At 60.6% G+C, this 228,049-nt stretch carries 209 protein-coding genes, 1 other RNA gene, 5 pseudogenes and 1 riboswitch (1 of these 216 cut by a window edge); of the genes and pseudogenes, 95 read left to right on the forward strand and 120 right to left on the reverse strand.

Annotated elements, in window-relative coordinates:
- Window positions 1–110, forward strand: a pseudogene (locus tag ACSBQQ_RS18340) (transketolase-like TK C-terminal-containing protein); the annotation flags it as partial.
- 50 nt (window positions 111–160) lie between these two features.
- Here the strand turns inward: ACSBQQ_RS18340 and nudK are convergent.
- Complete coding sequence (gene nudK, locus ACSBQQ_RS18345) at window positions 161–736, reverse strand: GDP-mannose pyrophosphatase NudK (RefSeq protein ID WP_033635486.1); 576 nt, start codon at window positions 734–736, stop codon at window positions 161–163.
- 234 nt (window positions 737–970) lie between these two features.
- Between nudK and ACSBQQ_RS18350 the strand changes: the two genes are divergently transcribed.
- The 3 genes from ACSBQQ_RS18350 to ACSBQQ_RS18360 all read left to right on the forward strand — a co-directional run bounded on the left by ACSBQQ_RS18350 (window position 971) and on the right by ACSBQQ_RS18360 (window position 5,348).
- The gene (locus ACSBQQ_RS18350) at window positions 971–2,617 is read left to right on the forward strand and encodes a M60 family metallopeptidase (protein WP_140367561.1); all 1,647 of its coding nucleotides are present in this window, start codon (window positions 971–973) and stop codon (window positions 2,615–2,617) included.
- A gap of 260 nt (window positions 2,618–2,877) precedes the next feature.
- A complete protein-coding gene (narQ, locus tag ACSBQQ_RS18355; protein ID WP_060428914.1) occupies window positions 2,878–4,554 on the forward strand; it encodes a nitrate/nitrite two-component system sensor histidine kinase NarQ in 1,677 nt (558 codons plus the stop codon).
- A 161-nt stretch (window positions 4,555–4,715) separates the two neighbouring features.
- Window positions 4,716–5,348 (forward strand): response regulator, encoded by a 633-nt coding sequence (locus ACSBQQ_RS18360; protein WP_033635488.1) that lies wholly within the window; start codon window positions 4,716–4,718, stop codon window positions 5,346–5,348.
- Between the two features lie 32 nt (window positions 5,349–5,380).
- Here the strand turns inward: ACSBQQ_RS18360 and ACSBQQ_RS18365 are convergent, their stop codons facing one another.
- Entirely contained in the window at window positions 5,381–5,659 is a 279-nt protein-coding gene (locus ACSBQQ_RS18365) for a winged helix-turn-helix domain-containing protein (protein ID WP_004941750.1), read from the reverse strand.
- A 293-nt stretch (window positions 5,660–5,952) separates the two neighbouring features.
- Here ACSBQQ_RS18365 and acrD point away from each other — a divergent pair, with 293 nt between their 5' ends.
- A complete protein-coding gene (gene acrD, locus ACSBQQ_RS18370; RefSeq protein WP_033635489.1) occupies window positions 5,953–9,090 on the forward strand; it encodes a multidrug efflux RND transporter permease AcrD in 3,138 nt (1,045 codons plus the stop codon).
- A gap of 126 nt (window positions 9,091–9,216) precedes the next feature.
- Here acrD and ypfM read toward each other — a convergent pair whose 3' ends face one another.
- Window positions 9,217–9,276 carry a protein YpfM gene (gene ypfM / locus ACSBQQ_RS18375; RefSeq protein ID WP_100396732.1) on the reverse strand — a complete coding sequence of 20 codons (60 nt, stop codon included), beginning with the start codon at window positions 9,274–9,276 and terminating at the stop codon, window positions 9,217–9,219.
- Window positions 9,277–9,560: 284 nt separating this feature from the next.
- Here ypfM and ACSBQQ_RS18380 point away from each other — a divergent pair, with 284 nt between their 5' ends.
- The 6 genes from ACSBQQ_RS18380 (at window position 9,561) to ACSBQQ_RS18405 (ending at window position 13,699) form a co-directional block, all read left to right on the forward strand.
- Window positions 9,561–9,992 carry a GNAT family N-acetyltransferase gene (locus ACSBQQ_RS18380; protein WP_033648804.1) on the forward strand — a complete coding sequence of 144 codons (432 nt, stop codon included), beginning with the start codon at window positions 9,561–9,563 and terminating at the stop codon, window positions 9,990–9,992.
- Window positions 9,993–10,523: 531 nt separating this feature from the next.
- Window positions 10,524–11,075, forward strand: coding sequence for a LuxR C-terminal-related transcriptional regulator (locus ACSBQQ_RS18385; protein WP_033648805.1), 552 nt, complete (start codon window positions 10,524–10,526; stop codon window positions 11,073–11,075).
- 254 nt (window positions 11,076–11,329) lie between these two features.
- Window positions 11,330–11,716: an ArsC family reductase gene (locus ACSBQQ_RS18390; protein ID WP_033648806.1), complete on the forward strand. Its 387-nt coding sequence runs from the start codon at window positions 11,330–11,332 to the stop codon at window positions 11,714–11,716.
- Window positions 11,713–12,840, forward strand: coding sequence for a succinyl-diaminopimelate desuccinylase (dapE, locus tag ACSBQQ_RS18395; RefSeq protein ID WP_033648807.1), 1,128 nt, complete (start codon window positions 11,713–11,715; stop codon window positions 12,838–12,840). Before ACSBQQ_RS18390 ends, dapE begins: the two co-directional genes overlap by 4 nt.
- Window positions 12,837–13,511 (forward strand): M15 family metallopeptidase, encoded by a 675-nt coding sequence (locus tag ACSBQQ_RS18400; protein WP_060428916.1) that lies wholly within the window; start codon window positions 12,837–12,839, stop codon window positions 13,509–13,511. The genes dapE and ACSBQQ_RS18400 overlap by 4 nt, the downstream gene beginning before the upstream one ends.
- A 2-nt stretch (window positions 13,512–13,513) precedes the next feature.
- The gene (locus tag ACSBQQ_RS18405; protein WP_004941720.1) at window positions 13,514–13,699 is read left to right on the forward strand and encodes a YpfN family protein; all 186 of its coding nucleotides are present in this window, start codon (window positions 13,514–13,516) and stop codon (window positions 13,697–13,699) included.
- A 30-nt stretch (window positions 13,700–13,729) separates the two neighbouring features.
- On the opposite strand, the gene ypfH is transcribed toward ACSBQQ_RS18405, so the two are convergent.
- From ypfH to dapA, 6 genes are all read right to left on the reverse strand, one after another.
- On the reverse strand, window positions 13,730–14,419 hold the full coding sequence (gene ypfH, locus ACSBQQ_RS18410) for an esterase (protein WP_060428918.1): 690 nt from the start codon (window positions 14,417–14,419) through the stop codon (window positions 13,730–13,732).
- Between the two features lie 120 nt (window positions 14,420–14,539).
- Entirely contained in the window at window positions 14,540–16,552 is a 2,013-nt protein-coding gene (locus ACSBQQ_RS18415) for a tRNA(Met) cytidine acetyltransferase TmcA (RefSeq protein WP_060428920.1), read from the reverse strand.
- 56 nt (window positions 16,553–16,608) lie between these two features.
- The gene (gene ypfJ, locus ACSBQQ_RS18420; protein WP_033635497.1) at window positions 16,609–17,472 is read right to left on the reverse strand and encodes a KPN_02809 family neutral zinc metallopeptidase; all 864 of its coding nucleotides are present in this window, start codon (window positions 17,470–17,472) and stop codon (window positions 16,609–16,611) included.
- 209 nt (window positions 17,473–17,681) lie between these two features.
- On the reverse strand, window positions 17,682–18,395 hold the full coding sequence (gene purC / locus ACSBQQ_RS18425; protein ID WP_033635498.1) for a phosphoribosylaminoimidazolesuccinocarboxamide synthase: 714 nt from the start codon (window positions 18,393–18,395) through the stop codon (window positions 17,682–17,684).
- A 170-nt stretch (window positions 18,396–18,565) separates the two neighbouring features.
- Window positions 18,566–19,618 (reverse strand): outer membrane protein assembly factor BamC, encoded by a 1,053-nt coding sequence (bamC, locus tag ACSBQQ_RS18430; RefSeq protein WP_033648812.1) that lies wholly within the window; start codon window positions 19,616–19,618, stop codon window positions 18,566–18,568.
- A gap of 16 nt (window positions 19,619–19,634) precedes the next feature.
- On the reverse strand, window positions 19,635–20,516 hold the full coding sequence (gene dapA / locus ACSBQQ_RS18435; RefSeq protein WP_033635499.1) for a 4-hydroxy-tetrahydrodipicolinate synthase: 882 nt from the start codon (window positions 20,514–20,516) through the stop codon (window positions 19,635–19,637).
- A gap of 110 nt (window positions 20,517–20,626) precedes the next feature.
- On the opposite strand from dapA, the gene ACSBQQ_RS18440 reads away from it, so the two are divergent.
- Window positions 20,627–21,232, forward strand: coding sequence for a glycine cleavage system transcriptional repressor (locus ACSBQQ_RS18440; RefSeq protein WP_369919484.1), 606 nt, complete (start codon window positions 20,627–20,629; stop codon window positions 21,230–21,232).
- Between the two features lie 2 nt (window positions 21,233–21,234).
- The gene (gene bcp, locus ACSBQQ_RS18445) at window positions 21,235–21,699 is read left to right on the forward strand and encodes a thioredoxin-dependent thiol peroxidase (RefSeq protein ID WP_033635500.1); all 465 of its coding nucleotides are present in this window, start codon (window positions 21,235–21,237) and stop codon (window positions 21,697–21,699) included.
- Window positions 21,700–21,742: 43 nt separating this feature from the next.
- Here the strand turns inward: bcp and ACSBQQ_RS18450 are convergent, their stop codons facing one another.
- Window positions 21,743–22,819 carry an AI-2E family transporter gene (locus ACSBQQ_RS18450; protein WP_033635501.1) on the reverse strand — a complete coding sequence of 359 codons (1,077 nt, stop codon included), beginning with the start codon at window positions 22,817–22,819 and terminating at the stop codon, window positions 21,743–21,745.
- An 854-nt stretch (window positions 22,820–23,673) separates the two neighbouring features.
- On the opposite strand from ACSBQQ_RS18450, the gene ACSBQQ_RS18455 reads away from it, so the two are divergent.
- A complete protein-coding gene (locus ACSBQQ_RS18455; RefSeq protein ID WP_033648813.1) occupies window positions 23,674–23,886 on the forward strand; it encodes a hypothetical protein in 213 nt (70 codons plus the stop codon).
- 72 nt (window positions 23,887–23,958) lie between these two features.
- On the opposite strand, the gene ACSBQQ_RS18460 is transcribed toward ACSBQQ_RS18455, so the two are convergent.
- Window positions 23,959–26,154, reverse strand: coding sequence for a TonB-dependent receptor (locus ACSBQQ_RS18460; RefSeq protein ID WP_033654586.1), 2,196 nt, complete (start codon window positions 26,152–26,154; stop codon window positions 23,959–23,961).
- Window positions 26,155–26,210: 56 nt separating this feature from the next.
- Window positions 26,211–27,287, reverse strand: coding sequence for a YncE family protein (locus ACSBQQ_RS18465; protein ID WP_060428922.1), 1,077 nt, complete (start codon window positions 27,285–27,287; stop codon window positions 26,211–26,213).
- 392 nt (window positions 27,288–27,679) lie between these two features.
- Between ACSBQQ_RS18465 and ACSBQQ_RS18470 the strand changes: the two genes are divergently transcribed.
- A complete protein-coding gene (locus tag ACSBQQ_RS18470) occupies window positions 27,680–28,132 on the forward strand; it encodes a GNAT family N-acetyltransferase (protein WP_060428924.1) in 453 nt (150 codons plus the stop codon).
- Between the two features lie 2 nt (window positions 28,133–28,134).
- Here the strand turns inward: ACSBQQ_RS18470 and ACSBQQ_RS18475 are convergent, their stop codons facing one another.
- Complete coding sequence (locus ACSBQQ_RS18475; RefSeq protein ID WP_033635505.1) at window positions 28,135–28,752, reverse strand: LysE family translocator; 618 nt, start codon at window positions 28,750–28,752, stop codon at window positions 28,135–28,137.
- Between the two features lie 194 nt (window positions 28,753–28,946).
- Between ACSBQQ_RS18475 and ACSBQQ_RS18480 the strand changes: the two genes are divergently transcribed.
- The gene (locus ACSBQQ_RS18480; protein ID WP_033635506.1) at window positions 28,947–29,408 is read left to right on the forward strand and encodes an Lrp/AsnC family transcriptional regulator; all 462 of its coding nucleotides are present in this window, start codon (window positions 28,947–28,949) and stop codon (window positions 29,406–29,408) included.
- Window positions 29,409–29,442: 34 nt separating this feature from the next.
- On the opposite strand, the gene ACSBQQ_RS18485 is transcribed toward ACSBQQ_RS18480, so the two are convergent.
- Window positions 29,443–30,651 carry an NAD(P)/FAD-dependent oxidoreductase gene (locus ACSBQQ_RS18485; protein ID WP_060428926.1) on the reverse strand — a complete coding sequence of 403 codons (1,209 nt, stop codon included), beginning with the start codon at window positions 30,649–30,651 and terminating at the stop codon, window positions 29,443–29,445.
- 159 nt (window positions 30,652–30,810) lie between these two features.
- A complete protein-coding gene (locus ACSBQQ_RS18490) occupies window positions 30,811–31,350 on the reverse strand; it encodes an RrF2 family transcriptional regulator (RefSeq protein ID WP_004941666.1) in 540 nt (179 codons plus the stop codon).
- A 339-nt stretch (window positions 31,351–31,689) separates the two neighbouring features.
- Here ACSBQQ_RS18490 and ACSBQQ_RS18495 point away from each other — a divergent pair, with 339 nt between their 5' ends.
- Complete coding sequence (locus tag ACSBQQ_RS18495) at window positions 31,690–33,159, forward strand: beta-barrel assembly-enhancing protease (protein ID WP_060428928.1); 1,470 nt, start codon at window positions 31,690–31,692, stop codon at window positions 33,157–33,159.
- A 20-nt stretch (window positions 33,160–33,179) separates the two neighbouring features.
- A complete protein-coding gene (arsC, locus tag ACSBQQ_RS18500) occupies window positions 33,180–33,533 on the forward strand; it encodes an arsenate reductase (glutaredoxin) (RefSeq protein WP_033648817.1) in 354 nt (117 codons plus the stop codon).
- Between the two features lie 51 nt (window positions 33,534–33,584).
- Here the strand turns inward: arsC and hda are convergent, their stop codons facing one another.
- Window positions 33,585–34,286, reverse strand: coding sequence for a DnaA inactivator Hda (gene hda / locus ACSBQQ_RS18505; protein WP_025159568.1), 702 nt, complete (start codon window positions 34,284–34,286; stop codon window positions 33,585–33,587).
- Between the two features lie 272 nt (window positions 34,287–34,558).
- On the opposite strand from hda, the gene ACSBQQ_RS18510 reads away from it, so the two are divergent.
- Window positions 34,559–35,074, forward strand: coding sequence for a hypothetical protein (locus ACSBQQ_RS18510; protein ID WP_033635512.1), 516 nt, complete (start codon window positions 34,559–34,561; stop codon window positions 35,072–35,074).
- Between the two features lie 31 nt (window positions 35,075–35,105).
- Complete coding sequence (locus ACSBQQ_RS18515; RefSeq protein ID WP_033635514.1) at window positions 35,106–35,354, forward strand: GlsB/YeaQ/YmgE family stress response membrane protein; 249 nt, start codon at window positions 35,106–35,108, stop codon at window positions 35,352–35,354.
- Between the two features lie 34 nt (window positions 35,355–35,388).
- Here the strand turns inward: ACSBQQ_RS18515 and ACSBQQ_RS18520 are convergent, their stop codons facing one another.
- The 3 genes from ACSBQQ_RS18520 to upp all read right to left on the reverse strand — a co-directional run bounded on the left by ACSBQQ_RS18520 (window position 35,389) and on the right by upp (window position 38,140).
- Window positions 35,389–36,039 carry a DUF421 domain-containing protein gene (locus tag ACSBQQ_RS18520; protein ID WP_060428930.1) on the reverse strand — a complete coding sequence of 217 codons (651 nt, stop codon included), beginning with the start codon at window positions 36,037–36,039 and terminating at the stop codon, window positions 35,389–35,391.
- A gap of 108 nt (window positions 36,040–36,147) precedes the next feature.
- Window positions 36,148–37,437 (reverse strand): uracil permease, encoded by a 1,290-nt coding sequence (gene uraA / locus ACSBQQ_RS18525; protein ID WP_060428936.1) that lies wholly within the window; start codon window positions 37,435–37,437, stop codon window positions 36,148–36,150.
- A 76-nt stretch (window positions 37,438–37,513) separates the two neighbouring features.
- Complete coding sequence (gene upp, locus ACSBQQ_RS18530) at window positions 37,514–38,140, reverse strand: uracil phosphoribosyltransferase (protein ID WP_004941642.1); 627 nt, start codon at window positions 38,138–38,140, stop codon at window positions 37,514–37,516.
- A 255-nt stretch (window positions 38,141–38,395) separates the two neighbouring features.
- Between upp and purM the strand changes: the two genes are divergently transcribed.
- From purM to speG, 3 genes are all read left to right on the forward strand, one after another.
- Entirely contained in the window at window positions 38,396–39,433 is a 1,038-nt protein-coding gene (gene purM, locus ACSBQQ_RS18535) for a phosphoribosylformylglycinamidine cyclo-ligase (RefSeq protein WP_025303843.1), read from the forward strand.
- Complete coding sequence (gene purN, locus ACSBQQ_RS18540) at window positions 39,433–40,071, forward strand: phosphoribosylglycinamide formyltransferase (RefSeq protein WP_049194849.1); 639 nt, start codon at window positions 39,433–39,435, stop codon at window positions 40,069–40,071. Before purM ends, purN begins: the two co-directional genes overlap by 1 nt.
- Before the next feature lie 113 nt (window positions 40,072–40,184).
- On the forward strand, window positions 40,185–40,736 hold the full coding sequence (gene speG, locus ACSBQQ_RS18545; RefSeq protein WP_004941631.1) for a spermidine N1-acetyltransferase: 552 nt from the start codon (window positions 40,185–40,187) through the stop codon (window positions 40,734–40,736).
- Window positions 40,737–40,805: 69 nt separating this feature from the next.
- Here speG and ACSBQQ_RS18550 read toward each other — a convergent pair whose 3' ends face one another.
- Window positions 40,806–42,110 carry a hypothetical protein gene (locus tag ACSBQQ_RS18550; protein ID WP_060428938.1) on the reverse strand — a complete coding sequence of 435 codons (1,305 nt, stop codon included), beginning with the start codon at window positions 42,108–42,110 and terminating at the stop codon, window positions 40,806–40,808.
- 311 nt (window positions 42,111–42,421) lie between these two features.
- Here ACSBQQ_RS18550 and ACSBQQ_RS18555 point away from each other — a divergent pair, with 311 nt between their 5' ends.
- Window positions 42,422–42,637 (forward strand): hypothetical protein, encoded by a 216-nt coding sequence (locus ACSBQQ_RS18555; RefSeq protein WP_071883832.1) that lies wholly within the window; start codon window positions 42,422–42,424, stop codon window positions 42,635–42,637.
- A gap of 208 nt (window positions 42,638–42,845) precedes the next feature.
- Here ACSBQQ_RS18555 and ACSBQQ_RS18560 read toward each other — a convergent pair whose 3' ends face one another.
- The 3 genes from ACSBQQ_RS18560 to ACSBQQ_RS18570 are packed head-to-tail and all read right to left on the reverse strand — an operon-like array spanning window position 42,846 to window position 50,921.
- Window positions 42,846–43,211: a DUF596 domain-containing protein gene (locus ACSBQQ_RS18560; RefSeq protein ID WP_033648949.1), complete on the reverse strand. Its 366-nt coding sequence runs from the start codon at window positions 43,209–43,211 to the stop codon at window positions 42,846–42,848.
- Window positions 43,212–43,220: 9 nt separating this feature from the next.
- Complete coding sequence (locus ACSBQQ_RS18565; RefSeq protein WP_060428940.1) at window positions 43,221–49,193, reverse strand: DUF637 domain-containing protein; 5,973 nt, start codon at window positions 49,191–49,193, stop codon at window positions 43,221–43,223.
- 60 nt (window positions 49,194–49,253) lie between these two features.
- Window positions 49,254–50,921 (reverse strand): ShlB/FhaC/HecB family hemolysin secretion/activation protein, encoded by a 1,668-nt coding sequence (locus ACSBQQ_RS18570; protein ID WP_033648823.1) that lies wholly within the window; start codon window positions 50,919–50,921, stop codon window positions 49,254–49,256.
- A gap of 375 nt (window positions 50,922–51,296) precedes the next feature.
- Here ACSBQQ_RS18570 and ACSBQQ_RS18575 point away from each other — a divergent pair, with 375 nt between their 5' ends.
- Together ACSBQQ_RS18575 and ACSBQQ_RS18580 are read left to right on the forward strand one after the other, a co-directional pair.
- The gene (locus tag ACSBQQ_RS18575; RefSeq protein WP_033635522.1) at window positions 51,297–52,751 is read left to right on the forward strand and encodes an SIR2 family protein; all 1,455 of its coding nucleotides are present in this window, start codon (window positions 51,297–51,299) and stop codon (window positions 52,749–52,751) included.
- Window positions 52,748–53,239 carry a TIR domain-containing protein gene (locus ACSBQQ_RS18580; RefSeq protein WP_033648824.1) on the forward strand — a complete coding sequence of 164 codons (492 nt, stop codon included), beginning with the start codon at window positions 52,748–52,750 and terminating at the stop codon, window positions 53,237–53,239. The genes ACSBQQ_RS18575 and ACSBQQ_RS18580 overlap by 4 nt, the downstream gene beginning before the upstream one ends.
- A gap of 69 nt (window positions 53,240–53,308) precedes the next feature.
- Here ACSBQQ_RS18580 and pstB read toward each other — a convergent pair whose 3' ends face one another.
- From pstB to ACSBQQ_RS18595, 3 genes are read right to left on the reverse strand one after another with little or no spacing between them, the layout of a single operon-like run.
- On the reverse strand, window positions 53,309–54,121 hold the full coding sequence (pstB, locus tag ACSBQQ_RS18585; RefSeq protein ID WP_019452422.1) for a phosphate ABC transporter ATP-binding protein PstB: 813 nt from the start codon (window positions 54,119–54,121) through the stop codon (window positions 53,309–53,311).
- A 28-nt stretch (window positions 54,122–54,149) separates the two neighbouring features.
- Window positions 54,150–55,799 carry a phosphate ABC transporter permease PstA gene (pstA, locus tag ACSBQQ_RS18590; RefSeq protein WP_033648825.1) on the reverse strand — a complete coding sequence of 550 codons (1,650 nt, stop codon included), beginning with the start codon at window positions 55,797–55,799 and terminating at the stop codon, window positions 54,150–54,152.
- Window positions 55,796–57,967: an ABC transporter permease subunit gene (locus tag ACSBQQ_RS18595; protein ID WP_033648826.1), complete on the reverse strand. Its 2,172-nt coding sequence runs from the start codon at window positions 57,965–57,967 to the stop codon at window positions 55,796–55,798. The genes pstA and ACSBQQ_RS18595 overlap by 4 nt, the downstream gene beginning before the upstream one ends.
- Window positions 57,968–58,363: 396 nt before the next feature.
- On the opposite strand from ACSBQQ_RS18595, the gene ppk1 reads away from it, so the two are divergent.
- From ppk1 to ACSBQQ_RS18625, 6 genes are all read left to right on the forward strand, one after another.
- On the forward strand, window positions 58,364–60,427 hold the full coding sequence (ppk1, locus tag ACSBQQ_RS18600; RefSeq protein ID WP_033648827.1) for a polyphosphate kinase 1: 2,064 nt from the start codon (window positions 58,364–58,366) through the stop codon (window positions 60,425–60,427).
- 10 nt (window positions 60,428–60,437) lie between these two features.
- On the forward strand, window positions 60,438–61,988 hold the full coding sequence (ppx, locus tag ACSBQQ_RS18605; protein ID WP_033635528.1) for an exopolyphosphatase: 1,551 nt from the start codon (window positions 60,438–60,440) through the stop codon (window positions 61,986–61,988).
- 181 nt (window positions 61,989–62,169) lie between these two features.
- Window positions 62,170–62,352: a YfgG family protein gene (locus ACSBQQ_RS18610; protein ID WP_004941600.1), complete on the forward strand. Its 183-nt coding sequence runs from the start codon at window positions 62,170–62,172 to the stop codon at window positions 62,350–62,352.
- Between the two features lie 103 nt (window positions 62,353–62,455).
- Entirely contained in the window at window positions 62,456–63,889 is a 1,434-nt protein-coding gene (mgtE, locus tag ACSBQQ_RS18615; protein WP_033635529.1) for a magnesium transporter, read from the forward strand.
- 185 nt (window positions 63,890–64,074) lie between these two features.
- Window positions 64,075–67,401, forward strand: a complete 3,327-nt coding sequence (locus ACSBQQ_RS18620; RefSeq protein WP_060428942.1) for a diguanylate cyclase — start codon at window positions 64,075–64,077, stop codon at window positions 67,399–67,401.
- Between the two features lie 191 nt (window positions 67,402–67,592).
- On the forward strand, window positions 67,593–67,946 hold the full coding sequence (locus ACSBQQ_RS18625; protein ID WP_049213360.1) for a DNA-binding protein: 354 nt from the start codon (window positions 67,593–67,595) through the stop codon (window positions 67,944–67,946).
- Between the two features lie 9 nt (window positions 67,947–67,955).
- Here the strand turns inward: ACSBQQ_RS18625 and alkA are convergent, their stop codons facing one another.
- Window positions 67,956–69,446: a DNA-3-methyladenine glycosylase 2 gene (gene alkA, locus ACSBQQ_RS18630; protein ID WP_049213358.1), complete on the reverse strand. Its 1,491-nt coding sequence runs from the start codon at window positions 69,444–69,446 to the stop codon at window positions 67,956–67,958.
- Window positions 69,447–69,610: 164 nt separating this feature from the next.
- Between alkA and yegD the strand changes: the two genes are divergently transcribed.
- On the forward strand, window positions 69,611–70,963 hold the full coding sequence (yegD, locus tag ACSBQQ_RS18635) for a molecular chaperone (RefSeq protein ID WP_033648831.1): 1,353 nt from the start codon (window positions 69,611–69,613) through the stop codon (window positions 70,961–70,963).
- Window positions 70,964–71,014: 51 nt separating this feature from the next.
- Window positions 71,015–71,581, forward strand: coding sequence for a GNAT family N-acetyltransferase (locus ACSBQQ_RS18640; protein ID WP_049213356.1), 567 nt, complete (start codon window positions 71,015–71,017; stop codon window positions 71,579–71,581).
- Here ACSBQQ_RS18640 and ACSBQQ_RS18645 read toward each other — a convergent pair.
- Window positions 71,578–72,195 (reverse strand): pyridoxamine 5'-phosphate oxidase family protein, encoded by a 618-nt coding sequence (locus tag ACSBQQ_RS18645; protein WP_049213355.1) that lies wholly within the window; start codon window positions 72,193–72,195, stop codon window positions 71,578–71,580. The two genes, ACSBQQ_RS18640 and ACSBQQ_RS18645, sit on opposite strands and share 4 nt — an antisense overlap.
- 61 nt (window positions 72,196–72,256) lie before the next feature.
- Window positions 72,257–73,210, reverse strand: a complete 954-nt coding sequence (locus ACSBQQ_RS18650) for an aldo/keto reductase (protein WP_033648834.1) — start codon at window positions 73,208–73,210, stop codon at window positions 72,257–72,259.
- A 272-nt stretch (window positions 73,211–73,482) separates the two neighbouring features.
- Between ACSBQQ_RS18650 and ACSBQQ_RS18655 the strand changes: the two genes are divergently transcribed.
- The 6 genes from ACSBQQ_RS18655 to baeR are packed head-to-tail and all read left to right on the forward strand — an operon-like array spanning window position 73,483 to window position 84,468.
- Window positions 73,483–74,736 carry an MdtA/MuxA family multidrug efflux RND transporter periplasmic adaptor subunit gene (locus ACSBQQ_RS18655; RefSeq protein ID WP_060428944.1) on the forward strand — a complete coding sequence of 418 codons (1,254 nt, stop codon included), beginning with the start codon at window positions 73,483–73,485 and terminating at the stop codon, window positions 74,734–74,736.
- Complete coding sequence (locus ACSBQQ_RS18660; RefSeq protein WP_033648836.1) at window positions 74,736–77,855, forward strand: MdtB/MuxB family multidrug efflux RND transporter permease subunit; 3,120 nt, start codon at window positions 74,736–74,738, stop codon at window positions 77,853–77,855. The genes ACSBQQ_RS18655 and ACSBQQ_RS18660 overlap by 1 nt, the downstream gene beginning before the upstream one ends.
- Window positions 77,852–80,932: a multidrug efflux RND transporter permease subunit MdtC gene (gene mdtC / locus ACSBQQ_RS18665; protein WP_047570975.1), complete on the forward strand. Its 3,081-nt coding sequence runs from the start codon at window positions 77,852–77,854 to the stop codon at window positions 80,930–80,932. Before ACSBQQ_RS18660 ends, mdtC begins: the two co-directional genes overlap by 4 nt.
- A 10-nt stretch (window positions 80,933–80,942) precedes the next feature.
- Window positions 80,943–82,373, forward strand: coding sequence for an MFS transporter (locus ACSBQQ_RS18670; RefSeq protein ID WP_060428946.1), 1,431 nt, complete (start codon window positions 80,943–80,945; stop codon window positions 82,371–82,373).
- Window positions 82,370–83,752 carry a two-component system sensor histidine kinase BaeS gene (baeS, locus tag ACSBQQ_RS18675; RefSeq protein ID WP_033635541.1) on the forward strand — a complete coding sequence of 461 codons (1,383 nt, stop codon included), beginning with the start codon at window positions 82,370–82,372 and terminating at the stop codon, window positions 83,750–83,752. The genes ACSBQQ_RS18670 and baeS overlap by 4 nt, the downstream gene beginning before the upstream one ends.
- A complete protein-coding gene (baeR, locus tag ACSBQQ_RS18680; protein ID WP_033635542.1) occupies window positions 83,752–84,468 on the forward strand; it encodes a two-component system response regulator BaeR in 717 nt (238 codons plus the stop codon). Before baeS ends, baeR begins: the two co-directional genes overlap by 1 nt.
- 7 nt (window positions 84,469–84,475) lie before the next feature.
- Here baeR and ACSBQQ_RS18685 read toward each other — a convergent pair whose 3' ends face one another.
- Entirely contained in the window at window positions 84,476–84,865 is a 390-nt protein-coding gene (locus ACSBQQ_RS18685) for a type II toxin-antitoxin system VapC family toxin (RefSeq protein ID WP_041036282.1), read from the reverse strand.
- Between the two features lie 3 nt (window positions 84,866–84,868).
- Window positions 84,869–85,132, reverse strand: coding sequence for an antitoxin (locus ACSBQQ_RS18690; protein ID WP_004941563.1), 264 nt, complete (start codon window positions 85,130–85,132; stop codon window positions 84,869–84,871).
- A gap of 339 nt (window positions 85,133–85,471) precedes the next feature.
- Between ACSBQQ_RS18690 and ACSBQQ_RS18695 the strand changes: the two genes are divergently transcribed.
- The 18 genes from ACSBQQ_RS18695 to gutQ all read left to right on the forward strand — a co-directional run bounded on the left by ACSBQQ_RS18695 (window position 85,472) and on the right by gutQ (window position 103,482).
- On the forward strand, window positions 85,472–85,810 hold the full coding sequence (locus ACSBQQ_RS18695; RefSeq protein WP_033635544.1) for a YegP family protein: 339 nt from the start codon (window positions 85,472–85,474) through the stop codon (window positions 85,808–85,810).
- 180 nt (window positions 85,811–85,990) lie between these two features.
- Window positions 85,991–87,343 (forward strand): tRNA 5-hydroxyuridine modification protein YegQ, encoded by a 1,353-nt coding sequence (gene yegQ / locus ACSBQQ_RS18700; RefSeq protein ID WP_033635545.1) that lies wholly within the window; start codon window positions 85,991–85,993, stop codon window positions 87,341–87,343.
- A gap of 465 nt (window positions 87,344–87,808) precedes the next feature.
- Window positions 87,809–88,714 carry a lipid kinase YegS gene (yegS, locus tag ACSBQQ_RS18705; protein WP_060428951.1) on the forward strand — a complete coding sequence of 302 codons (906 nt, stop codon included), beginning with the start codon at window positions 87,809–87,811 and terminating at the stop codon, window positions 88,712–88,714.
- A 166-nt stretch (window positions 88,715–88,880) separates the two neighbouring features.
- Window positions 88,881–90,095, forward strand: coding sequence for a D-mannonate dehydratase ManD (gene manD / locus ACSBQQ_RS18710; protein WP_047570971.1), 1,215 nt, complete (start codon window positions 88,881–88,883; stop codon window positions 90,093–90,095).
- A 5-nt stretch (window positions 90,096–90,100) separates the two neighbouring features.
- Window positions 90,101–91,117: a Zn-dependent oxidoreductase gene (locus ACSBQQ_RS18715; protein ID WP_080377050.1), complete on the forward strand. Its 1,017-nt coding sequence runs from the start codon at window positions 90,101–90,103 to the stop codon at window positions 91,115–91,117.
- A 91-nt stretch (window positions 91,118–91,208) separates the two neighbouring features.
- Complete coding sequence (locus ACSBQQ_RS18720; protein ID WP_033648844.1) at window positions 91,209–92,498, forward strand: MFS transporter; 1,290 nt, start codon at window positions 91,209–91,211, stop codon at window positions 92,496–92,498.
- A 52-nt stretch (window positions 92,499–92,550) separates the two neighbouring features.
- A complete protein-coding gene (locus ACSBQQ_RS18725) occupies window positions 92,551–94,056 on the forward strand; it encodes a mannitol dehydrogenase family protein (protein ID WP_060428955.1) in 1,506 nt (501 codons plus the stop codon).
- Window positions 94,037–95,368 (forward strand): MFS transporter, encoded by a 1,332-nt coding sequence (locus ACSBQQ_RS18730; protein WP_033654553.1) that lies wholly within the window; start codon window positions 94,037–94,039, stop codon window positions 95,366–95,368. The genes ACSBQQ_RS18725 and ACSBQQ_RS18730 overlap by 20 nt, the downstream gene beginning before the upstream one ends.
- Window positions 95,369–95,466: 98 nt before the next feature.
- The gene (locus tag ACSBQQ_RS18735; RefSeq protein WP_033635552.1) at window positions 95,467–96,153 is read left to right on the forward strand and encodes a GntR family transcriptional regulator; all 687 of its coding nucleotides are present in this window, start codon (window positions 95,467–95,469) and stop codon (window positions 96,151–96,153) included.
- Window positions 96,154–96,359: 206 nt separating this feature from the next.
- The gene (fbaB, locus tag ACSBQQ_RS18740) at window positions 96,360–97,409 is read left to right on the forward strand and encodes a class I fructose-bisphosphate aldolase (RefSeq protein ID WP_033635553.1); all 1,050 of its coding nucleotides are present in this window, start codon (window positions 96,360–96,362) and stop codon (window positions 97,407–97,409) included.
- Between the two features lie 337 nt (window positions 97,410–97,746).
- The gene (locus ACSBQQ_RS18745) at window positions 97,747–98,274 is read left to right on the forward strand and encodes a hypothetical protein (RefSeq protein WP_041036286.1); all 528 of its coding nucleotides are present in this window, start codon (window positions 97,747–97,749) and stop codon (window positions 98,272–98,274) included.
- Between the two features lie 258 nt (window positions 98,275–98,532).
- Window positions 98,533–99,081 (forward strand): PTS glucitol/sorbitol transporter subunit IIC, encoded by a 549-nt coding sequence (gene srlA / locus ACSBQQ_RS18750; protein ID WP_004941528.1) that lies wholly within the window; start codon window positions 98,533–98,535, stop codon window positions 99,079–99,081.
- 15 nt (window positions 99,082–99,096) lie between these two features.
- Window positions 99,097–100,077, forward strand: coding sequence for a PTS glucitol/sorbitol transporter subunit IIB (gene srlE / locus ACSBQQ_RS18755; RefSeq protein WP_033635556.1), 981 nt, complete (start codon window positions 99,097–99,099; stop codon window positions 100,075–100,077).
- A 22-nt stretch (window positions 100,078–100,099) separates the two neighbouring features.
- Window positions 100,100–100,462 carry a PTS glucitol/sorbitol transporter subunit IIA gene (gene srlB, locus ACSBQQ_RS18760; protein WP_021504438.1) on the forward strand — a complete coding sequence of 121 codons (363 nt, stop codon included), beginning with the start codon at window positions 100,100–100,102 and terminating at the stop codon, window positions 100,460–100,462.
- Between the two features lie 10 nt (window positions 100,463–100,472).
- Entirely contained in the window at window positions 100,473–101,252 is a 780-nt protein-coding gene (srlD, locus tag ACSBQQ_RS18765) for a sorbitol-6-phosphate dehydrogenase (RefSeq protein WP_041036296.1), read from the forward strand.
- Between the two features lie 46 nt (window positions 101,253–101,298).
- Entirely contained in the window at window positions 101,299–101,661 is a 363-nt protein-coding gene (gene gutM / locus ACSBQQ_RS18770) for a transcriptional regulator GutM (protein WP_060428956.1), read from the forward strand.
- An 83-nt stretch (window positions 101,662–101,744) separates the two neighbouring features.
- Entirely contained in the window at window positions 101,745–102,518 is a 774-nt protein-coding gene (srlR, locus tag ACSBQQ_RS18775) for a glucitol operon DNA-binding transcriptional repressor SrlR (RefSeq protein WP_033635559.1), read from the forward strand.
- Entirely contained in the window at window positions 102,511–103,482 is a 972-nt protein-coding gene (gene gutQ, locus ACSBQQ_RS18780; RefSeq protein WP_039568480.1) for an arabinose-5-phosphate isomerase GutQ, read from the forward strand. The genes srlR and gutQ overlap by 8 nt, the downstream gene beginning before the upstream one ends.
- 39 nt (window positions 103,483–103,521) lie before the next feature.
- Here the strand turns inward: gutQ and ACSBQQ_RS18785 are convergent, their stop codons facing one another.
- From ACSBQQ_RS18785 to thiM, 3 genes are all read right to left on the reverse strand, one after another.
- The gene (locus ACSBQQ_RS18785) at window positions 103,522–103,980 is read right to left on the reverse strand and encodes an inhibitor of vertebrate lysozyme family protein (protein ID WP_033648850.1); all 459 of its coding nucleotides are present in this window, start codon (window positions 103,978–103,980) and stop codon (window positions 103,522–103,524) included.
- Window positions 103,981–104,064: 84 nt separating this feature from the next.
- Window positions 104,065–104,865: a bifunctional hydroxymethylpyrimidine kinase/phosphomethylpyrimidine kinase gene (gene thiD, locus ACSBQQ_RS18790; RefSeq protein ID WP_033648851.1), complete on the reverse strand. Its 801-nt coding sequence runs from the start codon at window positions 104,863–104,865 to the stop codon at window positions 104,065–104,067.
- Window positions 104,865–105,656, reverse strand: a complete 792-nt coding sequence (gene thiM, locus ACSBQQ_RS18795; protein ID WP_033648852.1) for a hydroxyethylthiazole kinase — start codon at window positions 105,654–105,656, stop codon at window positions 104,865–104,867. The genes thiD and thiM overlap by 1 nt, the downstream gene beginning before the upstream one ends.
- A gap of 35 nt (window positions 105,657–105,691) precedes the next feature.
- Window positions 105,692–105,788: riboswitch (TPP riboswitch) on the reverse strand.
- A gap of 142 nt (window positions 105,789–105,930) precedes the next feature.
- Between thiM and ACSBQQ_RS18800 the strand changes: the two genes are divergently transcribed.
- Both ACSBQQ_RS18800 and ACSBQQ_RS18805 read left to right on the forward strand, forming a co-directional pair.
- The gene (locus ACSBQQ_RS18800) at window positions 105,931–106,356 is read left to right on the forward strand and encodes a GNAT family N-acetyltransferase (protein ID WP_033648853.1); all 426 of its coding nucleotides are present in this window, start codon (window positions 105,931–105,933) and stop codon (window positions 106,354–106,356) included.
- A gap of 101 nt (window positions 106,357–106,457) precedes the next feature.
- Window positions 106,458–107,138 carry a methyltransferase gene (locus tag ACSBQQ_RS18805; RefSeq protein WP_033648854.1) on the forward strand — a complete coding sequence of 227 codons (681 nt, stop codon included), beginning with the start codon at window positions 106,458–106,460 and terminating at the stop codon, window positions 107,136–107,138.
- Here ACSBQQ_RS18805 and ACSBQQ_RS18810 read toward each other — a convergent pair.
- On the reverse strand, window positions 107,115–108,344 hold the full coding sequence (locus tag ACSBQQ_RS18810) for an MFS transporter (protein ID WP_060428958.1): 1,230 nt from the start codon (window positions 108,342–108,344) through the stop codon (window positions 107,115–107,117). The two genes, ACSBQQ_RS18805 and ACSBQQ_RS18810, sit on opposite strands and share 24 nt — an antisense overlap.
- 95 nt (window positions 108,345–108,439) lie before the next feature.
- Here ACSBQQ_RS18810 and ACSBQQ_RS18815 point away from each other — a divergent pair, with 95 nt between their 5' ends.
- A complete protein-coding gene (locus tag ACSBQQ_RS18815) occupies window positions 108,440–108,889 on the forward strand; it encodes a winged helix-turn-helix transcriptional regulator (protein WP_041038082.1) in 450 nt (149 codons plus the stop codon).
- Window positions 108,890–108,895: 6 nt separating this feature from the next.
- On the opposite strand, the gene ACSBQQ_RS18820 is transcribed toward ACSBQQ_RS18815, so the two are convergent.
- Both ACSBQQ_RS18820 and ACSBQQ_RS18825 read right to left on the reverse strand, forming a co-directional pair.
- On the reverse strand, window positions 108,896–109,156 hold the full coding sequence (locus tag ACSBQQ_RS18820; RefSeq protein WP_033648856.1) for a DUF1158 family protein: 261 nt from the start codon (window positions 109,154–109,156) through the stop codon (window positions 108,896–108,898).
- A complete protein-coding gene (locus tag ACSBQQ_RS18825) occupies window positions 109,128–109,682 on the reverse strand; it encodes a DUF2778 domain-containing protein (RefSeq protein ID WP_223182026.1) in 555 nt (184 codons plus the stop codon). Before ACSBQQ_RS18825 ends, ACSBQQ_RS18820 begins: the two co-directional genes overlap by 29 nt.
- A 183-nt stretch (window positions 109,683–109,865) precedes the next feature.
- Between ACSBQQ_RS18825 and rluF the strand changes: the two genes are divergently transcribed.
- Window positions 109,866–110,735: a 23S rRNA pseudouridine(2604) synthase RluF gene (rluF, locus tag ACSBQQ_RS18830; protein WP_039568501.1), complete on the forward strand. Its 870-nt coding sequence runs from the start codon at window positions 109,866–109,868 to the stop codon at window positions 110,733–110,735.
- A gap of 144 nt (window positions 110,736–110,879) precedes the next feature.
- Here the strand turns inward: rluF and ACSBQQ_RS18835 are convergent, their stop codons facing one another.
- Together ACSBQQ_RS18835 and ACSBQQ_RS18840 are read right to left on the reverse strand one after the other, a co-directional pair.
- On the reverse strand, window positions 110,880–113,942 hold the full coding sequence (locus tag ACSBQQ_RS18835; RefSeq protein WP_039568505.1) for an autotransporter outer membrane beta-barrel domain-containing protein: 3,063 nt from the start codon (window positions 113,940–113,942) through the stop codon (window positions 110,880–110,882).
- Between the two features lie 195 nt (window positions 113,943–114,137).
- Complete coding sequence (locus ACSBQQ_RS18840) at window positions 114,138–114,452, reverse strand: hypothetical protein (protein ID WP_025303891.1); 315 nt, start codon at window positions 114,450–114,452, stop codon at window positions 114,138–114,140.
- Window positions 114,453–114,627: 175 nt separating this feature from the next.
- On the opposite strand from ACSBQQ_RS18840, the gene ACSBQQ_RS18845 reads away from it, so the two are divergent.
- Both ACSBQQ_RS18845 and ACSBQQ_RS18850 read left to right on the forward strand, forming a co-directional pair.
- Window positions 114,628–115,260, forward strand: a complete 633-nt coding sequence (locus ACSBQQ_RS18845) for a response regulator transcription factor (RefSeq protein ID WP_033648860.1) — start codon at window positions 114,628–114,630, stop codon at window positions 115,258–115,260.
- Window positions 115,257–117,038, forward strand: a complete 1,782-nt coding sequence (locus ACSBQQ_RS18850; RefSeq protein WP_033648861.1) for a hybrid sensor histidine kinase/response regulator — start codon at window positions 115,257–115,259, stop codon at window positions 117,036–117,038. The genes ACSBQQ_RS18845 and ACSBQQ_RS18850 overlap by 4 nt, the downstream gene beginning before the upstream one ends.
- A 14-nt stretch (window positions 117,039–117,052) precedes the next feature.
- On the opposite strand, the gene ACSBQQ_RS18855 is transcribed toward ACSBQQ_RS18850, so the two are convergent.
- A complete protein-coding gene (locus ACSBQQ_RS18855) occupies window positions 117,053–117,886 on the reverse strand; it encodes an enoyl-CoA hydratase/isomerase family protein (protein WP_033648862.1) in 834 nt (277 codons plus the stop codon).
- Between the two features lie 122 nt (window positions 117,887–118,008).
- Here ACSBQQ_RS18855 and ACSBQQ_RS18860 point away from each other — a divergent pair, with 122 nt between their 5' ends.
- Window positions 118,009–118,371 carry a winged helix-turn-helix transcriptional regulator gene (locus ACSBQQ_RS18860; protein WP_060388328.1) on the forward strand — a complete coding sequence of 121 codons (363 nt, stop codon included), beginning with the start codon at window positions 118,009–118,011 and terminating at the stop codon, window positions 118,369–118,371.
- Window positions 118,372–118,575: 204 nt separating this feature from the next.
- Here the strand turns inward: ACSBQQ_RS18860 and ACSBQQ_RS18865 are convergent.
- From ACSBQQ_RS18865 to guaB, 3 genes and pseudogenes are all read right to left on the reverse strand, one after another.
- Window positions 118,576–118,707, reverse strand: a pseudogene (locus ACSBQQ_RS18865) (type II toxin-antitoxin system Phd/YefM family antitoxin); the annotation flags it as partial.
- 225 nt (window positions 118,708–118,932) lie between these two features.
- On the reverse strand, window positions 118,933–120,510 hold the full coding sequence (guaA, locus tag ACSBQQ_RS18870) for a glutamine-hydrolyzing GMP synthase (protein WP_060428968.1): 1,578 nt from the start codon (window positions 120,508–120,510) through the stop codon (window positions 118,933–118,935).
- Between the two features lie 102 nt (window positions 120,511–120,612).
- Window positions 120,613–122,076, reverse strand: a complete 1,464-nt coding sequence (gene guaB / locus ACSBQQ_RS18875) for an IMP dehydrogenase (RefSeq protein WP_033635581.1) — start codon at window positions 122,074–122,076, stop codon at window positions 120,613–120,615.
- A 170-nt stretch (window positions 122,077–122,246) separates the two neighbouring features.
- On the opposite strand from guaB, the gene xseA reads away from it, so the two are divergent.
- Window positions 122,247–123,623, forward strand: coding sequence for an exodeoxyribonuclease VII large subunit (gene xseA / locus ACSBQQ_RS18880; protein WP_031299944.1), 1,377 nt, complete (start codon window positions 122,247–122,249; stop codon window positions 123,621–123,623).
- A gap of 3 nt (window positions 123,624–123,626) precedes the next feature.
- Here xseA and ACSBQQ_RS18885 read toward each other — a convergent pair whose 3' ends face one another.
- The gene (locus tag ACSBQQ_RS18885) at window positions 123,627–125,993 is read right to left on the reverse strand and encodes a TIM-barrel domain-containing protein (protein WP_060428970.1); all 2,367 of its coding nucleotides are present in this window, start codon (window positions 125,991–125,993) and stop codon (window positions 123,627–123,629) included.
- A gap of 11 nt (window positions 125,994–126,004) precedes the next feature.
- Complete coding sequence (locus ACSBQQ_RS18890; RefSeq protein WP_033635583.1) at window positions 126,005–127,315, reverse strand: MFS transporter; 1,311 nt, start codon at window positions 127,313–127,315, stop codon at window positions 126,005–126,007.
- A gap of 358 nt (window positions 127,316–127,673) precedes the next feature.
- Here ACSBQQ_RS18890 and ACSBQQ_RS18895 point away from each other — a divergent pair, with 358 nt between their 5' ends.
- From ACSBQQ_RS18895 to ACSBQQ_RS18905, 3 genes are all read left to right on the forward strand, one after another.
- Complete coding sequence (locus tag ACSBQQ_RS18895) at window positions 127,674–128,756, forward strand: LacI family DNA-binding transcriptional regulator (protein WP_033654276.1); 1,083 nt, start codon at window positions 127,674–127,676, stop codon at window positions 128,754–128,756.
- Between the two features lie 62 nt (window positions 128,757–128,818).
- The gene (locus ACSBQQ_RS18900; protein ID WP_060428972.1) at window positions 128,819–129,844 is read left to right on the forward strand and encodes a M4 family metallopeptidase; all 1,026 of its coding nucleotides are present in this window, start codon (window positions 128,819–128,821) and stop codon (window positions 129,842–129,844) included.
- Window positions 129,844–130,185 (forward strand): protealysin inhibitor emfourin, encoded by a 342-nt coding sequence (locus ACSBQQ_RS18905; protein WP_033635587.1) that lies wholly within the window; start codon window positions 129,844–129,846, stop codon window positions 130,183–130,185. Before ACSBQQ_RS18900 ends, ACSBQQ_RS18905 begins: the two co-directional genes overlap by 1 nt.
- 4 nt (window positions 130,186–130,189) lie before the next feature.
- Here ACSBQQ_RS18905 and ACSBQQ_RS18910 read toward each other — a convergent pair whose 3' ends face one another.
- The 22 genes from ACSBQQ_RS18910 to trmJ form a co-directional block, all read right to left on the reverse strand.
- Entirely contained in the window at window positions 130,190–130,411 is a 222-nt protein-coding gene (locus ACSBQQ_RS18910) for a zinc ribbon domain-containing protein (protein WP_033654277.1), read from the reverse strand.
- A gap of 12 nt (window positions 130,412–130,423) precedes the next feature.
- Window positions 130,424–131,380, reverse strand: coding sequence for an AEC family transporter (locus ACSBQQ_RS18915; RefSeq protein WP_033648913.1), 957 nt, complete (start codon window positions 131,378–131,380; stop codon window positions 130,424–130,426).
- A gap of 99 nt (window positions 131,381–131,479) precedes the next feature.
- Window positions 131,480–132,970 carry a ribosome biogenesis GTPase Der gene (der, locus tag ACSBQQ_RS18920; RefSeq protein WP_004941442.1) on the reverse strand — a complete coding sequence of 497 codons (1,491 nt, stop codon included), beginning with the start codon at window positions 132,968–132,970 and terminating at the stop codon, window positions 131,480–131,482.
- A 131-nt stretch (window positions 132,971–133,101) separates the two neighbouring features.
- Window positions 133,102–134,283: an outer membrane protein assembly factor BamB gene (bamB, locus tag ACSBQQ_RS18925; protein ID WP_033635590.1), complete on the reverse strand. Its 1,182-nt coding sequence runs from the start codon at window positions 134,281–134,283 to the stop codon at window positions 133,102–133,104.
- An 11-nt stretch (window positions 134,284–134,294) separates the two neighbouring features.
- Window positions 134,295–134,915, reverse strand: coding sequence for a YfgM family protein (locus tag ACSBQQ_RS18930; RefSeq protein ID WP_033635592.1), 621 nt, complete (start codon window positions 134,913–134,915; stop codon window positions 134,295–134,297).
- Between the two features lie 13 nt (window positions 134,916–134,928).
- Window positions 134,929–136,203 carry a histidine--tRNA ligase gene (hisS, locus tag ACSBQQ_RS18935; protein WP_033635593.1) on the reverse strand — a complete coding sequence of 425 codons (1,275 nt, stop codon included), beginning with the start codon at window positions 136,201–136,203 and terminating at the stop codon, window positions 134,929–134,931.
- Window positions 136,204–136,342: 139 nt separating this feature from the next.
- Window positions 136,343–137,464 (reverse strand): flavodoxin-dependent (E)-4-hydroxy-3-methylbut-2-enyl-diphosphate synthase, encoded by a 1,122-nt coding sequence (gene ispG, locus ACSBQQ_RS18940; protein ID WP_016929756.1) that lies wholly within the window; start codon window positions 137,462–137,464, stop codon window positions 136,343–136,345.
- A 47-nt stretch (window positions 137,465–137,511) separates the two neighbouring features.
- The gene (rodZ, locus tag ACSBQQ_RS18945) at window positions 137,512–138,486 is read right to left on the reverse strand and encodes a cytoskeleton protein RodZ (protein ID WP_060428974.1); all 975 of its coding nucleotides are present in this window, start codon (window positions 138,484–138,486) and stop codon (window positions 137,512–137,514) included.
- Complete coding sequence (gene pilW / locus ACSBQQ_RS18950) at window positions 138,476–139,225, reverse strand: type IV pilus biogenesis/stability protein PilW (RefSeq protein ID WP_033648962.1); 750 nt, start codon at window positions 139,223–139,225, stop codon at window positions 138,476–138,478. Before pilW ends, rodZ begins: the two co-directional genes overlap by 11 nt.
- Window positions 139,226–139,323: 98 nt before the next feature.
- Entirely contained in the window at window positions 139,324–140,520 is a 1,197-nt protein-coding gene (locus ACSBQQ_RS18955; RefSeq protein WP_004941426.1) for a bifunctional tRNA (adenosine(37)-C2)-methyltransferase TrmG/ribosomal RNA large subunit methyltransferase RlmN, read from the reverse strand.
- Window positions 140,521–140,757: 237 nt separating this feature from the next.
- Entirely contained in the window at window positions 140,758–141,183 is a 426-nt protein-coding gene (ndk, locus tag ACSBQQ_RS18960) for a nucleoside-diphosphate kinase (RefSeq protein ID WP_004941424.1), read from the reverse strand.
- A 162-nt stretch (window positions 141,184–141,345) separates the two neighbouring features.
- Window positions 141,346–142,176: an enhanced serine sensitivity protein SseB gene (gene sseB, locus ACSBQQ_RS18965; RefSeq protein WP_033648917.1), complete on the reverse strand. Its 831-nt coding sequence runs from the start codon at window positions 142,174–142,176 to the stop codon at window positions 141,346–141,348.
- 89 nt (window positions 142,177–142,265) lie between these two features.
- Complete coding sequence (gene pepB / locus ACSBQQ_RS18970) at window positions 142,266–143,561, reverse strand: aminopeptidase PepB (RefSeq protein ID WP_033635597.1); 1,296 nt, start codon at window positions 143,559–143,561, stop codon at window positions 142,266–142,268.
- 300 nt (window positions 143,562–143,861) lie between these two features.
- A complete protein-coding gene (gene iscX, locus ACSBQQ_RS18975) occupies window positions 143,862–144,062 on the reverse strand; it encodes a Fe-S cluster assembly protein IscX (RefSeq protein ID WP_435013458.1) in 201 nt (66 codons plus the stop codon).
- 32 nt (window positions 144,063–144,094) lie between these two features.
- Complete coding sequence (gene fdx / locus ACSBQQ_RS18980) at window positions 144,095–144,430, reverse strand: ISC system 2Fe-2S type ferredoxin (protein ID WP_004941417.1); 336 nt, start codon at window positions 144,428–144,430, stop codon at window positions 144,095–144,097.
- A 2-nt stretch (window positions 144,431–144,432) separates the two neighbouring features.
- A complete protein-coding gene (hscA, locus tag ACSBQQ_RS18985) occupies window positions 144,433–146,283 on the reverse strand; it encodes a Fe-S protein assembly chaperone HscA (protein ID WP_060428976.1) in 1,851 nt (616 codons plus the stop codon).
- Between the two features lie 32 nt (window positions 146,284–146,315).
- Entirely contained in the window at window positions 146,316–146,837 is a 522-nt protein-coding gene (gene hscB, locus ACSBQQ_RS18990) for a co-chaperone HscB (RefSeq protein ID WP_033648919.1), read from the reverse strand.
- A 62-nt stretch (window positions 146,838–146,899) separates the two neighbouring features.
- Complete coding sequence (iscA, locus tag ACSBQQ_RS18995; protein WP_004941410.1) at window positions 146,900–147,223, reverse strand: iron-sulfur cluster assembly protein IscA; 324 nt, start codon at window positions 147,221–147,223, stop codon at window positions 146,900–146,902.
- Between the two features lie 54 nt (window positions 147,224–147,277).
- A complete protein-coding gene (gene iscU, locus ACSBQQ_RS19000) occupies window positions 147,278–147,664 on the reverse strand; it encodes a Fe-S cluster assembly scaffold IscU (protein ID WP_033635600.1) in 387 nt (128 codons plus the stop codon).
- 24 nt (window positions 147,665–147,688) lie between these two features.
- A complete protein-coding gene (gene iscS, locus ACSBQQ_RS19005) occupies window positions 147,689–148,903 on the reverse strand; it encodes a cysteine desulfurase (RefSeq protein WP_033654284.1) in 1,215 nt (404 codons plus the stop codon).
- Window positions 148,904–148,957: 54 nt separating this feature from the next.
- A complete protein-coding gene (iscR, locus tag ACSBQQ_RS19010; protein ID WP_004941404.1) occupies window positions 148,958–149,452 on the reverse strand; it encodes a Fe-S cluster assembly transcriptional regulator IscR in 495 nt (164 codons plus the stop codon).
- Between the two features lie 193 nt (window positions 149,453–149,645).
- Complete coding sequence (gene trmJ, locus ACSBQQ_RS19015; protein ID WP_025303916.1) at window positions 149,646–150,380, reverse strand: tRNA (cytosine(32)/uridine(32)-2'-O)-methyltransferase TrmJ; 735 nt, start codon at window positions 150,378–150,380, stop codon at window positions 149,646–149,648.
- A 119-nt stretch (window positions 150,381–150,499) separates the two neighbouring features.
- Between trmJ and suhB the strand changes: the two genes are divergently transcribed.
- Complete coding sequence (suhB, locus tag ACSBQQ_RS19020; RefSeq protein WP_004941400.1) at window positions 150,500–151,303, forward strand: inositol-1-monophosphatase; 804 nt, start codon at window positions 150,500–150,502, stop codon at window positions 151,301–151,303.
- Window positions 151,304–151,358: 55 nt separating this feature from the next.
- On the opposite strand, the gene ACSBQQ_RS19025 is transcribed toward suhB, so the two are convergent.
- Together ACSBQQ_RS19025 and ACSBQQ_RS19030 are read right to left on the reverse strand one after the other, a co-directional pair.
- On the reverse strand, window positions 151,359–152,381 hold the full coding sequence (locus ACSBQQ_RS19025) for a nickel/cobalt transporter (RefSeq protein WP_060428978.1): 1,023 nt from the start codon (window positions 152,379–152,381) through the stop codon (window positions 151,359–151,361).
- Window positions 152,372–153,007, reverse strand: a complete 636-nt coding sequence (locus ACSBQQ_RS19030; protein WP_033651572.1) for a DUF1007 family protein — start codon at window positions 153,005–153,007, stop codon at window positions 152,372–152,374. The genes ACSBQQ_RS19025 and ACSBQQ_RS19030 overlap by 10 nt, the downstream gene beginning before the upstream one ends.
- Before the next feature lie 182 nt (window positions 153,008–153,189).
- Between ACSBQQ_RS19030 and csiE the strand changes: the two genes are divergently transcribed.
- Window positions 153,190–154,455, forward strand: a complete 1,266-nt coding sequence (csiE, locus tag ACSBQQ_RS19035; protein WP_033648922.1) for a stationary phase inducible protein CsiE — start codon at window positions 153,190–153,192, stop codon at window positions 154,453–154,455.
- Here the strand turns inward: csiE and ACSBQQ_RS19040 are convergent, their stop codons facing one another.
- Both ACSBQQ_RS19040 and glyA read right to left on the reverse strand, forming a co-directional pair.
- Entirely contained in the window at window positions 154,456–155,601 is a 1,146-nt protein-coding gene (locus ACSBQQ_RS19040) for a 3-phenylpropionate MFS transporter (protein WP_033648923.1), read from the reverse strand.
- Window positions 155,602–155,757: 156 nt separating this feature from the next.
- On the reverse strand, window positions 155,758–157,011 hold the full coding sequence (glyA, locus tag ACSBQQ_RS19045; RefSeq protein WP_004941389.1) for a serine hydroxymethyltransferase: 1,254 nt from the start codon (window positions 157,009–157,011) through the stop codon (window positions 155,758–155,760).
- 357 nt (window positions 157,012–157,368) lie between these two features.
- Here glyA and hmpA point away from each other — a divergent pair, with 357 nt between their 5' ends.
- Window positions 157,369–158,559, forward strand: coding sequence for an NO-inducible flavohemoprotein (gene hmpA, locus ACSBQQ_RS19050; protein ID WP_041036350.1), 1,191 nt, complete (start codon window positions 157,369–157,371; stop codon window positions 158,557–158,559).
- 37 nt (window positions 158,560–158,596) lie between these two features.
- On the opposite strand, the gene ACSBQQ_RS19055 is transcribed toward hmpA, so the two are convergent.
- The 15 genes from ACSBQQ_RS19055 to purL form a co-directional block, all read right to left on the reverse strand.
- A complete protein-coding gene (locus tag ACSBQQ_RS19055) occupies window positions 158,597–159,781 on the reverse strand; it encodes a c-type cytochrome (RefSeq protein ID WP_060428980.1) in 1,185 nt (394 codons plus the stop codon).
- Window positions 159,778–161,688, reverse strand: a complete 1,911-nt coding sequence (locus ACSBQQ_RS19060) for an NAD(P)/FAD-dependent oxidoreductase (protein WP_039568551.1) — start codon at window positions 161,686–161,688, stop codon at window positions 159,778–159,780. The genes ACSBQQ_RS19055 and ACSBQQ_RS19060 overlap by 4 nt, the downstream gene beginning before the upstream one ends.
- An 85-nt stretch (window positions 161,689–161,773) precedes the next feature.
- Entirely contained in the window at window positions 161,774–163,198 is a 1,425-nt protein-coding gene (gene patD, locus ACSBQQ_RS19065) for an aminobutyraldehyde dehydrogenase (RefSeq protein ID WP_060428982.1), read from the reverse strand.
- Between the two features lie 35 nt (window positions 163,199–163,233).
- A complete protein-coding gene (locus ACSBQQ_RS19070) occupies window positions 163,234–164,040 on the reverse strand; it encodes an ABC transporter permease (RefSeq protein ID WP_004941378.1) in 807 nt (268 codons plus the stop codon).
- Entirely contained in the window at window positions 164,030–164,974 is a 945-nt protein-coding gene (locus ACSBQQ_RS19075; protein WP_025303927.1) for an ABC transporter permease, read from the reverse strand. The genes ACSBQQ_RS19070 and ACSBQQ_RS19075 overlap by 11 nt, the downstream gene beginning before the upstream one ends.
- Window position 164,975: 1 nt before the next feature.
- On the reverse strand, window positions 164,976–166,004 hold the full coding sequence (locus ACSBQQ_RS19080) for an ABC transporter ATP-binding protein (RefSeq protein WP_041036357.1): 1,029 nt from the start codon (window positions 166,002–166,004) through the stop codon (window positions 164,976–164,978).
- 53 nt (window positions 166,005–166,057) lie between these two features.
- On the reverse strand, window positions 166,058–167,212 hold the full coding sequence (ydcS, locus tag ACSBQQ_RS19085; RefSeq protein WP_033648931.1) for a putative ABC transporter substrate-binding protein YdcS: 1,155 nt from the start codon (window positions 167,210–167,212) through the stop codon (window positions 166,058–166,060).
- A gap of 73 nt (window positions 167,213–167,285) precedes the next feature.
- Window positions 167,286–168,749, reverse strand: coding sequence for a gamma-aminobutyraldehyde dehydrogenase (locus ACSBQQ_RS19090; RefSeq protein WP_049194935.1), 1,464 nt, complete (start codon window positions 168,747–168,749; stop codon window positions 167,286–167,288).
- Window positions 168,750–168,864: 115 nt separating this feature from the next.
- Complete coding sequence (locus ACSBQQ_RS19095) at window positions 168,865–169,788, reverse strand: LysR substrate-binding domain-containing protein (RefSeq protein WP_004941365.1); 924 nt, start codon at window positions 169,786–169,788, stop codon at window positions 168,865–168,867.
- Window positions 169,789–170,073: 285 nt separating this feature from the next.
- Complete coding sequence (gene glnB, locus ACSBQQ_RS19100; protein ID WP_004847623.1) at window positions 170,074–170,412, reverse strand: nitrogen regulatory protein P-II; 339 nt, start codon at window positions 170,410–170,412, stop codon at window positions 170,074–170,076.
- Between the two features lie 11 nt (window positions 170,413–170,423).
- The gene (locus ACSBQQ_RS19105; protein ID WP_025303930.1) at window positions 170,424–172,046 is read right to left on the reverse strand and encodes an NAD+ synthase; all 1,623 of its coding nucleotides are present in this window, start codon (window positions 172,044–172,046) and stop codon (window positions 170,424–170,426) included.
- Between the two features lie 129 nt (window positions 172,047–172,175).
- Entirely contained in the window at window positions 172,176–173,516 is a 1,341-nt protein-coding gene (gene glrR / locus ACSBQQ_RS19110) for a two-component system response regulator GlrR (RefSeq protein WP_033635613.1), read from the reverse strand.
- Entirely contained in the window at window positions 173,513–174,385 is an 873-nt protein-coding gene (gene qseG / locus ACSBQQ_RS19115; protein ID WP_051917635.1) for a two-component system QseEF-associated lipoprotein QseG, read from the reverse strand. The genes glrR and qseG overlap by 4 nt, the downstream gene beginning before the upstream one ends.
- A 3-nt stretch (window positions 174,386–174,388) precedes the next feature.
- Window positions 174,389–175,825, reverse strand: a complete 1,437-nt coding sequence (locus tag ACSBQQ_RS19120) for a sensor histidine kinase (RefSeq protein WP_033635614.1) — start codon at window positions 175,823–175,825, stop codon at window positions 174,389–174,391.
- A gap of 886 nt (window positions 175,826–176,711) precedes the next feature.
- Window positions 176,712–180,605, reverse strand: a complete 3,894-nt coding sequence (purL, locus tag ACSBQQ_RS19125; protein ID WP_195903466.1) for a phosphoribosylformylglycinamidine synthase — start codon at window positions 180,603–180,605, stop codon at window positions 176,712–176,714.
- Window positions 180,606–180,879: 274 nt separating this feature from the next.
- On the opposite strand from purL, the gene mltF reads away from it, so the two are divergent.
- Window positions 180,880–182,340 (forward strand): membrane-bound lytic murein transglycosylase MltF, encoded by a 1,461-nt coding sequence (mltF, locus tag ACSBQQ_RS19130; protein WP_004941352.1) that lies wholly within the window; start codon window positions 180,880–180,882, stop codon window positions 182,338–182,340.
- On the opposite strand, the gene tadA is transcribed toward mltF, so the two are convergent.
- Entirely contained in the window at window positions 182,341–182,847 is a 507-nt protein-coding gene (tadA, locus tag ACSBQQ_RS19135; RefSeq protein WP_033648933.1) for a tRNA adenosine(34) deaminase TadA, read from the reverse strand.
- A 117-nt stretch (window positions 182,848–182,964) separates the two neighbouring features.
- Between tadA and ACSBQQ_RS19140 the strand changes: the two genes are divergently transcribed.
- Complete coding sequence (locus tag ACSBQQ_RS19140; RefSeq protein WP_060428986.1) at window positions 182,965–184,029, forward strand: DUF2157 domain-containing protein; 1,065 nt, start codon at window positions 182,965–182,967, stop codon at window positions 184,027–184,029.
- A 35-nt stretch (window positions 184,030–184,064) separates the two neighbouring features.
- Here the strand turns inward: ACSBQQ_RS19140 and yfhb are convergent, their stop codons facing one another.
- Genes yfhb through murQ form a run of 3 tightly spaced genes read right to left on the reverse strand, consistent with a single transcriptional unit; the run spans window position 184,065 to window position 187,004 of the window.
- Window positions 184,065–184,721: a phosphatidylglycerophosphatase C gene (gene yfhb / locus ACSBQQ_RS19145; protein ID WP_039568563.1), complete on the reverse strand. Its 657-nt coding sequence runs from the start codon at window positions 184,719–184,721 to the stop codon at window positions 184,065–184,067.
- A 3-nt stretch (window positions 184,722–184,724) separates the two neighbouring features.
- Window positions 184,725–186,092 carry a PTS transporter subunit EIIC gene (locus ACSBQQ_RS19150; protein ID WP_060428988.1) on the reverse strand — a complete coding sequence of 456 codons (1,368 nt, stop codon included), beginning with the start codon at window positions 186,090–186,092 and terminating at the stop codon, window positions 184,725–184,727.
- An 18-nt stretch (window positions 186,093–186,110) separates the two neighbouring features.
- Window positions 186,111–187,004, reverse strand: coding sequence for an N-acetylmuramic acid 6-phosphate etherase (murQ, locus tag ACSBQQ_RS19155; protein ID WP_060428991.1), 894 nt, complete (start codon window positions 187,002–187,004; stop codon window positions 186,111–186,113).
- 167 nt (window positions 187,005–187,171) lie between these two features.
- Here murQ and ACSBQQ_RS19160 point away from each other — a divergent pair, with 167 nt between their 5' ends.
- Entirely contained in the window at window positions 187,172–188,020 is an 849-nt protein-coding gene (locus tag ACSBQQ_RS19160; RefSeq protein WP_033648938.1) for a MurR/RpiR family transcriptional regulator, read from the forward strand.
- 51 nt (window positions 188,021–188,071) lie between these two features.
- Window positions 188,072–188,332, forward strand: a complete 261-nt coding sequence (locus ACSBQQ_RS19165) for a YfhL family 4Fe-4S dicluster ferredoxin (protein ID WP_039568565.1) — start codon at window positions 188,072–188,074, stop codon at window positions 188,330–188,332.
- 45 nt (window positions 188,333–188,377) lie between these two features.
- Here the strand turns inward: ACSBQQ_RS19165 and acpS are convergent, their stop codons facing one another.
- The 7 genes from acpS to lepA all read right to left on the reverse strand — a co-directional run bounded on the left by acpS (window position 188,378) and on the right by lepA (window position 194,930).
- On the reverse strand, window positions 188,378–188,758 hold the full coding sequence (gene acpS / locus ACSBQQ_RS19170; protein ID WP_004929169.1) for a holo-ACP synthase: 381 nt from the start codon (window positions 188,756–188,758) through the stop codon (window positions 188,378–188,380).
- The gene (gene pdxJ, locus ACSBQQ_RS19175) at window positions 188,758–189,489 is read right to left on the reverse strand and encodes a pyridoxine 5'-phosphate synthase (RefSeq protein WP_025303943.1); all 732 of its coding nucleotides are present in this window, start codon (window positions 189,487–189,489) and stop codon (window positions 188,758–188,760) included. The genes acpS and pdxJ overlap by 1 nt, the downstream gene beginning before the upstream one ends.
- 71 nt (window positions 189,490–189,560) lie before the next feature.
- Window positions 189,561–190,292 (reverse strand): DNA repair protein RecO, encoded by a 732-nt coding sequence (recO, locus tag ACSBQQ_RS19180; RefSeq protein WP_004929165.1) that lies wholly within the window; start codon window positions 190,290–190,292, stop codon window positions 189,561–189,563.
- Between the two features lie 6 nt (window positions 190,293–190,298).
- On the reverse strand, window positions 190,299–191,207 hold the full coding sequence (era, locus tag ACSBQQ_RS19185) for a GTPase Era (protein WP_004929162.1): 909 nt from the start codon (window positions 191,205–191,207) through the stop codon (window positions 190,299–190,301).
- The gene (gene rnc, locus ACSBQQ_RS19190; RefSeq protein ID WP_004929158.1) at window positions 191,204–191,884 is read right to left on the reverse strand and encodes a ribonuclease III; all 681 of its coding nucleotides are present in this window, start codon (window positions 191,882–191,884) and stop codon (window positions 191,204–191,206) included. The genes era and rnc overlap by 4 nt, the downstream gene beginning before the upstream one ends.
- Before the next feature lie 236 nt (window positions 191,885–192,120).
- On the reverse strand, window positions 192,121–193,098 hold the full coding sequence (gene lepB / locus ACSBQQ_RS19195; protein ID WP_033635624.1) for a signal peptidase I: 978 nt from the start codon (window positions 193,096–193,098) through the stop codon (window positions 192,121–192,123).
- A 32-nt stretch (window positions 193,099–193,130) separates the two neighbouring features.
- Window positions 193,131–194,930, reverse strand: a complete 1,800-nt coding sequence (gene lepA / locus ACSBQQ_RS19200) for a translation elongation factor 4 (RefSeq protein WP_060428993.1) — start codon at window positions 194,928–194,930, stop codon at window positions 193,131–193,133.
- Window positions 194,931–195,449: 519 nt separating this feature from the next.
- Between lepA and ACSBQQ_RS19205 the strand changes: the two genes are divergently transcribed.
- Window positions 195,450–196,286 (forward strand): hypothetical protein, encoded by an 837-nt coding sequence (locus ACSBQQ_RS19205; protein ID WP_033654302.1) that lies wholly within the window; start codon window positions 195,450–195,452, stop codon window positions 196,284–196,286.
- Here the strand turns inward: ACSBQQ_RS19205 and rseC are convergent.
- The 4 genes from rseC to rpoE are packed head-to-tail and all read right to left on the reverse strand — an operon-like array spanning window position 196,283 to window position 198,974.
- On the reverse strand, window positions 196,283–196,759 hold the full coding sequence (gene rseC, locus ACSBQQ_RS19210) for a SoxR-reducing system protein RseC (RefSeq protein WP_033635627.1): 477 nt from the start codon (window positions 196,757–196,759) through the stop codon (window positions 196,283–196,285). The two genes, ACSBQQ_RS19205 and rseC, sit on opposite strands and share 4 nt — an antisense overlap.
- The gene (gene rseB, locus ACSBQQ_RS19215; protein WP_033635628.1) at window positions 196,756–197,715 is read right to left on the reverse strand and encodes a sigma-E factor regulatory protein RseB; all 960 of its coding nucleotides are present in this window, start codon (window positions 197,713–197,715) and stop codon (window positions 196,756–196,758) included. The genes rseC and rseB overlap by 4 nt, the downstream gene beginning before the upstream one ends.
- Complete coding sequence (gene rseA, locus ACSBQQ_RS19220) at window positions 197,715–198,368, reverse strand: anti-sigma-E factor RseA (protein ID WP_016929795.1); 654 nt, start codon at window positions 198,366–198,368, stop codon at window positions 197,715–197,717. Before rseA ends, rseB begins: the two co-directional genes overlap by 1 nt.
- Window positions 198,369–198,398: 30 nt before the next feature.
- Window positions 198,399–198,974: an RNA polymerase sigma factor RpoE gene (rpoE, locus tag ACSBQQ_RS19225; RefSeq protein WP_004929136.1), complete on the reverse strand. Its 576-nt coding sequence runs from the start codon at window positions 198,972–198,974 to the stop codon at window positions 198,399–198,401.
- A 214-nt stretch (window positions 198,975–199,188) separates the two neighbouring features.
- Between rpoE and nadB the strand changes: the two genes are divergently transcribed.
- Window positions 199,189–200,790, forward strand: coding sequence for an L-aspartate oxidase (gene nadB, locus ACSBQQ_RS19230; protein WP_170929831.1), 1,602 nt, complete (start codon window positions 199,189–199,191; stop codon window positions 200,788–200,790).
- A gap of 38 nt (window positions 200,791–200,828) precedes the next feature.
- Here nadB and trmN read toward each other — a convergent pair whose 3' ends face one another.
- Window positions 200,829–201,608, reverse strand: coding sequence for a tRNA(1)(Val) (adenine(37)-N(6))-methyltransferase TrmN (gene trmN, locus ACSBQQ_RS19235; RefSeq protein ID WP_060428995.1), 780 nt, complete (start codon window positions 201,606–201,608; stop codon window positions 200,829–200,831).
- Between the two features lie 99 nt (window positions 201,609–201,707).
- On the opposite strand from trmN, the gene srmB reads away from it, so the two are divergent.
- Window positions 201,708–203,027, forward strand: coding sequence for an ATP-dependent RNA helicase SrmB (srmB, locus tag ACSBQQ_RS19240; protein WP_039568581.1), 1,320 nt, complete (start codon window positions 201,708–201,710; stop codon window positions 203,025–203,027).
- Window positions 203,028–203,082: 55 nt separating this feature from the next.
- Here srmB and ACSBQQ_RS19245 read toward each other — a convergent pair whose 3' ends face one another.
- From ACSBQQ_RS19245 to grcA, 3 genes are all read right to left on the reverse strand, one after another.
- Window positions 203,083–203,838 (reverse strand): ankyrin repeat domain-containing protein, encoded by a 756-nt coding sequence (locus ACSBQQ_RS19245; protein WP_060427118.1) that lies wholly within the window; start codon window positions 203,836–203,838, stop codon window positions 203,083–203,085.
- The gene (locus tag ACSBQQ_RS19250; protein ID WP_060428997.1) at window positions 203,831–204,793 is read right to left on the reverse strand and encodes a DUF2974 domain-containing protein; all 963 of its coding nucleotides are present in this window, start codon (window positions 204,791–204,793) and stop codon (window positions 203,831–203,833) included. Before ACSBQQ_RS19250 ends, ACSBQQ_RS19245 begins: the two co-directional genes overlap by 8 nt.
- Window positions 204,794–204,976: 183 nt before the next feature.
- The gene (gene grcA, locus ACSBQQ_RS19255; RefSeq protein ID WP_004929114.1) at window positions 204,977–205,360 is read right to left on the reverse strand and encodes an autonomous glycyl radical cofactor GrcA; all 384 of its coding nucleotides are present in this window, start codon (window positions 205,358–205,360) and stop codon (window positions 204,977–204,979) included.
- Window positions 205,361–205,706: 346 nt separating this feature from the next.
- Between grcA and ung the strand changes: the two genes are divergently transcribed.
- Window positions 205,707–206,390, forward strand: coding sequence for a uracil-DNA glycosylase (gene ung, locus ACSBQQ_RS19260; protein ID WP_033635636.1), 684 nt, complete (start codon window positions 205,707–205,709; stop codon window positions 206,388–206,390).
- Window positions 206,391–206,446: 56 nt separating this feature from the next.
- Here ung and grpE read toward each other — a convergent pair whose 3' ends face one another.
- Entirely contained in the window at window positions 206,447–207,031 is a 585-nt protein-coding gene (gene grpE, locus ACSBQQ_RS19265) for a nucleotide exchange factor GrpE (RefSeq protein ID WP_025159545.1), read from the reverse strand.
- 125 nt (window positions 207,032–207,156) lie between these two features.
- Between grpE and nadK the strand changes: the two genes are divergently transcribed.
- From nadK to bamE, 3 genes are all read left to right on the forward strand, one after another.
- On the forward strand, window positions 207,157–208,035 hold the full coding sequence (gene nadK / locus ACSBQQ_RS19270) for an NAD(+) kinase (protein ID WP_019452304.1): 879 nt from the start codon (window positions 207,157–207,159) through the stop codon (window positions 208,033–208,035).
- Between the two features lie 86 nt (window positions 208,036–208,121).
- Entirely contained in the window at window positions 208,122–209,783 is a 1,662-nt protein-coding gene (recN, locus tag ACSBQQ_RS19275) for a DNA repair protein RecN (protein WP_039568593.1), read from the forward strand.
- A gap of 240 nt (window positions 209,784–210,023) precedes the next feature.
- Window positions 210,024–210,362, forward strand: a complete 339-nt coding sequence (gene bamE / locus ACSBQQ_RS19280) for an outer membrane protein assembly factor BamE (RefSeq protein ID WP_004929101.1) — start codon at window positions 210,024–210,026, stop codon at window positions 210,360–210,362.
- A gap of 118 nt (window positions 210,363–210,480) precedes the next feature.
- On the opposite strand, the gene ACSBQQ_RS19285 is transcribed toward bamE, so the two are convergent.
- Window positions 210,481–210,765, reverse strand: a complete 285-nt coding sequence (locus ACSBQQ_RS19285; protein WP_039568596.1) for an RnfH family protein — start codon at window positions 210,763–210,765, stop codon at window positions 210,481–210,483.
- Complete coding sequence (locus ACSBQQ_RS19290) at window positions 210,758–211,192, reverse strand: type II toxin-antitoxin system RatA family toxin (protein WP_004929096.1); 435 nt, start codon at window positions 211,190–211,192, stop codon at window positions 210,758–210,760. Before ACSBQQ_RS19290 ends, ACSBQQ_RS19285 begins: the two co-directional genes overlap by 8 nt.
- A gap of 161 nt (window positions 211,193–211,353) precedes the next feature.
- On the opposite strand from ACSBQQ_RS19290, the gene smpB reads away from it, so the two are divergent.
- From smpB to ACSBQQ_RS19305, 3 genes are all read left to right on the forward strand, one after another.
- The gene (smpB, locus tag ACSBQQ_RS19295; protein WP_033654311.1) at window positions 211,354–211,836 is read left to right on the forward strand and encodes an SsrA-binding protein SmpB; all 483 of its coding nucleotides are present in this window, start codon (window positions 211,354–211,356) and stop codon (window positions 211,834–211,836) included.
- A gap of 49 nt (window positions 211,837–211,885) precedes the next feature.
- Window positions 211,886–212,249: a transfer-messenger RNA gene (gene ssrA / locus ACSBQQ_RS19300) on the forward strand.
- A 588-nt stretch (window positions 212,250–212,837) separates the two neighbouring features.
- Window positions 212,838–213,554 carry a colicin Z family toxin gene (locus ACSBQQ_RS19305; protein ID WP_071883843.1) on the forward strand — a complete coding sequence of 239 codons (717 nt, stop codon included), beginning with the start codon at window positions 212,838–212,840 and terminating at the stop codon, window positions 213,552–213,554.
- 55 nt (window positions 213,555–213,609) lie between these two features.
- Here the strand turns inward: ACSBQQ_RS19305 and ACSBQQ_RS19310 are convergent, their stop codons facing one another.
- Window positions 213,610–213,993: a hypothetical protein gene (locus tag ACSBQQ_RS19310; protein ID WP_126171188.1), complete on the reverse strand. Its 384-nt coding sequence runs from the start codon at window positions 213,991–213,993 to the stop codon at window positions 213,610–213,612.
- 380 nt (window positions 213,994–214,373) lie between these two features.
- Between ACSBQQ_RS19310 and ACSBQQ_RS19315 the strand changes: the two are divergent.
- Window positions 214,374–214,981, forward strand: a pseudogene (locus ACSBQQ_RS19315) (DNA primase); the annotation flags it as partial.
- Window positions 214,982–215,043: 62 nt separating this feature from the next.
- Here ACSBQQ_RS19315 and ACSBQQ_RS19320 read toward each other — a convergent pair.
- From ACSBQQ_RS19320 to ACSBQQ_RS19330, 3 genes are all read right to left on the reverse strand, one after another.
- Window positions 215,044–216,705 (reverse strand): DUF2534 family protein, encoded by a 1,662-nt coding sequence (locus ACSBQQ_RS19320; protein WP_033649795.1) that lies wholly within the window; start codon window positions 216,703–216,705, stop codon window positions 215,044–215,046.
- A gap of 71 nt (window positions 216,706–216,776) precedes the next feature.
- Window positions 216,777–217,193, reverse strand: coding sequence for a DUF2946 domain-containing protein (locus ACSBQQ_RS19325; RefSeq protein ID WP_196239252.1), 417 nt, complete (start codon window positions 217,191–217,193; stop codon window positions 216,777–216,779).
- Between the two features lie 114 nt (window positions 217,194–217,307).
- Window positions 217,308–217,760 (reverse strand): GNAT family N-acetyltransferase, encoded by a 453-nt coding sequence (locus ACSBQQ_RS19330; RefSeq protein WP_033649793.1) that lies wholly within the window; start codon window positions 217,758–217,760, stop codon window positions 217,308–217,310.
- Between the two features lie 86 nt (window positions 217,761–217,846).
- Between ACSBQQ_RS19330 and ACSBQQ_RS19335 the strand changes: the two genes are divergently transcribed.
- Window positions 217,847–218,581, forward strand: coding sequence for a class I SAM-dependent methyltransferase (locus ACSBQQ_RS19335; RefSeq protein ID WP_060428999.1), 735 nt, complete (start codon window positions 217,847–217,849; stop codon window positions 218,579–218,581).
- Between the two features lie 62 nt (window positions 218,582–218,643).
- Here the strand turns inward: ACSBQQ_RS19335 and ACSBQQ_RS19340 are convergent, their stop codons facing one another.
- Window positions 218,644–219,141 (reverse strand): GNAT family N-acetyltransferase, encoded by a 498-nt coding sequence (locus ACSBQQ_RS19340; protein WP_060429001.1) that lies wholly within the window; start codon window positions 219,139–219,141, stop codon window positions 218,644–218,646.
- 85 nt (window positions 219,142–219,226) lie between these two features.
- Between ACSBQQ_RS19340 and ACSBQQ_RS19345 the strand changes: the two genes are divergently transcribed.
- Window positions 219,227–220,153 carry a LysR substrate-binding domain-containing protein gene (locus ACSBQQ_RS19345; RefSeq protein ID WP_060429003.1) on the forward strand — a complete coding sequence of 309 codons (927 nt, stop codon included), beginning with the start codon at window positions 219,227–219,229 and terminating at the stop codon, window positions 220,151–220,153.
- On the opposite strand, the gene ACSBQQ_RS19350 is transcribed toward ACSBQQ_RS19345, so the two are convergent.
- Entirely contained in the window at window positions 220,148–220,663 is a 516-nt protein-coding gene (locus ACSBQQ_RS19350) for a DUF1543 domain-containing protein (protein WP_033649790.1), read from the reverse strand. The two genes, ACSBQQ_RS19345 and ACSBQQ_RS19350, sit on opposite strands and share 6 nt — an antisense overlap.
- 120 nt (window positions 220,664–220,783) lie before the next feature.
- On the opposite strand from ACSBQQ_RS19350, the gene ACSBQQ_RS19355 reads away from it, so the two are divergent.
- Window positions 220,784–220,966 carry a YodC family protein gene (locus tag ACSBQQ_RS19355; RefSeq protein WP_025303973.1) on the forward strand — a complete coding sequence of 61 codons (183 nt, stop codon included), beginning with the start codon at window positions 220,784–220,786 and terminating at the stop codon, window positions 220,964–220,966.
- A gap of 32 nt (window positions 220,967–220,998) precedes the next feature.
- Here the strand turns inward: ACSBQQ_RS19355 and ACSBQQ_RS19360 are convergent, their stop codons facing one another.
- Both ACSBQQ_RS19360 and ACSBQQ_RS19365 read right to left on the reverse strand, forming a co-directional pair.
- Window positions 220,999–221,277 carry a GNAT family N-acetyltransferase gene (locus ACSBQQ_RS19360; RefSeq protein WP_025303974.1) on the reverse strand — a complete coding sequence of 93 codons (279 nt, stop codon included), beginning with the start codon at window positions 221,275–221,277 and terminating at the stop codon, window positions 220,999–221,001.
- A 1-nt stretch (window position 221,278) separates the two neighbouring features.
- A pseudogene (locus ACSBQQ_RS19365) lies at window positions 221,279–221,508 on the reverse strand ((4Fe-4S)-binding protein).
- A gap of 192 nt (window positions 221,509–221,700) precedes the next feature.
- Here ACSBQQ_RS19365 and ACSBQQ_RS19370 point away from each other — a divergent pair.
- Window positions 221,701–222,114 carry a DoxX family protein gene (locus tag ACSBQQ_RS19370; RefSeq protein WP_033635670.1) on the forward strand — a complete coding sequence of 138 codons (414 nt, stop codon included), beginning with the start codon at window positions 221,701–221,703 and terminating at the stop codon, window positions 222,112–222,114.
- 50 nt (window positions 222,115–222,164) lie between these two features.
- Here ACSBQQ_RS19370 and smrA read toward each other — a convergent pair.
- Window positions 222,165–222,736: pseudogene (gene smrA / locus ACSBQQ_RS19375) on the reverse strand (DNA endonuclease SmrA).
- 184 nt (window positions 222,737–222,920) lie between these two features.
- On the opposite strand from smrA, the gene ACSBQQ_RS19380 reads away from it, so the two are divergent.
- Entirely contained in the window at window positions 222,921–223,256 is a 336-nt protein-coding gene (locus ACSBQQ_RS19380; RefSeq protein WP_033635672.1) for an MbeD/MobD family mobilization/exclusion protein, read from the forward strand.
- A 67-nt stretch (window positions 223,257–223,323) separates the two neighbouring features.
- Window positions 223,324–223,770 (forward strand): DUF1198 family protein, encoded by a 447-nt coding sequence (locus ACSBQQ_RS19385; RefSeq protein ID WP_033649788.1) that lies wholly within the window; start codon window positions 223,324–223,326, stop codon window positions 223,768–223,770.
- Window positions 223,771–223,795: 25 nt separating this feature from the next.
- On the opposite strand, the gene ACSBQQ_RS19390 is transcribed toward ACSBQQ_RS19385, so the two are convergent.
- The 3 genes from ACSBQQ_RS19390 to ACSBQQ_RS19400 all read right to left on the reverse strand — a co-directional run bounded on the left by ACSBQQ_RS19390 (window position 223,796) and on the right by ACSBQQ_RS19400 (window position 226,402).
- Complete coding sequence (locus tag ACSBQQ_RS19390) at window positions 223,796–224,134, reverse strand: DUF2002 family protein (RefSeq protein WP_016929830.1); 339 nt, start codon at window positions 224,132–224,134, stop codon at window positions 223,796–223,798.
- A gap of 91 nt (window positions 224,135–224,225) precedes the next feature.
- On the reverse strand, window positions 224,226–225,407 hold the full coding sequence (locus ACSBQQ_RS19395) for an MFS transporter (protein WP_072269939.1): 1,182 nt from the start codon (window positions 225,405–225,407) through the stop codon (window positions 224,226–224,228).
- A gap of 98 nt (window positions 225,408–225,505) precedes the next feature.
- Window positions 225,506–226,402, reverse strand: coding sequence for a LysR family transcriptional regulator (locus ACSBQQ_RS19400; RefSeq protein WP_033649787.1), 897 nt, complete (start codon window positions 226,400–226,402; stop codon window positions 225,506–225,508).
- Window positions 226,403–226,507: 105 nt separating this feature from the next.
- Here ACSBQQ_RS19400 and ACSBQQ_RS19405 point away from each other — a divergent pair, with 105 nt between their 5' ends.
- Window positions 226,508–227,890: an MFS transporter gene (locus ACSBQQ_RS19405; protein ID WP_060429007.1), complete on the forward strand. Its 1,383-nt coding sequence runs from the start codon at window positions 226,508–226,510 to the stop codon at window positions 227,888–227,890.
- On the forward strand, window positions 227,887–228,049 hold the 5' end (the start) of the coding sequence (locus tag ACSBQQ_RS19410; RefSeq protein ID WP_039568646.1) for a DUF4440 domain-containing protein. The gene runs 218 nt beyond the window's last position; the window shows 163 of its 381 coding nt (coding positions 1–163); the start codon lies at window positions 227,887–227,889; its stop codon lies beyond the right edge, outside the window. Before ACSBQQ_RS19405 ends, ACSBQQ_RS19410 begins: the two co-directional genes overlap by 4 nt.

Genomic DNA, 228,049 nt, shown 5'->3' on the forward strand with positions numbered 1-228,049 from the left:
TCGTGGGCATGACCACCTTCGGTGAGTCGGCGCCGGCGGAGCAGCTGTTCGCCGAGTTCGGCTTCACCGTGGACAACGTGGTGGCCAAGGCGCAGGCGCTGCTGAAGTAAGCGGCCTGGCGCCAGCCAATAAGAAAGCCGGTCATCGTGACCGGCTTTTTTTATGCCATCACCCGATGGATCTGCAAATACTGCAGCAGCATGATGGTCTTGCCGTCTTTAATGCGGCCGTCGGCGATCATCGCCACCGCTTCGCTGAACGGCAGTTCGATCACTTCAATATCTTCATCTTCAATGCCGCCGCCGGCCGCACGCCGCTCATCGTCATGGTATTCGGCGATAAAGAAGTGCACGATCTCGGTCACGCCGCCCGGCGACATGTAGGCTTCGAAGATTTTCTTGACCTCGCCCACCTGAAAACCGGTCTCTTCCACCGCTTCGCGGCGCGCGCACTGCTCCGGAGAATCGGCGTCCAGCAGGCCGGCGCAGGCCTCGAGCAGCATGCCGCTCTCGTTGCCGTTGACATAGGTCGGCATGCGGAACTGGTTGGTCAGCACCACCGTGCCCTTGGCGCGGTTGTACAGCAAAATGGTGGCGCCGTTGCCGCGATCGTAGACCTCGCGCATCTGTTGCACCGAACCGCCGTTTTTGCGTTTCAGATCGAACGTATACTTATGCAGCACATACCAGTTGTCCGACAGCAGCTCTTTCTTCACATTCTCAATTTTCGACGACATGACCCTTTTTCCTTGAGTTGCAACCTGAAGATCATACCGCGATTACGCCGCGCCGCGGCAGACGATTTGCAACAAAACATCATCGGCCCCGGCGGCGGCCCGACCTGAAATCATCTTAAAGTAAGCACATCTAAGTAGCGGAAACCCTGAAAAAAAACCATAAGGGATAGCGCCACATCATCCTAATAACACGCGCCTATTTTATTTTTCAACGCCTCTTTAGGGAAAACGAACGTGAAACTGACTCATCGCTGCTTGTTACCATTAAGCCTTTTATTGATGGCCAGCGCCGGCGCTCAGGCGGCGGACTGCGCCAAAGTGCCGGAATGGGCGGCTAAAACCTACGCCATCAAAGGCACCCAGGTCATAAAGGACAATACGCTGTTCGCCAATAAATGGTGGGCAGAAAAACACCATATCCCCGGCGTAGCCGGTTGGGTCGGCGAACCCTGGCAAAACCTCGGCCAGTGTGCCGCCCAGGAGACTCCCTGGTGGCAAGCCTATGCCGAGCAGGAGGGATTCAACGATGCGTTGCGTTACATCGGCACCAGCCTGGATGCGCTGAATCAGGACGCCGAACAGGCGCTGGCGGACTCGCAAGATGCCCGCACGCCGCTGTATTGGCTCAAACGCACCATGCAGATGTACCCGTCAGACACGCCAAATGTCTACCGGCTGCCGATCATTCACGCCGCCAGTTGGTACAACTCCTTGTATGGCAGCATGGCGCGCGGAATTTTCTTCTACACCCGCACGCTTGGGAATCAGGGCGACAGCGTCACGATAAAGGCCGGAACTATTCCGGCAGGCAGCTCATGTTTTGCGGCGACCAGCGCCCGTTTCGATAACGTTGACAACATCTACTCGAACAAACGAAAGCTTGATGCCAACAAGGAGACCACTTATACCTTCGCGCAAACCGGCGTACTGGCCTTAGGCTGCAGCCATCCGCAAAAACAGCAAAACGGCGAATTTATCCGGTTAGAGGTGAGCGGCGGTGGCGACAGCAACCTGCACATTCTCGGTCAGAATACGCAAGGCGACTGGGAGCAACAGAAGGCCGGCGCCGGCATCCTGGGCGGCGCCGTGTTGTATGACGGTAAATCCAATCACTTCGTACCGAAGAAAATCACCGACAAAACGCAGGAGATCATCAATAAATCGCTGGGGGAAAGCCTCAGCATCGCCGCGCTGTATGAAGCGGTGAACGGCATGGACGGCACCCACGAGATGTTCACGGCATCACAGGGTTCCCTGTTCCTCAACTACAGCAAATGCTGCAGCGCCGAATACCGCGAGGGCGCGGTCAACGTCGGTTTCTTCGCCGACAAGACCACCCGCGCCAACGCCGCCCACTGGGGACTCTGGCACGAACTGGGGCATGAGAACGAACCGCAGTGGGAATACAACGTATTCCCCGAAGTGCAGGTCAACCGTTATTCGGTACTGGCTTGCCGCCTGTTGTCGGAACGCAACGATTTCGACTATGGCCCAACCTGCAAACTGGGCGCCGACAAGGAGTGGGATCGGGATGCGGTGCGTAAGTTCCTCGCATCAGAAGTGCGCTATGACGAATTCCCGAAAAAGCAGCATGATGTCGCGCTGGGGTTTTTTACCCATCTGTTGCACGCTTATGATGAATCCTTCTTCCCGCGGATTAATCAGGAACGGCTGAAGCAGACTTTCGCGGCGCCGGGTAACACCATGCAGGATAAGTATAAATACGTTTTCGGCACGCCGCAGAAGGTCATCGACTTCAGCGTGGTCGTCTACAGCCGGGAGGCGGGGCAGGATCTGCGCGAGTACTTCACCCGCTGGGGGCTGCGCTTCAGCGACCACGCAGCGAAGCAAGTGGCCGCGATGAATCTGCCGACGCCCTGAAGCGCGGCAATAAAGCGCCCCCAGAAACAGGGGGCCTTCTGCCTGATTTCATCCGCGCTAAAGGCAAATCTTCAGAGAAAACCGGCCCGCCGCTGAACATCGGCGGGCATTTCGCTATTCATTTGATTACACAACGACAATTGTTCCCGTTTTGTTGACAACTTGATACAAATCGCGGTGCAATTTAGTTGCAAAAGTTATAGTTTTGCTTTCGAATGAAACTGGCGAAGCGCCTCACCTGAGAGAAAAGGATTCCGTGATTGCTTGTTAAACGTTCCGTGACCGGCAGCCTGGCCAGAGCGCTGTTCGGCATCGTGATACTGTCGGTGCTCGCCACCGGGTTGGCGTTGACGACCGTCGCCGGCAGCCAGAGCGATGCCGAGGCGATCAACATCGCCGGTTCGCTGCGCATGCAAAGCTACCGCTTGGCCTTCGATCTCGAGCGGCAGAGCCCGGAGTTGGAGCTGCACCTGCAGCAGTATCGGCAATCTTTGCAGGCGCCCGCGTTGCAAAAGCTGGCGCGCTTTTACGTCCCGGCCGAGGTGCGCAACCACTATCTGGCGCTGCAACGAACATGGCAAACGATGGAGCGGCAGATCCGCGACGGGCAGGCGGCCGCCTACCGGGCTGAGGTCGCCGGCTACGTCAACCGCGTCGATCATTTCGTTTCCGCTCTGCAGCGTTATTCCGAGTTGAAACTCACCCTGGTGGCCGCCGTCAGCGTACTGGGCTACGCCGCCATCATCGGTCTGGTGCTGTTCTGCATCCGCTTTATGCGCCGCCAGGTGGTCACGCCGCTGCAGCATCTGGTCGACGCCAGCCAGCGCGTGCAACAGCGCGACTTTCGCCATCCGCAGCTGGACGTGGCGCTGCCGAACGAACTCGGCGTGCTGTCGCAAACCTTCAGCGCCATGTCTGACGAGCTGGCCCGGCTCTATCAGTCGCTGGAGCTGAAAGTGCAGGAAAAGACCCGGCGCCTGCAACAGGCCAACGAAACGCTGGAGGTGCTGTATCGCTGCTCGCAGGCGCTGAGCGTGCGCCAGATCGATCAGCAGGCGTTCGAAAATGTGCTGCGCATCGTGCGCCAAAGTGAACGACTGCGCTGCATCCGGTTGAACGTGGCGGACGATCATGGCCAGTGGCAACTGAACGAAGGAGAGCCGGCGCCGGCGCAAACCTGGAGCGCGCTGCCGATCACCCAAGGCGATAAACTGCTGGGCGAGTTGCGATGGCAGCCCGAAGCGCAGCCGCCGCATCCTCATCTGATGCAGAGCCTGGCCAACATGCTGGGACGCGGCGTCTACTTCAACCGGGCGCAAAAGCAGCACCAATATCTGCTGTTGATGGAAGAGCGTGGAACCATCGCGCGCGAGCTGCACGATTCGCTGGCGCAGACGCTGTCGTTCCTGCGCATTCAGCTGACGCTGCTCCGGCGCGCCGCCGACGATCCGGCGGCGCAAACGATTATCGACGATTTCGATCGCACGCTGGCCGATGCCTATCGCCAGCTGAGAGAATTGCTGGCCACCTTCCGCCTCAACATTCAGGAGGCGGATCTGAATGCCGCGCTGGAGCAACTGTTGCAGCCATTAAAGGCGCTAACCCCCGCGCGGATTCAGTTACACTGTCGGCTGCCCTCGCAGGCGCTCAACGCCCAGCAGCAGGTGCACGCGCTGCAGATCGTGCGCGAGGCGGTGCTCAATGCCGTCAAGCACGCCGGAGGGAACGAGATCGCGGTATGTTGCGAGGTCAACGCCGCAGGCGACAACGTATTCAGCATTACCGACGACGGTTGCGGCATCGCCAGTCTGGAAGAACCGGAAGGGCACTACGGCTTGACCATCATGAGCGAACGCGCGGCGCGACTGGGAGGAACGCTGCGCATCCGGCGCAGAAGCGGCGGCGGCACGGCGGTCTGCCTGACATTCTCGCCCTGACCTTGCGGCTGTTCACTCTGCGTTACGGTTGCCGCCGGCCTGAAGGCCGCCCGGAGAGGTTTGCGGTGCAGAATGCCGCTATTTTTGAAGAGACAGTCCCACTGTGAAGCACGCCTCCGGGCGCGTTTGAGTGGCTTTACTTGCTACAGGGAGCATATTTCATGGTGATGAAGCAATACCGAGTCATGATCGTTGACGATCATCCGTTGATGCGGCGCGGCATCAAACAACTGCTGGGACTGGATGCGCGATTTGGCGTGGTGGCAGAGGCCGGCAACGGCAGCGAGGCGGTTGCACTGGCGCTGCAACACGCTCCGGACGTGATCTTGTTGGATCTGAACATGAAGGGCATGTCGGGGCTGGATACGCTGCGGGCCCTGCGCGACGAAGGCGTGGACGCGCGCATCATCGTGCTGACGGTCTCCGACGCGCGCAGCGATCTGTATGCGCTTATCGACGCCGGCGCCGACGGCTATCTGCTGAAAGACAGCGAACCCGAACAACTGCTGGAGCACATCAGCGCCGCCGCCGAGGGCCAGAACGTGATCAGCGACGCCATGGCCGACTATTTGCTGGCGCGCAGCGAGCAGCGCGACCCCTTCGCCGCCTTGACCGAACGCGAACTGGACGTCCTGCAAGAGGTGGCGCGCGGCCTGTCCAACAAGCAGGTGGCGGCGCAGTTGCATATCTCTGAAGAAACCGTGAAGGTGCACATCCGCAACATACTGCGCAAGCTGGACGTGCGTTCTCGCGTGGCGGCGACGGTGATGTACCTGGAGTACAAAAGCCACTGATCGCCCCGCCCCGGCCGATCCGCCGGGGCCGCTTACTCGATGGCGCTGAGCAGCGCCTGATGATGCTGGTGCACCCAGCTCTTGTTGAACGGCCCCCAGCTTTCCAACTGATAGAAACCGTCGTTGTTGCGCACGCCCTGCTGCACGAACTGCAGCTCGACGCCCATGCCGGGCAGCGCCTTCAGCACATCCTGCAACGTACGGCGCGGCCAGCCGGTCAGCGCCATCAACCGCGGCACATTGGGCCGCTCACTGTGGCTGATCAGCCAGCATAAATAAAGCCGACGGGCAAATACCGGGTTAATTCCCATGCCAAGCTCCTGCTGTAAGGTGAGGCCAGTTTTTACTTTTCGATTCCCTGCGGCGAAAAAATGCGCAAGGCCTTTGATAGTAATAAAAATGTCTTAATAGCGTACAATTACCGACGCCGATACGCCCGCGCCGTTTTCCGCTACCGTTATTTACACTATCTCCTTTTTTTCTCCACGCTTTCCTCGGCTATCCCGAGTAAAGTGCAATAGCGCCGGAATCCTTCCCTGCCGCTGAAATGCATATTTCCGATGCGTTTTAAAGATAGAACAAGTCATAACGAGGTTCGCGCTGCATGGCCAATTTTTTTATTGATCGCCCGATTTTCGCCTGGGTGCTGGCAATTATTCTTTGCCTGACCGGAGCGTTGGCGATTTTTTCTTTACCGGTAGAACAATACCCGAATTTGGCGCCGCCGAACGTGCGCATCAGCGCAACTTACCCAGGTGCTTCGGCGCAAACGCTGGAAAACACCGTTACCCAAATCATTGAACAGAATATGACCGGCCTCGACAACATGATGTACATGTCGTCGCAGAGCACCAATACCGGCCAGGCGACCGTGACCTTGACGTTCGAAGCCGGCACCGATCCCAACGAGGCGATGCAGCAGGTGCAAAACCAGCTGCAGGCCGCGATCAAACGCCTGCCGCAGGCGGTGCAAAATCAGGGGGTGACGGTCTCGAAATCCGGCGACACCACGCTGATGATGGTGGCGTTCGTCTCCACCGATGGCAGCATGGACAGGCAGGACATCGCCGATTACATCGTCTCCAACCTGCAGGATCCGCTCAGCCGCATCAACGGGGTCGGCAGCATGGACGTGTACGGCTCGCAATACGCCATGCGCATCTGGCTCGATCCCAACAAGCTCAACAGCTATCAGTTGACCACCCAGGATGTGGTCAGCGCCATTCAGTCGCAGAACGCCCAGGTCGCGGTCGGCCAGTTGGGCGGCACACCATCGGTCGATAAGCAGGCGCTGAACGCCACCATTAACGCCCAGTCGCAGCTTCAGACGCCGGAACAGTTCCGCCAAATCACCCTGCGGGTCAATCAGGACGGTTCGCTGGTGACGCTGGGCAACGTCGCCACCGTCGAACTGGGCGGCGAAAACTACAACTACCTCAGCCGCTACAACGGCATGCAGGCCGCGGGCATGAACATCAAGCTGGCCTCCGGCGCCAACGAACTGCAGACCGACCAACTGGTGAAGGACAAGATCGCCGAGCTGTCGCAATACTTCCCGCACGGGCTGGAGGCCAAAGTGGCCTATGAAACCACCCCCTTCGTCAAAGCCTCGATCAAGGACGTGGTGAAAACGCTGCTGGAAGCCATCCTGCTGGTGTTCCTGGTGATGTATCTGTTCCTGCAGAACTTCCGCGCCACGCTGATCCCCACCATCGCCGTGCCGGTGGTGCTGCTGGGCACCTTCGCCATCCTTTCCGCCTGCGGCTTCAGCATCAATACCCTTACCATGTTCGCCATGGTGCTGGCGATCGGCCTGCTGGTGGACGACGCCATCGTGGTAGTGGAAAACGTCGAACGCGTGATGAGCGAAGAAGGCCTGCCGCCGCGTGAAGCCACGCGCAAATCCATGGGGCAAATTCAGAGCGCGCTGGTCGGCATCGCCCTGGTGCTGTCGGCGGTGTTCGTGCCGATGGCGTTCTTCGGCGGCACCACCGGCGCCATCTATCGCCAGTTCTCCATCACCATCGTTTCCGCCATGGTGTTGTCGGTGCTGGTGGCGATGATCCTGACCCCGGCCCTGTGCGCCACGCTGCTCAAACCGATCGCCAAGGGGCACCATCACGGCAAGCGCGGCTTCTTCGGCTGGTTCAACCGCATGTTCAACCGCAACGCCGAACGCTATGAGCGCGGCGTGGGGCGCATTCTGCACGCCAGCGGCCGCTACATGGTGATTTATCTGCTGTTGCTCGGCGGCATGGCGCTGCTGTTCATCAAGCTGCCGACCTCGTTCCTGCCGCAGGAAGACCGCGGCATCTTCACCGTACAGGTACAGCTGCCGGCGGGCTCGACCCTGCAGCAAACCTCTAAAGTGGTGGAAAAGGTCGAGCAGTATTTCCTCACCGAAGAGAAACAGGACGTGTTGTCGGTGTTCGCCATCATCGGCTCCGGGCCGGGGGGCAACGGCCAAAACGTGGCGCGTCTGTTCGTTCGGCTGAAAGACTGGGATCTGCGCACCTCGGGCGCCAACAGCTCGTTCGACATCATCGATCGCGCCACGCTGGCATTCAACAAGATTAACGAAGCGCGGGTGATCGCCAGCAGCCCGCCGGCGATCACCGGCCTCGGCAACTCCTCCGGCTTCGACATGGAACTGGAAGATCACGCCGGGTTGGGGCACGCCAAACTAATGGCGGCTCGCGACCAACTGTTACAGCTGGCGGCGCAAAATCCGCTGCTGTCGCGCGTGCGCCACAACGGCCTGGACGACAGCCCGCAGCTGCAGATCGATATCGATCAGCGCAAGGCGCAGGCGCTGGGCGTATCTATCGACGACATCAACAATACCCTCTCTACCGCCTGGGGTTCGACCTACGTCAACGACTTCGTCGATCGCGGCCGGGTGAAGAGAGTTTACGTGCAGGCCGCCGCGCCGTTCCGCATGCTGCCGGAAGACATCAACAAATGGTATGTGCGCAACAGCGCGGGCGGCATGGTGCCGTTCTCGGCCTTCGCCAGTTCACACTGGGAATACGGCTCGCCGCGGCTGGAACGCTATAACGGCAACTCGGCGCTGGAAATCGTCGGCGAGGCGGCCAACGGCGTCAGCACCGGCACCGCCATGGCGGAAATGGAAAAACTGGTCAGCCAGTTACCGACCGGCTTCGGGCTGGAATGGACGGCGCTCTCCTACCAGGAACGCTTGTCCGGCTCGCAGGCGCCGGCGCTGTACGCCATCTCGCTGCTGGTGGTGTTCCTGTGCCTGGCGGCGCTGTATGAAAGCTGGTCGATACCGTTCTCGGTGATGCTGGTGGTGCCGCTGGGGGTGATCGGCGCGGTCGCCGCCACCTGGCTGCGCGGCCTGGAGAACGACGTTTATTTCCAGGTCGGCCTGTTGACCATCATTGGGCTGTCGGCGAAAAACGCCATTCTGATCGTCGAATTCGCCAACGAGCTGAACCACAAAGGGCAGGATCTGATGTCCGCGACGCTCGACGCATCACGCATGCGTCTGCGGCCGATCCTGATGACTTCGCTGGCGTTCATCTTCGGCGTGCTGCCGATGGCCACCAGCAGCGGCGCCGGTTCCGGCAGCCAGCATGCGGTCGGCACCGGGGTGATGGGCGGCATGATCTCCGCCACCCTGCTAGCGATTTTCTTCGTGCCGCTGTTCTTCGTGCTGGTGCGCCGCCGCTTCCCGGGCAAAGCGCATCCGGCAGGCAATACGACGGCCGCCGGGGAGTGATAGCCTGGGCATAAAAAAAGCAGCGTCGGGTTACCGATGCTGCTTTATTTCGAACGATAATCTCGTTCCCAAGGTGTTTCAGTGACTTTCCAATGACTCAACCTTGCCATCTGCTTCAACGCTGTGTCAGTTGCCCAACATCTCATCAATGAAGTCTTTCCAGTTTCCTAATTCACGATCAACCATAATACTTTACAACCTCAATTATTTGACGAAGCGGATTCTACGCCTGTTTTTTGACCATGTGAAGGGAAACGGGAACGATGCCGGGCCCGGAAACCGGGCTTAGCGCACATTTTCGTATTTATCTGATCAATGTTTAGTGCTGCTATTCCCTTGTGATATCAATTTCTCCGCGGTAGCGTGTAAAAGGTATAAAAATACGACAATGGAGCGCCGACATCTGCGGGTATCAGCGCGCCATTCGGCACTATGCCGCCAACCTCAGTCTTATTGGTTAGAGGAAAACGATGGAAATTATCACCGACCCGAACCGCCGCGCCATCGACTGGCAGCGGCTGTGTGAATTGCTGGAGGCCGCCGGGCTGGGCAAGCGCGATCCGCACACCCTGCAGCGCGTTTACCAACACAGTCAGTTTTGCTATTGGGGGTTTATCGGCGACGAGCTGATCGCCACCGCGCACGCCATCAGCGACCTGACCTCGGTCGCTTATCTGGCCGACGTGGCGATCGATCCGCGCTTTCAGGGGCAAGGGCTGGGGCGCCGGTTGATGGACCGGGTGATGCAAGATTTGGCGCCGCTCGGCAAGATTTTCATCTATTCCGTGCCGGAAAAACTGGCCTTCTATAAAAAGTACGGCTTTCATGATTTGACCACCGGCATGGTGTATGCGGACGGCGCCTCACTGCAACGGTTGCAAAACGGCGGTTATATCCGCTGATCATCTTGATCAAAATACTTTTCTCAGAAGAATACAGCTGACGATATGCTTGAGACAGATAAAACGCTTAGCAAAAACGCCCCAGAAAAAATACACACTCTCTTTTAACTTTTTATTTTCACTATTATTCACCTCTGCAACCATGAATGAGAAAACGTTTGAACTTCCTGTCAGAGATATTTCTTAGTCATTAGACCTCTTACAAAGATATCACGAACCAAAAGATCGGTAAAAACGATCGAATATTAATTTACGATAGGAATAATCTATGATATTTCCTTTTAATTATCCTTGATTGATAGCTGGCATCTATTTAAAAACCTCTACCCCTCTTGCGGCACTTTTTATTACTCCTATTTATCTCTTGATTATCAATCAAATAAAAAACAAACTGACTAAACCAGCGGTATAGGTAAATGTTGAGATTCATTACCGGAAATAATTCAACATTTAATTATTTCGATTATTTCTATTTTTATACTTTAAGATAATCGTCGCCACCGGGAATAAAAAATAAAGGATTATAATAATATGAAGATCGATATTTTCAGCGAATGTACCTATACCATTATCGGTATCAGACAACTGATAAATCAAACATGGTCAGAAAAAAACACGCCAGCCGACTTTAACCGCAGAAGGGTCTGCTTTATCGATGTCACCCTCGCCAATTTTGAAGCGCGTTACCGCGATGAATATGCCAACCCCAAAACCTACAAAATAGTCATTATTACCGACTGCCCGCATGAGATGGTGATTGTCGACAATAAGACCATTATATTATCAAACCTTATATCTTTAAGCCGTTTCAGCCACCTGATCGGCGATTTATATACGCGCTACAGTCACTATACCGAGCCGCCGCAGCTCTCCCGGCGCGAGTCCCTTTTCCTGTCGGAGTGGTCGACGGGAAAATCGCTGACCGATATCAGCAACGCTATGAATATAAGAAACAAAACCGCCAATCATTACAAATCGAGAATCATGAAAAAGCTTGGCGCCAGCAGAATAAAACCGCTTTTGCATATTACCCGCGTACGGTGTTTAACCGATCGTTTAAATATAAAAATTAATAAAGAATAGTTCCTCTGAGCCCAGATCCGCATTGGCGGCTGAACGCGTTCGCCGACGTCTTTTACAAGCACCGTCGGCGAAGTCTGCCGTTCAACCACATTGCCAACCTCTCTCCCTGGTGCTCAATCGCATCTCGCGCGCATCGTTGTCTGGATCTCGCCGCCGCTTTACTGGCATTATCTCTGCTATCGCCGGGCGGCGAGAAGGCCTAAGACCGCGCCCGCCGCCCAGTATCGACTCGACGAGACAGGTAGCTTTACGCCATGGCAAACAAACCGCAACAGACAACGCTGACGATGTACGGCATCAAAAACTGCGACACCATCAAGAAAGCCCGCCGCTGGCTGGAAGATCAGGGCGTGGCCTATCATTTTCACGACTACCGCGCCGACGGCCTGACCGAACAGCAGCTGCGCGGTTTCGTCGCGCAACTGGGTTGGGAGCCGCTGCTCAATACCCGCGGCACCACCTGGCGCAAGCTGGATGAAGCGCAGCGCAACGCCTGCGATAACGCCGACGCCGCCATCGCGCTGATGCTGGCGCAGCCGGCAATCATTAAACGCCCGCTGCTGGACGACGGCAACGGCCGCGCCCTGCTCGGTTTTAACGCCGACGCTTACCAGCAATTTATCGCCGAGGTCGCCGTATGACTTGCCCGGTTATCGAACTGGCCCAGCAGCTGATCAAGCGCCCTTCCCTCAGCCCGAATGACGAAGGCTGCCAGCAGCTGATGATCGATCGTCTGCAGGCAATCGGCTTCACCGTCGAAGCGATGGACTTCGAAGACACCCAGAATTTCTGGGCCTGGCGCGGCGAAGGGCAAACCCTGGCGTTTGCCGGGCACACCGACGTGGTGCCAACCGGCGATGAAAAGCGTTGGGACAACCCGCCGTTTGAACCGGCGATCCGCGACGGCATGCTGTATGGCCGCGGCGCGGCGGACATGAAAGGTTCATTGGCCGCAATGGTGGTGGCCGCCGAGCGATTTGTCGCCGCCAACCCGGATCACCGGGGCCGCCTGGCATTCCTGATCACCTCGGATGAAGAGGCCAGCGCCACCCACGGCACGGTTAAGGTGGTCGAAGCGCTGATGGCGCGCAACGAGCGGCTGGATTACTGCCTGGTCGGCGAGCCGTCCAGCACCGAGCGCGTCGGCGACGTGGTGAAAAACGGCCGACGCGGCTCCATCACCGCCAACCTGCATATCCACGGCGTACAGGGGCACGTCGCCTATCCGCACCTGGCGGACAACCCGGTGCACCGCGCCATGCCGGCGCTGAATGAACTGGTGGCGATCGAATGGGATCGCGGCAACGAGTTCTTCCCGCCGACCAGCATGCAGATCGCCAACGTGCAGGCCGGCACCGGCAGCAACAACGTGATCCCGGGCGATCTTTATGTGCAGTTCAACTTCCGTTTCAGCACCGAGCTGACCGATGCGATGATCAAGCAGCGCGTGGAAGAGCTGCTTGAACGCCACCAGCTGAACTACAGCATCGAGTGGCGGCTGTCCGGCCAACCGTTCCTCACCTCGCGCGGCGCGCTGGTGGATGCGGTGGTCAACGCCGTCGAGCACTATTCTGAACTGACGCCGCAGTTGCTGACCACCGGCGGCACCTCCGACGGCCGCTTCATCGCGCAGATGGGCGCGCAGGTGGTGGAGCTGGGGCCGGTCAACGCCACCATCCACAAGGTCAACGAATGCGTCAACGCCGCAGATCTGCAGCTGCTGAGCCGCATGTATCAACGCATCATGGAGCAATTGGTCGCATGATCAACGCAGAGATGCTCACCGGCCGCTCAACCGAACACCTGGCGCCGCTGAGCGGGAACCATCGGCTGCAGCCGCAGGCGGTCAACGCCTTCCTGGCGATGCAGCAGGCCGCGCGTGAGGCGGGATTCGATCTCCAACCCGCCAGCACCTTCCGCGATTTCGACCGGCAGTTGGCGATCTGGAATGGCAAATTCTGCGGCCAGCGGCCAGTATTAGATAAGGACAGCCGCCCGATCGACGTCGCGCCGCTGCCCGCCGCCGAGCGCTGTGAGGCGATCCTGCGCTGGTCGGCCCTGCCGGGCGCCAGCCGCCATCACTGGGGCAGCGATCTGGATGTGTACGATCCGTCGCTGCTGCCGGAAGGGAAAAAGCTGCAGCTGGAGCCGTGGGAATATGAAGAAGGCGGTTACTTTGCGCCGCTCAACCAGTGGCTGACGGCACATATGGCCGAGTTCGGTTTCTACCGCCCCTTTACCGAAGACAGCGGTGGCGTGGCGGTAGAGCCGTGGCATCTGAGCTACCGGCCGCTGGCGCAAGAGGCCGAACGCTTGCTGACCCCGGCGCTGTTGCTGGCGGCCTGGCAAGACAAGGAGGTCGCCGGTGCCGAATGGCTCGAACACCATCTGCCCTCGATTTTTTCGCGTTTTATACGCAGTGAAGTAAAGGAGTAGCTATGCAATGGTTAGCTGATTACTGGTGGATTATCCTGCTGGTTCTGGTGGGAATGGTCGTCAGCGGCATCAAGGAACTGCGCCGCGTCGACGTGAAAAGCTATCTGGCCAACAAGCCGGAGATACCGCCGCACCGCGACAATAATGCCCAGTGGGATGACGAAGACGACTGGCCGAAAAAGAAATGACACCAGGGCGCTTATCGGCGCCCTGAGTTTTTAGCGAAAGGCGATCAGCTCGCCGCGCTTGCCGGACAATGCCTCGTCCCAGTAGCGCTGCGGCACATAATAATGCAGCCTTTCCAGCGCGGCGTTCATCATGCCCTGGTTGATCGCGTGCCCGACGTTTTCCTCCACGTCCAGCGTGAAATCGGCGCCGCCGGCTCGAAGCGCTTCCGCCGCCGCGTGAGCGTGTTGCACCGCGATCACCGCGTCCTCTGCACCGTGGATCAAATGCACCACGCTGTCGCCGAAAGCCTGTTCAGGCAGCTGGGCGAAACGCCCGCTGAACGCCACCACGCGCCCGGCCAGCCGGGTTTCCGCTTTCAACGCTTCCAGCGCCATAATGGCCCCTTGCGAGAACCCCACCAGCGCCGTGCCGGCATAGCCCACGCCGCTCAGCTGCTGCCAATGGCGCACCACCGCCACAAACTGCGGCATCACGTCTGCAATACGGGCCGCGCGGTTCCCTTCGGTCACGTCCTGCACCGAAAACCACTGGCGCCCGGCGCCGTTGCCAAACGCTTCGGGGCCACCGATGCTCACCACCTGCGCCTGAGGAAACTCTTTGGCGAAGTAGCTGCCGATCTCCCCCATCGCCACCGGGTTATCGCCGACACCGTGAAACAGCAAGATCAGCTGCGCCGCCGGGGGCGCCGGACTTTGGACAACGAAATGCTCATGTTTCATCGATGACTCCTTAATAGTAACCAAACCTGGTGCGAGGACAGTCGCCGCCGCACCGCTGACAGTGACTATACGCCGTTGAGAAAGCGGGAAAATCGGGTTTTATTGAGCGAGTTGTTCAATTTATTGCAACGACTGCGCCCAGTCGCGCCAGTAGCGGCAGTGCTGCGCATTCAGCTGTTCCAGCGCCTGCGCCGTTTCATGCCGCCAGTGGCGCAGCAAGGCTTTCTGGCCGCTGACGCCCGCCTGCTCCGCGCAGGCCGCAGGGGATTGCCGCCGCTGCAGATGGCCGCGCAGCGCGGGCAGCGGCAGATTGCTGGCCAACAGCAAACGCTGCAATGCCCCCAGGCTGGCCTCCAGCGGCCGGTGGGCGAAAGCGAACCCGGCCAGCTCACGCCAGTCCTCTTCGCCGAGCGACGTATCGCCGTCGTCGCCCGGGATCGCCAGCGCGAGTTCGATGCGCTGCCGCAGCCAGGGCCAGTCGCGCGCCAGATGCTTGTGCGCCGCGTGCCGCAGCGCCTCCCCTTGCTCGCTCAAGGGCAAAATAGCCATCGCGGTATAGCAGCCGCTGCTGGCCTCCGGTTTGCTGCCGATACGCACCAGCTCGAAACCGCAGGATTGCCAAAAGCGCCACAGCGGCTCGGTATAGCCGAAGCTGACCGACAGGAAATCCAGCCCCTGCGCCTGGCGGCGTTGCCGTTCGATCAGCTGACGCGCGATACCCTGCCGCCGCAGCGCCGGCAGCGTCGCGATGCGGGTAATGCGCCGTGAACGCAGCGTCGGCGCCCACCATTGGCCGCCGTGCGCCGCCAGCGACTGCGCCACCAGGTTGCCGCGCGGCCGACGACGGCCGGCCCACACATCGTGCGCCAACTCGGTGCTCAAGCCGCCTTCGTCCACCAGCCACACGGCGCCGACCACCTCTGGCCCGGCCTGCGCCAGCCCGTAGTGCATGCCGGGCGCATCCATCAGCCTGCGCAAGTCCAGCGGCGAGGTGCGGTAATGCGCGCTGCTCAGCAGGGCGTAGAAACGCGCCAGTCGCTGCGGATCGGCGCACAGCTCACGCTGCTCTGCCTGGCTGTAATCGATCGCCTGGCCATCCGCCGGCCAGGCGGGCAGCTCATTGAACAACAGCGCATTGTCCGTGACCCGTTCCAGCGCATCGCCCTGTGCCCAGCGCATCGGCTGTTGCAGGCTCAACGCCTGATAAGACGGCAGCCCGGCGCAAAACTTCAGCAGAAAACCGCGGCCGGTGCCCTCATACCCCTGCACCGTAGTGGTCAGCAGCACGCGCGGGAAATAACCGATCAGCTGCTGCAGCAGCGGCGCGGGGATCGCCGCCGCTTCATCCACCAGCAGCCAGCCCACGGCGCCGACGTCCCCCTCCCGACACTGCGCCAGCAAGGCATCGGGCGCCCAAAACTGCGCGCGCCCCTGCGCCCATTCCCCGGCCACCTCCGTGGCGGCGCGGCTCGGCCCGGTGATCCAACAGGTCAGCGGCGACTGCGCCACCAGCATGCCGGCCAGCGTCGATTTGCCGCGGCCGCGGGCGGCGGTCAGCACCCACACGCCGGATTCGGCCTGCAGCAGCGCCGTCAAGATCGCCTGTTGCTCCCCGGTCGGCCGGCCATCCGGCGGCAGCCAACCCTCGCGCGCCGGCAGCTCGGCGAGCGTCAGAGGCTCATCCTGCCGCCAGATCGTCACTTCTCGGTCGTCGGCCAGGTGCTGCTGCAGATGGTGAATGAAATGCGGGGTGGTGATCGGCTGTGGGCAATCGCTCCAGCGCAGGCTGTCGCCGTCCGGCTGCTGAGGCCATTGCCGCCAGGGCGGCGTCAGCAGCAGCAGCCAGCTGCCGGCGCGCAGTGCGCCGCACAGCGCCGCCAACGCCTCCACGTCCAGCGATTGGCCGGCGTCGAACACCGCGTGCAGCCGCTCCTGCCCCAGCAGTTGGCGCACCGCGCCGCTCGCCAACGCCGTCAGGCCGGGCGGCGGGTTTTCCCCCACCCACGGCCAGTCGCCCGGCAGCGTCGCCGCCAGCCGCTGCGCCTGTTCGCGGCACCAGCCGGGTTCACCGCTGAGCACCAGCAGGCGCCGGATGCCCTGCCGCCGCATGAGTTGTTGCGCTGCCTGTAACATAAGGCTGTATCTCAATCCGAAAAAAATGCCGGAGTCAGGCTCCGGCACTTGAGGCGTTAACGGGATGCAAAGGTGTTGCAGGTATTGGGATCGCCGCTGTCGAAGCCCTGCTTAAACCAGGTGTAGCGCTGCTGCGAGGTGCCGTGAGTGAAGCTGTCCGGCACAACGCGGCCCTGACTTTGCTGCTGCAACCGATCGTCGCCAATCGCCTGCGCGGCGTTCAGCGCCGCCTGCAGATCGCCCTCTTCCAGCATCTGCTGCTTCTCGGCGTATTTGCCCCACACCCCGGCGAAACAGTCAGCCTGCAGCTCCATTTTCACCGACAGACGGTTCACTTCCGCCTGGCTGGCACCCTGCTGCATCTGGCGCACCTTGGGCTCGATGCCCAACAGGTTCTGCACGTGGTGGCCGACTTCGTGCGCCACCACATAGGCCTGAGCGAAATCACCGCCGGCGCCCAGCTTGGTTTTCATGTCCTGATAGAAAGACAGATCGATATACACCGTTCTGTCACCCGGGCAGTAGAACGGCCCCATTGCCGCCTGACCGGTGCCGCAACTGGTGCGCGTCACGCCGCGATACATCACCAGCTTCGGCGGTTGATAGGTTTTGCCCATGCGCTGGAAAATCTCTTTCCAGTTGTCCTCGGTCGAGGCCAGCACCACCGAGGTGAATTTGGCCAGCTCATCATCTTTCGGACTGATGTTGGCGCTCTGTTGTTGCCCCTGCGGCGCAACGTTACCGCCGTTCAATAGCGGCGACAGATCGATGCCGTAATAGCCGGCCACCAGCACCACCACCAGAATGACGATGCCGCCCTTGCCGCGCACCGGCACGCGGAAGCCGCCGCCGCCCAAACCTGAAGATTGCCCGCGACGATCCTCAACATTGTCACTTTCCCGACGCCCTTGCCAACGCATAAATATACTCCAGATATTTCCCCTGCTCGTTGAAGTTGCGCCGCGATGGTAAGCGCAAAGGCAGCTTCAAGCCTGAGTGGGATAGGTTTTAGTCATCTCGCATCCATTATTATAAATGGTCTGCCGCAGAGGAAATGTAGAAATTTTCTGGAAAAACGCAGAATAGCGGGACGATCCGGCCGGATCGCCCCGAATGGCGGTGCCGACGCTTAGTCGAGCTTCACGCCGATGCGGCGCGCCACTTCTTCATAGGCTTCGATCAGGCCGCCCAGGCTTTGACGGAAACGGTCTTTGTCCATCTTGTCCAGGGTGTTTTTGTCCCACAGGCGGCTGCCGTCCGGCGAGAACTCATCGCCCAGCACCACTTCGCCGTTGAACAGGCCGAACTCCAGCTTGAAGTCGACCAGGATCAGGCCGGCGTCGTCGAACAGCTGGGTCAACACGTCGTTGGCGCGGTAGCTCAGCTCGCGCATGCGCGCCAGATGCGCTTTGCTCACCCAACCGAAGGTTTCGCAGTAGGATTCGTTGACCATCGGATCGTGCATGGCATCGTTTTTCAGGAACAGATCGAACAGCGGCGGGTTCAGCACCAGGCCTTCTTCGATGCCCAGACGCTTCACCAGCGAACCGGCGGCGCGGTTGCGGATCACGCATTCCACCGGCACCATGTCCAGCTTTTTCACCAGCACTTCGTTGTCGGACAGCAGACGCTCCATCTGGGTCGGGATGCCGGCTTCTTCCAGTTTGCTCATGATGAAATGGTTGAACTTGTTGTTCACCATGCCTTTGCGATCGAACTGCTCAATGCGCTGACCATCCAGTGCTGACGTATCGTTGCGGAACTCCAACACCAACAGATCGGGATTCTCGGTGGTGTAAACGGTTTTTGCCTTTCCGCGATACAGCTCAGCTAGCTTTTGCATCTTACTTACTCCAGTGATGTATCCCCGATGTCTCCCGAGCGCGGCCCGAAATTAGGGGGTATAGAATTGACCTAATGAATTCTTTGGCGTGCCGGGCACTATTGTGCCAAACCTGCGACGCAAACGATACCGTATAGACAAAACAAAAAGGGGCCGCAGCCCCTTTTCGATTAGTTAACGCTGGTCTTACTGAAGGCAGACTGGAATGCCGCCACCAGTGCGTCGTTTTTCGACTGGGTCAGCGGTTTGCCTTTCGGATCGATGAATTGCAGGCTGGTGCGGTTGTTGAGATCGCCGACCTGCAGCTTGTAATCCCCTTCCGCCAGTTCAGGATCCTTGACGCCCAACGCATCCCAATCGCTGCTGCTCAGGGACTTGTAGGTCACGGCGACGGTGCCCTGCGGACGGCTGCGGTCACCCACTTTCATCCCCAGTTTTTCGAGCGCCGGCGGCAGGCGATCCCACACCACGGTGTACGGGCCGCGCACCACCAGCATCGGCAGGCCGGTGTCATCGGCGCCGCTCTGCACGTCCAGCGCGCCGAAACGGCTGGCGGTCTGGCTGCTCGCCAGGTTGTCCTGCTTGTCCAGGCCTTCGATCAGGGTGTTGATCATCATGCCGTTGTAGCGCTGGATTTCAGACTGATCGGTCACCTGTTCGGTCTTGCCCTGCTGCTGTAGGCCAACGCTTTTCACCACCAGCGCCTGCTGGTAGCCCTGTTGCTGCACGCTGATCTGATAACGGCCTTCGTACTGGTTGTCTTCGTCCAGACGGTTCCACTTCACCCAGTCGGTGGTCAGGGTCTGACCGGCGTCCTGGCGCGAAGCGATCGCGATGTTCTTCGCCTGCAGCAGGCTGACCACGCGCGACCACAGGTTCTGGTTCTGCGGGCTGTTTTCCAGCAGCAGCGTGCCGCTGTCGCCGGCGTATTGCGCGCGAGAACCGCTCAGCAGCGCCAACGGCTGCACCGGCGGACGAATGTCCAACTGCTTGCCGACGTTGCCTTGCAGCGTCGTGGCGGGAACGTCATAGTTGCCGCTCTGCACCGGCAGGATCATGCCGGACGGCGCGTTCAGCGCCTTGAGCGGAGCCGCGTCGAGGTAGGCCTCGTCGCCGCTGACCTGGCGCTTGTAGCGCTGATCGCTGCTGCAGGCCGCCAGCATCATCACCAAAGAGATGCCCACTACTTTTGCTACCGTCGACTTTTGCAATGAATAAGCCATCAAATTTCCCTTAGAGTTACAGCAAACCGACGCTTTTCAGCGCGCGCTCCACCACCGGGCGGGCGGCTTCGCTCAACGGCGTCATCGGCAGACGCAGCGTATCGGTTGCCATCAATCCCAACGCCTTACAGGCCCACTTCACCGGAATTGGGTTTGCTTCTACAAATAGATCCTGATGCAACGGCATCAAGCGCTGATTTAAGCGGCGCGCCTGCGCAAACTTGCCCTGCGCCGCCAGCGCGCAAAGTTCCGCCATCTCGCGCGCGGCCACGTTGGCCGTCACGGAAATCACCCCTTTGCCGCCCAGTTGCATGAAGTCCAGCCCGCTGGCGTCGTCGCCGCTCAGCAAGATGAAGTCTTCATCGTCAACCAGCACTTGGATCTGACTAACGCGACTTAAGTTCCCCGTCGCTTCTTTTACAGCAACAATATTCTTGATTTTCGCCAGCCGAGCGATGGTCGGCGGCAGCATGTCGCAGCCGGTGCGCGAAGGCACGTTGTACAGGATCTGCGGCAGCTCGGTGCTCTCTGCGATCGCCTTGAAGTGCTGATACAGCCCTTCCTGCGTCGGCTTATTGTAGTACGGCGTCACCGTCAGGCAGCCCACCACGCCGGTGTTGGCGAAGCGGGTGGTGAGCGCGATGGCTTCGGCGGTGGCGTTGGCGCCGGTGCCGGCGATCACCGGAATGCGGCCGTCAGCCAGCTCCAGCGTCTGCAGCACCACGTCAACGTGCTCGTCATGGGCAAGCGTTGCGGACTCGCCGGTGGTCCCTACGGAAACGATCGCCGCGGTGCCACTGGCTACATGATAATCGATCAATTTTTTCAGGCTCGCGCGATCGACAGCACCTTTGTCGTCCATCGGCGTAACCAGTGCAACAATACTTCCCGTAAACATTGGCCGTCCCCTCCACAAACAAGTCACTCATGGTACTTTTGCTGCCTATCCAAAAGCAAGCGCACAACCGCGTTGTAAGCGCTTGGCAGGCGGTTTTTTTTATGTTTACCATGGTAACCCCATTAAGCACGACAGGAAGCGCTATTTTGCCTCAGTCAGACGAACACTATCTCGTGATTACCGCGCTCGGCGCCGACCGCCCCGGAATCGTCAATACCATCACCCGCCACGTCAGCAGTTGCGGATGCAATATCGAAGATAGCCGTCTGGCCATGCTGGGAGAGGAGTTCACGTTCATCATGCTGCTGTCCGGCAGTTGGAACGCCATCACCCTGATCGAATCCACCCTGCCGCAAAAAGGCGCGGAGCTGGATCTGCTGATCGTGATGAAACGCACAAACTCGCACGAAAGGCCGCCGATGCCGGCCACGGTGTGGGTGCAGGTGGAAGTGAAGGACTCGCCGCACATCATCGAACGCTTTACCGATCTGTTCGACTCCAGCCAGATGAATATCGCCGAACTGGTCTCGCGCACGCAGCCGGCGGAGGGCGACCTGCCGCCGCAGCTGTATATCCAAATCACCGCCCACAGCTCCGGCGATCGGGACGCCTCAAATATTGAGCAAGCCTTCCATCGCCTATGTACAGAATTGAACGCGCAAGGCAGTATTAGCGTGGTGAACTATCCACAGCATGACGAGAAAGATGGAGAGTAGTGATGAGCCCATTGAAAGCCGGTGACACAGCGCCGAAATTTAGTTTGCCTGACCAGGACGGTGAGGAAATTAATTTGGCCGACTTCCAGGGACAGCGAGTTTTGGTTTACTTCTATCCGAAGGCGATGACGCCGGGCTGCACCGTGCAAGCCTGCGGCCTGCGGGACAACATGGACGAATTGAAAAAGGCCGGCGTCGAAGTGCTGGGCATCAGCACCGACAAACCGGAAAAACTGTCGCGCTTCGCCGAAAAGGAGTTGCTCAACTTCACGCTGTTGTCTGATGAAGATCATCAGGTGTCGCAACAGTTTGGCGTGTGGGGCGAGAAAACCTTCATGGGCAAGACCTACGACGGTATTCACCGCATCAGTTTCCTGATCGACGCCAAAGGCAAGATTGAAAAAGTGTTTGATGATTTCAAAACCACCAATCACCACGACATCGTTTTGAACTACCTGCAGCAGTAAATCTCACGAAGCGCAGCGGCCTGCTGCGCTTCGTTATTCCCTCTCAGCCGGCCTCGTCTTCCACCTCGACCCGCAGTTCATCCGGCCAGGCGTGAATCACCGCCTTCACCAGCGTCGCCAGCGGAATGGCGAAAAACACCCCCCAAAAGCCCCACATCCCGCCGAACACGATCACAGAAAGGATAATCACCAGCGGGTGCAGGTTGACCGCTTCGGAGAACAAAATGGGCACCAACAGGTTGCCGTCCAGCCCCTGCACCACCAGATAGGCGACGATCAGCGTCCAGAAATCGGCGCCGACGCCCCACTGGAACAGCGCCACCACCACCACCGGTATGGTGACCAGCACCGCGCCGATGTAGGGGATCAGCACCGAGAAGCCCACCAGCACCGCCAGCAGCAGCGAGTAGCGCATGTCCAGCACGGCGAACACCAGGTAGGTCGCCACGCCGACAATCACCATCTCCAGCACCTTGCCACGAATGTAGTTGGTGATCTGCTGATTCATCTCGTTCCAGACCTGCCCCGCCAGGCCGCGATTGCGCGGCAGCACGCGGCGCACCGCGTTCAGCAGCTGCTCTTTGTCCTTCAACAGGAAGAACATCATCATCGGCACCAGGATCAGGTAGATAGCCAACGTCAGCAGGCCGACCAGCGACGCCAGCGAGAATTTCACCACCGACTCGCCCATGCCGGACAGCCGGCTGCGCAGGTTTTCCGCCATCATGTCGATGATGCCGGCATCCACCAGCGCCGGGTAACGCTTCGGCAGCGTCGCGGCGAAGTTATAGAACTGGTTGAGCATGCCCGGCAGATCGCTCATCAGATTGATGCCCTGTTGCCAGGCGGTTGGCGCGACAACGAACACCAGCAGCATGGCGACGCCCGCGAACACCAGCAGCATGATGCTCGCCGCCCAGGTGCGCGAACAGCCGATGCGCTGCAGGCGCGCGGTCGGCCACTCCAGCAGATACGCCAGCACGATGGCGACCAGCAACGGGGTCAGAATGCCGTGCAGAAAATAGAGAATGAGGAAGCCGGCAACCAGGATCACCAGCAGCGCGATAGCCTGCGGATCGGTGAAGCGGCGGCGGTACCACTGTAATAACATCTCCAGCATCAGAGCGGGCTCCTCGAGGTTTGACGGGCGGGCATGGCGATTCCTGTGATGGGCGTGATTAAAGCATAGATAGAACGGGCGCACGCGAGGTATGCAAAGCACTCAGAGTACTCAAAGTTCGCCATACATCAACCGCAATTTGGCTGATTTTATCGCGTGGGCAGGCGATCGGCGCAAAAATCCGCAGACGCGGCGACAGGCGCGGTGAGCGGCCCCGAACGGGGCCGCGGAAGATTACAGCGAGGTACCGATAGAAAGGGGCGAACCGACCGCCAATGCGAACAACAGCACACAGCCAATCGCGATCGCCGCCGCCAGATCATTTTTCATTTTCCCATCCCCTGATGCTTAAACTGATTATCGTCACGAACTCTGTCGGTTCTTGCGTTGCGGCCTTTTCTGATGCACGTCATTAAAAACCCCCGCCGCAGCGGGGGAGAAAACGTTCTGGTGCATCAAGTGTTACAAGGAGGTCATGAGGGATTGCTAACCCTAAATGACTATTTCAAGCTAAGATTATTCCCAGAGCATGGCAAGCGATCGCGTCGAGGTTATCCGCACTTTGAGATAAACCTCATAAAAAAATCCCGCACGGCAGCGGGATGAAGGGATGATAACGTCATGAATTTTTTATGCGGACAATGAGGCGGTATTGTCGTCATTTGGCGACAATACCGCGCCGGCACGGCGGTCACAAGGGAAATTTGGCCACGGTGAGGAAATCAGAATTTCGCCACTGCACGCGATCGTGCGCCCGCCAGCATCAACGAAAAAATGAGATTTTCGTCAGACAGCCGCCGGGCAAAAACCGGTAGCATGGCCGATATCATCCCAAACGCCGTAGGGGAAAAAAGATGAACAGCAAACCGTGTGAATTTGATGAAGCCATCTGTCTGGCGATCGGGCGTGGCGTTTGCGAAGTCGTGAAGATAGGGGATGAAATCAGCGTCTTCTCCCTGCTGGAAGCCATCGAGAGCTTCATCGAACGGCAGGCGCTCAGCGAAAGCGAAATCGCGGCGGCGGACGACGCGCTGGATCTGATAAGCGTGCTCACCCATCGGTCATAGTGAAAAACGATCCCCCGGTGACGAAGAAACCGACGGCCCATCACATGTGGGCCGCCGTCGTTTCTGTATCGCTTAGAAGTCGTAAGTTACCGACGCTTTCAGCGTTCTCGCCTGTCCCTGGAAGACGTAAGTGCCATTGCTTTCTACGCCGGACCAATACTTCTCGTTCGTGACGTTGTCCAACCCCACACGCCATACCAGCGTATTTTGATCCTCATTCAAACGCATGCGATAGCGAAGGCCGAGATCCAGGGTCGTGAAACTATCGAGCTTTTTGGTATTGGCGGAGTCGGCATATTGCGAACCGGTATGCCGCACTTTCGCCGTCGCCGTCAGGCCATCGACCGGCCTGATATCGTATTCCGCCCCCAGCACCGCGTAGAAGTGCGCTACGCCGATAGCGTCTTTGCCATCGTTACGGCCGCCCTGGGTTTTGGTCAGCTCGGGCGAAAGCCAGGTAGCGCTGCCGTTAAGGCGCAGGCCGAAGGCCGGTTCGCCAAATACATTCAACTCCACGCCGCGGTTACGTTGCTCGCCGTTCAACGTGTAGTAGTTGTTGCTGTCGATCATGGTGGCCGGCTTTTTGATTTCAAACAACGCCAACGAACCGCCCACGCGTTCGAAATCAACTTTCACGCCCACTTCATTTTGCTTGGAACGGGCGATACCGGTACTCTGCCCGAAGTTAGCCGCCTCTTTCGGCGCAATGCCGCCAGGCTGCAACGCCTCGGTATGGTTGGCATAAAGCGACACCGTTTCCCACGGCTTGTAGACCAGCCCGAACGTCGGCATCCAGCGGCTTTGCGTATAACGGGAGGCGGTATCCTCCAGGCCGGTGGCGTTGCTGTAATTACGCACCACCACTTTCTGATGGCGCGCCGCCGCCGTTAACAACACCCGGTCGCCGAAAAAGCCCAACGTATCGCTGAACAACCAGCCCTGCGTCCGGTTGCGCGCCGTGGTCAGCGGATCGCTGTAGTTGCCGCCGAAATAGGCATTGTCCGGTATTGCGACATCATGGTTATCGTAGATATTGGTCGTCGGATTGTTGGCGGACATGCGCCACGCGGTTTTGTCGCGTTTAATCTGCGCGGAATAGCCGACGTTGACCCGATGCGAAACCGCCCAGGTCGTGAACTTGCCCTCAAGCCCCGCCATGCCGCTGAAAGCGTCGATAATGCGGTTGGTGTCCAGGCGCCCAACCGTGGCGTCGCCGTTGGCGTTGATGAGCTTCGGTGCGCTGTAAACACCGGTTTCATGGCCATGCTGCGCGCCCAAGCCGGCATAGGCCTTCCAGTCGCGGGTTAAATCATATTCCGCTTTCGCCATGCCGAATTCGTTCTCGATATCGCTGTAGCCCCACTGCTGACTGTAATTTTTACGGGTGTCAGGCACCGCGGGTATCACATCGATGCCGCTGATGTTGACCCCCATCGTTCCCCCATGGAAAGTCTTTTTCTGATAACCGAAGTCCAACGATGAACGGAAACGATCGCCGCGATAGTCCAGCCCAACTGATGCCAGCGTCGTGCGCCGCTTATCATCCTCAACCGCCGTTTCACCCTCACGGTGCACCAGGTTGACGCGAGCGCCAAACTGGTTGTCGTCACCAAAACGGCGGCCCAGATCCAGCGTGCCGCCCACCTGAGAATCGGAGGTGTAGTCGAGGCCGATCTGGGTGGTCGGCGTTTCTTCCGCCCGCTTCGGTTCAAGATTGATCATGCCGCCAACGCCGCTGGAAGCCAGGCCGTTCAATAGGGCGTTCGCCCCTTTGAAGATCTCCACCCGCTCCAGCATCTGGGTATCCATCACCTGGCGCGGCACCACGCCCGGCAGCCCGCCCATCGTCATGTCGTCGCCGTCCAGTTGGAAACCGCGGATGCGATAGGTTTCGGCGAAGTTACCGTACCCCTGCACCGCCTGTACACCCGCGTCGTTGCTGACCACGTCGGCGATGGTCTTCGCCTGCTGATCCTGTACCAGCTTCGCGGTATAACCGATGACGTTGAACGGAACGTCCATCGCTTTCTGTTCGCCCAACATTCCCAGGCGGCCGCCGTGGGCGACCTGTCCATCCAGGTAGGCGGGAACCAAATCATTGCCGCCGGAGTTGAAATCGCCGTGTTTTTCGGCCCGGACAACCAGGGTGTCCTCCTGGTTTTTCTTGGCGCCGCCGTCTGCGGCCAGCGCCCCCTGGCTCAGCGCACCAATAGTCAGCGCCAGCAGCGTTTTACGTAAAGGGAAATTCGTTGTACTGGTGTTGTGCATAATTCACTCATGAATGAGGATAAAAGTTAAATGGCCCGTCGCCGGGCCGATGGGGCTTATTTATTCAACGCGATGCGAACCACGCTGTCCGGCCCCTGAGTGGAATGATCTTTGTTAAACGGCTGTTTGACCGTAACGAACAATGTCTGGCCGTCTGCCGACAGCAGCAAGCTGTTTGGATTCGGCGGCAGCGGCCAGCGCTGTTTCACCGCATAGGTCGTCGCATCCAGGCTCAGCACATTGCCGGATTCACGCTGCGAGATGTAAATTTCGTTGCGCCGTGGATTGAAAACGACAGCCAAAGAGTCGCCCACATCAAGCCGCTTCAATAACTTTCCGGTGTGAATATCCAAGACCAGCGTGGTCTTCGCCTTGGAGTTGTCGGTGACGAACAAACGACCGGTAGCCTCGTCCTCCGCCATATTGAGCAGCAGTGCGGGTTGGTCTCCCAACGGTTTCCAGCGTTTTTCGATGCGGTTGGAACGCGGGTTGATCACCAGGATCTCGCCGCTGCCATTGGCGGCATACACGCGTTGGGTCTGTTCGGAGTAATGCAGGCCGGTCATCCATTTGCCGGTATTTTTAATGCGCGTTTTCAGCTTGAGCGATTCGGCGTCAACCACCCAAATTTGCGCCGGGTCGGCCACCGCCCCCACATACAGCGTGTTGTCGTGAGCCAGAATTTGGCGCGCACCATACGGCAACCCTTTCTCATTGCGCTCGCTGAACAGCAAACGCCCTTTCACCTTACCGTCGGCGGCGCCGATTGCGCTGATACCGCCGTCCAGCGAATTGCTGACATAAAGGGTTTTCCCATCCGCAGCGGCCTGCATGGCGAAATTTTTCAAATCGGTATGCGTCGTGCCAAGGGTTTTCAGGGTCTTGGCGTCCAGTTTATAGACCACGCCACCCTGCACATCTTTAAAACTTTCGGCGCTGGCGACGTACAACGCATCTCCCCCTGGCGTCAGCGCCATTTCATACAAGCCATAAGCCAGTTGGCGTTTGACGATACTGTCGGATTGCGCCGCTTGCGCCAGAGGCTGCGCGGCAGGGGAAGAGGTTTGGTGCGGCGCGCAGCCGCTGAGCGCCATCCCCGTCAACAGGGCGAGCACAGAGGTTTTCATTTTCATCGGGGAAATCCTTGACCATTCAAAACGGTGTTTACGGCGGGCTCTGCAGTTTAGTTTTGAGCTTTCTCATCACGAGAAATGAGCGCCACCGCGCGTCTCAGTGTTTCCCTGTGAATCAACCATCACGCCAATGCAGGCTAATAATTCCTTCGTGCGCCCGCGAACAACAAAGAGAATGAGAAACATACTCATTATTATTTATGCAATCAAGCGTAATTATTTTCCTTCCTTCTCTAAAAGTCATGGCGACATCTCGTATTATCAAAACCAATACGCCAGCTATCGATCCCGGTGCCGTGCATGGTTATCTCGCCTTACACCGTCGATAAACGGCCTCACCCCGCGTACAGGCACTTAACAACGAGCGAGCAAACAACAGGAGAAGCCCCCTCATGACAATCCCTGCCCCACGGGAGTGGCAGCGTGCGGACTACCTCGTCAGCACCGATCCCGCTCTGCTGGATCTCGATGCCATCCATGCATTTCTGACCCGTTCGTCATGGGCGGAAGGCATTGATAAAGAGACCGTCCGCCAGTCCCTCGCCCACAGCCTGTGCTTCGGTTTGTATCACGGCGCCAGGCAGATCGGTTTCGCCCGGCTGATTACCGATTACGCCACTTTCGGCTATCTGTGCGACGTGTACGTGCTGGAAACGTACCAAAAAAGCGGGCTGGGTCTGTGGCTGGCGGAATGCTGCCAGGCCCATCCGCTGATGGCGACGCTGCGGCGAGTCATGCTGGTCACCAGCACCGCCCCCTGGCTCTATGAAAAAGTGGGCTATAGCGCCATCAACCGCCCCGACTTTGTCTGGCAGATCGCCCGGCCGGACATCTATCGGCGGTAATGCTATTTCAGCGCCTGTTCGGCCAGCAGCCCGAGGGCGATGACGATCATCGCCGCGCCGGAGATGCGCCCCACCACCTTCGCAGCCTGTGGGCGCGTGCGCAGTACCGACTGCGATCCGAATCCCACCAGCAGATACACCAGGCCGCAGCTGATCAAATGCACGACGCCCAACGCCAGCATCTGCATCGGCACCGACCATTCGGCCCGGGCGTCGGTAAACTGCGGCAGCAGCGCCAAAAACAGCAGAAACACCTTGGGGTTCAGGCCGCTGACGCACACGCCCTTGCCGGCCCAGCGCAGCCAGGAGTCGGAACGCTGATCTTCACCGGCGCCGGGCACCGGCGGGTGCAGCAGCATGTTGCAACCGATCCACAAGAGGTAAGCCGCTCCCAGCAAGGTAAGCGCCGTCAGCGCCAGCGGGTTGCCGACCAGCAGCGCGCCGACGCCCGCCACTACGATCGCAATCATCAACAAATGGCCAAACAGCAAGCCGGCGACGGCGGGCACCACCACCCGGCCGCGAATGCCCGCCGAGATCACATAGGCCCAATCCATACCCGGCGTGATCACCAACAAAATCGACACCGCCCAAAAAGCGGCGAACAGAGCGAGCGTCATGCCGGCGCCCTCTCAAACGCACCGCGCCACACCGAACAGAGAACCATTGCGCTTTCCTCGTGGAAGAAGAACGGCCACCGCCTGCCGCGGCGGCCGTCAAAACCGTTCAACAGATGGCAAGAATATCCTCAAGACGTTAAAATGTGCTTTCAATTACTTGCCTGAAATCGGCATAAGCGGGGAAATTCTTCTAAATGGATAAGATTGATCGCAAGATTCTTGCTGAACTGCAGGCCGACGGCCGTTTGTCGGTGACCGAGCTGGCCGAGCGGATCGGGTTGAGCGTATCCCCCTGCCACCGCCGGGTGCGGGCGTTAGAGGAATCCGGGGTGATCAGAGGTTACCGCGCCCAGCTCGATCCCGGCAGCCTGGGCTATAACTTCTCCGCCCTGGTGTTCGTCACCATGCGCGAAGGCGATCGCCGCGCCGTTGAAACTTTCGAAAACGCCATGATGGACATTCCCCAGGTGGTGCAGGCGCAGCGGCTGTTCGGCGATCCGGACTATCTGCTGCACGTGATCGCCCGCGATCTGCCCGCCTTTCAACAGCTTTACGACGAGAAACTCTCCGCTCTGCCGGGCGTGCAGCGCCTGAGCTCCACCCTGGTGATGAAAACCGTAGTGCCGGAGCGTTCATTCCTGCCGCTGGGAAAATGACGACGGGAGCGTTGCCGCTCCCGTTTTGACTTCTTTAAGGCACAATCACGAAATCCGGATTGGCTACGGCGAACAGCGCCTCGCGATCCGCCGCCGGTGGATAAATCCACTGCGTGTTGATCTCCTGCTTAATCTTTTTGCCTTCCTGACGGGTAAAACGCACCTGGCGATCCCAGCCTTCGGTATACAGCGCGCCCCAGGGCCCCAGATCCAGACAGGTCACATACTTCGGCTGGCTGTACGGGTGCGTCGGCAATCCCGCCAGCTCCGCCGCCGCATTGTGGCCGGCCACGCGGCCAAGGCTCATCGCATGCTGGCAGGTCATCAGGTTGTGGTTGCCGAGATCGTCGGTCGCCGCCTTCACCGTATCCCCGGTCACGAAAATGCCCGCCGCCGCCGGCGCGCGCAGGAAGGCGTCGCCGATCACCCGGCCGCTGCCGTCGCGCTCGCCGGGGATCTGCTCGGTCAGCGGATGCGCCCGCACGCCCGCCGCCAGGATCACCGTGTTGGCGGCGATGCGCTCACCGTTCGACAGCATCACCCCCTCGGCGTCGATGGCCGAGACGCGCAGACCGGCCCGCGCTTCCACGCCGCACTCCGCCAGCGCCTGGCGTATCACCGCCCCCGGCTCCGCCCCCATCCCGGCGCCCACTTCCGGCGCGGTATCGACGATCACCACGCGCACGTTCTCGTCTTTGCCCAGCGCATCCCGCAGCCGCTGCGGCATCTCCGCCGCGCTCTCCAGCCCGGTCAGCCCCGCGCCCACCACCACGGCGGTGTTGCGCGCCGGCGTCGAGGGTTTGGCCGCCAGCGCTTTAATATGGGCATCCAAACGCTGCGCGCTTTCCAGCGTATCGACGTTGAAACCGTATTCGGCAAAGCCCGGCACCGCAGGCACGGAGAGCCGACTGCCGGTGGCCCACACCAAGCGGTCGTAGACCAGCTCAAGGGATCCCCCCGTCGCCTGCGCCACCGTGAGCGTTTTGGCGGCGGCGTCGATGCGTTCTACCGTCCCGGCCAGGTGGCGCACGCCGACGGCGGCGAGCTGCGCGGAAATGTCCGGGTTCATGTTTTCCAGCACCGCTTCATACAGGCGCGGCCGGATGGTGACCGTTGGCGTCGGCGAAACCATGAGCACCTCGATCTCGTCATGCTTACCGGCGATGTTAATGGCGCGCATGGCGGACACGGCGGCCCAAAAACCGGCAAAACCAGAACCGGCAATCACTATTTTCTGCGTCATGGGATGACTCCTTCATACAGGGTTAACCGGGCGATAAGGCTGCCCGCAAGTTTTCGGATGAACGATGCCGTTCCGCTCCCGTAACAGGGTGCAGAAGGCCCGCCCGCCCCTTCCGAAGAGGCGGGAAAAAGTGTGTTTTGCTTTAAGGAAAGGCGGTGGTTAGGTCTTGGCGCGCGCCGTTTTGCCGCTGCGCGCGGTGCGTTCCGTCATGCGCTCGTCGAGCCAGAGGTTGACCTCACCGAAGAAGCCCTGCGGCGCCTTGCGGCCAAAGCGGGCCGCGACGGCGCCGAGGGTCTGCGCCGCCAGCGCGTCGCGCATCGCTTTCTCCGCCTGCAGCATCACCGCGTGGATGGCACATTTGCCGGAAACCGCCCAATCCGGCGGGGAATCGTCGAACACCGCACAGCGCCCGCGCACCTCCTGGCAATCGAACAGCGGCTTGTGCCCTTCAATGGCGTCGATGATCTCTAGGAAGCTGATCTCGTCAGCCGGGCGCGCCAGACGATAACCGCCGCGCACCCCTTCACTGGCGGCGACGATCCCTGCCTTTTCCAGCTTGGGGAAAATCTTGGCCAGAAAGCTGGGGGAGATGCCTTGCAGCTCGGCGAGTTCGCGGCTGCTGAGCGCGCGCTGGTTATCGCCGACCAGCCACAGCAGGCAGTGGATGCCATATTCAACGCTGGTTGTGATGTACGCCATGTGTCCGTTTTCGACCGTCAATGAATCTTCAATAACGCAGACTATATGAGTCTGCGTTTCTCTTGTCAATAAAACACGGACAAAGTTGATCCGTGTTTTATTCGGAATGCATGCCGCCAGCGACGAAAAAACGCCCTTCAAAATGAAAAATAAAACTTTTTTGCCCGATCCGCGCCCGGCTAACGTTTCCTTGTCGCCTGCGGCTGACTATGATGTGATGGGTGCCGCCGCCGCGGTTTGTGAGCCGCCGCACTTTCGCGCGGATTGCGCCGCGGGAATAAAGAACTCTTGTCTGCTGCTGACGTCTTAGAAATGATTATTTAAGGGAAACGCCTGACTATGACCAACCGGTTGACCAAAACCGCGTTAGCGGTGCTGCTGCTCGGCACGCTGAACGCCACCGCCCTGGCGCCAGCACAGGCGGAAAGCCAGGATCAGTTGCCGGATATGGGCACCTCCGCCGGCGGCACCCTGAGCATCGGACAAGAGCTGGCGATGGGCGATTTCTACGTGCGCCAACTGCGCGCCAGCGCCCCGCTGATCAACGATCCGCTGCTGAGCCAGTACATCAACCAGTTGGGCAACCGGCTGGTGGCCAGCGCCTATTCGGTGCGCACGCCGTTTCATTTCTATCTGGTGCGCAATGACGAGATCAACGCCTTCGCCTTCTTCGGCGGCAACGTGGTGCTGCACTCCGCGCTGCTGCGCGTCAGCGACAACGAAAGCCAGCTGGCTTCGGTGCTGGCACACGAAATCTCGCACGTCACCCAGCGCCACCTGGCGCGCGCAATGGAAGATCAGCAGCGCAACGCCCCGCTGACCTGGGTGGGCGCGCTCGGCTCCATCCTGCTGGCGATGGCCAACCCGACCATGGGCATGGCGGCGCTGAGCGGCACCCTGGCCGGCACCCAGCAGGGCATGATCAGCTTTACCCAGTCGAACGAACAGGAAGCCGACCGCATCGGCATTCAGGTGCTGCAGCGCGCCGGATTCGATCCGGAAGCGATGCCCGACTTCCTGCAGAAGCTCTCGGATCAGTCACGCTACGCCTCTAAACCGCCGGAAATGCTGCTGACGCACCCGTTGCCGGACAGCCGCCTTTCCGACGCGCGCAACCGCGCCAACCAGATGCCGAAACACATCGTGCAGTCTTCGCAGGATTACCTGATGGCCAAGGTGCGCGCACTGGGCATGTACAGTTCGGAGGGCTATGGCCTGAACGAAGAGCTGCTCGGCTCGCTCAGCAAGGGCAATGTGCGCGAACAGGCGGCCGCCAAATACGGCCGCGCCATCCTGTTCTATGAAGCGAAAAAATACGACGACGCACGCAACATCATTCAACCGATGCTGGCGCAGGATGCGAAAAACGTCTGGCTGATCGACCTGATGACCGACATCGATCTCGGCCAGAAACGCGCGCCGCAGGCCATCGCCCGGCTGCAGGCGGCCAACGCCGCCCAGAGCAACAACCCGGTGCTGCAGCTCAACCTGGCCAACGCCTATGTCGAAGGCAACCAGCCGGCGCAGGCCTCGAAGATCCTGAACCGCTACACCTTTGCCCATCCGGACGATCCGAACGGCTGGGATCTGCTGGCGCAGTCCAGCGCCGCCCAAGGGCTGCGCGATGAAGAACTGTCGGCCCGCGCCGAAAGCCTGGCGCTGACCGGCCGGCTCGATCAGGCCATCGGCCTTCTCAGCAATGCCAGCTCGCTGCAGAAACTCGGCAGCCTGAAACAGGCGCGCTACGATGCGCGCATCGACCAGCTGCGCCAACTGCAACAGCGCTTCCGCCAATACCAGCGCAGCTGATGCAACAAGGAATGAACGCCATGAAAAACGTCACGATTTACCACAACCCGCGCTGCTCCAAGAGCCGTGAAACCCTGGCGCTGCTGGAACAGCACGGCGTCGATCCCAAGGTGGTGCTGTACCTTGAAACGCCCCCGTCGGCCGATGAGCTGAAAAAGCTGTTGAAGGAACTGGGCTTCACATCGGCGCGCGATCTGATGCGCAAGAAAGAAGACCTGTACAAGGAATTGAAGCTGGCGGACGACAGCCTGAGCGAAGAACAGCTGCTGGCGGCGATGACGGCGAACCCGAAACTGATCGAACGCCCGATCGTGGTGAAAGGCAGCAAGGCGCGCATCGGCCGGCCGCCGGAGCAGGTGCTGGAGATTTTGTAACTTCGAATTCGGGCGCGGACTTGAACTGCGCCCTTGCTTTTGCGGCGGCCACTACAGCCCCAGGATCTCTTTAACGAACGGGATGGTCAGCTTGCGCTGGGCGGTGATCGAGGCGCGATCGAGTTGATCGAGGGTCATAAACAGCGTGCGCATCTCGCGATCCAGCCGTTTCAACAGGAAGCGGCCCACGTCTTCCGGCAGCTCGAAGCCGCGCAGTTTGCCGCGCAGCTGCAGCGCCAGCAGTTTCTCTTCGTCCGACAGCGGCTGCAGCTTGTAGATCTGCCCCCAGTCCAGGCGCGAAGCCAGATCCGGCAAACGCAGGTTCAGCTGGCGCGGTGGGCGATCTCCGGTGATGAACAAACGGGTGCGGCCGGTTTCCAGAATGCGGTTGTAGAGGTTGAAGATCGCCATCTCCCACTCTTCGTCGCCGGCGATGCATTCAATATTGTCGATGCAGACCAGCGCCAGCTGCTCCATTCCGTCCAACACTTCAGGCACGAAGTAGGCGCGCTTGTCGAGCGGCACATAGCCCACCGCCTCGCCCTTTTGCGAAAGCTCGGCACAGGCCGCATGCAGCAGATGGCTGCGCCCGCCGCCTTCACGCGACCAAAAATAGATATAGCTGCCATGTTCCTGACGGACGGCGGATTGGATCGCGGCTAATAGGGATGGGTTCTCGCCCGGATAAAAACTGGCGAAAGTTTCATCATCGGGAAGATAAAGTGGCAGTGAAAGCTGTGCCGGCGTATTCAGAGAAGCACCTCAACCAAAACTGGCAGAAAAACGTGGGCAGTTTAACACAGAAAACGGGCGCTGTTGAACCGGCAGGATCTTATGCCGCAATAGTGAGCAATGCCTAAGCGCCGCTTGATCGGCTGCGGTGTCCGCCAAGGCAAGAATTGTCCGATATCATTCCCTAACTCCATGCCTGCGCAGGTTAAATTTGTAATTTAAGTAAAATCTGACCTAGTATAGGTAGGCTAAATGCAATCACCATCAACAAGGTTTCTGCAAGGATATAGACGATGAAAGTATGGAATAAAGTGCTGTTGGCCTCCTTTATCGGGTTGTTGGTTGCCGGCTGTGATGACTCGTCCAAGGTTGACGCCAACCTGGATAAAGCCAAAGACAGCGCCGAGCAGATGAAAGACGCCGCCCAGAAAAAAGCGGACGATCTGACGGACAAAGCGAAAGCAACGGCGGATGAAATCAAAAAAGAGGCCGCCACCCAGGCTGACCAGCTGAAAGACAAAGCCTCGGCGATTAAAGATGAAGCTGCCAAACAGGCGGACGCCATCACCAACGACGCCAAGGCCAAAGCCGCCGCGATCAAAGACGACGCAGGCAAACAGAGCCAGCAGTTGGTGGATCAGGCTAAAGCCATCAAGAACGACGCCATCAACGGCGCTAACGATCTGACCGAGCAGGCCAAGGCCAAGACCGAAGCCATCAAGAGCAGCGCCGAAAACAAAGCGCAAGAGTTGAAACAAGAGACCGATGCGGCGGTAAACGGCGATACGCAGCCGGCCACCCAGCAATAAGCATACTCAGCAATAAAGTAAGGAGCAGTAAATGGGGATTATTTCCTGGATTATCTTCGGCCTGATCGCCGGTATTTTGGCTAAGTGGATCATGCCCGGCAAAGACGGCGGCGGCTTTATCCTGACCATCGTGCTGGGGATCATCGGCGCCGTGGTCGGCGGCTATATCAGCACCTTCTTCGGCTACGGCAAGGTTGACGGCTTCAACTTCGGCAGCTTCGTGGTAGCGGTTATCGGCGCTATCGTGGTGCTGTTCGTGTACCGCAAAATTCGCAGCTAATATGACATTGGGGAGCTGAGGCTCCCCTTTTTCACTATTTAACCATGCGTCCGTCATTAAGAATGAACGCAGTTCTCCCGTCCCAAAACTCAGCAATAAAAATATCTTTCGGCTCTATACCGTGTTCACGGATAGTTTGGCTCAACCACTCCTCATCTTTATTAACCTCCTGCAGCTCATAAGGCCTGGCTCTGCCATTTTTCATAATGATAATCGAAGGCAGCTCATTTCCCTCACATACCGCAGTTATCTGACCGCCCGGCTCAATTTGCGCATAGACAATCTCTTGAAAAGCGTGAACCCCCTGCGCATGCAGCTGTGAGGAAACGTTCAAGATATCGATTTTATTTTTCTTGGCTAAAATATTTTCCATTAAAAAGCGGCCGTTTTTTATAATTGGTATCGGGTTGCCGATAGTGACCGAACGAAAGAAGTTGCAGTGTTTACTGATTGCATTCAACAGAGAAATTAGCCCTACACCGATAAGCAGTACAACGACATACTGGTACAAGGGGATGCTATCGCTATAGATAACGCCCCCAATAATGCCCCCGAGCACAAAGTTGCCGATAAAATCCACAGGGGTCATTTGCGATAGCTGGGTCTTTCCGGACAGGTTCAAGTGGGTGATAACAATGACAAAGCCAATAACAAATTTGAGCAAAATATATCCGTAGTACTCCATATCCTTTTCCTTTTAATCGATGTTGTTAATGCTATCAGCTACTTTATCCCAACGGATGTAAAGGCAGAAATACGAGTAAAAAGGGCAGCCCCTGGGCTGCCCTTTTCGTTACTTCTGCTCCGCCGGTTCGTCCGGCGCGTCGAGCACCTCTTCTTCCTTGCGGAACAGGCTGATGACCTTGAATAGCAGGCTCAGGCCGATACCCACGATGGTCGCCAGCGCCATGCCTTTCAGCTCCGCCGCACCGATATGCACCTTGGCACCGCTTACGCCGATGATCAGGATCACCGAGGTCAAAATCAGGTTTTGCGCTTTGTTGTAATCCACTTTGGACTCGATCAGCACGCGAATGCCCGAGGCGCCGATCACACCGTACAGCAGCAGGGAAACGCCGCCCATCACCGGCACCGGCACCGCCTGGATCGCCGCCGCCAGCTTACCGATGCAGGACAGCAGGATCGCCAACACCGCCGCGCCGCCGATCACCCAGGTGCTGTAGACCTTGGTGATGGCCATCACGCCGATGTTCTCACCGTAGGTGGTGTTCGGCGTAGAGCCGAAGAAGCCGGAGAACACCGTCGAGACACCGTTGGCGAACATCGAGCGGTGCAGCCCTGGATCGCGGATCAGATCTTTCTTCACGATGTTGGCGGTCACCACCAGGTGGCCGACGTGCTCGGCGATCACCACCAGCGCCGCCGGCAGAATGGTGAAGATGGCGAACCACTCAAAGCGCGGAGTGTAGAAGGTCGGCAGCGCGAACCAGTGCGCTTCGCGAATCGGAGTCAAATCCACCACGCCCATGAAGAACGACAGCGCATAGCCCACCAGCACGCCGATCAGGATCGGGATAATCGCCAGGAAGCCGCGGAACAGCACCGAGCCGAGCACCGTGACCGCCAGCGTCACCAGCGAAATGGTGATGGTGGTCGAATCGGCGCTGGTGCCTTCCGCCGGCAGCAGCCCCGCCATGTTGGCCGCCACGCCCGCCAACTCCAGCCCGATGACGGCGACGATCGCCCCCATCGCCGCCGGCGGGAACATCACGTCCAACCAGCCGGTGCCGGCCTTTTTCACGATCAACGCCACCAGGCAAAACAGCACGCCGCACATGATGAAACCGCCCAACGCCACTTCGTAACCGAGCGGCAACAGCAGCAGCACCGGCGAGATAAACGCGAAGCTGGAACCGAGGTAGGCCGGGATCTTGCCTTTACAGATGAACAGATACAGCAGCGTGCCGATGCCGTTGAACAGCAGCACGGTCGCCGGGTTGATCTTGAACAGGATAGGCACCAGCACGGTGGCGCCGAACATGGCGAACAGGTGCTGGAAGCTGAGCGGAATGGTCTGGAGCAGCGGCGGGCGCTCGCTGACGCCGATGGCGCGACGGGTCATGTGTGCTTTTCCTCGGTTTATTGGTTTTATAGGTTTTAGTCAAAAAAAAGCCGACTCGTTAAGTCGGCTCAAATGTTTACTTGGTACCAAATATCTTGTCGCCCGCATCGCCCAGGCCAGGCACGATGTAGCCTTTGTCGTTCAGGCACTGATCGATGGAGGCGGTGTACAGCTCAACGTCCGGGTGCGCTTTCTCCAGCGCGGCGATGCCTTCCGGCGCCGCCACCAGAACCAGCACCTTGATGCTGTGGCAGCCGGCTTTCTTCAGCAGATCGATAGTGGCGATCATCGAACCGCCGGTGGCCAGCATCGGGTCAACGACCAGCGCCATACGCTCTTCGATGTTGGAAACCAGCTTCTGGAAGTACGGCACCGGCTCCAGGGTTTCTTCGTCGCGGTATACGCCCACCACGCTGATGCGCGCGCTCGGCACGTGCTCCAAAACCCCTTCCATCATGCCCAGGCCTGCGCGCAGGATCGGCACTACGGTAATCTTTTTCCCTTTGATCTGATCCACTTCAACTGGCCCGCACCAGCCTTCGATGGTGACTTTTTCCGTCTCCAGATCGGCGGTCGCTTCATAGGTCAGTAAACTACCCACTTCTGAGGCCAGCTCACGGAAGCGTTTGGTGCTGATGTCATTTTCGCGCATCAGGCCAAGCTTGTGTTTTACCAGCGGGTGTTTCACCTCAACGATCTTCATCATTTTTCTCCTATTAAGGTGGTTGCGGCCAAAAAAATCGCGGGATTATACCTCCTTTTTTTCGCCGCGCCACCCACAATAGCCCGATCGGGATCAACAAAAGTTTGAATATCAGTATAGATGACGAAAAAGCGGAGCCGGTTCACAAGCCGCTCGCAAACGTTTGCCTGCGCTGTTAGAATTGCCGCGCCTTATTCCGGAATCAACATCGGAAGCACAGTTTTCAAACCGCAAACCGTCGTGGGGAATCGCGCAGTGACCGACAAAACCTCTCTCAGCTATAAAGACGCAGGTGTCGATATCGATGCTGGCAACGCATTGGTAGACCGCATCAAAGGTGTAGTTAAACAGACCCGTCGCCCGGAAGTGATGGGCGGTCTGGGCGGGTTTGGCGCCCTGTGTGCGTTGCCGCAGAAATACCGCGAGCCGGTGCTGGTTTCCGGTACCGACGGCGTGGGCACCAAGCTGCGTCTGGCGATGGATCTGAAACGCCACGACACCATCGGCATCGATCTGGTGGCGATGTGCGTCAACGATCTGGTGGTTCAGGGCGCCGAGCCGCTGTTCTTCCTCGACTACTACGCGACCGGCAAGCTGGATGTGGACACCGCGGCCAGCGTGATCACCGGCATCGCCGAAGGCTGCAAACAGTCCGGCTGTGCGCTGGTGGGCGGCGAAACCGCTGAAATGCCGGGCATGTACCACGGCGAAGACTACGACGTGGCCGGTTTCTGCGTCGGCGTGGTCGAAAAATCCGAGATCATCGACGGCAGCAAAGTGCAGTCCGGCGACGCGCTGATCGCCCTGGGCGCTTCCGGCCCGCACTCCAACGGCTACTCGCTGGTGCGCAAGATCCTGGAAGTGAGCAACACCGATCCGACCGCCACCCAGCTGGAAGGCAAACCGCTGGCCGACCACCTGCTGGCGCCGACCAAGATTTACGTGAAGTCCGTGCTGGAGCTGATCGAGAAGGCGGACGTACACGCCATCGCTCACCTCACCGGCGGCGGCTTCTGGGAAAACATTCCACGCGTGCTGCCGGAAGGCATGCAGGCGGTGATCGACGAAGCCAGCTGGCAGTGGCCGGCGGTGTTCACCTGGCTGCAGCAGGCCGGCAACGTCAGCCGCCATGAAATGTACCGCACCTTCAACTGCGGCGTAGGCATGGTCATCGCCCTGCCGGAAGCCGAAGTGGAAGCGGCCATCGCGCTGCTGACCGCGGCAGGTGAAAAAGCGTGGAAAATCGGTAAACTGACCGCCTCTTCCGACGAACAACAAGTGGTCATCAACTGATGAAAAAGATCGTGGTGTTGGTCTCCGGCCAGGGGAGCAATCTCCAGGCGCTGATTGACGCCTGCCAGCAGGGCCGCATCGCCGCCGAGATCGTGGCGGTGTTCAGCAACAAGGCGCAGGCTTACGGCCTGCAGCGCGCCGAGGCGGCGGGCATCGCCACCCAGGCGCTGGATGCCAAGGCCTATGCCGATCGCACGGCGTTCGACGCCGCGTTGGCGGACGCCATCGACCAGCACCAACCCGATCTGGTGGTGCTGGCCGGCTACATGCGCATCCTCAGCCCGCAGTTCGTGCAGCGTTATGCCGGCCGCATGCTGAACATCCACCCTTCCCTGCTGCCGAAATACCCCGGGCTGCATACCCACCGTCAGGCCATCGACAACGGCGACAGCGAACACGGCACCTCGGTGCACTTCGTGACCGAACAGCTCGACGGCGGCCCGGTGATTTTGCAGGCCAAGGTGCCGATTTTCGCTGACGACGAAGAGGATGACGTGGTTGAACGGGTGCAAACCCAGGAACACACGATCTATCCGCTGGTGGTGAGCTGGTTCGTCGACGGCCGCCTGGCGATGCGCGATGGCGCCGCCTGGCTGGACGGCGAACGCCTGCCTGAGCAGGGCCACGCCGCCGACTGATGCGCGCAGCCTGAACCTTGCCTAAACGGCGCCCACGCGGCGCCGTTTTTTTTCGCCTTCATCCATTCTGTGAAGTTATACTTTGCACAATTTCACGGCACAGAGGAGCCCACATGTCCAGCACTGCCAGCGTCAGGTTACGCCCATTGGAACGGGACGATCTGTCGTTCGTCCACCAGATGGACAACAACGCCAGCGTTATGCGCTATTGGTTTGAAGAACCCTACGAAGCCTTTGTCGAGCTTTCCGATCTCTACGACAAACACATCCACGATCAGAGCGAGCGCCGCTTTATCATCGAGCACGAAGGCGCCAAGGTCGGCCTGGTGGAGCTGGTGGAGATCGATCACATCCACCGCCGCGCAGAGTTCCAGATCATCATCGATCCCGCCCACCAGGGCAAAGGCTATGCCAGCACCGCCGCCCGCCTGGCGATGGACTACGGCTTCTCGGTGCTGAACCTGTACAAGCTGTACCTGATCGTCGACAAAGAGAACCCGAAGGCGATCCACATCTACAGCAAGCTGGGCTTCAACGTGGAAGGCGAGCTGATCGACGAGTTCTTCGTCAACGGCGAATACCGCACCGTGCTGCGCATGTGCATCTTCCAGCCGCAATACCTGGCGAAGTTCAAAACGCCCAATGATAAGCCGCTGGTGAAGTGACGGTCAGCAAGAAAAAGAGAAAACCCGCGCAGGCGGGTTTTTTCCTATCATATAAAGGCATTAGCCCGGTTAGTTCACTATTTTAAGCGCTCTAAAACCGGTTCCGGCACTGTTCTCCTCCCCCAGCAACACTCGCTCAAGCCCCATCTTCCCTTTTCTGTTCGTCAGCAGGCTTAGCGACGTATTGCCTTCGCTCCAGGGGTAATCGATAGCGACCACACGGGCACCGGAGGCATGCATTTCAATCAAATCGGTATTGCCATTGATAATTTTAGTTCCTTCTTTCGCCACGCTGAAAGCACTGGCATTAATCAAATACCCATTATTTGCCCCCGAAGGCAATCCGATGACCAAGCAGTTCTGACCGGAATTTTTGACTTTACCCACATCAAGAGATGAAACGGATACCAGAGCGCTTTGGCTATCGATCGTGACCGAGTTCGTTCCCGAATTAATGCTGGCCTCGATAACTTTATTGAGTGAAAAGGTGCCTACCGTATTCTCCGTTCCTCCCTCCGAGCGTACGAAGTCAATATAAAGCTGACTGACACTGCCATTGGTGCTTCCTGACGCTTTAACGATCCCTTTGCAAGATTCTGCCGTTGTGCCATACAAGAAGACCCCTGTTGAAGGGCGGTTAGAACAAACGATAGAAATACCGTGCAAACCGGTAAACGCCACGCTGCAGCCAATCAAGGTGATACCGCGGCAATCTACAAATAAAAAACCGTGGCATGGCGCCTGGTTAACATAGCTCTCTGGGCCGCCAAACGCTTTGCAATTGATGAAGACGGCCTCTTGTAATGCCTCAGCATAAAAACAAGGCGCTGTTGCCGTCATATTGGTATGTTTTACGATGACGTTTACTGCCGTTAGCGTCTGGGAGACTTTGTCCGACGGATTATTATCGTTATCTGGCTCGATAACGATGCCGATACCGCTGTCCGCCAAATTATCAATATTGATATTCTCCAGGATAAAACCGTCATAGGGCTTACGTAAAACAATTGCGCTCCCGGTATGACTGGCCATATTGATCGAGATATCTTTGACGCACACGCCAACGGTAGAGTACCCCGCAATATCAGAGTCAAATTTGAAAACGGCCCCCAGCTCCCCCAGGTCAGCCGTGAGGAGTAACTTCGTTGACTGAATCCCCTCCCCAACGATGTGTACCCCTGGCTTTAAAAAAACGATCTGCTTAGTGATGCTGTAGGTACCGGCAGGCACGATGACCTTACCGCCGAGGGATTCCCAGACCGGGTTAGGATTCTCATTAATTTTCTTGGCAAGGCGAAGAAATGCGTTAGTTAAATTATTTCCTTCGCCTGCCTCAACAAAGTCGAGAATATTCATTGCATTGGATGACGCCATATTACTTCTCCTGTTTATACTGTCTCATTGTAGATTGACTCTTCTGTCACGGAGCTGAGCCAAGGCTTGTATAGACAGATTACCCGCAGATATAAAAATGCAAAGTCATATGTGTTGTATAATCGATGACAGATCATTCATCATCCGATAAAATAATGCACACCTATAGGACTATCTTTTTTCGAAAAAAGGGAAGTATTCTATGAACGCGCTCACATTACGGAGTAACGTTAACAACAGAGTCACATTAATATGGTAAGATTAAATAAAAATTCAGACCTATTTTATGTTACCTACGAGCGAGAAATTTCATGCATAAAGTATCAAGCTTATTTATCTTTATTAGCCTTATTATTTTAATTATTGCGTTTTCATTGAATCTCTATGGCCACTACGCCACCAGTAACTCAAACGCTGTACCGCTGTTTTCCCCGCTCTGGTGGACGCGCTGGTTCCCGCTCTACGCCTCGGGCGCTGCGTTGCTGTTGATAGGGCTGGTATTGCGGGTTTCGGGGCGGGGACGTTAAAGACCAACTTCCATCACAGATATCGCAGAACAAGTTATGCGCGAGACGTATTATCAAAAAGAGTACTTTGTAACGCATATGCACTCTAACAGAATCACTTATAGCAACCGAGAGGGAATAGATATAAGTTAAAAAAAACTAAAAACCCGCAACAGCGGGTTTTTAGCAGTTAAACAATAATATTACACACTATTTATAATAACAGCATCTAAGTCCAATCTTGATAACCGTTTTCGTGAATCCAGACAAGGCCAGCGGGACATGCATCAGATAAAAACCAATACCCATTAAAAGCGCCATACTCCATCTCTTCAGGAGTATTAGGGAAACTGGCTCTAAGTTTATCGAGCTGCTCTTTCACTGTTCCTTTCAAAAACTCGCCCCCGTTGCCAAGTTTTACTATCCCTTCATTCATCAAATGCTCAATAAACCAGAGAAATAACTCCTTTTCCTCACAAAAAGAAAGGCAGATCTTCCCTGATAGACTATCCGGATGAATATTTTCCCAAATAGTCACCATCGATGCTCCCACAAGAGCTTCCTTCCTATTTTCATATTGCTCTATTGTAAGCATATAGATCACCTATCTAAACTTGATTTCAAACTTGTTATCGGAGAGATTCGATACTTTGTTTATATCTTTATTCCCAATAATATCAATCGTCCACCGAGCTTTCGACTCTTGTGCACTTGTAGAATAGTTCCTAAGGTTTATTATTTTCCCTTCAAACTTTGCATAGTACACAATACCTTTCGCGTTTCTCACCTCGTTGAGAGGGAGACCTCCAGCAAGTGATTGCGCATAATCATAGATATCCTTATCGCTAAGTGATTCAGAAGCAAAAACTTTTGTTGTTCCTTTTCTATTACTCCCTCCATCGCCTAAAACTTGAGCTACAGACTTACCAAAAACAGTTACATTACCATCTGGCTGCGTTTTGTCGAAAAGTTTAACCAACTGATTAGTGTTAACCTTCTGTATTTCCCGCAAATAATCTGCCGTTTTAGTCGACAAATTCGCCCCGGCTGCTGTTTCTCCTTTGATAAAATCGGCAACCGGCTGAGTGTTGAGCGTTTTTGTTTTGTATAATTCATCGGAAGCGTTCACCAGCTGTCGGCTCAACTTCCTCACGCTGTCTTCAGTCTTACCCAAAATCAATGTGCTGCCGGTCGTTATGGCGCCAGTACCAATAATCGCCTCTGGAGCCACAATGTCTGCCGCATAAATACCGGCTTGGTTCAGGCAAAGCGCGGGGTTGGTTTTGCAACCGGCAATCGCCAATCGTGCCGCCAGAACCAATTCTGGCGCAGCTCCCACCAGCGTCATTCCCCCCGCAGTAAGTACCAGACCGCCACCACCGACGGTCGCCACTATTGCGGCAGCTTCTCGGCGAGCCACAACACGTTTTGCCGCAGCAACATCACCTTTATCAGCGGCCAAAATGTCTTTCTGATTATCCAGCGCATACTGCATCAACATATGTTCGGTCATGTTGTAGCGATAAACCGACTGCGCGCTGTCCGCAGCACTGTAGGCGCCTTCCGGCGTATGCGTTGTCAACGCCCCGGTCAAAGCCCCGATCACTCGTGCCGTTTGCTCTTTTACTTCATTGCCGTTTAGCGCTTCCTGCAAACGGTAGAGCTGGCGTTCCTTTTCGTTGAGATTGGCCGGTTCGAACAGCGTGCTCTGCATCACGACGCCGGCCAGCTCCGCCGCCAGCGCCCCGGCAGCAGCCCCTTTACCGTCGCCGCGCCCGATTTCCGCGGCGATGCCCGCCACAACCGCATGGCTGACTGACTTCCCGGCCGCACCCAGAACGTCGCCGTTATCCCCGATCAGATTGGCGCCCTCGGCCTGAACCTGGCTGCCGATGTTCGCCAGCAGCGCATTGGTCAGGTTGTCCTTGAAGCTGCCGCCGTTGATGGCGGTATTCAGGCTGGAGCTGATGACCGATTGCCCGGCCACCCGCTGCGCCACCTTGCTCCAGTCGCCGTTGCTCAGCTGCGGCAGTTTGACGTTGTTTGGATTGAGCGGTTTGCCCGCCGCGTCCTTGCTCCAGCCCATCGCGCTGTCGAAACCGTTGAGCGCGCCACCGATCGCCATCGCCGTGGCGGTCGCCTTGACGTTCTCATTGCTACCCAGCGCCTGCAGGGTTTTCGACAGGTTGCCCTGGTTCTCCACCAACGCCACCGCCGCCTGGGAGGCCAGCGAAGACATCCCGGCGGTGACCGCACCGCTGGTTACCGCCCCGCCGCCCACGGCGCCGGAAACGCTGGAGGCCGCCGTGGCCGCCAGTGAACTGCCTGCGGTCACCGCCGCCGCCGCGATGGCGATCACCGCCGCCACCGCCGGGTTCAGGTGCTGGCTCTTGTAATCCCAGCTGTCGTAAGCGTCTTTGACCTTGCTCCACTGCACGTCGTTGCGCTTGTTCAGATCTTTGACCCAGGTGGTGCCCGGCGTATTGCCCAGCGCGTCGATGGCGCTTTGCAACGCCTGGCCGTTTTTCACCTTCACATCGGCGCTGACGCCCTTGGCGGCCTCTACGGTCAAGGCGCCACCGGTATGAATGCTCGGCAGCACCCACTTATTGTCTTCGTACCCTTTATTGGCCTGCTTGATAAAGAAGCCTTTCGAATTGCTGACGGTCTGTTCGAAAGAGGTGTTTTTCACCGCGCGGAAGTTAACCTGGCCACGGGAGCTGGTCAGGCGTGCGTTTTGCCCGGCGGCGATTTTGCTGGCTTCATAGGTGCTGTCGTCGCGGCTCATCAGCGTGATATTGCCGGCGGCGGTAAACTCGGTAACCTTGTTGGTCACGTCATGGCGGGTCTGCTTAACCTCGGTTTTCTTGCCCCACCATTTGCGCTTGGTTTCCTTTTTCTCGAAGTGGCTGGACTCTTCCATCGCCTGGGCGTAGAGATAGCCGCCCTTGGCGGCGATATCCATATTGCCGACACGCATGGCCTCTGCCTGGTTGTGGGCATCGACCTGGGCTTTCAGCCTTGTTTCTTCCGCATGTTTAGCTTGGGCTTCCTGTCGGACGCTAACTAATTTCCTATTTGCGTTTACCTTTTCACTATCAACAGAATTCAACGCTTGTTGGGCGGCGTGTATCTCATTCTTTTTTTTGATTATGCGTTGACGCAAATTTTCATATTCATCTATCGTCTTTTTTCGAATTGCCAGCGCAATCTCATAACCATCACCGGATGTTTCCGCAGGATCGACACCATAAGGGAATGGGTCAAATGCCTTCCCTCCCTCATTAAGCAATCTATCCAGATCTGAACGGGTTTTTATTTCAATATTCCCCATATCGAGGTGATAAGTCCCCGTACCCGGTATCATTACAGAACTACTGTGCTTGTATGAAATAGGATACTGAGCAGGATTATCGAGTAACAAACCTTCAGGCGTATTTCTAACGTTGTTCAGTACATTCTGTTTTTGATTAACATTTTGCTCTGCATTTCTAACCGCCTGCTCCGCCGCCGCTATCCGGCTTCCCCAATCCGTCACCGCCACCGACGGTTTCCAGTTCGCCCCTAATCCTTTAACCACCAGTTTGGTCGCCTGGAACAGAATGCTGCCGCCGGAAATCACCGTCATCAGGCCGCCGGCATTCAGCTCGGTGCCCTGCTGAGTGCGAGTTTCGGTGAACTCGTTGCCGCCCTCGCGGTAAGTGTGATTTTGCACCGCCTCGAAACGCATATCGCCGCCGGAGGTCAGCGTCATGTTGGCGCCGGAGGTCAGCCTGGCGCCGTAAGTCAGCAGTTGGTTATTCGCCGACGCGGTCAGGTTTTTACCCGCGCTGAGGGCTGTGACCACATGGCGGTCGTCTTTGTTGTTGTCGTTGGCGGCATCAATGGCGGAATAGGCCAGGTTCGACAACCATAGATTCTGCCCGGCCAGCAGCGTGATATTGCCGTTAGCGGAGAGCGCGCCGCCCTGGGTGCCGATGTCGCGGGCCGAGTTAATCAGCAAATTGCCGCCGGCGTGTACCCGGCTGCCCAGTTCAGGCGTGCGGGACACAGGGAAAAGCGCATTGAATCGACCGTCAAGTTCACGGTAGTTAAGATCGGCGTTATGGGCGGCTAACAGCGTAACGTCCTTATCCGCATTAATCTTGGCGCCGCGGAGCGCCAGATAGCCACCGCTATTGAGCAGAACCGAACCCGTTGCCCTCATTTGGCCACTGGCCAACAGCTGGTTGAAGTATTCCTGCCGTTTAGCCGGAGAAACCGGCCCCCCCAATAGCGACCCCTCCAACAACGCGCTGTTTTTTACGATTGCAATGCTGCCGTTAGCCGTCATGGCGATATTGCGACTTTGCGGCGCCAGCAGCGTATTCAGCAACGTAATGGTACTGCCAGCCGTGAGAGACAGATCGCGTGAAGCCTCAAGGCTGCCCAACCAACGCGAACCGTCAGGGCGGAAGTAGTGAGGTTTCTCGCTGGAATGTATCTTTATCTCACCGTTTTTGGCGTTTAGCGTGACGTCCTGCCCTTTCAGCTCACTTTGCCAGGCGTCGATGGCGTTGACCGCCGTCAGAGACAGCTCTTTTCCGGCGGCCAAAATGCCTTGCCCAAGAACAATCCGATCTTCGGCAATCGCGGTGATATTGCCGTCGGCACGAATCGCATCAGTACCGACGATGTTTTTGGCATGCAGCAGAACATTCCGTGCCTTTAGCGACTCTGGCCTGCCGGAGGTGACCACTTCATTCAGCTGATTTTCATGAGGCGTCGGCGTACTGATCTCTATCTTATTTTTAAAATCCGCAGTGAGATTATTGCCGGCGGTAATCGATGATTTTTGCTGCCCCTTTGCTCGCCAGACGACAAGTTCCTGCTGCTTGGTATAAGGCGCTTTTTCCGTGACATACAGCAGATCCCAATCTCCGGGAGGCGCATCTTCGTCACGGGCAAACGCCCCAACGCCAAACGTGTTCGTTCCCAGACGCCAGTACCGATCTTTCTGGCCGAGTTGAATGCTCTTTACGGTAAAATCGTTCCCCGTCAGGATCAGATCTTTGGCCGCGCTGATATTCGACTGATCGTTCCATAACGTTGTCGCGTTGATATAAGCGTTGTTGCCTGAATTTATCACCCCCGGCGCCTGCGATTTCACCAGAAGATACTCGTCTTTCCCCACATTAACCTTGTCGCCTTTCGACAGGTTGATTTCGCCAAACCAACTGCCGATGCCAAAGTCCTTCAGTTCAGGCTCCAGCAGCACAATAGCGTCAACACCTTGCCGTGAGTCGTAATAACTTCCTACCAAGGATTTATTGAACGCTTTAGAGTTAGCGGGAGTATTTTTCCAAACGGCTTGAACCTCTTGCCTGACATTGTTCAAATTCTCCGTGCGTATAACCAAGTCACCGCTGTTGGTCTGAATGCGTGCAGAGCGGTTTTCTATCTGTTTGGCTTTATTCCCCTGAGCGTCTTTCTGAATCCAGAGATTATTGTTGCTATGCAATGCGGTGTTGTCGCCATCACGTAGTGCCACATTGCGTACCGTATCGGCAAACACCCGCATATCGCGATGCGCCGTAACATTGCCGTTGTTATTGAGCGTATCGGCAGCCATTGTCACGTCACGTTCACCGCGCACCTTAACGCCCGATGAGATATGAATTTCCCTGGCGCTGGCGTTCAAGTCTGTCGCTGCCTGTGTATTGCCCAACTCAATCCGCCCGCTAACGCTCAGCGTAATATCCCGCTGTTTGCTGGTGAGGTCTTTCAGGTTCACCCCTACCCCATCCTCATTGGCCACCAGGCGGATTTTGTTGGCGTACATGCCGCCCAGTGCCTTGGTGTCCACCGCCAACACTGGTTTGGCGCCTTCGCCAGCGATCGGCTTGATGGTGCCGTCTTTAAAACTGATGCGGTTAGCGCCCTGGGTCAGCGACAGGTTTTGCGCGTTGATTTTGCCGTTCAGCTCGGTGGCGCGGCTGATGATGTCAACATAGTCGGCGCTGCTGCCGTCCAGCCCTTTACCGCCGATGGTGACGCCGCCTTTTTTCACCTCCAGCGCCTCCAGCGCGCCCTGCTTGTCGAACTGCGGTTTGCCGGTGGTTAACGTCACGCCCGGCGCGTTGATAAAGCCGCAGCCGTTGCAGGTGATGCCATTCGGGTTGGCGATCATCACGTTGGCTTTGTTGCCGAACACCTCGAGCTTGCCCTGCAGCTCGGAACGACTGCCTCCGGTGACTTCGTTGATGATAAGTTCTGCTGGCTTCCCTTTCAGATTCGGGTTGCCCTTTGCATTCTCAATAGTCACGCCCAGTTGGGTCTTGCCACCCTGGATGGCATTATTCAGCACCGCACCGGGCGTACCGACGTTAAAATCCTTGTAGGTATTGTGTGAAATCCCCGCGCCGTTCGGCGTGGCGATATTCACCACCGGTACGTTGCCCGGCTTGATAACCACCTGCGTATTGCCGTTAGCGGCGGTAATGCCGGCGGCGAACGCCGGGTGCAACGGCTGGAAAGCCGTCAGGTAGATCAGCAAATAGCTGGCGCCCCGCGCCAAAGGGGAAGTGGACTTATCCATATTCATTCCTTCGAAAGGATGTTGTTTTGAACGCCGAGGCGCTCCTGCTGTGTGCTGGCGTTATAACGTGACGGTGGCTTGCCAGTAGGCCACCCAACGATCCGGTTGCAGGCTGCCTGGGTGCGTCAGCGATTTACCGACGGTGACCGCCTGATTGAACCAGCGGCCGTTTAACGTCGCGCTCAGCGCCGCGCCGGCGACGCTGCCGCCGTCTATCAGACCGGCGCGCCCCTGCAACCAACCGGCGTCTAACGCGCCGGTGAAAGAAAGCTCTCCCAGCCCCGGCAACGTCTGCCATTGCCAGTTGAGTTCATTGCGCCAGTAGGCGCCGCGATTTCCGGTCAGGTACTGCTCTTTAAAGCCACGCACCGAGTATTGCCCGCCAATGGAAATGCGCTCGCCGGCATACAGGTTGTCTGCGCTGGTTTGCCCATAGGCCGAGGTCAGGTAATAGAGAGAGGGGGCGAGCGGATAAAAGTAGCTGGCGCTGAGGCCAAGCTTGCGGAACTCGCTGCGCGGCGCCCCGTCGCGCTCAGGATCGTCGGCGGTGGCGCCCAGCATGCGCAGCCCGCGGCTTACCGTCGGGTTCAGCGTCATATAGCCGCCGCCCGCAGCCGCACTGTAATTGAGGCCCAGGCTGGCGACGCTGAGCGTCGGGCTGCTGACGCCCAACCGTTCCCCCGCCAGCTTATTTTCCGTGGTACGCCGCGCCAGCCCGATATCGACGGCCAGCTTGCGTTTGCCATCCCGCAGCAACGTGCGGTTGGCGCCCAGACGCTGGGTCTGGTTGTTGCCCTGATAGCGGTAAGCCGCGCCGTTGAACGGCACCCGCTGGAAAAAATCGTTCCAGGCGTACTGGTAACTGAACAGCCAATAGCCGTAGGGTAAGGTGACGCCGCCGTTCAGGCTGCGGCTGCGGTAATGCGGGCTGAAATCGTTATTGCGCGCTGCGGAAAGCGACCATTGATCGGCGAGGCGCAGCGGGTTATCCAGCGTGAAGGCGGCGTTCATCTGCCCGGTGCCGGTGCTTTTCTGGCCGCTGTTGTCGGCGCCGAAAGAGAAAGAGACCGGCGCACGCCGGGCGCCACGCAACAAAACCACGTTGGAAAAGCCGGGTTGTTCGCCGGGTTGAATATCGATAGCCACCTGTTGCGATGGCAGGCGGTTGAGCTGCTCCATGCCCTGCTCAATATCGCGCAGATTCAATACGTCGCCAACCAGGCCGGGAAACGCCATTTTCAGCGCCAGCGTCTGCTCGCCGTTCTGCGTGATGGACTCGATTCGCCCTTCGCTGGCGCTCACGGTCAACACGCCGCGGGAAATATCCTGCTCCTGCAGCCAGGCCTGCGAGGTGACATAGCCGCGTTGCAGATAAGCATTGGTGGTTTCGCGCACCAGACGGTTGATGTGATCCAGCGTCAGGCAGCGCCCCTGATACGGGCGCGCCAGGCTTTCTTTTACCGACCAGGAAAGATGTTCGGCGCCCTGAAAAACGATTTGCCGCACCGGTTGGCAAACCGCCCCTGCGGCGGCCGACACAGGCAGCGGCAAGGCCGGCAACTCAACGTTATTTTGCAGCGCCTCGCGCTGTTGTTGCGCCTGTTCCAGCAACGTTTTCTGCTGTTGGGTAATGCTGTCGCGGTCAGCAGGGCTGGCGATCTCCGCACACCACGCCGGAGCGCAGAACGCCAAGAGTGCAGGCCAAATCCCGGGCTTCCATGCACACATTTAAACACATCCATTTACGTTAGTTTACATAGATTATCGAAGTATATACATTTTACGCCGGCGATCAATGATAATGAGAATTGTTTTTGTTTGATCAGGTTCACAACGTGGTAAACATCAGGAATATATTTTGTCGAGCTTGCCGCCACATTTCCTGATGGCGGATATTATTAACACATGAATTAAAAACCCAAATAATTACCAATAATAAATTCAAGAGTTAAATAACACGCACAATATCGCTAAAAATAAAAAATAAAGTTTACAAAATTAACCCGCCGTCTTACCGTGATATTTTGTTTAATGCAATTATTCATGAAAGCCATAATTTACAACTAACCAATCAAGAACCTCGAACAATATCAGGATTTCCTAATGCCAGAACGTGATATAGAACTGTTTATTCGTGATTACGTTAATGATATCAAAGCCGGCAGCGCCGCGCTATTTGCCGGTGCCGGGCTGTCCATACCCGCCGGTTTCGTCAGCTGGAAAGAGCTTATCGGTGATATCGCTTATGAATTGGGGCTGGATATAGAAAAAGAAAGCGACCTTATTTCTCTGGCTCAATATCATCTCAATGAAAAAGGCAACCGGCATAAGATAAATCAAAAAATAATTACAGAATTCGCTGAGCAAGCGGAAGAAACTGAAAATCATCGGATCATTGCCAGATTGCCGATAGCGTCACTCTGGACAACCAACTACGACGATCTGATTGAAAAAACCTATGCCCGTTATAATCGCGTCTGCGACGTTAAAACCACGCCGGAAAGTCTGACCAACAATATTCACAAGCGCGATGTTGTCTTATATAAAATGCATGGTGATTATAGAACACCCAACCAGGCGATTATCACCCGCGAACAATACGAAACTTACTCCCGTACACACCTTCCTTTTATCAACATGCTGATGGCGGAGTTGACCGCCAAAACCTTCCTGTTTATCGGTTTCAGCTTTGAAGACCCCAACCTGCAATACGTATTGAGTCGCCTTTACGCGCAGTACGGCGAAGGGAAAAGAAACCACTACTGCATCATGCGGCGCGTTCAGCCTGGCGACAGCGGCAGCGAGGATCAGGCGTCTTATGATTACAACAGCCGAAAACAAAGCCTGATGATCAACGATCTGCGCCGTTACGGCATTCAAACGCTACTGGTGGAGGACTATCGGCAAATCACCGACCTGCTATATGCCATCGAAACGCAATTCAAGAAAAGCACGGTGTTTATCTCCGGCAGCGCCGACAACTACCACCCCTATGCCCGTGAAGAGTCCATCCAGTTCATACACCGCCTGGCGCGCCTGCTTATCCGCAAACAGTACCGCATCGTCAACGGCTTCGGTTGGGGCGTGGGCACGGCGGTGATCAACGGCGCATTGGAAGCCATTTACGCCAGCGGGGGGAAAATCAGCGAAAGCCAGCTGGTGCTGCGCCCTTTCCCCCAATTCGCCAGCGGGGGCATTACGCTGCCGGCACTTTGGCACGAGTACCGCCAGAACATGATTTCGCTCAGCGGCATCGCGGTCTTTTTGTTCGGCAACAAGCGTAACGCCGAAGGCGAATGCGTGCTGGCCGACGGTTTATTGAAAGAGTTCCACATCGCTGCGGAACAAGGCTGCGTCTGCATTCCTATCGGTTGTACCGGCGGCGCATCCGCCGAGATCTACCGAAAAATCAAGGAGGAGATGAAAGACACCCTCTATCACCGCCATCCCGTCGCCATGAACCTGCTGGATCAACTTAACGAGCCGGGCAGCCTGGCGGAGAAGAAAACATGCCTGTTGGCACTTATCGATATCATTACTAAGGATAATCCTCGATGACCAGAAAATGTTTTTACAGTTTCCATTATGAGCCGGACAACTGGCGCGCTTCTCAGATACGCGAAATGGGCTCGCTGGAAGGTAACCGGCCGGCCACGGATAACGATTGGGAGGAAGTGAAAAAAGGGGGTGACGACGCCATCGCCGCTTGGATCAAAGGCCAGTTGGACAATCGGAGCTGCGCCGTGATTCTCGCGGGTAAAGATACCGCCAATCGCAAGTGGATCAACTTCGAAATCTGCGAAGCCTGGAAGAAAGGCATGGGCGTGCTGGTGGTGTATATCCATAACCTGAAAGACAGCGCCGGCGAACAAGCCCGAAAAGGCAACAACCCGTTGGATCATATCAAGCTGGGCGACACAAAACTCTCCGCTATCGCCAAAGCCTATGATCCGCCTTATTTGACCAGCACCAATGTCTATAATCACATCAAGGAAAATCTGGCGGAGTGGGTAGAAGAAGCGATCCGCATTCGCGAAAATTACTGACGGCCGCCCTAAAGACGAAAGGCTGCATTATCCCGCAGCCTTTCGTTCGCTAGGGGTGCAGCACGTCGCTCACCCATACCGCCCGGTAATATAATCCTCGGTGCGGCGCTGGCGCGGCGAGGTGAAGATGGCATCGGTGTCGTTGTACTCCACCAGCCGCCCCTGATGAATAAAGGCGGTGTAGTCGGAGACGCGCGCTGCCTGCTGCATGTTGTGCGTCACCAGCACCACGCTGTAACGCTGTTTCAGCGCGGAAATCAGCTCTTCGATGGTCAGCGTGGAGATCGGATCCAGCGCCGAGGTCGGCTCGTCGAGCAGCAACACTTCCGGCTCGATGGCGATGGCGCGCGCGATCACCAGGCGCTGCTGCTGGCCGCTGGACAAGCGGAACGCATTTTCACGCAGCCGATCCTTCACCTCATGCCACAGCGCGGCGGCGCGCAGCGAACGCTCCACCGCTTCATCCAGCAAGCGCCGGTCGCGCACGCCCTGCAAGCGCAGGCCGTACACCACGTTTTCATAGATCGATTTCGGGAACGGGTTCGGCCGTTGGAACACCATGCCCACCCGCCGCCGCAGCGCCGCCACGTCGATCTGTGCGCCGGAGATCGCCGCGCCGTTCAGCTGCAGATCGCCCTCGATGCGGCAGTTGTCCACCAGATCGTTCATGCGGTTGAAACAGCGCAGCAGCGTCGATTTGCCGCAGCCCGAAGGGCCGATCAGGGCCGTCACCCGGTGCTTCGGAATGCGCAGCGAAATATCATGCAGCACCTGTTTGTCGCCATAAAACAGGTTCAGTCCGTTGACCGCCAGCGCGGTCTGTTCATCGTCGAGATGCTGGACATCCAGCCGGGGCAAACTGCCTGGCGTCATCAAACCCATTACGCACTCCCCAAAAATAGCGTCATTGTTACTGCGACCATGCTCGGTACCGCTCCCTCAGCGAATGGCGGATACCCATCGCCGCCAGATTCAAACTCACCACGATCGTCACCAGCAGGAAGGCGGTGGCGAACACCAGCGGCCGCGCCGCCTCTACGCTCGGGCTCTGGAATGCCATATCGTAGATCTGGAAGCTCAAATGCATAAACTTCCGCTCCAGGTGCAGATACGGGAAAATCTCGTCCACCGGCAGCACCGGCACCGATTTCACTACCCCCACCAGCATCAGCGGCGCGGTCTCCCCGGCGGCGCGCGCCACCGCCAGAATCAGGCCGGTCATCATCGCCGGCGCCGCCATCGGCAGCACGATGCGCCACAGCGTCTCGGCCCGGCTGGCGCCCAGCGCCATCGAACCCTGCCGCAGCGAGGTGGGAATGCGCGACAGCCCTTCCTCGGTGGCGACGATCACCACCGGCAGCGTCAGCAGCGCCAGCGTCAGCGCCGCCCACAGCACGCCGGGCGTGCCGAAGGTCGGGTTGGGCAAGGATTCAGGATAGAACAGCTGGTCGAGCGTGCCGCCTATCATATAAACGAAAAAGCCGAGGCCGAAGACGCCGTAGACGATCGAGGGCACGCCGGCCAGGTTGACCACCGCGATGCGGATCACCCGCGTCAGCAGATTGTTGCCGGCATACTCGTGCAGATACACCGCCGCGATCACGCCAAACGGCATCACCACGATCGACATCAGGATCACCATCAACACCGTGCCGAAAATGGCCGGGAACACCCCGCCTTCGGTGTTCGCCTCGCGCGGGCTGTCGGTGAGGAACTTCTTCACCTGCTCGCCCCAGTGCGCCAGCTTCTCGCTGGTGTTCATGGCGTTCGGGTACCAGGCATCGCGCACCTGGCTGAGCGGAATGGTCAACGTCTGGCCATGCATATCGCGCAGCAGCAGCGCATCACGTTGGCGATCGCGGTTCAGCCCCGCCAGGCGTTCGGACAGCAGCTGGTATTGCCGCTGCAGCTCCAGCCGCTCGGCCTTGATGGCGTCCTGCGCGCGGGCGTCCAGCTTATCGTCGCGCTGCAGGCGCTTTTCCCGCAGCCGCAGCGCGTCAAACTGCTGATTGATGCGCGCCATATCGCGAAATTGAATGTCGTGCGCCTGGCGCGAGAGCGCGGCGATTTGCGGCAGCCGCTGCTGCAACGCCTGCCCCAGATTGCGGCCGGTCAGCGGTTGCCCGTCCTCCAGCAGCCCCGCCAGATAGCCGTAAGCGGTGCCGTGGCTGTCGCGCTCCAGCACCAGCAGGCTGCGCGGCGTGCTTTGGCTGCCGATGTCGCTGGCCAGCAAGGTGCGGAAATCCTGCCCTTCACGCTCGCGGTTACCGACCTTAATCAGATAGCGTTCGACGCTTTGCGCCTCGCCCGGCGGCGTCACGCCCGCCTCCGTCAGCTGGCGGCGCGAAATGCTTTGCTGCTGGTACAGCTCGCCGATCACCGTCACCGGCCCGGCGCCGTTCTGATTCAGCTCGAACTGATAAACCGGGCTCGGCCAGAAATAACGCATCCCCTGCCCGGCCAGCAGCAACAGAATGCCGATCAGCGCCAACAGGCTGACGGCCACCGAACCGGCGGTCAGCCAAATCCACGGCGATCCGCTCTTCACCCAGTTCTTCATGGCGCCTCCTGATTCGGCGTGTAGCGCTTGCGCAGCCGCAGGCGCACCGCCTCCGCCAGCGTGTTGAACACGAAGGTGAAGATAAACAGCACCAGCGCGGTCAGGAACAGCACGCGGTAATGGCTGCTGCCGGAGACCGCCTCCGGCATCTCGATGGCGATATTGGCCGCCAACGCCCGCAGCCCCTGGAACAGGCTGCCGTCGATAATCGGCGTATTGCCGGTGGCCATCAGCACGATCATGGTTTCCCCCACCGCGCGGCCAAAGCCGATCATCAGCGCGGAGAAAATGCCGGCGCTGGCGGAAGGCAGCACCACCTTGACAACCGTCTGCCATTGGGTGGCGCCCAGCGCCAAAGAGCCCTGGCTCAGGGTGGCCGGCACGCTGAACAGCGCGTCCTCCGCCAGCGAGAAGATGATCGGCACCAGCGCGAAGCCCATCGCCACGCCCACCACCAGCGCATTGCGCTGGTCGTAATTATCCCCCAGCCAGAAATGCAGCGGCTCACCGAACAACGCCACCTCCAGCCGCGGCCCGAGGCTGAGCGCCAGCCACACCGTCAACGCCAGCAGCGGCAACAGCAACAGCAGATCGACACCCGGCCGGCAACGCGGCATAAAGCGATGAGTCAGCGCGCCGCACAGCAGCACCGCCGCCGCCAGCAGCAGCGGCAACGCCAGCACCGCCAACAGGTATTGCTCGATGATCGGCGCCAGCCAAATGCCGGCCACCAGCCCGATCACCACCGTCGGCAACGCGCCCATCACTTCGATAGCCGGTTTGATCACCCGACGCAGCCCCGGCGTCATAAAATAAGCGGTATAGATAGCGCCGGCCAGCGCCAGGGGAATGGCGAACAGCATCGCGTAAGCCGCCGCCTTGAAGGTGCCGAAGATCACCGGCATCAGGCTGAATTTCGGTTGATAACTGTCTTCGCCGGAGGTGGATTGCCAGACGTAGGCCGGCTGCGGGTAGTTCTCATACCACACCTTGCCCCACAGCGAACGCCAGGTGACGTCCGGATACGGGTTGTCGAGCGCATAGCGCTGCCAGCCCTGCGCGCTCTCCAGCAGCAGGCCATCGCCGCGCGGCGCGAACGCTATCTGCTGCACCTCGGCGCCCAAACGGGTATTCAGCAGCGGCTGCGGTTGAATGGTGGAGAACAGCGAGAAGCCGCCATCGGGCCGCAGGGTGGCGAACACCCGGCGGTAAGGCTCGGCCACCGTCAGCTCCTGCCCGTCGGCGCCATGGTCGAAATGCTGCACCGGCGTCAGGCGCCAGCGCTGCTCTTTTTCTACTTCGAACCACTCGCGCAGATTGCCGTCGGCGCCCTTGATCAGCAGCGCGCTGCCGCCGGGCAGCGCCGTCATCTGATACGGGGCATGTTCGCCAAGGGTACGCGTTTCACGCAGCTGCAGCTGCGCGCCGTCGATCTGATAACGCGCCAGCCGGTTGCCCGCCAACAGGTAAAGCTGGCGGCCATCCGGCGTCAGCACCAGTTGCTCAGCATCATGTTCCAGCGGGCGCTCGCTGAACTGCGGCGGCCGGTCGGGGCTGAAACGGCCAAACACCAGGCGCCGATCGTCGGTCACCCCGGCCAGCAGATACTGCCCGCGATGCGCATCCGCCAGCGACAGCAGTTTCAGCGGCTTGCGCTGTGGATCCAGCGCCAACGGCTGCTGCCCGAGCGGGAACAGCCACTGCGGCCGGCCGGTCTCCGCCGTCGCGAAATCCGCGCGCGCCACCACCAAGCGGCCGTCGGCCTGCGCCAGCGCAAACAGATCGCGCTCTCCGGCGGCCTGCGCGAGCAGCGCCGGCTTGGCCAACAGCGTCTGCTGCGCCAGCGGCGCCTGGGGCTGGCCGTTCGGGGTCGGCGTCAGGCGATAAAATTGCCCCGCGCCCTGCGCGTCAATGCGGTAACCGACGCGCTGCTGCACGTCCATGCCCAGCGCCAGCGCCGGGGCCGACGCCGCGATCGGCAACGGCTGCGCCTGCCCAAGCGAGGCCGGTTTGAACAGCGGCAGCACCGCAAACAGCAGATAAACGAAGATCAGCATCAACGTCATCAGCACCATCAGCCCGCTGGCGGTCACTGCCGCCTGCACGCCGCGGTCGATGCGCCCGCGCATGCGATCTCGGGGATGTTGATTGGCCGTCGTCTGTGTCATGTGTCTCGCTGTCGCTGATGTAATCGGGCTTGCGCCGTAAGATAACCGGGCATCTTATGTCAGTTTTATGACGTTTGCATGACAAAGTTACCCAATCTCCACCAAGTCATTTTCACTGCCAACAGGCAATATGGCGCTGATATATTGCTGAAAAATGAACGCAAATACGCTTTATAACGCCAATAATAAGCCTGGAAACCTTAATTTAATGCTGCCCAATCCGGCGGCGCATTGCCCACGTCGCCGAAAATTTATCGGCGCCGAAAAATGCCGCGCGCCAACGCAATGGATATGTTGGACTTTCCTGTCAATCTCTCGCAATAATGATCAAGGACACTAGAGCGGCATCCGGGCGCTGCGTCCCGGATCCTATTCTAAATTTGAACTGGAGTGGCAATGGGTCAGGAAAAGCTCTACATCGAAAAAGAACTAAGCTGGTTATCCTTTAATGAACGCGTGTTGCAGGAAGCCGCAGATAAGAGCAATCCCCTGATTGAACGTATGCGTTTTCTGGGCATTTACTCCAACAACCTCGACGAATTCTATAAAGTCCGCTTCGCCGATCTCAAACGGCGCATCCTGATCAGCGAAGAGCAAGGCTCCGCCGGCGCCTCGCGCCACCTGCTGAAAAAGATCCAGGCCAAGGTGTTGAAAACCGATCAGGAGTTCGACGGCCTGTACAACGATCTGCTGCTGGAAATGGCGCGCAATCAGATCTTCCTGATCAACGAACGCCAGGTGTCCGAGAACCAGCAAATCTGGCTGCGGCAATATTTCAAACAGCATCTGCGCCAGCACATTACGCCGATCCTGATCAATCACGACACCAATCTGGTGCAGTTCCTGAAAGACGATTACACCTATCTGGCGGTGGAGATCATCCGCGGCGCGCGCATCGACTATGCGCTGCTGGAGATCCCGTCCGACAAGGTGCCGCGCTTCGTCAATCTGCCGCCGGAAGCGCCGCGCCGCCGCAAGCCGATGATCCTGCTGGACAACATTCTGCGTTACTGCCTGGACGATATCTTCAAGGGCTTCTTCGACTACGACGCGCTCAACGCCTACTCGATGAAAATGACCCGCGACGCGGAGTACGATCTGGTGACCGAAATGGAATCCAGCCTGCTGGAACTGATGTCCTCCAGCCTGAAACAGCGCCTGACCGCCGAGCCGGTGCGCTTCGTGTATCAGCGCGACATGCCGAACGAAATGGTGGAACTGCTGCGCGGCAAGCTGGGCATCTCCAACTACGATTCGGTGATCGCCGGCGGCCGCTACCACAACTTCAAAGATTTCATCAGCTTCCCGAACGTCGGCAAGGCCAACCTGGTCAACAAGCCGCTGCCGCGCCTGCGCCACATCTGGTTCGACGGTTTCCGCAACGGCTTCGACGCCATTCGCGAAAAAGACGTGCTGCTCTACTATCCGTACCACACCTTCGAGCACGTGCTGGAGCTGCTGCGCCAGGCGTCGTTCGATCCGAGCGTGTTGGCTATCAAGATCAACATCTACCGGGTGGCGAAAGATTCACGCATCATCGAATCGATGATCCACGCCGCGCACAACGGCAAAAAAGTCACTGTGGTGGTCGAGCTGCAGGCGCGCTTCGACGAAGAAGCCAACATTCATTGGGCGAAGCGCCTGACCGAGGCCGGCGTACACGTGATCTTCTCAGCGCCGGGCCTGAAAATCCACGCTAAGCTGTTCCTGATTTCGCGCCGTGAAGGCGATGAAATTGTGCGCTATGCTCATATCGGTACCGGCAACTTTAACGAAAAAACCGCGCGCATCTACACCGACTATTCGCTGTTGACCGCCGACTCACGCATCACCAACGAGGTGCGCCGGGTATTCAACTTTATCGAGAACCCCTACCGGCCGGTCACCTTCGACAACCTGATGGTGTCGCCGCAGAACTCGCGCCTGAAGCTGTATGAGCTGATCGACAACGAAATCGCCAACGCCCAGGCCGGGGAACAGGCCGGCATTATGTTGAAAATAAATAATCTGGTGGATAAAGGGCTGGTAGATCGGTTATATACCGCGTCCGGCGCCGGCGTGAAGATCCGCCTGCTGGTGCGGGGCATGTGTTCCCTGATTCCCAACCTGCCGGGGATCAGCGACAATATTCAGGTGATCAGCATCGTCGATCGCTTTTTAGAGCACGACCGGGTTTACGTTTTCGACAATAAAGGTGACAAACGGGTGTATCTGTCCTCCGCCGACTGGATGACCCGCAACATAGATTACCGTATCGAAGTGGCGGTATCGCTGCTGGATCCGGCGCTGAAACAGCGCGTTCTGGACATTCTGGAGATCCTGTTCAGCGATACGGTCAAGGCCCGTTATGTGGATAAAGAACTGAGCAACCAGTACGTGCCGCGTGGCAACCGCCGCAAAGTGCGTGCCCAGGTGGCTATTTACGAGTATTTAAAAGCTCTGGAACAACCAGGACAGTAGGCCAGCAACTATGCCGCTAAAAAACACTGCAACGAACAAACCGCAGGAAATCGCCGCCATCGACCTCGGGTCGAACAGTTTCCACATGGTGATCGCCCGCGTCGTCAACGGCGCCTTACAGGTATTGGGCCGTTTAAAACAGCGAGTGCATCTCGCCGACGGATTGGACAGCAACAACGTACTCAGTGAAGAGGCGATAGAACGCGGCCTGGCCTGCCTGGCGCTGTTTGCCGAACGGCTGCAGGGCTTCCCGGCGGATAACGTCACCATCGTCGGCACCCATACCCTGCGTCAGGCGGTGAACGCCGAAGTGTTCCTCAAGCGCGCCGCCAAAGTGATCCCCTATCCGATCGAAATCATCGCCGGCCAGGAAGAAGCGCGCCTGATCTTCATGGGCGTGGAGCACACTCAGCCGGAGAAAGGCCGCAAGCTGGTGATCGACATCGGCGGCGGATCCACCGAGCTGGTGATCGGCGAAGACTTCGAGCCGCTGCTGGCGGAAAGCCGCCGCATGGGCTGCGTCAGCTTCGCCCAGCTGTTCTTCCCGGGCGGCGAGATCAGCAAAAACAACTTCCGCCGCGCGCGGCTGGCGGCGGCGCAAAAATTGGAAACGCTGGCCTGGCAGTACCGCATTCAGGGCTGGCAGTACGCGCTGGGCGCCTCGGGCACCATCAAGGCCGCCCACGAAGTGCTGGTGGCGATGGGGGAAAAAGACGGTCTCATCACCCTGGATCGCCTGGAAATGCTCGCCGAACAGGTGCTGCAGTTCAAAAGCTTCAGTTCGCTGAGCCTGCCGGGGCTGTCGGAGGATCGCCAATCGGTGTTCGTGCCGGGGCTGGCTATCCTGTGCGGCGTGTTCGACGCGCTGGCGATCCGCGATCTGCGCCTGTCCGACGGCGCGCTGCGCGAAGGCGTGCTGTATGAAATGGAAGGTCGCTTCCGCCATCAGGACATCCGCAGCCGCACCGCCAAGAGCCTGGCCGATCACTACAACATCGACCGCGAACAGGCCAAGCGGGTGCTGGAAACCACCGAGCTGCTCTACTCGCAGTGGATGGCGCAAAACACCAAGCTGGCGCATCCGCAACTGGAAGCGCTGCTGAAATGGGCCGCCATGCTGCACGAGGTGGGGCTGAGCATCAACCACAGCGGCATGCACCGCCATTCGGCCTACATTCTGCAAAACTCCAACCTGCCTGGCTTCAACCAGGAACAGCAGCTGCTGCTGGCGGCGCTGGTGCGTTTCCACCGCAAAGCGATCAAGCTCGAAGAGCTGCCGCGCCTCAACCTGTTCAAGAAGAAGCACTACCTGCCGCTGATCCAGCTGCTGCGTCTGAGCACCCTGCTCAACAACCAGCGTCAGTCGACCACCACGCCGGAAACGCTGCGCCTGACCACCGACGACAACCACTGGACGCTGCGCTTCCCGGCCGGCTACCTGGCACAAAACAACCTGGTGCAGCTCGATTTCGAGCGCGAACAGGCCTACTGGAACGACGTCGTCGGCTGGAAGCTGCTGATCGAAGAAGAAGGCTCGCAAAACGAACAGCGCTCCGCCTGATCCCCCGCCCCCTGCCAGACAGGGGGTTTTTCTTTCCGCCCTCGCCCCGTCAACCTAAACGAAGCCCTAATACACCGCCCCGCACGCCGGAAAAAAATGGACAACTTTTGTCATCAGCGCCTAAAATCCGCTTACAAATTCTCGAGCGAATAACACAGGACACCGGCATACCGGGTGATATATGCGCAAGAAAACCACCGGACAGATGACGAAGATAGTGTTGTTTATCAGCTTTATCATTTTAGTCGGCCGACTGCTGTACGCCGCCGTGGTGGCGGTGCCTCATCATCAGGAAAAAAAGCAGGCCGCTGCGCAAAACGCCGCCGAAGTCAGCGCGCCGCAACAGGACGCCTCCTCTGAATAACCGCCGCACCCCGGCCGTTTCATAAAAATGACGCCGGCACCCGCTATGCTCTATCTTTTAATGAGCCTGCGTCAGGAACGCCGAGCGCCCGTAAAGGAACACCATGTCAGCCGCAACCCATAACGTCAAAAAAGTCGCTGAATACCGCCAGCGCATTCTCACTCTGCTGTTGAACAATAAGGAGTTGGTCGACGGCATTCTCGGCCGGCCAGGGGATGAACACGCCCTCAGCCAAAGCGAACTGCTGAACCAGACGGCGGAAATCACCGGTCTGTTGGACGATATGCACGCCGCCGACCTGGCGGACCTGCTGGAGGCGCTGCCGCAGGACGAACGTATGGCGCTGTGGCGGCTGGTGGGCAACAGCAAGCGCGGCCAGACGCTGGTGGAGGTCGCCGAACCGGTCTGGGACAGCCTGATCGAGGAAATGAGCGACAAAGACCTGCTCAAAGCGATCAAAACGCTAGACGTCGACGAACAGGCCTACCTGGCGCAATACCTGCCGCGTAACCTGATGGGCCGGTTGCTGACCTCGCTGGAGCCGGAGCAGCGCGCCCAGGTGCGCGAGATGAGCCAGTACGCCAAAGACAGCGTCGGCTGGATGATGGATTTCGAACTGGTGACGGTGCGGCCGGACGTCACGCTCGGCGCGGTGCATCGCTTCTTGCGCATGCGCAAAACCATTCCCGACGCCACCGATAAACTGTTCGTCACCGATCGCAAAAACACCCTGTTGGGCGAGCTGCCACTGACCGCAGTGCTGCTGAACGATCCGGAGATCCCGGTGCGCGAAGTGATGGACAGCGATCCCGCCACCTTTCAGCCCGAAGACAAGGCCGATGAAGCGGCCGGCGCGTTCGAACGTTACGACCTGATCAGCGCCCCGGTGGTTGACGCCAAGGGCAAACTGATGGGCCGCCTGACCATCGAAGAGATCGTCGACGCCGTCAACGAAGAGAGCGACACCAACCTGCGCCGCATGGGCGGTTTGAGCCCGGAAGAAGACGTGTTCGCCCCGGTCAGCAAGGCGGTCAAGACCCGCTGGGCCTGGCTGGCGATCAACCTCTGCACCGCATTCATCGCCTCGCGGGTGATCGGCCTGTTCGAACACACCATTTCCCAGCTGGTGGCGCTGGCGGCGCTGATGCCGATCGTCGCCGGCATCGGCGGCAACACCGGCAACCAGACCATCACCATGATCGTGCGCGCGCTGGCGCTGCACCAGATTGAAGTCGGCAACATCTCGCGCCTGATGCTCAGAGAGCTGGGCGTCGCCATCATCAACGGCGTGGTGTGGGGCGGCATCATGGGCGTCATCACCTGGCTGCTGTACGGCGACGCGGCGATGGGCGGCGTGATGACGCTGGCGATGCTGCTCAATCTGCTGCTGGCGGCGCTGATGGGCGTAGTGATCCCGATGACCATGCTCAAAATGGGCCGCGATCCGGCGGTCGGCTCCAGCGTGCTCATCACCGCGCTGACCGATACCGGCGGCTTTTTCATCTTCCTCGGCCTCGCCACCCTGTTCTTGCTGTAATACGCGAAAAGCCGGCCGCGCGCCGGCTTTTTCGCCATTCTGTCGCCGGGTTTGCGTTAACGCAGTAAAGTCGGCCATCCCGGTAGGTTTTCCTCTCGCGCTGTACTAACCTTTGCCAATAAATCGTCTTAATTCATCCACGTCATGAATCCAATCACTGACAGAGGCCATCGGTAAGGGTGTCTATGGAGATCAGCGCGCCGAACACGTTCGGCACCCACAAAGGCGTCGTGCTGACGCATTCCCTGTTAGTGGCGCTGGCGACGTTTCTGCTCGCCTTGCTGAGCCTGTCGCTGTCCAGCGAAGCCAGCCACTTCACCCCGCTGTGGTTTCCGACCGCCGCCGCGATCGCGGTGCTGTACCGCCACGCCCCGCGCCACTGGGGCCTGCCGCTGTTGGCCAGCGGCCTCGGCATCGTGCTCGCCAGCTTCTTGCTGTTCGGCGTCAGCGCCACGCCCGTCAAGCTGGCCGCCATCAACCTGCTGGAAGCGGCGGTTTGCGCCCTGCTGTTGCGCCGCATGCTAGACCCGTACGATCCGTTGAACGATCTCGCCAGTTGGCTGCGTTTTGTGGTCTGCGCAGTGATTTTTACCCCGCTGTTCAGCGCGCTGCTGGCCGCCGGCCTGGTGCCCGCGCCAGGCCAGCCTTTTTGGCAGCCGTTCGGTACCTGGTTCATTTCCGAAGCGATAGGGGTGCTGTCGCTGGCGCCGATCGGCCTCTCTTATAACCGTCGCACCCTGACGGCGCTGAACCCGTTTCCATTATTGCTGACGCTGATGGTTACGCTGGCTTTCAGCTTTGTGGCGCTGACCTACCTGCCTTTTCCGTTCACGTTCGTGATTTTGCCGCTGCTGTGGGCAGCCATCGCACTGCCGCGTTTTGAGGCGTTCACCGTTTGCTTCTGCACCCTCTTGCTGATCACCGTGATGATTTCGCTGGGGTTGCTGCATTTCCAGGCTTCCGGCAAGCACCTTGGCGATCTCGGTCTGTACTTGCCGATGCTGCTGATTTTAATCCCGGCGCACGCGATGGCGGTGGTGATGCACGCCTTTCGGGTGGAAAAACAGCACATCGTCGAGAGCGAAAGCCGCTTTCGCAGCGCGCTGGAGTATTCCGCCATCGGCATGGCGCTGGTGTCGCCGCAGGGGAAATGGCTGCAGGTCAATCAGGCGCTGTGCGCGCTGCTCGGCTATACGCCTGAGGCGCTGCATAAGCTGACCTTTCAAGAAATTACGCATCCCGACGATCTCACCGCCGATCTCAGCCAGTTGCACGACCTGCTCGATGGCCATATCAGCAGCTACACCATGGAGAAACGCTACATCCGTAGCGACGGCCAGACCGTCTGGGCGCTGCTGGCGGTCTCGCTGGTGCGCGACGCCGAAGGCCTGCCGCTGTATTTCATCTCGCAGGTGGAGGACATCAGCGATTTGAAGCGCAGCCAGGCGGAAAACAACCGGCTGGTGGAGCGCATTACGCTGGCCAATCAGGTGGGCGGCGTCGGCATCTGGGAATGGGTGATGAGCCAGGAAAACTTCACCTGGGATCAGCGCATGTTCGAACTCTACGATCTCAATCCCGACCAAACGCCGACGCTGGCGCTGTGGCGCACCCTGTTGGTGCCGGAAGATCGCGACCGCACCGATCGCGAGCTGGCCGCGCTGTTGGCCGACCCCAAGCCTTTCGTCATGGAATACCGCATCGTGACCCGCCAGGGCAGCGTGCGCCATATTCGCGGCCAGGGCAACGTGATCCTCGACGATCAGGGCCGGCCGCTGCGCATGATCGGCACCAATATCGACATGACCGAGCTCAAGAGCCTCGCCGAAGCGCTGCACGAGGAGAAAGAGCGTTTGCACATCACCCTCGACGCCATCGGCGAAGGGGTGATCTCCACCGACAGCCACCTGCGCATTACCTTTATGAATCCGGTGGCCGAGCAGATGTGCGGCTGGCCGCTCGATCTGGCGATCGGTATGCCCGTCGCCGGCGTGGTGCGCCTGACCAACGGCAAAGACGGCCCGGAAATCGAAAACCTCACGCAATATCCACGGCAGTGGCCGGCGGATTACGCATTGGTGCTGCACAGCCGCGACGGGCGCTATTTCGACGTGCAGCAGTCTGTCTCACCGCTGAAAACCCTCGACGGTGAAACCATGGGCGCGGTGATGGTGCTGCAGGATGTCACCGCCTCGCGCGAACTGATGAAAAAGCTCAGCTACAGCGCCTCGCACGACGCGCTGACCGGCCTGCCGAACCGCGCCAGCTTCGAGAAGCAGCTGAAAGCGGCAATCGTCGCCGGCGGGGAACCGTCACCGCCGCATTCGCTGGTGTTCCTCGATCTGGATCGGTTCAAGGCGGTGAACGACACCGCCGGCCACGCGGCGGGCGACGCCTTGCTGCGGGACATCGCCCAGCTGATGCGGCACCAGCTGCGCAACAGCGACTGCCTGGCCCGGCTGGGCGGCGACGAATTCGGCCTGATCCTGTTCGACTGCCGGCCGGAGCAGGCCAAATCGCTGATGCAACAGGTGGTCAACCAAATCAGCCAGCATCCGTTCTACTGGGAAGGGAAAATTTATCGCGTCGGCGCCAGCGCCGGCATCACGCGCATCGGCGGCGACGCCAAAAGCAGCGAGCTGCTGGCCCAGGCCGACATCGCCTGCTACACCGCCAAGCACCACGGGCGCGGCCAGGTGTATCTGTATGAAGCGCGGCAAAAACAGCTGCTGGAGCGGCAGCATGAATTGCTGAGCCTGCAGGAAGTGCAGACGATCGTCAGCGAGGGGCAGCTGCGGCTGCTGACCCGCGCGGTCGCACCGCCGGCGACGCCGCTGTCGGCCGCGTTCCACCAGGTGAAGCTGCAGGTGATGGTGCCGGACGATCGGCCGCTGCCGCACGAGGCATTCATCGCCGCCGCGCAGCTGTACGGCCTGATGCCGGACATCGACCGCTGGGCGGTGGCGCAGCTGCTGGTGCACTGCGCCGACGACATCAAGCGCAAGGGGCTGTCGCTCGCGTTGCCGCTGGCCACCGACAGCCTGCTGAACACCGACTTCCAGCGCGAGCTGACGGAAAGGGTGCGCGCTTCCTCGCTGCCGCCGCAGGCACTGTTGTTCAGCGTCGATGAGGCCGTGGTGCTGGAACACGCCGCGCAGTGCCGGGCGTGTCTTCGCGAACTGCAGCAGCTGGGCTGCCGGCTGATCGTCAATGGCTTCGGACATAACATCAATGCCTTCGATGAGCTGGGCGATCAGAAAATCGACATCATTCGCGTCGATGAACGCTTTATCACCAACGTGCACTGCAACCAGATGGATGAACTGATGGTCTCGATGCTCAACGGCGCGGCGCATCGGATCAAAGCGCAGACGCTCGCCGGGCCGGCCCACCAACCGGTGACGCTGCAGGCGCTGCGCGATATCGGCGTCGATCTGGCGGATGGCGATCAGGTCGCGCAGGAGCAGCCGCTGGCGGTGTTGCTCAGCGACGGCTACTTCGGCATTCGCTAACCCCTCCCCTCACCGGCGCCGTCTCGCGGGCGGCGCCGCACTCCCGTTATTCACATTGTGTTAACCCATGCGAGATTAGTGATATAAATAACACCTGAAGCTTAAACGATTAAATAAGATGAAACTCCCATGCGAACATCAGCGTATCCGTTGATTTTCCTCGACATGTGATGGCTCAGGGATAAGGGACTATGGAAAAGAAATGGTTTTCCGCCAGGGAACTGATGGGCAAGGCGGGGTTGCCTTCAACCCCGCAAGGGGTCAATTTGATGGCCCGGCGCGAAGGCTGGCTAAGCCGCCGCCGCAGCGGCGTGCAGGGCAAAGCGCTGGAATACCATATCGACAGCCTGCCGTACGGCGCGCGCAGCCTGTCGGCCTTGCACGAGACAGACCCTCCGGGCTACGACGTCAAACGCCAGGATCCGATACGGGTCTGGATCGAGTATTACTATCACCTGACGCCGGCCGAGCGGGAAAAGCTGCTGGCGTTCCTGATGCGCGAGGGCATGAGCCGCCTGCTGCAGCTGATCGAGCCCCCCCGCTAGCCCGAATGCTCAATCCTCCCCTTCCGGCGCCCAGCCGTCGTTGTGCCACAGATGCAGCGTGGCGTAAGAGCGCCACGGGCGCCAACGTTCGGCATAGCGTTCGATCTGGCGCGGCGTCATGCCGGGAAAACGCTGTTTGATCAGGTAGTCGCCGGCCAGGAACACGTCCGGCCAAGACCAGGCGCGCATCGCGATATAGCTGGCGGTCCAGTTGCCGATGCCCGGCAGCGCGGTCAGCGCCCTGATGCCCTGGTCGATATCCAGCACGTTGTCGAGCTGCAGCCGCCCTTCGCCCAGCGCGCGGGCGATCTCGATCAGCGCCGCCGCGCGCTTCAGCTGCACCCCGAGCAGGCGCAGTGCTTCGGGCTGCAGCTGCGCCACCCGTTCGGCGCTGGGGAAAACGTGGGTGATGCCCTCGTGCGGCGCCGCCAGCGGCTCTCCCCAGCGTTCGGCCATCCGCCCGGCGAAGGTCGCCGCCATTTTCACGCTGACCAACTGCCCCAGCACCGCCCGCGCCGCCTGCTCGAAGCTGTTCACGCAGCCCGGCAGGCGCAGCCCCGGCGCATCGGCCGCCAGCGAGCCCAGCGCCTCATTGATGCGATCCGGCGCGGCGTCCAGATCAAACAGCAGGCGCACGCGGCGCAGCACCTCCGTCGTCACCAAACTGAGCGCAGGCGCGATCTCGACCCTGACCCGGTTGCGCGCTTCCTCCGGCTGCACGCTGACCCAGCCGCAATGTTCCGTGCCGCCCTGGTTGACGGCGATCGAACGCAGGTAGCGGCGGCCCTCGACCCGCTCCACGCCCTGCACGGCGCGCGCCTGCAGGAAATTCAGCATGCGATCCCAGTCATAGGGCGGCCGATAGCCCAGATGGAACACCAGCCCGCTGGCGGCGGCCCGCTCACCGCGCGCGCCGCCGCTGCGCAGCGCAGACGGGATCAGGCGATAGCGCGCCTTGAACAGCTCGTTGAAACGCCGCAGGCTGCCGAAACCGGCGGCGAACGCCACCTCGCTGAGCGGCAGATCGGTGTCCGCCAGCAGGCGTTTGGCCTGCAGCAACCGGTGCGACTGCGCGTAATCGATCGGCGAAGCGCCAAACTGTTCGGCGAAGATGCGCCGCAGGTGGCGATCGGAAATGCCGAGCCGCGCCGCCAGCGCTTCGCAGCTGTGTTCGGACAGATAGCCCTGCTCGATGAGCTGCACCGCCACCTGCGCATAGCGGTTGCCCAGATCGATCAGCGCCAGGCCGGGCGCCAGCTCCGGCCGGCATTTAAGGCAGGGGCGAAAGCCCGCCAGCTCGGCCGCCGCCGCGCTCGGATAGAAGGTGCAGTTTTCCAGCTTCGGCGTGCGGGCGCTGCACACCGGGCGGCAATAGATGCCGGTGGAAGAGACGCCGACGAAAAAGCGGCCGTCGAATTTGCGGTCACGCGCGCGCAGCGCGTCGTACAACGCTTGCTGTTGAGTATTCATGGCAACGCTCGGGTTCGGTTTTTTCTGCATTATGGGGCTCGCCTGGCGCGCTGACGTGCGGAATTCGGACATTAAGTTAAGCATGCTGATGCCGCGCCCGCTAAATTTTTCGACACTCGCGCATTGGCGCATTGCCCGCCGGCTCCGTCTCGGGTAAAGTCGCCCCCCTTCATTGGCATGGGGACAAAAAAGAGATGTTTATTGGATTCGACTACGGGACAGCCAACTGTTCCGTCGCGGTGATGCGCGACCACGGCCCCGAGCTACTGACGCTGGAAAACAACGAACCGTATCTGCCTTCGATGCTGTGCGCGCCGACCCGCGAAGCGGTGAGCGAATGCCTGCACCGCCATTGGCAGGTGCCGACCGGCAGCGAAGAAAACCAGCAGCTGCTGCGCCGCGCCATCAGTTACAACCGCGAAGAGGACATTCCGGTCAACGGCGACAGCGTGTTGTTCGGCCTGCAGGCGCTGGCGCACTACATGGAAGATCCGGAAGAGGTGTACTTCGTGCGCTCGCCGAAATCCTTCCTCGGCGCCAACGGCCTGAAGCCGCAGCAGATCGCGCTGTTCGAAGACCTGGTGTGCGCCATGATGTTCCACATCAAACGCCAGGCGGAAAACGTGCTGCAGACCGGTATCGAGCAGGCGGTGATCGGCCGGCCGATCAACTTCCAGGGCATCGGCGGCGAAGAGGCCAACCGGCAGGCGCAGGGCATTTTGCAGCGCGCCGCCGAACGCGCCGGTTTCAAAGCCATTGAATTCCAGTTCGAGCCGGTGGCGGCGGGGCTGGACTTCGAGGCGACGCTGAGCGAAGAGCAAACCGTGCTGGTGGTGGACATCGGCGGCGGCACCACCGACTGCTCGGTGCTGCTGATGGGGCCGCAGTGGCGCGACCGCGCCGATCGCCAGCAAAGCCTGCTGGGGCACAGCGGCTGCCGGGTCGGCGGTAACGATCTGGACATCATGCTGGCCTTCAAACAGTTGATGCCACTATTCGGCCTCGGCGGCGAAACCGCGAAAGGCATCGCCCTGCCGGCGCTGCCTTACTGGAACGCGGTGGCGACCAACGACGTGCCGGCGCAAAACGACTTCTACAGCGCCGCCAACGGCCGCGTGCTGCGCGATCTGATCCTCGACGCGGCGGAGCCGGAAAAGGTCAAACGCCTGCTGAAAGTGTACCAGCAGCGCCTGAGCTACCGACTGGTGCGCGCGGCCGAAGAGAGTAAGATAGCCCTGTCCGGCCAAACCGCCATCAGCGCGCCGCTCGGCTTCGTGCAGGCCGATCTGGCGGAGAGCATCAGCCAGGCTCAGCTCGCCGACGCCATCTCGCAGCCGTTGATGCGCATCCAGGAACAGGTCAGCGCCGCGCTGGCCAGCAGCCAGACCGCGCCGCAGGTGATCTACCTGACCGGCGGCAGCGCGCGCTCCCCCCTGCTGCGCGCCGCGCTGCAACAGCAGCTGCCTGGCATTCCGATCGTCGGCGGCAACGACTTCGGCTCGGTCACCGCCGGGCTGGCGCGCTGGGCGCAAACGCTGTTCCGTTGACAGCCCGCGGGCGCGGCTCGCCGCGCCCTTGCTCATTGGAGGCTATACATCATGTCAACCATCCTTACCCTCGACAGCGCCAGGCTGCGGCTGCGCCCCTGGCGCGACGAAGATCTGCCGGCCTTCGCTGCGCTTAACGCCGATCCGCAGGTGATGCGCTATTTCCCGGCGACGATGACGGCCGAGGAAAGCCGCGCGCAGGCCGAACGCATCCGCGCCTTCATGCAACAACATGGCTGGGGGCTATGGGCGGTGGAAGTGAAAGACAGCGCGCCCTTTATCGGGTTTGTCGGGCTGGCGCGGCCGAGCGACGATCTGCCCTGTTCCCCCTGCGTGGAGATTGGCTGGCGGCTGGCGGCGGCCCATTGGGGCAACGGCTACGCCGCTGAAGCGGCACGCGCGGCGCTGGCGTGCGCCTTCGACACGCTTCACTTGCCGGAAGTGGTGTCCTTCACCGCCGAAAACAACCAACCGTCGCGCCGGGTGATGACGCGCATCGGCATGCAATTTGACGGCGAAACCTTCCTGCACCCACGCCTGCCGGCGGGCCATCCGCTGCAAAAGCACGTCTTGTACCGGCTGAACCGGCAAACGTGGCGCGAACGCCGCGGCGATTAATACAGCGTATCCTTCAGCCGCTGCGGCAGCGCCTGGTCGTACTCCTCACCGTCGAAGCGCGTTTGGCTCACCGCGGCCAAGATATGGCCGGGGCTGGGCAGCGCCGAACGTTCGAGGCGGCTGCCCTCTTCCCAGAGTCCCGAACGCAAGATCGCCCGGCTGCACTGGAAAAACACCGCCTCCACCCGAATGCGCAGCACCGAACGCGGCAGCTGATTGCGGTGGGCGAAGCGCTGCAGCACCGCCGGCGCCACCACGATCTCCGCCCGCCCGTTAATCCGCAGCGTTTCGCCGATGCCGGGGATCAGCAGCAGCAGCGCCACCCGGTTGTCGTGCAGGATATTGCGCAGGCTGTCGATGCGGTTATTGCCGCGCCGATCCGGCAGCAGCAGGGTTTTCTCGTCTTCGATATGGATAAAACCGGCCGGATCGCCGCGCGGGGAGACATCCATGCCGTCCAGTCCGACCGTCGAGAGGGCGGCAAACGGCGCCGCCTCGATAAACGGACGGTACGCCGGGTGGATATAGCTGACTTCTTTAAACACCGAGGGCGCGGCGGGTTTGCCGTACAGCTGTTCCAGCGTCGCGAGGTCGTTGATGGTATCGCCAGACATTGCGGTTTCCTGAATAAGTCATATTGACCCCTTCAGCATAGAGCAAAATCGCCGGCGGCTCTTACTCAGCGCTGGCGTGGTTCAGCGTCTGAATGTCGTCCGCATCCAGCGTCAGGCGGGTGGCGCTGACCAACTCATCCAACTGCGGCAACGAGGTGGCGCTGACGATCGGCGCGGTGATGCTCGGGCGCGCAATCAGCCAGGCCAGCGAGACCTGCGCCGGGGAGCTGCCGTGCTTGCCCGCCACCTGATCCAGCGCCGCCAGAATGCGGAAACCGCGCGGGTTAAGGTAGCGTTCGACGATGCGATCGCCGCGCTGGCTTTTGCCCTCGTCCGCTTTGCTGCGGTATTTGCCGGTCAGGAAGCCGCTGGCCAGCGCGAAGAAGTTGATCACCCCGAGGCCATGGCGCTGCGCCACGCCTTCCAGCTCGGCCTCATACCCTTCGCGCGCATACAGGTTATATTCCGGCTGCAGGGTTTCGTAGCGCGCCAGCCCGTTGCTTTCGCTCACCCGCAGCGCTTCTTCCAGGCGATCCGCCTGATAGTTGGAGGCGCCAATCGCCCGCACCTTGCCGGCCTTGATCAGCGCATCGAACGCCGCCAGCGTCTCTTCCAGCGGCGTATCGCGGTCATCGTCGTGCGACTGGTAGAGATCGATATAATCGGTTTGCAGGCGGCGCAGCGAGTCCTCCACCGCCTGCTGAATATAGCGCGGCGACAGCCCCTGTTTGCCTTCGCCCATCGGTTTGCCCACCTTGGTGGCGATGATCACCTTGTCGCGCTTGCCGCTCTTCTTGAGCCATTCGCCGATGACGGTTTCCGATTCGCCGCCCCGGTTGCCCGGCGCCCAGCTGGAATAGACATCGGCGGTATCGATAAAGTTGAGCTGATTGTCCACCAACGCATCCAGCAGGCTGAAAGAGGTCGCTTGATCCGCCGTCCAGCCGAACACGTTGCCGCCGAAGGTCAACGCCGGCACCTGAATGCCCGAACGGCCCAGTTGTTTCTTGCTCATCACAAAGGCTCCATGGGTTAAATGATTTGCCTGTTAATTATTAGCGCCAAATGCAGGAAATCGTTAAAACGCATTGGCTATAAGCCGGAATAAATCACTTATAAACATAGCATGCTCAAATCACCCACTTATTAGGACAATGCTGACGGTTCCTCCATATTTCCTTCATTTTTATGCCGTCTTCGCTGGCTAAACTAGTATCCTGTAAGGAGTGTCATTTTTGTGGCAATGAGTGCCCGCGCCCCTGCCTTTTGGAGAGAATTTTCACCACCATGAATGCAAAACCCCAACGTCGTTCCCTGCTGCTGCGCCTGCTGGTTGCGGCGATTGCGATCATCGTCGCCGTTCTGGCCTGGCGCCATTTCAGCGCCGCCCAACCGGCCACCGGGACGACGCCGGGCGCGCACCAGGCCGCCGGTAAAACGGGAGCGGGCCGCGCGGCGGGCGGCAGACGCGGCGCGCCGATGTCGCCGGTGCAGGCGGCGACAGCCACCCGCCAGACGGTGCCGCGCTATCTTTCCGGCTTGGGCACCGCCACCGCCGCCAATACCGTGACCGTCACCAGCCGGGTCGATGGCCAACTGATGGCGATCCACTTTACCGAAGGCCAGCAGGTGAAAGCCGGCGATCTGCTGGCGGAGATCGATCCCCGGCCGTTCCAGGTTCAGTTGACCCAGGCCCAGGGGCAGTTGGCAAAAGATCAGGCCACGCTGGCCAACGCCCGGCGCGATCTGGCGCGCTATCAGCAGCTGGTGAAAACCAATCTGGTTTCCCGCCAGGAGCTGGATACGCAGGCCTCGCTGGTGCAGCAAACCGAAGGCGCGATCAAGGCCGATCAGGGCGCGGTCGACAGCGCCAAGCTGCAGATCACCTACAGCCGCATCACTGCGCCAATCGACGGCCGCGTCGGCCTGAAACTGGTCGACGTCGGCAACTATGTCACCAGCGGCAGCACCACCGGTCTGGTGGTGATCACGCAGACGCACCCGATCGACGTGGTGTTCACGCTGCCCGAAGGCAACATCGCCGATCTGCTCAAGGCGCAAAAAGCCGGGCCGGTGAGCGCCGAAGCCTGGGATCGCACCAACCAGAACAAGCTGACGACCGGTTCGCTGCTGAGCCTGGACAACCAAATTGATACCGCCACCGGCACCATCAAGCTGAAAGCGCGCTTCACCAACGAAGATGACGCGCTGTTCCCCAACCAGTTCGTCAACGCGCGGCTGCAGGTGGATACCCTGCACGATGCGGTGGTTATCCCGACCGCCGCGCTGCAGATGGGCAACGAGGGCAACTTCGTCTGGACGCTCGGCGAAGACAACAGGGTCAGCAAACATCGGGTCACCGCCGGCGTGCAGGACAGCCGGCAGGTGGTGATCAGCGCCGGCCTCAACGCCGGCGATCGGGTGGTGACCGACGGCATCGATCGCCTGACCGAAGGCATGCAGGTGGAAGTGCTCGCGCCGAGCGAAGCGCCGGCGGCGGCCAACGCCAAGCGCGAACCTGACGTTCAGAGGAAGTCCTGATGCAGGTGATGCCTCCCAACGCCGGCGGCGGTCCGTCCCGCCTGTTTATTCTGCGTCCGGTCGCCACCACGCTGCTGATGGTGGCGATATTGCTGGCGGGGATTATCGGCTATCGCGCGCTGCCGGTGTCCGCCCTGCCGGAGGTGGATTACCCCACCATCCAGGTGGTGACGCTGTATCCCGGCGCCAGCCCGGACGTGGTGACCTCCGCCATTACCGCGCCGTTGGAACGCCAGTTCGGCCAGATGTCCGGCCTCAAACAAATGGCGTCGCAAAGCTCCGGCGGCGCCTCGGTGGTCACACTGCAGTTCCAGCTGGCGCTGCCGCTCGACGTCGCGGAGCAGGAAGTGCAGGCGGCGATCAACTCCGCCACCAACCTGCTGCCGACCGATCTGCCCTACCCGCCGATCTACAGCAAGGTTAACCCGGCCGATCCGCCGATCCTGACGCTGGCCGTGACCTCCACCGCCATGCCGATGACGCAGGTGGAAGACATGGTGGAAACCCGCGTGGCGCAAAAAATTTCTCAGGTGACCGGCGTCGGCCTGGTGACGCTGGCCGGCGGCCAACGCCCGGCGGTGCGCGTAAAATTGAACGCCGCGGCGGTCGCCGCCTATGGCCTGAACAGTGAAACCATCCGCGCCGCCATCAGCAACGCCAACGTCAACTCGGCGAAAGGCAGCCTGGACGGCCCGACCCGCTCGGTCACCCTGTCCGCCAACGACCAAATGAAATCTGCCGACGACTATCGCCAGCTGATCGTCGCCTATCAGAACGGCGCGGCGATCCGCCTGCAGGATATCGCCACCATTGAACAAGGGGCGGAAAACACCCGGCTGGCGGCCTGGGCCAACAAGCAACAGGCGATCGTGCTGAACATTCAGCGCCAGCCCGGCGTCAACGTCATCACCACCGCCGACAGCATCCGCGAAATGCTGCCGACGCTGATTAAAAGCCTGCCCAAGTCGGTCGACGTCAAGGTGCTGACCGATCGCACCACCACCATCCGCGCCTCGGTCAGCGACGTGCAGTTCGAGCTGCTGCTGGCGATCGCGCTGGTGGTGATGGTGATCTACGTGTTCCTGCGCAACGTGCCGGCGACCATTATCCCCAGCGTGGCGGTGCCGCTGTCGCTGGTCGGCACCTTCGCCGCCATGTACTTCCTCGGCTTCTCCATCAACAACCTGACGCTGATGGCGCTGACCATCGCCACCGGCTTCGTGGTGGACGACGCCATCGTGGTGATCGAGAACATCTCGCGCTACATCGAGAAAGGGGAAAAACCGCTCGACGCCGCGCTGAAAGGCGCCGGCGAGATCGGCTTCACCATCATCTCGCTGACCTTCTCGCTGGTGGCGGTGCTGATCCCGCTGCTGTTCATGGGCGACATCGTCGGCCGCCTGTTCCGCGAGTTCGCCGTCACGCTGGCGGTGGCGATTTTGATCTCCGCCGTGGTGTCGCTGACGCTGACGCCGATGATGTGCGCGCGCATGCTCAGCCACGAATCGCTGCGCAAGCAGAACCGGTTTTCCGCCGCCTCCGAGCGCTTTTTCGACCGGGTGATCGCGCGATACGGCCAGTGGCTGAAAACGGTGCTTAACCATCCCTGGCTGACGCTCGGCGTGGCCGTCGGCACCCTGGCGCTGACGGTATTGCTGTACCTGCTGATCCCGAAAGGCTTCTTCCCGGTGCAGGACAACGGCATCATTCAGGGCACGCTGGAAGCGCCGCAGAACGTCTCGTTCAGCAATATGGCCGAGCGCCAGCAGCAGGTCGCGGCGCAGATCCTCAAAGATCCGGCGGTGGAGAGCCTGACCTCGTTCGTCGGCGTCGACGGCAGCAACGCCACGCTCAACAGCGGCCGGCTGCAGATCAACCTGAAACCGCTGAGCGAACGCAGCGAGCGCATTCCGGCGATCATCAGCCGCCTGCAGCAGCAAACGGCGCAGTTCCCAGGCGTGAAGCTGTATCTGCAGCCGGTGCAGGATCTGACCATCGATACCCAGGTCAGCCGCACCCAGTACCAGTTCACCCTGCAGGCGATGTCGCTGGACGATCTCAGCCTGTGGGTGCCGCAGCTGATGGATGAGCTGAAGCAAACCCCGCAGCTGGCGGACGTCACCAGCGACTGGCAGGATCAGGGGCTGGTGGCCTACGTCAACGTCGATCGCGATTCGGCCTCCCGCCTCGGGGTCACCATGAGCGACGTGGACAATGCGCTGTACAACGCGTTCGGCCAGCGCCTGATCTCCACCATCTACACCCAGGCCAACCAATACCGCGTGGTGCTGGAGCACGACGTCAGCGCGACGCCAGGGCTGGCGGCGCTCAATGAGATCCGTCTGAGCGGCAACGACGGCGCCGTGGTGCCGCTGAGCGCCATCGCCAAAATCGAAGAGCGCTTCGGCCCGCTGTCGGTCAACCATCTCGACCAGTTCCCGTCGGCCACCGTTTCGTTCAACGTCGCCGACGGCTACTCGCTCGGCGAGGCGGTGGACGCGGTCACCCAGGCGGAAGAAAATCTCAACATGCCGAGGGACATCACCACCCAATTCCAGGGGGCGACCCTGGCCTTCCAGGCGGCGCTCGGCAGCACGCTGTGGCTGATTTTAGCGGCGGTGGTGGCGATGTACATCGTGCTGGGCGTGCTGTATGAAAGCTTCATTCATCCGGTCACCATCCTCTCCACCCTGCCGACCGCCGGGGTCGGCGCGCTGCTCGCGCTGATGATGGCCGGCAGCGAGCTGGACGTGATCGCCATCATCGGCATCATCCTGCTGATCGGCATCGTGAAGAAGAACGCCATCATGATGATCGACTTCGCGCTGGCGGCGGAACGCGAGCAGGGCTTATCGCCGCGCGACGCCATCTATCAGGCCTGCCTGCTGCGTTTTAGGCCGATCCTGATGACCACGCTGGCGGCCTTGCTCGGCGCGCTGCCGCTGATGCTGAGCACCGGCGTCGGCGCGGAGCTGCGGCATCCGCTTGGCGTCTGTATGGTCGGCGGTTTGATCATGAGCCAGATCCTGACGCTGTTCACCACGCCGGTGATCTACCTGCTGTTTGACAAACTGGCGCGCAACACGCATCGCCAGCCGGATACGCAGGAGCTACAGTGAAATTCTTCGCCCTGTTCATTCACCGGCCGGTGGCCACCACCCTGCTGACGCTGGCCATCGCCATCAGCGGCGCGATCGGCTTTCGCCTGCTGCCGGTGTCGCCGCTGCCGCAGGTGGACTTTCCGGTGATTTCGATCAGCGCGTCGCTGCCGGGCGCCTCGCCGGAAACCATGGCGTCCTCGGTGGCGACGCCGCTGGAGCGCGCGCTGGGCCGCATCGCCGGGGTTAACGAAATGACCTCGATGAGCTCGCTCGGCAGTACCCGGGTCATTTTGCAGTTCGATCTCGATCGCGACATCAACGGCGCCGCGCGCGATGTGCAGGCGGCGATCAACGCCGCGCAAAGCCTGCTGCCGACCGGCATGCCGAGCCGCCCCAGCTACCGCAAGGTCAACCCTTCCGACGCGCCGATCATGATCCTGACGCTGACCTCGGACACCTACAGCCAGGGGCAGCTTTACGATTTCGCCTCCACCCAGCTGGCGCAGAAGATCAGCCAGACCGAGGGCGTCGGCGACGTTTCCGTGGGCGGTAGTTCACTGCCGGCGGTGCGGGTGGAGCTGAACCCTTCGGCGCTGTTCAATCAGGGCGTGTCGCTGGACACCGTACGGCAGGCCATCGCCAACGCCAACGTGCGCCGCCCGCAGGGCGCCGTGGAAAACCCGCAGCAGCGCTGGCAGATCCAGGCCAACGACGCGCTGAAAACCGCCGAGGCCTACCGTCCGCTGATCGTTCATTACAACAACGGCTCGGCGGTGCGTTTGGCCGACGTGGCCGAGGTCAACGACTCGGTGCAAGACGTGCGCAACGCCGGGATGACCGACGCCAAACCGGCGATCATTCTGGCCATCAGCCGCGCGCCGGACGCCAACATCATCGAAACCGTCGATCGCATTCGCGCCGAACTGCCCGCCCTGCAGGAGAATATCCCGGCCTCGATTAAACTCAGCGTCGCGCAGGATCGTTCGCCGACCATTCGCGCGTCGCTGGCCGAGGTGGAACAGTCGCTGGCGATCGCCATCGGGTTGGTGATCCTGGTGGTGTTCATCTTCCTGCGCTCCGGGCGCGCCACGCTGATCCCGGCGGTCGCCGTGCCGGTGTCGCTGATCGGCTCGTTCGCCGCCATGTATCTGTGCGGGTTCAGCCTCAACAACCTGTCGCTGATGGCGCTGACCATCGCCACCGGCTTTGTGGTGGACGACGCCATCGTGGTGCTGGAAAACATTTCCCGCCACGTCGAGGCCGGCATGAAACCGATCAACGCCGCGCTGCTGGGCGCGCGGGAAGTCGGCTTCACCGTGCTGTCGATGAGCGTTTCGCTGGTGGCGGTGTTTATCCCGCTGCTGTTGATGGAAGGCCTGCCGGGCCGGCTATTCCGCGAGTTCGCCGTCACCCTGTCGGTATCGATCGGGCTGTCGCTCATCGTCTCGCTGACGCTCACGCCGATGATGTGCGCCTACCTGCTGCGCCACCAGCCGCCGCGTTCGCAGCGGCGGGCGCGCGGCTTCGGCAAAATGCTGCTGGCGCTGCAGCAGGGCTACGGACGCTCGCTGAACTGGGTGCTCGGCCACTCGCGCTGGGTGCTGGCGGTGTTCCTCGCCACCCTTGCGCTCAACGTCTGGCTGTATATCAGCATCCCGAAAACCTTCTTCCCGGAACAGGATACCGGGCGCCTGATGGGCTTTATCCAGGCCGACCAAAGCATTTCGTTCCAGGCGATGCGCGGCAAACTGGAAGACTTCATGAAAATCGTGCGCGAAGATCCGGACGTGGAAAACGTCACCGGTTTTACCGGCGGCTCGCGCACCAACAGTGGTTCGATGTTCATCTCACTGAAACCCCTGTCGGTACGCAGCGACGACGCGCAGAAAGTGATCGCCCGCCTGCGCGCTCGCCTGGCCAAAGAACCGGGTGCCAGCCTGTTTCTGATGGCGGTGCAGGATATCCGCGTCGGCGGCCGGCAGGCCAACGCCAGCTACCAATACACGCTGCTGGCGGACGATCTCGCCGCGCTGCGCGAATGGGAGCCGAAGATCCGCACCGCGCTGGCCGCATTGCCCGAGCTGGCGGACGTCAACTCGGATCAGCAGGATAAAGGCTCGGAAATGGATCTGGTCTACGATCGCGAAACCATGGCGCGCCTCGGCATTTCGGTGTCCGACGCCAACAACCTGCTGAACAACGCCTTCGGCCAGCGGCAGATTTCGACCATCTATCAACCGCTTAACCAATACAAAGTCGTGATGGAAGTGGCGCCGCCCTACACCCAGGACGTGAGCTCGCTGGACAAAATGTTCATCATCAACAGCGAAGGCAAGGCGATACCGCTCTCCTACTTCGCCAGTTGGCGGCCGGCCAACGCGCCGCTGTCGGTCAACCATCAGGGGCTGTCCGCCGCCTCGACCATCTCCTTTAACCTGCCGGACGGCGGCAGCCTGTCGGACGCCACCGCCGCGGTAGAGCGCACCATGACTCAGCTCGGCGTGCCGTCTACGGTACGCGGCGCGTTCGCCGGCACCGCCCAGGTATTCCAGGACACCCTGAAGTCGCAGCTGATCCTGATCCTGGCGGCTATCGCCACGGTCTATATCGTGCTCGGCGTGCTGTATGAGAGCTATATCCATCCGCTGACCATCCTTTCCACGCTGCCTTCCGCCGGCGTGGGCGCGCTGCTGGCGCTCGAGCTGTTCGGCGCGCCGTTCAGCCTGATCGCGCTGATCGGCATCATGCTGCTGATCGGCATCGTGAAGAAAAACGCCATCATGATGGTCGACTTCGCGCTCGAGGCGCAGCGCAACGGCGGCATCAGCGCCCGCGAGGCGATTTTCCAGGCCAGCCTGCTGCGTTTCCGGCCGATCATGATGACCACGCTGGCGGCGTTGTTCGGCGCGCTGCCGCTGGTGCTGACCAGCGGCGACGGCGCGGAGCTGCGCCAGCCGCTCGGCATCACCATCGCCGGCGGCCTGGTAATGAGCCAGCTGCTGACGCTGTACACCACCCCGGTGGTCTACCTTTACTTCGACCGGCTGCAGGCGAAGTTCCGCCGCAACAAGCAACTGGCCCCGCTGCCGCATTAATGGCCGACAGATGCTGATAAAACACGCCGCCACGGTACGCTGGCAACTCTGGATAGTGGCATTCGGCTTCTTTATGCAGACGCTGGATACCACTATCGTCAACACCGCCCTGCCCTCGATGGCCGCCAGCCTGGGGGAGAACCCGCTGCGCATGCAGTCGGTGATCGTCTCCTATGTGCTGACGGTGGCGGTGACGCTGCCGGCCAGCGGCTGGCTGGCGGACAAGATCGGCGTACAGCGGGTGTTTTTCAGCGCCATCCTGCTGTTCACCCTCGGCTCCCTCCTCTGCGCCCGTTCGGAAACCCTGAACGAGCTGATCGCCTCGCGCGTGCTTCAGGGCATCGGCGGCGCGATGATGGTGCCGGTCGGGCGCCTGACGGTGATGAAGATCGTGCCGCGCGAGCAGTACATGGCGGCGATGACCTTCGTGACGCTGCCGGGGCAAATCGGCCCGCTGATGGGGCCGGCGCTGGGTGGCTTCCTGGTGCAATACGCCAGCTGGCATTGGATTTTCCTGATCAACATTCCGGTGGGCATCGTTGGCGCCATCGCCACGCTGCTGCTGATGCCCAACTACCAAATGCAGACCCGCCGCTTCGATCTCAGCGGCTTTATCCTGCTGGCGATCGGCATGGCGTCGCTGACGCTGGCGCTCGACGGCCACAAGGGCATGGGGCTGTCCGGCGGCGCCATCGCCGGCCTGGTGGCGCTGGGCGTAGCGGCGCTGTTGGGGTATGTTTGGCATGCCTACGGCAATAGCCGCGCCCTGTTCTCGCTGCGGCTGCTGCGCACCCCGACTTACAAGATCGGGCTGCTGGCCAGCCTGCTGGGGCGCATCGGCAGCGGCATGCTGCCGTTCATGACGCCGCTGTTTCTGCAGGTCGGCATGGGCTTCAGCCCATTCCACGCCGGGCTGATGATGATCCCGATGATCATCGGCAGCATGGGCATGAAACGCATCGTGGTGCAGGTGGTCAACCGCTTCGGCTACCGTAACGTGCTGGTGGCCGCCACGCTGCTGCTGGCGCTGGTCAGCCTGAGCTTCCTGCTGGCGGCGATGCTCGGCTGGCTGTGGCTGCTGCCGGTGGTGCTGTTCTTCCAGGGGATGGTCAACTCGCTGCGCTTCTCGGCGATGAACACCCTGACGCTGAAAGATCTGCCTGACAGGCTGGCCAGCAGCGGCAACAGCCTGTTATCGATGGTCATGCAGCTGTCGATGAGCCTTGGCGTCAGCGTCGACGGCATCTTGATCGGCAGCTTCGCCCATCATCAGGTGGTGGCCGATAGTCCGGCCATTCACAGCGCATTTATTTACAGCTACTGCTGTATGGCGTTGATTATCGCTCTGCCCGCGCTGGCCTTCGCGCGCGTGCCGGCCGATAGCGCGCCCAACCGCACGCTGACCAAAGAGCCGGGTACCGGCTCAACGAGGTTGCAATGAGGATAGGCATTACCGGGAAACTGTTCCTGGCCATTTTCGCTACCTGCATGCTGGTGTTGATCACCATGCATTGGGGGGTGCGCGTCAGCTTTGAGCGCGGCTTTATCGATTACATCAAGAGCAGCAACGAGCAACGCATCAACATGCTGAGCGAAGCGCTGGAGGAACAGTACAGCCACCATGGCAACTGGATATTCCTGCGCAACAACGATCAGGTGGTCTACCAGATCATGCGCTCGTTCGAGCAGAACAGCGACAGCAGCCACAATCTGCCGCCCAAGGGCTGGCGCACCCAGTTTTGGGTGGTGGACAGCCAGTTCAATCGTTTGGTCGGGCATTCTGGCCCCCTGCCGAAAGAGGGGCCGCGCCACCCGATCCGCTACAACAACCAGATCGTCGGCTGGGTGCTCACCACCCCGGTCGAGCGCCTGACGCGCAATACCGACATCAACTTCGATCGCCAGCAGCGGCGCACCAGTTGGATTATCGTCGCGCTCTCCACCCTGCTGGCGGCGGCGGTGACCTGGCTGCTGTCGCGCGGCATGCTGGCCCCGGTCAAGCGTCTGGTGGCGGGCACCCACCGCCTGGCGGCGGGCGATTTCACCACCCGCGTGGCGGTCAGCAGCCAGGATGAACTGGGCCGGCTGGCGCACGACTTCAACCAGCTGGCCACCTCGTTGGAAAAAAACGAGCAGATGCGCCGCGCCTTTATGGCCGACGTATCGCACGAGCTGCGCACGCCTCTGGCGGTGCTGCGCGGCGAACTGGAAGCGCTGCAGGACGGCGTGCGCCAGCCGACGCCGGCGTCGCTCAGCTCGCTGCAGGCCGAGGTATCCACCTTGACCAAACTGGTCGACGATCTGCACCAGCTGTCGCTCTCCGATCTCGGCGCGCTGGCCTATCGCAAATCGTCGGTGGACTGCGTACACCTGCTGCAGATCGCCGTCGCCGCCTTTCGCGAACGCTTCCGCGCCAAAGGGCTGGAGATCGTCACCCATCTGCCGCCCCAGGCGCCGCTGTTCGGCGATCCCGATCGCCTGAACCAGCTGTTCAATAACCTGCTGGAAAACAGCCTGCGTTACACCGACGCCGGCGGCCGGCTGGAGATCGGCGCCGAGCTGCAGCCGGGGCGGCTGCTCCTCTACTGGCAGGACAGCGCGCCGGGCATCAGCGATCAGCAACTGACGCGCATTTTCGAACGTTTCTACCGGGCGGAAGGTTCACGCAACCGCGCCAGCGGCGGTTCCGGGCTCGGGCTGGCGATCTGCCACAACATCGTGGAAGCGCACGACGGGAAAATCCGCGCCGAGCATTCGCCTTTAGGCGGCGTGCGCATTACAGTAGAATTTGCTACCCCGATAAAAAATAAGGCGCCCTGATGGACATTCAGAATCAACCCGTGCAGATCATGATTGTTGAAGATGAGCCCAAGCTGGGCCAGCTGCTGGTGGATTATCTGCAGGCGGCGGGCTACGCCACCCGCTGGCTGACCAACGGCAACGAGGTGGTGCCGACCGTGCACCAGCATCCGCCGGCGCTGATCTTGCTCGACCTGATGCTGCCGGGCGCCGACGGGCTGACGGTGTGCCGCGAGCTGCGCCGCTTCAGCGACGTTCCGATCGTGATGGTGACGGCGAAAATCGAAGAGATTGACCGCCTGCTGGGGCTGGAGATCGGCGCCGACGATTACATCTGCAAACCCTACAGCCCGCGCGAAGTGGTGGCGCGGGTGAAAACCATCCTGCGCCGCAGCTATCGGCCGCAGGAGAGCGCGCGGGAAGATGACCTGCTGCACATCGATGAACCGCGCTTCCAGGCCAGCTATCAGGGGCAGTTGCTGGATCTGACGCCGGCGGAATTCCGCCTGCTGAAAACGCTGGCCAGCCAGCCGGGCAACGTATTTTCTCGCGAGCAGCTGCTGAACAACCTGTACGACGACTACCGGGTGGTCACCGACCGCACCATCGACAGCCACATCAAAAACCTGCGCCGCAAGCTGGAACTGATCGACGGGGAAAAATCCTTTATCCGCTCGGTATACGGCGTGGGCTACCGCTGGGAAGCCGAGCCCTGCCGGCTGGTGAATGGGGTTTAGGGGGAAATCAGCGCGTCCAGTCTTCAACCGCCAACCCGGGCACCATGGCGAATGCGCGATCGTTGGTCACCAGCGTCGCGCCACGGCTCTGCGCGTGCGCGGCGATCAGTTGATCCAGCGCGCCCATGATTTTGCCTTTTTTCTCCATGTTCGCGCGCATTTCACCGTAGCAGCGGGCGGCCTCGCTATCCCATGCATAGACCGTCACCGCGGCAAGAAAGGCCTCGACCATGCTTTGCAACGCCTTGTTCCGCCGTTTAGCCACACCGTAAAGCAGTTCCGCCTCCGTGACGCTGGAAATACATACGGCAGAAGGCGGGAGCTTTTCCATGACGTTAAGCACCTGCGGATGCTGCCGAAACAAGTGGCTGACGGTGTTGGTATCAAACATGTACATCGCCTACTCTTCCTCTGAGAATGGATCGCGGTCTGCAACCCCTTGCTGACGATCTTCCGCGCCAAGAAACTCTTGCGGCACCGGCGTTTGGGCGATAATGCTCAGCAGCGGTGCCCAGCTGTCCGGCTTTGCCGGATATTTGGATAAAATCACGTTGCCCTCCCGATCGCGACGGATATAGACACGATCCGTATCAAATTCAAATTCCACCGGTAACCTCACCGCCTGATTTCTGCCGTTTTTAAACAGCTTTGCGATTCTTTCCATCTCGACAACCTCCACAGCAGGCATAGGCCAAAGCATATGCCTGTAGCGTGTCGATGCCAAGATGTATCGCTCATTTTTCATCCATATTGACGAAACGGCCAAACCGTAACGCACAATCTCACGGGGTGAAACCCTGTTCCCCTTGTTATGCGGCGCACTGCGCAATCACCGCGCCTTCCCTTAGCTTCCCGTGCGGCGCCAGGTTCACCGAATGAAAACTCCGCGCCGGCGCAAAAAAACTGCGCATTTTTTCGACTAAGCTGCTGTGAGGTTTAGCCGCCGATTTTCAAGCGATTGGCTACACTTACATCACGAATCGGAACCTACAGGAGAAGAACCATGGCAATCGGTCATTATGAGCTGAAAAAAGCAAAGAACGGGCAGTACCACTTCAACCTGAAAGCCAGTAACGGCGAGAGCATTCTGGCCAGCGAAATGTACGCCAGCAAAGCCTCGGCGGAGAACGGCATCGCTTCGGTGCAGACCAATTCACCGCACGAAGCGCAGTACGAACTGAAGCACAGCGCCAGCAATCAGCCCTATTTTGTGCTGAAGGCAAAGAACCATCAGGTGATCGGCGTCAGCGAAATGTACAGCTCCGAAAGCGCCGCCAAAAACGGTATCCAATCGGTGATGAAAAACGGCCCGACCACCGATATCCGCGATTTGAGCGCCTGATCTTTCCCTTTCTCCCGCGCGGTGGCCCGCCGCCGCGCATTTTCCGTTTGACCAAGATCAATCTCCCCTGAATAAATCCGGTTAACTGCTGATTTCTTGCCGCGCTGCGGCTACAATTCCCCGCTTTTACTGCGCCATCAGGTGGCGTGGTGCTGACCTGAAATCAGACCGAGACACACTATGTTTACACCGGAACTTCTCTCCCCGGCCGGAACGCTGAAAAACATGCGTTACGCCTTCGCGTACGGCGCCGATGCGGTTTACGCCGGCCAGCCGCGCTACAGCCTGCGGGTGCGCAACAACGAGTTCAACCACGAGAATCTGGCGCAGGGCATCAATGAAGCCCATGCGCTGGGCAAAAAATTCTACGTGGTGGTAAACATCGCCCCGCACAACGCCAAGCTGAAAACCTTCCTGCGCGATCTGAAGCCGGTTATCGATATGGGCCCGGATGCGCTGATCATGTCCGATCCCGGCCTTATCATGATGGTGCGCGAAGCCTTCCCGCAGATGGATATCCACCTGTCGGTGCAGGCCAACGCCGTTAACTGGGCGACGGTGAAGTTCTGGCAGCAAATGGGCCTGACCCGCGTGATCCTCTCGCGCGAACTGTCGCTGGAAGAGATCGCCGAGATCCGCGCCGAAGTGCCGGACATGGAGCTGGAGATCTTCGTGCATGGCGCGCTGTGCATGGCCTACTCCGGCCGCTGCCTGCTGTCCGGCTACATCAACAAGCGCGATCCCAACCAGGGCACCTGCACCAACGCCTGCCGCTGGCAGTACAAAGCGGAAGAAGGCAAAGAGGACGACACCGGCAATATCGTGCACCTGCACGAGCCGATCCCGGTGCAAACCGTCGAGCCGACGTTGGGCATCGGCGCGCCGACCGACAAGGTGTTCATGCTGTCTGAAGCGCAAAAGCCAGGCGAATATATGAGCGCCTTCGAAGATGAACACGGCACCTATATCATGAACTCCAAGGATCTGCGCGCCATCCAGCACGTGGAGCGTCTGACGCAGCTCGGCGTGCACTCGCTGAAGATCGAAGGCCGCACCAAATCCTTCTACTACTGCGCCCGCACCGCCCAGGTCTACCGCCGCGCCATCGACGACGCGGCCGCCGGCAAACCCTTCGATCCGACTCTGCTTACCACGCTGGAAGGCCTGGCGCACCGTGGCTACACCGAAGGCTTCCTGCGCCGCCACGTGCACGAAGCGCAGCAGAATTACGACTACGGCTCCTCGCTCTCCGAGCGCCAGCAGTTCGTCGGCGAATTCACCGGCGTGCGCCGCGATGGCTGGGCGGAAGTCGACGTGAAGAATAAGTTCGCGCTCGGCGACAGCGTCGAGATGATGACGCCGGGCGGCAACGTGGTGTTCACCCTCGAGAGCATGCAAAATAAGAAAGGCGAGCCGATTGAGGTGGCGCCGGGCAACGGCCATATCGTTTATTTGCCGATCCCGCAGGATATCGATCTCAATTATGCGTTGCTGATCCGCAATTTGGCGGAAGAAAATAGCGCCGGGGCATAAAAATGAATCGCCGTCATTCGGCGGCGATTTTTAGCAAATATTAGAATTGGATCACATCAATGTGCGCGCAGCTTGGTTACTATCACGCTGCTTAAAACGAACAACGAAAATATTTGCATAGCAATACTAGGAACCACCTCCTTAGCCGGCCCAATCTCCCTTGGGCTGGCTTTTTCTTTATGGGTGCGCCTATTTTTTCGCCGCGCCGATTTCCATAACTTATTCCCGTTATCCGTTTTAATAATAATAATCACGTCGCCTCGATATATAAATAACGCTACAGCGATTAATCCTCTCGTCTTTAAAACCTGGCTTATTTCCGGGTAAAATTCAGATAAATTCGCCTTGTTTCTTATTCACTGAACGCCGGGAAATAACCAGAATTAGCTGAATATTCTGATGGCCTGGTGGCGGCAGCTGGTTTATCTTGAGGCATTCTTGGTTTTCCGCCGGAGGATATCGGCAATGCCTCAACACTCACATGCGCCCGCCCTGCTTATCATCAACGGCAAAGGCGCCGGTAACGAAGAGCTGCGTCAGGTGGTAAAACGCCTGCGCGCAGAGCAAATCACGCTGCACGTGCGCGTGACCTGGGAGCACGGCGACGCCGCGCGCTATGTCGCGGAAGCCACGCAGCTCGGCGTCGGCACCGTCGTCGCCGGCGGCGGTGACGGCACTATCAACGAAGTGGCCGCCGCGCTGGTGCAACTGCCGGCGCACAACCGGCCGGCGCTGGGCATCCTGCCGCTCGGCACCGCCAACGACTTCGCCATGGCCTGCAACATCCCCCCTTCGCCGGAACAGGCGCTGCAGTTGGCGATCAAGGGCCGCTCGGTGCCGATCGATCTGGCGAAGGTCAACGGCGAGCGCTACTTCATCAACATGGCCACCGGCGGCTTCGGCACCCGCATCACCACCGAAACGCCGGAGAAGCTGAAGGCGGCTCTCGGCGGCGTGTCCTACTTCGTGCACGGCTTGCTGCGCATGGATACGCTGCAGGCCGACCGCTGTGAAATCCGTGGGCCGGACTTCCGCTGGGCCGGCGAGGCGCTGGTGATCGGCATCGGCAACGGCAAACAGGCCGGCGGCGGCCAGGAGCTGTGCCCCAGCGCGCTGATCAACGACGGCCTGCTGCAGCTGCGCCTGCTGATCGCCGATGAGCTGCTGCCGGCGCTGGTCGCCGCCCTGTTCAACGACGAAGAGAGCAACAGCATCCTCAGCGCGGCGCTGCCGTGGCTCGAGATCGACGCGCCGCATGAGATGACCTTCAACCTCGACGGCGAACCGCTCAAGGGCCGCCATTTCCGCATCGAAGTGCTGCCGCAGGCCATCGAATGCCGCCTGCCGCCTAACTGCGCCCTGCTGGGCTGACCTTGTCGGGCGCAGCCGCTGCGCCCCGTTTCTTCCCCCGTTTACCCGCTTCCGCTCGCGATCAAATGTGATCCTCTCCGGCAAATTCATCAAATCATACTTGTATGGTAGTTAGCTCATGACGTATTTTCGCGCTATCTCTCCGCAGCTACAGGATGTGAAGGTTATGAAAATCGTCAACGCCGAGGTGTTCGTCACCTGCCCGGGGCGCAATTTTGTCACGCTGAAAATCACCACCGATGACGGCATCGTCGGCCTCGGTGACGCCACGTTGAACGGGCGCGAATTGCCGGTGGCCTCTTACCTGAAAGATCACCTCTGCCCGCAGCTGATTGGCCGCGACGCGCAGCGGATCGAAGACCTCTGGCAATTCTTCTACAAAGGCGCTTACTGGCGGCGCGGCCCGGTGACCATGTCGGCCATTTCCGCTGTCGACATGGCGCTGTGGGACATCAAGGCTAAGGCCGCCAACATGCCGCTGTATCAGCTGTTGGGCGGCGCCTCGCGCTCTGGTGTGATGGTGTATTGCCACACCACCGGCCACTCGATCGACGAGGTGCTCGACGACTACGCCAAACATAAAGAACAAGGCTTCAAGGCGATCCGCGTTCAATGCGGCGTGCCGGGTATGAAAACCACCTACGGCATGGCCAAGGGCAAAGGCCAGGCCTATGAGCCGGCCACCAAGGGCGACTGGCCGGAAGAGCAGCTGTGGTCGACGGAAAAATACCTCGATTTCACCCCCAAACTGTTCGACGCGGTGCGCAACAGGTTCGGCTTCAACGAACATCTGCTGCACGACATGCACCACCGCCTGACGCCGATCGAAGCGGCGCGCTTCGGCAAAAGCGCCGAACCGTATCGCCTGTTCTGGATGGAAGATCCGACGCCGGCGGAAAATCAGGCCTGTTTCCGCCTGATCCGCCAGCATACCGTCACGCCGATCGCCGTCGGCGAGGTGTTCAACAGTATCTGGGACTGCAAACAGCTGATCGAAGAACAGCTGATCGACTACATCCGCACCACCCTGACGCACGCGGGTGGCATTACCGGCATGCGGCGCATCGCCGACTTCGCCTCGCTGTATCAGGTGCGCACCGGCTCCCACGGCCCTTCCGATCTGTCGCCGATCTGCATGGCGGCGGCGCTGCATTTCGATCTGTGGGTGCCGAATTTCGGCGTGCAGGAATACATGGGCTATTCCGAGCAGATGCTCGAGGTGTTCCCACACAGCTGGACGTTCGACGACGGCTATATGCACCCGGGCGACAAGCCGGGCATCGGCATCGAGTTCGATGAGAAGCTGGCGGCGCGTTATCCGTATGAACCGGCCTACCTGCCGGTCGCGCGTCTGGAGGATGGCACCTTATGGAACTGGTAAACACCATGCGCAGCGTCGTGATCGAACAGCCCGGGCGCCTGGCGCTGCAGACGCGCGCGCTGCCGCAGCCGGCGGCCGGCGAGGTGCGGGTCAAGGTGAAATTCGCCGGCATCTGCGGCTCCGACGTCCATATCTATCACGGCCATAACCCGTTCGCCCGCTATCCGCGGGTGATCGGCCACGAGTTCTTCGGCCTGATCGATGCGCTGGGCAAAGGCGTCGATCCAGCGCGCCTCGGTGAACGCGTCTCGGTAGATCCGGTGGTGAGCTGCGGCCACTGCTATCCCTGTTCGGTCGGCCGCCCCAACGTCTGCACCTCGCTGCAGGTGATCGGCGTGCACCGCGACGGCGGCTTCAGCGACTACGCCTGCGTGCCGGCGCGCAACGCCTATCCGATTCCGCTCGTCATCAGCGATCGCCACGCCGCGATGATCGAACCCTTCAGCATCGCCGCCAACATTACCGCCCATCTGCAACCGCGCCCCGAAGACACCGCGCTGATCTACGGCGCCGGGCCGATGGGGCTCACGGTGATCCAGACGCTGAAAGGCGTGTACGGCGTCAAGCAGGTGTGGGTCGTCGATCGCATCGCCGAACGGCTGGACATGGCGCGCGCCAACGGCGCCGACGAGACGTTCAACAACGCCGAGGCCGCATTGCCGCAGATGCTGCAGCAGCGCGGCATTCAGCCGACGCTGATCGTCGATGCCGCCTGCCACCCCGCCATTTTGCCGGAGGCGATCAATCTGGCCTCGCCGGCGGCGCGCATCGGCATCATGGGCTTTTCCGGCGACGCCTGCACGCTAACCCAGCAGAGCATCACCAGCAAGGAGCTGTCGATCTTCTCCTCGCGCCTGAACAGCGCGCGCTTCCCGCAGGTGATCGGCTGGATGGCGGACGGCAAGCTAGAGCCGCAGCGGCTGCTCACCCACTGCGTGCCCGCCGCCGACGTCGAACGGGCGATGTTGATGTTCGAGCGGGATCAGCGCACCTGCTGCAAGGTGCTGCTGCAGTTCGAGTAACGCCAAGGCAGCATCGGGGCATTGGGCGGCACCCGCCGCCCGTGCAAACAACGAAGCATCACGATTAAAACGACACCCAGTGGAGCGCTTTATGTTTAAAAACCTGCGTTGGACCATCGTGTTCCTGCTGTTCATGGTCTACATGATCAACTACCTCGACCGCGTGGCGCTGTCGATCACCGTGCCAATGATCGAACAGGATCTGATGCTGAACGCCGAACAGTTCGGCCTGATCTTCGGCAGCTTCTTCTTCGGCTACGCCATCTTCAACTTCGTCGGCGGGCTGGCGGTCGACCGTTTCGGCCCGACGCTGGTGCTGGGCGTGGCGGTCGGTCTGTGGTCTATCTTCTGCGGCATGACGGCGATCGCCACCGGTTTTTACTCGATGCTGATCTTGCGCATCCTGTTCGGCATGGCCGAAGGGCCGATCTGCGCCTCGGCCAACAAGATGATCAACGGCTGGTTCCCGAAGAAGCAGGCGGCGACCGCCATGGGCCTGCTCAGCGCCGGTTCGCCTTTGGGCGGCGCGGTGGCCGGGCCGATCGTCGGCTATCTGGCGCTGGCGTTCGGCTGGCGACCGGCGTTTATGATCATCTGCGCCATCGGCATCGTCTGGATGCTGGTGTGGTTCTTCGTGGTGGCGGATAACCCGGCGAAAAGCCAGCGCGTCAGCGCCGAAGAACGGGCGCTGATCGCGCGGCTGAAACAGGAAAACCTCGGCGAGGAAAGCGCGCTGAGCGACGCCGCGCACGGGCTGGGTTACTACCTGAAGCAGCCGATCATTCTGGTCACCGCCTTCGCCTTCTTCTGCTACAACTACATTCTGTTCTTCTTCCTGAGCTGGTTCCCCTCGTATCTGGTGCAGGCGCACAACCTGAACATCAAAGAGATGAGCCTGACCACGATGATCCCGTGGATCGTCGGCTTCGTCGGGCTGGCGCTCGGCGGCTATATTTCCGACAAGATCTTCAACATCACCGGCAAATTGCTGCTGTCGCGCAAGATCGTGCTGGTCACCAGCCTGCTGGCGGCGGCGGTGTGCGTGGCGTTGGCGGGCACCGTCAGCAGCGTGGTGCCGGCAGTGATGCTGATGTCGGTGTCAATCTTCTTCCTTTACATCACCGGCGCTCTCTACTGGGCGATCATCCAGGACGTGGTGCATAAATCCCGGGTCGGCGGCGCCAGCGGGTTCATTCATTTGATCGGCAGCGTCTCCGGCATCATCGGGCCGATCGTCACCGGCTACATCGTGCAGAACACCGGCAAATTCGACAGCGCCTTTATGCTGGCGGGCGGCGTCGCCGCGCTGGGCGCGCTGCTGGTGCTGCTGGTGATCAAGGCGCCGCGCGCGACGGCGGGCGTGCAAATCTTAAAACCATAACGCCAGGCGGGGCGGCTTCGCCCCTTTGCTTACCTCTCCAGGGACATTGAACATGAGACTTTCCGATCACAGCGCGCTGCCGGCCGCCGTTCTCCGGCCCGGTTACGCACGTGAGCGCGTGAAACCGCGCATGGTGCATATCGGCTTCGGCGCGTTTCACCGCGCGCACCAGGCGATGTACGCCGACAGGCTGGCCAGCGAACACGGCAGCGACTGGGGCTACTGCGAAATCAGCATGCAGCACGGCCGGCAAAAGATCGCCGACCTGCAGCAACAGGATCTGCTGTTCTCGGTGGCAGAGATGGACGACGACGGCTTGCGGGGCCGGGTCATCGGCGTGGTGCGCCAGGCGCTGCACCTGCAAACCGACGGGCTGGCGGCGGTGCTGGCGGCCCTGACGCAGCCTGAGATCGCCATCGTCTCGCTGACCATCAGCGAAAAGGGCTATTGCCACCACCCTGCCAGCGGCCGGCTGATGGCGGAACACCCGGCGATCGCGCATGATATCGCTCACCCGGCGCAGCCACAGTCGGCGCCGGGGCTGCTGTTGGCGGCGCTGCGCCTGCGCCGCGAACGCGGGCTGCCGCCGTTCGCCGTGATGTCCTGCGACAATATGCCGGCCAACGGCCGGGTCACGCGTCAGGTGCTGCTCGACCTGGCGCAGCGGCAGGATCCGGCGCTGGCCGACTGGGTGCGTCAAGCGGTCGCCTTCCCTTCCACCATGGTGGATCGCATCGTGCCGGCGATGACGCAGGAAGCCCGCGGGCAGCTCCATGCTTGGTTGGGCGGCGTCGAGGATGAGGTCGGCGTGGCCTGCGAGCCGTTCAGCCAGTGGGTCATTGAGGATCGCTTTCCCCAGGGGCGCCCGGCCTGGGAAAAAGTCGGCGCCGAGCTGGTGAGCGACGTGCTGCCGTACGAGGAGATGAAGCTGCGCATGCTGAACGGCAGCCATTCGTTCCTCGCCTACCTCGGCTATTTGGCCGGTTATCAGCACATCGGCGACTGCATGCAGGATGCGGATTTTGTCCGCGCCGCCCGTCACCTGATGCTGGCGGAACAGGCACCGACCCTGCAGGTGCCGAACGTCGATTTGGCGCAGTATGCCGACTCGCTGCTGCGGCGTTTCCGCAACCGCGCGCTGAAGCACCGCACCGCACAGATCGCCGTGGACGGCACGCAAAAGCTGCCGCAGCGGCTGCTGGACGCGATCCGCTGGCATCTGGCGCATGGCAGCCGCTTCGACTGCCTGGCGCTGGGCGTCGCCGGCTGGATGCGCTACGTCGGCGGCCGCGATGAGCAAGGCGCGCCGATCGACATCAGCGATCCGCTGCGCGACCCCATCGCCGCGTTGGTCGCCGGCAGCGAGGAAGGCCGGCCCCGCGTCCTGGCGCTGCTGCAGCTCGACAGCGTCTTCGGCCAGGATCTGCCCGACTCGCCTGACTTCGTCCGCGCCGTCAGCCACGCTTATCATCAACTGCTGAGCCTGGGGGCCAAAGCCGCCGTCGCCGCTCTGCCGCTTACCGACCGGGAGGTTTCCGATGACCGTCACCACGCATAACGCCGTCAATACCGGCAATCAACCGCTGCTGCGGCGCGTCGCCAGCGCTTCGGCCATCGGCACCGCCGCCGAGTATTATGATTTCTTCGCCTACGGCACCGCCGCGGTGCTGTTCTTCGGCCAGCTGTTTTTCCCCAGCGCCGATCCGCTGATCAGCACGCTGGCGGCCTTCGCCACCTACGCGGTCGGTTTCCTGGCGCGCCCGCTGGGCGGCATCGTGTTCGGCCACATCGGCGACAAGGTCGGCCGCAAGAAGGCGCTGGTGATCACCATCCTGATCGTCGGCCTCGGCACCTTCTGCATCGGCCTGCTGCCCACCTATGAGCAGATCGGCATCTGGGCGCCGCTCGCGCTGATCTTTATCCGCGTGCTGCAGGGCTTCGGCGTCGGCGGCGAACAGGCCGGCGCGGTGCTGATGACCGCCGAATACGCGCCGCCGCCGCGGCGCGGCTTCTACGCCAGCTGGGTACAGATCGGCGCGCCCGCCGGTTTCCTGCTGCCATCGGGGCTGTTCGCGCTGCTGACCGCCGTGCTGTCGCCGGCGCAGATGCTGGACTGGGGCTGGCGCATTCCGTTCCTGCTCAGCCTGCTGCTGGTGATCGTCGGGCTGTTTATTCGCCTGAAGATCGACGAGTCGCCGGTGTTTACCCAGATCCGTGCCACCAAGGCGGTGGAGAGCCGGCCGGTGGTGGAAGTAGCCCGCCGCTATCCCGGCCTTATCGGCAAAGGGGTGTGCGCCAAGCTGATTGAAGCCTGCGCCTTCGCCATGTTCACGGTGATCGTGCTGGCCTACGGCAAGGCCAATCATCTCAACGAAAGCATTCTGCTGGAGGCGATGATCGTGGCGGTGCTGCTGGAGATTTTCGCCATTCCGCTGATGGGCCGCCTCTCCGATCGGGTTGGGCGAAAACCGGTATACATCGCCGGCGCGCTGCTGCAGGTGGCGTGCATTGTGCCGTTCTTTATGGCGATCAACCTCGATAATTTCTGGGTGACGCAGATCGCCATGATCGTGGTGCTGACCTTCGGCCACAGTATGTGCTACGCGCCGCAGGCCTCCTACTTCCCGGAGCTGTTCCCCACCCGCGTGCGCTGCAGCGGCATCGCGCTGATCTGGCAGATCGGCTCGCTGATCGGCAGCGGCATTCTCGGGCTGTTGGCGGTGAAGATCCTGCAGGTGACCGGCGGCCACTACTACGGGCTGGCGGGTTACATGATGGTGCTGGGCGTGGTGTCGGCCATCGGCCTGAGCCTGATGCCGGAAACCGCGCCAGGGCGGCGCAAGCAGGAATATCAGGATTGGCATCACTGAGTTACCCTGCCCGGCGGGTGGATTTATCCACCCGCCCTCAACCAATAATCTGCTAGTATGGTGGCATTCGAATTCCAGCCAGATGCCTGATTGTCGCCATGTCTGAAACGTACAGTCTCACCAACAACGTCCCGGTCAACCAACAGATCTATCGCTTCCTGCGCAAGGATATCGTCGACTGCACCATCCCCCCCGGCACCCTGTTGTCCGAGAAAGAGATTTCTACGCGCTTTTGCGTTTCGCGCCAGCCGGTGCGCGAAGCTTTCATCAAGCTGGCGGAGGCCGGCCTGGTGCAGATCCTGCCGCAGCGCGGCACTTTTGTGATGAAAATCTCCGCCAAGCGCGTGGCCGACGGGCGCTTTATCCGCCAGGCGGTGGAATGCGCCATCGTGCGCCGCGCGGCCGAGCGCGCCACCCCGGCGCAGCTGATGACGCTGGAGCATAACCTGCACCGCCAGGCGCTGGCGGCGCAGAACGGGCAAACGCGCGAGTTTCTGGCGCTGGACGACGAATTCCACCAGCTGCTGACCCAGTTCGCCGACTGCCCGCTGGCGTGGGAGACCATCGAAACCATCAAGGCCACCATGGATCGAGTGCGTTTCCTCAGCCTGAGCGAAGTCTCGCCGCCGGAGAGCCTGATCAAGCAGCACTACCGCATCTACGAGGCGCTGAAAGCGCGCGATGCCGAGGCGGCGGAGCGCGCCATCCACGATCACCTGCAGGAGATGATCTACTCCATCACCCCGATTGCCCAGCAGAACACCGAGTGGTTCGAGATCGAATAATCAATCGTTTAGCGCGCCGGGGGCGATCGTCCCCGCGTATTTGGCCTCGCAAATGGCATTTCCTCTCAATCGCATCTATTGTTTGTCCTTGCCGGATCCAGTTCGGTAGTATCGCTTTACAGCTTCAATCACCGCTTTTTTACTGCGCCGGTGGTCAAAAACCCTTGCATTGCCGGTGTATGAAGAAGCTTAATCGGGAGTGAATCATGACTGATATTGTGCAGTTGCTAGGAAAGGAAGCGGAAGATCTGCTGCAACACCGCTGTACCACTATCCCCGCCGAGAATCTCTACCTGCCGGGCGACGACTTCGTCGACCGCGTAATGATCGATAACAACCGTCCCAACAGCGTGCTGCGTTCGATGCAAACCCTGTTCAACCACGGCCGCCTGGCCGGCACCGGCTACCTGTCGATCCTGCCGGTCGATCAGGGCATCGAGCACTCCGCCGCCGCCTCGTTCGCCGCCAACCCGCTGTATTTCGATCCGAAGAACATCGTCGAGCTGGCGATTGAAGCCGGCTGTAACTGCGTCGCTTCCACCTACGGCGTGCTGGCGTCGGTATCGCGCCGCTACGCGCATAAAATTCCGTTCCTGGTCAAACTCAACCACAACGAAACGCTGAGCTACCCGACCCAGTACGACCAGACCCTGTACGCCAGCGTCGAGCAGGCGTTCAACATGGGCGCGGTGGCGGTCGGCGCCACCATTTACTTCGGCTCCGAGCAGTCGCGCCGCCAGATCGAAGAGATCTCGATCGCCTTCGAGCGCGCGCATGAGCTGGGCATGGTCACCGTGTTGTGGGCCTATCTGCGCAACCCGGCATTCAACAAGGACGGCGTGGACTACCACTCCAGCGCCGATCTGACCGGCCAGGCCAACCACATCGCCGCCACCATCGGCGCCGACATCGTCAAACAGAAAATGGCGGAAAACAACGGCGGCTACCGCGCGGTGAAATTCGGCTATACCGACGATCGCGTCTACACCAAGCTGACCACCGATCACCCGATCGATCTGGTGCGCTACCAGCTGGCCAACTGCTACATGGGCCGCGCCGGGCTGATCAACTCCGGCGGCGCCGCCGGTGAGAACGACCTGCAGGAATCGGTGCGCACCGCGGTGATCAACAAACGCGCCGGCGGCATGGGCCTGATCCTGGGGCGCAAGGCGTTCAAGAAATCGATGAAAGACGGCGTGGCGCTGATCAACGCCGTGCAAGACGCCTACCTGGACAAGAAGGTCACCATCGCCTGATGTGACGGACCGCCTGTCCCCAAGCCCGGTTCGCCGGGCTTTTTTGTGCATCGAGGGAGGTCTTGACAAGGAAATAATGCAACCGAATGTATTTTATGAGCAAAAATAAGAGCTGGTTTTTATTTAATCTCCCTGGGCTTTTTTTATTCCAAATATGCGAAAGAGAACGACATAAATCATTAAAGATTGAAAGTTAACCTTATCAAACTTCAAATTTCCCACCTTTTCCGAAAACACAAAAACTTAGCGCATTAATAATTATTATAGTCCATTGTTATTTATGGACTTTTGACTAAATTTTACGCTAGTTAATCCACATTTTTATGGTGGTGCCATCATGAAAGTCAATATTGTAATCATCTCCCTGCTCATCCTTTCGCTATCGTCTTGCGCGCTATTTAAATCTCCGGCCTCTAGGCATGAGTTGAAACCTGGAGAAACGTATTGGTTTGACTATGACTCAACAAGAAGCAGCGCCATTTATATTCCCGCAGACTCAAATATCAAGTACTGCGTGGCTCCACCGCCTGATGTCGCGCAGTCCGTTATTGCCGCGCTGAAAGCTGAAATGAGTACGGAACAAATTCAAAAAGTCAGTGGCGATGCAGAGTTCAGCACCGCCGTAATCGATCTGGCTCGGCGCACCACCACGGTAAATTTTATCCGCGATACGTTGTATCGCGTCTGCGAAGCCAGACTACAAGGCCCGCTCACCGCGACGGAAAAAGAAATTTTCCTGGCCGCGATAGCCGCCGCCAAAGATATGGCAATCGCTGAAAAAGACAAACAAAAGCAAGAACTGGCCCAAACGGCCGAAAGAAACGGTGCTTCCGTACAGACAATACAAAAGATTCTCGAGCAGTAACAGAAACACGCTAACAACGGCGATTTCCGTATACCCCCTCCCCAAAGCCCGGTTCACCGGGCTTTTTTGTGCCCGCGCTCTCCCCCTCATGCCACAGACCTTCTCTTTCTTTCACTTTAAACTTTCAAAATAAAATATTTATCTTTCAAAGTGTGATCTATTTAAAACAAATAGCCCAACAAAGTGACTACTGTAAGGCCCATGGCGACAGAGCCGCCGTTCGCTCCAGGCCATATCAGTCCATAACAGGAGAACATAATGATTGAGCTAATCACCCACGGCGCCGAGTGGTTTATCGGCCTGTTTCAGAAAGGCGGTGAAGTGTTTGTCGGCATGGTGACCGGCATTTTACCTTTGTTGATCAGCCTGTTGGTAATCATGAACGCGCTGATCAAATTTGTTGGCCAGGAACGTATCGAACGATTGGCACAGCGCTGCGCGGGCAACCCCGTCTCGCGCTATCTGCTGCTGCCGCTGATCGGCACCTTTGTCTTCTGCAACCCGATGACCCTCAGCCTGGGGCGCTTCATGCCGGAGAAATACAAGCCGAGCTACTACGCGGCGGCCTCCTACAGCTGCCACTCGATGAACGGCCTGTTCCCGCACATCAATCCGGGCGAACTGTTCGTTTACCTCGGCATCGCCAGCGGCCTGACCACCCTCGGCCTGCCGCTCGGCCCGCTGGCGGTGAGTTATTTCCTGGTGGGGCTGTTCACCAACTTCTTCCGCGGCTGGGTCACCGATCTCACCACCAGCCTGTTCGAACGCAAGATGGGCATCCGTCTGGATCGCCAGGTGCAACTTTAATTCGTGGAGTGCAGCATGAGTGCTTATATCCGTATTGAAAAAGGCGCCAGCGGCTGGGGCGGCCCCCTGGAGCTGCCGATAGAGCCCGGCAAGAAAGTGGTGTACATCACCGCCGGCACACGACCTTCGATCGTCGATCGCCTCAGCGAATTGACCGGCTGGCCGGCCGTCGACGGCTTCAAAGAAGGTGAACCGCCGGCGGAAGAGATCGGGGTGGCGGTGATCGACTGCGGCGGCACCCTGCGCTGCGGCCTGTACCCGAAACGCCGCATTCCGACGGTCAACATCCACGCCACCGGCCAGTCCGGCCCGCTGGCGCAGTTTATCCTCGAAGACATCTATGTCTCCGGCGTGCGCGACCACAACATCAGCCGAATCGAAGCGGCAGATAGCCAACCCGCCGCCACCGTTGCAGCGCCGCCCAAGGCGCGCGACTACGACACCAGCAAGAAGATCACCGAGCAAAGCGACGGGCTGCTGGCGAAGGTCGGCATGGGCATGGGATCGGTGGTGGCGGTGTTCTTCCAGGCCGGGCGCGACACCATCGACACCGTGCTGAAGACCATCCTGCCGTTTATGGCGTTCGTCTCGGCCTTGATCGGCATCATCATGGCCTCCGGCCTCGGGGACTTTATCGCTCACGGCCTGACGCCGCTGGCCAACAGCCCGATCGGCCTGGTGACGCTGGCGCTGATCTGCTCATTCCCGCTGCTGTCGCCGTTCCTCGGCCCCGGCGCGGTCATCGCCCAGGTGATCGGCGTGCTGGTCGGGGTGCAGATCGGCCTCGGCCATATTCCGCCGCAGCTGGCGCTGCCAGCGCTGTTCGCCATCAACGCGCAGGCCGCCTGCGACTTCATTCCGGTCGGCCTGTCGCTGGCGGAAGCCAAGCAGGACACCGTGCGGGTCGGCGTGCCTTCGGTGCTGGTCGGCCGCTTCCTTACCGGCGCGCCGACGGTGTTGATCGCCTGGGCCGCCTCGGCCTTCATTTATCAATAAGCTGATTTCCTGGGAGACGTTTATGCACACCATTTTTCACACCACCATCACGCAGATCGGCGGCTGCGCCCGCGACGCGTTGCTGGACAACATGCTGATCACCTTCCGTGAAGGCGCCCCGGCGGATATCGAAGAGTTCTGCTTCATCCACCGCCACGGCGCGACCGCCGGCGAGCTGCAGGTCGGCGGCGTGATGGAACTGGCGCAGCGGCGCTACGCCATCACCGCCGTCGGCAGCGTCGCCACGCAGAATCTGCGCGAGCTGGGCCACATCACCGTGCGCTTCGACGGCGAAGCCGAAGCCGAATTCCCCGGCTCGATCCACGTATCCGGCCCGACGCCGACCGATATCCCGTTGGGCAGCACGCTGTCATTTATCGCATAAGGAGTAGACCATGTCTGAAGTAGCTGTAGTGATTGGCGGCGGCCAAACGTTAGGCGCCTTTTTGTCCCACGGGCTGGCGCAGGCCGGTTATCGGGTGGCGGTGGCCGATCTGAACGCCGACAATGCCAATCAGGTGGCACAGCAGATCAACGAAGCGTTTGGCGCGGGCAGCGCCTGCGGTTTTCAGGCCGACGCCACCGACGAGCAGAGCGTGATGGCGCTGGCGGCGGCGGTTGACCGGGCGTTCGGCCAGGCCAACCTGCTGGTGTACAGCGCCGGCATCGCCAAGGCGGCGCCGATCACCGATTTCCCACTGGGCGACTTCGATCGCTCGCTGCAGGTGAACCTGGTGGGTTATTTCCTCTGCGCCCGCGAGTTCTCGCGCCTGATGATCCGCGACGGCATCGCCGGACGCATCATTCAGATCAACTCCAAGTCCGGCAAGGTCGGCAGCAAGCACAACTCCGGCTACAGCGCCGCCAAGTTCGGCGGCGTGGGGCTGACGCAGTCGCTGGCGCTCGATCTGGCGGAGTACGGCATTACCGTGCATTCGCTGATGCTCGGCAACCTGCTGAAGTCGCCGATGTTCCAGTCGCTGCTGCCGCAGTACGCGCAAAAACTGGGCATCGCGCCGGACCAGGTGGAGCAGTACTACATCGACAAGGTGCCGCTGAAGCGCGGCTGCGACTACCAGGACGTGCTGAACACCCTGCTGTTCTACGCCAGCGACAAGGCCTCTTACTGCACCGGCCAGTCGATCAATATCACCGGCGGCCAGGTGATGTTCTGACGCCATCGACGCCCCCTTCCGCGCAAGTGGGCCTAAGGAGAACCCCATGACTCAAGCTCTGATCGCCTTCGCGCTGCTGGCCTGGCTGCTGCAAATCGCCTTTGGCTGGTGGCAACTGCAGCGCTTCAACCGCGCCTTCGACGGCCTGTGCCGGCTGGGCGCCATCGGCGTCGGCGTCGGCCGTTCCGGCGGCCGTTTCCGCCCGCGAGTGGTGCTGGCGCTGGCCTTCGACGCCGAGCGACGGGTGTGCGGCAGCCTGTTGCTGCGCGGCCTGACCGTTTTCGCCCGGCCCCGCCCGCTGCCTCGATTGCACGGTTTGCATCAGCGGGATTTGCGCCCGGATGTGATCTTCCCCGAGGATCGCGCATGCCAGTCTGCACTATCGTTAGCGATTGAACCCAAATCGTGATATTTTCACATTAAAAGACATTACCTTTCATAGTGAATTATTCAGCGAGGGGAAATGCCCAACTCTTGTGAACGGGAATCGCGATGAAACCAAAGCAGCGGCAGGCCGCTATCCTTGAATATCTGCAGCGGCATGGCAAAACGGCAGTGGACGCCCTGGCCGAGCATTTCTCCACCACCGGCACCACCATCCGCAAGGATCTCACCCTGCTGGAAGAAGAAGGCGAGGTGATCCGCACCTACGGCGGCGTGGTGCTCAGCCGCGACGACGGCGATCAGCCGATCGACCGCAAAACCCATATCAACACCGAGAAAAAACGCCACATCGCCAGCGCCGCCGTGGCGCTGATCGCCGACGGCGACTCACTGATCTTCGACGCCGGCAGCACGGTGCTGCAGATGGTGCCGCACCTGGCGCAGTTCAATAACATCACGGTGATGACCAACAGCCTGACCATCGTCAACGCGCTGGTGGAGCTGGACAACGATCAGACCATCCTGATGCCGGGCGGCACCTACCGCAAAAAATCGGCCTCGTTCCACGGCAGCCTGGCCGAATCGGCGTTTCAGCAGTTCAGCTTCGACAAGCTGTTTATCGGCGCGGACGGCGTCGATCTCAACGCCGGCGTCACCACCTTCAACGAAGTGCACAACGTCAGCAAAGCGATGTGCGAAGCCGCCGGCCGCATTATTCTGTTGGTAGACTCCTCGAAATTCGGCCGCAAGAGCCCGAACGTGGTGTGCGAACTCAGCGCCGTCGACACGCTGATCACCGACCGAGACATCAACCCCGATTACCTCGCCGCCCTGCAGGCGAAAGGCATCAATATCCTTCTGGTAGGAGACCCCGATGAGTAACGCCAACGCCCTGCTCACCTTCGCCCGCGAAACGCTGGAGATCGAGCTGACCGAAGCGCAACGCCTGCTGGCGCGCCTGGACGACAACTTCGTCTGCGCCTGCGAACTGCTGCTGAACTGCCGCGGCAAAGCGGTGATTTCCGGCATCGGCAAATCCGGCCATATCGGCAAGAAAATCGCCGCGTCGCTGGCCAGCACCGGCACGCCGTCGTTCTTCGTGCACCCGGCGGAGGCGCTGCACGGCGATCTCGGCATGATCGGCGCCGACGACGTGGTGGTGTTCATCTCCTACTCCGGCCGCGCCAAAGAGCTGGATCTGATCCTGCCGCTGCTGGCGGAGAACGGCATTCCGGTAATCGCCGTCACCGGCGGCAAAGAGTCGCCGCTGGCGCAGGCCGCCGCCTGCGTGCTGGATATCGGCGTCGAGCGCGAAGCCTGCCCGATGGGGCTGGCACCGACCTCCAGCGCGGTCAACACCCTGATGATGGGCGATGCTCTGGCGATGGCGCTAATGCGCCAACGCGGTTTCAACGCGGAAGATTTCGCCCGCTCGCACCCGGGCGGCAGCCTGGGGGCGCGCCTGCTGAACCGCGTGCATCACCTGATGCGCACCGGCGATCGCCTGCCGCGCGTGAGCGAAAGCGCCAACGTGATGGAAGCGATGCTGGAGCTGAGCCGCACCGGGCTCGGGTTAGTGGCGGTCTGCGACGCGCAACAACGGGTGGTGGGCGTGTTTACCGACGGCGACCTGCGCCGCTGGCTGGTGAAGGGCAACAGCCTGCAGGATCCGCTCAGCCCGGCGATCACCCGCCCCGGCTATCGGCTGCCGGAGCAGTGGCGCGCCGGCGAGGCGCTGGAAGCGCTGCACGAACAGCACATCAGCGCGGCCCCGGTGGTCGATATGGACGGCGTGCTGGTAGGGGCGCTCAACCTGCACGATCTGCATCAGGCCGGCATCGGCTGATCAACGCCGGGGGCGCCGTCACCGGCACCCCCGGTCAGATCATTTCCAGTCGGGATTGTTCTCGAACTGCTGCTTCAGCAGCGCTTTCATGTCATCATCCGGCTTGCCGAGCCACTGATACTTGGCGTATTTCTTCGGATGGTCGACGGCTTCCGGCCGGTCTTCCACCGCCACTCGCACGCCCCAGGCCTGGGATTTGTCCGCGCTGAACGCCACGATCAAAAAGTTGTTGCCGCAGTCGTGCGGTTTGCACAGATTGCCGACCAGATACTCTTTGCCCTTCCAGCTCAGGTTCTGCGCCGGCGTCGAGGTGCCGACGCCTTTGCGCGCCCAGCCCGGCATCCGCGCCTGGCCTTTCACCATGTTTTGCCAGCTGGCCTGATACCCCGGCTGCTGAATCAAATCCGACGTGGTGACGATCTGCTGAGCAAAGCTGCCCGCGCTGAAGCTGAGCAGTGCGCCGAAGAGGGCGCAACGCAGCGCCTGGTGTCCCGTCATAGTCCTTCTCCCTAGGTTAAATCAGGTTTCGCCCATAAAACCGGGCCTGAACTAGTCAGACCACGGTTGCGGCAAAAAGTTGACTCACCACCAGGCATGGAAATGATGCACCGGCCCGATGCCGTGCCCCACTTCCAGCGTGTCCGCCTGTTGCAGTGCTTGTTGCAGGTAGTCCTTGGCGGCGGCCACTGTAGCCGCCCAGTCGGCATGGCGCGGGCGCAGCGCCGCCAGCGCGGCCGAGAGCGTGCAACCGGTGCCGTGGGTGTGGCGGGTGGCGACGCGCGGCGCGGTAAAGCGCTGCTCGCCTTCTGCGGTAAACAGCCAGTCCGGGCTCTCGCTTTCGCTCAGGTGGCCGCCCTTCATCAGCACCGCCCGGCAGCCCATCGCCAGCAGCGCCCGCCCCTGCTCGCGCATCTGCGCTTCATCTTCCGCCGGCGCGCACGCCAGCAGCGCCGCCGCTTCCGGCAGGTTCGGCGTAATGATCGACACCAGCGGCAACAGCTCGCGTCGAATAGACGCCACCGCCTCCGGCGCCAGCAACGGATCGCCGCTTTTCGCCAGCATCACGGTGTCCAGCACCACGAATTCCGGCCGGTAATGGCGCAGCCGTTCGGCCACCGCCTGCACGATGTCGGCGTTGGCCAGCATGCCGATCTTGACGCTGTCGATGCGCACGTCGCTGAACACCGAGTCCAGCTGCGCGGCGACGAACGCCGGATCGATGTAATACACCGACTGCACGCCTCGGGTATTCTGCGCCACCAGCGCGGTGATCACCGAGGTGCCGTAGGCGCCGAGCGCCGAGAAAGCCTTCAAATCGGCCTGAATGCCGGCGCCGCCGCTGGGATCGGTGCCGGCGATGGTCAGGGCGTTAATGCGTTTCATCACAGATCCTCCCCGCGCAGCTGATACAGGGCATCGAGGAACGCCGGCGTAAAGCTGCCCGGCCCGGTGGCCTGTCTGGCCGCGAGGCCGCCGCAGTGGGACATCACCCGGCAGGCGGTCGCCACGTTGTCCAGGCGATCGCCCGGCAGGGCGCAAAACGCTGCCACGACCGCCGACAGCGCGCAGCCGGTGCCCACCACCCGCGTCATCAGCGGGGAACCGCCTTCGATCGCCCAATCGCGTTGGCCGTCGGTGACGTAATCCACCGCGCCGGTGACCGCCACCACCGCGCCGCTGCGCTGCGCCAGCTCACGCGCGGCGGGCAATGCCGCCAGCGAATCGTCGCCGCTGTCCACGCCGCGGCCGCTGGCCAGCAACCCGCTGAGCGCCATGATTTCCGAGGCGTTGCCGCGTATCGCCGCCGGTTTCTCGTCCAGCAGCTGTTTAGCAAAGGCGGTGCGGTAGGAGAGCGCGCCGACCGCCACCGGATCCAGCGTCCAGGGCTTGCCGGCCTGATTGGCGGCGGCCACCGCCACCCGCATCGATTCGGCGCGCAGCGCATTGAGGGTGCCGACGTTGATCAGCAGGCCGTCGGCCAGCACGCTGAACTGCGCCGCCTCTTGCGGCTCCACCACCATCGCCGGGGAGGCACCCAGCGCCAATAGCACGTTGGCGGTCAGCGATTGCACCACTTCGTTGGTCAGGCAGTGGATCAACGGAGGCCGCTGTTGGAATTGGGTCAGACAGGCCGCGGCGCGCGCGCCGGGTAGTGCATCAGGTCGAGCGATCATATTCCTCCCAACCGGCGTTCAAGAAGGCGGCGCCGGCTGGGCGGCCGTGACTTCCCTACGCTGGCATTATCCAGATCAGGTAATACGGGTATTTCTCAGCCTTCACGTAGAAGGGCACCCCGAGTCATGAAAATCAATAGGTTGTGATCAACGTTGCGTTAATCCCTGCAGGGGATCATGCCAGCGGCGACGCAGACAAACAAGCGAATAAATTGGCCCGGCAGGCATACACCGCGCTATGCGCTATAGTGAGCACAAACCACCGGGAGATGCCATGCAGATAAGACCCTATCAAGAAACCGATCGCCCCTTTCTGCGCACGCTGTACCTGGCGTCGCGCAAGGCGGCGTTCGGCTGGCGCGATACCTCAAACTATCAGTTGGAAGATTTCGACGGCGCGACGCTGGGCGAAGCGATTTGGGTGGCGGAAGACGGCGGCACGCTGCTGGGATTCGTCTCCATCTACCGCGAAGACAACTTCATTCATAACCTGTATGTCGATCCCCATCAGCCGCCGCGCGGCGTCGGCAGTGCGCTGCTGCAGGCGGCGGAAGCTACCTTCACCGCCACCGGCTCGCTGAAATGCCTGGTGAAGAATGAAAAGGCGCTGGCGTTCTACCGCAAACACGGCTGGCGCATCATCTCTACCGGCAACGACGGCGAAGAAGATTATTACCTGCTGCATTCGCCGGCCCGCTAACGCCGCCTTTCCCGTCACAGAACTCATTAATGATAATGGATTTCATTATCACTTAAGCATACCCTTCCTTGTCTCTCTCAATGAACTTTGCAAGGAAGGTTATGCAACATCAAACGGATACACGCTTCCCCGATGCCGCGGCGGCGGACTACGATCGCCGTATTCTGACCCTGGTGCCCGGCTATCAGTTTGCTCAGTCGCTGCTGACGGCGACGCTCGCGCAGACGCTGCCGAATGACGCCACGCTGTTGCTGGCCGGCTGCGGCACCGGCAGCGAACTGTCGGCGCTGGCCGCCGCCAACGCCAGCTGGCGTTTCAGCGCAGTGGAACCCTCCGCCGGCATGCTGGCGGCCGCGCGCGCCAAGGCCGAAGCCGCGGGTTATGCACAACGGGTGAGTTTCCAGCCCACCTTGCTGCAACAAGCGCCGCAAACCCGCCACGGCGCGGCGGTGTGCTCATTGGTGCTGCACTTTATCGCCGACGATGGCACCAAACTGGATTTCCTGCAGCAGTTGGCACAGCGCCTCTCCCCCGCCGCACCGCTGCTGCTGTTCGACTATCAACCGGAGGGCCTGCCCGCCAGCCACTACCAACACTGGCTGCAAAGCGCCGGGCACTCGGCGGCGCAGGCGCAGGAGGTGATCGAACGCACCCGCCGCAACTGGCACCCGATGACGGCGGCACGCAGCCGTCTCCTCCTGGCGGAAAGCGGCTTCACCGCGCCTCAGCAGTTGTGCGGTGCGCTGGGCTTCCAGCTTTCACTGCTCCACCGCCGCCGCTGAGGGCGGCATGCCGCGCAGCGTCAGCCGCCAAAACAGCAGCGCGCTCAGGCTGACGCCCGCCCCCAGCCAGCAGACGCCGCTCCAGCCCGCCCAGGCGTACATATGGATGCCGGCAAAGGCGCCCAGACCGCTGCCGACGGCGTAAAACAGCATGTAGCAGCCCACCAGCCTGCTGTGCGACTGCGGGTGCGCGCTGAAGATCATGCTCTGGTTCAGCACGTGGATCGCCTGGCCCGCCAGATCCAGCAATACGATGCCCGCCACCAGCCAAACCAGGCCGCTGCCGAGTAAACCGAGCGGCAGCCAGGCCAGCGTCAGCAGCAGCAGACACACGCCGCTGGCCACCTGCCCCAGTCCGCGATCCGCCAGATGCCCGGCGCGCACCGCCGCCAGCGCGCCCACCGCGCCGACCAGGCCGAACGCCCCCACCGCGGCATGGGTGAAGTTGAACGGCGCCTGACTCAGCGGCAACACCAGCGAACTCCAAAAGAGGCTGAAAGCGCCGAACATCAGCAGCGCCAACATGCCGCGAATTTGCAGCGTGCGGTCATGCAGCAGCAGGGTCAGCATTGAACGCAGCAGCGCGGGATAGCTCAGCGTACTGGGAGCGGTGCGCGGCGCAGGCAGCAGGCGCGACAGGATCGGCAGCAATACCAGCGTCACCCCGGCAGAGAAGAAGTACACCGTGCGCCAGCCGCCGACATCCGCCAGCGCGCCGGACAGGGTGCGCGCCAGCAGCAACCCCAACACCACTCCGCCCTGCACCGCACCAACCACCCGCCCGCGCTCCTGCGGCGCCGCCAGTGCTGCGGCGAAAGCGATCAGCCCCTGCGTCATGGCGGTACCCAATAAGCCTACCAGCAACATCCCCGCCAGCAGCCAGGGCGCGCTTTGCGCCCAGCCCACCAGCAGCAGCGCGCCGATCAGCCCCAGCTGTTGCCCCGCCAGCAACCAATGCCGGTTCAGCCGATCCCCAAGCGGCACCACCAACAGCAGCGCCAGCGCGCAGCCCAGTTGGGTCACGGTGATCACCATGCCGACCGCCGCCAGGCTGATGGAAAAATCATGGGCGATGGCGTCCAGCAGCGGCTGCGCATAGTAAACGTTGGCCACGCTAAAGGCGCTGGCGGCGGCCAGCAGCAGCACCAGAGGGGCCGGCAGGCGCCCCAGCGCCGCACAGGGGGGATCCAGCAGTTTGTCGCTCATCGCATACCTCAATCTGGTTTCATTATTAAACCCAATGAACTTTAGGCGCAGAGGTTTTATAATGCAACCAGAATGTGCAGTTGGAGATAACCGTCGTGAAACGTAAAAGCCTGGAAGACGCGCCGTGCCCGGTGGCGCGCACGCTGGATGTGATTGGCGACTGGTGGTCGCTGCTGATCGTGCGTGACGCCTTCGACGGCGTCACCCGCTTCAGCGAATTTCAAAAAGGGCTGGGGATGGCGAAGAACATCCTTGCCACCCGCCTGCGCGCGCTGGTGACGCACGGCGTGCTGGAAATCGTGCCCGCCGCAAACGGCAGCGCCTATCAGGAATATGTGCTGACCGAGAAAGGCCGCGCGCTGTTTCCGGTGATCGTCGGCCTGCGCCAGTGGGGGGAAGATCATCTGTTCGCCGAGGGAGAAGCGCACTCAACGCTGGTGGAAAGCGACAGCGGCCGCCCCGTCCCGCGCCTGACGCCGATCGGCAGCGCCGGGCAGACGCTCACCCCGCTGAATACCCGGGTGGTGAAGGTGGAGGAACGGTGATGAGAGTTAGTGGCGGTGCCCGCAGCTCACCCGCTGAAAAACCTGGCGGATAAAGAGCCATTCCAAACACCCGGCCAGCAGATAAACCGCGCCAAAAATGAGCGCACCAAACCATTCCGTATCGTTAAAATGGAAAAACTCGCTGGCGTCAATCAGCCAAGCGGTTTGATCCTGGTTTAGCCTGGGTACAGGAAAAAGCTTTATTGTCAGCACAGCCAGCCCAACAACAGCCAATGCGTTAGCGAGCAACAGGGCAAGTTTTTTCATAGCCTTTCACCTCGATAGTCCCATATGCCTGTAATGTCGTTCCCGGAACTCTGGCTGTTTTCGATTTCAGCAATGCAGCTCGCAGACGATTGAATTCGTTTTGGGAATAAAAGGTTACACATCCTTCGGATAATCCAAGTGGACCGATTGGATGCAACCTGAATTGCCCACGCATAATGCCGTTAATCCATGTTCTATCGTTAACTGTTCCATCATCTCTGTATAAAGCAAACCAACTATTGTGATCTACATTGGTCACAATATCTTTTATGAAAGTAATAGTCTGCGACTTTAAACCACCGGATGGCCGATCCACAATCCAGTAAGTACCGGCTGGTATAGCCCCGTGATTGGGAACATCTGTACATCCTGGTTGATTTGTATACTGTTTATTACCAGAAAACACAGAGAACATCCCAACCCCTTGACACAACAGAGTGTTTATTTTGTTTCCATTATGAACTAAAAAGCAGCGAAGCATTTTATTTCCCCCATCCTTTGGCTGAGCACCGATAATATCCAGCAAATAAGATTTTATCTATCTTATTGATTTTGTGAATATTGTTAACTCGTGATGATAGAATCAGCAATGAGTAAGGCCCAATCAGCATTGATGGCGCGTGCATCACCTTGAGCTATTACATCTATTCTCTAACAGCTTCCGCAATCCCCTGCAGGTAATGTATAGTCCGCGTTTTACGGAGATCCCATGCTGACTAACTCATCCATTCGTTTGAACAAATACATTAGCGAGAGCGGTATCTGCTCACGCCGCGACGCCGATCGATACATCGAACAGGGCAACGTTTTCATCAACGGTAAACGCGCCACCGTTGGCGCTCAGGTATTTGCCGGCGATGTGGTGAAGGTTAACGGTCAGCTGATCGAACCGCGCAATGAAGAAGATCTGGTGCTGATCGCGCTGAACAAGCCGGTCGGCATCGTCACCACCACCGAAGACGGCGAGCGCGACAACATCGCCGACTTCGTCAACCACAGCAAACGCATTTTCCCGATCGGCCGCTTGGACAAGGATTCGCAGGGGCTGATCTTTCTGACCAACCACGGTGACCTGGTCAACAAGATCCTGCGCGCCGGCAACAATCACGAGAAAGAGTATCTGGTGACGGTCAACAAGCCGGTGACCGACGAGTTTATTCGCGGCATGGGCGCCGGCGTGCCGATGCTGGGCACGGTGACCAAAAAGTGCAAGGTGAAGAAAGAGGCACCTTTCGTGTTCCGCATCACGCTGGTGCAGGGGCTGAACCGCCAGATCCGCCGCATGTGCGAACACTTCGGCTACGAGGTCACCAAGCTGGAACGCACGCGCATCATGAACGTCAGCCTGAAAGGCTTGCCGCTGGGCGAATGGCGCGATCTGAGCGATGACGAGCTGATCGAGCTGTTCAAACTGATTGAAGGCTCTTCATCCGAGGCCAAGCCGGCGAAGAAGGCTCCGGCCAAATCCGCCGCGGCGAAAAAACCGAGTGCCGGCGGCCCCAAAAGCGCCGACAAAGCCGCTGCGCCGGCCGGCCGCAAGCGCTTTACCCAGCCAGGGCGCAAGAAAAAAGGGCGTTAACCCCCGCTCACGCTTCTCGCCAAGCCCGCCGTTGCGCGGGCTTTTTCATCATAAAAGTCAGCCACAGGCCGCCACTGAGCCCTCACCATAAAAAAGGCCCGCATCAAGCGGGCCAGTCAGTACCAGAGAAGTCTAGAGGAAGAATCAGAACGACCAGCGCAGGTTGGCGTTGACCGAATTAACGCGGGTATCGGCGCCGAATTGCCCCTGATAGCCGACATCCAGCGTCGCGGCGCGCGACAGTTTCACGCTCACGCCGATATCGCCCACCATCACGTTGTCATCCACGGCCTGGCCCTGAGTGACGAACGCGTCGCTGCCGGCAAACGCCATGCGCGATGAGGTGTTCTTATCGCCGTAGGCGTGCTGCCAGCCGAGCGAGCCGTAGAGGCTGACGTTCTTCGGCAGTTCGGTCACACCGCGCACCCCGAGCGTGGAGTAGAAGGTGTTCATCGTTTCATTGCGCACGCTCAGCGCCGCCGCGCCACCCGACTCCTGGAAGCTGTCGGTATGCAGACGGATGTAGCTCAGGTTGATGAACGGTTCGACGTTCATCTCCGGCTGGCCGAAACGGTAACCCGCTTCGGTGAACGCCAGCAGCGAGTTGGCATCGTAGTCCGACTTCAGCCGATCCGAGAAGCCGCTGAAATCGACGTTGCGCTTGCCTTCGATCTTGTGCCAGGTGTAACCCAGCGCGCCGCGCAGCGAGAACGCATCCTGCTGCCCCGCTGCATACAGGCCGAGGTGGTAGTTGTCGGTATCGGCCTTGGAACGGCGGCTGTCGACGTCGTAGTCGCCGCGGCTGTAACCGAAGTAGCCGCCGATGCGCACGTTATGGTCCGCCAGCTTGCGATCCGCCCCCAACAGGAAGCCGGTGGTGTTGCCATCCAGCTTGCCCACGTTGCCGTTGCCGCTGTTTCTGCCCCAGGAACTGAAGGTCTGCCCCCAGACGCCGCTGTTTTGCGCCTGCGCCGGTTGCACCAGCGACATCGCCAACGGCGGTATCGGCAGGCTGTCGTTGTCGAACAGGCGCAGCATGCGCTGGTTCAGCACGTTGAACAGCTGGGTGCTGCCGGCGATCAGGTTAGACTGCATCGACGGATAGACTTCGCCGGACAGCTGATTGAACGCCTCGCGCGCTTCCGGCGCACTCAGCAGCAGCAGCGAGTTGTACAGCGCCAACGAAGGGCCGCTCTGCGTCAGCGTCGAGAGCGCACCGGCGGTATTCCACTGGTTGCCGCTTTCGGCCACCGTTTGGAAAATGCCCGGCTTGCCGCTGCCTGGGTTCTCGCCCCCCGGATTTTCACCGCCTGGGTTTTCCCCACCCGGGTTCTCGCCCCCTGGATTCTCACCGCCTGGGTTTTCTCCACCCGGGTTTTCGCCCCCTGGATTCTCACCGCCTGGGTTTTCTCCACCCGGGTTTTCGCCCCCTGGATTTTCACCGCCCGTGTCTTTCTGCGCGATGGTCAGATCCACGGCGTTGGCGCTGTGATTCAGCGCTACATCGAGGAAGGCAGACTTGGAGACCGCCGCCGCGAACTGGCCGTCAATGCCGCCGTCCGAGGTCAGAATGCGATAGCTTTGGCCGGTTTTATAGCTGGTTTGCGGATCCAGCGCCGTAACCTGCACCTTGGCCCGATCGCTGATGGTGGTTTTGCCCGCCACCAGCAACTGGTCGCTGCGGCCGTCGCCGGCGATATCGACGTCGTAGAAGGATTCGCCGATAAAGTTCAGGTAGCGTTTCAGCGTCAGCGTGCCGATATTGCCGTCGCCGGGCGAGATATGGCCGCCGGACTGGATCTCGGTCTGGCCCAGCGTGCCGTTGCCGCCCAATGTGCCGCCGGCCTTGATCGACGCGGCGCTGCTGTAGCCCTGCCCGTTATTGACGTCGGAACCCGCCGTCGCGTTGAGGATCAGCGTGCCGCCGTTCTCTGCGCTGAGGGTTTGGATCTCGAAGATGTCGTCTTCTTTCTGGGTATTGATGTCGCTGGCGATGATGAGCTTGCCGCCGCGCGCGGTGACGTTCGCCTGCAGCTCAGAGAGATCGCCGTTCAGCGTCGTGTGCCCGGCGCTGTTGATCACCTCGCCTTCGCCGCTCATCTTGTTGCTGAAAACGTAATTGCCGTCGGTATGGTTAAAGTACACATAGCTGCGGAACAATCCGCCCCGCAGGGCGATCGCCGTCTGGGCATCGATGGTGCCTGCGGCGCCCGCCGCGCCGAGCGTCGGCTCAGTCAACCCGGTGCCGGTGTCCATGTTGCCGCGGCTGCCGATAATCAGCGCGCCGCGGTTAGAGCCGGAGCCGGTCTTGCCCAGCACCACTTCGTTGCCGCCGGCGGAGAATGTCCCGCCGTCCATGACCGCCAGCACGCCGTTGCCGTAATCGCCGACGTTGACGCTGCTGCCGCTGGTAAACCGTGAGCCGTTGCCGGCGATCGTCAGCTCGGCGGTTTTACGCGCGCCGGAGACGCCCGCCACTTCGATGCTGCCAACGCTGACCGCGCCGCCGTTCAGCACGTCCAGATCGCCGTAAAGCGTGAGCGCGCGGCCGACGTTCCATTGGGAATTGGCCCCGGTGACCGTGGCTTTCGGGCTCAGCGTATCGGTCTCGCCCGGCCCGCTACCATTGCCGATGCGCGCGTCAAAGGCGGTGTTCAGCACCGCGCCGTCTTCAATCGCCAGCGTGGATCGTGCCCCTAAATCGGTGCCGACGCTGAGAAAATTGCTGGTGACGCGAGAACCGGCGCCGGTGGCGATCAGATGGCTGTCGTAGCCACGCGTGGTGCCGACCACGATCTCTTTCGCGCTGGCCAGCGCGCCGTCTTCAACCCGCAGGGTGCCCCGCCCCAGATTCAGGCCGCCGCGCAGCACGAACTGATCGTTCACCGCGTTCAGCTCGGCGTTCGGCCCGCGGACCGTGACCAGGCTTTCATGAATTTGGCCGTTGAACATCCGGCCGATATTGATGTTATAGGCGCTGATCTTGCCATTATCGATCAGCAGGTTGCCGCTTTGATTACGGCCGACGTAAACGTCCCCGGTGTAGGCCAATGATTCGGTAATTTTTGCGTCGCCATCAAAAATGGCATCATCTGCGCGAGCGATATCGGCGGGCGCCAGCATCAACAGCGGCGCAGAAAATAGAGCGAGGTAAAGTTTGGAAAGCGGTGTTTTAACCGCTAAAGGATGCGATGTCTTGTCATTCACGGGCTATCTCCGTACTCGTTGGCATGATGGCGCGAAATTTATTGTTATAGGGAAACTCAATGCACTAGAGGAGGTGTAAGGCGTTATTTCGCGCACGCCGGTTTAGTGATCGTCGAAGCAAAAGCTTATTGCCCCCCGGCGCTGACGCTCCGACGATGGAAAACCAGGAAGCGGCAATACCGCCCCCAAAGCGAATTATTTATGCGTGACCACCGGCGTACAGGTCGGCGCGCTCAGCGACGGCGACGAACCTAAAATTCCCGGCATCATCAGCGACGAGCAATCGAAAATGCGGCCTTTTTCCGTGGTGGCGCGATAAGAAAGTTTTTGCCCGCCCAGCGCATCCGGCTGTGCGCCATTGACATTGGTCACGGTAATTTCGTCCGATGAGCCCAGGCCCAGCATTTTGGCGGTTTCCGCCTGCAGTAATGGAATGGCCTGATCGGTTTTCAGGGTGGAACAACCGGCTATCATCATCGTAACGGTTAAAGCGATAAGTGGTTTTTTCATAAATTATCCTTTATAACCAATCAGTTAAAATTATCGATTGGCTTTATGTTTTCTCTTATCCAAATCCTCGAATAATATATTTCCCTTTCCTAAACGAAAAAACCCTCCTAAAGTAGGGAGGGTTGATAATAATTCATCAGACCTATCTGAACTGTGAAGGCGAAAGGAGAATCCTTTGGGGCAGGATTATGCGTTGGTCGTTGATGACCATCCATTGGTAGCAAGCGGTATCGCTAACTTTCTCAGCACGCATTGCCGATTCAAACAGGCACATGTGGTGACCAATGAAGAAAATTGCTACCGTCATATTAGGGAAAATGGCCCGCCGCGTTTACTGGTGATCGATTTTTGGCTCTCTTCCGGCACCGCATTGAAATTACTCAAAGAAGTAAAACAACGTTATTCTCAGGTGCGTATTTTGGTGGTCAGCGGCGACGAAAATAACGATATCTGGCAGAAAGTGCAAAATGCCGGCGGGCATGGGTTCGTATTAAAAAATGAACCCCCGGAATTATTCGCCAGAGCGGTTTTTGCGTTGAATAATAATCAGGAGTGGTTCCCGGAAGGAAATGAACCCGCCATTAAAAACAGTCATGAAAATTTAAATAAATTCAATTTAACGCCAAGACAAATCGACGTATTAACTATGATGCTGCGCGGCCTGCCGAATAAAAGGATCGCGACGCAGCTGTCTATTTCCGAACCCACCGTGAAAGAGCATATCAGTAATATCTTGAAAAAGATCGGCGTCAACAGCCGGGTAGAAGCCATCACGCTGTTGCACGGCAAACGGGATCCGTCGCAATGAAGTTTTTCCAGAATTTACAAAATGATGGCATCTCCTCACGCGCGCAGATCCGCCTGCTGGACAACACCTTCATGCGGTTGGTGTTCAGCTTCACTGCCGTGCCTTTCGTCGGCATCCCGTTCGCCATCTGGATTTATTTGCTGGGGGATGAACTCGGCCCAACCATTGCCTGGATCATGGTTTACCTGCTATGCGCCGTGGCGATCAGAATATGGCATCGGCGCTACCAACGCGAGGCCAAAGAAAATGATGAAGACGCCGTGCTGCGCCGCTGGCTGCCGCGCATTAATAAGGTGGCGTTTATTCACGGATTGGGGATCTCATCACTCTATTTAATTACGCCGCAGACCCATAACTTTGACTTTTTTCTGCTGCTCAATATCAGCATCGCCGCGATCGTCGCCGCCAACGCAACGCATCTGACGCCCGTCATCAGCACCTTTACCCGCTTTTTCTTCGCCTCCTGGGGGCTGCTGAACCTCGGCATCATCTGGCGGCTGGAAGACGTGATGTTCATCGTGCTGATGCTGAACTTGCTGTACGGCTTCGCCATTTACCGCCACGCGTTAACCTCGCATGCGTTCTTTATCCAGCAGGCGTTGCTCGAGGAACAAAGCTCCCGCCTGGCGGAACAGTTCCGGCAAGCTAAAGAGGAGGCGGAACAGGCGCTGCTGGACAAGAACCAGTTCCTGACCACCGCCAGCCACGATCTGCGCCAGCCGGTGCACGCCATGGGCTTTCTGATCGAAGCCATCATCCACAAAAACCGCGACGACAGCCTGACGCCACAGCTGCTGGATCTGCAGCAGAGCGTGCGTTCGGTGCATTTGATGTTCAATTCGCTGCTCGATCTCAGCAAGATCGAGTCCGGCAACGTGCGCACCGCCGCCACCCATGTGGATATCGGCGCCCTGCTCGACTCGGTGATCACCCTGTTCCGCGAAGAGGCCAACAGCCGCGCCCTGGCGCTGCGCACCTGGCGGCCTAAACGGCGCATCAGCGTGATGGGCGATCCGCTGCTGGTGCGGCAATCGCTGATCAACCTGATCCAAAACGCCCTGCGCTACACGCAACGGGGCGGCGTGCTGATCGCCATCCGCCCGCGCGGCGCCGAGTGCCTGGTGGAAGTATGGGACACCGGCGTGGGCATCGCCGACGAAGAGAAAAGCAAAATCTTCTCCCCTTACTACCGCCCCGAACTGGCGTGGAAAATCGACAGCGCCGGCCACGGGCTGGGGCTGGCGGTAGTGGCGCGCTGCGCCAAGCTGATGAAGGTGAAGTACGGCATGCACTCCGTCGAAGGCAAAGGCTCACGCTTCTGGATGCGCTTCACGCAATACATCGGCGAAGACAAAGCGCCGGAAACCACGGCCGCCTACGACAACACCGCCACGCCTACCCGCTATGCGCCGCTGCGCGGCGCCTGCCTGGTGGTGGACGACGATCCCTTGGTGACTTCAGCCTGGGAGAGCCTGATGAGCACCTGGGGCATCACCGTGCGCTGCGCGGCCTCCGCCGAGGAAGCCTTCGCCATCGTCGACGACGGTTTTACGCCGTTCGCCGTGCTGTGCGACCAGCGCCTGCGCTCCGGCGAGAGCGGTTTCGACATCCTGAAAGCGCTGTTCGAACGCCTGCCGGACGTGAGCGGCGCCATGGTCAGCGGCGAGTTCAACTCGCAGATATTGCAAGAGGCCGAGCAGGAAGGCTATCTGGTGCTGCGCAAACCGCTGGAGCCGGCCAGGCTGCATGCGCTGCTGACGCAGTGGGGGGCCGGCTAGCGCGAGGCGGAATCTTAGCGGGCCAGATGACGCAGCAGGCCTTCAAGATTGCGCTCCCCCTCCGGGGTTTGCGCTCCGGCCTTCAGCCCGCCGCGAATCAACCGCTCCGCGGCCGGGCGTGCGAACAATCCTGCCCAGGCGTCGTGCTCGCGATAAAAACCGGCCTGCAGATCCGGCGCAGGCATCGCCTGTTTGGCCGCCGCAATCACGCCCTCTGGCAATGCCGCGATATTGCGCGCTAACCGATCGACGAAATCATCGAGCTCGGCAGCAGGCAAGGCGCGGTTAATCCAGCCGTAGCGTTCTGCGGTAGCGGCATCGAAAAGCTCAGCGCCCAGGATCACTTCCAGAGCGCGGCCGCGCGTCATTCGGCTCGTCAGATACTGCGTCGCGCCGCCGCCGGGCGTAATGCCCATCAAGGCCTCGCACTGGGCCAGTCCCGCCGCTTCCCGTGCAGCGAAAGCCATATCGGCCGCCGCCACAAACTCGGCGCCGCCGCCGCGCGCCAGCCCAGCCAGCTTAACGAGAGTAACCTGCGGCTGGCTGCGCAGCAGTTCGCCAAACGCCTGGAACGGATTAAGCCCCTCCGGCGCGTTGCTCGCCAGTTCGTCGAAAGCGTGCGGCTCATCGATCAAGGTCATGTCGACGTGAGCAATAAAGAACGCTGGGTTCGCGCTCTGGAACACCAACACCCGCGTATCCGGATCGTCACGCACCGCGAGCAATAAACGGCTGATTTCCGACATCAGCGCCACATCAAGCACGTTTACCGGTGGGTTATCGATAGCGATCGTCATCACGCCGTGCGCATGAGACAGCCTGAGTTTGCTGAAATCTGTATCTGTCATCTCAATGTCCTTTTACCTGGGGTACAAGTGCGGGTTATTCGCGCCGTGTTTCGAATGGTATACTTTGCATACCTGGCGTCAATTACGCACCTTAAGCATCCCAGGGATGCGGGAGGATACCGATGGATAAGACCGATGTTGTTTACCGCGCCGACTGCCCAAGCCGCATCGTGCTCGATCAGATTGCCGATAAATGGTCCATGATGGTGTTGGAAGTGCTGCGCGAGCCGCAGCGCTTCAACGCCATCAAGCGCCGTCTGGATGGTGTCACGCAACGCGTGCTGACCCAGACCCTGCGCAAATTGGAACGCAACGGCATGGTGCATCGCAAAGTGTTGGATGGGCGGGTGCTTGGCGTCGAGTATTCGCTGACGCCGCTCGGCAAATCCCTGCAGGGGCCGTTCTCGATACTGTTCGACTGGACGTTAGGGAATATTGAGGCGATTCAGGAGTGCCAGCGCAAGTATGATGAGCAGGACGGGTGATGCGATCCCCCATAGTCTTTCACTTGCAGGAAAACGAGGGTTAGGCGCCATAGGGCTATCAGGGCATGATGAATCGCTTAAACAGCAGCTGCTGGATGTCCTGATGGTATGACAATGGGGTCAATACAGTGCCTTACGGTACGCGTGTACTCCAAGGCCACCTGCTGTTCCACTGCAATCCCTTAATGTTGAGCACTGTAATGTTTAAAGCACATCCAACAGCAGTTCCTTCGAGAACACGCGCCCTTCCGCTTTATCCTTCTCTGACAGCGTCAGCAATTTCAGCAGAGTAATGGCGTTATCTCGCTCCTGCTGCTCATAGGATTCTATAACGTAGTGGATGCTCTCTACTTTCATCGTGCCCCCAGGCGCTATCAATCATACCAAGGTCTGAACATAGGCCATATTTCGACCACAAACAATGTTCGGCTTTACCCATAACTTACCTCATGGCTGACAACAGGCAGAAAAGACATGGCCATACAAAGAAAAACCCTCTGTAAAAACAGAGGGTTTTAGTCACTAAGACCTAGTTACGAACAGGCTGAGGGAAGTGTCAAATCACTCCCACTCGATCGTCGCCGGCGGCTTGCCGCTGATGTCGTACACCACGCGGGAGATGCCGTCCACTTCGTTGATGATGCGGTTGGAGACGCGGCCGAGGAAGTCATACGGCAGGTGCGCCCAGTGCGCGGTCATGAAGTCGATGGTTTCTACCGCACGCAGGGAGACCACCCAGTCGTATTTGCGGCCGTCGCCCATCACGCCGACCGAACGCACCGGCAGGAACACGGTGAACGCCTGGCTGACTTTGTTGTACAGGTCGGCCTTGTGCAGCTCTTCGATGAAGATGGCGTCGGCGCGGCGCAGCAGATCGCAGTACTCTTTCTTCACTTCGCCCAGCACGCGCACGCCCAGACCCGGGCCCGGGAACGGGTGACGGAACAGCATGTCGTACGGCAGGCCCAGCTCCAGACCGATCTTGCGCACTTCGTCTTTGAACAGCTCTTTCAGCGGCTCGACCAGGCCCAGCTTCATCTCTTTCGGCAGGCCGCCCACGTTGTGGTGCGATTTGATCACGTGCGCTTTGCCGGTGGCGGAAGCGGCGGATTCAATTACGTCCGGGTAGATGGTGCCCTGCGCAAGCCATTTCACCTGCTCTTGCTTGCAGGCTTCTTCGTCGAACACTTCAACGAACACGCGGCCGATGATTTTACGCTTGGCTTCCGGCTCGTCCACGCCCGCCAGTGCGGTCAGGAAGCGGTTTTCCGCCTCGACGTGCACGATGTTCAGGCCGAAGTGGTCACCGAACATTTCCATCACCTGCTTGGCTTCGTTCAGGCGCAGCAGGCCGTTATCGACGAATACGCAGGTCAGGCGTTTGCCGAGGGCGCGGTGCAGCAGCATCGCGGTCACGGAGGAGTCGACGCCGCCGGACAGGCCGAGGATCACGTGGTCTTCACCCACCTGCTCGCGGATGCGCTCGACCGCATCTTCGATGATGGTGGCCGGGGTCCACAGGGCTTCACACTGGCAGATGTCCAGTACGAAGCGCTCCAGCATGCGCTGGCCCTGGCGGGTGTGGGTCACTTCCGGGTGGAACTGCACGCCGTAGAAGCGCTTTTCTTCGTTGGCCATAATGGCGAACGGGCAGGTGTCGGTGCTGGCGACGGTCACGAAGTCGGACGGGATCGCGGTCACTTTGTCGCCGTGGCTCATCCACACGTCCAGCAGCGGTTTGCCGGCCGGGCTGATGGCGTCTTCGATGTCGCGCAGCAGCGCGCTCTCGTTGACGATTTCCACCTGCGCGTAGCCGAACTCGCGTTCGGTGGAACCCTGCACATGGCCACCCAGCTGCATCGCCATGGTCTGCATGCCGTAGCACACGCCCAGCACCGGCACACCGGCGTTGAACACATAGTCAGGGGCGCGCGGGCTGCCGGCTTCGGTGGTGCTTTCCGGGCCACCGGAGAGGATGATGCCGCTTGGGTTGAATTCGCGGATCTGCTCTTCGCTAACGTCCCAGGCCCACAGTTCGCAGTAAACGCCGATTTCGCGCACGCGGCGGGCGACCAGTTGGGTGTATTGCGAACCGAAGTCCAGTATCAGGATGCGATGCTTATGGATATTTTGTGTCATGTGAGGCGAATTCCAGCAACAAGAGAAAAAGAGCGAAAATGTGTGTTTCGGGATGGGGCTTAACGCCCCACCCCGGCCTCTCACTCAGGAGAGGTTAAGGCATTAGCCCATGCGGTAGTTCGGCGACTCTTTGGTGATGGTCACGTCGTGCACGTGGCTTTCCTGAATGCCGGCGCCGCTGATGCGCACGAACTCCGCCTTGGTGCGCAGATCGTCGATAGTGGCGCAGCCGGTCAGGCCCATGCAGGAGCGCAGGCCGCCCATCTGCTGGTGCACGATGGCTTTCAGCATGCCTTTATAGGCCACGCGGCCTTCGATACCTTCCGGCACCAGTTTGTCGGCGGCGTTATCGGTCTGGAAGTAACGGTCGGAAGAGCCTTTGGACATCGCGCCCAGCGAGCCCATGCCGCGGTAAGATTTGAACGAACGGCCCTGATACAGCTCGATTTCGCCCGGGGATTCTTCGGTGCCCGCCAGCATGGAGCCGACCATCACGCAGGATGCGCCCGCGGCGATCGCTTTGGCGATGTCGCCGGAGAAGCGGATGCCGCCGTCGGCGATAACCGGGATGCCGGTGCCTTCCAGCGCTTCCACCGCGTCGGCGATGGCGGTGATCTGCGGTACGCCCACGCCGGTCACGATGCGGGTAGTACAGATGGAGCCAGGGCCGATACCGACTTTCACCGCGCTCACGCCGGCTTCAGCCAGCGCTTTGGCGCCCGCTGCGGTCGCGACGTTGCCGCCGACGATCTGCAGATCCGGGTATTTGGCGCGGGTTTCGCGGATGCGCTGCAACACGCCTTCGGAGTGGCCGTGCGAGGAGTCGATCAGCAGAACGTCAACGCCTGCCGCCACCAGCGCGTCAACGCGCTCTTCGTTGCCGGCGCCGGCGCCGACCGCCGCGCCCACGCGCAGACGGCCGTGCTCGTCTTTACAGGCGTTCGGTTTGCGTTCCGCTTTTTGGAAGTCTTTAACGGTGATCATGCCCAGCAGGTGGAAGCTGTCGTCCACCACCAGCGCTTTTTCTACGCGCTTTTCGTGCATCTTCTGCAGTACCACGTCGCGCGCTTCACCTTCTTTCACGGTGACCAGGCGATCTTTCGGCGTCATGACCGCGGTGACCGGCTGGGTCAGATCGGTCACGAAGCGCACGTCGCGGCCGGTGATGATGCCGACCAGCTCGTTGTCTTCGGTGACGACCGGGTAACCGGCAAAGCCGTTGCGCGCGGTCAGCTCTTTCACTTCCTGCAGCGTGGTGGATGGGGTAACGGTCTGCGGGTCGGTGACTACGCCGCTTTCATGCTTCTTCACGCGGCTGACTTCTTCAGCCTGGCGCTCGATGGACATGTTTTTGTGGATGAAGCCCAGGCCGCCTTCCTGCGCCAGCGCGATGGCCAGGCCGGATTCGGTAACGGTATCCATGGCTGCGGACAGCATAGGGATGTTCAGGCGGATGGTTTTGGTCAGTTGGGTGCCGAGCTCTGCGGTGTTAGGCAGAACCGTGGAGTGGGCTGGAACCAGGAGGACGTCGTCAAACGTCAGAGCTTCTTTAGCGATACGTAGCATGGGCAATATCTCACCAGGGTGGGCTGTGAAAAAGATAAAATATTGCCGCGGCATTATACAGAGCGGAATCGGTTGCCTCCAGCACTTTCTTACAAAAAGTCTTGATTACCTTTTTCAGCCATGTAGTATCGACCAATTAAGTGATTGTTTTGAAATTTGATCTGGGTCACATGTCGCTACCTGTTTCGCCTTCCATTTTTACCGTAAGCCGCCTCAATCAGACGGTTCGCCAACTGCTGGAAATGGAAATGGGGCAGATTTGGCTCTCCGCCGAGATCTCCAACCTCTCCCAGCCCGCCTCCGGCCACTGGTATTTCACGCTGAAAGACGATCGCGCCCAGGTGCGCTGCGCGATGTTCCGCAACAGCAACCGCCGCGTCACCTTCCGGCCGCAAAACGGCCAGCAGGTTTTGGTGCGCGCCAGCATCACGCTGTATGAACCGCGCGGCGACTACCAGCTGATCGCCGAGAGCATGCAGCCCGCCGGCGACGGCCTGCTGCAGCAACAGTTCGAGCAGCTGAAACAGCGCCTGAGCGCCGAAGGGCTGTTCGATCAGCAGTTCAAGCAGCCGCTGCCCGCCCCTGCCAAACGCGTCGGGGTGATCACCTCCGCCAGCGGCGCGGCGCTGCACGATATTCTGCAGGTATTGCAGCGGCGCGATCCGTCGTTGCCGATCGTCATCTACCCCACCTCGGTGCAGGGCGCCGAAGCGCCGATGCAGATCGTGCGCGCCATCGAGGCCGCCAACCGCCGCGACGAATGCGACGTGCTGATCGTCGGCCGCGGCGGCGGTTCGCTGGAAGATCTGTGGAGCTTCAACGACGAACGCGTGGCGCGGGCGATCTTCGCCAGCCGCATTCCGATCGTCAGCGCCGTCGGCCATGAAACCGACGTCACCATCGCCGATTTCGTCGCCGATCTGCGCGCGCCGACCCCTTCCGCCGCCGCCGAACTGGTCAGCCGCAATCAGCTCGAGCTGTTGCGCCAGCTGCAATCGCAGCAGCAGCGGCTGGAGATGGCGATGGATTACTACCTGGCGCAGCGCCAGCAGCAGTTCACCCGCATTCACCACCGTTTACAGCAACAGCATCCGCATCTGCGCCTGGCGCGCCAGCAGACGCTGCTGTTCAAGCTGCAGCGCCGGATGGAAGACGGCATGCAACAACAGCTGCGCCTGGCCGCCCGCCGCAGCGAACGCGCCCAGCAGCGGCTGGCGCAGGTGCAGCCGCAGGGCCGCATTCATCGCTACCAACAGCGCGTACAGCAGCAGGAATACCGCCTGCAGCAGGCGATGGAGCGGCAGCTCAACGCCTACCGCCAGCGCTTCGGCGTGGCCTGCAGCCAGCTGGAAACCGTCAGCCCGCTGGCGACGCTGGCGCGCGGCTACAGCGTGACGCAAACCCCGCGCGGCGAGCTGCTGAAAACCACCAAGCAGGCGCAGGTCGGCGAACTGCTGAAAACCCGCCTGCAGGACGGCTGGGTGGAAAGCGAGGTGAAAACCATCACCGTCGCCAAGAAGCCGCGCAAGAAACGCGCGGCCGAGTAACCCCTACTCCAGCGTAAAACGCTCGCCCGGTTCGCCGTTCACCCACAGCGCGCGCATTTCGCCTTCCGGCAAGCTGAGCGCCAGCGTGCGCCAAGCCGGGCGGAAACGCCCTTCCGTCGTGATATCCAGCATGATGCGCTGATGGTCGCAGCGCATTTCCCAACGCAGCCACAGCGCATCGCCCTGTCGCCAGCCGTCGCTTTCACCGTCGTCCTCAAACAACAGCCCGCTGCTTGCACCGCAGCCCTTGAGCGGAAACAGCCGCAGCTCGCGCCGATCGTCGGCGGCCACGTCCACATGCGCCAACCGCTGCGACAGCGGCAGCGCCGCCCCGGCGCGCACCAGCAGCGGCAAACGCTCCAGCGGCGCCGCCAGCGTCACCGTCTGGCCGCCGCCGAACCATTGGCCGCTGTAGAAGCAGTACCAGCCTTCGCCGTTGTCCGGCAGATACACCGAACGCCGGCGCTGCCCCGGCTCCACCACGCTGGCCACCAGCAGATCGCGGCCGATCAGAAAATCGTCGTTCTCGCCGAAGGTGTGCGCATCCTGTTCATGATCGAGAAAGGTCGGGCGCAGCATCGGTTCGTCATCCGCGCAGGCCTGCCACAACAGAGTGTAGAAATACGGCAGCAGTCGGTAACGCAGGTTGATCGCCTCGCGCACCGCCGGGGTGGCGGCCGGGTACATCCAGGGCTCGTTGACCGTGGCGTCGTCGTTCCAGGAGTGGATGGTGAAACGCGGATGCATCACGCCGTTTTGCACCCAGCGCACCAGCAACTCCGCATCCGGTTTGTCGCCCGAGAAGCCGCCGACGTCGTGGCCAAGGTTATACAGCCCGGACAGGCTCATGCCCAGCCCCATGCGGATGTTGTAGCGCAGCGTCTGCCAGCTGGTGCGGTTGTCGCCGCTCCAGGTCTGCACGTAGCGCTGCATGCCGGCGCAGCCGGAGCGCGAGATCAGATACGGCCGCTTCTGCGGCGCGAAGCGCTGCTGGGCCTCCATCGAGGCGCGCATCATCAGCAGCGGCATCACCGGGCGGATGTGCTTGATGGCGATTGGCCGCCCGAAGCCGTGGCAGCGCGCTTCGCCGTCCCACACTTCGTACTCGTTGTTGTCGTTCCAGGTCGAGTCGATGCCCATCTCCAGCAGTTGCTGCGTGACGCCCTGCTGCCACCAGCGCACCGCCGCCGGATTGGTGAAGTCGAGGTGCGATCCTTCGTCGTCCCAGAAGCTGGAGCGCTCGGGCGCGTCGCTTTGCGAATCGCGGATAAACAGCCCCTGCGCCGCCACCGCCTGATACTGCGGGTGATCCTGCAGCAGGCACGGCTTGATGTTGGCCGCCAGCCTGAGGCCGGCGTCGTGAAACGCCTGGCTCAGTTGCTTGGGCTGCGGCACCTTGTCGTAATTCCAGTTGAACACGTAGCGCTTGTTGTTGATCGAGGTGTAGCCCGACGACAGCTGGAAAGAGTCGCAGGGAATGGCGTGTTGACGGCACAGCGCGATGAACTGCTGCAGCTGCTGCTGGGCATCCGGCGCGTCGGTGTAGTGCATGGTCGAGCCGCTGTAGCCCAGGCTCCACTTCGGTCCGAAGTGGGTGCGGCCGGTCAGGCGCACGAAGGCCTTAGTGACGTCCAAGACCTTCGGCCCGAGGAACAGGTAGTAATCCAGATCGCCCGCTTCGGCCTGATAGCGGCGATAGGCCGCGTGGTAGTTGTCGATCTCGTTGCCCAGATCCAACCAGCAGCTGCTCAGGTTGTCGTAAAACAGGCCGAAGCTCGCCTCCGGCCCGCGGGTGATGGTGAACGGAATGTGCTTGTACAGCGGATCGGTGCTGGCGGCGTTGTAGCCCATGGCGTCCAGGTTACGCATCTCGAAGCGGCGGCCGGTGCGCTCCAGATCGCCGGCCTTCTCCCCCAGGCCGTAATAACGCTCATCGGCGAAACGCCGCTGATAGTGCGCCACGCCGTCGCCGTGCGCATTGAGCAGGTAGGCGCTGGTCGGCCGATCCGCCGCCAGCGGCCGCCATTCGCCGGCGGCGTTGCAATATTCCCATTCCAGCCACAGCGGCTGATGCACCGTCACGCGCAGCAGCGGCGTGCTGACCACCAGCCGATCGCCCTCCTGGCGCAGCTGATAGCCCGGCAGGCTGAAGCCGGCGACGCTGAGCCGATCGCGCCCCTCCCAGGGCACATCCTCCTGCGGCGCGATGCTCCAGGTGCGATCCAGCGCCAGCCCGCCCTCACGTTTGATCAACACGCGGAACAGATCGTTTTCCAGCACGTACAGGCAGAAACGGTGGCGTTCATCGACCAGCAGCTCAACGTGGTCGGCATGCTGCGCCGCCAGCGTCCAGTTTTTCAAGGTTTTCATAAGCATTCCACTTAGCTGTGTGAAGGTGTTTTCTTACCGCCGCGTTCGGCGATCAGGGCAATCAGGAACAGGGCACCGATCAGATCGAAGAAGCCCATGGCGATGAACAGCGGGTTGAAGCCGATGGTGTCGGATACCGCGCCGATCAGCAGCGTGAACAGGAAGCTGGCGATCCAGGCGCTGGATCCGCGCATGCCGTTGACCGTCGCCATCTGGTTTTTATCGAACGACTCCACCACCAGCGCGCTGAGCATGCAGGAGATCACCTGGTGGCCGAAGCCGCCGATCGAGATCAGCGCGATCGCCACATAGGGATCTTGGGTGATCGCCACGAACGCCAGCGACACCATCAGGAAAGCGCCGGTCACCGAGCTGGCGACCACCGAGTTGACGCGGCTGCAGCCGAACCATTTGCGGTACAGGGTGGTGAGATAGCCGCTGGCGACGCTGCCGATATCCGCCGCCAGAAACGGCAGCCAGGCGAACATCGCGATCTGTTTCAGATCCATGCCGCGTTCGGTGGCCAGGTACAGCGGCACCCAGAAGCTGAATACCGCCCAGGCCGGCTCGGCGAGAAAGGCCGGGATGGCGATGCCGTAAAACTTCTTGTTCTTGCACAGGCTGGCCAGCGAGGTGAGGAACGGCAGCTTAGGCAGCACCGGTTCGTTGTCTTCGCGGATCAGATCCAGCTCTTGCTGGCTGAGGTTCGGGTGCTGCTGCGGCGAGTGGTAGAACAGCCACCACAGCACCACCCAGATCAGCGCCAGCCCGCCGGAGAACAGGAAGGCGCCCTGCCAGCCGAAAGAGACGTGAGCGATGACGATGATCGGCGGCGCCAGCATGGCGCCGATGGAGAAACCGACGCCCGCCCAGCCGGCGGCGATCGGCCGCTCCTTCTTCGGGAACCAGTCGGAGATCGCCTTGGCGTTGGCCGGGGTGGCCGCCGCCTCCGCGCCCCCCATGAAGAAACGCAGAATGGCCAGTTGCAGCCAGCTGCCTGCGCCGGCGTGCAGCATGCACACCACCGCCCAAATACCGGCGCAGATCAGAAAGCCCATCTTCAGGCCGATAACGTCGATCAGCCAGCCGCAGATCGGCTGAAACACCGTGTAAGCCAGTTGGAACGACGCCACCACCCAGGCATATTGCTCGGTGCTCATGTTCAGGCTGGTTTTCAGCTCCGGCGCCAGAATGCCCAGCGAGTTGCGGGTGATGTAGTTGACCGTGACGCCCAGCAAGAACAGCGCCAGCATCCACCAGCGCAGCGATTTGAACTTGCGCCGGCCGCTCTGCGCGACCGCCTGATTGATCTCCACACTCATCGGTTCTCTCCCCGCGGCCGCCGGCTACGGCGACGCGCGTTTTGGTAGGGTACGTTGTGCTATCAAACACGGGGCGGTGAAAACGGGTCGGCGCCATATCATTGGCCGACAGACAATCACAACCCCATGATTTATTTTTGTTTTCATTTTCGCACACCGTTAAAATTGGACTGACATGTCGCTAAAATTGGTGTACCAATGCAGACTACTCAGCGAGAGCGCGCAGCGAAACGCTGTTTTTTGCAAAGATTTTCACAGGCGGGTGAAAAAATAGTCATAATGACCAAGAAATCCGGTCAAGACGCTGAAAATCTGCAATGAAAATATTCTCACGGACGAATTTGAAGGAGATCACAGAATGAACGGAAAGCTGAAAATTCAGGAGATCGCTCGCCAAACCGGGCTGTCGATCAGCACCGTTTCCCGCGTGCTGGCGGGCAAGGCCAACACCAGCGCCGAGGCGCGCCGCAAGGTGCTGGACTGTGCGCAGCAAAACGGCATTCTGCAGGGCATTTCCAGCGGCCGACTGATGCTGAACAACGTGATGGTGTTCGCGCCGCAGCGCGCGTTCGACGTGCGCACCGACATCTTCTACTACAAGGTCATTCAGGGTATCGCCGCCGCGCTGATGGAGCACGAGGTGCGCATCCGCTACTGCGGGCTGGAAGAGCAACACAGCGACGGCGCGCTGTTTCTGGAAAAGATGAGCGACCCGCACACCGAAGCGGCGCTGATCATCGGCATCGACGACGAGCATATCCACACCCTGGCCGCCGATCTGCACAAGCCCTGCGTGCTGATCAACTGCAGCGATCGGCAGATGCGGCTGGACAGCGTCTCGCCGGATCATCAGCTGATCGGCGACTATTCCGCCAGCTACCTGTTTCAGCAGGGGCACAGCCATATCCTCAATCTGCAATGCCTGCGCCGCCACACCATGGAGCTGCGGCTGGCGGGCATCCGCCAGGCCTACGCCCGGCATCATTTGCCGTTCGACGACGGCCGCCATCTGATCACCACCTCCGGCTTCGGCGGCGAAGAGGCCGAGCAGGCGCTGACCACCTATCTCGATGGCATCCACGGCCACTCCCCGCTGCCGACGGCGATCCTGGCCGGCGGCGACTACATGGCGGTCGGGGCGGTCAAAGCGCTCAACAAGCGGGGGCTGAGCGTGCCGGGTGACGTCTCGGTGATGAGCACCGACGGCTTCAATCTGGCGGAAATCCACGATGTGCCGCTGACCTCGGTGCAGGTGCCGCGTGACGAACTGGGTTACGAGGCGATCCAGCTGCTGCAGCGGCGCATGCTGCGCGCCGACGCGCCGCCGTGCAATCTGCTGCTGCACGGCCGGCTGGCGGTGCGCGCCTCGGTGCGACGCATCAGCCCGCACAAGACCGCGCCGGCGGTGAGCACGCATGACCACAGGCTTTATGACGAGTAGGCTACACTTAGGCACAGTGCATTCATTCGATGAGGTAAAATTTTTGCCTAAGGAGAGCCACTATGCCAGCCCAGCGCATGCGTTCCGTCATTCCTCCCTACATGCTGCGCCGCATCATTGAACACGGCAACGCCCCGCAGCGCGACTGCGCGCTGCACACGCTGAACCACGTGCAAAGCCTGCTCGGCAACAAGCCGCTGCGTTCGCCGACCGAGAAAAACGCCCGAGCCGGCGAAGCGCTCCGCGATATCTACGACGCCCAGAACGGCACCCAGCTGCCCGGCAAACAGGTGCGCAAAGAGGGCCAGCCCAGCAACCACGATGTGGCGGTGGACGAAGCCTACGACTATCTCGGCGTCACCTACGATTTCTTCTGGCAGGCCTACCGCCGCAATTCACTGGATAACCAGGGGCTGCCGCTGGTCGGCAGCGTGCACTACGGCAAGGAGTACCAGAACGCCTTCTGGAACGGCCAGCAGATGGTGTTCGGCGACGGCGACGGCGAGATCTTCAACCGTTTCACCATCGCCATCGACGTGGTCGGCCACGAGCTGGCGCACGGCGTGACCGAGAGCGAAGCCGGGTTGATCTACTACCAGCAGTCCGGGGCGCTCAACGAGTCGTTGTCCGACGTCTTCGGCTCGTTGGTCAAGCAGTTCCACCTGCAGCAAACCGCCGATAAAGCCGACTGGCTGATCGGCGCCGGGCTGCTCGCCGAGGGCATCAAAGGCCAAGGGCTGCGCTCGATGTCGGCACCCGGCACCGCCTACGACGATCCGCTGCTGGGTAAAGACCCGCAGCCCGCCAGCATGAAGGATTATATCCAGACCAAGGAAGACAACGGCGGCGTGCACCTCAATTCCGGCATCCCTAACCGCGCTTTCTACCTGGCGGCGACGGCGCTGGGCGGCTTCGCCTGGGAGAAAGCCGGTTACGTCTGGTATGACACGGTGTGCGACAAAGCGCTGCCGCAAAACGCCGACTTCGCCACCTTCGCCCGCACCACGGTGAAACATGCGCAGGCGCGTTTCGATCAGAGCGTGGCGGACAAGGTGCAGCAAGCCTGGCGTCAGGTGGGGGTGGAATAATGAAACCGCTGCCGACGCTCAATCAGGATACGGTCATTGAGCTGGCGCGCGAGGGAGGCTTCGCCTACATTCCCAAACTGGCGGGCCAGCGCCGCATCGCGCTGGCCGATATCACGCCGGAGCAGCGGCAGCGCCTGAATCAGTTGCTGAACCAGACGCTGCCCTATGCGCAGGAAGAAGGCCAGCCCACCTCCCCCGGCTGCGGCGACCAGCGCTACTACCGCGTGCAAATCAACTACACCAGCCCCACCCTGAGCACTGAGATCGTGCTGTTAATCCCGGAAAGCAGCGCGCCGCAGGCGCTGGTGGATCTGTGGAAAACCGGCCAGGTGGATGAGTGAGGACTTACAGCGGCTGATAGCTGAAATTCACCCGTTTTTTGGAGATCAGCCCGTGCCCGTTCTGGCACAAGTAATCCACCGCCCCGCAGGCTTTCAATTCTTGCAGCGGCTGCCCGCACGCCGGGCAGCTCGCCAGCTGCCGATAATCGCGCTGGCAGGCTTCACAATGGTAGTGACCCGCTACCCACTTCATGGTCTGACGGCAGTGCGGACAGTGCGCTTCCATAACGACTCCAGGTTAAATCGCGCCCCATGAGCGCAAGAAATAAATCCCCAACGCGGTGGTGAAGAACGAACCGACGGTGGTGATGGCGATAATGTTGGCCGCCAGCGTGGCGTTGCCGCCCATGGCGCGCGTCATCACATAGCTGCCCGACGCGGTCGGCGTGGCGGAAAACAGGAAGATAATGCCCAGCGCCGCCCCCTGAAACCCGCACAGCCAGCCGGCCAGCGTCATCAGGCACGGCACCAGAAACAGCTTGGCCGCCGACGACAGCGCCGCCACGTTGGACGAACGGAACATGGCGCGAAAATCCAGGCTGGCGCCGGTGCACAGCAGCGCCAGCGGCAGCGACAGCGCAGAGATATAGCTGCCGGTCTGGCGGATCACGGTCGGGATGCCCAGCCCGGTTTGCGCGTACAGCAGCCCGCACACCAGGCCGATGATCAGCGGGTTGGTAACGATGCTGCGCAGCAAAGACAGGTGGCTGATTTTCTTGCCCTGCCCGCCCTGCAGGCTGCGCGTGAGGGTGATGACCGACAGTATGTTGAACAGGATCACCGTCACCGTCAGGTACAGCGAAGCGAGCGCAATGCCTTCGCTGCCGTAGGCGGTCATGGCGTAGGCCAGGCCAACGATGGCGGTATTGGCACGGAAACCGCCCTGCACGAACACCCCGCGCTCACGCGGTTCTTTCACCAGCCACTTGGCGGCCAGCTCCAGGAGCAGGAAGGTCGCCAGCGTGCCGACCGCGCCGAACAGCACCAGCGGCAGGTTGCCGAGCAGCTGCGGATGGTTGGTGGCGATGCTGAAAAACAGCAGGCACGGCAGCGCCAGATTGAACACCAGGCGGGTCGCGCCGTCGACGAAGCGGTCATCCATCAGGCGCCAATGGCGCAGCAGGATCCCCAACAGCATCATCAGCAGATTCGGCACGGTGACGTTAAACGCAAAACTCCAGGTTTCCCAGGACATGGTGTTCCTTCAGGCAGGCGAGGTAATCTTCAGATAATAAAACGATTTCGGGCCAATAAAAAAGGGGCGCGGCATCACTGCCGCGCCCCTCATGAGCGATTACTTGCTCTTTTTCAGGTGGCTCATCAGGCGCTTGCGCTTACGCATCTGGGTCGGCGTCAGCAGGTTGCGTTTGCCGGCGAACGGGTTGTCGCCCTCTTTGAACTGGATGCGGATCGGCGTCCCCATCACGTTCAGCGAGCGGCGGAAGTAGTTCATCAGGTAGCGTTTGTACGAATCGGCCAGATCGCTGACCTGGTTGCCGTGGATCACCACGATCGGCGGGTTGTAACCACCGGCGTGAGCATATTTCAGCTTCACACGGCGGCCGCGCACCAGCGGTGGCTGGTGATCGTCAACCGCCATCTGCATGATTTTGGTCAGCATCGAGGTGTTTACGCGGCGGGTTGCGCACTCGTAGGCTTCCTGCACCGATTCGAACAGGTTGCCGACGCCGCTGCCGTGCAGCGCGGAAATGAAGTGCACGCGCGCGAAGTCAACGAAGCCCAGACGCAGGTCGAGCATCTCTTTCACGTGCTCGCGATCTTCTTCACTCATGCCGTCCCACTTGTTGACCGCAATCACCAGTGAGCGCCCACTATTGAGGATAAAGCCGAGCAGCGAGAGATCCTGATCGGAGATGCCTTCACGCGCGTCGATCACCAGCAGCACCACGTTGGCGTCTTCAATCGCCTGCAGGGTCTTGATCACCGAGAACTTCTCGACGGTTTCAGTCACCTTGCCGCGTTTACGCACCCCGGCGGTGTCGATCAGCACGTATTCGCGTTCGTCACGCACCATCGGAATGTAGATGCTGTCGCGGGTAGTGCCCGGCATGTCATACACCACCACGCGCTCCTCGCCGAGGATGCGGTTAGTGAGCGTAGACTTACCGACGTTCGGACGGCCGACGATCGCCAGCTTGATCGGCAGATCCTGCGGGTTGAACGCTTCTTCTGGCTCTTCGTCTTCTTCGCCTTCCAGCGTTTCGCCGTTTTGCTCGGCCCAGTAAGCGGCGTTGGCCTCTTCCTCGGTCAGCTCGACGTCTTCCGGTTTTTCCGGCACGAACGGCACCAGCACGTGTTCGATCAGTTGGGTCACGCCACGGCCGTGGGAAGCGGCGATAGCGAACACTTCACCCAGGCCGAGCGAGTAGAAATCGGCGGTGGCGGTGTCCGGATCCAGACCGTCGGTCTTGTTGGCCACCAGGAAGGTCGCCTTCTGGCGGCTGCGCAGGTGCTGGGCGATGCCCTGATCCGCCGGCATCAGGCCGGCGCGGGCGTCGACCATGAACAGCACGATGTCCGCCTCTTCGATCGCCAGCAGCGACTGACCGGCCATGCGCGTTTCGACGCCGTCTTCGGTGCCGTCGATACCGCCGGTATCGACGATGATGAATTCATTGCCTTCGATTTCAGCACGACCATACTTGCGGTCACGCGTCAGCCCCGGGAAATCCGCCACCAGCGCATCGCGCGTATGGGTTAAACGGTTGAACAAGGTGGATTTACCCACATTCGGGCGCCCGACCAGCGCGACGACAGGTATCATTGTTGAAGCCTCATTACTTAATAATCAATGCGTTACTGCACTGTGGATAGACACCAGCGGTGCAGCTTATAAAAATACGAAACGGCCCCTGAACATTCAGGAGCCGTTTTCAAGCCTTGCGACGAGCGGCGTTAGCGGGTGAAAGCGTAAACTTTCCCGCCGCGAGCCTGGATGATCAGCTTGTCGCCGGCCACCATCGGCGCAGACAGGAAGCCGGAACTGTCCACTTCCTGCTGGGCGACAAAACGGCCATCGGTGGTGTTAATCCAGTGCAGATAACCTTCGGCGTCACCGGTCACCAGATAACCATTATACATCACCGGCGGCGTCAGGTTGCGGTGCAACAGATCGCTCTGCGTCCACACGGTCACGCCGCCTTCGGTGCTGAGCGCGACTACGCGATCGTTCTGGTCGATCAGGTAGATGCGGCCCGCGTCGACGATGAAATCGTTCACCGAACCCAGCTCGCGTTTCCAGATAATCTGGCCGGAACGCAGATCCAGCGCCGTCAGGTTGCCGTTGTAGCCCAGCGCGTAGACCACGCCGTCAACGATCACCGGCGTGGTGTCCACGTCGTTCAGGCGATCGATTTCGGTCGCGCCGCTCGGCTGAGAAATACGCTGTTGCCAGATCAGTTGGCCCTGCTGCATCAGCACGGCGCTGACGCGGCCGTTGTCACCGCCGACGATGGCGGCGCCAAAGGCGACGGCCGGCGCGGATTCACCGCGCAGCGACAGCGAAGGCATGTCCAGGTTAACCGTCCATTTCACCGCGCCGTCGGCTTCGTTCAACGCCTGCAGCATGCCGTTGGAGGTGTGCACCAACACCATGCCGTCGCTGACAACCGGACGGGAGATCGCTTCGCCGGCCACTTTAGTCTGCCAGGCGATGGCGCCGTCGGCGGTGTTCAATGCGTAAACCACCGCTTTTTCGCTGCCGACGTAAACCTTGTCACCCGCGACCGTCAGGCCGCCGGACAGCAGCGCAGACAGGTTGCTGGAGAAGAAACCGGTCTTCTCGGAGAGATTGACCTTCCACTTCTCATTGCCGCTGTCGGCATCCATCGCTTTCACGATGCCGAAGCGATCGGCGGCGTAAATGGTGCTGTCCTGATAGGCCGGACGCAGGTGGGAGTAATACTCACCGATGCCGTCGCCCACCGAGGTGCTCCACGCCTTGCTCGGCGTAAACTGATTTTCAACTTTCGGCAACGGCGACATGGTAACCACGTCTTCTTCGCTGTTAAACAGCGAGCAACCACTCAGCAAGGCAGCGGAAACCAGTCCGACCAAGAGTGTTTTACGCAATTGCATGGGAATTCCCCTTAGCTGGACAAGTTATTCAATTTCATGCGCAGCAGAACCTGCAGCGCCTGAGAAGCGTTGGACTCAATGCCCTTGCTGTAAGCTTCGCGCGCGCCCTTGGCGTCGCCCTTGGCCAGCAGCACATCGCCGCGCACATCCTGCATCATCGCCGCCCAGCCTTCGCCTTTCACGCCATCCAGCGTTTTCAGCGCTTCATCCAGCTTTTTCTCCTGCAGCTGGACGCGCGCCAGACGCAGGTCGATCATCGCCAACAGGTTGTCGTCTTTGGTCTGGCCCTGCGCCAGCGCCAATTGCTGTTCCGCCTTGGCGAAATCATTCTGTTCGACAAAGTGCTTGGCCAACTGCAGCGCGGCCAATACGCCGTAGCTGTTGCCGTTAGCCTGGACAAATTTCTCCGCGGCAGCCACGTCATCCGGCTTGCCGGCCGCCAGACGATCGCTGGCTTCCTGATAGGATTGCGACGCAGCCATCATGTTGGAGTTTTCATGGCTCTGCCAGTAACGCCAGCCAACCAGGGCACCAATTCCGAGCACCACGCCCACCGCCAGCGCTTTGCCGTTCTCGGCAAAGAACCGACGCAGTGCGTCGACTTGTTCGTTTTCAGTGGTATAGACTTCCACGGTGTCCTTCTCCTTAACCTAACATCAAAGCCAGACGCGCAGCGACTTCGCTTTGCGCCAGCGTTTCTTGTTCACCACTGCGCAGGTCTTTCACCACCACCTGCTGCGCCGCCACTTCGCTCTCACCCAGGATCAGCGCGATGCGCGCGCCCCATTTGTCCGCACGGGTGATCTGCTTCTTGAAGTTGCCGCCGCCGTAATTGGTCATCAGCTTCAGCTGCGGCGCCGCGTCGCGCACCTGTTCAGCCAGCTGCATCGCCGCGCTCTGGGTGCCCGCGCCGGAAGAGATGACGTACACGTCGATAGCCGACGGCGCCTTGAATTCCGGGTTAACCGCCTGCACCAGCAACACCAGGCGTTCGAGGCCCATGGCGAAACCGACCGCCGGGGTGGCGCGGCCGCCCAGTTGCTCGACCAGGCCGTCGTAACGGCCGCCCGCGCAGACGGTGCCCTGCGCGCCCAGGCTGGTGGTTACCCACTCAAACACGGTGCGGTTGTAGTAATCCAGACCGCGCACCAGGCGCTCGTTAACGGTATATGGGATACCTGCCTGCGCCAAAAGTTCACACAGACCGGCGAAGTGAGCACGGGATTCTTCATCCAGGTACTCGGACAGGCGCGGCGCGTCGTTCAGCAGCGCCTGCACCTCAGGATTCTTGGAGTCCAGCACGCGCAGCGGGTTGCTGTACATGCGGCGTTTGCAGTCTTCGTCCAGCACCTCGACGTGCTGCTCCAGGAATGCCACCAACGCGTCGCGGTAGTTGGCGCGCGCCTCCAGCGAACCGATGGAGTTCAGCTCCAGCTTGACGTGCTCGGCGATGCCCAGCGCTTTCCACCAGCGGGCCGTCAGCAGGATCAGCTCGGCGTCGACGTCCGGGCCTTGCAGGCCGAACACTTCCGCGCCCAGCTGATGGAACTGACGGTAACGGCCCTTCTGCGGGCGCTCGTAGCGGAACATCGGGCCGATGTACCACAGACGCTGTTCCTGATTGTACAGCAGACCATGTTCGATGCCGGCGCGCACGCAGCCGGCCGTCCCTTCCGGACGCAGCGTCAGGCTTTCGCCGTTGCGGTCTTCGAAGGTATACATCTCTTTTTCCACGACGTCGGTCACTTCACCGATCGCGCGTTTGAATAACGGGGTCTGCTCTACAATCGGCAACCGGATTTCGCTGTAACCGTAGCTGCCCAGCACCTGCTTGAGGGTGCCTTCAATACGCTGCCATAATGCCGTTTCTTCCGGCAGGTAGTCGTTCATGCCGCGAATGGCTTGAATGTTCTTTGCCACGTGAGTTCTCTGTCCGTTGTCTGTAAAAATGAACCTGATTATAGGGACTTTGCCGCCCGGTATTCAACGCGGATGCGGTTTTCTGCCCTTCAGGTTCATAAACAAGCGGGCCAACAGGCCCGCCGTGTAGCGATAACGCTTATTTTTCCAGCAGGTTGACCGTGATGCGGTTGCTTTCGTCCATCATCGCGGCCTTGGCGCGAATTTTCGCTTCCAGCTGGTCGATCATCTGTTCGTTGTCGAAACGCTCTTTCTGGCGCACGCCGTCTTCATAGAAGCCGCTCTTCTTGTGGCCGCCGGTTACGCCCATGGTGGACACCAGCGCTTCGCCCGGGCCGTTCACCACGCAGCCGATGATCGAGACGTCCATCGGCGTGATGATGTCTTCCAGGCGCTGCTCCAGCGCGTTCACCGTGCCGATCACGTCGAATTCCTGACGCGAACAGGTCGGGCAGGCGATGAAGTTGATGCCGCGCGCGCGGATGCGCAGCGACTTCAGGATATCAAAACCGACCTTCACCTCTTCGACCGGATCCGCCGCCAGCGAGATGCGCAGGGTGTCGCCGATGCCTTCAGACAGCAGCATGCCCAGGCCGATGGCCGATTTGACCGACCCGCTGCGCGCGCCGCCGGCTTCGGTGATACCCAGATGCAGCGGCTGATCGATGCGCGACGCCAGCAGGCGGTAGGATTGCACCGCCAGGAACACGTCCGACGCCTTGACGCTGACCTTGAACTGGTCGAAGTTGAGGCGATCGAGGATGTCCACGTGGCGCATGGCGGATTCCAGCAGCGCTTCCGGCGTAGGTTCGCCGTACTTTTCCTGCAGGTCTTTCTCCAGCGAGCCGCCGTTGACGCCGATGCGAATCGGGATGTTCTTGTCGCGGGCGCAGTCCACCACCGAGCGAATGCGCGATTCGTTGCCGATGTTGCCCGGGTTGATGCGCAGGCAGTCTACGCCGTATTCGGCAACCTGCAGCGCGATGCGATAATCGAAGTGGATATCGGCGACCAGCGGCACGTTGACCTGCTGCTTGATCAGCTTGAACGCCTCGGCGGCGTCCATGGTAGGAACCGAAACGCGGACGATGTCAACGCCCACGCGCTCCAGCGCTTTAATCTGATTAACCGTTGCTTCAACATCGGTGGTACGGGTGTTGGTCATCGACTGCACGGCAATCGGCGCGCCATCACCAATAGGCACCTTGCCGACGTAAATGCGTGTAGATTTTCGACGGTTGATGGGCGCTTGGTTATGCATTACTTACTCTCCATTGCTGCTCTGACATCACGACCGGTGCCGCGCGATTACTGCGCGGCGACGGTCAGGCGAGCAACACGGTTTGACTTAACGAACCGGCTTAAATCAACCGGTTTACCCTGATACTGGATCTGAACTGCCGCCGGCGCGCCGATGGTCAGTTTATACGGCGCAGTGCCGGTCAGGTTCAGCTTGCCGCCCTGCTTCTGGGTGCCGCTGAACAGCGTCTTACCGCTCGCGTCGGTCACCTGCAGCCAGCAGTCGGCGGAGAAATCCATTACCAGCGCATTCGGATCGGCCGCTGGCGCAGCCACGCCCGCATCGGCGGTCGGCAACGGCGCTTGTGCCGCTGGCGCGGTTTCCGGCAGGGTGGTCTGGCTTGGCGACACCACGGCAGGCTGCTGCTGAGCCGCGCTCGGCGCCTGGGCGGTCGCCGCCGGCGCCTGAGCCGCTGCGCCAGTATCGGCCGGCGCGGCGCTGTTGTCGGTCAACGGCACGTTGGTGCCGGTGTCGGCATTGCCGTCGGTCAGCGGCACGGACTGCCCTTCGTTATTCTGCGAAAGCTGCGCGGAGGACTGATCGGCCATGGTGGCGATCTCTTCCTGCTGGGCCTTGTGGTTTTGCCACCACCAGGCGCCGGTCAGGCCGATCACCACGAACACGATAAGCCAGGTGAAGCTCATCAGCCAGCCGTCGCGTTTCTTGCGGCGCTTGCCCAGCGAGAAGCTTTGCATCGGCGCCACTTTCGCCATCTTCAACGGCGCCTGCTTGGCCAGCATCGGCAGCAGTTCGTCTTCCGGCAAATGCACCAGCTTGGCGTAGGAACGGATGTAGCCGCGCACGAAGGTGGACGCGAGGTCAGCGGACACGCTGTCTTCCTCGATATCGCGCACGGTGGACATTTTGAGACACAGGCGTTCTGCAACGGTCTGTTGGCTCAGCCCGAGTTGCTCACGGGCCTGACGCAGGCGCTGGCCCGTCGTCATGGATACGGTTTTATCTTGGGAGGCTTCAGTATTCATTAGCTAAGAACTGCTGGTACTGTTTGGATTGTGGAAAACTTCGCGCTAGCTGCTTGCCATAGCGTTGAACGCTATCCTGACGGCCGGCTAACGCGGCGAAACGAATCTGTAACCATAAGCTGCTGGCGCTGGCCGGCAGAACATGCTGATAAACATCCAATAAAAGTTGCGACTGGGCGCGCTTCCCTTCTCCAAATTGCTTTTCGGCCTCCGCCAACAGCGGAGTGCCTTTGTCCGGATCGACTTTCAGCGCGCGGCTCAACAGCGTGCGCGCCTCATCGTTTTGTCCGGCCTTGAGAAAACAGTAACCTGCGTTTTCCAGGCTGTCGGCGACCTGGCCATAATCGGGCGCCAGCGCCGCAGCGCTAAACTGCTGTTGCGCCGGTACATACTGCCCTAAACCGCAAAGAAACGCACCGTAATTATTCAATACGGTGCCATTGCCCGGCGCAAGTTTGAGCGCCTGCCGATAACGCTGTTCGGCCGCGGCATTTTCACCGATCCGCTGCTCATAGAGCGCCATGCCCAACTGCGTGCGGTAATCCTGCGGGGCCGCGTCCAGCGCCTTTTCCAGGTTCTGGCGCGCGGCGTTCATATCGCCTTGCTGCAGGTACTCCAGGCCCAGCTGCAACCGCGTCTGGCCCGCCTCAGAGACTTGCGCTTCCTTTTCCGGCGCTGAACCGGAACACCCGGCCAACAACCCGGCCGCCAGCCACACACCCCACAGTTTCAGCTTCATGCCCGCATTCATTTCCTTATCGGCCGTCAGCTAACGCCCGCCAGCGACACGCTTTCGCATAACAGGCTGTTAGATAACAAAAAATGGTGCTATAGGATTCAGACCGCCCGTACGTTGATAGGTTCCCCGGCCATTTTCTTCTTCAGGGTACGCTTGGTACGGTCGATCACTTCACCCGCCAGTTGCCCGCAGGCGGCGTCGATATCGTCACCACGGGTTTTACGAACAATAGTCGTAAAGCCGTATTCCATCAACACCTTGGAGAAACGATCCACCCGGCTGTTGGAGCTGCGGCCGTAAGGGGCGCCCGGGAACGGGTTCCATGGGATCAGGTTGATCTTGCACGGCGTGTCTTTCAGCACTTCCGCCAGCTGATGCGCATCGTCGGTGCTGTCGTTGATATGATCCAGCATCACGTACTCGACGGTCACGCGGCCCTGGTTGGCGTTGGATTTTTCCAGATAGCGACGCACCGCGGACAGGAAGGTCTCGATGTTGTACTTGCGGTTGATCGGCACGATCTCATCGCGGATGGTGTCGTTCGGCGCATGCAGCGAGATCGCCAGCGCCACGTCGATCATGTCGCCCAGCTTGTCCAGCGCCGGCACCACGCCGGAGGTAGACAGGGTCACGCGGCGTTTGGACAGGCCAAAGCCGAAGTCGTCCAGCATGATTTCCATCGCCGGCACCACGTTGTTCAGGTTGAGCAGCGGCTCGCCCATCCCCATCATCACCACGTTGGTGATCGGACGTTGGCCGGTCACCTTCAGCGCGCCGATGATTTTCGCCGCGCGCCACACCTGGCCAATGATTTCCGACACGCGCAGGTTGCGGTTGAAGCCCTGCTGCGCCGTTGAACAGAATTTACACTCCAACGCGCAGCCTACCTGCGAGGAGACGCACAGCGTCGCGCGGTCGGCTTCCGGGATATACACGGTTTCGACCTGCTGATCGCCGACTTTAATCGCCCACTTGATGGTGCCGTCGGCCGAACGCTGTTCTTCCGCCACTTCCGGCGCGCGGATCTCCGCCACGCGCTGCAGCTTGCCACGCAGGACTTTGTTGATATCGGTCATCTGCTCGAAATCGTCGCAGCAGTAGTGGTAAATCCACTTCATCACCTGATCGGCGCGGAACGGTTTCTCGCCCATTTCGGCGAAGAACTCGCGCATTTGCTGGCGGTTCAGGTCCAGCAGGTTGATTTTGGCCGCAGCCGGTTGCTCCACGTTAACGGAGGGGGTAGTCAGCGAATTATTTTCAGACACGGTGTGCTCGGACGTGATGGGTTCTAACATAATGATCTCTGGCCTCGTTATTACACGTTATGGCGCTAAAGAATGGACAGTAAGTTGTGCATTTCAGCCCGCATGATTCGGGTGGCGGCACTAAAAACACGCCCCTGACAAGTCGTCTTATCAGGGGCGCGGCATTGTACAAATTTTAGTAGCGGGTGGCTACGGCTGAAAGGCATTCAGGGCATTTTTATTGTTTCAGCCGGTGAATGCCTGGCTATCAGCTCAGAAACGGCACGATTAACGTGCGCAGATTTCGCTTTCGTTGAAGAAGTAAGCGATTTCGCGCTGAGCAGATTCAACGGAGTCGGAACCGTGCACGGCGTTAGCGGTGAAGCTGTCCGCGTAGTCGGCACGCAGGGTACCGGCCAGCGCGTTGTCCGGGTTGGTTGCGCCCATGATGTCGCGGTTGCGCTGCACGGCGTTTTCAGATTCCAGAACCTGCACCATGATTGGGCCGGAGGTCATGAACTCAACCAGACCGTCGAAGAATGGGCGGCCTTTGTGCTCAGCGTAGAAGCCTTCAGCTTGCTCGCGAGTCAGACGCAGCATTTTAGCGGCGATGATTTTGAAACCGGCGCGCTCGAAACGCGCATAGATAGCGCCGATGTCGTTGTTGGCTACAGCGTTTGGTTTAACGATGGAAAAGGTACGTTCTACGGTCATGATGGCCTCTGTATGACTTCCAAAACAGGCCGGTCTGCAATGTTGCCGGCCTTCTCAAGTGGCGCAGATTATATGTGCGCCGTTAACGCTTGCCTACGGGAAAATCAACATTTCATTAAAAAAATATGATCTTCATGGGCCATTTTCGACAACGTGGCGGCGCTACTGGGTCTTGTCGGTAGACGGGATCAAATTGCGCAGCCAGCTGCCCCAGCGGCGCTGATAAAACGGCTGCGTATGGGAGATCAGATAGTGGCTGATACCGCGCTCTTTCTCCGACACCAGGCAGAAATCCACCGGTTCGTCGTTCGGCGCCGTTTCGCTGGCGACGCTGCCGGCCTCGTTGATCAACGCCTCGATCTCCGCCGACTCGGCGTCCACTTCCAGCCCGATCAGCAAATTCGGCTTCTCGTCCGCCGCCTGGTCGTGCATCAGCGCCAGAAACGCGCGGCGCACCGGCTTGCGCTGGCTGAACAGCGTGGTCAACGCATCCACCATCGCCGACGGATACTCTTCGGGCTGCCCCAGCAGGATTTGGGTCTCTTTGTCGACGTAATGCTCCACCGGTTTGACAATGCCGCCGGTCGCCAGCAGCATCGCCACCTCTTCCGGATAGAACTCCTTGCCGTATTCCGCCTTCGGGTTGAGGAACAGATCAGCGCCCTGGGTGATTTCGAACAGCACCCGCGCCGGCATAGCGATAAACGGCTGTTCGTCCTCAACGGCCTTCTGCAATGCCTCCAGCGAGGTGAAGAACGGAATGATGCTGCCGCCGTCCTGCTTCTCCCAATGCTGGATATTGACCGGCGTATCCGCGTTCAGCGCGATGTCGCCGTCCTGCTGCACCTGCTCGCTGTCGCCGAGGATCAGCACCGTGGCGTCGAGCAATTCACGGAAGAACGCCGGGCGGTGGGCCGGCTCCGTCACCGCCAGCTTCAGCAGGCGTTCAAGTTCGTTCTCGCTCGGGGCGGCATCGTGATGATGGGCACTCATGGCAAACTCCAGGGATCAAATAACGAGGCCCAGCATGCTGGGCCCCGAAGATAATGCGCATTCTAGCGCCCGACGCGGCGGGCGTTCAATTATTTGGCTTTGCTCAGCAGCAGATTGGCCAGGGTACGCACGCCCAAACCGGTCGCGCCGGCCGACCACTGCTCCACCGCGCCTTTGCGGTAGGTGGCGGAACAGTCGATGTGCAGCCAGCCTTGCTGGTAATTCTTGACGAAGTGCGACAGGAAGGCCGCCGCGGTGCTGGCGCCGGCGGTGTAGGCCGGGCCGGCCACGTTGTTCAGCTCGGCGAAGTTGGACGGCAGCTGGCTGCGGTGGAACTCGGCCAGCGGCAGACGCCAGAACGGCTCTTGCTCGGCGGCGGCGCTGCTCAGCAGCTCCTGCGCCAGCGCGTCGTCGAAGCTGAACAGCGCATGGTAATCGTTGCCGACCGCAGTTTTGGCCGCGCCGGTCAGGGTGGCGCAGTCGATAATCAGCTGCGGGTTCTGCTCAGAAGCGTCGATCAGGCCGTCGGCCAACACCAGGCGCCCTTCCGCATCGGTGTTCATCACCTCAACGGTTTTGCCGTTGCGGTAGCGAATGATGTCGCCCAGTTTGAAAGCGTTGCCGCTGACCATGTTGTCGGCGCAGCACAGGTACAGCTTCACGCGCTGCTTCAGGCCGCGCGCCGCCGCCAACGCCAGGGCGCCGGTGATGGTGGCCGCGCCGCCCATGTCAGCCTTCATCGAATCCATAAAGGCGCTCTGTTTCAGGCTATAACCGCCGGTATCGAAGGTGATGCCCTTGCCGACCAGGCAGGCGAACACCGGCGCGTCCGGGTTACCGGTCGGGTTGAAGTCCAGCGCCAGCAGCACCGGTGGGCGCTCGGAGCCGCGGCCGACGGTGTGGATGCCGGCATAGTTCTGCTCGCGCAGATCTTCGCCCTTGGTGATGCGGTAGCTGACGGCATCGCAGCCGACGTCGCACATCAGATCGACGGCGCGGGTCGCCAGTTGCTCTGGCCCCAGCTCTTCCGCCGGCATGTTGATGGTGTCGCGCACCCAGTCAACGATCTTCAGGCGCTTATCCAGCTCCTGACGCGCGGCTTCCGGCAGCTCGGCCCATTCGACGTTGCGCTGCCCTTTCGGCCCGCGGTAACCCTGCCAAAACGCCCAGCTGTTTTCCAAGTCCCAACCGTCGCCGGCCAGCTTGACGTTTTTGATGCCCTGACCGTCAATTTTGCGGCCCGCACGCTGGATCGCGCCCAGCTTGTCGGCGCCGGTCAGGTGGATGGTCATCCCTTCGCCGTTGGTGCTGAGCAGCGCTTTTTCGCCCCAACGGGCGTCGGCAGGTTGTTGCGACAGCGTGACCTGCATGAATTCTGTTGTCATAGCCTTCTTACTCCGGATGTTCCCTTTATTATTTCATTAGGGCTTTATTGCATACCCTATGGATTTCAAATTGCAGCTAGGCGCCCAGCGATCTCATCCCCAGGAGCTTACTCAGGTAAGTGACTGGGGTAAGACAAATCTGCCGGGAGCAGATTTGAACGCTGCTCGCAGCGGCCCCTTGGGGCGTGGCCCACGGATGGGCCACGTAACTACGTGCAGGTAACAACGCTGCGGTTTGAAAGACGACGGGTATGTCGGATACAAAATAAACGGGCCACCCATGGCAGCCCGTTACGCTATTTACTCCGCTTCATCTAACCAGACCAGCAGGATCGCTTCCAGTATTTTTTCGTTGGAAGCCTGCGGATCGTCGTCGAACTCTTCCAGATCGCAGATCCACTGATGCATGTCGGTAAAACGCACGGTTTTCGGATCGGTGTCCGGGTATTGGTCGTACAGGTCTTCGCCGATTTCTCGGCTGTCGGTCCACTTCAGTCCCATTATGATCTCCGGGTTGGCGCTGCGGCTAACAATTAATGCTCACGCGCGTGGTTGACGGTGTAGCGCGGCATTTCGACCACCAGATCTTCGTCGGCGACCAGCGCCTGGCAGCTCAGGCGGCTTTCCGGCTCCAGCCCCCAGGCCTTGTCCAGCATGTCGTCTTCCAGCTCGCTGCTCTCTTCCAGCGAATCGAAGCCTTCACGCACGATGCAGTGGCAGGTGGTGCAGGCGCAGGATTTCTCGCAGGCGTGCTCGATTTCAATGCCGTTGCGCAGCGCAACGTTGAGGATCGACTCCCCTTTTTCAGCTTCCAGAACCGCCCCTTCCGGGCAAAGATCTTGATGGGGCAGGAAAACAATTTTAGGCATGGTTAAACCTCATCCACAGAATGGCCAGCCAGCGCGCGGCGAATGGAAGCGTCCATGCGGCGCGCGGCAAAATCTTGCGTTTGTGCATCTAATGTTTTGATGGCGTCTTCGATAGCGGCGGGATCTTCACCCTGCACCGCCTGCTGCAACGCCTGGGTCGCGGCGGCGATCGCCTGGCTTTCCGCCTCGCTCAGCAGCGCGGCGTCGCTGGCCAGCGCGCCCTGCAGGCTTTCCAGCACCCGCGCGGCTTCCACGCGTTGCTCCGCCAGCTTGCGCGCGCCCACGTCGCTTTGCGCGTTGGCCATCGAATCCTTGATCATGCCGGCGATTTCGCTGTCCGACAGGCCGTAAGACGGTTTCACCTGGATCGAAGCTTCGACGCCGGTGGATTTCTCCATCGCGGTGACGCTCAGCAGACCGTCGGCATCCACCTGGAAGGTGACGCGAATGTGCGCGCCCCCGGCAGGCAGCGGCGGCAGGCCGCGCAGCGTGAAACGCGCCAGCGAACGGCAGTCCTGCACCAGCTCGCGCTCGCCCTGCAGCACGTGGATCATCATCGCGCTCTGGCCGTCTTTAAAGGTGGTGAATTCCTGCGCGCGCGCCACCGGAATGGTGGTGTTGCGCGGGATCACTTTCTCCACCAGACCGCCCATGGTTTCGAGGCCCAGCGACAGCGGGATCACGTCCAGCAGCAGCATGTCGCTGTCCGGCTTGTTGCCCACCAGAATGTCGGCCTGGATCGCGGCGCCGATGGCGACCACTTTATCCGGATCGATCGACGTCAGCGGCGTGCGGCCGAAGAAGGCGCCCACCTGCTCACGCACCAGCGGCACGCGGGTGGAACCGCCGACCATCACCGCTTCCAGCACCTCGTCGGCGGCGACGCCGGCGTCTTTCAGCGCGCGGCGGCAGGCCATCAGCGTGCGTTTCACCAGCGGGGCGATCAGCGCTTCGAACTGGGCGCGGGTCACCTCGCCCTGCCAGCCGGCCACCTCGACGCGCACGCTGTCGGCATCGCTCAACGCGATTTTAGCGGCGATGGCGGCGTCCAGCAGCTGGCGCTGCACGCCGTGGTCGCTGCGATCGGCCACGCCGGCCTGCTCGCGCAGCCAGTCGGCCAGCAGGTGATCGAAGTCGTCGCCGCCCAGCGCGGAATCGCCGCCCGTGGCCAGCACTTCGAACACGCCGCGGCTGAGGCGCAGAATGGAGATATCAAAGGTGCCGCCGCCCAGATCGTAAACCGCGATCACCCCTTCCTGGCCGGAGTCCAGCCCGTAGGCGATCGCCGCCGCGGTCGGTTCGTTCAGCAGGCGCAGGACATGCAGGCCGGCCAGACGCGCCGCGTCTTTGGTGCCCTGGCGCTGCGCGTCGTCGAAGTAGGCGGGAACGGTGATCACCACGCCATCCAGCTCCCCTTCCAGCGCCGCTTGCGCGCGCGCGGACAGGGCCCGCAGGATATCGGCGGAGACGCCGACCGGGTTAACCGGGCCGCCGGCGGTGACGATCAGCGGCAGGTCGTTGTCGCTGGCCTGGAATTGATACGGCAGGTTCGGGTAACGTTGCTGCACGTCCGCCAACGAGCGGCCCATCATGCGCTTGATGGAGCTGACGGTATTGGCCGGATCCTGCGCCGCCTGTTGGCGCGCCTCCCAGCCGACGCGCTGCGCATCCGCCTGATAATGCACCACCGAAGGCAGCAAATGGCGGCCCTGTTCGTCGGCCAGCGTTTCCGCTTGCCCGCTGCGCACCGTGGCGACCAGCGAGTTGGTGGTGCCTAAGTCGATGCCGGCGGCCAGACGTCGCTGGTGCGGCGCGGCGCTGAGGCCAGGCTCACTAATTTGTAATAAGGCCATGTTGAAGCTTCCACAATCAGAATCAGAAGGTGTTACTCAAAACCCAGCAGTTTTTCTTCGAGTTGTTCAACCTGTTGCTGGAGTTTGTCCAAAAAGCGCAGCTTGCGCACGGTGTCGGCGGCGTCCGCCCACAGCTCGCCGTCCAGCTGCTGCAGCATCAGCGCGCTGCGCTGTTTGATGGAGACAGCCAGCCGCGCGCCGAAATCGGCCAGCAGGCTTTCCGCCTCCGGCTTGCGCTCAATGGCGTCGAGCTCTTCGCGCAGCTCCAGCTGTTCCATCAGGAACGCGGTGTCGCGCATCGTATGCTGTTCGTTGCCCAGCTCGAAGCCGTGCAAAGATAGCATATACTCCGCGCGTTTTAACGGGTGCTTCAGCGACTGGTAGGCTTCGTTGATGGTCGCCGCCTGCTGCAACGCCATCAGGCGTTCGCGCTCCGGCTGGTTGGCGAAACGATCGGGGTGAAATTGGCGCTGCAGATCCTGGAAGCGGGACGCAAGCAGGCTGCCGTCCACGGTGTAGCGAACTGGCAGCCCGAATAAAGTAAAGTAATCCATAGCGTGCTCTGGGCGTTAGCGGATGAAGTTCCCCCGCCGAAACGGGGGAGCACGATGGACTGTCAGACGTTGAAACTCTCGCCGCAGCCGCATTCGCTTGAGACGTTCGGGTTGTTGAACTTGAAGCCTTCGTTCAGGCCTTCCTTAACGAAATCAAGCTCGGTGCCGTCAAGGTAAACCAGGCTCTTGCCGTCGATGATCACCTTGATGCCTTTGTCTTCAAACACGATGTCGTCATCGTTGGCTTCGTCAACAAATTCCAGCACGTAGGCCATTCCGGAGCAGCCGGAAGTTCGCACTCCCAGACGCAGGCCGAGACCCTTGCCGCGGTTCGTCAAAAACGCCTGAACACGCTGCGCAGCGCTGTCGCTCATGGTAATAGACATCACAACCTCACACTTCAAATCAAAGCCCGGCGTGGCCGGGCCGACTCAGACAAATTACTCGGCGCTATGCTTGCTCTTATAGTCGGCAATCGCTGCTTTGATGGCGTCTTCAGCCAGGATCGAGCAGTGAATTTTGACCGGCGGCAATTCCAGCTCTTCGGCGATCTGGGTGTTTTTGATCGCTTCAGCCTGATCGAGCGACTTGCCTTTCATCCATTCGGTCACCAGCGAGCTGGAGGCGATGGCGGAACCGCAGCCGTAAGTTTTAAAGCGCGCGTCTTCGATGATGCCTTCATCGTTAACCTTGATTTGCAGCTTCATGACGTCGCCGCAAGCCGGTGCCCCTACCATGCCGCTGCCGACGGTAGGATCTTCGTTGTCGAAAGAACCCACGTTGCGCGGGTTTTCATAATGATCGATTACTTTTTCGCTGTAAGCCATGACCTTGCTCCTGAAACCTGAGAATTAATGATGCGCCCATTCGATGCTGTTGATGTCCACGCCCTGCTTGAACATCTCCCACAGCGGAGACAGATCGCGCAGACGGCCGATGGATTTACGCACCAGTTGAATGGTGTAGTCGATCTCTTCTTCCGTGGTGAAACGCCCCAGGGAGAAACGGATCGAGCTGTGCGCCAATTCATCGCTCATGCCCAGCGCGCGCAGCACGTAGGACGGCTCGAGGCTGGCGGAGGTACAGGCTGAACCGGAGGAAACGGCCAGGTCTTTCAGCGCCATGATCAGCGACTCGCCTTCAACGTAGTTGAAGCTGACGTTCAGGATGTTCGGTGCGCCGTGCTCCAGATCGCCGTTCAGATACACTTCTTCCATATCTTTCACGCCGTTCCACAGACGATCGCGCAGGGTGCGCAGACGCGCCATCTCTTCGGTCATCTCTTCTTTGGCGATGCGGTAAGCTTCGCCCATGCCGACGATCTGGTGGACAGGCAGGGTGCCGGAGCGCATGCCGCGCTCGTGACCGCCGCCGTGTATCTGCGCTTCGATGCGGATGCGCGGCTTGCGGCGCACGTACAGCGCGCCGATGCCTTTCGGGCCATAGATTTTGTGGCCGGAGAACGACATCAGATCGACTTTCAGCTTGCTCAGATCGATAGGCAGTTTGCCCACGCTCTGGGTAGCGTCAACGTGGTAGATGATACCGCGCGCGCGGCACATTTCGCCGATCGCTTCGATGTCCTGCACCACGCCGATTTCGTTATTGACGTGCATGATGGAGACCAGAATGGTGTCATCGCGCAGCGCCGCTTCGAGATCCTGCAGGCTGATGATGCCGTTGCTCTGCGGCGCCAGATAGGTCACTTCGAACCCTTCGCGCTCCAGCTGACGGCAGGTGTCCAGCACGGCTTTGTGTTCGGTTTTGCTGGTGATGATGTGCTTGCCTTTTTTCTGGTAGAAATTGGCAGCACCTTTGATCGCCAGGTTGTCGGATTCGGTCGCCCCGGAGGTGAAGACGATTTCGCGTGGGTCGGCGCCCACCAGTTCGGCAATTTGGTTACGGGCGATGTCTACCGCCTCTTCCGCCTGCCAACCGAAACGGTGGGAACGGGAAGCCGGGTTGCCGAAAGTGCCGTCCAGGGTCAAAAACTGCATCATCTTCTCAGCAACGCGCGGGTCAACCGGCGTCGTTGCTGAGTAATCCAGATAAATCGGTAATTTCATTGCTCTTGTGCTCCGTACATCACTTCCAAAAACTAAAATAATTTCGCCAGCTGCTTATGCGCGCAGATTAACGTTGATAGTTTCTTGCGGACGACCGTTGGCCGTGCGGCGCGTATCGTTGTTTTGACGATCCGCCACCACCAGCACTTCCTGGTTGTTGACCAGTTCTGCCAGCGTAATGTTGTTCAGGAACCCGCTGATGCGCTCGCTCAGATCGCGCCACAGGGCGTGGGTCAAGCAGCGATCGCCGCCCTGACAGCCTTCTTTGCCCTGGCACCGGGTTGCATCTACCGATTCATCGACGGCAGTGATGACAGCGCCAACGGCGATCTCACCCGCGTCTTTACCCAGCAGATAACCACCGCCCGGGCCGCGCACGCTGGCCACCAGGCCATTCTTGCGCAGACGGGAGAATAATTGTTCCAGATAAGAGAGCGAAATACCCTGGCGTTCGGAAATGTCCGCCAGTGGCACCGGCCCTTCCTGGGAATGCAGCGCTACGTCGAGCATAGCGGTTACGGCATAACGGCCTTTGGATGTCAGTCTCATAGCTCAATGGTTACCTGTTGGTCAAATATGGCCGAAAGTCTGACATTCCTGAGTAAAACAGTCAACTATTTAACCTAGTAATTGACTCAAGTATTAGCACGTTTTGAACTTAGCAAGAACAAAGGTATATAAAATACATGTTATAACCTTTGGATAACTAATACTATTGTCACCCGCCGCTATGCCACATCAATTAATTACCTTGATGTTTATCCTGTTTCTCGATCGACGTCAGCATGCCGCGCAGGATATTCAGCTCCTGCCCTTCCGGGCGCGCGCGGGTGAACAGCCGACGCAGGCGGCTCATCACCTGGCCCGGATGGGACGGGCGAATAAAGCCGGTGCGCTGCAGCGTCTGCTCCAGGTGCTGATAGAAACGCTCGAGGTCGTCCACCAGCGGGTACGGCGTCTCTTCCAGCTGCGGCGCGCCCGCCTGTTGGCGATCGAGGTAAGCCACGCGCACTTCATACGCCAGGATCTGCACCGCCATCGCCAGGTTCAGCGAGCTGTAGTCCGGGTTGGCCGGAATGGCGACGTGGTAGTGGCACTTCTGCAATTCATCGTTGGTCAGCCCGACGCGTTCGCGGCCGAACACCAGCGCCACCGGCGCGTGCTCGCCCTCGTGCACCGCGCGCACGCCGCATTCACGCGGCTCCAGCATCGGCCACGGCAAGGTGCGAGAACGGGCGCTGGTGCCCACCACCAGGCTACAGCCGGCGATGGCGTCATCGAGGGTGTCGACGATAGTGGCGTTGCCGATCACGTCGCTGGCGCCGGCGGCCAGGGCGATGGCCTGAGAATCGGGTTTGATCAGCGGATTAACCAGATAAAGGTTGGTTAAACCCATGGTTTTCATGGCTCTGGCGGTCGAGCCCATGTTGCCGGTATGTGAAGTCTCTACCAGAACAATGCGGATATTGTGCAGCATACAAACTCTGAGCGTGGCGGAAAATCGCAGCATCTTAACACAGCCATAGGCAATTTGCCGAACAGCTGCTATACTTCGCGCCGTTTCCTGTTCTTTAACATCCTAGTTGGAAGATACCCATGCATCCGATGCTGACTATCGCCGTGCGCGCTGCGCGCAAGGCCGGTAACCTGATTGCCAAAAACTACGAAACCCCGGACGCTGTAGAAGCGAGCCAGAAAGGGACCAATGACTTCGTCACCAACGTCGATCGCGATGCAGAGCATCTGATCATCGACGTCATCCGCAAGTCTTATCCGCAACACAGTATCGTGAGCGAAGAACGCGGTGAGCTGATCGGCGAAGATCGCGATGTGCAATGGGTGATCGATCCACTGGATGGCACGGCAAACTTCATCAAACGTTTCCCTCATTTCTCCGTTTCCATCGCCGTACGCATCAAAGGCCGTACTGAAGTGGCCGTGGTTTACGATCCGATGCGCAACGAACTGTTCACCGCCACTCGCGGCCAGGGCGCACAGCTCAACGGCTACCGCCTGCGCGGCACCAACGCCAAAGATCTGGATGGCACCATCCTGGCGACCGGCTTCCCGTTCAAGGTCAAACAGCACGCAACGCCTTACATCAACATCGTCGGCAAGCTGTTCACCCAGTGCGCAGACTTCCGCCGCACCGGTTCCGCGGCGCTGGATCTGGCCTATGTGGCCGCCGGCCGCGTAGACGGTTTCTTCGAAATCGGCCTGAAGCCGTGGGATTTCGCCGCGGGCGAACTGCTGGTGCGTGAAGCCGGCGGCCTGGTGACCGACTTCGTCGGCGGCCACAACCACTTCAGCTCCGGCAACGTGGTGGCAGGCAACCCGCGCGTAGTGAAAGCCATGCTGGCCACCATGCGTGAAGAACTGAGCGAAGCGCTGAAGCGTTAATCGCCAGAAGCGAATCGAAAAAAGCGCTGCCGATGCAGCGCTTTTTTTATGCCCGTTAGCGGGAGAAGGGACGGATGCCGCCGCCGAATTCCGGCTGCGCGCTGACGTACAGCAACAGCCCGGCGGCCAGCAGGATCAGGCCGCCGGCCAGCGCCAACGCCCCCCAGGCCACCGCGCTCCAGGCGGCGGGCGCGCGCGAACGGCTGAGGCGCACCGCCAGCCGGCGGCTGTAATGTACCAGCAGCGCCAGCATCGAGATGGTCAACGAGGTGCCGAACGCCATCGCCAGCGCGGAGATCACTCCCCAGCCGAACACGCCGATCACTTTGGAGAACAGCAGCACCAAAATCGCCCCCGAACAGGGGCGCATGCCCATCGCCAGCACGATGGCGGCCTGAGTGCGCCAGTCGCTTCCCGCCTGCAGCTCGCTGTCGCTCGGCAGATGCCGGTGGCCGCAGCCGCAATTGGCGCTGTGCACATGATCCGCCGCCAGCGGCGTCAGGCTGTTGATGCGCAGCGCCGGCGCCGGGCTCATCGCCTTGATCGCCGCAAACAGGCGTTTCAGCGCGCGCCAACTCAGCAGCACGCCAAGCAGCATCACCAGAATAAAGCTGCCCTTTTCCAGCCAGAAGCTGCTTTGGTGCAGCTGGCGCGAAGAGAGCTGCAATACCACCAGCATCAGCGTGACCAGCGCGATCGCTACCCCGCCCTGCACCAGCGAGGCGGCGAAGGTCAGCTTCAGGCTGCTTTTCAGCCGCGCCGGATGGGTGGCCAGGTAGGTGGCGATCACCACTTTGCCGTGGCCGGGGCCGAGCGCATGCAAGACGCCATAGCCGAGGCTGAACAGCATCAGCGCCAGCCCGGCCTGCTGCGGCGCGGCCTTCACCTGCTGCAACAGCCCCGCCATCTGCTGGTGCAGCGCTTTTTGCCATACCACGCTCTGCATCAGCAGCTGCGGCCAATAGTGCCACGCCAGCAGCGCGGCGGCCGCCAGCGCCAGCGTGAACGGCAGCAGCGGCCACAGGCCGAAGGCCCAGTGGCGCCGGCTCGTCGTCGGTTGCGAGAGATTTAACGACATTGCAGCGTCACCCGCTGGGCGAACTGCTGCCCCAGCGCCAGGTCTTCACCGGGCGAGTCGTTCTTGTCGAGCGACAGCGCATAGGCCTGCAGCGACGCATTCGGCTTCGGCGTCATCAGCTTGTAGCTGCACAGCTGCGCCATCTCCGGCGGCAGATGCAGCGCATTTTGGTCTTTATAGGTCATATCCACGAAATAAGTCGGATCGTAAGTAGAAAGTTCGAACGGCTTGCCCGCCAGCGGCTGCGGCTCGGCCAACGGCAGCACGAACTCCAGCACCGCCTGGTTGCCCTGGCGCGACAGGTGATATTCGCTGGGCAAGTTCAGGTATTTCACCGGTTTGCCGTCGCGGTAAAGATCGGTGAAATAGTGCTGCCCCAGCACGTTGGCCATCACTTCCGCCGCCAGTTTTTTCCACACTTCCGAATCGCTCTTGGCGTTTTTCGCATCGTAGAGCAGATCCGCCGAGGTGATTTCATCCATCACCCACACCATTTTCAGGCCGACCAGCCGCTGGTCTTTGGCGACGAAGGTGGTATTCATGTCGATAAAGCTGTGCGGATGAGCGATCGCACCGGCGCTGAACACGGCGCCGAAGGCAGCCAAAAGACGACGTAACTTCATCATTATCCTGTCTTACCTGCATTTGTTATAATGTAACACAAATAGATGCCTGACGGCCCGCCTCTCCCGGCGATATTTGTGACGAAAGTTGTAAGCCGAAGTAAAAGCCGCGCGGTAATCCTGCCGTCACAAAGCCTTTTGCTATGCTTAGGCATAATCGCAACCTTTTATGCCGGAAGGTGATAATGAGCCTGGACACCTCTCCCGTGCCCGAGCTCTCCGGACAACAACGGCGCTGCCATCTGCTGCTGATGCTGTACACGCCGGAGCCCGAGTTACAGCTGGAGACCCTAAGCCGAATCAACGGCGTCGCCCCCCCGATAACCCGGCAAGATATAGCCGAGGTGGCCAGTGAAATCCAGCGTTTCCATCACCTGGAGATCGCCGTCGATCCCGACCATGGCTACCAACTGCGGGGCAGCGTGCTCGACCAACGCCTGTGCCTCATCCACTGGCTGCGGCGGGCCCTGCGCTGCAGCCCGCGGTTTGTCGAAGGCGATTTCGCCCCGCGCCTGCGGCAAGCGCTGGCGACCGATGCCTCCCCGGCGTCTGCGCTGACAGAGGCGATCGACGCCTGCGAGCCGCTGCTCAGCCGCCACTTCGATGCGCGCGACCGCCAATTCCTGCAGCATTACCTGCTCTACTACGCCTGGCAAAATCGCCTGCAGCAGCATCCGCGTTTCGACGCGGTTCAACGCGACTGGCTGCGGAAAAAGCCGGAACAGCAAGCCGCCGCCTGGCTGCATCAGGCCTGCAACCGGCTGTTTAACCAGCCGCCGCAGGCAGACGAGCGCGATTTTTTGGCGCTGACGTTTACCATGTTGAAAAATCACAGCTACCACAGCAACGACTCAGCGCAAGAGCGGAGATTGATGGTGGCGATCGACAGCATGGTCGAGCGCTTCCAGCAACTTTCCGGCATGGCCTTCAGCAGCAAGGCGGAGCTGGTCAGCCAGCTGTTCGCCCATCTGGCGCCGGCGCTGGAGCGCTGCCGTTTCGCCATCGGCATCGACAATATGCTGCTGGAAGAAGTGGTGCGCAAATACCCGCGGCTGATGCGCACCACGCAGGAAGCGCTGAAACCGCTGGAGCAGGAGTACGGCGTGCATTTTTCCAACGAGGAGGCGGGTCTGGTGGCCATCAGCTTCGGCGCCTGGCTGATGCAGGACAACGCGCTGCAGGAAAAGCAGGTGCTGCTACTGACGCTGGACAACCCGCAGCTGGAAGAGGAAGTGGAATATCAGATCCGCGAGCTCACGCTATTGCCGCTGAACATCAAGTACCTGCCGCTGAGCGACTATCTGCGCGGCGGAGCGCCGCAGGGCGTCACGCTGGTGATCACCCCTTATGCGGCGGTGCACAGCGATCCGCACCCGCCGCTGATCTATACCGAACTACCGCTGGAAACCCGGCAGCGCCAGGCGATCCGTGCGCTGCTGGAAGCCCCTTAATCAGCGGCTGACGCTGACCGCCGGCGGCCGGATGAACAAGGCCGGCACCGCGACCGCCGCCATCACCCAGAATACCCCGCCCTGCCAATGTTCGAACAGGAACCCGGCAATGACCGTCATGACGGCGATGCCGCCGCCCATCGCCAGCGCCGAATACACCGCCTGCAGTTGGATCACCTCTTGCCCCTGACGCGCGGCGATAAAGCGCATCGCCGCCAAATGGCAGACGGTGAAAGTGCCGCAGTGCAGGATCTGGATCAGCAGCAGCCAGCCCAGCTCGGTGCTGTAGGCCATCAGGCTCCAGCGCAACACGCCACAGCAGGCGGAGAGCAACAGCAGGTTGCGCGCATTCCAGCGGCGGAACAGCACGTTGCTGCTGGCGAAAATAATCACCTCCGCCACCACGCCCAGCGACCACAGATAGCCGATGGTCGAGGCCGAATAGCCGGCCTCCTGCCAGTAAATGGAGCCGAAGCTGTAGTAGCCGGCGTGCGCCCCTTGCAGCAGCGTGACGCACAGCAGGAAGCGCCAGACCGGCCCTTCTTTCAGCAGCGCCCACAGCGAACGTTCGGTTCCGCTGCGCGCGCGCGCTTCGCCCTGCGGCATGACGCTCGGCTTCAACAGCATGCCCAGCAGCATCGCCAGCACGCTGAAGATCAGGCTGTAGAGAATGGCGTTATGGCCCCATACCGCTACCAGCTGCCCGGTCAGCGCCGAGCCGATGACGAACGCCAGCGAGCCCCACAGCCGCACCCGGCCGTAGTCCATACGGATCTGCTTTTGCCAGGTGGCGGCCAACGCGTCGGTCAGCGGCACCAGCGGCGAGAAGAACAGGTTGAAACCCGCTATCACCAGCATCAGCCAACCCCAGCCGTTGCCGAAACAGAAACCGACCGCAAAGGCCAGGGTCAGCAGCGCCAGCAGGCGCAGGGCGGAGACTAAATGAGAGGGATCTTTAACGCGGGGTGCAATCAGTAAGCTGCCGAGGAAGCGGGCCACCAAGCCGGCGCCGAGCAGCATGCCGATGGTTTCGGGCGCGATGCCCTCGCCTTTCAGCCACACGCCCCAGAACGGTAAGAAGATGCCATAGGAAAAGAAGTAGGTGAAATAACTGAGCGCGAGCCAACGCGTGGATTGCAGAACCATGATCCCTCCGGAGTGAGGGCAATACTTTGACAGAGCTCACACCGCCCCGCAATCTTCATTCCACTTCAATGCGTTAGAGTGCCAGACAGCTCACAGTTTGCCGCGAGCGGCCACAAAAAAACCCGCCGCAGCGGGTTTTGTCGGGCGAAAGCGGGATTACGCGTAAACCGGCAGGCGGGCGCAGATATCCAGCACTTTCTTCTTGGTGCGTTCGATGGTGGCTTCATCGTTGATGTTGTCCAGCACATCACAGATCCAACCGGCCAGTTCGCGCACGTCGGCTTCTTTGAAGCCGCGACGGGTGACGGCCGGGGTGCCGATACGCACGCCGGAGGTGACGAACGGGCTTTTCGGATCGTTCGGCACGCTGTTTTTGTTGACGGTGATGTTGGCGCGGCCCAGGGCGGCGTCCGCTTCTTTACCGGTCAGGTTTTTGTCGACCAGATCCAGCAGGAACAGGTGGTTATGGGTGCCGCCGGAGACCACTTTGTAGCCGCGCTGCAGGAACACTTCCACCATCGCCTTGGCGTTGACCGCCACTTGCTGCTGGTAAACCTTGAACTCAGGCTCCATCGCTTCTTTCAGCGCCACCGCCTTGCCGGCGATCACGTGCATCAGCGGGCCGCCCTGGCCGCCAGGGAACACGGCGGAGTTCAGCTTCTTGTACAGCTCTTCGTCGCCGCCCTTCGCCAGGATCAGGCCGCCGCGCGGGCCCGCCAGGGTTTTGTGGGTGGTGGTGGTGACGATGTGCGCGTGCGGTACCGGGTTCGGGTAGACGCCGGCGGCGATCAGGCCCGCCACGTGCGCCATGTCGACGAACAGGTAAGCGCCGATGCTGTCGGCGATTTCGCGCATTTTGGCCCAGTCAACCACGCCGGAGTAAGCGGAGAAGCCGCCGATGATCATTTTCGGCTTGTGGGTTTGCGCCTGCTTGGCCAGATCGTCATAGTCGATTTGGCCTTTGTCGTCGATGCCGTAAGGCACCACGTTATACAGTTTGCCGGACAGGTTGACCGGGGAACCGTGGGTCAGGTGGCCGCCGTGCGCCAGGTTCATGCCCAGAATGGTGTCGCCCGGCTGCAGCAGGGCGGTGTACACGGCGAAGTTAGCCTGGGAGCCGGAGTGCGGCTGCACGTTGGCGTAATCGGCGCCGAACAATTCTTTGGCGCGATCGATAGCCAGCTGCTCAACGATATCCACGTATTCGCAGCCGCCGTAGTAACGCTTGCCCGGATAGCCTTCAGCGTATTTGTTGGTCAGCTGGGAACCCTGAGCCTGCATCACGCGCGGGCTGGTGTAGTTCTCAGACGCGATCAGCTCGATGTGCTCTTCCTGACGCACCACTTCCTGCTCCATGGCACGCCACAGTTCCGCATCGTAATCGGCAATGTTCATTTCACGCTTTAACATCCGGCATCTCCTGACTTAAATCAGCTAACTAAAAAATCACCAAATAACTACCCGTTTGGGCTCTGGGCCACAGTGTAAACCGTTTCGCCCCACCGAAGATAGGTCTTGACAGAGGTTTTTACGCAAACGATTGGCATAAGGTGGCGCAAGGCTTTGATCCGCTAAACGCCGCCGTTTATCAACGGACATTTCCTCATGCGAACGATGCGCTTTTTTCATGTTCTGTGAGCGCGATCGACGCCCGAAGAACACCGCAACGAAAACAAGGGTATTTACAAGCGACGCGGAACCCAATAAGATGCATTTAAAATGCATCATTACAATTATCGTCAAGATCCCAACCCAAGGAGCGCTTCCATGCTGGATAGCCAAACCATCGCCACCGTGAAATCCACCCTTCCCCTGCTGGCTGCGACCGGGCCGAAGCTGACCGCCCACTTTTACGATCGCATGTTCGCGCACAACCCGGAATTGAAAGACATTTTCAACATGAGCAACCAGCGCAACGGCGATCAGCGTCAGGCGCTGTTCGACGCCATCTGCGCCTATGCCGCCAACATCGAGAACCTGGCGGCGCTGCTGCCGGCGGTGGAGCGCATCGCGCAGAAGCACACCAGCTTCAATATCCAGCCGGAGCAGTACAACATCGTCGGCGGTCACCTGCTGGCGACCCTGGACGAAATGTTCAGCCCGGGTCAGGAAGTCCTGGACGCCTGGGGCAAGGCCTACGGCGTGCTGGCCAACGTGTTTATCCAGCGTGAAGAACAGATTTATCAGCAGAGTGAAACCGACAACGGCGGCTGGCGCGATCTGCGCGCGTTCCGCATCCTGAAGAAACAGCCGCAGAGCGACGTGATCTGCAGTTTCGTGCTGGCACCGGTGGACGGCGGCCGGGTGGCGGACTTCAAACCGGGGCAGTATCTGGCGGTCTACATCAAGCACGACAGCCTGGAACATCAGGAAATTCGCCAGTACTCGCTGACCACCTCGCCGAACGGCGAGTTCTACCGCATCGCGGTGAAGCGCGAAGATCAGGGGAAAGTGTCCAACTACCTGCACCAGCAGGCGCAGGAAGGCGACGTGATCTACATCGCCCCGCCGCACGGCGACTTCTTCCTCGACGTGGCGCCGACCACGCCGGTGGCGCTGATCTCCGCCGGCGTCGGCCAAACCCCGATGCTCGGCATGCTCAACACCCTGCACGACAGCCAGCATCAGGCGCAGGTCCACTGGTTGCACGCGGCGGAAAACGGCGGCGTGCACGCCTTTGCCGATGAAGTGGCGGATATTGCCGGGCGCATGCCGAATCTGAGCCGCCATGTGTGGTACCGCGAGCCGGGCGCCGATGACGTGGAAGGCCGCGACTACCACAGCCGCGGATTGATGGATTTGAGCGCGCTGCAAGGCAGCCTGGCCGATCCGCAGATGCACTATTACTTCTGCGGCCCGGTGGCCTTCATGCAGTTCGTGGGCAAACAGCTGCTGGAAATGGGCGTAGAGGCCGAACGCATCCACTACGAATGCTTCGGCCCGCATAAGGTGCTGTAATGCTTGCGGAGCGCGGCCGTCAGACCGCGCTCCCTCTTCATTTCGCCTGCAGTTGGCGCGCGTCCTGCACCTGCTGCACCGTCACCGGCGCCGCCTGGTTGCCCCAGCTTCCCCGCAGATAACTCATCAGATCCGCCGCCTGCCGATCGTTCAACGCCCAGCCGTAAGCCGGCATGTCGAACGCCATCGCCTGCTGCGTGATCGGCGTATGCGCCCCCTCCAGCACCACCCGCAGCGCGGTCAGCGGATTGTCCGCCGTTACCGTGGCATTGCCCGCCAGCGCCGGAATGGCGAAGTCGGTGCCCTCCCCCTTGTTGCCGTGGCAGGTCGAGCAGTACATCGCGTAGGTCGCCTTGCCGCCCGGGTTATCCGCCTGCGCGGCAGGCGCAGCGGCTTTGGCGGCGGTTTCCGGCGCCAGGCTGCGCAGGTACACCGCGATGGCGTTCAGATCGCCGTCGCTGAGATACTGCGTGCTGTGGGTCACCACCTCGCTCATCGGCCCGGCGACCGCCGCATGGCGGCTGCGGCCGGTTTTCAGCAGCGCCGTCACCTCTTCCGGCGGCAGGCCGCGCAGATTGGAGGCGTACCAGCCGTCCAGCTCGGAGCCGCTCAGGAACACCGGCTCCTTGCCGTCCAGCCCCTTCTCCTGCATCGCCCAGCCGCGCGGCGTGTGGCAACTGCCGCAATGGCCCGCGCCCTGCACCAGGTAGGCGCCGCGGTTCCACTCGGCGCTTTGCTGCGGATCCGCCTGATACGGCCGGTCGTCGTGGAACAGCTGGTTCCACACCGCCAGCGGCCAGCGCATCGACAGCGGCCAGCTGATGTCGCTGGCGCGGTTGGCCACGTTCTGCGCCGGCACCTCATTCATCAGATAGTCATACAGCGCGCGCATGTCTTCCGCGCTCATTTTGGCGTACGAGGTGTACGGCATCGCCGGGTAGAGCCGGTGGCCGTCTTTGGCTACCCCCTGGCGCATGGCGCGATCGAACTCTTCGAACGAATAGGCGCCGATGCCGTGCAGCTTGTCCGGCGTGATGTTGGTGGCGTAGATAGCCCCGAGCGGCGTCGGGAACTTCATGCCACCCGCCAATTCGGCGCCGCCCGGCGCGGTGTGGCAGGCGGTACAGTCACCGGCTTTGGCGACGTATTCCCCGGCCGACATCGCCTGGGCCGAGCCGCCTGCCGCCAGCAGGCTCAACAGGTACAGCGAACGCAGACTCATGCTCCCTCCTTGGCGGCAACCTTGCCGTAGGCCAGTTCATTCACCGCGCGCCACGCCTGATCGATAGCCGAGTTGGCGTACGGGCTCCAGTCGGCATCGGAGTTGGCGATAACGATCTTGCCGATCGGCTGCCGCGCCGTTTCGATGATTTTCGTGGCCTCGTCTTCGTCGTCAAACAGCCCGTTGAGGAAGTAGGAGTAACCGTGCGACCAGCGGTTGACGGTGATCGCCTGAATGTCGCGCTGATGGTCGAAACCGGCCTCGCCCAGCATGCCCTGCAGCTGTTCGCGGATCATCTGCTCGTGCACCTCGAACGGCGTGCCCAGCAGCAGCGCGCGCCCTTTGCGCGACTGCTCGCGCGGGCTGAGGCCGCTGCCCGGCAGCGTCGGCACGTACACCATATGCAGGCCGATCGGCCGATCCGGATCGCGCGGGTGCTGATACCCGCCCATGCTCACCGGGTAATCCAGCTTCACGCGGCTGTACGGCGCGGCCGGCGAATAGATCTCGTGCACGCCCAGCTTGATGAACGGCTGCCAGTTGCGGATCACCACCTTGCTGTACACCAGCGGCGACTTGACGTTCTGTTTCAGCGCCTCCTGCTGCTCATGCGACATCTCCGGCACCAGGTACGGGATCATCATGTTGTAGCCGGCCATCACCACCTGCCCGGCGCGCACCTTGGTCATCTTCTCGCCGGTCATGTAGGTGACTTCCACCTTGTCGCCAACGTTGGCCGCATGCAGCCCGGTGCTGTTCAAACGCAGCTTCACCGGCGATTCCGGCCGATCGAGCTGGCCGTAGTCGAATTTGGCCAGCACCACGTCGTTCATGTCTTTGCCGGCCGGCGCCACCGCCGGGATCAGCTTGCGCACCATCAGGCGCGCCAGCGTGGCGTTGCCGTCCGGGAAGTGGAAGACGTAAGGATCGTCGAGATCCGCCTGCGACTCTTCGTCCAGCGGCGGCAGATTCATGCCGTCAAGGCCCGGCAGATCGCAGATGCGCGCATCGCTGCACGACGTGCCGTCGATGCCCACCGCCTGGAAATCGTTGGTGGTCTGCTGGAAATAACGGATCGCCAGCTCACTCAGGCCCACCTTCTCACGCAGGAACTGGGTGTAGCTGTGGGTATCGAGCCACTCGACCTTCTGCTCCAGCGTCATCTCCGGCAGATAATCCTTCTCCACCGTGTGCAGCGCGATCAGCGCCTGGCGATCGCTTTCCGGCAGCGGGAAATCGCCGATGAACGCTTCATAAGAGCGGCCGTTGAGACGATCGCGCGGAATGTCGTCCGCCACCGTGCGGCCCGGATCGCCGCTCACCACCTTGTCGACGCCGAAGTTTTTGCGATCGAAGTAAACCCCGCGGCTCAGGTTCAGATCCGGGTAGAAGGTGGTGTCAAACGCCTGCTCCAGCCGATCGATATCGACGCCGAGCTTGCGCAGCAGCCCCATCGCCACCGGGCTGAAGTTGGAGCGCGGCGACTGCAGCGATTCGCTGCCGCCGTAGCCGAGCAGCATGCCGTCGTCGGTGTTGAATTCGTTGCGCTTGGCGTGGCCGCCGAAGTCGTCATGGTTGTCGATCAGCAAAATGCGCTGCTGCTCACCTTTCAGCTGCTGCCAGAAACAGGCGGCCGCCAACCCGCTGATGCCGGCGCCGACCACCACCAGATCGAACTCTTCAACGGCGGGCACGCTGCCGAAATCAAAGGTTTTGCCGTCGCGCCCCAACTGGTGCGCATGCTCGAACGAGCCCGGATGGTTACCCCGCAGCCCGGTCAGCGCCGGCGGGTAGTACAGGGTTTGATTGGCGGTTTGCGGCGACGCGCGCAAGATTTGCAGCGGCGTCAACCCGGCGGCGATGGTGATCGCCACCCCGTTGAGAAAATCGCGTCGGGTAATACCCATATAGGCTTCCTTTCAATTTTTATTATCATCGGCCGGCCGGGGCCGGCCCGAAGGCCGCGCTATTGTGCGGATAATTATTGTAAAATCAATGTTTGAACATCACATGACGAATGGCGGTGTAATCCTCCAGCCCGTACATCGACATATCCTTGCCGTAGCCGGACAGTTTCTGGCCGCCGTGCGGCATTTCGCTCACCAGCATGAAGTGGGTGTTCACCCAGGTGCAGCCGTATTGCAGGCGGGCGCTTAAGCGATGCGCACGGCCCACGTCGCGGGTCCACACGGAAGACGCCAGCCCGTAGTTGGATTCGTTCGCCCAGGCTAGCACCTGCTCTTCGTCGTCAAACGGCGTCACCGTCACTACCGGGCCGAACACCTCGCGCTGCACGATCTCATCCTCCTGGCGCGCGCCAGCCAGCAGCGTCGGCTGGAAGTAGTAACCCGGCCCCTTCACCTTCTCGCCGCCGGTCACCACCTGCACGTGCGGCAAGGCTTTGGCTCGCTCGACAAAACCGGCGACCCGTTCCAGATGCTGGGCGGTAATCAATGGCCCCAGCTCGGTGCCCTCGTCATCCGGCGCGCCGATCTTCAGGCTGGCCACCGCCTCGCCCAGCCGCTTCACCAGCTCGGGATAAATGCTTTTCTGCGCGTAGATGCGGCAGGCGGCGGTGCAATCCTGCCCGGCGTTGTAGAAACCGAAGCCGCGAATGCCGTCCACCACCTGCTGCAGATCGGCGTCGTCGAACACCAGCACCGGCGCCTTGCCGCCCAGCTCCATATGGGTGCGCTTAATGCCGGCGGCGGTGTGGGCGATGATGTGCTCGCCGGTGGCGATCGAGCCGGTCAGCGACACCATGCGCACCTTGTCATGCCCGGTCAACCGATCGCCGACGCTTGCGCCGCGGCCGAACAGCACGTTGAGCACGCCCGGCGGGAACAGCCCGGCGGCCAGTTCGGCCAGTTTGAAAGTGGTCAGCGGCGTCTGCTCGGAAGGCTTGATCACCACGCAGTTGCCCGCCGCCAGCGCCGGCGCCAGTTTCCAGGCCGCCATCATCAGCGGGTAGTTCCACGGCGCGATCGAGGCCACCACGCCCAGCGGATCGCGGCGGATCATCGAGGTATGCCCGGCCAGATACTCGCCGGCCGCCATGCCGGTCAGGCAGCGGCTGGCTCCGGCGAAGAAGCGAAACACGTCGGCCACCGCCGGCAGTTCGTCGTTCAACACGCAGTGATAAGGCTTGCCGCAGTTGAGCGACTCCAGCCTGGCGAAGGTCTCGGCATGCTCATCGATCAGATCCGCCAGCTTGAGCAGATGCTCGGCGCGCTCTTTCGGCGTGGTTTGCCCCCAGGCGGCGAACGCGGCGTCCGCCGCCAGCACCGCGCGATCGACCTGCTCCGGGCTGGCCTCCGCCACCTGCGCGATAACTTCGCCGGTCGCCGGGTTATACACCGGCTGGGTCGCGCCCTGGCCGTTCACCAGGTGGCCGTCAATCAACAGTTGGCTTTGCATAGGGTTATCCTTTTATCAGAGGTCGGGTAAGGAAATTATTTGCCGCTGCCGGCGACGCTTTCCCCACCCTTGGTCAGGTAGTAAGCGCCGAGGATCGGCAGCATGGTCAACAGCATCACCGACAGCGCCACCACGTTGGTGATCGGCACATCGCGCGGGCGACCGAGCTGGTTCAGCAGCCACAGCGGCAGCGTGCGCTCGTGGCCGGCGGTAAAGGTGGTCACGATGATTTCATCGAACGACAGCGCAAACGCCAGCATGCCCCCGGCCAGCAGCGCCGAGCCGAGGTTCGGCAAGATCACGTAACGGAAGGTTTGCCAGCCGTCGGCGCCGAGATCCATCGACGCTTCGATCAGGCTGTACGAGGTGCGGCGGAACCGGGCGATGACGTTGTTGAACACGATCACCACGCAGAACGTCGCATGGCCGACGACGATAGTCAGGATGCCCGGCTCGATGTTCAGCGCCTTGAACGCCGCCAGCAGCGCCAGACCGGTGACGATCCCCGGCAGCGCGATCGGCAGCAGCAACAGCAGCGAAATGCTGTCCTTGCCGAAGAAATCGCGCCGATACAGCGCCGCCGCCGCCAGGGTGCCGAGCACCAGCGCGATGGCGGTCGCCAGGCAGGCGATCTGCGCCGACAGCAGCACCGCATCGAGGATGTCCTGCCGCCCGGCGGCAACGTTGAACCAGTGCAGCGTAAAGCCCTTCGGCGGGAAGCTGAAAGCGGCATCCTCGGTGTTGAAGGCGTAAATGGCGATGATCGCCAACGGGAAATGCAGGAAGACAAGTCCGCCCCAGGCGGCCAGCTTCAGCCCTAAGGGCGCGCGTTCAGAGTGCATCGAAAGCCCCCAGACGTTTGACGATGGAAAGGTAGATGGCGATCAGGACGATCGGCACCAGCGTAAAGGCCGCGGCCATCGGCATATTGCCGATCGCACCCTGCTGGGCGTACACCATGCTGCCGATGAAATAGCCCGGCGGCCCCACCAGCTGCGGCACGATAAAGTCGCCCAGCGTCAGCGAGAAGGTGAAGATCGACCCGGCGGCGATGCCCGGCACCGCCAGCGGCAAAATGACGTGGCGGAAGGTCTGCGCCGGCCGGGCGCCCAGATCCGCCGAGGCGTGCAGCAGCGAGGGCGGCAGGCGCTCCAGCGCCGCCTGGATCGGCAGGATCATGAACGGCAGCCAGATATAGACGAACACCAGAAAACGCCCCAGCCCCGAGGTCGACAGCGTGTTGCCGCCGACGCCGGGCACCGTCAGCAGCGAAGCCAACAGCGGCTCCAGCCCCAGGTGCTGCAGGAACCACTGCGCCACGCCGTCTTTCGCCAGCAGCAGGGTCCAGGCGTAGGCTTTAACGATATAGCTGGCCCACATCGGCATCATCACCGCGATGTAAAAGAACGCCTTGACCCGGCCGCTGGTGTAGCGCGCCATGTAATAGGCGATCGGGAACGCCAGCACCGCGCTGGCCAGCGACACCAGCACCGCCATGGTCAGCGTGCGCAGGATGATGTCGTAGTTGGCCGGGTTGAACAGCGCCGCCAGGTTGGCGAAGGTCAGATCCGGCGTCACCGCCATGGTGAAATCGTCAAAGGTGTAAAACCCTTGCCACAGCAGCGTCAGCAGCGAACCGAGGTACACCGCGCCGAACCACAGCAGCGGCGGCACCAGCAGCAAAAGCAGATACAGCGTCGGCCGGCGATAGAGCCAGGTCGACAGCGCGCGCACGGTGCCGCCGCGCGCCGAGGGGGAATCGATGCTCATGTCCATCTCACCTCTCCTCCAGCAGCGGCACCATCGCCGCGCGCGGCCAGCAGGCGACGATCGGCTGGCCGATCTGCCGCTGTTGCCCTTCGGCGAGCCACTGCGGATTGGCCTGGCTGACCAGCAGCTTTTCGCCGCCGTTCAGCGCGATTTCATACCGCGTGGCCGCGCCCTGGTAATGGATTTCCTGCAGCGTGCCCTGCACCTGGATCTCGTCCTGCGCCGCGCCGCCCTGCTCCAGCAGGCGGATATGCTCCGGCCGGATCGAGAAGATTCGGCTTTCGCCGAGCAGGCGCTGCGCCAGCTCGCTGCGCACCACGTTGGAGGTGCCGACAAATTCGGCGACGAACGGCGTCTTAGGCCGCATGTAAAGCTCGCGCGGCGTATCCACCTGTTCGATGCGGCCGTTATTGAACACCGCCACCCGATCGGACATCGACAGCGCTTCGCTTTGATCGTGGGTGACAAAGATAAAGGTGATGCCCAGCTGGCGCTGCAGCTTCTTCAGCTCGCCCTGCATCTGCTCGCGCAGCTTGAGATCCAGCGCGCCGAGCGGTTCGTCCAGCAGTAGCACCCGCGGCCGATTGACCAGCGCGCGCGCCAACGCCACGCGCTGCCGCTGGCCGCCCGACAGGTGCGCCGGTTTGCGTTCGGCAACGAAACCGAGCGCCACGCTCTCCAGCGCCTCTTGCGCCCGCGCCAGCCGCTCGCGTTTGGCGACGCCCTTCACCATCAGGCCGTAGGCGACGTTTTCCAGCACCGACATGTGCGGGAACAGCGCGTAATCCTGAAACACCGTATTCACGTCGCGCTGGTACGGCGGCAGGTTGGCGGCTTCCTGGCCGTGGATGCGAATCGAGCCGGAAGTGAGCTGTTCAAAGCCGGCGATCAGGCGCAGGCAGGTGGTTTTGCCCGAGCCGGACGGCCCGAGCATGGAGAAGAATTCCCCGTCCTGAATGTCGATGGATACCCGATCCACGGCGCGAACATCGCCGAAAGTCCGCGAAACATCGATGAATTGCACGGCAATGGTCATTTTCTGTGCTCCATACTGATGTAGTTCGGGCGCAGCGGGCTGCGCCCCGCGGCTTAGCGGCCGCCCATGATGGCGATGTAATCCTGGGTCCAGCGGCTGTACGGCACGAACTTGCCGCCCTGCGCCTGCGGCGTTTTCCAGAAGGCGATTTTGTCGAACTGGTTGAAGCCGTTGGTTTCGCAGCCCTTCTCACCCAGCAGCGCGCTGGCCTTGCAGCCCGCCGGCGAAGCCGGCACCGACCCGAACCAGGCCGCCACGTCGCCCTGCACCTTCGGCTCCAGCGACCAGTTCATCCACTGGTAGGCGCAGCTCGGGTGCTTGGCGTCGGCATGCAGCATGGTGGTGTCCGCCCAGCCGGTCACGCCCTCTTTCGGGAACACGGTGGCGATCGGCTGCCCCTCGCCCTTCAGGGCGTTGGCCTGATACGGCCAGGCGCTGGAGGCCACCACGCCTTCGTTTTTAAAGTCGCTCATCTGCACCGAGGTGTCGTGCCAGTAGCGGTGGATCAGCGCGTGCTGGCTGCGCAGCAGCTTCAGCGCCGCCTGATACTGCTCTTCGTTGAGCTGGTATGGATCGCTGATGCCGAGCTGCGGCTGGGTGGCTTTCAGGAACAGCGCCGCGTCGGCGATGTAGATCGGGCCGTCGTAAGCCTGCACCCGGCCCTGGTTGCTCTTGCCGTCCGGCAGGTTCTGCTGCTGGAAGATCACCGCCCAGCTGTCCGGCGGCGTCGGGAAGGTTTTGGTGTTGTACATCAGCAGGTTCGGCCCCCACTGGTACGGCGTGCCGTAGGTTTTACCGTCCACGGTGTACCAGGCGCCGTTCAGCAGGCGCGGATCGATGTTCTTCCAGTTAGGGATCAGCGCGGTGTTGATCGGCTGCACCCGCTTGCCGAAGATCAGGCGCAGCGAGGCGTCGCCGGAGGCGGTCACCAGATCGTAGCCGCCCTTGGCCATCAGGCTGACCATTTCATCAGAGGTGGCGGCGGTCTTCACGTTCACCGCACAGCCGGTTTGCTTCTCAAACTGGGTGACCCAGTCGTAGTTTTTGTCGGACTGGCCGCGTTCGATGTAGCCGGGCCAGGCGATGATATCCAGCCGGCCTTCGCCTTTGCCCAGCGTCTGCGGCAGATCGGCCGCCTGGGCCAGGCCGCACAGCACGGTAAGACAGAGCGCGGAGACGGTGGTGGTGACTGCGGTAGTTTTTCCCATCGTAATTACCCCTGTGTTGCTTATCGGTATGCGGCAGGGAACGGCTGCCGCCTGATTTTTCTTGATATAACCGTTAGAAGCCGGCTTTGAACTTCGCCATTACGTGCCTGACAACGCTGTAATCCTGCAGCGAATCGCTGGACAGATCCTTGCCGTAGCCGGAGCGTTTCAGGCCGCCGTGCGGCATCTCGCTCGCCAAGGTGAAATGGGTGTTGATCCAGGTGCTGCCGTACTGCAGATGGGCGGCGATGTGCAGCGCCCGATCGATATTTTGCGTCCACACCGACGAAGCCAGCCCGTATTCCGAGTCGTTGGCCCACGCCACCGCCTGCTCCAGGTGTTCGAAGCGCGTGACGCTGACCACCGGGCCAAACACCTCGCGCTGCACGATTTCGTCGCTTTGCAGGCAGCCCGCCAGCAGGGTCGGTTGGTAATAGAACCCCGGCCCGGAGTGGGCCGCGGCGCCGGTGATCAATTCGATATGCGGTTGGCTGAGCGCCCGCTCGACGAAGCTGGCGACGCGATCGCGCTGGCGGGCACTGATTAACGGGCCGATTTCGTTGTCCTGATCGCGCTTGCGGGCGAAACGCAGGCTGGCGACCGCCTCGCCCAGCGCGTCCACCAGCTTGGGATAGATGCCCGCCTGCGCGTAGATGCGGCAGGCGGCGGTGCAGTCCTGGCCGGCGTTGTAATAGCCGTAGGTGCGAATGCCGTTGACCACTTCGTCGAGATCGGCGTCGTCGCAGACGATCACCGGCGCCTTGCCCCCCAGTTCCAGGTGGGTGCGCTTGACGCTTTTGGCCGCCGCCTGAAGAATTTTTTGCCCGGTGACGATATCGCCGGTGACCGACACCAGCCGCACCTGCGGGTGCCCCACCAGCTGGCTGCCGACCCCTTCGCCGCCGCCGTAGACGATATTCAGCACGCCCGGCGGCAGGATCTCCTGCAGCGCCGGCACCAGCGCCAGAATAGTCAGCGGCGTATGTTCGGAGGGTTTAAACACCACGGTATTGCCCGCCGCCAACGCCGGCGCGATCTTCCACGCCGCCATCATCAACGGATAGTTCCAGGGGGCGATCGAGGCCACCACGCCGATCGGATCGCGGCGGATCATCGAGGTGTGGCCCGGCACATACTCGCCGGCCAGCTGCCCTTGCTGCGTGCGCACCGCGCCGGCGAAGAAGCGGAACACGTCGACCGCCGCCGGCAGATCGTCATTGAGCGCCTGATGCAGTGGTTTACCGCAGTTGAGGGCTTCCAGCTGCGCCAGCTGCGGCGCCTGCCGCTCGATGGCGTCGGCGATGCGCAGCAACAGAGCGGCGCGCTGGGCCGGCGTGGTGCGCGACCAGTGGCCGAACGCCTGCTGCGCGGCTTTCACCGCGCCGCCGACCTGCGCCGAAGAGGCTTCGGTCAGGGCGATCAGCGTCTCGCCGTTGGCCGGATTGACGATGCACTCCTGCTGGCCTTCGCCGTCGATAAGCTGACCGTTAATGAACTGCTGACAGGACAAACCTGAGAGAACCTGCACATCTGCCATCGCCTGACGCCCCTAAGTGACAAAAACGTTAACCAAATGTGAATAAGTTAGTTTTAATCAGCCTAAGCGAGCCTCTGGCGGGCAACAAATTCTAAATACTGAACGCCGCGTTCGATTAAATCGAATGCTTAAGCCCGGCGGCGTGTTTGCTGCCGTTCTCGCGCGCGATGGTAAGGAACGGCGTCACCAGCTCCGGCCGCGCGCTGCCACGCCGCCACGCCAACCCGATGTCCAGCGGCTCCAGCAGATCGTCCAGCTTGCGCGCCTCGATCATGTTGCCTTCCAGCGACCAGGCGCGGTACGCCATGTCCGGCTGGATGGAGACCCCCATCCCTGCCGCCACCAGGCTGCGCACCGCCTCAGTCGAGGCGGTCTTCATGGCGATCTCCGGTTTCAGCCCGGCGCGCGCCCAGATGCGCCGCGCGTGCACGTCCATTTCATCGGCGTTGAGCTGGATCAGCGGCTGTTTGGCCACGTCCGCCAGGCTGATGCTCTCGTGCTCCAGCAGCGGGTGCAGCGGCGGCAACCACAGGCGATACGGCGAGTGCATCAGCACCTCGGTCTGCAGCGCGTCGCGGTCTTCGATGTTCGACAGGATCAGCACGCCGATGTCGATCTCGCCGCTGACCAGCAGATGCTCGATATACGGGCGCTCGTCTTCAACCACCTGTACGGTGACGTTGGGATAGGCCGATTTAAAGCGCGTAAGCAGCTCCACCAGGAAGTAGCCGGCCACCAGGCTGGTGACGCCGACGGTCAGCTTGCCGGTCAGGCTTTCGGTGCCGATCTGCAGGCTGCGCTTGGCGTTGTCCACCGTCGCCAGAATCAGATACGACTGGCGCAGAAACTGGTGCCCCTGATGGGTCAGCGTCATGCCCTTGGCGTGGCGATCGAACAGCCGCACGCCGATCTCGGTTTCCAACTGCTGGATCGCCAGCGTCAGCGAAGACTGGGAGACAAACACCGCCTGGGCGCCGGCGGAGATCGACCCGGTTTCCGCCACCGCGATAAAGTGGCGGATTTGGCGTAACGTCATCATGGGGATGATTCCTCAAGCAAAAACATTGCGTTGAGTGTAGACGCCGGCCGTGAAGCGATCGGGCAAAGTATCAAAAACGCGATAGCGTTCGCTTTTTTAGAATGCTAATGGTGAAAATAACCAGAATTGTGGAGAGGTCGGGAGATGTTCACTGAGGTGTGGGGCGTAGCGAGCGCCGGCCAGATTGGGCACGGCCAGCGCGCAGGGCCCGGAGCGTACACGCAGTACGTGAGGAGACCGAGCACTGCCCAGGCTCAAGCTGGCGGTGCTCGGTAGACGATCACATTAAATCGCTTCTTCGTCCTGCTCGCCGGTACGGATGCGCACCACGCGCGCCACGTCGAAGACGAAGATTTTGCCGTCGCCGATCTTGCCGGTCTGCGCGGTCTGCATGATGGTTTCCACGCAGGTGTCGACGATGTCGTCGGCAACCACGATCTCGATCTTCACCTTGGGCAGAAAATCGACCATGTACTCGGCGCCGCGGTACAGCTCGGTGTGGCCCTTCTGGCGGCCGAAGCCTTTCACTTCGGTGACCGTCATGCCGGTGATGCCCACTTCGGCCAGCGCTTCGCGGACGTCATCCAGTTTGAACGGCTTGATAATCGCGTCGATCTTTTTCATCTTCTTTCCTTTTACCAATTTTTGCGGCCAAAACCGGATGTGATGGGGTAGCGGCGGTCTTTGCCGAAGTTACGGGCGGTTATACGCGGCCCGACGGCGGCCTGACGCCGCTTGTATTCGTTGATGTCCACCAGGCGGATCACCTTGCGCACGATCGCTTCGTCGAACCCTTCGGCCACCAGATCGGCAACCGACTTGTCGCGCTCAACGTAGCCTTCCAGGATCGCGTCCAGGATATCGTATGGCGGCAGGCTGTCCTGATCGACCTGATCCGGCGCCAGCTCGGCGGACGGCGGACGATCGATCACCCGCTGCGGGATCACGTAGGAGACGGTGTTACGGTATTCGGACAGCTTGAACACCAGCGTTTTCGGCACGTCCTTCAGCACGTCGAAACCGCCGGCCATATCGCCGTACAGCGTGGCGTATCCCACCGCCATTTCGCTCTTGTTGCCGGTGGTCAGCACGATGCTGCGGCGTTTGTTGGACAGCGCCATCAGCACCACCCCGCGGCAACGCGCCTGCAGGTTTTCTTCGGTGGTGTCGCGCTCGGTGCCGGCGAACATCGGCGACAGCTGGCCCATAAAGGCGTCGAACATCGGTTCGATGGAGACGATATCGAACTCCACGCCGAGGATTTCCGCCTCTTCCTTGGCGTCGGCGATGCTGATGTCCGCGGTATAGCGGAACGGCATCATCAGCGCCTGCACCTTGTCTTTGCCCAGCGCATCTACGGCGATCGCCAGCGTCAGCGCCGAGTCGATGCCGCCGGACAGCCCCAGCACCGCGCCTTTAAAGCCGTTTTTGGTCACGTAGTCGCGCACCGCCAACACCAGCGCCTGGTACACCTGCGCCAGCTGCGGCAGCTCGGCGGCCGGATCGGCCATCGGCACCACGGCCAGCTCGTTGAATTCCAGGCGGGTCACTTGCTCGTCGAAGGCCGCCAGACGGTGGGTCATGGTGCCGGCGGCGTCGAAGACCTTGGAACAGCCGTCGAAGATCAGCTCATCCTGGCCGCCGACCTGATTGAGGTACACCAGCGGCAGCTGGGTGCGCTGGCAGTGGCCGGCCATCAGGGTTTTGCGGATATACGGCTTTTCGCGGTTATACGGCGAGGCGTTGATCGACAGGATAATTTCCGCGCCGGCCGCCTTGGCGGCGTCAATCGGCTCAGGGAACCACAGATCTTCGCAAATCAGCAGCCCCAGACGGTAGCCTTTCAGTTCCACCACGCAGGTGTCGTTGCCAGCGTGGAAATAGCGCTTCTCATCGAACACGCCGTAGTTCGGCAGCTGCTGTTTAAAGTAGCGGGTCAGCAGGCGGCCTTCGGCGAACAGCGACAGCGCGTTATACAGCTTGTCGCCTTCGCGCCACGGGTGGCCGACCAGGATCGCGGTCTCGGCGGAGGCCTGCTGCAGGCGCAGCAGCTGCGCGTCGCAGCGCTGATAGAAGTCATTGCGATACAGCAGATCTTCCGGCGGGTAGCCGGACAGCGCCAGTTCGCTGAACATGACCAGATCGGCTCCCGCCTTCTGCTGCTCCTGCACGATTTGCAACATGCGTTCGGTGTTGCCTTCAATGTCGCCGACCAGCAGGTTCAGCTGGGCCAGGGCGATGGAAAGTGATCTGCTCATTTGTGTACGATCCCGCTTAATACGTTCCATGGTGCTCTACGCCGGGCGCGCCGCGGCAAAGAGAACGGAGTGTAAATCATTCCGCCGGATTTGTTGAGAACCTGCGTGGCAGGCACCGGCGGCAAACTGTCATTCTTTAAAATCGTTGGCGTCCAGCTCGTGGCGCGACAGCAATTTGTAAAACTCGGTGCGGTTGCGGCCCGCCATGCGCGCGGCCTGGGTCACGTTGCCCTTGGTGATCTGCAACAGCTTGCGCAGGTAGTGCAATTCGAACTGGTTGCGCGCTTCGGCGAAGGTCGGCAGCGCGGTGTTTTCCCCTTCCAGCGCCTGCTCCACCAGCGCTTCGCCGATCACCGGCGCCGAGGTCAGCGCCACGCACTGCTCGATGACGTTGACCAGCTGGCGCACGTTGCCCGGCCAGCTGGCGGTCATCAGCCGCTTCATGGCGTCGGTCGAGAAGCTGCGCACGAACGGCTTGTGCCGCTGGGCCGCTTCGCGCAACAGGTGGTTGGCCAGCAGCGGGATATCTTCGGCGCGTTCGTTCAGCGCCGGGATCTTCAGGTTCACCACGTTGAGGCGATAGTAGAGATCTTCGCGGAACTCGTTCTTCGCCATCGCCTTTTGCAGATCGCGGTGGGTGGCGGAGATGATGCGCACGTCAATGTCCAGATCGCGGTTGCTGCCCAGCGGCCGCACCTTGCGCTCCTGCAGCACGCGCAGCAACTTCACCTGCAGCGACAGCGGCATATCGCCGATCTCGTCGAGGAACAGCGTGCCGCCCGCCGCCGCCTGGAACAGCCCTTCGCGGCTGCTGACCGCGCCGGTAAAGGCGCCCTTGGCGTGGCCGAACAGTTCGGACTCCAGCAGCTGCTCCGGCAGCGCGCCGCAGTTGATGGCGATGAACGCCTTGCCGGCGCGCGGGCTGGCGGCGTGGATCGCCTGCGCCACCACCTCTTTGCCGGTGCCGCTCTGGCCGTTGATCAAGACGCTGACGTCGGACTGCGCCACCATTTTCACCTGCTCCAGCAGGCGCAGCATCAGCGGGCTGCGGGTGACGATATCTTCGCGCCAGGCGTCGTCGCCGGCCGGGGTGGCCGACAGCGCGAGCGCTTCGTCGATCGCCTTGTACAGCGCATCGCGATCCACCGGTTTGGTGAGGAAGCTGAACACCCCCTGCTGGGTGGCGGCCACCGCATCGGGAATCGAACCGTGCGCGGTGAGAATGATCACCGGCATGCCCGGCTGATGCTTTTGGATCTCGGCGAACAGCGCCATGCCGTCCATCTCGTCCATACGCAGATCGCTGATCACCAGATCGATCTGTTCGCGCGCCAGCAGGCGCAGCGCTTCCTGGCCGCTTTCGGCGGTGGTGACGTGAAAACCTTCGCTGGTCAGACGCATGCCCAGCAGCTTCAGCAGGCTGGGATCGTCGTCAACCAAGAGCAGGTTGGCCGGTTTGCGTGCGGTCATTGCGCGTGAGACTCCTTATTGGCAGGGGGCGGCGTATAGGTGTCTTCCGGTTCAACCGGCAGCGCAGTGCCCTTTTCCGGTTCGTCCTGCGGCTCAGCCCCTTTCGCGGCCGCGCCGTTTTTACCGGCGGCTTCGCCCTTTTGCGAGCCTGTGTTGTTTTCCGGGATTTCCCCTTGCAGCTGCTTGCGCGAAGAGAGCTGGCGCTCGATGTCGGTCAGGTTTTCCAGCTTGCGCGAGGTGTCCTGCAGCTGCGATTGCAAGCGCGCCTGGCTCTGGCGCAGCGAATCGATCTGGCTGTCGCTGCTCTCCTGCAGATGCTGATAGCGCGCTTTTTCATCGAACAGCGTGATCTGCAGCATCTGCTGCTGGCGCCACAGCTGCGTCAGCGGCCGCAACGAGCCGGGGAACTCCATTCGGTAGCTGTTGATCCTGTCGATCATCTGGCGGCGCTCGCCGGAAGTCGGCTGCGCGCTGCCCAACAGGATGCTCTGTTTGAAAACGCCGGACCAGCTGTCGCCAGGCACCGTTTTCGCCAGCGCGCGCGCCTGGGTCGACCCAATGCGATCGGCGCAGTCCATCGCGCGCAGCCAGTAGAGCGCGTTATCCAGCGCGTCCTTGTCGTCCAACTGCCACAGGGTATCGCAAGCCGCGGTGCGGTAATCGATCACCTTGGTATCCGGGATCGCCTCTTGCTGCTGAGCGTTCAGGCCGCCGCTGACGGCGCGATCGACGCAGCCCGCCAGCAACAGCGGCATAAAGAAGACGGCGCCCAACCAGCCGATCGGGCGTTTGCCGAGCGGCGTCCTGTGCGTGGCACGCGGTGAACCTTCGGTCTGTGAAAGACGAAGTCGCTTAGACCATGTGTACATTATTTATTCATTCTCGGCGGTTAACGGCAATTCAATGCGGAAGCAGACGTCTGCACCGGCGACCGTCGCCAGTTGCAGCTCACCGCGCATGCGACGGATACAGTCCTGAGCGATGCTCAACCCCAGTCCGCTTCCTTTTACCGCCCCTTTTCGCTGGTGACTACCCTGGAAAAAAGGCTCGAAAATCATGGCTCTTTCAGCCTCGGGGATCGGCGTGCCGGTATTGGCGACGTCGATTTGCACCCGTTGTCCAACCTGACGGCTGCGGATCCAAATGTTACCGGATTCCTTGCCGTAGTGCACCGCATTGGAATAGAGATTATCCAGCACGCGCATTAATAGCGTAGGCTCTGCCCAGCAGATTTCCGCCTCCAGCGCAATTTCGGTGGAAATCATCTTCGCCCGCGCCGGCAAACTGTGCGCGGCGACCACCAAATCGACCATTTCGCGCAGCTCGACGTTCTCATGTGCCGCCGGGCCATCGGCCAGTTTGCGGTTGTAATCCAGCAGCTGTTCAATCAGCTGCTGCAGATGGCGGCTGCTGTTGTCGAGGATCGTCACCACCTCTTTCTGATCGGAAGTCAGCGGCCCCGCCACCTCGTCGGCCAGCAGCTCGGTGCCTTCGCGCATGCTGGCCAGCGGCGTTTTCAGCTCGTGCGAGATATGGCGCAAGAACTCGTGGCGCTGCGATTCCAGCCACGCCAGCCGCTCGCTCAGCCAGATAATGCGCTGCGCCAGGGAACGCAGCTCGCGCGGCCCTTTGAACGACGCGGTGCTGCCCAGCGCGCGCCCTTCCCCCAGACGGTTGATCATCCGCTCCACGGCCTTGACCGGCCCGATGATCATGCGGGTGAACAGCACCACCAGCAGCACGCTGACCAGGAACAGCAGCAGCGCCTGCCAGCCGAAGAACTGGCCGCGCTCGGCGATGGCCTGCTGCAGCTGCTGGCCGCGCGAGAACACCACCGCGCGCGTGGCCTGCACCATTTCGGCGTTGGAGCGCGAGAACGACTCGAGCAAGGCGGAAGCCTCTTGATCCGGCCCGCTGTTATGGCATTTGATCGCCGCCAGCTGGGTCAGCAGCTGGCGCAACGTTTGATAATAGCGCTCGTCCGGCAGAATCGGCGCATGGGCGTCCAGCATCTGCGAATACTGCTTGCGCTGGTTCTGATACAGCTTTTGCAGCGTGGGATCGACCAGCACGCAGTACTGACGATAGCTGCGCTCCATCTCCAGCGCCACGCTGGTCATCGCCTCGCTGCGCCGCGCGTCCACCAGCGTGGTGCGGTTGATGTCCGCCGCCTGCGCGCTGAGGTGATCCAGGCTCTGGTAGGCCTGATAGGCCAGCACCAGCAGCGGCAGCAGCACCAACAGGAAGGCCAGCAGCACCAATTGCCGCAGCGAACGGGGGAATAAACGCCATCTTTTCAACGAAATCATCTCATTCTCTCAGCTCTGTCACGATGCTAACTGACTAGCCGGAAAGAGAAAAGCCCGGCAAGGGAGAATCCTGAACGCGCAAGGAAAAAGCCGCGGGATCGGTGAACCGCGCCCATAGGCCTGGCCTGCCGACGGCATGCGGCCCCGGCAACATCAACCGGTGCGAAAACGAGAGTGTGGGGATAGCGTCTGCGTTCGAGAGCATAGGCAACGCAACAGGGATAAGCGCAGCGTTGAGAATTGACATCGGGGCAAGAAACTTGCCCCAACGCAAGGAAAGTGTGGATGCCCTTAAACCTCGTCCCCAGGGTGATGTAGCGCAGCGGCTGGCATCGAACAGGACGAATAGCATCCGTAAGTATCCAGGATTGATGAACCCTTCATCACAGTTGGATACAGGCGGTGCCTCACTCCACGTGTCGCCCGATGCTTGATAAAGCCGCTTGCACGGTCTGTTATCGGTTTGGTTGGACGATAGGCACCATTTCTTTGGCATCATTCGGAGGCTTATGAGGCGATTTGCCGTCTAATTACGGCGCCGTCATAAAAAGGTGAATGAGCAGCCGCCGAGAATAATGCACGTTACGTGCCAACTTTGCAATAAAAATAATAACCAGATGATTTTATTAAAAAATAAGATTATATCAGCAAATTTCTTTGTGCATCACGCCCCGATGAGCGATGAAAAAAACGCCGCGCTGTCGCCAAATGCAGACAACTAAAGTCAAACCCATTTACCATTAATAAAATCAAATAGTTAAATGTCTCCATTTAGCGACAGGGAAAATAGCGCCTGTCGCAAAATGCAGACACTGCCGCCAGACGGCGAACGCCGGCCATAAAAAAGGGCGCAATTGCTTGCACCCTCTGTACGGCGGTGGCCGTTTTAGCCCAGCTGCTTACGGGCGTTGCGGAACATGCGCATCCACGGGCTGTCCTCGCCCCACTCTTCCGGGTGCCAGGAGTTGCTGACGGTGCGGAACACACGTTCCGGGTGCGGCATCATCACCGTGGCGCGCCCGTTGGCGCTGGTCACGGCGGTAATGCCGTTCGGCGAACCGTTCGGGTTGGCCGGGTAAGTTTCCGTCACCTGACCGGCGTTGTTGACGAAACGCAGCGCCACCAGGCCGTGGCTTTCCAGCGCGGCCAGATGCGCCGCATCGCGCACTTCAACATGCCCCTCGCCGTGGGAAACGGCGATCGGCATGCGCGAACCGGTCATGCCCTGCAGGAACAGAGACGGGCTGGCCGCAACTTCCACCAGGCTGAAACGCGCCTCGAAGCGATCCGACAGGTTGCGCACAAAGCGCGGCCAGTGTTCGGCGCCCGGGATCAGCTCGCGCAGGTTGGACATCATCTGGCAGCCGTTGCACACGCCCAGCGCCAGCGTCTGCGGACGGTGGAAGAACGCTTCGAACTCGTCGCGCACCCGCTCGTTGAACAGGATAGACTTCGCCCAGCCTTCGCCGGCGCCCAGTACGTCGCCGTAAGAGAAGCCGCCGCAGGCCACCAGCGTGTGGAAGTCCTGCAGATCGCGGCGCCCCGCCAGCAGATCGCTCATGTGCACGTCCACCGCATCAAAGCCGGCGCGGTGGAACGCCGCCGCCATTTCAACGTGGGAGTTCACCCCCTGCTCACGCAGCACCGCCACTTTCGGGCGAGTGCCCTTGGCGATGTACGGCGCGGCGATGTCTTCCTGCGGTGCGAAGGTCAGCTTCACATTCAGGCCGGGATCTTGTTCATCCTGCTTGGCCTGATGTTCCTGATCGGCGCACGCCGGGTTGTCGCGCAGGCGCTGCATCTGCCAGGTGGTTTCCGCCCACCAGGTGCGCAGTGTATTGCGGCTTTCGCTGTACAGCGCCTGGCCGTGTTGGGTGATGACGAAACGATCGCCGGCCTGCACGCTGCCGATGTGATGCACATTGTCGGTCAGACCGTGCTGAGCGAACGCCTGCTTCACGTCGTCGAGACGTTCGGCGCTCACCTGGATCACCGCGCCCAGCTCTTCGTTGAACAGCACCGCCAGCGCATCGTCGCCGAGGCCGTCGAGGTTGACGTCCACGCCGCAGTGACCGGCGAAGGCCATCTCCGCCAGCGTCACCAGCAGGCCGCCGTCGGCGCGATCGTGGTATGCCAGCAGCGCGCGATCGGCCACCAGCTGCTGCATGGCGTTGAAGAAGCCCGCCAGCTGCGCGACGTTGCGCACGTCGGCCGGCTTGTCGCCCAGTTGGCGATAAACCTGCGCCAGCGCGGTGGCGCCCAGCGCGTTATGGCCGTTGCCCAGGTCGATCAACAGCAGCGCGCTGTCGCCCTTATCGGTGCGCAGCTGCGGCGTCACGGTGTGGCGCACGTCCTCCACGCGGGCGAAGGCGGTGATGACCAGCGACAACGGCGAGGTCATTTCACGCTGTTCGTTGCCTTCCTGCCAGCGGGTCTTCATCGACATGGAGTCTTTACCCACCGGGATAGTGATGCCCAGCGCCGGGCACAGTTCTTCGCCCACCGCTTTTACCGCTTCGTACAGGCCGGCGTCTTCGCCCGGGTGGCCGGCGGCGGCCATCCAGTTGGCGGACAGCTTCACGCGCTTCAGGCTGCCGATCTCGGTGGCGGCCAGGTTGGTCAGCGCTTCCCCGACCGCCAGGCGGCCGGAGGCGGCGAAGTCCAGCAGCGCCACCGGCGCGCGTTCACCGAGCGACATCGCTTCGCCGTAATAGCTGTCCAGGCTGGCGGTGGTGACCGCGCAGTCGGCCACCGGGATCTGCCACGGGCCGACCATCTGGTCGCGCGCCACCATGCCGGTAACGGTGCGGTCGCCGATGGTGATCAGGAAGGTTTTCTCCGCCACGGCCGGCAGATGCAGCACGCGTTTCACCGCGTCGGCCAGCGTGATGTTCTCGCGCTGCACCGCCTCGCCGCTCGCCTGCAGGCGGGTGACGTCGCGGGTCATTTTCGGCGTCTTGCCGAGCAGTACGTCCAGCGGCATGTCGATCGGCTGGTTGTCGAAGTGGCGGTCGTTGAGCGTCAGGTGCTGTTCTTCGGTCGCTTCGCCGATCACCGCATAAGGCGCGCGCTCGCGGCGGCAGATCTCGTCGAACTGCGCCATCTGCGCCGGGGCGATCGCCATCACGTAACGTTCCTGCGATTCGTTGCACCACACTTCCAGCGGGCTCATGCCCGGCTCGTCGTTGAGAATATCGCGCAGCTCGAAGCGGCCGCCGCGGCCGCCGTCGCTCACCAGCTCCGGCATGGCGTTGGACAGGCCGCCGGCGCCGACGTCATGGATAAACAGGATCGGGTTCTGATCGCCCAGCTGCCAGCAGCGGTCGATCACTTCCTGACAGCGGCGCTCCATTTCCGGGTTGTCGCGCTGCACCGAAGCGAAGTCCAGATCGGCGTCGGACTGGCCGGACGCCATCGACGAGGCCGCGCCGCCGCCCAGGCCGATATTCATCGCCGGGCCGCCCAACACCACCAGCTTGGCGCCGACGGTGATTTCCCCTTTCTGCACGTGATCGGCACGGATGTTGCCGATGCCGCCCGCCAGCATGATCGGTTTGTGGTAGCCGCGCAGCTCAACGCCGTTGTGGCTGTTGACGCGCTCTTCATAGGTACGGAAGTAGCCCAGCAGCGCCGGACGACCGAATTCGTTGTTGAACGCCGCGCCGCCCAGCGGGCCTTCGGTCATGATATCCAGCGCGGTGACGATGCGTTCCGGCTTGCCGAAATCCTGTTCCCACGGCTGTTCAAAGCCGGGAATACGCAGGTTGGACACCGAGAAGCCCACCAGGCCGGCCTTCGGCTTGGCGCCGCGGCCGGTAGCCCCCTCGTCGCGGATCTCGCCGCCGGAGCCGGTCGCGGCGCCCGGCCACGGCGAGATCGCCGTCGGGTGGTTGTGGGTTTCCACCTTCATCAGGATGTGCGCGTCTTCCTGATGGTAATCGTAGGTGCCGGTCTCCGGCGCGGCGAAGAAGCGGCCGACCTGCGAGCCTTCCATCACGGCAGCGTTGTCTTTATACGCCGACAGCACATAGTCCGGCGTCTGCTCATAGGTGTTCTTGATCATTTTGAACAGCGATTTAGGCTGCTGTTCGCCGTCGATGATCCAGTCGGCGTTGAAAATCTTGTGGCGGCAGTGCTCGGAGTTGGCCTGCGCGAACATATAAAGTTCGATATCCGTCGGGTTGCGCCCCAAACCGGTAAAGGCATTCAGCAGATAGTCGATCTCGTCCTGCGCCAGCGCCAGGCCGAGCCGGACGTTGGCCTGCTCCAGCGCGGCGCGCCCTGCGCCCAGCACGTCGACCGACTGATACGGCGCCGGCTGATGGTGCGCGAACAGCTGTTCGGCCTGTTGCAGTTCGCTGAAGACGGTTTCCATCATGCGATCGTGCAGCAGCGCGGCGAGCTGCCGCCACTGGGTTTCCGTCAGCTCGGGCGCCTTGACGTAGAACGCCAGGCCGCGCTCCAGGCGCACGACCTGCTGCAGACCGCAGTTGTGGGCGATGTCGGTGGCTTTGGAAGACCAGGGAGAAATGGTGCCCGGACGCGGCGTAACCAGCAGCAACCGGCCTTCGGGGGCGTGTTCGGCGAGAGAAGGGCCGTACTTGAGCAGCCGCTGAAGCTTGGCGTGTTCTTCGGCACTGAGCGGTGCGCTAACATCGGCAAAGTGGACGTACTCGGCGTAGATATCACTGACGGGCAGGTGAGCGTCCTGGCAGCGGGACAGCAGTTTGGTAATGCGAAAAGCCGATAAAGCGGGCGAACCACGCAGAATTTCCATAATCAAAGTTCTCTCGTCTTCGAAGCGACGGATAAGACGCTTCATTGGGCGCAACAGGGGAAAACGCGCGTCATTATAGAGAATCCTCGCCGCCGACGAAACCGTTTGCGTAGGGATAATTGATAAAAGCGTGCCGCACCGTCGAATTGTCATAACGTGTCAATAAAGTTGCACACTGGCGTTTTGTTGCGCAAAATGCCCCCGCACTGGTGATTTAACCATGAGAAAAGTCGCGGTTATCGTCGCCGGCGTACCTGTGCCACCACTGGATAACTATTTGAAACGTCTTAAAATAAACTACATCCTCATCGGCGTTGTCACCCTGCTTCTGGCTCTCGCGCTGTGGCCCAATATCACCTGGCGCAGCGGCCAGGGCGGGCAACTCCAGGAGATCATTTCCCGCGGCGAGTTGCGTATCAGCACGCTGAACTCCCCGCTGACCTATTTCAACACCAAGCAAGGGCCGGGTGGGCTCGACTACGAACTGGCGAAGCGCTTCGCCAACTACCTCGGGGTGAAGCTGGTGGTGATCCCCCATCAGAACATCAATGACCTGTTCGACGATCTGGACGACGACGACGCCGACCTGCTGGCGGCGGGCCTGATCTACAACCAGGAGCGCCTCAGCCGCGCGCGTACCGGCCCGGCCTACTACTCCGTTTCCCAACAGCTGGTGTACCGGCTGGGCACCCCGCGGCCGAAAAGTTTCGCCGACATTAAAGGCAAGCTGGCGGTCGCTTCCGGTTCCGCGCACGTCAGCACCCTCAAGCAGCTCAAACAGGATAAATACCCGGATCTCGCCTGGGAGTCCTCCAGCGATCTCACCTCCAAAGAGCTGCTGGAGCGAGTGGCCGACGGCAAGCTGGACTACACCCTCGGCGATTCGGTGACCATCGCGCTGCTGCAGCGCATCCATCCGCAGCTGGCGGTGGCGTTCGACGTCACCGACGAAGAGCCGGTTACCTGGTATCTGAAACGCGACGGCGACGACAGCCTGTACGCGGCGATGCTGGACTTCTACAGCCAGATGGTGGACGACGGCACCCTGGCGCGGCTCGAAGAGAAATACCTCGGCCACGTTGGCAGCTTCGACTATGTGGACACCAAAACCTTCCTGTCGGCCATCGACTCGGTGCTGCCCAACTTCCGCCCGCTGTTCGAGAAGCACGCCAACGAGATCGACTGGAAGCTGCTGGCGGCCATCGCCTATCAGGAATCGCACTGGAATCCGCAGGCCACCTCACCCACCGGCGTGCGCGGCCTGATGATGCTGACCCGCGCCACCGCCGACGGCCTCGGGGTCAACGACCGCCTCGATCCGGAAGAGAGCATTCAGGGCGGCGCCCTTTACCTGCAGCGGCTGATGGCCAAGGTGCCGGACAGCGTGCCGGAAGACGAGCGCATCTGGTTCTCGCTGGCGGCCTACAACATGGGCTGGGGCCACATGCTGGACGCTCGCAAGCTGACCAAGACGCAAAAAGGCAACCCGGACAGCTGGGTCGACGTCAAGCAGCGCCTGCCGATGCTCAGCCAGAAGCGCTACTACCCGCAGTTGACCTACGGCTATGCGCGCGGGCGTGAAGCCTACAACTATGTAGAAAACATTCGCCGCTACCAGGTCAGCCTGGTGGGCTATCTGCAGGAAAAAGAGAGAAAGGCAGCGCAAGCGGCCGCCGAGCAGGAGGCGTTGGGGAAAGGCTACCCGACGGTGATGCCGGAACTGGCGCTCAACTACTGATTATTCCGGCTTATCCGCCGCCCGCTGCGCCAGCCTGAGCGCTTTTTTCTGTTCGCGGCGCAGGCGGAAGAAATTGCTCAGGGTGGCGGCGCACTCCTCCGCCAGCACGCCCGAGACGATCTCCACCTGATGGTTCATGCCCGGATGGCGCAAAATGTCCACCAGCGAACCGGCCGCGCCGGTTTTCTCGTCGGCGGCGCCATACACCAACCGGCGGATGCGGCTGTGCACCATCGCCCCGGCGCACATCACGCACGGCTCCAGCGTGACGTACAGCGTGGCGTTCAGCAGACGGTAGTTTTGCAGCACCGCGCCGCCCTGGCGCAGCGCCATGATCTCGGCGTGTGCGGTAGGATCGTGTCGGCCGATCGGGCGGTTCCAGCCCTCGCCGATGACCTGATTGTCCAGCACCAGCAGCGCACCCACCGGCACCTCGCCCTCTTCCTGCGCGCGCAGGGCCAGCTGCAATGCCTGACGCATCCAGTACTCATCGTTATATTCAGTCATCGCATAATTCCTCGTGCGCTTTTGCGGCGGGCATTATACACACTAGCCCTCCTTTGTCGTAGCCGCCCGCCAATGGCTATACTGGCCGAATCAGCATGTGATTCAGGGACAAGAAGCATGAAACTCAGTAAAAAGAACGCGGTCGTGGTGCGCAAGGCGCTGGACGGCTGGGTGGGAGAAGGCGCCTTGACGGCCGAACAACGGCAGCAGCTGCTGCAGCATGTGGCCGTGCAGCCTTTCGACTGGCGGCGGCTGGCGCGCTATGCGTTTCTCGCCGCGCTGGCCTCGCTGCTGATCGCCGTCACCAGCCTGTTCGCCGACAGCGAACTGCTTGCATGGCTCAGCGGACTGTTCCGCTTCGACGCGCCGGTGCGCATGGCGATCGCCGGCGTACTGGCGGCACTGGCCTACGTCTGGGCGCTGCGTCGCCGCCGGCGCCACCCGGAAAAACGCTACGGCAATGAGGCGGCGCTGTTTGTCGCCGTGTTGCTTACCGCCTGCGCCTTATGGCAACTGGGGGTCTGGCTGGATAACGGCAGCGGCCGGGTTTCCGTGCTGCTGCTGTTCGCCGCGCTGCTGTACGGCGCGATCGGCTGGTTCAGCCGCTCCGGGTTGGTATGGTGGTTCGCCCTGCTGTCGCTCGGCAACGCCTTCGGCGCCGAGACCGGCTACCTGTCCGGCTGGGGCGCCTACTGGCTCGGCATGAGCTACCCGATTCGTTTTATCGCCTTTGGCGCGGTGCTGATCGCCGCCGCGCTGCTGCTGCGGCCGCTGTTGGCGCAACGCGGCCTGCAGCGGGTGTCGCTGGCGATGGGCCTGCTGTATCTGTTTATCGCCCTGTGGCTGCTGTCTATCTTCGGCAACTACGGCGACCTCGACAGCTGGTACCGCGCGCGCCAGATCGAGCTGTTCCACTGGAGCCTGCTGTTCGGGCTGGCCGCCCTCGCCGCCATTTGGCTGGGATTGAAGCATGACGACGCCATGCTGCGCGGCTTCGGGCTGACCTTCCTCGGCATTAACCTGTATACCCGCCTGTTCGAGTTTTTCTGGGACAGCATGCCGAAGGCGGTTTTCTTCGCGCTGCTCGGCCTGAGCTTGTGGGCACTGGGGCATTATGCGGAGAAGATTTGGCAGCTGGGGCGCAAGCCGCACGACGTGACCGACGACCGATCGCGGTACTGATAAAAACAGCAAGGGCGGAATCCTCCGCCCTTGGTTTATTCCAGCTGCTGCAGCTCGCCCTGCTTGCTTACCCGCCAGCGGTGCTCACAAAAGAACAGCAGCGGATTATCCTGCTTGCTGTCGCTGTAACCGCTGTACAACTTCAGCGGCGCACCGAGCCGCTGCTCCAGCTGCACCACTTTCTGCGCTCCCAGGCAGCGCAGGGTCAAGACCCAGCCGCCGCAGCGGCGCGTGATGCGGCTGCCGATCAACCGCACGCGCGGCAGAAACGCCGAGTCGCGATACACCTGCTCCACCAGCCGCTCCGGCGAGCCGGTGATCAGCCACACTTCAGCATCGTGCTCGTCCAGGTACTGCCGCAGCCGCATTTGCACCACCGGAAACGCGGTCACCTTCTGGCGGAAGGCCTCGATAAACTGCCGCTCCAGCGCCTTGAGCTTCGCTTCGGAGCGCCCGAAAGTAATCGCCCACAGCAGCAGGCTCATCGGCCAACGCGCGGCGCGCCCCAGCAGCAGCAGCGCCAGGCCGATCGGCGGCAGCACCGGTATCACCAGCAGCAGGTTCAGCGGCAAACGGCGCAGCAGAAAGCGCAAGAAACTGCCGAACATATCCTCCTGATGCAGGGTGCCGTCCAGATCGAAAAAGACCACGCGGCGCCCCTCTGCGGCCGGTTGTTGCTGCTTGTCGCTCAAACGCTACTCCTCGGGATCGTTGAACCCCATCATCCAGGTGAAGAGAAAACCGGCGACAATCGTAATCAGCATCCCCGCCAGATACAACATCACCTTACCTGAGACGATGGTCAACGCCAAAGGCAGCCCCGAAATGCCGAAGGTGATTACCGTCGCCACCTTCCAGTAGCTGATCAGCGCGCCGCCGACCGCCCCGCCGAGGCAGGCGCCGATAAACGGCCGCCCCAGCGGCAAGGTCACCCCGAAGATCAGCGGCTCGCCGATGCCGAGAATGCCGACCGGCAACGCCCCTTTGATCACCTTCTTCAGCCGCGCGTTGCGGGTCTTCAACAGCACCGCCAGCGCCGCCCCTACCTGCCCGACGCCGGCCATCGCCAGGATCGGCAGCAGCGGGTTGGAACCGTGCGCCTGCACCAGCTCGACGTGGATCGGCACCAGCCCCTGGTGCAGGCCGGAGAGCACCAGCGGCAGGAACAGCCCCGAGAGCAGCGCCCCCACCAGCAGCCCGCCCTTGTCGATCGCCAGATTGGCGCCGTGGGCGATGGCGTCGGAGATAATGCCGCCGATCGGCTGCAGAATCAGGATCGCCAGCGAGGCGGTGACCAGCGTGGTCAGCAATGGATTAAGGATCAGCTCAACCGATTCCGGCAGCAGCGCGCGCAGGCGTTTCTCCACCCAGCACATCAACGCCACCACCAGCAGCACGGCGATCACCCCGCCGCGCCCCGGCTGCAGCGCCTCGCCGAACAAGGTGATCTGCGCCAGCGCCGGGCTGGAGAGAATGCCCGCCATCACGCCGCCCATCGCCTGGGAGCCGCCGAACACCCGCGCGGCGTTGACCCCGACCAGAATGTTCATGATGGCGAACACCGCGCTGCCGAAGATCGCCAGCAACCCCAGCACGTTCGGGTAGTCCACCGCCAGTTGGCCGGCGATGTCGGGCCGTTTCAGCAGGTTGATGATGCCGGTGATCAGGCCCGAGGCGATAAACGCCGGGATCAGCGGAATAAAAACATCGGCCAGCTTTTTCAGCGCACCGCTCATCGGCGCAGCGTATTTTTGCTTGGCCTGCGCCTTGATGCGGGCCGCGCCACCGACGGCGACGACGGGCTGCGCGCTACCGCTCAGCAATGCGCGCATGGCGTCCACCACCTTGGCGGCGGCGCCCGGGCCAACGATAAACTGATGCTGCTCACCCTGTTTGATATAGCCCTTCACGCCGGACAGCTGCTTGAGAGCGGCCAGATCCAGACGCTGTTCGTCGCTGACCTCGACGCGCACCCGCGTCATGCAGTTCTCCAGTTTGAGGATATTGCCCTCGCCCCCCACGCCCGCCAGGATCTGTGTCGCCAATGCCGTTGTCTTGTCCATCGCCGCCCCCACCGTGAGTTAACGCGCCAGCGCCGCGCGCAGGTAGCCGTCGTGCCGCTGCAGCCGCTGCTGCGCCTCTTCGGCGCTGACGCCGGCCAGAATCATCAGTATCGCCGGCTTGACCTCGAAGCCGGTCTGCGCCAGCGCCGCCTCGGCCTGAGCGCGTTCGGCGCCGGTGGCCTCCACCACGATGCGGCAGGCGCGATCCACCAGTTTGACGTTGGTGGCCTTCACGTCCACCATCAGGTTCTGATAGACCTTGCCCAGCTTAACCATCGCGCCGGTCGACAGCATGTTGAGCACCAGCTTCTGCGCGGTGCCGGATTTCAGGCGCGTCGAACCGGTCAGCGCCTCCGGCCCCACCACCGGTGAAATCGCCACCTGCGCTTCGTGCGCGATCGGCGAATCCGGGTTGCAGGAGATGGCCGCCGTCGGGCAGCCCAGCCCGCGCGCATAGCGCAGTGCGCCAATCACATAAGGCGTGCGCCCTGAGGCCGCCAACCCCACCACCATATCGACGGCGGTGAGGTTCAGCGCCCAGAGATCGGCTTCGCCCAGGGCTTCGTCGTCTTCCGCCCCCTCCACCGCCTTGAGCAGTGCGCCCGGCCCGCCGGCGATCAAGCCCACCACCACGCCGTGCGGCACGCCGAAGGTCGGCGGGCACTCGGAGGCATCCAACACCCCCAATCGGCCGCTGGTGCCGGCGCCCAAATAAATCAGCCGGCCGCCGGCCTTCAACGCCGCCGCGGCCAAATCGACCGCCTGCGCGATCGCCGGCAGCACCTTTTCGATCGCCTCCGGCACCTTGCGGTCTTCCTGGTTAAAGCAGCGGACCATCTCCAGCGTCGACATCTCATCCAGCCCCATGGTGGCCGGGTTGCGGGTTTCCGATACCAGTGCGCCTAAGTTCATCTGTTCACCTTTGAATTTTTAATTCACAAATTTAAATCAATATTTGAATATTTTATTCAACAAAGCGAGCGCTATTTGCTATTTTAACGACGAGCTCACAAAAATTTTCACCGCGCGTTTTCGCCGCCTGCGTGGCAAAATGGCCGCTGGTTTCCAGGGAAAGATCAATGAGTACCCTTCTGCGCATACGCCAGATGTATCCGACACTGGCGCAAAACGACCGCAAGCTGGCGGACTTTTTGCTGAACAACGCCGAGCAGGCGCGCCATCTCAGCTCGCAAAAGCTGGCCGAGCTGGCCGGCATCAGCCAGTCGAGCGTGGTGAAGTTCGCCCAAAAGCTGGGCTATAAGGGCTTTCCGGCGCTGAAGCTGGCGCTGAGCGAAACGCTGGCCCAGCCGCAGGCCGAGCCGGTGGTGACCGTTCACAACCACATCCTCAGCAGCGACACGCTGAAAATCGTCGGTGAAAAACTGCTGGCGGAAAAGCAGGCGGCGCTGCGCGCGACGCTGGACATCAACAGCGAAGAGCGGCTGCATCAGGCGCTGGACATGCTGCGCCAGGCGCGCCGGGTGATGCTAATCGGCATCGGCGCCTCCGGGCTGGTGGCCAAGGATTTCTCCTTCAAACTGCTGAAAATCGGCGTGATGGCAGTGGCCGAACCGGACATGCACGTCCAGCTGGCGGCGGTTCAGGCGCTGGACAAACGCGATCTGCTGCTGGCTATCTCTTTCAGCGGCGAACGGCGTGAAATCAATCTGGCGGCGGAAGAGGCGCGCCAGGCCGGCGCCAGAGTGCTGGCGCTGACCAGCTTCTCTCCCAACGGCCTGCAGCAGCGCGCGGACCACTGCCTCTATACCATCGCCGAAGAGCCCCACACCCGCAGCGCGGCCATCTCTTCCAGCACGGCCCAGTACGCCCTCACCGACCTGCTGTTTATGGCGCTGATCCAGCACGATCTCGATCATGCCCGCGATCGCATCAAACACAGCGAACAGTTAATGAAAAAGCTGGTTTAACCGGTATAATGCCGCTGCGAAAATACCCCTGTTAATAATGAGAGATACATCATGGCCCTGCTAATCACACGCAAATGCATCAACTGCGACATGTGCGAGCCGGAATGCCCGAACCAGGCGATTTCGATGGGCGATGAGATTTATCAGATCGATACCGATCGCTGCACCGAGTGCATCGGCCATTATGATACGCCGACCTGCCAGCAGGTTTGCCCGATCGACAACACCATCATCACCGATCCGCAGCATCGCGAGACCAACGAACAGCTGTGGGACAAGTTCGTGGTGCTGCACCACGCCGATCGCATTTAATCCGCCGCAGGACTGACAAGGGCGCCACAGGCGCCCTTGCTATTTTCAGCTTTCGACGATCACCGTCGCGCAGGCGTAGCGCCGTTCGTCGGCCAGCGAAACGTGGATCGCGGTGACCCCCATCTCCCCGGCCAGCTCGGCGGCGCGGCCGTGCAAACGAATATTCGGCTTGCCCAGCGCATCGTTGAACACTTCGAACTGATTGAACGCCAGGCCGTTGCGAATGCCGGTGCCGAACGCCTTGGCGGCGGCCTCTTTCACCGCGAAACGTTTGGCCAGAAAGCGAATCGGCTGCTGGTGCTGCTGATACAGCGCCCACTCGGCGTCGCTCAGCACGCGGCGCGCCAGGCGATCGCCGCTGCGCTCCACCACCGCTTCGATACGCGCCATCTCAACGATGTCGGTTCCCAGCCCGAGCACCGCCATTACCGGCGCGCTTCCCGCATCAGCACTTTCATGTCGGCAACCGCGGCCGGCAGCCCGCTCATCACCGCCTGGCCGATAATCGCATGGCCGATGTTCAGCTCGTGCATCTCCGGCAGCGCGGCGATCGGCTGCACGTTATGGTAGGTCAGACCGTGGCCGGCGTTGACCTTCAGCCCTTTCTCGGCCGCGTAGGCGGCGGCTACCGCGATGCGGCGCAGCTCGGCCTGTACCGCCAGCTCGCCCTGCGCTTCGGCGTAGGCGCCGGTGTGGATTTCGATATAGGGTGCGCCCACCGCCACCGCCGCGTCGATCTGGCGATGATCGGGATCGATGAACAGCGAGACCAAAATGCCCGCCTGCGCCAGGCGCTCAACCGCCACGCTCATTTTGTCCAGCTGGCCGGCGACGTCCAGGCCGCCTTCGGTGGTCACTTCTTCGCGCTTCTCCGGCACCAGGCAGCAGAAATGCGGCTTCAGCTCAATGGCGATGTCCAGCATCTCGTCGGTCACCGCCATCTCCAGATTCATGCGCGTCTGGATGGTCTGGCGCAGCAGGCGCACGTCGCGGTCGGTGATGTGGCGGCGGTCTTCGCGCAGATGCACGGTAATGCCGTCGGCCCCCGCCTGTTCGGCAATGAATGCCGCCTGAACCGGATCCGGGTATTGGGTTCCGCGCGCGTTACGTAACGTGGCGATGTGATCGATATTGACGCCCAGCAACAAATCAGCCATGACAACCTCTAAATACGATTTTCAGTGCCAGCAGTTTACACGCGGGCGCAGGGCGGCAAAAGGGGAAAAGGTCAGGCGTCGTCGACCGGCGTATTCGGCTGTTTGCGCACGAACTGGCGGAACAGTTCGCGGCTCTTCAACGGCTTGCCGCCGAGGTAGGGTTTCAGCGCCATACGGGTGAAACGCTTGGCGGCACGCAGCGTCTCGGCATCGGGAAACTGCCGCTCCGCCAGCGCGCGCAATTCGCGCCCGGTGAAGCTGTAGTGATCCACCACCAGGCTGGCGATGAAGCCTTTCTCTTCGCGATAGCGATAGGTCATGGCATCATCCACCGGCAGGCCGCTGCCGGCGCAGTGCAGGAAATCGAGACCGTAGCCCAGGTGGTGCAGCAAGGCCAGCTCGAACTGGCGCAGCGCCTGCTCCGGCGAGCTGTCTTCCGCCGCCAGCGCCTGCAGGCATTGCAGATAGTCGAAGAACAGCACCGAGTAGTTGGTTTCCTGCTCGAGCACGCGCGCCAGCAGTTCGTTCACGTACAGGCCGCTGTACAGCATCATGCCGCTGAGGGGTAAACCGAGGGAGACCGCTTCGGCGTTGCGCAGCGTTTTCACTTCGCCGCGGCCGCCCCAGCGCACTAACAGGGGGGTAAAGGGCTGCAGACAGCCCTTGAGATTGGAGCGGCGGCTGCGCGCGCCTTTCGCCAGCAAGCGCACCCGCCCATGACCTTCGGTAAACAGATCCAGCATCAGACTGGTTTCACTGTACGGCCGCCCATGCAGGACGAAAGCGCGCTCCCAGCCGTCCACGGATCGTTACTTCAGATCGTCAACATAGCCCAGGCTGCGCAGCGCACGTTCGTCGTCCGCCCAACCGGATTTCACTTTCACCCACAGCTCGAGATGCACTTTGGCGTCGAACATCTGTTCCATGTCCTGGCGCGCTTCGATGCCGATGGTTTTGATCTTGGCGCCCTTGTTGCCGATGACCATTTTCTTCTGGCCTTCGCGCTCGACCAGGATCAGGCCGTGCACATCGTAGCCGCCGCGATCGTTGGCCACGAACTGTTCGATTTCTACCGTCACCGAGTACGGCAGCTCTTCGCCCAGGAAACGCATCAGCTTCTCGCGGATGATCTCGGAGGCCATAAAGCGCTGTGAGCGATCGGTGATGTAGTCTTCAGGGAAGTGGTGTTCCGCTTCCGGCAGCAGCTTGCGCACGATGCCGGCGATGGTGTCGACGTTCATGCCTTTTTCGGCGGAGATAGGCACCACGTCGAGGAAGTTCATCTGCTGGCTGAGGAACGCGATGTGCGGCAACAGCTTGGATTTGTCGGTGACGTTATCGACCTTGTTGATCGCCAGCAATACCGGGCAGCGCAGGCTGCGCAGCTTGTTGACCACCATTTCGTCGTCGGCGGTCCAGTTGGTGCCTTCGACCACGAAGATCACCAGTTCGACGTCGCCGATCGAGCTGCTGGCCGCGCGGTTCATCAAGCGGTTGATGGCGCGTTTTTCTTCGATGTGCAGCCCAGGGGTGTCGACGTAGATCGCCTGATAGGCGCCATCGGTGTCGATGCCCATGATGCGGTGACGGGTCGTCTGCGGCTTACGCGACGTAATGGAAACCTTCTGCCCCAGCAGTTGGTTCAGCAACGTCGATTTGCCCACGTTCGGGCGGCCGACGATGGCGATAAACCCGCAGTGTTGTTTTACTTCGCTCATTCAAGCTCCAGCTTTTTCAGCGCTTGTTCCGCTGCCGCCTGCTCGGCTTTACGGCGGCTCGAGCCGGTGCCCACCACGGGCTCGCTCAAACCACTCACCTGGCAGTGGATCGTAAACTCTTGGTCGTGCGCTTCACCGCGAACCTGCACTACCAAATAAGAAGGCAACGGCAGATGACGCCCCTGCAAAAACTCCTGCAGACGGGTTTTCGGGTCTTTCTGCTTATCACCGGGGCTGATTTCGTCCAACCGGCTGCGATACCAGTCCAAAATCAGACGCTCTACGGTCTGGATATCGCTGTCCAGGAACACGCCGCCGATCAATGCCTCCACCGTATCCGCCAGGATTGACTCGCGGCGGAACCCACCACTTTTCAATTCGCCCGGCCCAAGCCGCAGACATTCGCCCAGGTCAAACTCGCGCGCCATCTCCGCCAGCGTGTTGCCGCGCACCAGCGTGGCGCGCATGCGGCTCATATCGCCCTCGTCTACGCGAGGAAAGCGGTGATAGAGCGCATTGGCGATGACAAAGCTCAGAATCGAGTCACCCAGAAACTCAAGACGTTCATTGTGTTTACTGCTGGCGCTGCGGTGAGTCAAAGCCTGCAGTAAAAGCTCCTGCTGTTGAAAAGTGTAGCCCAGCTTCCGCTGCAGCCTGTTTATTACGATGGGGTTCATGAGTTACCAATAGATCAAGAATGCGTCAAAAACTTGCAGCATACGGAACAGGCCTGCTTCGCCGAAAGCCGATCCAAAGCTGTTTCGTTTGCAGTGGCTCCCAGCAGGGGCCAACTTTTTATCGCTCGAGAAAGTATTCTACAACGAGTGGAAACATAATGCTGTGTTTTATATCCCCTTAATCTTTCACGCCGCAGTAGGCTGCGGCGTGAAAATAACAGGGAATCAGTCAGCGATTAATGAATGCCGCCGATCCGGCTGAAACGCACGCCGGTAGGCCACTCACCTTCCTGCTTTTCAAAGCTCATCCAGATGGCCGTGGCTTTACCCACCAGATTCTTCTCCGGCACAAAGCCCCAGTAACGGCTGTCCGCGCTGTTGTCGCGGTTGTCGCCCATCATGAAGTAATGCCCGGCCGGCACCACCCACTCCGCCAGCGGTTTGCCCGGCTGTTGGTAGTAAGCGCCCACCCGATCCTGCGCGTCCGGCACGGTCAGGATACGATGCGTGACGTTGCCGAGGCTTTCCTGGCGCTCGCGCATGCGAATGCCGCCCGGCGGCACGTTATCGCTCAGCGGGATCTGGTAGAAGCCGTTGCTGGCCTCGCCCATGCCGCTGCGGCTGAACAACTGCACGAAGTCGCTCGGCTGCGCGTCGGCGTAGGTCACCGCCAGCGCGGTATCGCAGGACTGCCCACTGTTGCAGGACGGCTGCACGGTAACGCGCTTATTCACCGGATCGTAAGTAATACGGTCGCCCGGCAGGCCGATCACGCGCTTGATATAATCCAGTTTCGGATCCAGCGGATATTTAAATACCGCAATATCGCCGCGCTTCGGATGGCCGGTTTCAATGAGCGTGGTCTGGGTAATCGGATCTTTAATGCCGTAGGCATATTTCTCCACCAGAATGAAATCGCCAATCAACAGCGTCGGCATCATTGAGCCGGACGGGATCTGGAACGGTTCGTAAATAAACGAACGCACCACAAAGACCAACAGCAGCACCGGGAACACCGATGCGCCGGTCTCCACCCAGCCTGGCTGCTTCGCCACTTTCGCCAGCGTTTTATCGTCTACGGCGCCCGCGGTCTGTGCGTTGACCGCCGCGATCTTCGCGCGGCGGGCCGGCGCCCATTTGAAGCGCTCGAAGCACCAGATGATCCCGGTGACCAGGGTGGCCAACGCCAGGATCAGGGCAAACATATTCGCCATGCAAACTCCCTCGTTTCGCGAACTCGTCGCGGTTACTTGCCGTCTTTACCGACGTGCAGAATGGCCAGGAACGCTTCCTGCGGCAGTTCGACGTTGCCGACCTGCTTCATGCGTTTCTTACCGTCTTTCTGTTTCTGCAGCAGCTTTTTCTTACGGCTGACGTCACCGCCGTAGCATTTCGCCAGCACGTTTTTACGCAGCTGCTTCACGGTGGAACGCGCGATGATGTGCGTGCCGATCGCCGCCTGAATCGCGATGTCGAACTGCTGACGCGGGATCAGATCTTTCATCTTCTCCACCAACTCGCGGCCGCGATACTGCGAGTTGTCGCGGTGAGTGATCAGCGCCAGCGCATCCACGCGCTCGTTGTTGATCAGCACGTCCACGCGCACCATGTCGGAGGCCTGGAAGCGCTTGAAGTTGTAATCCAGCGACGCATAGCCGCGCGACGTGGACTTCAGGCGGTCGAAGAAGTCGAGCACCACTTCCGCCATCGGGATTTCATAGGTCAACGCCACCTGGTTGCCGTGGTAGACCATGTTGGTCTGCACGCCGCGTTTCTCAACGCACAGGGTGATGACGTTACCCAGGTATTCCTGCGGCATCAGCATGTGACATTCGGCGATCGGCTCGCGCAGTTCCTGGATGTTGTTCAACGGCGGCAGCTTGGACGGGCTGTCGACGTAGATCACTTCTTTGCCGGTGGTTTCCACTTCGTAGACGACCGTCGGCGCGGTGGTGATCAGATCCAGATCGTATTCACGCTCCAGACGCTCCTGAATGATCTCCATGTGCAGCAGGCCGAGGAAGCCGCAGCGGAAGCCGAAGCCCAGCGCGGTGGAGCTTTCCGGCTCGTAGAACAGGGAAGCGTCGTTGAGGCTCAGCTTGCCCAGCGCATCGCGGAAGGACTCATAATCGTCGGAGCTGATCGGGAACAGACCGGCGTACACCTGCGGCTTCACTTTCTTGAAGCCCGGCAGCGCTTTATCCGCCGGCTGACGCGCCTGCGTCAGGGTATCGCCCACCGGCGCGCCGAGGATGTCTTTGATCGCACAGACCAGCCAGCCCACTTCGCCGCAGTTCAGCACATCGCGATCGACCTGCTTCGGCGTGAAGATGCCCAAACGATCGGCGTTGTACACCTGGCCGGTGCTCATGACTTTGATCTTGTCGCCCTTGCGCAGCGTGCCGTTCTTGACGCGCACCAGAGAGACGACGCCCAGATAGTTATCGAACCAGGAGTCGATGATCAGCGCCTGCAGCGGCGCATCAGGATCGCCCTGCGGCGGCGGGATGTCGCGCACCAGGCGCTCCAGCACCTCGGGCACGCCGACGCCGGTTTTGGCCGAGCAGCGCACCGCATCGGTAGCGTCGATGCCGACGATGTCTTCGATTTCCTGTGCGGCGCGATCCGGATCGGCGGCCGGCAGGTCAATCTTGTTCAGTACCGGCACCACTTCCAGATCCATTTCGATCGCGGTGTAGCAGTTGGCCAGCGTCTGGGCTTCGACGCCCTGACCGGCATCCACCACCAGCAGCGCGCCTTCGCAGGCCGCCAGCGAGCGGGAAACTTCATAGGAGAAGTCAACGTGGCCGGGGGTGTCGATAAAGTTGAGTTGATAGGTCTGCCCATCCAGCGCCTTATAATCCAGCGTCACGCTCTGCGCTTTGATGGTGATGCCGCGCTCGCGCTCCAGATCCATGGAATCGAGCACCTGCGCGGCCATTTCACGGTCGGTCAAGCCACCGCAGATTTGGATAATGCGGTCAGACAGCGTCGACTTACCGTGGTCAATATGGGCAATAATGGAGAAATTTCGTATATGCTTCATTATAAAAGTTTTTCTGCCTTGGTATTTCTGAATTACTCGCCTATAGAAACCCGCATGGACCTAAAGCGACAGTGAATGGGTTAGGCCGTCTTGCACCTGAATCGCTGCATTCTACATGCCACACCACTGAAAACCTAGCGATCGGTGCAGTGAAGGCATTCTATTATGCGCCGCTAAATGTTACAGGGCGCCCCGGCGGGTGAAAACAGATGTTAACGCGGACGATACGGCCTGAACCCAAGGCTTGCCGGTGATTCGTGGCCGCCAAACTCCGGCACTAATACATAACCGGCCGCAGCGCAATAAACCCTCTCCGAAATTATAAAAAAAGAATATTTGGATCAACCTCTTAGATTTCCATCTCACCCCTCTTCCTTTAGGAAAAACCCCATATACGCCACCACCGCCCCTCGGATAGAAAGGGCATGAACTCCGCGACAAAACATTATTCAGGGCACTACATCGGCAGCCCACCGGGGTTCACCAGCATATATCCGTACGTTGATTGGAAGGTGCATTATGATCGATAAAGGGCAAATGCTGAGCCGGCACGATTTTTCAAAGGTCAACTGGGGCATTCTGGCGGCGGCGGCGCTGCTGTTTAGCGTGGGGGCGGCGCTGTTGGTGCTGCCGCTGCTGAGCAGCATTGATGAGAGCGAGGTCATCACGCTGTTGCAGGCCGGCGCGGGCACGATTTTACTCGGCTGTACGCTGCTGGCGCTGCGGCATTATCTGCGTCCGACGCTGACCTATCGCCTGTACGAGCACGGCGTGCGGGTCTTTGACGGCCACCATCACAAAGAGCGCTTCATCCCGTTTGAGAAGATCGGCGATATCTATCGCTTTCGCGGCGGCCAGGCTTTTGGCGGGCTGTTTGACGTCACGGCGTTCCGCGCCGGCGCGGATCAGCCCTGGTGTACGGTTTTCAGCAATGTCGCCCATTCGTGGCGGCTGGCGGACGTGATCGTCGACCAACAGCTGCAGCAGCGCGGGCCGCTGGCGCTGAATGCGCTCTATCAAGGGGAGACGGTGTCGTTTCACACCGTTGAGGGCGACGCGCGCTGGCTGTGGCAACTGCTGCTCGGCAAGCGGCAAGGCACGCCGACCGAAACGCTGCGGCTGAGCGCCACCCTGCTGACCACGGAACGGGGCAACGTGCCGCTCGAGCAGATCCGCGCGGTGGAAAACCATCCGCAGCGCGGCATCCGTTTGCTCGACGGCCAGGGAAATGTGCTGTTCGCGATTAACTACGATTCGCTGCTCAGCGCCGATCTGTTCATCGCGCTGCTGGAGCATATGATCCACAACCGCATCCCCGCCTATCACAACCCGGCGATGACGCGGCCGTCGGTTTAAATCAGCGGGGAATTTTCCGCCTGCATGCGCATCGCGGTAGGCGGCAACCCAATCTGCAGCACCACCGGCTGATAATCGGCCTGCTCGCCCAGACGCCGGGCCAACCGACGCGCCAGCATAAAGGCCGCCGCGCCGCCCAGTACGGCGCCGACGGCCGCCGAGGCGTCGCTGCCGAAACAATATTGCAGCAACGTGCCGCCCAGCATCATGCCCAGCAGCGGCGTCAGGTAAACCAGCATGGCGGAGCGCAGCAGGCTGCCTTCCGCAATGCCGACCTCGACGCGCTGCCCAGGTTCGAGCGGCTGATCGATATGCACCTGCAGCTGATGCTCGGTTTCCGGCACCAGCTCGTTCAGCGCGCGCGCGCCGCAGCCGGAACGCGCGGTGCAGCTGCCGCAGCCGGCCTTGGGTTCACAGCGCAGCAGCGCTACGCCCTGTTGCCACGAAACCACCGTGGCCCACTCTTTCATCATTGCGGCGATACCTTGAAAGAAATGCTGTCGGCGATGCGCTTGGCCGTCGCCGGCGGCAATTCGCCCACGATAGTGATTTCGTTGCCCGCGCGCACTTCGGTCTGAATGGTGCGGCGCCCCTGACGGTAGTATTGCTGCCCGGCTCCGCTGCCCGCCGGGCTGACGTTGACCGAGAAGCTGAACAGGCCGTCGCTGTAGAGCCGGGATTCAACCGGCACGGCGACGTTCGGCAATTTGCGGCGATTGCGCGCCACCTCGTCCACCCCGGCCGGCAGCCAGCCGGTGCTCCAGCTGAGCTTGACGTTTTCCACCGCCGGCAGCGACAGCAGCGGCGGCAGGTTGGCTTTGAGCAGCCCCTGCATCGCGCCCTGCACGTCGGCGCCGACCGCGAAGGAGATCACCCGATATTGCTCCAGCGTTTCGCCGTCGCGATCGAGCAGATCCACCCGCAGCGGCAGCTTGGTGTCCTCGTCCATCCAGACGATATAGCTGTAGCGGGAACCGTCGCGCGCCACCACGCGCAGCACTTCACACGGCCGATCGGCGATGCGGGTGCTGCCCACGGAAATAAAGTCGTAGTACTTGGCCAGGCGGGTGAAATCGGCATAGACGATCGCCGGCAGCGCATCGACGATGTGATCGCCGGTGAGCGTGAACGGCTCCAGGCCGGGTTCGAAGTAGCTGATCCCGCCGCCGCGCTGCAACACTTCGCGGCGCGGGCCGTCCATATGCAGCAGCTGGCCGAGCGGCACATTGCCGATCACCGCATGGCGATAGCGCAACGACTCGATTCCCTGCTTGCTGATGCTGATGTAGGCGAGCTCGTAATTGAGAGAACGGCTGGCGCTGCTCATCTGTTGCAATAACGCCCCGGACGCAGTTGGCTGCGCCGGGGCGATGCTGGAATAGAGCAGGCTGCCCGTCAATAAACAAACGGAGAACCAGATTTGCTTCATTACTGCTGTTGCATTCCTAAAGACTGAGTTCCGGGAACCTGAATGGCGGCCTGTTGCGGGTTGCCTTGCTCAAGCTGCAGCTGATCCGAATGCAGGCGACGTTGCAATTCATAGTCCTGCAGCATGGCATTGATACGCTTGCGCTGTTCCTGCACCTGCTGCTGTTGGCCGCTGCCGGTGGAGAAACTGTCGGCCGGGACGCCCAGGCTGACCGGCGAGGCCTGGCCCATGATCGGCAGCGTGGTGAAGGCCGGCGATTCGGACGCGTTCGATGGCGCAGAAGGCTGGTTGTACTGCTGCACGCCGACGATCACCGCCAGCGACACGCAGGCCGCCATACCGATTTGCGTAATCTGGCTCGCCCAGGGACGCACTTTGTCCCAGAACGGCATTTTCTGCCAGGTGTGAGGCTGCGGCTGAGATTCCTGAACGGCGGAAGGCACCAGCCGGGCGGGTTCTTTCTCAAGTGCAGCGGCTACGCGATCGGCGATGTCGAGATGCATCACTTGCCCGACATCACCTCGCAGTGTGTCACGTATCAGGTGATAGCTCTGCCAGCTTTGTTGAAGCGTTCGATCTTGCGACAGAGAACTCAACAGCTCGCTGTCGAACGATTCACCATCCATCAGAGCGGAAAGCTTTTCTTTCTGCATGCCTAAGTACCCTTCCTGTGCCCGCCATTGCTAACGCTGGATCAGCGGTTGAACTTTATTATCGATAGCTTCCCGGGCGCGGAAAATACGCGAACGTACGGTTCCGACCGGGCAATCCATGATGGCGGCTATCTCTTCGTAGCTTAGACCATCCAACTCCCGCAGGGTAATCGCCATGCGAAGATCCTCGGGGAGCGACTCAATGGTACGGAAAACTATCTGTCTCAGCTCTTCTGACAACATTAAGTTCTCAGGGTTCGAAATTTCTTTCAGTGCGCCCGCACTTTCGTAATTTTCCGCATCGTTGGCGTCCACATCACTGGATGGCGGACGGCGCCCCTGAGCAACCAGATAATTCTTTGCCGTGTTCACGGCGATTCGATACAACCAGGTATAAAAAGCGCTGTCGCCACGGAACGATTCCAGTGCGCGATAGGCCTTGATAAACGACTCCTGCACCACATCGGGCACATCGCCCTGCGGCACATAGCGGGAAACGAGACTCGCCACCTTATGCTGATAGCGCACTACCAGTAGGTTAAACGATTTCTGATCGCCCTTTTGGACCCGCTCGACCAGAACTTGATCCGTTAACTGCTCGCTCATCCGAGGTAAACTCTCCCCAAATCCGTCTCCACGCGTAAAATTGTACTGCCAGCCATACATTATTTTCCTGAGCAAGCACTCGCTTGGAGTTCATATAGAACACGAAGTTCCATATCGCCATTGTTTTTTCTGTTGATGTCACCCTATCCGTGGCTTTTGCCCGGACAGTTAGGCTAACATGAAATTCACTCTTCTTCTGCACACATCATACGTTATGCAACCATCATCTGAACATGTAAGCGATGTACTGATCGTCGGCAGCGGCGCTGCGGGCCTGTCACTGGCGCTGCGCCTGGCGCAGCATTGCAAGGTTACCGTTCTCAGCAAGGGGCCGCTCAGCGAGGGGGCCACCTTTTACGCCCAGGGCGGGATCGCCGCGGTGTTCGATGAGACGGACAGCATTGCCTCACACGTTGATGACACTTTGATTGCCGGCGCCGGCCTGTGCGACAAAGAGGCCGTCGAATTCATCGCCGGCAACGCGCGCCACTGCGTGCAGTGGCTGATCGATCAGGGCGTGCTGTTCGATACCGAGGTCAACGCGCAGGGCGAAGAGCATTATCACCTCACGCGCGAAGGCGGCCACAGCCATCGCCGCATCCTACACGCCGCGGACGCGACCGGTAAGGAAGTAGAGACCACGCTGGTGGGGAAAGCAAGCGCTCACCCCAATATTTGCGTGATGGAGCGCCGCAACGCGGTTGACCTTATCACCTCGAACAAAATCGGCCTGCCGGGCACGCGCCGAGTGGTGGGCGCGTACGTCTGGAACCGCAAGCTGGAGCGGGTGGAAACCTACCGCGCCAAAACGGTGGTGCTGGCGACCGGCGGCGCGGCCAAGGTATACCAATACACCACCAACCCGGACATCTCCTCCGGCGACGGCATCGCCATGGCCTGGCGCGCCGGCTGCCGGGTCGCCAACCTGGAGTTCAACCAGTTCCACCCGACCTGCCTGTTCCATCCGCAGGCGCGCAACTTCCTGCTGACCGAAGCGCTGCGCGGCGAAGGGGCTTACCTGAAGCGCCCGGACGGCAGCCGCTTTATGCCGGATTTCGACCCGCGCGGCGAACTGGCCCCGCGCGATATCGTCGCCCGCGCCATCGACCATGAAATGAAGCGCCTGGGCGCCGACTGCATGTACCTGGACATCAGCCACAAGCCGGCGGAGTTCATCACCCAGCACTTCCCGATGATCCACGAGAAGCTGCTGACGCTGGGCTTCGATCTGACCCGGCAGCCGATCCCGATCGTCCCGGCGGCGCACTACACCTGCGGCGGCGTGATGGTCGATCAGCACGGCCGCACCGATCTCGACGGGCTGTACGCCATCGGCGAGGTCAGCTATACCGGCCTGCACGGCGCCAACCGCATGGCGTCGAATTCGCTGCTGGAGTGCCTGGTGTACGGTTGGTCGGCGGCGGAAGACATTCTGCAGCGCCTACCGTTCATTCAGCAGGCCAAACAGGTGCCACACTGGGATGAAAGCCGGGTGGACGATGCGGACGAACGGGTGGTGATTCAGCACAACTGGCACGAGCTGCGGCTGTTCATGTGGGATTACGTCGGCATCGTGCGCACCACCAAGCGGTTGGAGCGCGCCCTGCGCCGCATCAACACCCTGCAGGCGGAAATCGACGAGTACTACGCTCACTTCCGCATCTCCAACAACCTGCTGGAGCTGCGCAATCTGGTGCAGGTGGCCGAGCTTATCGTGCGCAGCGCCATGGCGCGCAAAGAGAGCCGCGGCCTGCACTACACGCTGGACTACCCGGATCTGCTGCCGGAAGCGCTGCCGACCATATTGCAGCCTTAAACGCTGCGACAGGGCGCCTAATCGGCGCCCTTTTCTTTTCAGTAGAAAAGATAGAAGTCAGCGATCAAATGGCGGAAATCGTCGGTGTAGCTGCCGTCGGCCTGCTTGATCGCCAGCGCCTGCTCCCGCAGCGGCGTTTCCCGCCGCGTCAGCGCCAGCAGCACCCGGTGCAGCGGCGTATCGGCCCGATCGCTGACGTTCACTTTCGCCGCCGTGTGCCAGCCGCTTTGCTGCGCCAGGCGTTCGAATTCGGCGCCGATATCGTGCGGCAGCACCACGCAGAACGTCCCCTGTTCCGTCAGCAGCTGCGCCGCACAGGCCAACAGCGCCTCGTGCGTCAGGGTTTCGGTGTAGCGCGCGTTGTGGCGCGCCTGGTCGCGGCAGGCCACCGCCGGCTCGAAATACGGCGGATTGCTGACGATCAGATCATACTCAGCGGCATGCCGCTGCGCATAATGGTGAATATCCTGCGCATGCACGCGGATGCGCTGCGGCCACGGCGATGCCGCCGCGTTTTCGCGCGCCTGGCCGGCGGCGGCTTCGTCCAGCTCCACCGCGTCAATGGTCACTTCGTCGCCGCTGCGCTGCGCCAGCATCAGCGCGATCAGCCCGCTGCCGCTGCCAATGTCCAGCACCCGGCGCGCCTGCCCCAGCGGCGCCCAGGCGCCGAGCAGCACCCCGTCGGTGCCCACTTTCATGGCGCAACGATCGTGGGCGACAAAGAATTGTTTAAAGGTAAAACCCCCGCGGCGCGGGGTAAAATCGGCTTTCGAACGCTTGCTCACTCTCACCACCTGGCTATAAAACTGGCGTAGCATAAGGCAATCTGATCGGCGGGAAAAGAGCGGCTTTCCGCTTAAATAGGTGAAGATCGCGGCCAACCCGTCTATAATCGGCGCCCCAAGTAGAGGTAGACCATGACAGCAACCACTTTTTCCGAACTCGAACTCGATGATCGCCTGATCGACGCGCTGCGCGACAAAGGCTACGATCGCCCCACCGCCATTCAGGCCGCTGCGATCCCGCCGGCGATGGACGGGCGCGACGTCTTAGGTTCGGCTCCGACCGGCACCGGCAAAACCGCCGCCTTCCTGCTGCCCGTTTTGCAGCACCTGCTGGACTTCCCGCGCAAAAAATCCGGCCCGCCGCGCGTGCTGATCCTGACGCCAACGCGTGAACTGGCGATGCAGGTCGCCGATCAGGCGCGTGAATTGGCTGCTCATACCTCGCTGGATATCGCCACCATCACCGGCGGCGTCGCTTACATGAACCACGCGGAAGTGTTCAGCGAAAACCAGGACGTGGTGGTCGCCACCACCGGCCGTTTGCTGCAATACATTAAAGAAGAGAACTTCGACTGCCGCGCGGTGGAAACCCTGATCCTCGACGAAGCCGACCGCATGCTCGACATGGGCTTCGCGCAGGACATCGAAACCATCTCCGCCGAAACCCGCTGGCGCAACCAGACGCTGCTGTTCTCCGCCACGCTGGAAGGCGAAGCAATTCGCGAATTCGCCGAGCGCATTCTGAAAGAGCCGGTGGAAGTGGAAGCCGATCCGTCGCGCCGCGAACGCAAAAAGATCCTGCAGTGGTACTACCGCGCCGATGACGTGCAGCACAAAACCGCGCTGCTGATCCACCTGCTGAAGCAGCCGGACGTGCAGAAATCGGTGATCTTCGTGCGCAAACGCGAGCGCGTGCACGAGCTGGCCACCTGGCTGCGCGAAGCGGGCATCAACACCTGCTATCTCGAAGGCGAAATGGTGCAGGCCAAACGCAACGAAGCGGTCAAACGCATGATGGATGGCCGGGTTAACGTGCTGGTGGCCACCGACGTTGCCGCGCGCGGTCTGGATATCCTCGATATCACCCACGTGTTCAACTTCGACATGCCGCGCACGGCGGACACCTACCTACACCGCATCGGCCGTACCGGCCGCGCCGGGCGCAAAGGCACCGCCATTTCGCTGGTGGAAGCGCACGACCATCTGCTGCTGGGCAAAGTGGGCCGTTACCTGAACGAGCCGCTGAAAGCGCGCGTGATCGACGAACTGCGGCCAAAAACCAAGGTGCCGAACGAGAAGAGCAACGGCAAGCCATCGAAGAAAGTGCTGGCCAAACGCGCGGAAGATAAAGCGAGGAACAAAGAAAAGGCCAAGGTAAAAGTGCGCCATCGCGACGCCAAAAACGTCGGCAAACGCCGTCAGGCGAAGGCCAAACCGGCCGGCGACGCGTAATAACCATCGCTGCCTAAGAAAAAACCGCCTGTACAGGCGGTTTTTTTATGGGCGTTTACGGCTGCGCGTAGTGCGTGCCCAAGCGGTGCCCCTGCAGCCATTTGTCCAGTTCGCGGAACTGCGCCTTCAGCTCGTCATTCTGCAAATGCGCCGGCGTTTGCGAGAAATAAAACTGGAACGCAAAGCCCTGCTGGTTGCGCGCCCGGGCATCGGCCCCGGCCTGCAACAACAGCAGCGCCAGGTGCGGCGCGTTAATCTTCGCCGCCAGATGCAGCGGGGTATCCCCCAGCCGATCGCTCAAGGTGGTGTCCGCCCCGGCCGCCAGCAACAGCCGCAGTTGATCTTCGCGCCCGGCCAGCACCGCCGCCGCGAGCGGCGTGGCACCAGTAACGGCATTGCGCACGTTCACCTGCGCCCCTTCGGTCAGCAGCAACCGCAGGTACTGCGCGTCTTGCAACATCGCCGCGGTGTGCAGCGCGCTGTTGCCGTCCAGCCCCGCCGCCGCCGGGTCGGCCCCGAGATCCAGCAACGCCTGCACGCTACCCGGCTGCTGCGAAAGCACCGCCCACTGCAACAGCGTGACCTGCCGATCGCCCCGCTCGCGCAAACGATCCTGCGTGGCCTGCGCACGGATGCCCTGCGTATCGCCGCGCGCCACCGCCTGAGCCAGCGCCAGATTGCTGTGGCCGTCAAACGGCGAAATCTCCTGCCCCATCTGTTGCTCCTTAGCCATCATCAGTAAACCGGTCACCGCGACCAGCGCCAGTAAGGCTATCGCCAGCGCCCACCGCAAGCGACGCCCTTCAGGCATTGGTCTTCGCCTCCCACGGCTTTTGTTCCGCCATCGAGCTTATCACCTTGTCGATGCCGTGCGCCCTCAGGCTGCGCTCCAGATGCTTGCTCGGCCGCCAGTCATCGATGCCGGTCAGGGTATCGTTGTTGGCCAGGGTGATGTTGTGGCCGATGGCATCCGGGATCAGCGAGGTCGATTCTTGGGTGCTGGTCAGCATGTCATATTGCTCGCTGTAGCGGCGAATGCTGCCGGCTTCGGCATCTTTCTTCGCCGCCGTCGGATCGATGCCCAGGCGATTCAGGGTGTAATCCGACACTCCGGCCGCGTTGAAGGTGACCGCGACGGTGCCAGTCGCCAGCGCCGCCGTGGCCGCCAGACCACCGCCGAGCGAATGGCCGGCGATCACCAGCGCATCGCCGAAGGCCGCCTTGGCGCTTTTGGCAGCGGCAACCGCCTGATTGTACTGCACATCGTCATAGCCCGTCGCCTGCCGCACGTTGCTCAGCCAGTCGCGCCAGTCGTTGGTACCGGCGAACGCCAACACATACTGCTTGTCGTTGCTGTAAATCCCGGCCTGGAAACCGCTGCCCGCGTCGTGCAGGCTGGCGGGATCGATGCCGAAACCGAGCAGCGCGCTGTCGCTCAGGCGGTTGAACCCGGCGGCACCCTGGCCATTGAGTGAATAAACGTCCTTGGCCAACAGCGCCAACGCATAATCCCCCTCCTGCGATTGCTGCCCCCGCGTCACGCCCGGCGCTGCCGCCGCCGTCGGCGCCGCCGCTGAGATATCGCCGACCAGCGTATTCAACAGATTCTGCGCATTGAGCGTGTTCTGAGAGGGAGAGGCCACCGGCGCCGGATTTGCCGGCGTTGCCGCGGGCAGCGCCGCCGTCGCCGTCTCGGCAGCGGCGCGAGGTTTAGGGATCGCGGCCACCGGGGATACTGCAGAGGTAAAACTTAAAGGCATACTCATGCCGACTCCTTGTCGATAGACTTTTTATTGAGCACCTGAATAGGTACTGATTTAGCTATCGGCAGGTCGGATGAGTTCTGTATTAGAAATGCTTATCTTTGTGCAGAATGTGATCCGCGTTCGTTTTTCGGCCGTCAAACGCAGAAAAGGGAGCCTAAGCTCCCTGATTGACTGCGCCGCAAATTACAGGCTTTCGGTAAAGGTGCGGGCGATAACGTCGCGCTGCTGTTCCGGCGTCAGGGAGTTGAAGCGCACCGCATAGCCGGACACGCGGATGGTCAGCTGCGGGTATTTTTCCGGATGCTTGACCGCGTCTTCCAGGGTTTCGCGACGCAGCACGTTGACGTTCAAGTGCTGGCCGCCTTCCACGCGCACGGTCGGCTGCATTTCCAGCGGCACTTCACGGTATTCGATCTGGCCCAGATCGCTCACCGCGACAACCTGATCTTCCGCGTAGTTGGCCTTGGCGCACACGCAGCGAGCTTCCGCTTTTTCATCGTCCAGCAGCCAGAAAGAATTCACCAGCGCCTGGTCATTCGCTTTGGTAATTTGAATACCGGTAATCATTATGTTGCCTCCGTACAAGGGCGTAAAAATTCACGTCGTGAGAAAACCCAATTCTGGTTTCGGCCATTTGGTAAAACCATTGTTGCCTTGTTGTTCTGTATACCAGCCTGACCAAGCCAGTTCCTTGATTAAAGTCAATTTTTACCGGGTAGGCACAAGGCGTGAAGGGGCAAATTTATGTTTTATATCAATTTTCCTACTGCGGCAAAAACCAATTATTTTTGTAAATTTTCAAAATTAATTGCATAAGACGCAGCGGCGAGAAATGAAAAGCGGGTTTCGCTGCGCGAGCCGACACGGTAAGCTATAGCCCATGAATTGCTAAAGAAAACAAAGGAGAGTGTTTATGGCCACCTCCCTCACCTGGCATGACGTGATCGGCAAAGAGAAAGAGCAGCCCTATTTTGTTGAAACGCTCGCCTTTGTTGCCGCTGAACGCCAGGCCGGTAAGACCATTTATCCACCGCAGAAGGACGTGTTCAACGCTTTCCGCTATACCGAGCTGGCGGACGTCAAAGTCGTCATCCTCGGCCAGGATCCCTACCACGGCCCCAATCAGGCGCACGGCCTCTCTTTCTCGGTGCGCCCCGGCGTGCCGGCGCCGCCGTCGCTGGTGAACATGTATAAAGAGCTGGCGACCGACATTCCCGGCTTCGAACGCCCGGATCACGGCTACCTGCAAAGCTGGGCCGAACAGGGGGTGCTGCTGCTCAACACCGTGCTGACGGTGGAAGGCGGCCGCGCGCACTCGCACGCCAACCTGGGCTGGGAAACCTTTACGGACAAAGTGATCGCCGCCCTGAACGAGAACCGTGAAGGCGTGGTGTTCCTGCTGTGGGGCTCGCACGCGCAGAAGAAAGGCAACTTTATCGACCGCAACCGCCACCATGTGCTGAAGGCGCCGCACCCGTCGCCGCTCTCCGCCCACCGCGGCTTCCTCGGCTGCCGCCACTTCTCGCAGGCCAATCAGCTGCTGGAGCAACAAGGGCTCACGCCGATCGACTGGATGCCGCGCCTGCCGCAGGCGTAGTCCAGAGACAAAAAAGGCACCTTCGGGTGCCTTTCTTTATGCCGTTGCCGGGGCGATTACGCCTTGGCTTTGGAGACCGCAACCATCGCAGGGCGCAGCAGGCGGCCGTTCAGCGTATAGCCTTTCTGCATCACCATCATCACGTGGTTCGGCTGATGATCGGCGGATTCCATCATGCTCATCGCCTGATGCACTTCCGGGTTGAACGGCACGTTGACGTCGCCGACGATCTCGATGCCGTATTTGCGCACCACGTCCAGCAGCGATTTCAGCGTCAGCTCGATGCCTTCGATCATCGCGGCCAGTTCCGGATTGTTTTTATCCGCCAGATCCAGCGCGCGCTCCAGGTTGTCGATCACCGGCAGCAGATCGCCGGAGAATTTCTCCAGGGCGAACTTGTGCGCTTTCTCGACGTCCAGTTCGGCGCGGCGGCGGATGTTCTCCGCTTCGGCTTTGGCGCGCAGCAGGCTGTCGCGCTCGTGCTGCTGAGCTTCCGCCAGTTGGGCTTCCAGTTCGGCGATACGCGCATCGCGCAGATCGACGCCTTCCGCCGCTTCCGGCAGCGTATCCTCGTGGTGAGCGTGTTGTTCCATTTCTTCCGAGACTTGCTCGTTTGGCGTCTTCTGTTCTTTACTACTCATGAATATCTCCGCGTTTTAGCATTAATCTCGCAACTTGGCTTATTATGGGGATCAAAACCGGGGTTTCAAGTCAACCGGTCACAATGTGGGGCATAAACGGCTCCCGGTGAGGAAAATCACAACAAATGAATAAAAAATTCGCCTGTATTGGCATTGTTGGCCACCCGCGTCACCCTTCAGCGCTGGCAACCCACGAGATGCTGTTCCACTGGCTGGTCGCCCGCGGCTATTCGGTGATGGTCGAACGCCAGATCGCCCATGATTTAGGGCTGAAAGACGCCGTGACCGGCAGCCTGGCGGATATCGGCCAGCGCGCCGACCTGGCGGTGGTGGTCGGCGGCGACGGCAACATGCTCGGCGCCGCGCGCGTGCTGGCGCGCTACGACATCAAGGTGATCGGGGTCAACCGCGGCAACCTCGGCTTCCTCACCGATCTCGATCCCGACAACGCCCTGCAGCAGCTGGCGGACGTGCTGGAAGGCGAGTACATCGACGAACAGCGTTTCCTGCTGGAAACCATCGTGCATAAAGAGCACCAGCAGTGCCGCATCAGCACCGCCATCAACGAAGTGGTGCTACACCCCGGCAAAGTGGCGCACATGATCGAATTCGAGGTGTACATCGACGATCGCTTCGCCTTCTCGCAGCGTTCCGACGGCCTGATCATCGCCACGCCGACCGGCTCCACCGCCTACTCGCTCTCCGCCGGCGGGCCGATCCTCACCCCGTCGCTGGAAGCGATCGCGCTGGTGCCGATGTTCCCGCATACCCTCTCCGCCCGGCCGCTGGTGATCAACGGCGACAGCACCATCCGCCTGAAGTTTTCGCAGATCGGCAGCGATCTGGAGATCAGCTGCGACAGCCAGATCGCGCTACCGATCCAGGAAGGCGAAGAAGTGCTGATCCGCCGCAGCGATTTCCACCTGAACCTGATTCACCCAAAGGACTACAGCTATTTCAACACGTTAAGCACCAAACTGGGCTGGTCGAAAAAATTGTTCTAAAATCTGCGCCGGCCACTTTACTGTATATAAAACCAGTTTATACTGTATGAAACTACAGTTATGTGTTTATACACAGGAAGGTTCCCATGCTGGCGCAATTAACCATCAGCAACTTTGCTATCGTTCGTGAGTTGGAAATCGATTTTCAACCGGGTATGACGGCGATCACCGGTGAAACCGGCGCCGGCAAATCCATCGCCATCGATGCGCTGGGGCTGTGCCTCGGCAACCGCGCCGACGGCAACGTGGTGCGCCTGGGAGCCGCCCGCGCCGACATCTGCGCCCGCTTCTCGCTGGCGGACACCCCGTCCGCGCGCGAATGGCTGGAACAGAACCAGCTGGACGACAGCAACGAATGCCTGCTGCGCCGGGTGATCAACGCCGACGGCCGTTCGCGCGGCTTTATCAACGGCACCGCCGTGCCGCTGTCGCAGCTGCGCGAGCTGGGGCAACGCCTGATCCAAATCCACGGTCAACACGCCCATCAGCTGCTGCTCAAGCCGGAGCACCAAAAAGCGCTGCTCGACGCCTACGCCGACGAACCCGCCCTGCTGGCGGCGATGAGCCAGGCCTACCAACGCTGGCACCAGAGCTGCCGCGAGCTGGCGCACCATCAGCAGCAGTCCATCGAGCGCGAAGCGCGCAAGCAGCTGCTGCAATACCAATTGAAAGAGCTGAACGAATTCGCGCCGCAGGCCGGCGAGTTCGAACAGACCGACGCCGAGTACAAGCGCCTGGCCAACAGCGGCCAGCTGCTGACCCTCAGCCAGCAGACGCTGCAGCTGCTGGCCGACAGCGACGAGAACAACATGCTCAGCCAGCTATACAGCGCCAAGCACCTGCTGCTCGAGCTGGCCGGGCTGGACGACAAGCTCAGCGGCCTGCTGGACATGCTGGAAGAGGCTTCTATCCAGATCAGCGAAGCCAGCGACGAACTGCGCCACTACGCCGATCGCATGGATCTCGATCCCAACCGCCTGCACGAGCTGGAACAGCGCCTGTCACGCCAAATCAGCCTGGCGCGCAAACACCAGGTCGCGCCGGAAGAGCTGCCGCAGCTGCATCAGCAGTTGCTGGATGAACAGCAGCTGCTTTCACAGCAGGAAAGCGACCATGAGCACCTGAACGAGGCGGTCACCCTGCATCACCAGCAGGCGCTGGCGCTGGCGGAGCAGCTGCATCAGAAACGCCTGCATTACGCCGCCGAGCTGACCACGCTCATTACCGACAGCATGCATGCGCTCTCCATGCCGCACGGCAAGTTCAACATCGATGTGCGTTTCGAGCCGCAGCATCTGAGCGCCGAAGGGGCCAGCCGCACCGAGTTCTGCGTCTCCACCAACCCGGGGCAACCGCTGCAGCCGCTGGCGAAGGTCGCCTCCGGCGGTGAGCTGTCGCGCATCGCGCTGGCCATTCAGGTGATCACCGCCCGCAAGATGGAAACCCCGGCGCTGATCTTCGATGAGGTGGACGTGGGTATCAGCGGCCCGACCGCCGCCATCGTCGGCCGCCTGCTGCGCCAGCTCGGCGAATCCACCCAGGTGATGTGCGTGACCCACCTGCCGCAGGTGGCCGGATGCGGGCATCAACACCTGTTCGTCAGCAAGCAGACCGACGGCACGGTCACCGAAACCCAGATGGCGCCGCTGGATAAACGCGCCCGGCTGCAGGAGCTGGCGCGCCTGCTTGGCGGCAGTGAAGTCACCCGCAATACGTTGGCGAACGCCAAAGAACTGCTGGCGGCATAAAAAAGCTCAACTTTTTCACTTTCCTGCGGTCTGACAGTGACGCTGTTGACCCGAAAGATATCTAAAGTGCGGCGCGGCGGCGATCCTAAGCCTCCTCAACGGCCTGAAACAGGCCAAGCGCTTGAGGTGCTGAAAGAAAGCCAACGCGTCGCAACTTGAAAGATGAAGGGTATAAAGGTTTCCAACTGCCGCAAGGTCTATTATCATCGGCATCCTATGCCCTAAAGGAATGTGATTACTATGCGCTGTAAAACGCTGACTGCCGCCGCTGTAGTTCTTGTGATGCTGACTGCAGGCTGTTCTACTTTTGAAAAGGTGGTTTATCGTCCTGACATCAACCAGGGGAACTACCTGACGTCGACCGACGTGGCGAAAATTCAGAAAGGGATGACCCAGCAACAGGTCGCTTACACATTGGGCACCCCAATGCTGCAAGACCCGTTCGGGACTCAGACGTGGTTCTATGTGTTCCGCCAGCAGCCTGGCCATGAAGACATCACCCAGCAGACGCTGACGCTGACCTTCGACAGCGCAGGCGTGTTGACCGACATCCAGAACAAACCGGCGCTGACCAAGTAATCGGCGCCGCCCGCTCTTCCGGCCCATGAGGGGGCATGCTGTTCCTCATGACAGTCGCAGGCTGCAACGCGGAAGAGAAAATCAGTTTCAGATAAAAAAATAAGGCGCTTATAGCGCCTTATTTTTTTGCCTTTTCTGCCCGTTGCCGGCGCAGCTCTTTCGGATCGGCGAGCAAGGGCCGGTAGATCTCCACCCGGTCGCCGTCGTTCAGCGTATCGCCCAGCTTGGCCGGGCGGCTGTAGATGCCGATTTTGTTGCTCTTGAGATCGATATCCTGGCGCAGCTCCAGCAGGCCCGAAGCCTGGATCGCCTGCTCGACGCTGCTGCCCTCGGCCAGTTTCACCTTGCGCAGGTACTGGCGCTCCGGCAAGGCGTACACCACCTCGACCTGGATGTCAGACACTGTAGACCTCTTTCGCCCGCTGGGTGAATGCCTGCACCATGCTGCCCGCCAGCTCTTTGAACACCTTGCCGAACGCCAGCTCAATCAGTTTGTTGGTGAACTCGAAGTCCAGGTGCAGCTCCACCTTGCAGGCCTCTTCGCTCAGCGGCGTGAACTGCCAACCGCCCATCAGCTTGCGGAACGGGCCATCGACCAGCTGCATATTGATGCTCTGGTTATCCAGCAGCGTATTGCGCGTGGTGAAGGTCTTGCTGATACCGGCCTTGGCGACGTCCACCGCGGCGGTCATTTCGTTGGAGGTAGCGTTAAGCACCCGGCTGCCGGTGCAACCTGGCAGAAAATCGGGATAAGAGTGAACATCGTTAACCAACTGATACATCTGCTCGGCGCTGAACGGCACTAATGCAGACCGACTGATCTGGGGCATATCATTTCCTGTGAGACATAAAACGTACAGATAATACCATTTATCTGGCGGCAAACAAAAAATCTGCTAAGGGATGAGGGCGCCAAAAATGCGAAAAATTGCGCAGGTGCTGAACGGGAAAGGATTTCTTTCGCTGAAGCATCCAGTATAATGAACGCACTATGACAAAGAAAAAAGCACACAAACCCGGTTCCGCCACCATTGCTCAAAACAAGCGCGCGCGTTTCGAATACTTCATTGAAGAAGAGTTCGAGGCGGGCCTGTCGCTGCAAGGGTGGGAAGTTAAATCGCTGCGTGCAGGCAAAGCCAACCTCAGCGACAGCTACGTGACGTTCCGTGACGGTGAAGCCTATCTGTTTGGCGCCACCATCACTCCGCTCAACGTGGCTTCGTCGCATGTGGTGTGCGATCCGACGCGTACCCGTAAACTGCTGCTGAAACGACGCGAGCTGGATACCCTGCTCGGCCGCGTCAACCGCGATGGTTACACCGTGGTGGCCTTATCCCTGTATTGGAAAAATGCCTGGAGCAAGATCAAGATCGGCGTAGCCAAAGGCAAGAAAGAGCACGACAAACGCGATGACATCAAAGATCGCGAATGGCAGACGGCGAAAGCCCGTATCATGAAGCACGCCAATCGTTAAGCCGCTGGCTTATCGCAGTAAACTTCTGGTATACTGCACAAAGTTACTTGGGGCTGATTCTGGATTCGACGGGATTTGCGAAGCCCTAGGAGCATGCCGAGGGGCGGTTGGCCTCGTAAAAAGCCGCAAAAAAATAGTCGCAAACGACGAAAACTACGCTTTAGCAGCTTAATACCCTGCTTAGAGCCCTCTCTCCCTAGCCTCCGCTCTTAGGACGGGGATCAAGAGAGGTCAAACCCAAAAGAGATCGCGTGGATGTCCTGCCTGGGGCTGAAGCGTTAAACTCAATCAGGCTAGTCTGTCAGTAGCGTGTCCATCCGCAGCTGGCCGGCGAATGTAAAGATTGGACTAAGCATGTAGTGCCGACGGTGTAGTAATTTCGGACGCGGGTTCAACTCCCGCCAGCTCCACCAAATACGTCGCCAGTGAACCAGATAGACCCGGCGATAATAGCGAAAAAGCCCGCAACTTCGGTTGCGGGATTTTTTGTTTTTGCAAAAATCAATAATACCAAGCTAAATTGACCTGCCCCATTGATTAATACACCATGATGTTAGTCATGTCTTCATGAGCCACATGAGGACATCCCCATGAAGAAGCGTTTTTCCGACGAACAAATCATCAGTATTCTCCGCGAGGCCGAGCAGCACTGTCTTCATCCCATCGTACTCCTATGTTTTGTCATCATTTCTGATTACTTAGTGAACACGCCCCTTGAACTGTAACATCGATTTTTGTGTTCATGGTGAAGTTGGCGGTTATTTGGAGGCCTAACACGCTCGTTGGCGGCCCGCTAACACCACGCGACTGACGATTCTGATCTGTTGACGTTCTCTTGCAGCTCAGCTGCCGCCTCCATGCGCTGACATGCATACAGTGGCGATGTTGTGGGAGCAATGGCACAACACGGGTCAATCGCTGTAACGGTATCGACAGAGTAAAGTACTGGTTGTACATACAGATTTCTGCACAAGCTATTTAATCGCAAAAAGGAAAGCGCTATGAGTGGAACCCCACATAACAACAAAGTAACCTATGATGGCTTCAACTGTAACGGAGGTAAGCCGCCCGAAGCCAATACCAGTTGGAGTCATGTAACCAATGCATGGGAATGGAACGACCTCAAATTAAACCCCGGCTCGATATCTGACTGGTTTCCTGAAGAAGTGAAAGAAGCACTGGAAAATAATATCTGCATCATTTGTGGGGAAAAGAATTGTCCCTATATCAAAAATAGCAGAGACTACCAAAATCTCATTAACTCCCTGAAAAGTGGGAACGTGGAAGAAGCTAAAAAAGTCTATAGAACAAAGTTTGCACCACTTCGGAGAATAAACAAAGCTGAAGTGATGAAAGGACTGCAAAAAGCCCGCGACGCAAGAAATAACGGCGTTTGTACCGTGCCTTACATCGGTCCAATTCAACACAAACGCGTCATTGCTGCGCCTGGTGTGTGGAGTGAGTGGATTGAGTTATTAAACTCCTTTGCTAACGAAAATTCCCCTAACGTCTATACCGTCAATTTTAATCCTTCATCGAATATGGAGTCATCTTTTGATGTGGAGATAAAATACCCGGAACATAGTGGAATGAAAACCATTAACACAATGGGACCAGGATCATACACAATAAAAGCCACAGGAATCGGAAATACTTACATCAGGGTAAAGTCACATTCAAACCCTGTAACTGTCACCTTTGAATTTCCAGAGAAATAGCAGGTTAGTTGAACGAAGCCACCATATCTTGGTGGCTCAAGCACTTGAGATATATTTACAACTCATTATATGACGACAAAACATCATTAAGTGTTTTTTTATCTGGCATCATTTGCCTATATCCATTTTCAGTATTTAGGCTACTAGCCACATGGGATTTCATAACTAAATTTGAATTATAGTAGATGAATAAATCCCTGCCAATACTTTTAGAAATTAGCATATTGAGTTTATTTGCACACGCCGTGTCATTTTTCAATCTTATGGCTAAGGCATAATTATTTTCCGCACTTTTTTCAATCGGTGATATTTCCACAATACATTTTTTATCCAAAATAAATTGAAGATCTTCGCTTACATATACAAGTTTATTTTTTTTACTATCCGCACAACCTACTGATGTGATGCAAAGAGCAGTAATTAATATAAATTTAAGCATATTTTCAATCCACGTTTTAATGATACTATTTATTTAGATCATCATCGGTAACACTCAACCCATGTTTAGTCCAACTTTTGAGCACATTGGTTGCAGTTTCCGTTCTTTTCTCACTGGAAACGGTAGTATTTTAAGTTGACAGTACAGCTCTTGTTTGCATCCTACTTGTCCTTTTCAAAGTTATATGGCTTTATGATGGTAGCATTACAGGTGCAGCATTCCAATGCAAATGATAATCAATATCACTAAAGGGTTTTCAAGTTTTATTCATTGGATTTGAATTACGCATTCCTGTGAAATCACACCTTATTGCCTCATCGGGTCGCTAAATTCAACTTCATGAGCGCCAGCGAGCTAGCCCGAACACTACGTAACACCCTGCAGTAACGCCGGTAGGGGAAGATCTATTTCACTACATACGCGACCATTGTGGTAAGTACTACCACACAGGCAACTGAGCCGGGAGATTACCGCGCAGTTCCAGAAGGTGCCCGAACTGTTCTCCACTGCTGGTATCAACAGCATTTGGGACACCCTCAAGCTGATGATGCCACAGATGGACGATCCGCCCCGCCGGTTGATAGGCGTTCGTAACGGGGTATTCGATACCCTCAACGGGGCAGTTCGGCGCCCACCAGCAAGAACACTGGCTGCGCACCGTCAACAGCGCGAAATACACCCCGCCACGCATCGGGGAAAACCTGGCTGACCATGGGCCGCATTTCTGGCAGTGGCTGACGCAGGCTGCCGGGGCAATCACGACAAGCAGGAGCGTATTCTCGCGGCGTTGTTTATAATGCTGGCGAACTGTTATGACTGGCAACTGTTCCTTGAAGTCACCGGCCCCGATGGCAGCAGCAAAAGCGTGATGGCCAGCCTGCTGGCGGGGAAAGACAACATCACCTTGGCCACTATCGATACGCTGGAATCGTCACAGGAGAGGGATTCAGTGGTCGAGTTCTCGCTGATTATCCTGCCTGACCAAGATGATACGCGCTTGAGCCACATTCCCAAATATCCGGCATGCCCGAAGGCATGCCGGACGCCTTCTCACCGCCCCTCTTTCTCCCCCAGAAAGAAATACCACAGCGGAATGGAAAGCAGCAGGGTGAACACCAGCGTATACAGCAGCACCATCAGGCTCTGCATGATCACCATCTGGGCGCTCCAGGTGCCGATCGGCAGCTGGAATTGCTCGACGGTGCCGCCGAGGATCGCTCGGCCCATCACGCAGCCGACCGCCACAGCCACCGTCGCCACCGCCGCGCGGAACTTACGCACCTCGGCGCGTCTGGCGGCCGCTTCCGGCGTTTCGTCCCGGTGGCTTTGCCGTTGGCCGCGCCAGCGCCACACGTCCGCCAGCAGCAACGCCGCGAGGCTCATGCCCATCACCGGCAGGCAATAACCCAGCGCCGCTGCCACCAGCAGCGTGCCGGCGCGCGCCGGTAGGGAAAGCGCCAGCCAGGCGGCGACCAGCGTATGCACCGGATGCTGCGCCCCCGCCGCCGGGCGGCGGATCCACCACATGCGGTAACCCAGCGCGATCATCAAGCACAGCCCAAGGCCGAACGCCGCCAGCAGCAGCTGATTCGGCAAGCCGAACAGAATGCCCATGTGGGCGTCGATGCCCCAGCGGGTCAGCTTGGCGATCAGCGGGAAAGTGTCGAACCGCAGCTGGTCGACGACGGCGAAGCTTTGCGGCGCGATGGCAACCGCGTCCACCTGCGTCGGCCAGCTGCGATCCACTTCGGTCACCGTCCAGGCTTTGCCCTCGCCTTTCGGCTGGCGCAGCTCGACCTTGGCGGCGTCTATTCCAGCGGCGCGCGCGGCGTACAGCGCCCGATCCCAGTCGCCGTTCAGCGCATTGCTCTGCGCGGCTGGGGCCATCTTCATGCCCGCCATCATCCCGCGGTGCTCGGCGTGCGGATCGGCCGGCGTCTGCGGCGTATCGGCCTGCAGGCTGGTGTTGACCTGCGGCGTCAGCCAGCCCAGGTTGGCCCGCAGCGCGTCGATGTTGCCGCCGGCCCACTGCGACCAGGTCAGCCCGGTAGCCGAGAAGAACAGCAGCCCGGCCAGCAGCGCCACACCCAGCGTGATATGCCAATGGCGGCTGGCGGCGAAGCCCCCTTTCGCCTTTTTCAGCTTGCGCTTCGGCCGCGTCGCCAGCCACAGCGCCACGCCGCCCAGCGCAGCCACCCACAGCCAGGAGGCCGCCAGCTCGCTGTAGTTGCGCCCCAGATCGCCGAGCAGCAGGCTGCTGTGCAACTTATCCAGCCAGGTGCGCAGCGGCAGCACGCCGGAGGTGCCGTACACCGTCATATCGCCCTTGATCGCCAGAGTGTAAGGGTCGACAAACAGCGCGCGCGACTCGGAAGCGCCCAGATCGGCACTCGCGAACTGTACGCGCGTGGTGTCCATTGCGCCGGGTGCCGGGCGCACGGCGTAAATGCGCGTCTCGTCACCCGCCGCACGGCGGGCGGCGGCGATCTGGTCAGCCAGCGATCTCGCCTGTCCGTGCGGTTCGGTGAAAAGCGCATCGCGATACAGCGCCTCTTCAAGCTGCGGCGTCAACACATACAGCGTGCCGGTCAGTGCAGCGACCAGAATAAAAGGAGCGACCAGCAGGCCGATATAAAAATGCAGCCGTCTGATCAGGTTCAGCATCGCGCCACGCGGCGATGCGGCAGGTGGAGTTTTGGTTATGGAAGACATGGCCTTTCTCGTTTTTCAAACTGTGCGCGCAGGCAAACCGTCCGCAGCGATACGGACGGCGTTACCCATGATCAAGCAATAGGGAAAAACGGTTGGCCGGGCGGCCCGCGCGGGCTCGGCCGCAGAACAAGGCGCCGAAGGGGCGGAGAAACGATGCGCGGCGCGCTAGGCAGGCGCGCGATGCGCGCCATCAGCCACAGCAGCGGGACGAATGTCCACAGCAGCAGCGGCACGTGGATCAGCAGCTCGCAATAACCGCAGAAAATCATTTCCGCAGGATCCATGCCGTGGTGGCCGGCATGCTCGGCGGCGGGCATCGTCATCGCGTGCATGTTGTGCGGCATAGCGGCGTCCGTCTGCGCCATGCCGCCCATCATCTGGTGGTGCATCAGCGATTTCGACACCACCGGCGCCACAAACAGCAACAGCACCGCCATAATGGCGATGCAGGCGGTAAAGCGTTGCTGTAGCTGGCGTGACACTCTCATCGCGGCGGCGAATTAACCCGGTCGGTGGCGAACAAGCGGCCAGTGTAACCCGCGATGCGCGATGAGGTGAACGAAAAGAAAAGTCAGGTTTGTCTTACGCACACCCGGCGGCGATCACAACGCCCGCGAATAGACCCGCGAGGCTTCGCCCCAGGGGTGATACCCGAGCCCGTTGTAAACGAAGCCGCTGCGCTCGTAATACCCCTCCAGATCGGTGCACAGGTGCAGCTGCGGGAAGCCCAGTCGGCGGGTTTCCGCCGCCACATGCTCAATCAGTTTGGCGCCGTGGCCCCGGCCGCGCTGCGCTTCCTCTACATAGAGCGCACACAGCCAGGGATACAACTCCCCACGGCTGATAAAGTCGTTGGTGATAAGCCCCGCGCAGCCGAGGATTTGGTCATTTTCCATCAGCAGGTACCACTGCGGCAGCGGGTTGGCGGCGCCGAGGCTGCGGTTGATGGCGTCTTCATACATCATCAGCGTCTCTGCCGTGGCCCAGTGCCGCTGAAAATACGCAATGGCGCGCGGCGCCAGCTCGGGCGCTTGCCGCACCGAAATCATGTCCATCGTCATTCCTGTTATCCATGTTGTCAGCGTAGAATTATGCAGCACTATGCACGGTATGACAGCGGCATTCATCCCAAGGAGTCATCATGACGCAAAACATCTATGACAATCAGGCCTTTTTCGACGGCTATGCGCAGCTCAGCCGCTCGCAGCACGGCCTGGACGGCGCGCCGGAATGGCCCGCCATCCGCCGCATCCTGCCGGATTTGCAGGGCAAAAGCGTGGTCGATCTCGGCTGCGGCTACGGCTGGTTTTGCCGCAGCGCGCGCGAACAGGGCGCAGCCAGCGTGCTGGGGCTGGACGTCTCGGAAAAAATGCTGGCAAAAGCGCGGGAGATGACCGCCGACGCGGGCATCGCGTATCGTCGGCAGGATTTGGCGCAGCTGCAGCTGCCGCCGGAAAGTTACGATCTGGTCTACAGCTCGCTGACGCTGCACTACCTCGAGGATCTGGCCGCGCTGTTCGCCACGGTTTACGCCGCGCTGAAACCCGGCGGGCAGTTCATCTTCACCGCCGAGCACCCGATCTACACCGCCCCGGCGCAGCAGGGCTGGCTGACCGACGGCAACGGACAGAAGTCCTGGCCGGTGAACGGCTACCAGCGAGAAGGCCAGCGCGTTTCCAACTGGCTGGCGGAAGGTGTCATCAAGCAGCACCGCACGCTCGGCGGCTATATCAACCCGCTGGCGCAGCAAGGATTTATCATCCAGCATTTGAACGAATGGGGCCCCAGCACGCAACAAATTGCCGCTAATCCGGCGCTGGACGAAGAGCAGGAGCGCCCGATGATCTTCATTCTCGCCGCCCGCAAACCCGCCTGATTGATCCGCAGTAAACCGTTCACATCACCACAGTTGGGGAGGCCGCCTCCCCCCAACGGCTATCATGCCGGCAGCGCCGCCCCGTGCGCCGCGAAGTACATCAGCGCCTCGCCTTCCATACGATAGCGCACCCACTCGCCCTGCGGCTGCGCGCCGATGCTGAGGTAGAAATCGATGGCCGGTTGGTTCCAGTCCAGCACGCTCCACTCCAGGCGGCCGCACTGCCGTTCGCACGCCAGCTGGGCGATGTGCCGCAGCAGCTTTTTACCGGCGCCCGCGCCGCGATGCTTCGGCGCCACGTACAGGTCTTCCAGATAGATGCCGTTTTTACCCAGCCAGGTGGAGTAACTCATAAAGAACACCGCATAACCCGCCGGCTCGCCGTTTACCGTACAAATCAGCGCTTCGGAACAGGCGCCCGGCCCAAACAGGCTGCGTTCGATATCTTCCACGCTGGCCAGCACCTGCTCGCGCGCCTTTTCGTACACCGCCAGCTCGATAATCATATCCAGAATCAGTTTGGCGTCGCTTTTTTGCGCCGGGTAAATCTCAATGGTCATGGCAAATCCTGAGTGTGTTGATGGCTGTGCTTGCCAGCATATCGCGCCTCAAATACTGTATGAACTGCATTTTCATCAACAGGTAATGAATATCATGCATCTGGATTTGAAACGCCTCGATCTCAATCTGCTGCTGGTGTTCGAAGCGGTGTATCGGCTGCGGTCTGTAACGCGCGCCGCGGCGGAGCTGGCTCTCAGCGCGTCGGCGCTGAGCCACGCGCTGATCCGGCTGCGCAAGGCGCTGGCGGACGAGCTGTTTTACCGGGTCGGCAACGACATGCACCCGACCGTGTATGCCGACAGCCTGGCCCCGACCGTCAGCGAAAGTCTGGCGCTGCTGGCCAAAGGGCTGCATCCGCGCCCGCGCTTCGTTCCCGCCGAAAGCCGGGAGAGCTTCACCTTCGCCATTACCGATTACACCGCCTTCGCGGTATTTCCCGCGCTGATGGCGCAGATGCAGCGCCTGGCGCCGGGGCTGTCGTTCCAGCTGCGCTATTCCGAGCGCAAAGTGGCGCTGAACGATCTGCTGGCGGGGCGCATCGACTTCGCGCTGGGCTTTACCGAAACCGACGGCGAAAGCTACCCGGAGATCGACGAGGTGAGCTGGCTGGAGGATGAGTATGTGGCGATTTGTTCACCCGCCTTCAGCGTAAAATGCGGCGAACTGACGCTGGAAAACTACCTGCGGGCGCGCCATCTGGTGGTGACGCCGTGGAACGAACAGCGCGGCGTCATTGACTATCAGCTCGATAAGCTGGGGCTGCAGCGCGATATCGCCATCCGCACGCCTTCGCTGCTGGGAGCGCCGTTCATCGTCGCCGACAGCGAACTGGTGATGAGCATGCCGCGCTACGCCGCGCAAAAATTGCGGCAGGCGGCGGCGCTGGCTATCCATCCCCTGCCGTTTCCGGTGCCGCCGTATCAGATCAAAATCTACCTGCACCGCAAAAACGGCCGGCCGGAGGCCTGCCGCTGGTTGCGGCAACAGCTGCAGGCGCTGGCGGCGCTATAACGCGGGTTCGCCGATCGGCAGATACCCCTGCCACAGCGGCCGGGCCGGTTTGCCGTGCGGGTTGGCCCGCAGATGCACGTGGTAGCCCTGCAGCGCCTGCAGCAGCAGGCAGTCGTCCACCTCGGCCAGGTCATCCTTGTGCTGCTGCGCGCTGTCCGTCAGCAGCACCCGTTTGGCTTTGTCCTTCGCCTCGTCGGCAGAGCGCGCCACAAACAGGCCGAACTGGTGCAATTCCGCCAGCTCATCGCTGCGGTAGCCGCCCACGTTGACGAAAAACAGCTTCTCTTCACCGGCGAACGGCGCAGGCTCCAGGCTCACGTCGTAACCGTCCGCCCAGTCGATGCGCGCATAGCCGTCGACATGCACCTTGCGCTTATCGCCGAACCACTTTTCACGCAGCAGCGGATACGCCTCTTCCGGCCGATCCGCCGCCGCGAACTGCACGTCGTGCAGCTCAATATTGGCGCCCGGCGCCGTACCGCCCACATAAAACATCAATAATCCCGGCATGTTAGTCTGCTCTCCTTGGTGATAATCGCTATATAAAATAATGCATAGCGAAACATCTGCCAACGGCGGCGCCATTCTGTGTTATCAATAGGTGAGGTTTAATCTGTTGTGGAGGAACGCATGGCATTCAATATCGGTGATTTTGTTCAACGCACCACCGGCGGCCCAAAGATGACCGTGGTGGCGATCGACGGCGAAACCCTGGTTTGCAGCTGGAATGAACTGGGTAAAGAGCAGCGCACGGAGGTGCAGGCCAGCGACGTGGCGCTGTACCACGAAGACGGCGATTTCGGCGTCTGCTGAATAACCGGGGCGCGCCGCGCCCCGTTATCGCGTCAGGCGCGAATGTCCTGATAGGCCGGCGTGGTATCGAACTCGTGTTTGGCGAACGGGCACAGCGGAATGATTTTACGCTGCTCCGCGCGCATTTTCTCCACCACCAGCGCCACCAGCTTTTTACCGACGCCCTGCCCCTTCAATGACTCATCCACCCAGGTGTGATCGATAATGGTCAGCTTGTCGCCGCTCGGCACGAAAGAGATCTCGGCGATCAGCTTGCCTTGTTCGTCATTGATATAAAAACGCTTCTCGTCTGCCAGTATTTTATGATCCATATTATTTCTCCCTATATTTCAGTGCGCCGCTGGGGCAGGTGTCGATGACGCGTTTCACTTCGGCCGGCTCGGCATTGTCGGCATAATCCACGGGCGGCGGTTCAAGGTAAAAATAGCCGCGTTGCCACGCACGCAGTTGGCAGAATGGCGGCAAACTGCAGGGTTAAAATAAACGTCAATCTTATCACCGGAATAACGGCGGTAACCGGCGGCGGTCAATTCCTCGTCCATCTTGGCCTCACATTGCCTGTTTTATTGTTTTTGCTCCGGGTTCAAGTATAGGCAATGCCGCCGGCTTCACCACGCGTCTCGCACACCGAAAAAAGTGGCGCAACCGCCCGTCGCCGCTAGAAAAAAACGTAAATTGTTCTAATCTTTATTCAGTAAGACAACATAATTCCGACAGTGGCTAAGGAGTTCGAAATGGGTGATAGCTCAAAAGACGGCGTCATTCTGCTGTCCCGCATATTACTGATGATTCTGTTTATCATTTTCGGCTGGATGAAATTGGTCAACTTCGGTGCGACCGTCACGGCGATGGAAGGCTATGGCACACCGATGCCTTATTTGGCGGCGATCGTTGCCGTGCTGGTGGAGTTTATTTTCGGCATCGCGCTTATTCTCGGTCTGTTTACTCGCCCTATCGCGGTCATTTTCGCCCTGTATGTTTTGGGCACCGCGTTTATCGGCCATCCGTTCTGGAAAATGACCGGCATGGAAATGATGGGCAACGAAATCAACTTCTTTAAAAACATCAGCATCATTGGCGGCTTGCTGTTGCTGGCGGTGACCGGCGCCGGCCGTTATTCGCTGGACTATAAAATATTTAATAAATAATTCATCGATGGCCGGCGACTCTCGCCGGCCATTTTATTTCCGCTATCCTTTCAACGGCTGCGCTTGGCGTGGCGCTCAAAGTTTTCCGCCCTGGCCTGCGCCGATTTTCGCAGCGTGACGTAGCAGGCGCCCTCGCCGCCGTCGCGCGGTAAGGCGCGGCAAAACGCCTGCACCTGTTCAAACTGCGCCAGCCATTTGGCGACGTAACTGCGCACGATATTCGGATGGCTTTCGTTCTGCCGCCCGCGGCCGTGCACGATCAGCAGCGAACGCAGGTTTTGCGCCTCCGCCTGCAAGATGAAGCGAAACAGCGCCTGCCGGCTGGCTTCGACCGACTGACGCAACAGGTTCAGCGACGCCTGCGGCGGGTAAGCCCGTTGCGCAGCTTGTCCAGCACGCCCTGCTGAATGCCTTCCCCTTTGAACTCCAGCGGCTGTTCACAGGGGATCACCTCGAGGAAATCGGTGCTGAGGAAGTTTTCCTGCCGCAGCCGCTGCGCTTCGCGCCGCGCGCTTTTGTCCACCGTCTCCTGCGGCTTGAGGTACAGCGTCTGCCGCCCGCTCGCCAGCGGCACCACGTCCGCCATCGCCTGTTCAAAAAAGTCTTTTTCCTGCTCGCTCATCTTCCATCTCTCTTGAACGGCAGCCTTTACGGCCGGGAATGGGGTCGATTGTAAGACGCCTTGCCACGGTTGCAAGCCGGGAATTGTCAGCGGCATTTGTCTCATTTGTCGTCAACGGGTGAGCTTGCGAACAGTTTTCGCTATACTGCTAAGCCATCATTGAGTGCCGCAAAGGATCGAGCCCATGACAATGCGCGAGCTGGAAATCCAGTTTCAAAATGCGATGAATGAGTTGCAGAGCAGCTTCGAACGGCAACACCGCGAATGGCAGCAGAGCTACCAGGCGCTGCAGCAACTGCTGGAAGAGGCCAAACAGCGCGAAGCCGCGCTGCGGGCGCAGAATGAACAACTGGCGCGCAAACTGAGCACCGCCAGTTCGGTGCCGGAGCAGCATGCGCTGGTGAAGCAGATCAAAATGCTCGGCGCCCATCTAGATGCGCTGGCCAAAGACGCGGCCACCTTCAATCACCACCTGCGCCAACAGGGCGCGGTCGGTAATTTCAGCGGCGAACAGCATTGATAGCGGGCGCTTTCGCACAGCGCCTCCCGCCCCTCTTCTGGCGTATTGAGAGTGTAATAAAGCCTAAATGACCTGGATCATCCTCGCCGCCCTGATCGTCGTATTTATCATCGGTTACCGCATCCTGACGTCCGACACCCGCAAAGCCATCGATTCGCTGGCCCATCTGCTGAGGGTCAAGCCGATGCTGATTGAATCGATGATCCAGGAGATGGGCAGCCGCCAAAGCCAGACCTTTATCCGCATGCTGAACAACGGCTACACCGAAGAGATGCACCAGGCGGCTTACCTGCTGTTCATCTACCTGACGTTCATCAAACAGGCGGACGACGAGCAGATTGCCCTGTGGCGCGACGTGCTGCTGCGCGCCGGCCTGTCGCCGGAGCTGCACGCCGAGCACACCGAAGCGGCGCTGTTTTACTTCGCCGAGCTGGATATCGATGCGTTTGAACTGGCGCAGTTCCGCCGCGCCTACAATGAGCGTTTCAACCGCGAAGCGTTGGCCCACGGCTGATCGCGTCCCCCGGGCGGGGGACCGATTACAGGAACATGCTGTAGAGGTAGCGCGACAGCGCTTCGCGCGAGCTGAAGCCGTGTGCGATGCCGTAACGCTGGTTCGGGGCGTCGCTGCTTAAATCCAGGGGAAACTCCAGATACTGCTCGCTGGTGCGCACCGGAGAGGTCGGCGTGGCGAAATGCACGCTTCTCTCTTTCAGCGCCGGGTGGATCACCAATGCGGTTCTGCCCATCCGCGCTTCGCGATTCACATACACGTAGTGTGTACCCTTGCGGTAGCCATAGGCCTGGTCGGTGACATAATCACGCTCAAAGCCGGTATTCTCCAACACTTTAGCCACTTCATCCGGCCGTAAATACATCGATTCCTCCTCTCATTCTGGACCGCTGAGCGACCTTACCGTAATCATTCACCGAAACAATGATTTTCTGGGGAGGAATCCGGGTTTCAGACTATTCCTGAATGGCTCGGCTGCGCTGCAGCAGACGCAGGGTGAGCAGCACCCCGAGCGCCACCAGCAGCGCCGCCGCCAGATAGATCGACGGCACGCCCGCTTGCCCAATCAGCAGCCCGGCCAGCGGCCCGGTGATGCCCAGCGCCAGATCGAGGAATGCCGAATAGGTGCCGAGCGCCGTGCCCTGGTTCTGCGGCGGCACCTGTTTCACCGCCTCGACGCCCAGCGCCGGGAACACCAGCGAGAAACCGGCGCCGGCCAGCAACGCGCCGGTTTGCACCATCCAGGGTTCGCCGGCCTGCCAGATCAACAGCAGCCCGACGATCTCGACCAGAAACGACGCCAGCGTCACCTTCAGACCGCCGTGGCGGTTGATGACGTTGCTGAAGATCAGACGGATGCCGACGAAGGCGCAGCTGAACAGCGTCAGCGAAAACGCCGCGCCGCTCCAACCTTTGTCGGCGTAGTAAAGGGTGATGAACGTGGCGATCACGCCAAAGCCGACGGTACCCATCGCCAGCCCGAGACCATAGGCCCAAATGCGGCCGAACACCGCGCGGAAAGCGATGCGCTGCCCGGCGGCGATCGAAACGTCCGGCTTGCCGCTCGCCAACAGCAGCGCCACCGCGACCGCCAGCACGATCAGCGCCGCCACCCCGGCCAATCCCCACTGCTGATTCAGGTACACGCCGAGCGGCGCCCCGGCCGCCATCGCCCCGTAGGTGGCGACGCCGTTCCAGGAAATCACCCGCGCGGTGTGCATCGCCCCGACCCGGCCGATGCCCCACAGCGTGGAACCGGTGCTGGCGAAGCTTTCGCCGACGCCGAGAAACACCCGCCCCGCGCACAGCAACAGCAGGCTGAGCCACGGGTAATCGTCAACGCCGAACGCCAGCGCGTAAAACAGGCCGCTGGCACCGCAGCACGCCAGGCCGAACAGCACCACCTTCTTCGGCCCCAGCTGATCGGCATAGCGCCCGGCGTGCGGGCGGCTGAACAGCGTGGCGAAGTACTGCGCGCTGATGATAAGGCCCGCCAGCACCGAGTTGTAGCCCAGGTGGTCATGCACAAATCCCGGCAGCACCGCCAGCGGCAGGCCGATGGTCAGGTAGCAGACGAAGGTGAACATCACCACGGACAGAATGCGTCGGTTCAGCTGGAGGTTATTTTCTGCGGTCATCGAAGGTGGCTCGCATCGGACGGGATAGACAGAGATTGCCAGCATACCCCGATGGGATCTGATGATAAATGAGAGAGTTATAACGAATTATTATTTCGCTAACGGTTGGCCGCCACCCGCGCGCGCAGAAAATCGATAAACGCCCGCACCTTTTCCGGCACGTGGCGGGTATTCGGGTAGAGCGCGTAGATGCTCTGCTCGGGGAAACGGTGATCCGGCAGCAACCGCTGCAGCCGGCCGGCGTCGATTTCGGGCTGCGCCAGCCACGCCGGCAGCAGCGCCACCCCGGCGCCATGCAGGGCGAATGCCAGCAATGCCGCGGCGCTGTCGCCGGTGAGCGTCGCGGCGTCCGCCACCTTGAACAGCACCGCTTCGCGCTGCGGCGTGGCCACCTGCCAGCTGAGCGGCGAACTGAGCCGGCTGTGGGCGATCCACTGCGCCTGCGCCAGCTCGGTCAGCGAATGAATCGGCCGCTCGGCCAGATAACCCGGCGACGCCACCGGAAAAATGGCGAAACTGTCGATCAGCGCCGCGCGGTGGCTGGAATCAGCCAGCTGGCCCAGGCGGATCGCCACGTCAAAGCGCTCCGAGATCAGATCGGCGTGATAAGAAGAAGACACATGCTGGATGCGCAGCCGCGGATGCTGCCGCGAAAACGCCGCCAGCGCCGGCACCACCACCTGCGCGCCGTACTCCGGCGTACTGGTGATGCGCAGCACGCCGCTCAGCCCGTGGTGATCGCGGCGCACGTCGTCCAGCACGTTTTCCGCCTCCTGCAGCAGTTGCAGGCTGCGCTGGTAAAAGCGTTCGCCGGCGTCGGTCAGCGACAGCCGCCGGGTGCTGCGCGCCAGCAGTGACACCCCCAGCTCGTTCTCCAACTGCTTGACGTTAAAGCTCACCACCGCCTTGGTTTGCCCCAGCGCCGCCGCCGCCGCGGTAAAGCTGCCCGCTTCCACTACCGCCGCGAAGATCGCCAGGCGCTGCAAATTCAGCATTTCGCCGCCCTTATTGTCAAAATCATTTTGACAGTGTAATCGCCCGCCGCCGATTTATCCGCACTTTTCCCCCCGATACACTGCTCGCCTTCAACCGGAGGCACCATGTCTTATCGCAGCAAAGTGGCAATCGTCTATCTGCTCGGCTTTTTCGTCGATCTGATCAATATGTTTATCGCCAACGTCGCCTACCCCGCCATCGGCCAGGCGATGCGGGCGTCGGTCAGCCAACTGGCGTGGGTCAGCAACGGCTATATTCTCGGCCTGACGCTGGTGATCCCGCTCAGCGCCTGGCTGGCGCAGCGCATCGGTGGGCGGCGGGTGTTCCTGCTGTCGCTGGCGCTGTTCATGCTGGCCACCTTCGGCGCCGGCAACGCCGACAGCATCGGCGCGCTGATCGGCTGGCGCACCCTGCAGGGCATGGGCGGCGGCTTGCTGATCCCCATCGGCCAAACGCTGACCTACCAGCTGTACCGCAGCCATGAACGCGCCGGGCTGTCGGCGGCCATCATGTTGGTGGGGCTGCTGGCGCCGGCGCTGTCACCGGCGCTGGGCGGCTGGCTCGTCGATCGGCTGGACTGGCGCTGGGTGTTTTTCGCCAACCTACCGCTGGCGGCCCTGGCCCTGGCGCTGGCGGCGCTGTGGCTGCGCGCGGAAACGTCGGCGACGGCGCGCAAACCGCTCGACGGCAAAGGACTGCTGAGCGCCTGCGCGGCGCTGACGCTGCTGCTGCTCGGCCTGACCCGGCTGAGCGAGGCCGGCCATCAGGTTTCCGGTGCGGCGCTGCTGGCCGCCGGCCTGCTGGTGCTGGCGTACTATCTGCGCCATAGCCTGCGCACCCCGCAGCCACTGCTGAACCTGCGGCTGGTCGGCGATCCGCTGCTGCGCAACGCCATGGCGGTTTATTTGTGCATTCCCGGCCTGTTCATCGGCGTCAGCCTGGTGGCGATGCTGTATCTGCAAAACCAGCTGGGGATGCCCGCCGCACAGGTCGGCGGCCTGATGCTGCCCTGGGCGCTGGCGTCGTTCCTGGCCATCACGCTGACCGGCAAAACCTTTAACCGCCTCGGCCCACGGCCGCTGCTGATCGCCGGCTGCCTGTTGCAAGGCGCCGGCATGCTGAAGCTGGCGCAGATCGACCAGGCCGGGCAACACGCGTGGCAGATCGCCGCCTTCGCCCTGATGGGATTTGGCGGCAGCCTGTGCAGCAGCACCGCGCAGAGCAGCGCGTTCCTGCAGATCCCCGACGCTCAGCTGGCGGACGCCAGCGCGCTGTGGAACATCAATCGCCAGCTCAGTTTTTGCCTCGGCGTGGCGCTGCTCAGCCTGCTGCTGAATCTGCTGCTGACCGGGCTGCCGCCCGCGGCGGCCTACCGAACCTGCTTCATTCTGGCGGGCGCCAGCGTATTTATCCCGCTGCTGCTGTGCCTGCGCCTCGCCAACCGCGCCATCGTGCGCCAACTCAACGCTCAACAGGATGCTTTATGAACCCGTATTTTACCGAAGTGATCGACGCCCACATCGCCATTGAACGCTGGCTGGGCAAAGGGGCTGGAGAAGAGCAGGCGCTGCTGGCGCGCTTTACGCCGGATTTCAGCATGATCGCGCTGAGCGGCGCTCCGCTGGATTTTGCCGCGCTGTGCGCCT

It is taken from the genome of Serratia sp. G204Y (genome assembly GCF_051172435.1).
Taxonomy (GTDB): Bacteria; Pseudomonadota; Gammaproteobacteria; order Enterobacterales; family Enterobacteriaceae; genus Serratia; species Serratia sarumanii.

Coding starts and splice junctions, on each gene's coding strand:
- nudK (WP_033635486.1), bottom strand. CDS start 736: ATGTCGTCGAAAATTGAGAATGTGAAGAAAGAGCTGCTGTCGGACAAC.
- ACSBQQ_RS18360 (WP_033635488.1), top strand. CDS start 4,716: ATGGTGATGAAGCAATACCGAGTCATGATCGTTGACGATCATCCGTTG.
- ACSBQQ_RS18365 (WP_004941750.1), bottom strand. CDS start 5,659: ATGGGAATTAACCCGGTATTTGCCCGTCGGCTTTATTTATGCTGGCTG.
- acrD (WP_033635489.1), top strand. CDS start 5,953: ATGGCCAATTTTTTTATTGATCGCCCGATTTTCGCCTGGGTGCTGGCA.
- ACSBQQ_RS18380 (WP_033648804.1), top strand. CDS start 9,561: ATGGAAATTATCACCGACCCGAACCGCCGCGCCATCGACTGGCAGCGG.
- ACSBQQ_RS18385 (WP_033648805.1), top strand. CDS start 10,524: ATGAAGATCGATATTTTCAGCGAATGTACCTATACCATTATCGGTATC.
- ACSBQQ_RS18390 (WP_033648806.1), top strand. CDS start 11,330: ATGGCAAACAAACCGCAACAGACAACGCTGACGATGTACGGCATCAAA.
- dapE (WP_033648807.1), top strand. CDS start 11,713: ATGACTTGCCCGGTTATCGAACTGGCCCAGCAGCTGATCAAGCGCCCT.
- ACSBQQ_RS18400 (WP_060428916.1), top strand. CDS start 12,837: ATGATCAACGCAGAGATGCTCACCGGCCGCTCAACCGAACACCTGGCG.
- ACSBQQ_RS18405 (WP_004941720.1), top strand. CDS start 13,514: ATGCAATGGTTAGCTGATTACTGGTGGATTATCCTGCTGGTTCTGGTG.
- ypfH (WP_060428918.1), bottom strand. CDS start 14,419: ATGAAACATGAGCATTTCGTTGTCCAAAGTCCGGCGCCCCCGGCGGCG.
- ACSBQQ_RS18415 (WP_060428920.1), bottom strand. CDS start 16,552: ATGTTACAGGCAGCGCAACAACTCATGCGGCGGCAGGGCATCCGGCGC.
- ypfJ (WP_033635497.1), bottom strand. CDS start 17,472: ATGCGTTGGCAAGGGCGTCGGGAAAGTGACAATGTTGAGGATCGTCGC.
- purC (WP_033635498.1), bottom strand. CDS start 18,395: ATGCAAAAGCTAGCTGAGCTGTATCGCGGAAAGGCAAAAACCGTTTAC.
- bamC (WP_033648812.1), bottom strand. CDS start 19,618: ATGGCTTATTCATTGCAAAAGTCGACGGTAGCAAAAGTAGTGGGCATC.
- dapA (WP_033635499.1), bottom strand. CDS start 20,516: ATGTTTACGGGAAGTATTGTTGCACTGGTTACGCCGATGGACGACAAA.
- ACSBQQ_RS18440 (WP_369919484.1), top strand. CDS start 20,627: ATGGTAACCCCATTAAGCACGACAGGAAGCGCTATTTTGCCTCAGTCA.
- bcp (WP_033635500.1), top strand. CDS start 21,235: ATGAGCCCATTGAAAGCCGGTGACACAGCGCCGAAATTTAGTTTGCCT.
- ACSBQQ_RS18450 (WP_033635501.1), bottom strand. CDS start 22,819: ATGCTGGAGATGTTATTACAGTGGTACCGCCGCCGCTTCACCGATCCG.
- ACSBQQ_RS18455 (WP_033648813.1), top strand. CDS start 23,674: ATGAACAGCAAACCGTGTGAATTTGATGAAGCCATCTGTCTGGCGATC.
- ACSBQQ_RS18460 (WP_033654586.1), bottom strand. CDS start 26,154: ATGCACAACACCAGTACAACGAATTTCCCTTTACGTAAAACGCTGCTG.
- ACSBQQ_RS18465 (WP_060428922.1), bottom strand. CDS start 27,287: ATGAAAATGAAAACCTCTGTGCTCGCCCTGTTGACGGGGATGGCGCTC.
- ACSBQQ_RS18470 (WP_060428924.1), top strand. CDS start 27,680: ATGACAATCCCTGCCCCACGGGAGTGGCAGCGTGCGGACTACCTCGTC.
- ACSBQQ_RS18475 (WP_033635505.1), bottom strand. CDS start 28,752: ATGACGCTCGCTCTGTTCGCCGCTTTTTGGGCGGTGTCGATTTTGTTG.
- ACSBQQ_RS18480 (WP_033635506.1), top strand. CDS start 28,947: ATGGATAAGATTGATCGCAAGATTCTTGCTGAACTGCAGGCCGACGGC.
- ACSBQQ_RS18485 (WP_060428926.1), bottom strand. CDS start 30,651: ATGACGCAGAAAATAGTGATTGCCGGTTCTGGTTTTGCCGGTTTTTGG.
- ACSBQQ_RS18490 (WP_004941666.1), bottom strand. CDS start 31,350: ATGGCGTACATCACAACCAGCGTTGAATATGGCATCCACTGCCTGCTG.
- ACSBQQ_RS18495 (WP_060428928.1), top strand. CDS start 31,690: ATGACCAACCGGTTGACCAAAACCGCGTTAGCGGTGCTGCTGCTCGGC.
- arsC (WP_033648817.1), top strand. CDS start 33,180: ATGAAAAACGTCACGATTTACCACAACCCGCGCTGCTCCAAGAGCCGT.
- ACSBQQ_RS18510 (WP_033635512.1), top strand. CDS start 34,559: ATGAAAGTATGGAATAAAGTGCTGTTGGCCTCCTTTATCGGGTTGTTG.
- ACSBQQ_RS18515 (WP_033635514.1), top strand. CDS start 35,106: ATGGGGATTATTTCCTGGATTATCTTCGGCCTGATCGCCGGTATTTTG.
- ACSBQQ_RS18520 (WP_060428930.1), bottom strand. CDS start 36,039: ATGGAGTACTACGGATATATTTTGCTCAAATTTGTTATTGGCTTTGTC.
- uraA (WP_060428936.1), bottom strand. CDS start 37,437: ATGACCCGTCGCGCCATCGGCGTCAGCGAGCGCCCGCCGCTGCTCCAG.
- upp (WP_004941642.1), bottom strand. CDS start 38,140: ATGAAGATCGTTGAGGTGAAACACCCGCTGGTAAAACACAAGCTTGGC.
- purN (WP_049194849.1), top strand. CDS start 39,433: ATGAAAAAGATCGTGGTGTTGGTCTCCGGCCAGGGGAGCAATCTCCAG.
- speG (WP_004941631.1), top strand. CDS start 40,185: ATGTCCAGCACTGCCAGCGTCAGGTTACGCCCATTGGAACGGGACGAT.
- ACSBQQ_RS18550 (WP_060428938.1), bottom strand. CDS start 42,110: ATGGCGTCATCCAATGCAATGAATATTCTCGACTTTGTTGAGGCAGGC.
- ACSBQQ_RS18555 (WP_071883832.1), top strand. CDS start 42,422: ATGCATAAAGTATCAAGCTTATTTATCTTTATTAGCCTTATTATTTTA.
- ACSBQQ_RS18560 (WP_033648949.1), bottom strand. CDS start 43,211: ATGCTTACAATAGAGCAATATGAAAATAGGAAGGAAGCTCTTGTGGGA.
- ACSBQQ_RS18565 (WP_060428940.1), bottom strand. CDS start 49,193: ATGGATAAGTCCACTTCCCCTTTGGCGCGGGGCGCCAGCTATTTGCTG.
- ACSBQQ_RS18570 (WP_033648823.1), bottom strand. CDS start 50,921: ATGTGTGCATGGAAGCCCGGGATTTGGCCTGCACTCTTGGCGTTCTGC.
- ACSBQQ_RS18575 (WP_033635522.1), top strand. CDS start 51,297: ATGCCAGAACGTGATATAGAACTGTTTATTCGTGATTACGTTAATGAT.
- ACSBQQ_RS18580 (WP_033648824.1), top strand. CDS start 52,748: ATGACCAGAAAATGTTTTTACAGTTTCCATTATGAGCCGGACAACTGG.
- pstB (WP_019452422.1), bottom strand. CDS start 54,121: ATGGGTTTGATGACGCCAGGCAGTTTGCCCCGGCTGGATGTCCAGCAT.
- pstA (WP_033648825.1), bottom strand. CDS start 55,799: ATGAAGAACTGGGTGAAGAGCGGATCGCCGTGGATTTGGCTGACCGCC.
- ACSBQQ_RS18595 (WP_033648826.1), bottom strand. CDS start 57,967: ATGACACAGACGACGGCCAATCAACATCCCCGAGATCGCATGCGCGGG.
- ppk1 (WP_033648827.1), top strand. CDS start 58,364: ATGGGTCAGGAAAAGCTCTACATCGAAAAAGAACTAAGCTGGTTATCC.
- ppx (WP_033635528.1), top strand. CDS start 60,438: ATGCCGCTAAAAAACACTGCAACGAACAAACCGCAGGAAATCGCCGCC.
- ACSBQQ_RS18610 (WP_004941600.1), top strand. CDS start 62,170: ATGCGCAAGAAAACCACCGGACAGATGACGAAGATAGTGTTGTTTATC.
- mgtE (WP_033635529.1), top strand. CDS start 62,456: ATGTCAGCCGCAACCCATAACGTCAAAAAAGTCGCTGAATACCGCCAG.
- ACSBQQ_RS18620 (WP_060428942.1), top strand. CDS start 64,075: ATGGAGATCAGCGCGCCGAACACGTTCGGCACCCACAAAGGCGTCGTG.
- ACSBQQ_RS18625 (WP_049213360.1), top strand. CDS start 67,593: ATGGAAAAGAAATGGTTTTCCGCCAGGGAACTGATGGGCAAGGCGGGG.
- alkA (WP_049213358.1), bottom strand. CDS start 69,446: ATGCAGAAAAAACCGAACCCGAGCGTTGCCATGAATACTCAACAGCAA.
- yegD (WP_033648831.1), top strand. CDS start 69,611: ATGTTTATTGGATTCGACTACGGGACAGCCAACTGTTCCGTCGCGGTG.
- ACSBQQ_RS18640 (WP_049213356.1), top strand. CDS start 71,015: ATGTCAACCATCCTTACCCTCGACAGCGCCAGGCTGCGGCTGCGCCCC.
- ACSBQQ_RS18645 (WP_049213355.1), bottom strand. CDS start 72,195: ATGTCTGGCGATACCATCAACGACCTCGCGACGCTGGAACAGCTGTAC.
- ACSBQQ_RS18650 (WP_033648834.1), bottom strand. CDS start 73,210: ATGAGCAAGAAACAACTGGGCCGTTCGGGCATTCAGGTGCCGGCGTTG.
- ACSBQQ_RS18655 (WP_060428944.1), top strand. CDS start 73,483: ATGAATGCAAAACCCCAACGTCGTTCCCTGCTGCTGCGCCTGCTGGTT.
- ACSBQQ_RS18660 (WP_033648836.1), top strand. CDS start 74,736: ATGCAGGTGATGCCTCCCAACGCCGGCGGCGGTCCGTCCCGCCTGTTT.
- ACSBQQ_RS18670 (WP_060428946.1), top strand. CDS start 80,943: ATGCTGATAAAACACGCCGCCACGGTACGCTGGCAACTCTGGATAGTG.
- baeS (WP_033635541.1), top strand. CDS start 82,370: ATGAGGATAGGCATTACCGGGAAACTGTTCCTGGCCATTTTCGCTACC.
- baeR (WP_033635542.1), top strand. CDS start 83,752: ATGGACATTCAGAATCAACCCGTGCAGATCATGATTGTTGAAGATGAG.
- ACSBQQ_RS18685 (WP_041036282.1), bottom strand. CDS start 84,865: ATGTACATGTTTGATACCAACACCGTCAGCCACTTGTTTCGGCAGCAT.
- ACSBQQ_RS18690 (WP_004941563.1), bottom strand. CDS start 85,132: ATGGAAAGAATCGCAAAGCTGTTTAAAAACGGCAGAAATCAGGCGGTG.
- ACSBQQ_RS18695 (WP_033635544.1), top strand. CDS start 85,472: ATGGCAATCGGTCATTATGAGCTGAAAAAAGCAAAGAACGGGCAGTAC.
- yegQ (WP_033635545.1), top strand. CDS start 85,991: ATGTTTACACCGGAACTTCTCTCCCCGGCCGGAACGCTGAAAAACATG.
- yegS (WP_060428951.1), top strand. CDS start 87,809: ATGCCTCAACACTCACATGCGCCCGCCCTGCTTATCATCAACGGCAAA.
- manD (WP_047570971.1), top strand. CDS start 88,881: ATGAAAATCGTCAACGCCGAGGTGTTCGTCACCTGCCCGGGGCGCAAT.
- ACSBQQ_RS18715 (WP_080377050.1), top strand. CDS start 90,101: ATGCGCAGCGTCGTGATCGAACAGCCCGGGCGCCTGGCGCTGCAGACG.
- ACSBQQ_RS18720 (WP_033648844.1), top strand. CDS start 91,209: ATGTTTAAAAACCTGCGTTGGACCATCGTGTTCCTGCTGTTCATGGTC.
- ACSBQQ_RS18725 (WP_060428955.1), top strand. CDS start 92,551: ATGAGACTTTCCGATCACAGCGCGCTGCCGGCCGCCGTTCTCCGGCCC.
- ACSBQQ_RS18730 (WP_033654553.1), top strand. CDS start 94,037: ATGACCGTCACCACGCATAACGCCGTCAATACCGGCAATCAACCGCTG.
- ACSBQQ_RS18735 (WP_033635552.1), top strand. CDS start 95,467: ATGTCTGAAACGTACAGTCTCACCAACAACGTCCCGGTCAACCAACAG.
- fbaB (WP_033635553.1), top strand. CDS start 96,360: ATGACTGATATTGTGCAGTTGCTAGGAAAGGAAGCGGAAGATCTGCTG.
- ACSBQQ_RS18745 (WP_041036286.1), top strand. CDS start 97,747: ATGAAAGTCAATATTGTAATCATCTCCCTGCTCATCCTTTCGCTATCG.
- srlA (WP_004941528.1), top strand. CDS start 98,533: ATGATTGAGCTAATCACCCACGGCGCCGAGTGGTTTATCGGCCTGTTT.
- srlE (WP_033635556.1), top strand. CDS start 99,097: ATGAGTGCTTATATCCGTATTGAAAAAGGCGCCAGCGGCTGGGGCGGC.
- srlB (WP_021504438.1), top strand. CDS start 100,100: ATGCACACCATTTTTCACACCACCATCACGCAGATCGGCGGCTGCGCC.
- srlD (WP_041036296.1), top strand. CDS start 100,473: ATGTCTGAAGTAGCTGTAGTGATTGGCGGCGGCCAAACGTTAGGCGCC.
- gutM (WP_060428956.1), top strand. CDS start 101,299: ATGACTCAAGCTCTGATCGCCTTCGCGCTGCTGGCCTGGCTGCTGCAA.
- srlR (WP_033635559.1), top strand. CDS start 101,745: ATGAAACCAAAGCAGCGGCAGGCCGCTATCCTTGAATATCTGCAGCGG.
- gutQ (WP_039568480.1), top strand. CDS start 102,511: ATGAGTAACGCCAACGCCCTGCTCACCTTCGCCCGCGAAACGCTGGAG.
- ACSBQQ_RS18785 (WP_033648850.1), bottom strand. CDS start 103,980: ATGACGGGACACCAGGCGCTGCGTTGCGCCCTCTTCGGCGCACTGCTC.
- thiD (WP_033648851.1), bottom strand. CDS start 104,865: ATGAAACGCATTAACGCCCTGACCATCGCCGGCACCGATCCCAGCGGC.
- thiM (WP_033648852.1), bottom strand. CDS start 105,656: ATGATCGCTCGACCTGATGCACTACCCGGCGCGCGCGCCGCGGCCTGT.
- ACSBQQ_RS18800 (WP_033648853.1), top strand. CDS start 105,931: ATGCAGATAAGACCCTATCAAGAAACCGATCGCCCCTTTCTGCGCACG.
- ACSBQQ_RS18805 (WP_033648854.1), top strand. CDS start 106,458: ATGCAACATCAAACGGATACACGCTTCCCCGATGCCGCGGCGGCGGAC.
- ACSBQQ_RS18810 (WP_060428958.1), bottom strand. CDS start 108,344: ATGAGCGACAAACTGCTGGATCCCCCCTGTGCGGCGCTGGGGCGCCTG.
- ACSBQQ_RS18820 (WP_033648856.1), bottom strand. CDS start 109,156: ATGAAAAAACTTGCCCTGTTGCTCGCTAACGCATTGGCTGTTGTTGGG.
- rluF (WP_039568501.1), top strand. CDS start 109,866: ATGCTGACTAACTCATCCATTCGTTTGAACAAATACATTAGCGAGAGC.
- ACSBQQ_RS18840 (WP_025303891.1), bottom strand. CDS start 114,452: ATGAAAAAACCACTTATCGCTTTAACCGTTACGATGATGATAGCCGGT.
- ACSBQQ_RS18850 (WP_033648861.1), top strand. CDS start 115,257: ATGAAGTTTTTCCAGAATTTACAAAATGATGGCATCTCCTCACGCGCG.
- ACSBQQ_RS18855 (WP_033648862.1), bottom strand. CDS start 117,886: ATGACAGATACAGATTTCAGCAAACTCAGGCTGTCTCATGCGCACGGC.
- ACSBQQ_RS18860 (WP_060388328.1), top strand. CDS start 118,009: ATGGATAAGACCGATGTTGTTTACCGCGCCGACTGCCCAAGCCGCATC.
- guaA (WP_060428968.1), bottom strand. CDS start 120,510: ATGACACAAAATATCCATAAGCATCGCATCCTGATACTGGACTTCGGT.
- guaB (WP_033635581.1), bottom strand. CDS start 122,076: ATGCTACGTATCGCTAAAGAAGCTCTGACGTTTGACGACGTCCTCCTG.
- xseA (WP_031299944.1), top strand. CDS start 122,247: ATGTCGCTACCTGTTTCGCCTTCCATTTTTACCGTAAGCCGCCTCAAT.
- ACSBQQ_RS18885 (WP_060428970.1), bottom strand. CDS start 125,993: ATGAAAACCTTGAAAAACTGGACGCTGGCGGCGCAGCATGCCGACCAC.
- ACSBQQ_RS18890 (WP_033635583.1), bottom strand. CDS start 127,315: ATGAGTGTGGAGATCAATCAGGCGGTCGCGCAGAGCGGCCGGCGCAAG.
- ACSBQQ_RS18895 (WP_033654276.1), top strand. CDS start 127,674: ATGAACGGAAAGCTGAAAATTCAGGAGATCGCTCGCCAAACCGGGCTG.
- ACSBQQ_RS18900 (WP_060428972.1), top strand. CDS start 128,819: ATGCCAGCCCAGCGCATGCGTTCCGTCATTCCTCCCTACATGCTGCGC.
- ACSBQQ_RS18905 (WP_033635587.1), top strand. CDS start 129,844: ATGAAACCGCTGCCGACGCTCAATCAGGATACGGTCATTGAGCTGGCG.
- ACSBQQ_RS18910 (WP_033654277.1), bottom strand. CDS start 130,411: ATGGAAGCGCACTGTCCGCACTGCCGTCAGACCATGAAGTGGGTAGCG.
- ACSBQQ_RS18915 (WP_033648913.1), bottom strand. CDS start 131,380: ATGTCCTGGGAAACCTGGAGTTTTGCGTTTAACGTCACCGTGCCGAAT.
- der (WP_004941442.1), bottom strand. CDS start 132,970: ATGATACCTGTCGTCGCGCTGGTCGGGCGCCCGAATGTGGGTAAATCC.
- bamB (WP_033635590.1), bottom strand. CDS start 134,283: ATGCAATTGCGTAAAACACTCTTGGTCGGACTGGTTTCCGCTGCCTTG.
- ispG (WP_016929756.1), bottom strand. CDS start 137,464: ATGCATAACCAAGCGCCCATCAACCGTCGAAAATCTACACGCATTTAC.
- rodZ (WP_060428974.1), bottom strand. CDS start 138,486: ATGAATACTGAAGCCTCCCAAGATAAAACCGTATCCATGACGACGGGC.
- pilW (WP_033648962.1), bottom strand. CDS start 139,225: ATGAAGCTGAAACTGTGGGGTGTGTGGCTGGCGGCCGGGTTGTTGGCC.
- ACSBQQ_RS18955 (WP_004941426.1), bottom strand. CDS start 140,520: ATGTTAGAACCCATCACGTCCGAGCACACCGTGTCTGAAAATAATTCG.
- ndk (WP_004941424.1), bottom strand. CDS start 141,183: ATGACCGTAGAACGTACCTTTTCCATCGTTAAACCAAACGCTGTAGCC.
- sseB (WP_033648917.1), bottom strand. CDS start 142,176: ATGAGTGCCCATCATCACGATGCCGCCCCGAGCGAGAACGAACTTGAA.
- pepB (WP_033635597.1), bottom strand. CDS start 143,561: ATGACAACAGAATTCATGCAGGTCACGCTGTCGCAACAACCTGCCGAC.
- iscX (WP_435013458.1), bottom strand. CDS start 144,062: ATGGGACTGAAGTGGACCGACAGCCGAGAAATCGGCGAAGACCTGTAC.
- fdx (WP_004941417.1), bottom strand. CDS start 144,430: ATGCCTAAAATTGTTTTCCTGCCCCATCAAGATCTTTGCCCGGAAGGG.
- hscA (WP_060428976.1), bottom strand. CDS start 146,283: ATGGCCTTATTACAAATTAGTGAGCCTGGCCTCAGCGCCGCGCCGCAC.
- hscB (WP_033648919.1), bottom strand. CDS start 146,837: ATGGATTACTTTACTTTATTCGGGCTGCCAGTTCGCTACACCGTGGAC.
- iscA (WP_004941410.1), bottom strand. CDS start 147,223: ATGTCTATTACCATGAGCGACAGCGCTGCGCAGCGTGTTCAGGCGTTT.
- iscU (WP_033635600.1), bottom strand. CDS start 147,664: ATGGCTTACAGCGAAAAAGTAATCGATCATTATGAAAACCCGCGCAAC.
- iscS (WP_033654284.1), bottom strand. CDS start 148,903: ATGAAATTACCGATTTATCTGGATTACTCAGCAACGACGCCGGTTGAC.
- iscR (WP_004941404.1), bottom strand. CDS start 149,452: ATGAGACTGACATCCAAAGGCCGTTATGCCGTAACCGCTATGCTCGAC.
- trmJ (WP_025303916.1), bottom strand. CDS start 150,380: ATGCTGCACAATATCCGCATTGTTCTGGTAGAGACTTCACATACCGGC.
- suhB (WP_004941400.1), top strand. CDS start 150,500: ATGCATCCGATGCTGACTATCGCCGTGCGCGCTGCGCGCAAGGCCGGT.
- ACSBQQ_RS19025 (WP_060428978.1), bottom strand. CDS start 152,381: ATGTCGTTAAATCTCTCGCAACCGACGACGAGCCGGCGCCACTGGGCC.
- ACSBQQ_RS19030 (WP_033651572.1), bottom strand. CDS start 153,007: ATGATGAAGTTACGTCGTCTTTTGGCTGCCTTCGGCGCCGTGTTCAGC.
- csiE (WP_033648922.1), top strand. CDS start 153,190: ATGAGCCTGGACACCTCTCCCGTGCCCGAGCTCTCCGGACAACAACGG.
- ACSBQQ_RS19040 (WP_033648923.1), bottom strand. CDS start 155,601: ATGGTTCTGCAATCCACGCGTTGGCTCGCGCTCAGTTATTTCACCTAC.
- glyA (WP_004941389.1), bottom strand. CDS start 157,011: ATGTTAAAGCGTGAAATGAACATTGCCGATTACGATGCGGAACTGTGG.
- hmpA (WP_041036350.1), top strand. CDS start 157,369: ATGCTGGATAGCCAAACCATCGCCACCGTGAAATCCACCCTTCCCCTG.
- ACSBQQ_RS19055 (WP_060428980.1), bottom strand. CDS start 159,781: ATGAGTCTGCGTTCGCTGTACCTGTTGAGCCTGCTGGCGGCAGGCGGC.
- ACSBQQ_RS19060 (WP_039568551.1), bottom strand. CDS start 161,688: ATGGGTATTACCCGACGCGATTTTCTCAACGGGGTGGCGATCACCATC.
- patD (WP_060428982.1), bottom strand. CDS start 163,198: ATGCAAAGCCAACTGTTGATTGACGGCCACCTGGTGAACGGCCAGGGC.
- ACSBQQ_RS19070 (WP_004941378.1), bottom strand. CDS start 164,040: ATGCACTCTGAACGCGCGCCCTTAGGGCTGAAGCTGGCCGCCTGGGGC.
- ACSBQQ_RS19075 (WP_025303927.1), bottom strand. CDS start 164,974: ATGGACATGAGCATCGATTCCCCCTCGGCGCGCGGCGGCACCGTGCGC.
- ACSBQQ_RS19080 (WP_041036357.1), bottom strand. CDS start 166,004: ATGACCATTGCCGTGCAATTCATCGATGTTTCGCGGACTTTCGGCGAT.
- ydcS (WP_033648931.1), bottom strand. CDS start 167,212: ATGGGAAAAACTACCGCAGTCACCACCACCGTCTCCGCGCTCTGTCTT.
- ACSBQQ_RS19090 (WP_049194935.1), bottom strand. CDS start 168,749: ATGGCAGATGTGCAGGTTCTCTCAGGTTTGTCCTGTCAGCAGTTCATT.
- ACSBQQ_RS19095 (WP_004941365.1), bottom strand. CDS start 169,788: ATGATGACGTTACGCCAAATCCGCCACTTTATCGCGGTGGCGGAAACC.
- glnB (WP_004847623.1), bottom strand. CDS start 170,412: ATGAAAAAGATCGACGCGATTATCAAGCCGTTCAAACTGGATGACGTC.
- ACSBQQ_RS19105 (WP_025303930.1), bottom strand. CDS start 172,046: ATGAGCAGATCACTTTCCATCGCCCTGGCCCAGCTGAACCTGCTGGTC.
- glrR (WP_033635613.1), bottom strand. CDS start 173,516: ATGACCGCACGCAAACCGGCCAACCTGCTCTTGGTTGACGACGATCCC.
- qseG (WP_051917635.1), bottom strand. CDS start 174,385: ATGTACACATGGTCTAAGCGACTTCGTCTTTCACAGACCGAAGGTTCA.
- ACSBQQ_RS19120 (WP_033635614.1), bottom strand. CDS start 175,825: ATGATTTCGTTGAAAAGATGGCGTTTATTCCCCCGTTCGCTGCGGCAA.
- tadA (WP_033648933.1), bottom strand. CDS start 182,847: ATGACTGAATATAACGATGAGTACTGGATGCGTCAGGCATTGCAGCTG.
- ACSBQQ_RS19140 (WP_060428986.1), top strand. CDS start 182,965: ATGAAACTCAGTAAAAAGAACGCGGTCGTGGTGCGCAAGGCGCTGGAC.
- ACSBQQ_RS19150 (WP_060428988.1), bottom strand. CDS start 186,092: ATGGACAAGACAACGGCATTGGCGACACAGATCCTGGCGGGCGTGGGG.
- murQ (WP_060428991.1), bottom strand. CDS start 187,004: ATGAACTTAGGCGCACTGGTATCGGAAACCCGCAACCCGGCCACCATG.
- ACSBQQ_RS19160 (WP_033648938.1), top strand. CDS start 187,172: ATGAGTACCCTTCTGCGCATACGCCAGATGTATCCGACACTGGCGCAA.
- ACSBQQ_RS19165 (WP_039568565.1), top strand. CDS start 188,072: ATGGCCCTGCTAATCACACGCAAATGCATCAACTGCGACATGTGCGAG.
- acpS (WP_004929169.1), bottom strand. CDS start 188,758: ATGGCGGTGCTCGGGCTGGGAACCGACATCGTTGAGATGGCGCGTATC.
- pdxJ (WP_025303943.1), bottom strand. CDS start 189,489: ATGGCTGATTTGTTGCTGGGCGTCAATATCGATCACATCGCCACGTTA.
- era (WP_004929162.1), bottom strand. CDS start 191,207: ATGAGCGAAGTAAAACAACACTGCGGGTTTATCGCCATCGTCGGCCGC.
- rnc (WP_004929158.1), bottom strand. CDS start 191,884: ATGAACCCCATCGTAATAAACAGGCTGCAGCGGAAGCTGGGCTACACT.
- lepB (WP_033635624.1), bottom strand. CDS start 193,098: ATGGCGAATATGTTTGCCCTGATCCTGGCGTTGGCCACCCTGGTCACC.
- lepA (WP_060428993.1), bottom strand. CDS start 194,930: ATGAAGCATATACGAAATTTCTCCATTATTGCCCATATTGACCACGGT.
- ACSBQQ_RS19205 (WP_033654302.1), top strand. CDS start 195,450: ATGATCGATAAAGGGCAAATGCTGAGCCGGCACGATTTTTCAAAGGTC.
- rseC (WP_033635627.1), bottom strand. CDS start 196,759: ATGATGAAAGAGTGGGCCACGGTGGTTTCGTGGCAACAGGGCGTAGCG.
- rseB (WP_033635628.1), bottom strand. CDS start 197,715: ATGAAGCAAATCTGGTTCTCCGTTTGTTTATTGACGGGCAGCCTGCTC.
- rseA (WP_016929795.1), bottom strand. CDS start 198,368: ATGCAGAAAGAAAAGCTTTCCGCTCTGATGGATGGTGAATCGTTCGAC.
- rpoE (WP_004929136.1), bottom strand. CDS start 198,974: ATGAGCGAGCAGTTAACGGATCAAGTTCTGGTCGAGCGGGTCCAAAAG.
- nadB (WP_170929831.1), top strand. CDS start 199,189: ATGCAACCATCATCTGAACATGTAAGCGATGTACTGATCGTCGGCAGC.
- trmN (WP_060428995.1), bottom strand. CDS start 201,608: ATGCTACGCCAGTTTTATAGCCAGGTGGTGAGAGTGAGCAAGCGTTCG.
- srmB (WP_039568581.1), top strand. CDS start 201,708: ATGACAGCAACCACTTTTTCCGAACTCGAACTCGATGATCGCCTGATC.
- ACSBQQ_RS19245 (WP_060427118.1), bottom strand. CDS start 203,838: ATGCCTGAAGGGCGTCGCTTGCGGTGGGCGCTGGCGATAGCCTTACTG.
- ACSBQQ_RS19250 (WP_060428997.1), bottom strand. CDS start 204,793: ATGAGTATGCCTTTAAGTTTTACCTCTGCAGTATCCCCGGTGGCCGCG.
- grcA (WP_004929114.1), bottom strand. CDS start 205,360: ATGATTACCGGTATTCAAATTACCAAAGCGAATGACCAGGCGCTGGTG.
- ung (WP_033635636.1), top strand. CDS start 205,707: ATGGCCACCTCCCTCACCTGGCATGACGTGATCGGCAAAGAGAAAGAG.
- grpE (WP_025159545.1), bottom strand. CDS start 207,031: ATGAGTAGTAAAGAACAGAAGACGCCAAACGAGCAAGTCTCGGAAGAA.
- nadK (WP_019452304.1), top strand. CDS start 207,157: ATGAATAAAAAATTCGCCTGTATTGGCATTGTTGGCCACCCGCGTCAC.
- recN (WP_039568593.1), top strand. CDS start 208,122: ATGCTGGCGCAATTAACCATCAGCAACTTTGCTATCGTTCGTGAGTTG.
- bamE (WP_004929101.1), top strand. CDS start 210,024: ATGCGCTGTAAAACGCTGACTGCCGCCGCTGTAGTTCTTGTGATGCTG.
- ACSBQQ_RS19290 (WP_004929096.1), bottom strand. CDS start 211,192: ATGCCCCAGATCAGTCGGTCTGCATTAGTGCCGTTCAGCGCCGAGCAG.
- smpB (WP_033654311.1), top strand. CDS start 211,354: ATGACAAAGAAAAAAGCACACAAACCCGGTTCCGCCACCATTGCTCAA.
- ACSBQQ_RS19305 (WP_071883843.1), top strand. CDS start 212,838: ATGAGTGGAACCCCACATAACAACAAAGTAACCTATGATGGCTTCAAC.
- ACSBQQ_RS19310 (WP_126171188.1), bottom strand. CDS start 213,993: ATGCTTAAATTTATATTAATTACTGCTCTTTGCATCACATCAGTAGGT.
- ACSBQQ_RS19320 (WP_033649795.1), bottom strand. CDS start 216,705: ATGTCTTCCATAACCAAAACTCCACCTGCCGCATCGCCGCGTGGCGCG.
- ACSBQQ_RS19325 (WP_196239252.1), bottom strand. CDS start 217,193: ATGAGAGTGTCACGCCAGCTACAGCAACGCTTTACCGCCTGCATCGCC.
- ACSBQQ_RS19330 (WP_033649793.1), bottom strand. CDS start 217,760: ATGGACATGATTTCGGTGCGGCAAGCGCCCGAGCTGGCGCCGCGCGCC.
- ACSBQQ_RS19335 (WP_060428999.1), top strand. CDS start 217,847: ATGACGCAAAACATCTATGACAATCAGGCCTTTTTCGACGGCTATGCG.
- ACSBQQ_RS19340 (WP_060429001.1), bottom strand. CDS start 219,141: ATGACCATTGAGATTTACCCGGCGCAAAAAAGCGACGCCAAACTGATT.
- ACSBQQ_RS19345 (WP_060429003.1), top strand. CDS start 219,227: ATGAATATCATGCATCTGGATTTGAAACGCCTCGATCTCAATCTGCTG.
- ACSBQQ_RS19350 (WP_033649790.1), bottom strand. CDS start 220,663: ATGCCGGGATTATTGATGTTTTATGTGGGCGGTACGGCGCCGGGCGCC.
- ACSBQQ_RS19355 (WP_025303973.1), top strand. CDS start 220,784: ATGGCATTCAATATCGGTGATTTTGTTCAACGCACCACCGGCGGCCCA.
- ACSBQQ_RS19360 (WP_025303974.1), bottom strand. CDS start 221,277: ATGGATCATAAAATACTGGCAGACGAGAAGCGTTTTTATATCAATGAC.
- ACSBQQ_RS19370 (WP_033635670.1), top strand. CDS start 221,701: ATGGGTGATAGCTCAAAAGACGGCGTCATTCTGCTGTCCCGCATATTA.
- ACSBQQ_RS19380 (WP_033635672.1), top strand. CDS start 222,921: ATGACAATGCGCGAGCTGGAAATCCAGTTTCAAAATGCGATGAATGAG.
- ACSBQQ_RS19385 (WP_033649788.1), top strand. CDS start 223,324: ATGACCTGGATCATCCTCGCCGCCCTGATCGTCGTATTTATCATCGGT.
- ACSBQQ_RS19390 (WP_016929830.1), bottom strand. CDS start 224,134: ATGTATTTACGGCCGGATGAAGTGGCTAAAGTGTTGGAGAATACCGGC.
- ACSBQQ_RS19395 (WP_072269939.1), bottom strand. CDS start 225,407: ATGACCGCAGAAAATAACCTCCAGCTGAACCGACGCATTCTGTCCGTG.
- ACSBQQ_RS19400 (WP_033649787.1), bottom strand. CDS start 226,402: ATGCTGAATTTGCAGCGCCTGGCGATCTTCGCGGCGGTAGTGGAAGCG.
- ACSBQQ_RS19405 (WP_060429007.1), top strand. CDS start 226,508: ATGTCTTATCGCAGCAAAGTGGCAATCGTCTATCTGCTCGGCTTTTTC.